Here is a 191,477-nt window from a genome sequence, read left to right as displayed (position 1 = left end):
AGCGCATCGCAATGCGCGCCGACAAGACCGACCAGAGCTTCACTTCAATGATCTATCTGGCCGCGGCCGCGATAAACTCCAGATGAATCCCAACAGACCCTAGAGCACGATCCGGGAAAGTCTGCAGCGCTTTTCCGAAAAGATCATGCTCAATAAATAGCGCCATGCAATCGCGGGACAGGCGGATGCAAAGCCGCATCCCTTGCCGCGGTTGACCCGGGCCCTGCCCCGGCCGCACATTGCGCGCGGCCTACGACAAGCGAGCGCGCGATGCCTGATATCTCCACCACGACCGAGACACCTTACGCCAGCGGCAAGATCCTCAAGCACATCGCCAATGGCGTCGGCGTGATTACTTTCAACAATCCCGACAAGCGCAACGCGATGTCGCTGGAGATGTGGGAGGGATTTGGCGAGGCGCTGGCGAGCCTGCGCGACGACGCTGCCGTACGCATCGTGATCCTGCGCGGCGCCGGCGGCAAGGCGTTCGTGTCGGGCGCCGATATCAGCCAGTTCGAGAAGACACGCCATAACGCCGCCGCGTCCGAGGAATATACAAAACGCAGCGCCGCCGAGCGCGCGCTGCTCGCCGACTATCCCAAGCCGACGATTGCCTGCATCGAGGGCTTTTGCCTCGGCGGCGGCATGCAGGTCGCGATGCTCGCCGACATCCGCATCGCCTCCCATGGCAGCCAGTTCGGCATTCCCGCGGCGAAACTCGGCATCGCCTACGGCTATGATGGATTGAAACACCTGGTGTCGCTGGTCGGACCGTCCTGGGCGCGGCTCCTGATGTACACGGGCATGCGCATCGATTCCACCGAAGCGCTGCGCATCGGATTGGTCGAGCGCGTATTCCCCGACGATCAGCTCTGGGGCGAGACCATGGCGATTGCCGAGACGATCTCGCAGAACGCCCCGCTTGCGATCAAGGCGGCCAAGACTACCATCGCGCAAGTGCTGAAGGACGAAAGCGCGCGCGACATGGACGCGATCAAGGCAGTCGGCACAGCCTGCATGGACAGTGCCGATTTCCGCGAGGGCCGGCAGGCCTTCATGGAGAAGCGCAAGCCGCAGTTTTCGGGGAAGTAGCGCCTCATACGGCCCGAGCGGTCCGCACTTGCCGGTGACCCGCCAACCGGGAGCTCTGCAACATCTCCTTCAAGGCCTGAATGTTCGCGGAGCCCGCTTCCCTGCGCCAGATGAGCACAGTCCACGCCCGATTCTCCGTTCGTCCCAACGGGTGGACGCTCAACAGCCTTCTGTCCGGAAAAGTGGTCAGAACGCTTTTGGGGATCAGCGCGACGCCCATGCCCGCAACGACACAGCCCAGCATGGCGTGATACGACGCCAGCTCGATCATGCGCACCGGCATTTCGTTTCGCCTTGCGTACCAGTCTTCAAGCCGCTTGCGATGCGGGCATCCGTGTTCGAAGACGATGATGGTACGTGGCAGGCTGCTGCCTTTCTTGACGATCGGCGGATGATTGGCAGCCGCAATAATCACCAACTCCTCCTCGAAGGCGAGCACCTTCTCAAAGGGCTCATCGGCGATGGGTTCGGCAACAAGGGCTGCATCGAGATCGCCGGCGAGAATGGCGCTCGCGAGAACCTGCGGATTGCCGGTGCGAAGCTCCAGAACGACCCCTGGATGCCGTCTGTGGTATTCGCTGAGCAGTCCCGGCAGCCTGACAGCGGCCGTGCTTTCCATCGCGCCGAGGCGGAACGTTCCGCGGGGTTTTGCGTCTTGCAGGGCATCGCGTGTTTCATCCGCAAGCGCGAGCAAGCGATTGGCGTAGCCAAGCAGCACTTGCCCCTGGGGCGCCAGATGAAGACGCTTACCCTCTCGAATGAAGAGGGCCACGCCGAGATCCTCTTCCAACTGCCGGATACGGGTCGTCACATTGGACTGAACGCGATGCAGCCGCTCGGCCGCGCGGGTCACGCCGCCTTCGCGCACGACAGCGATGAATATCCGCAGATCCGACAGATCCATACATCCCTCAGTGTGATCAATTAGATCATAATTATTCATTATATGTGATTACGCGCCTCAGGTAAAGGTCGTGGCACGGACGACAGCGCTGCCGACCAGGCGGCTACCGCCGCAAAGGCGGCGAACAAAGCTCGTTCCACACAGGAGCCTATCTGATGATCGTCACTGTATTTCGCACTCGAATGAATCCCGGCGTGCAGGATGAATATGGGCCGATGGCAAAACGCATGAGCGAACTTGCGCGAACAATACCTGGCTACATCTCGCACAAGGGTTTTGTTGCGGACGATGGAGAGCGAGTGACGATCGTCGAATTCGAGACCGAGGAAGCACTTCATCGTTGGCGGATCGATCCGGAGCACGCCCAGGCGAAACGGCGTGGGGTCGAGGCCTTCTTCAGCGAATTCAAGTTCCAGATTTGCAGCGTCGTTCGGGAGCGAATGTGGACCGCAAAGGCAATCCGCGGCGCTTGAACTGGCTATCGAAATCGGCGCGAGCCTACAGCGCCGCGAGCACCGCCTTCGTGATGTCGGCGGTGCCGTTGCGGCCACCAAATTCCATCGGCTTGATGCCGTCGGCATAAACCTTGTCCACCGCACGCTCGATTTTCTCACCGGCTTCCGCCGCGCCCTCGACGCCGTGCTTGTCGGCGAGCCAGTCCAGCATCATCGCGGCCGACAGGATCATGCCGGTGGGATTGGCCTTGCCCTGCCCCATGATATCAGGCGCGGTGCCGTGGCAGGGCTGGAACACGGCATATTTGTCGCCGATGTCGGCCGACGGCGCCATGCCGAGCCCGCCGATCAGGCTCGCGGTGATGTCGGAGACGATGTCGCCGAACATGTTCTCCATCACCATCACGTCGAAATCCCAGGGGCGCTTCACCAGCATCGCCGAGCAGGCATCGACATAGAGCCTATCGGTCTTCACCTCGGGATGACGCTTCTCGATCTCGTCGAAAATGCCGCGGAAGAAGGCAAAGGCCTTGAACACGTTCGCCTTGTCGACGCAGGTCAGCATCCCGGGCTTGCCGCGCGCCTTGCGCCGCTCGGCGAGGCGAAACGAGAACTCGAACAGGCGCTCGGACGTCCTGCGCGTGATCACCATGGTCTCGCGGGCGTCCTCATGGGTGACGACGCCCTTGCCCATCGAGGCGAACAGGCCCTCGGTGGACTCCCTGATCACGACGAGATCGATGCCGCGCTGGTCGGCGCCGACGATCGGGCTCGACACGCCCGGAATGAGCCGCGCCGGACGCACGCCGGCATAGAGATCGAAGATGAAGCGCAGCTCGATCTGCGGCGCGATCTCGGTGTTGTCGGGATAGCGCACCGACGGCAGGCCGCAGGCCCCAAGCAGGATCGCGTCCGCCTCCTCGCACAGCTTGATCGTGGTGTCGGGCATCGACTTGCCGGTGGCGAGGTAATGATTGGCGCCCGCCGGCGCTTCGGTGAAGCGGAAGCTCAAGCCGGATTTCGTCTCGATCTTGCGCAGGACTTCGATGGCCGGCGCCATCACTTCGGGACCGATGCCGTCACCGGCGAGCACGGCAATGTGGAAGGCGTTGTTTGCGGACATCGGATTTCCTGCGCGAAAATTAAGTGAGGTCGTCATTGCGAGGAGCTTTGGCGACGAAGCAATCCAGAAATGCATCCGTGGAGGCAGTCTGGATTGCTTCGCTTCGCTCGCAATGACGGAGGATAGAGCCTTCGCTACGGCGTCAGCACCGTGCGCCCGACGACCGCGCCCTGCTGCAACTGCACCAGCGCGTCGTTGGCTTTGTTGAGCGGCTGCCGCGTCACCGGGATCGGCGCTACGTTCTTCGTTCGCACCAGGTCGAGCAGCTCCTGCGTCTCGCGCAGGTTTCCGACATAACTGCCCTGGATCGTCACCGCCTTGATCGGAATCAGCGGCAGCGCCCAGGTCGCGCCGCCGCCGAACAGGCCGACGATGACGAGCTTGCCGCCCTTGGTCAGGCAGTCGAAGCCCAGCTGCGTGGTGGCGGCGTTGCCGACGAGATCGAGCACGGCGCGGATCGGACCACCGGCTTTCTTGGCAAGCTGCTCCAGCGCGTCCGGCGCCTTGGGATCGACGGTCGCGAGCGCGCCGGCCTTCTCGGCGGCTTCGCGCTTTTTCGCATCGATGTCCACCATGATCGCGCCCTTGCCGCCCATCGCCTTCAAGAGCGACAGCGCCATCAGGCCAAGTCCGCCGGCGCCGAACATCACGATCGGCGTGTCGAAGTGCTGCTCGACCTTCTTCAGCGCGCTGTAGGTCGTGACACCCGAGCAGGCATAGGGTGCAGCCGACGCGGGATCGAGCCCTCTGAGATTGAGCAAATAGCGTGGATGCGGCACCAGCATGTGATCGGAATAACCACCGTCGCAATAAACGCCGAGCGAGCGCGGCGTCAGGCACATGTTCTCGTCACCGCCGAGGCAGGTGGCGCATTTGCCGCAGCCGATCCAGGGATAGACCAGGCCGACGTCGCCAAGCTTGAGATCGCCCTGGTCGGTCGGCTTCACGTCCGGACCGAAGGCGAGGATTTCACCGACCGTCTCGTGCCCCATGGTCAGCGGCAAATTGATGCCGCGATCCTTCAGCGACAGCGGCTTGCGGCCGTGGCCGAGATCGTAGCCGCCTTCCCAGATGTGGAGGTCGCTATGGCAGACGCCGGCGGCCTTCACCTTGATCAGAACCTGCGTGCCGGACGGCTGCGGCGTCGCCTCGTCGAACTCCTGCAGCGGCGCCTTGAAATCGGCAACCTTGAAACTCTTCATCGGCGTCCTCCCGGATACTTTTCTTGTCGTCGCCACCATGGCATGGGCGGCAGGACGAGACAAACTCGGACCTGTCTAGTTTAGGCTGGCGGATGATGGCAAGCCGACCACGCGCAACGCCGCATTGCTTGCCGCACGATGCTATCCGTCAGACTTGCCGTCGGCTTTGCCGTCAGACTTACCGTCAGACTTGCGCGGCTGTTTTGCCTGACGGAATTGGTCCACCGTCGGTGAGCCCGATCTCCGCCCGCAGCCGGTCCGTGTGCTCGCCAAGCACGGCCATCGTCTTGCCCGGTGTCGTGTCGGCACCGCTCATCCGGAACGGCAGATTGAGGACCTGGAACGAGCCACCTTCGTCCTCCACCGACGAGAGCGCCTCACGATGCGCGATCTGCGGATCGGCCAGTGCTTCGGACACGGTGCGGTAGGCCGAGGCCGGCACGCCGGCCGCACCTAGCGCGACAAGACAGACATCGGTCGAGAGCTGCCGCGACCAGGCCTCGACACCGTTCATCAAGTCGGCCCAATTGTCGCGACGCGCGGCGTAGGTGGCGAAGCGCGGATCGGAGATCCATTCGGGGCGGCCGATCACCCCCATCAGCCCCTGAAACGTCTTCTCGCTGGCAACCGTGATCATGACATACGCGCTCGCCGTCTCGGTCGGCCCGAACATCGGGCGCGGCGGCGGCTTCACGGCGAACTGCGAGTTCTGCAACTCGATCACCGTCAGCGTCAGCATCGATTCCAGCATGGAGACGTCGATGTGCTGGCCGAGCCCAGTTACCGTGCGCTGGTAGAGCGCCGACGCAATCGCGCCAAAACCGTAGGTGCCGGTGACGACGTCGGCGTGGTAGATGCCGCAATAATCCGGGCGGCTGCGGCCGGGCTGGTAGGCGAGATGGGCCATGTCGTAGCCGGAGGCCGCATGGATCACCGGTGCGTAGGCCGGCAGCTCGGCCGACGGGCCGCTCTGGCCGTAGCCGGAGATCGAGCAGTAGATCAGCTTCGGATTGACGGCGCGTATTCTGTCATAGTCGAGCCGCAGCCGGTGCATCACGCCGGGACGAAAGTTCTCGACCAGGATGTCGGCCGTCGCGGCCAGCCGGCGCACCGCCTCCTTGCCGTCCTCGGACTTGAGGTCCAGCACAACGCTCTTCTTGCCGACATTGAGCTGACCGAACACGGTGCTGCAGCCCTTGCGCAGCGGCGGGCGGGTCCGCATCGTCTCGCCGCCGTCGGTCTCGATCTTGATGACCTCGGCGCCCATGTCGGCGAGCATCCGTGCACAATGGGGACCGGCGATGGTGGTCGAAAAATCCAGGACCCTGAGGCCGGCGAAGGCCTTTGTCGTCGTCCCCTCATGCTTCTCTGATAGCTGCATGCCTGCTTGCGTCCTCGGGTCACTTAGGAACTATCGAAGTTCTCTGTTGTTGGTGCGCCGACCCTAGAGGGCGACGCCTGAGTAGGAAAGTCTTTACCGAACCGATGCGCCGCGCGGGCGGGCCTGGGAATTCCAGGGCAACTGGACCCGTTCTTGCATAGCAGCAACGGGATCGGATGAGGGCAGCTGTTCTTGAGGGTCTTGTTCGTTACGACAGAGATGGACGACTTCGTCCGCGTCGGCGGACTTGGAGCCGTTTCCGCGGCTCTTCCAAGAGCGCTGCGTCCTTTCGCCGATATCCGGGTCATGCTGCCCGGCTATCGCGACATCATCGAACAACTCACGCATATTCAGATCGTTGGCCGCTGTCCGGCATTCGCGGAGATGCCGGCCTGCTCGCTCGGCCGGGCCGCGACCAAGGACGGCCTTCCTGTCTATGTGCTCTTATGCTCACAACTCTACGACCGGCCCGGCAATCCCTACGGTGACGAGTCCGGGCGCGACTGGCCGGACAACGACATCCGCTTCGCGCGCTTGGCCTCGGCCGCCGCTGAGCTTGCCATGGGCAAGCTGGACAAGAATTGGGCAGCAGACCTGATCCATGCCAATGACTGGCAGGCCTCGCTCGTGCCGGCCTACCTGGCCTGGCGCGGCGCCAAGCTGCCGTCGATCCTGACCATCCACAACCTCGCCTATCAGGGGCTTTTCCCGAAAGACTCGCTGCGGCGAATCGGCGTCCCCGAAAGCTCCTTCCATATCGACGGCGTCGAGTTCTACGACCAGCTCTCCTTCCTCAAGGCGGGACTGGTCTATGCTTCGCACCTCACCACCGTCAGCGGCACCTACGCCCGGGAAATTACCACGGACGAATTCGGCTGCGGCCTGGAAGGCCTGCTGCGGCTGCGCTCCGACGCGTCCGAGCTCACCGGCATCCTCAACGGCATCGACGAGAGCTGGGACCCGCGCTCCTGCGCGCAGCTCGCCCAGCAGTTCGGCGCCGGCGACTGGGCCGGCAAGAAAGCCAATGCGGATTATGTGCGCAAGCAATTCGGGCTCGCGGTGTCGCGCGGGCCTATGTTCGGCATCGTCGCGCGGCTCGTGCACCAGAAGGGCATCGACCTCGTGCTGGCGGCGGCCGACGAGATCGTCGATGCCGGCGGGCAGATCGTGGTCACCGGCTCCGGCGAGCCGGCGCTCGAGCAGGCATTGATCGACGCGCATCGCCGGCGGCCCGACGTGATCGGGGTCGTGATCGGCTTCAACGACGCCCAGGCGCGCCGCATCTTCGCCGGCAGCGATTTCACATTGATGCCGTCGCGCTTCGAGCCGTGCGGGCTCAGCCAGATGTACGCCCAGCGTTTCGGCTCTCTGCCGATCGGCCACCAGACCGGCGGCCTCGCCGAAACCATCACCGACGGCGAAACCGGCTTCCTGTTCTCAAAACCCTCGCACCAATCCTTCCTCGGCGGCGTCCGCCGGGCCTTCGAGGCTTTCATGGCGCACGACCAGCTCGACACCATGCGCCGCAGCGCGATGGGACGGTCGTTCTCCTGGAGCATCTCGGCCGGCACCTACAACGCGCTGTACCGGAAGCTGGCGGCGGTGTGAGGCCTGCGCTCTCTCGTGCCCCGGACGCGGCGCAGCGTCTCTTCGACGGTGCGCTGCAGAGCCGGGGCCCATGTCGCGCAGCAGTTCGCGGCCCCTGGGTCCCGGCTCTGCGCGGCAACGCTCACGCGTCGCAGCTTGTCCGGGACATGCGGGAGGCGCTTCTTAGCGGCGGTGATCCATCTGCGAGCGGCCGATCCAGGCTCTGTTGAGGCACCGGGTCAACCAGTCGGGCTGCGGTTCGCCGTTTAGCCGCGCATGCGCTTCCTGGTACGGACCGACATAGCGCAACCGGTCCGGCAATTTCGGGTAGACCCGCCGGATCCATTTCAGTGCGTTGTCGGCCGACCTGGTGTTGCGCTCGTCGAGCCCAAACCCAAAGCCCGCGCGCAATGGCTCCGGCAGCAAGCTCGCCGTGAGCGCGCGATACCATCGCGGCGGCCGCAACCACGGACGCGCGCCGCCAAAGATCTGCCTCACGATCTCACGCGCGGCCGGACTGACGGTCAGCGTGTCCGACTGTGCCATCGCATTGGTGTAGGCCGCAAAGCCTGACCAATCCGCGGGCAGGTCGTCCCCCGTCAATCCGAACAAGGCGCCGAACGTCCGGCTCTCGGTCCAGTAGCGTTCGCGCTCCTCCGCCGAGAGCGGCGGCAAAACCAGATCGTGCGCCATCAGCGCCGTCTCGACCAGCGTGGCATGAACCCAGCGCAGCGAAGGGATGTCGTTGGCACAGTAGCGCGAGCCGGCCACGAACGGACCGACGGTCTCGGGCATCTCGCCGACGATCATGCTGTGGCGCCGGTACAATTGCCGCGACGACAACAGCGCGCGGTCGAGCGAGCCGAACACCATGGCAAAGACGATGTCGAAGGTGCGGTGAAATCGTCCGATCGGATCGGCGAAGGTTTTGGAATGCTCGGCGATGGCGGCGGCGACCCAGGGGTGGGCCAGCTGCAGCAACAGCGCACGACCGGCGCCGAGAAAGATGACGGCCTCGCGGTCGATCCGCCAAGTCACCGAGGACGGGCCGAACACGCCGGGGACCTGCTCCGGGGCGTTGGCGCGGACTTGATCGAGGGCAAATTCCAGATCGTTCGCGGACACCACTTGCAGGGCCTTTCGATTGCGAGCGAGGACCGACGATCCGCAAGGCCTGTGGCAATTCGATGAACGGCGATGTTCTCACCTGGCCCGATCCTACGACGCCCCGGCTGAATTGGTTCAGCCGGCTATTTCTTTTGGCGCAATCATGCCCTTGCGCCGGGTCTCCGGCATCACCATCAGGATCAGCAGAAATCCCGTCGCAGCAATGCTTGCCAGCCCGAAGAAGGCGGTGGCATTGCCAAATTTGTCGCTGACGTAGCCGCCGAGCGCGGTGCTCAGCGATGCACCGATGCCCGTTGCCGTGCCGACGATGCCCTGCGCAAGATTGAAATGGCCGCTGCCGAAGGCGACGTCAGCCACGATCAGCGGGATCATGACTGCGAATACCGCGGCGGTGAAGCCGTCGAACACCTGCACCAGCACCAGCAAATAGGGATCGCGCACGGTGGCGAACAGCAGGCCGCGGATCGCCAGCGCACCGAACCCGATCAGCAGCAGCGGCCGGCGGCCCCACGCTTGCGCCTTGCGTCCGACCGTCGGCGACAGCAACGCCACGATCGCCTGCGGCACGACGATGCAAAAGGCGACCAGCACCGTCGCCCACTGGGCCGATCGCGCCGTCACCGCGCTCGCCATCAGCGGCATCATCGAGGCGTTCGCCAGTTGCAACAGCAAGACGCTCAGCGCAAAGACGATGAGCGGACGCTGTCGGATCAGGTGCCAGATATTGGTGTCGCCGCGATCCTTCGCCTCGCGCGGCATTTCGCCGTGGCAGCGCGCGATGTCGACTTCATGCTCGCGGATGCGCGACAGCGCGATCAGAGTGGGGATCGCGAGCAGGAAGGAGACCAGGAACACCGAGCGGCTCGACAGCAGATAGCCGGCCGTGCCCATTACGGCAGCCGCAACACCGTTGCCAAGCGAGGCAAAGCGGGCGTTGCGGCCGAGCCGCTCGCCCATCGCGAACGGTCCGACCAGGCCGAGGCTGATCGCCGCGATCGCCGGCCCGAGCACGCAGCTCGCTGCCGCGTGCAAGGTGGCCGCAGCCACCACCACGGGGAAGATCGGCATCGCCGCATAGGTGAGCGCGCAGCAGCCGATGGTGGCGATGGCGAGGCCCGCGACCAGCCGTTCGGATTTTGCGGCATCGATGATGGCGCCGCCCGGCATCTGTCCGATCAGAGCAACGATGCCGCCGATCGACAGCACCAGGCCGATCTCGACCTGGGTCCATTTTTGCGTTGTGAGGTAAACCGCGATGAAGGGACCAAATCCGGTTTGTACATCGGCGAGGAAGAAGATGAACCAGTCGAGACCGCGCAGGCTCTGGCGCGACGGTGCCGGAATACCGGGAGGCAATGGCGCGGCATCGTTGTCGTGCTTAGCGCGGCCCTCGCGATCTGCATGGTTCGGCTTTCTCGACAACAGCACAGGCGGCCATCCCTCCCCGCGCCTCACTGAACCGCTTGCAGCGGTTGCAGGCTGCCGGACGCGCCGAGCACGACCATCGGCGCGTCTTCCTTGTATTCCGGCGCGGCGGCGACCTGCGCCTTGGTCAATTCCAGCGTGATGCTGTCCTTCTTGCTGGCGATCTTGCCGAACCGCAAAGCGTTCCAGTCAACCACGATCTTGCGGCTGCCGACACCGAGGAAGCCGCCGAAATCGATAACTGCAGCGCGGACATGGCCACTGCGATCGACGATGACGTCGACGATGCGACCCATGCCCTCGTTCGCCGCGCTGAGCACGTCACGGCCAAGCACACCATGCGCATCGCTGGCGCCGATGATCGTGACCGACGGCGGTGGCGCGGCATCCTTTGGCGTGACGGGGACCGATGACGCCGGCGGCTGCAGCGTCGGCGGCGCATTCGCTTCAGTTGAAGGCGCGGGCAACTCCTCCGCAGCTCGTGATACGGCGACCGTCAATCCCGCGACGATCACCACGCTCAGGATCAACCATCCGGCGGTACGCATGCACCCTCCTTCCGCGCGCCGCTAGCGCGCCAACACGATCGAGACCTGGATCTGGCCACGCGTGCGCAACACCTCCAGCGCGACGTCCTCGCCATGGCGGCTGACGCGCAGATCCACGCTGGACTCGCCCAGGAGCAGATCGCGCAAAATCACCTCGTGCAGGAACGCCGGCAGACGCGGATTGCGCAACCGGATCTCTCCGCGCGCCACATCGAACTCGATGCCCAGCGCCGCCTCCAGCAACGTGAACGCGGTTGCGCTGGCCCAGGCCTGCGGCGCGCAGGCCACCGGATAGAGCGTCGGGCCGCGCCGCTTCTCGCGCCGGAAGCCGCAGAACAATTCGGGTAACCGGCGCAGGTCCATGTAGGTTGCAGCGTCGAACAATCCCTTGAAGACCTGCGCGACCGAATGCTTCAGCCCGTAGCGCGCGAGCCCGAGCGCGATCAGTGCGTTGTCGTGCGGCCAGATCGACCCGTCATGATAGGACATCGGGTTGTAACGCACCTCGCCGACAGCGACGGTGCGGATGCCCCAGCCCGAGTAGAAGTGCGGCCCCATCAGATCGGCGGCGACGAGACGGGCGCGATCTTCACGGATCATGCCGCTGAACAGCACCTGCCCGGCGTTTGAGGTCCGTACCTTGCAGGGCCGCTTCTTGCCGTCGAGCGCGAGCGCATAGGTGCCGAGCTCTTCGCACCAGAACGCGGCCTCGAAGCGCTCGGCCAGCGCCTTGGCCTCGGCCTCGAGCTTTTTGGCGAGATCGGGCTTGCCCAGCCGGAGCGCACAGCGCGCGGCGAGCCGCTTGGCGGCAAAGACGTAACCTTGCACCTCGGCCAGCGCGAGATTGCCTTCCGCAAGCTGGCCATCGGCATGGAAGATCGCGTCGTAGGAATCCTTCCAGCCCTGATTGGCGAGGCCCTTTTCCGTGGCTCGCTGGTATTCGACGAAGCCGTCCTTGTCGGGGTCCCCGGGGCCGTCGATCCAGGCCAACCCCGCCTCGATGGCCGGCCACAACTCGGTCAACGTCTTCTCGTCGCCGGTGCGCTCGAAATAGCTTCCGGCGAGCAGCACGAACAAAGCGGTCGAATCCACGCTGCCGTAATACTGAGCGAACGGCACCTCGCGCAGCGCCGCCATCTCGCCGCCGCGCATCTCATGCAGAATCTTTCCGGGCGCCGCATCGTTCAGCGGATCGACCGCCTTGGCCTGGAAATGCGCGAGCCGCCGCAACACGCCCTTGGCGATGCGCGGGTCGACCCACAGCATTTGCAGAGCCGTAATCAGGCCGTCGCGGCCGAACGTCGTCGAGTACCAGGGAATCCCTGCATACGGATAGCGGCCCTGCGGCGTCTCCGTCATCAGCATGTTGAGGTCGGCCATGGACTGGCACAGCACCTCGTTGAAGATGTTGTTGGATGTCTCGATGCTGGCGGTCCCCATCGTCGATTGCCGCATCTCGCGGCGGTGGGCGAGCAGCCCCCTGAAAAAGCGCGCCGGCTTCTCCGTGATCGGCCGATTGCAGGACACGGCCACGAACAGCGATTTCGACTCATGCGGATCAAGTTCGAGTTGCCAGGTTGCGGCATTCACCGACAACTTCGTCGGGCGCGGGTCGAAATGCAGGCATGTGGTGCGCTCGGCGTCATCAAGACCGCGGTAGTCGAACAGCACGTCGGTCGGGCCCAACAGCCGGCTCGAGCCAATGCCGCGACGCGGACGCCGCTCGCCGCGAACCTCGAACAGATCGGCGAAATCATTGTCGAACAGCAGGGTCAGCCCGAAATTGGCCGGGCGGTCGCCGTGGTTCTGCACGCCGATGCGCTGATAGGCGGTGCCGCGCCACAGGAAGATCGTGCGCACGATGTGGAGCAGGTCCTTTTGCAGCACGAGGCTGCCCTCCCGGTAGATATCCGGATTGGTGAGATCGACCGTCAGCGCCGAGTTGTCGTCGCGCAGGTTGGATCCCAGCAACAACGGCTGGAGATCGTCGAGCACGAGCTCAAGCCTCGCAAGGTAGCGCGTGTCGTGATGGAACAGGCCGTCGGGCCCGCCGGCCGAGGCGCCGATGTCGCCATGGCTGTCAAGCACGATAAAGGTATCGTCGTGCTTGAGCGAACGCCGCGGCCGCGCCGACGGTCCCGTCATCGGAATATAGAAAGGTTGCTCCGCGACCTGGTCCATGGTCCGCGTCACGGAGATGAATTGAGTAACGGCTTCAGCCGACATCAGCAGCTCCCCTGCGCTTGTTTCGACACGCAACCGACTCGAACGCGACTGTTGGTTTACGCGGCGGCCTGCGCGAGCCGGCTCATTTCCTGCGTGACCAGCTCACGGTAGGGCCCGTGGCCTTGCATCAGACGTTCGGGTGACCCGTCCTCGATGATCTTACCACCCTTCAGCACGATCACGCGGTCGAAATTGCGCAACGTCGCGAGGCGATGCGCGATCGCGATGACGGTGCGGCCGCGCATCAGCCGCGACAGCGCCTCGCGGATCGCCTCCTCGGATTCGCTGTCGAGCGCGGCGGTCGCTTCGTCCAGCAGCAGGATCGGCGCGTCCTTCAGGAAGGCACGCGCGATCGCGATGCGTTGGCGCTGGCCGCCGGACATCTTGACGCCGCGGTCGCCAACCATGGTGTCGAGACCGCCAGGCAGACTCTCGACGAAATCGCAGCGCGCCGCAATCGCCGCACGCAGCACCTCGTCGTCGGTGGCGTTCGGGCGGCCATAGCGGATGTTCTCGCGGATCGAGCGGTGGAACAGGGAGATGTCCTGCGGCACGACGGAGATCGCCGCGCGCAGACTCTGCTGCGTCACCTTGGAAATGTCCTGGCCGTCGATGGTGATGCTGCCTTCGTCGGCATCGTAGAAGCGCTGGAGCAGCGCGAACAGCGTCGACTTGCCGCCGCCGGACTGGCCGACCAAGCCGACGCGCTGGCCGGGCTGCAGGCGCAGGCTGAACCGCTCAAAGATCTTCTCACCCCCGGAATAGCCGAAGGTGACATTGTTGTACGCGATCGCGGCGCCCCTCTTTACCAGCGGCTCGGCGTCGGGGTGGTCGCGCAATTCATGCGGCACCAGCAGCGTGGCGATCGCCTCGGTCAACCGCGCAACGTGCTGGGTGACGTCGACCAGCGCCACCGCAAGATCGCGGGTCGCGTTGAGAATGGAGAGACCGAGGGTACAGACCAGCACGACGTCGCCGGTGGTCGCCGCGCCATCCTGCCAGAGCATGATGGCCCAGGCCATCAGGGTGATTGTGAGCACGACGGTAATGCCGGCATGGATAAGCCGCAGCTTCTCCAGATAGCGCAGGCTGCGACCGCGCGCCGTGAGCTCCCGGTTCACCGTCGCGTCGAAACGCTCATGCTCGTGCCCGATGCCGCAAAAGGCGCGCACCAGCGGCATGTTGCTGATGACGTCGATCATCTCGCCGTCGACGACGGCGGCCTTATCGGCGAAGTCGTCGTGCAGCGGCTTGCCCGCAGCCGCCAGACGGAACATCGCCAGCACCATGCCGCCAGCGATCACAATCAAGCCGAGTGCCATATAGGGACTGACGGTTCCAATCAGAGCGATTGCCGCAACTGTGGCGATGCAGGGCGGCAACACATTCCAGACGAACATGTTCTCGACGGTAAACACCGCGTTCGAGGTCGCCGTGATGCGGCTCGTCAGCATGCCCGGCATGCGGTCGGAGAAGTAACTCGGCGCGTGGCCTGTCAGATGACGAAATATGTCACGGCGTAAATCACCCGTGACACGCACGAAGGTGAAGCTCGCCGTCCAGCTGGCGATCCGCCAAAGGAAATTGTCGGCGGCGATCAGCGACATGAGTAAAACGAATGCCAGCCATACGCTGCCACCGTGTGAAGTTCCGGCCGTCAGGCTGTCGACGAGGGATTTAACGCCGTACTGCGTGCCTACGGAGCAGGCAACGGCCGCAACGACAGCGGTCAGGATCACGAGATGCGACGCCAGACGACGCCGGAGATAGCGCAAAACAAAGGCGAATGGCCGGCGCGCGTATCCAGAAAGATGATCCATGTGACTATCGACCCCGTCGTGATGTTTTCAATTTTTCTGTTAATCGACTGAACATCGACCACTTCGCCTCGGTTCCCGGGCAAACCCATCACGACATGCGGATGCGGACGATCTGCGGAGATGTGATGGCAGCACCGCGACGAGCACCCGACGTGTCCAATAAGTAACCTCTGAGGGAAGGAACTTCGCAAGTGCGGGAACGTTCCCCTGACTGGCATTGCCGGTGCCGCAAAGACTGGGGGTTTCACGTTCATGATCGCAGAGGAGATGGCGAGATGCGCATCGCGCAGGTAGCTCCGTTGACGGAGGCTGTTCCACCCAAGCTGTATGGCGGCACCGAGCGGGTGGTGCATTGGTTGACGGAAGAGCTGGTGGCCCTTGGACACGACGTGACGCTGTTCGCCAGCGGCGATTCGCAGACCTCGGCGAAGCTGGATGCGTTATGGCCGCGGGCGCTCCGCCTCGACGGTTCCGTGCGCGATCCCAATGCGCTGCACATGGTGATGCTGGAGCGGGTGCGGCAGAAATGTGACGACGAGGAGTTCGACTTCCTCCACTTCCATCTCGATTATTATCCGTGGTCGCTGTTCTACCGGCAGCCGACGCCGTTCCTAACCACGCTGCACGGCCGGCTCGACCTCCCGGAGCATCAGCCGGTCTTCAACACCTTTTCGAAGGTCCCCGTCATCTCTATCTCGAACGCGCAGCGGCGGCCGGTGCCGCAGGCGAACTGGGTAAGGACGATCCACCACGGTCTGCCGGAGAACCTGTTGACGCCGAAGCCGGCGAAGCAGGAATATCTCGCCGTGCTCGGCCGCATCGCGCCGGAAAAGGGCGTCGACCGCGCCATCAAGATCGCGACCCATTGCGGGATTCCGCTGAAGATCGCGGCCAAGGTCGACCGTACCGACCAGGATTACTATGACGAGCTGATCCGGCCGATGATCGAAAACAATCCGCTGGTGGAATTCATCGGCGAGATCAGCGATCACGAGAAGTCGGACTTTTTGAGCGGCGCACTCGGCCTGTTGCTGCCGATCGACTGGCCGGAGCCGTTTGGTCTCGTCATGATCGAAGCCATGGCCTGCGGAACGCCGGTCGTCGCCTTCAACCGCGGCTCGGTGCCGGAGATCATCGACGAGGGCCTCACCGGCTTCGTCGTCGAGGACGTCCTCAGCGCGGCCGGCGTCGTCGGCCGCCTGCAGCAACTCGACCGCTCTGCCATCCGCAAGCAGTTCGAGACGCGCTTCACGGCGCGGCGCATGGCGCTGGACTATCTCGCGGCCTATCGCAGCCTGGACGAGGAGAAGGCGCCGCGGATCAAGCTGGTGAGCAGCGCGGAGTAGTTTGCTGACCACTCTCGTGTCCCGGACGCGCTGCAACGCCTTTTGCGTTGCGGCGCAGAGCCGGAGCACGAGAAGCTTATCTCACCTCCGCCCGCTTCGGCTCCACGATCTCGAACATGCGCGGGAAGTCGTCCATCAGGCCCATCAGCTCGGCGAGCCGCATCGGGTTGCCGGATAGCTTGACCTTGCCGGCGGCGACGGCTTCCGGGAAGCTCGTCAGCTTCGCGATCACCTCGTCAAAAGTTGAGCGCGCGAGCGTGAAGCTGGCATCCGCGCCTTCCGCCTGTACGCCCTCGGTATAGGTGAGCGCGGAATTCTCCAGATTGAGCACGAACGTCTCGCCGGTGTCGGAAAAGCTCCAGTTCAGCACGATGTGCTTGCCTTCCGCCTTCGGTCCGTTGAGGCGGATGCCGAGCACGTCCCAGAGCTGTGAGGTGCGCAGCGCCGCCAGCGTCTCGCGCGGCATCGGCGGGCGCGCCGGCACCTTCGGCATGCCCTGGCGCAATTCCTGCGCGCCAAACAGATAGGCGTTGCGCCAGGTCGCGCTTTCCGCGGCATAGCCGAGCTGCTCCAGCGTGTCCGCCAGCAACGCGCGCGCCGCCGCATTATCCGGCTCGGCAAAGACGAGATGGCCGAGCGCCTGCGCCACGAAGCGGAATTCGCCCTTGTCAAAATCGGCACGCGCCCGCGCCAGAATGGCGTCGGCACCACCCATATATTCGACGTACTTCTTGCCGGATTCCACCGGCGGCAACGGATCGAGATTGACCGGATTGGCGTCATACCAGCCGAGATATTTCTGGTAGATCGCCTTCACATTGTGCCGGATATGGCCGTAATATCCGCGGCCATGCCAGGCGCCCTCGAGACTCTTCGGCAGTTGGATGGTTTCGGCGATCTCGGCGGCGGTGAGGCCGTGGTTCATCAGGCGGATGGTCTGGTCATGCGCGAATTTGTAGAGGTCGCGCTGCTGCCGGATCATGGTGCCGATGCGGTCGCGTCCCCACACCGGCCAGTGGTGCTGGCCGCACATCGCCTCCGCCTTGCCGTCCCAGAGCTGCAAGGCCTCGCCCAGATATTTCGACCAGGCCAGCGCGTCGCGCACGTCGGCGCCGCGGAACGGCAGCAGATTGTGGAAATTGTGGGTGCAGTTCTCGGCGAGGTTCAACAGCTTGTAGCGCGGGATGAAGAAATGCATCTCCGCCGGCGCTTCGCTGTTCGGCGCCATCTGGAATTCGAATTCGACGCCGTCGATCACGCGCCTGTCGCCGGTCGCCATGATCAAATCGGTCGGCCGCAGCAGCGCCACTGAACCTGCCGCCATCGACTTGCCGAGGCCGCAATCGACCTGCCCGCGCACGCCCTTGGCGAGAAGCGGCCCGAACTGGTACTGCGCCCGGCGCAGCATCGCCGGTCCCGCGATGATGTTCTCGGAGACGGCATGCTCCATGAACAAATTGGGCGCGATGATCGGCACGCGCCCGGTGGCGAGCGCATCCTCCTCCAGCACGCCGCGCGCGCCGCCCCAATGGTCGGTGTGGGTGTGGGTGAAGATCACGGCCGCGACCGGCCGCTGGCCGCGATGCTTGTAGTAAAGATCGAGCGCGGCGCGCGCGCCCTCAATCGAGGTCAGCGTGTCCACGACGATGACACCGCTGTCGCCCTCGATCAGCGTCATGTTGGCGATGTCCAGCCCACGCACCTGGTAGATTCCGGGCACGACCTCGAACAGCCCGTGCTGCATGTTGAGTCGCGACTGCCGCCACAGGCTGGGATTGACGGTCGGCGGCGCCTGCTCGGTCGACAGGAAGCCGTAGGGTTCGAGGCTCCAGACTGTCCGTCCTTGCGGGTTTGTAATCTTCGCGTTGTCGATCGTGCCGAGAAAGCCGCGCGCGGCATCGTCGAAATCCCGCGTGTCGGAAAACGGCAGCGCGTTCAGCATCGCCGTCTGCTGCGCGATGACGGACGCCGTTGCGTCCTTCGGCTCGCTGCTGGACGTGTCTGTCATCTTGATCTCCTCCCGGCCTCTCGCGCGGCATCTAACCGCATCTCGCGGTCGATTGCCATGGCGGGAGGACGGCGTGATGCGTAGCCCCGCGCCCAAAGGCGGAGAGGATGCAGCGTGTTCGCAGCTACATGCCCAACAGCCTGGGCAGCCACAACGACAGGCCCGGCCAATAGGTCACGACCACAAGGAACGCCAGCATGGTCAGGAGCCATGGCCACACCGCGACCGTGAGCTCGGTGATACCCATCTTGGCGATGCCCGAGGCGACGTAGAGATTGAGGCCGACCGGCGGATGGCACAGTCCGACCTCCATGTTGACCGTCATCAGGATGCCGAAATGGATCGGATCGATGCCGAGCTTGATCGCAACCGGAAACAGGATCGGCGCCATGATCAGGATGATCGAGGACGGCTCCATCACGTTGCCCGCCACCAGCAGCAGGAGATTGACGACGAGGAGGAAGCCGATCCAGCCGAGGCCCTGGTCGATCATCCATTGCGCGAGCGCTTGCGGCACGTTCTCGTAAGTCATCAGGAACGAGAACAAGACGGCGTTGGTGATGATGTAGAGCAGCATCGCCGACAGATTTGCCGACGACAGCAGCACGCGCGGCACGTCTCGCAGCTTCAGATCCTTGTAGATGAACACTGCGACGATAAAGGCATACACCGCGCTGACGGCGGCAGCTTCGGTCGGTGTGAACAGGCCGCTGTAGATGCCGCCGATCACGATCACGATCAGCAGGATGCCCCAGATCGATTTGCGGAACGCATCGAACCGCTCGACGAGGGTTGCTTTCGGCATCCTCGGATAGTCGTTACGCCAGGCCCGATAGAACGTCGTGGCGCCGAGCAGCATGGCGAGCACGAGCCCCGGCACGATCCCGGCGATGAACAGCTTGCCGACGGAGGTATTGGTGGAGACGGCAAAAAGGACCATCGGAATCGAGGGTGGAATGAGAATTCCCAGCGAGCCGGAGGTCGTGATCACGCCCGCCCCGAACCGCTTCGGAAACCCCTGCGCGACCATCGCAGGCAGGATCACCGATCCGATCGCCACCACCGTGGCCGGCGATGAGCCGGAGATCGCGGCGAACAGCGCGCAGGCGACCACGCCCGAGAGCGCAAGGCCGCCGTACCAATGGCCGACCAGCGCGGTCGCAAAGGCGATCATCCGGCGTGCCACGCCGCCATGGGTCAGGAAGTTGCCGGCAAGGATGAAGAACGGGATCGCCATGATCTCGAAGCTCTCGATGCCTGTAAACAGCTTCAGCGCCACCGATTCCGTTCGCACGTCGGTCAGCGTGAACATGAAGCTGAGCACGGTCAGACCGAGCGCAATCGAAATCGGCATGCCCGTGAGCATCAACGACAGCAGAAGGCCGAAGACCACGGCGACACGCAGGCCCTGCGGCAGCGTGATCACGTGCGCCGAATGCGCGAAGCACACGGCGACGATCAGGACCGGCAACAGCATCAGGACCCAGCCGAGCGGGCTGCGTTCGTCGCGGGCGACCTGACTGCGCGTGACCGGGGCCGGATGAACCGGGTCTGCCTCGACGCCCTCGACGCCGGCCATGTCGTGATGCGGCAGCTCGCCGGTGCGATAGAACGACCAGGCGACTTGCAGGAAGCGGAAGCACATCAGCCCGGAGCCGAGCGGGATGGTGAGATACACCAGCCACATCGGCGCTTCGAGATCGTTGGATTGTTGGCCGGTCTGCCACATCTGGCCGACAAACGCGGCCCCGAAATAGCACACGATGGCGGTGAAAAGGGCGCCGCACATCAGGCCGAAAGTGATGACGCGGCGGCGCGATCCGCCGGGAAGGATGTTGACCAGGACGTCGACGCCGACATGGATGCCGGTGCGTACCCCGTAGGCCGCACCGAACTTCGCCATCCAGATGAACATGTAGATGCAGAGTTCCTGCGCCCAGGACAGGTCGAGAGCGGCAAGCCAGACGAACGCGGCTCGCGCGGGAACGGCCAGCAAGGCCAGGTTGCGCGCCTCCGCCCATTTGGCGATGTCGATCGACAGCCCGGCGCCATAACGGTGCAGCACGGCAACGAAGATGAGCAATGTCGCAGCCGCGATCAACGTCGCGATCAGCCATTCCTCGAGATGATTGAGCACACGATTCAGTACACGCAGCAACTTGGTCCCCCAGCTTGGCTCATCATCAAGAGCAACGGCCGGGAGTGCGATCACCCCCGACCGTTATGGTTGTTCTTATAACGGCGCCGGCGTCAGTTCATCTTGACGTCGAGTTCCTTGGCGAGGAGATCGAGCACCTCCTGCCCGACCCGCCCCTTCGCCCATTTGTAGGTCGGCTGCATCGCCTCCTGCCATGCCTTGCGATCGGCGTCAGTCAGATAATGCAACGTGGTCTTGCCCGTCTTCTTGATCTCGGCCAGCGCATCTTCGTTCTCCTGGCGCGCGATCGAGTTGGTGTAGTCGGTCGCCTCGTTCATCGCCTTTTCGAGCTGGGCGCGGATGTCAGGCGGCAGGCCCGACCAGAATTTCGAGTTGACGATGACTGCGTATTGCAGGTGCGCGTGATAGGACACGGTGATGTCCTTCTGCACCTCGTAGAACTTCTGCGTCAGGTAGTTCGACGCGGTGTTCTCGCAGCCGTCGACCACGCCCGTCTGCAAAGCCTGGTAGACTTCGGAAAACGCCATGATCTGAGGGATCGAGCCCATGATCCGGAGATATTGGTCGGCGATCTTCGATCCGGAGATGCGGAATTTGAGACCCTGGAAATCGGTCGGCTTCATCAGGGCACGGTTAGCGGAGAGCATGTGGAAGCCGTTGTCCCAATAGGCGAGCCCGGTGATGCCCTTGGTCTCGAGCTTCTGGAACAGCCATTTGCCGATGGTGCCCTTCATCGCGTTGGAATAGGTCGCGTCGTCCTTGAACAGCCAGGGCAGATCGAGCGCCTCGAACTCCTTGATACCGAGCGGTGCGAACTTCGCGGTCGAGGGCGCGAGCATCTGCACCGAGCCGAGCTGAAGCGCTTCGATCTCCTCCTTGTCCTTATAGAGGGTGGAGTTCGGATAAATTTCGATCTTGACCTTGCCGTCGGTGTACTTCTCGGCAAGCTCCTTGAACTTCAGCGCGCCCTTGCCCTTCGGGGTGTCATTGGCGACGACGTGGCTGAACTTGATGACGATCGGGCTCTGGGCCTGGGCCGGGACGGGAGACAAGGCAGGAGCCAAGAGAACAGACGCGGCGGCGACCGCAAGAAGCAGCTTGCGCATAAAGTAACCTCCCAACAACCTCTAAAACCGGGTCTTTTTTGTTTTGCAGCCCAGTTTTGCAGTCCAGTAGTGGCAGCAAACCGCCACCCGAACAACTAGACCTAAGCCCAATTTGCCGCAGCCAAGCTATCTTGACGGCTGCTGAATGCGCAACCCGGCCCCCGCTCCCACTGCCGGAAGCGAGCGCTTATGTCGCATTGCGGCGGTGCAATCAGCCCTGGCGCTGGGCGACCATGAACAGACGCCGGAACGGGAACAGCGTCTGCCCGGCGGCATTCTTCGGATAGGCCTTCGCGACCCGCTCACCATAGGCCGCTTCGAACGCGGCCTTCTCGTCGCCCTGCAAGACGTCGAGATAGCGCGTCAGCCAGGTCCCCTTGGTCCACTCCTTCACGGGATTCTCGCCTTCGAGCACCTGCAGATATTCGGTCTCCCAGATGTCGATATTGGCCGACATCGGAGCAAGCAGACCGTGATAGTAGGCCGGCCCTTCGACCGGCGGCGGCGTGACGAGATGCTCGACCTTGGACCGCCAGGGACCGTCGAGCGCGGTCTCGCCGATCAGCACATGCGAGGGGGCCAGAAAGTTGCGCGGCATCTGCACCGCAAGCATGCCGCCGGGCGTCACCTTCTCCATGACCGAAGGAAACAATGCCGCATGATTGGGCAGCCAGTGCAGTGCGGCATTGGAATAGACGACGTCATACTGCTTCGCCGGGCGCCAGTGGCCGAGATCTTCATGGGACCATTCCACGTCCGGTGCTGCCTTGCGGCCGGCGGCAACCATCTCGGCCGAGCCCTCGACACCCGTCACCTTTGCGTCGGGCCAGCGCTCCTTGATGAGCTTGGTGACATTGCCGGCGCCGGCGCCGAGATCGGCAATCGCACGCGGACCAGAATCCGGAATTCGCATCAACAAGTCGACGGCGGGCCGGAGCCGGTGGCCGGAGAATTTCAGATATTGCTGCGGATCCCAGACCATCGCTCGGCGCCTTTTCTTTTTCGTGTTTCCTTCAACGCGGCTCTTGGTTACCACTGCTCGTCCCGGTCGGGCAAATCACCCTGACGGGGACAGGGCAGGAAACGAACAACAAAACCAACAGCAACAAGCAAAAAAGCAAACAAGAGAGCGTGTGATCATGGACCTCGGCCTCAAATCAAAAACCGCTGTCGTCACGGGCGCGAGCGTCGGCATTGGCCGCGCCATCGCCAAGGGTCTCGCCGCCGAAGGCGTGCGCGTCGTCGGCGTGGCACGCCGCACCGATCTGCTCGCCGAGTTGGTGAAGGAAGTCGGCTCCGGCCTGATCACGCCGTTTGAGCAGGACGTGATGGAAAAGGACGCGGCGGAGAAGATTTCGGCCTTCGCGCTAAAACAGCTCGGCCACGTCGACATCCTCATCAACAATGCCGGCGGCAGCCGCCCCCTCCCCGTCGATGCGCCCGACAGCAAATGGGACGAGGCGATCGCGCTGAACTTCACCAGCTACCGCCGCATCGCGCATGCCCTGCTGCCGCAGATGATCGAACGCAAATGGGGCCGCATCGTCAACATCACCGGCAAGTCCGAGCCGGAAGGCCTCAACGCCGCGTTCGCGGCGAAAGCCGCCGTCCACGCCTGGGCCAAGGGCCTGTCGCGCGAGATCGGTGAGCACGGCATCACCATCAACTGCATCCCGCCCGGCCGCATCATGAGCGAACAGATCCGCCGCAACTACGCACCGGACTATCGCGAGCGCTTTGCGGAGGAAGAGATCCCGGTCGGCTATTGGGGCGAGCCGGAAGATCTGGCGGCGTTGGCGGTGTTTCTGGCCTCGCCCGTGGCTCGGTACATCACGGGGACGGTGATCCCGGTAGATGGGGGACTGAGGAGGTATCAGTTTTAGAGGGCGCCGACGAGGCCGAGGCTGCCGGAGAGTTCAGCTTGTGGGATGGTAGAGCGCAGCGAAGCCGACAGCATCCAACGTGACACGCGATGGTTTCGCAAGTGCTCAACCCATCCTACGCTCTCGAAGCGGACGTCGCGCATTCATGAGCGCAGGCCCCGGTCTTTTCGCCGACCGCTGCCACTCTAGCATCCTGCCAGTGTTTTGCCCGACGCGTCAACGTGATCGCGGCCGCGAATGTCGTCGTGACGCGGTTCGAAAATCCCTTATCGATCAAGGGGCCTTCTACTGTGCATGGGGTTCTTTTCGCGTTTTTTGTTTTGGCCCCTTAGAAAAAAGCGCAAGGACCCGCAGAAGCACCTCACCCCGCCTGCAGGATCTCCGCGATCGCAGCCCCGGCCGCGATCGTGCCGAGCTTGCCGCCGACGTCGCGCGTCGCCCTGCCCTCGCCGATCGCCGTCGCCACCGCCGCCTCGATCGCTCGCGCGGCTTCCTCGTAACGGACAGCACCGTTCCTCTCGCCATGCCAGGCCAGCAGCAACGCCGTCGACAGGATCAGCGACACCGGATTGGCGACGTCCTGGCCTGCGATGTCAGGCGCCGAGCCGTGCGCCGCCTGCGCCATGGCGAAGCGGTCACCGACATTGAGCGAGCCGCCGAGGCCGAGGCTTCCGGAGAGCTCGGCCGTGAGATCGGACAGGATATCGCCGAACATGTTGGTGGCGACGATGACGTCGAAACGATCGGGGTTGCGCACCACATGCGCCATCATGGCGTCGACCAGGATGTCGTCGACCGCGAGGCCGGGATAGCCTTTCGCCGCCTCGCGGCAGATATCCAGAAACATGCCGTCGCCGATCTTGAGCACGTTGGCCTTGTGCACGATGGTCAGATGCCTGCGCCGCTTCATCGCGAGACGACAGGCGGCGTGCGCGATGTGCTCGCAGCACAGGCGCGTGATCCGGCGCAGCGAGATCACGACGTCTGGCGTAACCAGCATCTCGCCATTGCCCTGCTCCATGTTGCGGTCGGCGTAAAATCCTTCGGTGTTTTCGCGCACCACGACGAGGTCGAAATCGCCGGCCCGGCCGGCCCGGCCCGCATAAGTGCGCGCGGGCCTGACATTGGCATAGAGGTCGAGGTTCTTGCGAAAGTGCCGCGACGGATTGATCTCGCCATGCGCCTCGTCCTTGAAATCCAACGTCGCGGTCGGCCCCAGGATCAGGCCGTCGGCGGCGCGGACGATGTCGAGCAGCTCGGGACGCACGGTCGTGCCGAACTGCTTGAGGCTCGCATGCCCGACTGCGTGCTCCTCCAGCCGCAAATTGAGCTGGAAGCGCTCGGAGGCCGCGCGCAGCACGCCTGATGTCGCGGTCGTGATCTCCGGTCCGATGCCGTCACCGGGCAGAACGACGATTTGCATGGCGATCCCCTGAAATTGCAGCAGCGATCATACGCCGTCGCGCAGGCTCATCGCCCAGCCTTCGCGCATACACAGCATGCAAGCATATGCCTGTGGCAGGCGCCCCGGCCGTAGTACATGCCGAGTCCTTATCAGCCCCGCCGCCGGAGCAACGCGCAAGGCAATGACAATCACGTTACCTGCCGCCGCGCGCGAGCCCGACCACACCATTTCCGACGGCCTGCCGGTCGCGCGGCGGCGCTGGGCGATCGCCGCGATCTTCACCGCGCTGGCGATGGCCTCGCTCGACACCGCGATCGCCAACATCGCGCTGCCCGCCATTGCCGCCGATCTGCATGTCACGCCGGAGCAGTCGGTCTGGGTGGTCAACGTCTATCAGATCGCGCTGGTGGCGACGCTGCTGCCGCTCGGGGCGCTCGGCGAGATCGTCGGGCACCAGCGCATCTATCTCGGCGGCCTGATCCTGTTCACCATCGCCTCGCTGTTCTGCGCGGAGGCGTGGTCGCTGGACAGTCTCTTGGTTGCGCGCACGCTGCAAGGGCTCGGCGCCAGCGGCATCATGAGCGTCAACACGGCGCTGGTGCGCTTCGTCTATCCCAGCAGGATGCTCGGCCGCGGCTTCGGTCACAACGCGCTGGTGGTCGCGACCGCCTTCACCTTCGGGCCGTCGATTGCCTCCGCCATTCTCGCGGTCGGCCCATGGCCGTGGCTGTTCGCCGTCAACATCCCGTTCGGCCTCGTCGCGATCGGCATCGGCTTTGCGATGCTGCCGAAGACGCCGCGCGCCGATCACGGCTTTGACTTTCTCGGCGCGATCCTGGCGTCGGCCTGCCTCGGCCTGTTCATCACGGGCATCGGCAGCGCCGCGCATAATCTCTCGCCTGTGGTCGTGGGCATCGAGCTGGTCACGGCGCTCGTGCTCGGCTTCGTCCTGACGCGCCGCCATGCCGACCATCCGGCGCCGATGCTGCCGATCGACCTGTTCAGCCGGCCGATGTTCGCATTGTCGGCGGCGACGGCCGTGTGCTCCTTTGCGGTGCAGGGCCTCGCCTTCGTCTCGCTGCCGTTCTATTTCGAGGACGTGCTGGGCCGCTCGCAGGTCGAGACCGGATTTTTCATGACGCCGTGGCCGCTGGTGGTCGGCATCATGGCGCCGATCGCGGGGCGTCTCTCCGACCGGCATGCGGTCGGATTGTTGGGCGGCATCGGCCTCGTGCTGCTCGGCATCGGCATGGCGCTGCTCGCGATGCTTCCGGCCAATCCTGCTATCCCCGACATCATCTGGCGGATGGTGATCTGCGGCATGGGGTTCGGGTTCTTCCAGGCGCCGAACATGAAGGCGGTGATGTCGAGCGCGCCGCCTCACCGCAGCGGCAGCGCCTCGGGCATCGTCGCAACCGCGCGCCTGACCGGGCAGACCACGGGAGCGGCACTCGCCGCCCTGTGCTTTGCCCTCGCCGGTCACGACGGCGCCATCGTCGCGTTGGCACTTGGCGCCGGCTTTGCCGCGCTCGGCAGCGTGATGAGCTTCTTGCGGCTGGCGGTGAAGTAGACCCTCAAGCCAGATGTCGAGCCGCCGTCGCGTCGATCGTCGCCACCGGAATGACCGTCTCCTCGTCGAGCGCAGCGAGGCGTGCGTCGATGGCATCGATGACCTTGCGCGAGAACGGTCCGAGATGCGCATAGGCAGCGATCATCTGCACGGCGATCCGCGCCGATGACGTGTCGCGCTTGGCGCAGTTCATGAAGGTCTGCCACAGCGGCCCGCGCGCCTCGGGAAGGGCTGTGACCACCTTGTGCACCGTTTCCATCGCGCCGATCCGGGCGCGGATATCGCCTTCCGCGAGCTCCTGGCGCTGGCGAGAGCGGTCGAGCAGCGTCATCAGACGGTCGATGCGCCTCGCATAGGCCGTCGGGCTGTAGATGTGCTCCAGCACGCGCTTGTAGTCCATCAGGATGTCGCGCAACGGGCGCACCGGATCGAAGTTGATCCCGGCGGTGCACTGATCGGCGCCGATGGTCGGCGCCAGGTCGTGGCCCGGGTGCAGCCGGCCTTCGCGCTCCAGGCGGCGCGTAAGCTGCGTGTTCGGCAAGGCATAGAGCAGGCCGACCATGCTGACGGGGATCGCCGCCTCTTCGATGAAGTCGATCATGGCATCCGCCATCGAGAGCTTCTCATTGTCGAAGCCGACGATAAAACCCGCGGTGACGAGCATGCCAGCGGCGTAGATTTTGTGGATGCTCTCGGCGATGTTGCGCCGCGTGTTCTGCTTTTTCCGCATCGCGACCAGCGTCGCCGGGTCCGGACTTTCGATGCCGACGAAGATGGCGAAGAAGTTCGCCGCACCCATCAGGTCCAATAGCTCGGGATCGTCGGCCAGATTGACCGAGGCTTCAGTCGACAATTCGAAGGGATAGCCGTGAGCGCGTTGCCATTCGGCGAGCTGGGGCAGAAACAGCCGGAGCGACTTCTTGTTGCCGATGAAATTGTCGTCGACGAAGTCGAGATGGCCGCGGTAACCCATTGCGTAGAGCGTATCGAGCTCGATCAGGATCTGCGCGTTTGTCTTGGTCCGCGGCACGCGTCCATAGAGCTCGATGATGTCGCAGAACTCGCAGGTAAACGGACAGCCGCGCGAATACTGCACACCGAGATAAAGGTAGTCCTCGAACTTCAGCAGGTCGAAGCGCGGCACCGGCGTTTTGGTGACGTCGGCCTGGAATTTCGGTGCGATGAAGACGCCGGACCGTGCGCCACTGTCCCAGGCCGCGATGAATTCGTCGATGACGCTCTCGGCCTCGCCGAGCACCTGGAAGTCGGCCCTCTTATAGATGTGGGGGCTCGAGGTGGGATCGGGACCGCCGACCACCACCGGCTTGCCCGCAGCACGGCACGTTTCGATCAGGCGCAGCGTGTCGGCCTGCTGCGGCATCATTCCGCCGGTGAAGACGACGTCGGCCCAGGACAGATCCTCGTCGCCGAAGGATTGCGTGTTGCAATCGATCAGCCGGACCGTCCAGCTCTCGGGCAACATCGCGGCAACGGTGATCAGGCCCAAGGGGGCGGCGGGGCGCTTCACGCCCAACACTTTGCAGGATTCGCCAAAGCTCCAGAAGGATTCTGCCGAGAACAGCGGATAGAGCATCAGGACGTTGCAAGGCTGCGGTGCGTTCATGGAACCCCTTTTGGCTTGATCCCACTGTAGCAGAGCATTGTCGACTTGCACCCCGGCAAAACGGACAAACTGTCGCTCTCGGTTCCAAGGGTGTCTGCACGCGGACGCCGGCATACGTCGCCCCAAGCCGTGCCGCGGGCGTCCAAGGAGGGTCCAGCCAGGTCCAGCCACCCCTCAGACTGTTGATTTGAAGGTTTCCAATTTGCCGGACACATTGCGCCCCTGAGTCCTATCGGTGGATTGGACCAATCAGGGGACTGCGATGGCAAACCTTACAATCAACGAAAAAGCCTTCACGCTCGACGTCGAGCCGGATACGCCGCTGCTGTGGGCAATCCGCGAGAATGCCGGTCTGACCGGCACCAAATATGGCTGCGGCATTGCACAATGCGGCGCCTGCACCGTTCACATCGACGGCGTCGCCACCCGCTCCTGCGGGGTTTCGGTCAGCGAGGCCGTGGGCAAGAAGATCACGACCATCGAAGGGCTCGCCTCCGGCAAGTCGCTGCACAAGGTGCAGGAAGCCTGGATCGCCCAAGACGTGCCGCAATGCGGCTATTGCCAGAGCGGCATGATCATGGCGGTGGCGGCGCTCCTCAACGAGAAGCCCAAGCCGACCGACGCTGACATCGACGAGGCTATCACCAATATCTGCCGCTGCGGCACCTTCCAGCAGGTGCGCGAAGCGATCCACACGATCGCAAGCGCGTAAGGATCCCATCATGAATCAGCATGTTTCACCGCGGCTCAACCGCCGCGCCTTCGTCATCGGCACGGCCGCGGTCGGCGCCGGCCTCGCAATCGGCCTCGACATCCCCTTCGGCGGCCCCGCCGTGGTCCGCGCGGCCGACGGCTCGCCCGAGATCGGCGCCTGGGTCGTGGTCCGGCCCGACGACACCGTCGTCATCCGCATCGCCCGCTCCGAGATGGGCCAGGGCTCGCTCACCGGCCTCGCCCAGCTCGTCGCCGAGGAGCTCGAATGCGACTGGTCGAAAGTCTCGACCGAATATCCGACGCCCGGCCAAAGCGTCGCCCGCAAGCGCGTCTGGGGCGATTTCTCGACCGGCGGCAGCCGCGGCATCCGCTCTTCGCAAGACTACGTCCGCAAGGGCGGCGCCACCGCGCGCGTGATGCTGATCCAGGCCGCCGCCGAGACGTGGAAAGTGCCGGCATCCGAATGCACGGCCGCCAACAGCGTCATCACCCATACGCCCTCGGGCAAGACCACGACCTACGGCAAGGTCGCCGAGGCCGCGGCCAAGCTGACGCCACCGGCCGACGTCAAGCTGAAGGACCCCAAGGACTGGAAGCTGATCGGCAAGGGCGTGAAGCGGCTCGACACCGCCGAGAAGACCACCGGCACCATGATCTACGGCATCGACGTCAAGCTGCCGAGCATGCTGAACGCCGCGATCAAGGACTGCCCGGTGTTCGGCGGCAAGGTGAAGAGCTTTGACGAAGCCAAGATCGCCGGGATGAAGGGCGTCAAGAAGATCGTCAAGGTCGGCGATACCGCGGTCGCGGTCGTTGCCGACACCTGGTGGCACGCCAAGACCGCGCTGGAGGCGCTGCCGATCGTCTGGGACGAGGGCGACAACGCCAAGGTCTCGAGCGAATCGATTGCAAAGTGGCTGGCCGAGGGCCTCGACAACGCGCAGCCGGCCTATGTCGGCAACAAGAACGGCGACGCGAAGGCGGCGATTGCAACTGCCGCCAAGAAGGTCGAGGCCGTCTACAGCTATCCCTACCAGAACCACGCCACCATGGAGCCGATGAACGCCACGGCGCTCTACACGGCGGACAAATGCGAGGTCTGGTGTGGCACACAGAACGGAGAAGCTGTCTTCGCGGCGGTGCTGGAAGCCTCCGGCCTGCCGGCGGAGAAGTGCGACGTGTACAAGGTGATGCCCGGCGGCGGTTTCGGCCGGCGCGGCCAGACCGACTATGTTCGCCAGGCCGTCATCATCGCCAAGGAGATGCCGGGCACGCCGATCAAGCTGTTGTGGTCTCGCGAAGAGGACATGGCGCACGGCAAGTATCACCCGATCACCCAGTGTAAGATGACCGGCGCGTTCGATGCCGACAACAATCTGATCGCGCTGCACTACCGTCTGTCCGGGCAGTCGATCCTGTTCTCGCTGCGTCCCGAAGCGCTGCAGAACGGCATGGATCCGGCCGCATTCCAGGGCGTCGCCCAGACCGGCGAAGCCGCGTTCGGCTACTCCGTGCCGAACCTGCTGGTCGAGCACGCGATGCGCAACCCGCACGTTCCGCCCGGCTTCTGGCGTGGCGTCAACGTCAATCACAACGCGATCTACATGGAATGCTTCATGGACGAGCTGGCCCAGGCCGCAGGCCAGGACCCGCTCGAATTCCGCCGCAAGCTGATGGGCAATCACCCCAAGCATCTCGCGGTGCTCAATGCCGTGGCCGAGAAGATCGGCTGGAGCACGCCGGCGCCGCAGGGCGTCTATCGCGGCATCGCGCAGGTGATGGGCTATGGCAGCTATGTCGCCGGCGCTGCCGAAATCTCGGTGACCGACGGCAACAAGATCAAGGTGCTTCGTATCGTCGCCTCCACCGATCCCGGCTACGTCGTCAATCCGGCACAGGTGGAGCGGCAGATCGCGGGCTCCTTCGTCTATGGCCTTAGCGCGTTGTTCTACGGCGGCTGCACCGTCAAGGACGGCAAGATCGAGCAAACCAACTTCGACACCTACAATTCGATGCGCATCAATGAGATGCCGAAGGTCGAATCGGTGATGGTGCCGAGCGGCGGGTTCTGGGGCGGAGTCGGCGAGCCGACCATCGGCGTCGCGGCGCCGGCGGTGCTCAATGCGTACTTCGCGGCGACGGGCAAGCGCATCCGCTCGGTGCCGCTGCGCGACCAGAACATCACCTTCGCCTGAGACGACAGCTGCGGCGGCCACCATGGCCGCCGCAGCATTTTTCGGATAAGGCCCATGAAAGCGCCGATGACACGGCGGAATGCCGTCCTCGGCATCACCGTCGCGGCAACATCGCTCGCCGTACCTTCCATCCTGCGCGCGCAATCAGCGGGCCGCGTCGTCGTGATCGGCGGCGGCTTTGGCGGCGCTGCGTGCGCCCGCGCGCTGAAGCGCGCGCAGGCAAACTTGCAAGTCATCCTGATCGAACCCAATGCGATCTTCACCTCCTGCCCCTTCAGTAACGCGGTGATTGCCGGCCTGCGCGAGATCGACGCGCAGCAGTTTGGCTATGACAGGCTCCGCGCGGAGGGCGTCACCGTGATCGGCCAGGCCGTGACCACGATCGAGCCGCAGCTGCGCAGCGTCATCACGGCCGATGGCGTTGCGCTGCCCTATGATCGTCTCGTACTCTCCCCCGGCATCGACTTCCATTTCGAAGCGTTGCCCGGCTATGACGACGCGGCATCAGAAAAAATGCCGCACGCCTGGAAGGCAGGCGCGCAGACGCTGCTGCTGCGCCGGCAGTTGGAGGCAATGCCGGACGGCGGCACTGTCGCCATTGCGATCCCCGCCAACCCCTCGCGCTGTCCCCCGGCGCCTTACGAGCGCGCCAGCCTGATCGCGCATTATTTGAAGACGAAGAAGCCGCGCTCGAAGGTTCTGATCCTCGATGCCAAGGACAATTTCTCGCAGCAGCGGCTGTTCGAGAAGGCGTGGAAGGAGCTCTACGGCGACATGATCGAACGCATCGGACTGTCGCAAGGCGGCCGCGTGACCTCGGTCGATCCCGCGACCAGGACCATCGTCACCGAGTTCGGCAACTACACCCCCGACGTCGCCAATGTTATCCCGCCGCAGCGCGCCGGGCGTATTGCCGAGGTCGCGGGCGCTGCGGATGCAACCGGCTGGTGCCCGATCAATCCTGTTACCTTTGAGTCAAAACTCGTCCGGAACATCCACGTCATTGGTGATGCCTGCCTCGGCGGCGGCATTCCCAAATCGGCGTCCGCTGCGGGCGCACAGGGCAAGGCCTGTGCTGCCGCCATCGTGAATCTCCTCGCCGGTCGGGCGCCGGAAACGCCGCGATTGACAGGCATCTGCTACAACATTGTCGCGCCCGGTTACGGCTTTTCACTCGCCGGCAATTACCAGCCCAAGGGCGATATCTTCGCCGAGGTCGAGGGCGGCGCGACCAGCCCGGTCGATGCTCCGCGCGAGTTGCGCGCCCGGGAAGCGACTGAAGCCGAGCACTGGTTTCAAACCATCACGGCAGACACCTTTGGCTAGATCATCGATCCATATCGCAGCGCTGATCGCCGCCAGTTTCGCCTTCGCCTGCCATGCAGGGGCAGAGGAACTCCTGCCCTACAACATCGCCGGAGACGGCATTGCGGAATCGCTCACCGGCGCGCCCGGCGATGCCGCGCGCGGCCGCGCGCTTGTGCTCGCGCGCACCACCACCTGCATCCTCTGCCATTCCGGCCCCTTCCCCGAAACGCGGTTCCAGGGCGACCTCGCGCCTGATCTCACAGGTGCGGGGAACCGCTGGACCACGAGCCAGTTGCGGCTTCGACTGGTCGATGCGGCGCGTTTCAACCCGGAGACCATCATGCCGTCCTATTATCGCAACGACCACCTCATGCGCGTCGGGCGCAATTTCGCCGGCAGGCCGATATTGTCGGCCACGGAGATCGAGGACATCGTGGCCTTTCTTGCAACGCTTCGGGACTAGGTCCATGCAAACCACGCGACGACATTTCCTGAGTATCGCCGGAGGCGTCGCGGCCGCCGGGACGATCCCGATCGTCACCCTGCGGCCGCTGCAAGCGACGCCCCCGATGCTCACCACCGCGATCCGCAACGTCGTCGGCGAAGCACCTGTGCGCACCGGCAGGGTGAAGCTCGACATTCCGCCGCTGGTCGAGAACGGCAACACGGTGCCGATGACCGTGAGCGTCGCCAGCCCGATGACGACGGACGACTACGTCAAGAGCATCCACGTCTTCAATGAGAAGAACCCGCAGCCGAACATCGGCAATTTCTATCTCGGCCCCTCCTCCGGCCGCGCCCAAATCTCGACCCGTATCCGGCTCGCCGACACCCAGAAGGTGGTGGCGATCGCGCGTCTTTCCGACGACACGTTCTGGCAGATCACGACTGAAATCGTCGTGACGCTGGCCGCCTGCACCGAGGAGATGAACTGATGGCCGCGCTGATCAACGTTCCGGCAAAGGGCCGGCGCGGCGATGTCATCGAGATCCGCACTTTGACCTCGCACATCATGGAAACCGGCTTCCGGCACACCGCGGACGGCGCGCCGGTGCCGCGCGACATCATCACGAGTTTTACGTGCCGCTACAACGGCGCCGAGATTTTCCGTGCTGACCTGTTTCCGGCGATCGCGGCCAACCCTTATCTGTCGTTCTTCACGGTCGCGAAGGAGAGCGGCAAGTTCGAGTTCGAGTGGACCGGCGACAACGGCTATTCGTCGAGCGCATCGGCATCGATCACCGTCGAATGAATTTTTGGCGCGCGATAGCAGCGGCGGCGCTCCTCGCCACCACCCCTGCCCTGCTCGCCGGCGAGATTCCGCCGGACGCGCGCCGCTCCGGTTATTCGTTCATGGGGCCTGACACACGTGCGATGCAGGATGACGACACGTCAAATCCCGGCATGCTGTTCGTGCTCGACGGTGAGGCGTTGTGGACGAAGAAGTCCGGCAGTGCCGACAAGGCCTGCGCTGACTGCCACGGCGATGCGCGCAGCAGCATGAAGGGCGTCGCAGCGCGCTATCCGGCCTTCGACAAGGCGCTGACGCGCCCCGTCACGCTCGACCAGCGTATCAATCTTTGCCGCAGCAATCATCAGCAGGCAACGCCGCTGCCGTACGAGAGCCGCGACCTGCTGGCCCTGTCCGCCTTCGTCGCGCACCAATCGCGGGGCGCGGCGATCACGGCTGGCGACGATCCGCAGCTGAAGCCGTTTGTCGAACAGGGCCGCGACCTCTTCATGCAACGTGAGGGCCAGCTCAACCTTGCTTGCACCAATTGCCACGACGACAACTACAACAAGCGTCTTGCCGGCGCGCCGATCACGCAAGGGCAGCCGACCGGCTATCCGCTTTATCGCCTGGAATGGCAGACGCTGGGCTCGCTGGAGCGGCGGCTGCGCAGCTGCATGACCGGCGTTCGCGCCCAGGCCTATGATTACGGTTCGCCCGAGCTCGTTGCGCTCGAACTCTATCTGATGTCGCGGGCGCGCGGCCTGAGTGTGGAAACGCCGGCCGTGCGGCCCTGAATTCCGCAGATTAGGACTAGGCAGACGCAGAACGGCCGCTAGTATCCGCCCAAATTGAGTCACAGGGAGGGACCTAAAGTGGTCAACCACAAAATCTCGCGTCGTACGCTTTTAACGGGCACTGCCGCCGCTGGCGCGCTCAGCCTGACGGGATTGCCGGCGCGCGCCGAGGTGAACTGGAAGAAATACGCCGGGACCAAGCTTGAGGTGATCCTCGCCAAGGGGCCCCGCGGCGACAATCTGCAAAAATACGTCAAGGAGTTCACCGAGCTCACCGGCATTCAGGTCGAATCCGAGCAGATTCCCGAGCAGCAGCAGCGCCAGAAGGTGGTGATCGAGCTGACCTCGGGACGGCCGAGCTTCGACGTCGTCCATCTCAGCTATCACGTGCAGAAGCGGCAGTTCGAGAGGGGCGGCTGGCTCGCCGACATGACGCCCTTCATGAAGGATCCGACGCTGACCGCCCCTGATCTCGTGGAGAGCGATTTCTCGGCCGCGGGCCTGCAATACGCCAAGAACGACAAGGGCCAGATGCTGTCGCTGCCGTGGTCGGTCGATTATTTCATCCTCTACTATAACAAGGAGCTGTTCGAGAAGAAGGGCGTCGCCGTGCCCAAGACACTCGACGAGATGGCCGCGGCGGCCGAGAAGCTCACCGATGCCAAGGAAGGCATCTACGGTTTTGTCGGGCGCGGCTTGCGCAACGCCAACATGGCGATGTGGAGCAACTTCTTCCTCGATTATGGCGGGGAATTCCTCGACGCCAAGGGCAACATCCTGACCGACGGTCCGGAAGCGATTGCCGCGACCAAGCTGTATCAGACACTCCTGACGAAATCGGCGCCTCCAGGCGTCGCCGGCTTCAACTGGATGGAGTCGATGGCCTCGTTCACGCAAGGCCGGTCCGCGATGTGGATCGACGGCGTCGGCTGGGCGCCGCCGCTGGAAGATCCGGCCGCTTCGCGCGTTGTCGGCAAGGTCGGCTACACCGTCGTACCCGCCGGCCCCAAGGGACAATATTCCTCGACCTATGGCGACGGCATCGGCATTGCCGCGGCGAGCAAGAACAAGGAAGCCGCCTATCTGCTCTGCCAATGGGTGGTCTCGAAGACCCAGGGCGCGCGGCTGCTGCAGGCCGGTGGCGGCGTGCCGTTCCGCAACTCGATCCTCGGCGATCCCGAAGTCCAGAAGGGCGTGAAGACCAAGGAGTGGCTGCAATCGGTGATCGATTCCGGCAAGATCAGCAAGCTGGGCCTGCCCGTCGTGATCCCGGTCGCCGAATTCCGCGACATCGTCGGCGCCGCGGTCACCGCGACCCTGTCCGGCGCCGATCCTGCCGCCGAGCTGAAGAAGGCCAACGATCAGTACCGGCCGATCCTGGAGCGTAGCGAGAAGACGTGAGTGCGTTGACACAATCGACTCCGGGCGCGGCAAAGTCTGATGCCGCGCCGGAGAAAGAGTTGCGGCCGCCGTCCTACTGGCCGTTCGTGGTGCCGGCGCTGGTCGTCGTGCTCGCGATCATCATCTTCCCGTGGGTCTTCACGATCTGGATGAGCCTGAACGAGTGGAAGGTCGGCTCGGCGACCACCTTCGCTGGATTCTCCAATTATCTGCGGCTGACGAGCGATCCCCGCTTCATCGAGGCCATCGGGCATACGCTGTTCTACACCGCACTGTCCGTGCTGCTGCCGCTCGTGCTCGGCACGTTTGCGGCCGTGGTGTTTCACCAGAAATTCCCCGGCCGCGGCTTCCTGCGCGGCGTCTTCATCATGCCGATGATGGCGACGCCGGTGGCGATCGCGCTGGTCTGGACCATGATGTTCCACCCGCAGCTCGGCGTGCTGAACTATTTGCTGTCACTGGTCGGGATCCCTGCGCAGCTCTGGGTGTTCCATCCCGCGACCGTCATTCCTTCGCTGGTCCTGGTCGAGACCTGGCAATGGACGCCGCTGGTCATGCTGATCGTGCTCGGCGGCCTCGCCGCGATTCCGACCGAGCCTTATGAAAGTGCACAGATCGACGGCGCCAATATCTGGCAGGTCTTCCGCTTCATCACCCTGCCGCTGATCATGCCGTTCCTGTTCATCGCCGGCATGATCCGCATGATCGACGCCGTGAAAAGTTTCGACATCATCTTCGCAATCACGCAGGGCGGACCGGGATCGGCGTCGGAGACCATCAACATCTATCTCTACAGCGTCGCCTTCTCCTATTACGACCTCGGCTACGGCTCGGCGATCGCGGTGGTGTTCTTCCTGCTGATCGTCGCGCTTGCGGCCGTGATGCTCTATGCCCGCCAGCGCATGCTGTGGACAGAAATCTCGAGCGACGCATGACACCCCGTCAGATCATCGGCAAAATCGGCCTGTGGCTTTCGGTGTTCGTCATCGTATCGCCGGCAATCCTGTTCTTTCTCTGGATGCTGTCGCTGTCGCTCAAATTCGAGATCGACAACGCCGCCTACCCGCCGGTGTTCTTCCCCGAGCATATCGCCTGGAAGAACTACGCGGACGTGCTCGCCTCCAACCGCTTCCTGACTTATTTCATCAACAGCCTGATCGTGACAGGCGGCGCGACGTTGCTTGCGCTGATCGTCGGTGTCCCCGCCGGTTACGGCATCGCACGCATGGCCGCGCACAAATCCGCGATCGTGATCCTGATCGCCCGGATCACGCCCGGCCTGTCCTATTTGATCCCGCTGTTCCTGCTGTTCCAATGGCTGGGACTGCTCGGCACGCTGGTGCCGCAGATCATCATCCATCTGGTGGTGACGGTGCCGATCGTGATCTGGATCATGATCGGCTATTTCGAGACGACGCCGATGGAGCTGGAAGAAGCCGCCCTCATCGACGGCGCCACACGCTGGCAGGTCTTCCGCCATGTCGCGCTGCCGATCGCCAAGCCCGGCATCGCCGTTGCCTTCATTCTGGCCGTGATCTTCTCCTGGAACAATTTTGTGTTCGGCATCGTGCTGGCGGGACGTGAGACACGCACCCTGCCGGTTGCCGTCTACAACATGATCTCGTTCGACCAGCTGAGCTGGGGGCCGCTCGCGGCCGCGGCGCTGATCGTGACGTTCCCGGTGCTGCTGCTGACGGTGTTCGCCCAGCGACAGATCGTTGCCGGGCTCACCGCTGGGGCCGTCAAGGGCGGGTAGCTACTCCGCCGGCGCGGCCGTCATCTCCGCATGCGGCATGTAGTTCTCGCTGCTGCGCCGGCTGAGAACGTACAGTCCGGCAGCCATCACGGCGTAGGCGAAAGCGACGGATGGCGTGACGCCGAACCCTCCGCCGATACCCACGGCCTCGCCGTGCATGAAGCCGAAATAGGTGAGCACGGCGCCAACCAAGGCGAACGCCGAGGCCTTCTCGAAATCACGCTCGATGATGAAGACGCCGATGGCACCCAGGATGAGGCCGCCGAGAATGGAGCCGCCACCCATCACGTCGAGCCCGTGATATAACACGCCCTGCTGCGGAAGCGCTGCGATCGCGGCAGCCTTGACTGCGCCATTCCGCCGACGGTCGCCGCCGCATTCATGGTCGAGCCCAGCATGGTGTCGATCTGGAGCTTGGCATCGCCTCCAATACCGCGGCTGAGCTTGCGACCCAGCCGAAGATGCCGCCCTGGGCCTTGATCATTTTCAGGCCCATCTCGTGAAATTCAGGGAAGTAGGATGCGCAGCCGTCCGAAATCACGACGCAGCGATAGCCGCGGTCATTGGCCTCGCGCACGGTGGTGTTGACGCACACTTCGGTGGTGACGCCGCACACCAGCAGATTTTCGATGCCGTATTTCTCCAGCACGTCGATGAGCTCGGTGGCGTAGAATGCGCCCTTGCCGGGCTTGTCGATCACGATCTCGCTGTCGAGCGGATAGAGCTCCGGGATGATGTCGTGGCCGGCCTCACCGCGAATGAGAATGCGGCCCATCGGGCCGGGGTCGCCGATGCGCAAGGATGGCGCGCCGCGCTCGACTTTCGCCGGCGGCGCGTCGGAGAGATCGGGCAGATGGCCTTCGCGCGTGTGGATCACCAGCATGCCGGTGTCGCGCGCGGCCTTCAGCACCGCACCGATCGGCTTCACCGCGCGCGCGAGCTGGCTGACGTCGTTGCCGAGCGTCTCGCCGAAGCCGCCGGGCTCCATGAAATCGCGCTGCATGTCGATGATCACGAGCGCGGTAGCCGACCAGTCGAGCTCGATCGGCCCGGGTTCGGCGCTGATGACGCCCAGTGTCGGCTTGCTTGAGTTCAACATGACGCCCGCCCCTCGCGAGAACTCTGTGTGCCAGGAGTTCTGCAAGCGCCGTGCCATTGTGTACAATGACGATCGGGAAGACGAAGCGCGCAAATTCGTTGCGCTATCAGCGCGTTATCGAGAGTGCTCGCGGCTGCTTATTCGCTGTGCGACGGCTTTGCGACGGGCATTTGCCTAGAGGATGAGCGACAACGAAGCTCGTTTTCAGCGGGCAGTCTCTCCGTACCGCCGCCGATATTCTTCCTCATACGGCGCGTAGGAATCCTTCAGCGTCGCCATGTTCAGCAGCATGGTCGCGACCGCCGAATTCGTCTTGTCGAACACGCGCGTCTTGACCCACGCACTCTCGGTGCGGCGGCTGCCGGAGAGCGCGACCACCTCGCGCTCGACTTCGTACTCCTCGACGACGAGCGGGCCCTTCACCAGCCTGATCTCCTGATCGGCGAACAGGCCGACGGCTGGTCCCTTCGCCGGCAACGGATCGCTCTTCGAGCGGTACTGGAACAGCACGCTCAGCATCTCTATCGGAATGATCGCCCCGCCCCAGGGATTCGAAGGATCGTCGGCGCCTGAGTAATACGGCGAGTTCTCGGTGATGACGGCGAGCTTTTGCTGCAGCGAGAACGGATAGAGGTCGCCCATGGTGTTCTCCACTGGAAGCCATGACTAGCAGGAGCGCCACGGATGCGGCCAGCGATATTGACTTCGCTGGCCCATGCCTTTGACTGTCACAATTCGCGTCGCGCAGCCGCAATCCCTCCCGCAGCGCAAACCCCAAGTCGAATAAAGTCGAACCAGAGACAAGGACTTCTGAAATGACGCTGATGCAGGTCGAGCTGGAAGACAAATACCGGCTCGAATCGAAGCGGATATTCCTGTCCGGCACGCAGGCGCTGGTCCGGTTGCCCATGTTGCAGCGCGAACGCGACCGGCTCCAGGGCCTCAACACCGGCGGCTTCATCTCGGGCTATCGCGGTTCCCCGCTCGGCATGTACGACCACGCGCTGTGGCGTGCCAAGTCGCACCTCCAGCAGCACGACATCGCCTTCGTCCCCGGCCTCAACGAGGACCTCGCGGCGACCGCCGTCTGGGGCAGCCAGCAGGTCGGCCTGTTTCCCGGCGCCAAGGTCGATGGCGTGTTCGGCATCTGGTACGGCAAGGGACCCGGCGTCGACCGCTCGGTCGATGCGCTCAAGCACGCCAATGCGGCCGGAACTTCGCTCAATGGCGGCGTGCTAGCGCTTGCCGGCGACGACCATGGCTGCCAGTCCTCGACACTGGCGCATCAGAGCGAGCAGGTGTTCGCAGCGGCGCTGATCCCCGTGATCAATCCGGCGACGCTGCAGGATTATCTCGATCTCGGCCTCTATGGTTTTGCGCTGTCGCGCTTCTCCGGCTGCTGGGTCGGCTTCAAGGCGATCAGCGAGACCGTGGAGAGCTCGGCCTCGATCTATAGCGATCCCGAACGCATCCAGATCAAGCTCCCCGACGATTTCGAGATGCCGCCCGGCGGCCTCAACATCCGCTGGCCCGATCCGCCGCTGGACGCGGAGAGGCGCCTGTTCGGCCCCAAGATGGCGGCGGTGCAGGCTTTCGCCCGCGCCAACCAGCTCGACCGCATCGTGCTCGACTCCAAGCCAGCACGTCTCGGCATCGTCGCGACCGGCAAGGCCTATCTCGATCTGCGGCAGGCCCTCGCCGATTTGGGCATTACCGACAAGGACGCGCAGGACCTCGGCCTGCGCATCTACAAGGTCGCGATGACCTGGCCGCTGGAGGAAAGCGGCGCCAAGCGTTTTGCCGAAGGGCTTCAAGACGTCCTGGTGATCGAGGAGAAACGCGGCTTCATCGAAGACCAGCTGATGCGCATCCTCTACAATATCGATGCGTCCCGCCGCCCGACCGTCACGGGCAAACGCGACGAGCGCGGCGCACCGCTGCTGCCGAGCGAGGGCGAACTGACGCCGACCTTGGTCGCGGCCGCGCTGGTGGCGCGGTTGCGCAAGCTCGGCCATCACAGCCCGGTGCTGGAGCAGCGGCTCGCGCGGCTCGAGGCCTTCGACAACCCCGTCACCACCAGCACGCAGATCAAGCTCGCGCGCACGCCGTTCTTCTGCTCGGGCTGCCCGCACAACACCTCGACGCGCGTGCCCGAAGGAAGCCGCGCTATGGCCGGCATCGGCTGTCACGGCATGGCTTTGAGCATGCCGACGCGCCGCACCGATCTGATCTCGCATATGGGCGCCGAAGGCGTGAACTGGATTGGACAAGCGCCCTTCACCACCGAGCAGCACATCTTCCAGAACCTCGGCGACGGCACCTATACCCATTCCGGGCTTCTCGCCCTTCGCGCGGCATCGGCCGCCGGCATCAGCATCACCTACAAGATCCTCTACAACGACGCCGTCGCGATGACCGGCGGCCAGCCGGCCGAGGGCGGCTTCAACGTCGCGCAGATCGCGCACCAGGTCTGGGCCGAAGGCGTCAAGCGGCTCGCGGTCGTCTCGGACGATCCCACCAAATACCCTGAAGGCAACTACTTCCCGCAGGGCGCGACCATTCATCACCGCCGCGAGCTCGATGCCGTTCAACGCGAGCTGCGCGACATCAAGGGCCTCACGGTCATCATCTATGACCAGACCTGCGCGGCGGAAAAGCGCCGCCGCCGCAAGCGTGGACTCTATCCCGATCCCGCCAAGCGCGCCTTCATCAACGAGCTGGTCTGCGAAGGTTGCGGCGATTGCTCGCAGGCTTCCAATTGCGTCTCGGTGCAGCCGCTCGAGACCGAATTCGGCCGCAAGCGCCAGATCGATCAGTCGAACTGCAACAAGGACTTTTCCTGCGTCGAAGGTTTTTGCCCGAGTTTTGTCACCGTGCATGGCGGCAGCCTGAAGCGCATGAAGACCTCGGCAGTAGACTCAGGCCAGTTGTTCGCCGACCTTCCGCTGCCGCCTGCGCGCGAGCTGGAGGCGCCCTACAACATCCTCGTCACCGGCATCGGCGGCACCGGCGTCATCACCATCGGCGCGCTGCTCGGCATGGCCGCCCATGTCGACGGCCGCGGCTGCTCGGCGCTGGATTTCACCGGCCTGTCGCAGAAGAACGGCGCGGTGATGAGCCATGTACGCATCGCCGCGAAGCCGGAAGACATCTCCGCGGTCCGGATCACCACGGGCGGCGCGGACGTCATCCTCGGCTGCGACATGATCGTCTCGGCCGGTCCCTCCGCGCTCAGCCGTGCCGAGCGCGGCGTGACCAAGGCCTATGTCAACGCCGACCTGCAGCCCACCGCGAGCTTCGTGCAAAACCCCGATCTCGATTTCGAGATGGGCACGATGCAGACCGTGCTGCGCGACGCCGTCGGCGACAAGAACCTCGACATCATCGATGCCACCGGCATTGCCTCGGCGCTGATGGGCGATTCGATTGCGACAAATCCCTTCATGCTCGGCTTCGCCTTCCAGAAGGGCGCCATCCCGCTGTCGCTGGAAGCGCTGCTCCGCGCCATCGAGATCAACGGCACCGCCATCGAGATGAACAAGCTTGCCTTCACCTGGGGACGCCTCGCCGCCCACGACATGTCGCGGGTGCGCAGCGTGCTCCAGTTCAGGAGCCGGGCGTCCGCGCCGGCGAAGTCGCTCGACGACATCATCGCGACCCGCGCGGAGTTTCTGAGTGGCTACCAGGACAAGGCCTACGCCGACCGCTACCTCGCGGCCGTCGCCAAGGTGCGCAAGGCGGAAGCAGCTGCCTCGCCCGCGTCCGTGGAGCTGACCGAGGCTGTCGCCAAGAATCTATTCAAGCTCATGTCCTACAAGGACGAGTACGAGGTCGCACGCCTCTATACCGACGGCAGCTTCTCCAAGAAGGTCTCGGAGAAATTCGACGGCGACTTCAAGCTGAAGTTCTATCTGGCCCCGCCGATCTTCGCACAGCGCGACAAGACCACCGGACATCTCCAGAAGAAGGAATTCGGCGGCTGGATGATCCACGCCTTCCGCGTTCTGGCCAAGCTGAAATTCCTGCGCGGCGGCGCGTTCGATCCGTTCGGCCGCACCGAGGAGCGCCGGACCGAGCGGAAGCTGGTCGCGGATTATCTCGGCATGATCGATCAGCGGATCGCCGGGCTGAAGGCGGAGCAGATCCCGCTGCTGGCAAAGCTTGCGCGACTGCCGGAGACGATCCGCGGCTTCGGCCACGTCAAGGAGGCCAACATCAAGCTTGCCGCGGCCGAGAAGGCGCGGCTGGAAGCGGAGCTGGAGAACAGCCGCTTTGCGGTGGCTGCGGAGTAGCGGTTAGGCCCGAACTCTCTCCTGGTCATTGCGAGGAGCCCTTGCGACGAAGCAATCCAGAGTCTTTCCCCGGAGACAGTCTGGATTGCTTCGCGGAGCCCGTCATCGGGCCGCGCTTCGCGCGGACCCGCTCGCTCGCAATGATGGACAACCTCCTGAAAGACCACAGCTAGCGGGCCGGCTTGCGCTCGACCGGGTCGATGTCGATCGCCCGCAGCCGGCCGAGCCGCAGCACGTCCATGGCCAGCCGCCGGCCGATCCGGTCGCGGTCGAGCACGCGGATCAGGTCGTCGACGCCATTGATCCCGACGCCGTCGAGGCTGATCACGACATCGCCGGACAACAGGCCCGCCTTCGCCGCCGGCCCGTCCGGCTCGATCTGCGCCAGCAACGCGCCCATCTTGTTCTCGACGCCGGCCAGCACCGCGTGCCGCCGCGGGATCGGCGCGGTCTGCCCGGCGACGCCGATATAGGCGCGGCGGACATAGCCGTGGCGGATGATCTCCGACAGCACGAATTGCGCGGTGTTGCTGGCGACCGCGAAGCAGATGCCTTGCGCGCCATTTATGATGGCGGTGTTGATGCCGATCACCTCGGCATTCGACGACACCAGCGGCCCGCCGGAATTGCCGGGATTGAGCGCGGCATCGGTCTGGATCACGTCCTCGATGGTGCGGCCGCTGACCGAGCGGATCGAGCGCCCGAGCGCGGAGACCACGCCGGCGGTGACGGTCGACTCGAATCCGAGCGGATTGCCGATCGCGATCACGAGCTGGCCGCGCTTCAGGTTCTGGGAGTTGCCGAGCGCGGCATAGGGCAAGTCACGCACGCCGTTGGCGCGCAGCAGCGCGAGGTCGGTATCGGGATCGACACCGAGCACGCGGGCCTCGCCGACATTACCCTCGACGTCCCGCAGCCGGATCTCCTTCGACGAGCCGACCACATGGCTATTGGTGAGCACGAGCCCGTCCGGCGAGATCACGATGCCGGAGCCGAGCCCGCCGCGCTCGCGGCCGTTCGGCACTTTCGGCCCGGTTTCGACGCGCACCACCGCAGGGCCGACGCGATCGGTCACGTCGATCACGGCATTGGAATAGGCGTCCAGCAGGACCCGGTCATTGTCCGGGGCAGCCGCTGTCGTTCGCGATGACGGTGCGTCATCGACGATGTCTGTGGTAAAATCCAGCATGGCAAGAGTCCTTGAGGGTCACACAGATGGTGGCCTGTTCCCTCCAGCGCAAGTGGCCGCTTAGGGCACCCGCCGCAGCGAGCCCGCCCTTGCCTTGACCGGGTCGAGCAGGGACCAGTCGCCATCCGGGAGCACGTAACCCTTGGGGAACGGCGCGCGCAGCTCGAGCCCTAGCGAGTGCAGCACACGGTCGTCGCGGTAGTAGCATTGCAGCACCACGCGGACGAGGGTTGCGGCAGCCCCGCCGCCGGAACTGCGAAACTCCTGCGCCACCACATCGCGCTTTGCCGCATCGAGCTCGGCGAACGGTTGGCCCGCAAGCCGCGCCAGATGGTCGAGCGCCGCCGCCACCAATTTGCTGTCACGGCCAAGCGTCGCCAGCATGTCGGCCTGGATCGCGGGATCATCGGCGCCGGGCACCTTGTACGCGTCGCTGGCGGGAACGATCATCGCGGCGATGGTGCGAAGGTCGTCGCGTTGGGCGCGTGTCAGTTGATTTTCTGCGGACATATCATTCTCAATCGAACAAATTGGCGAGGCGCTGCTTCATCTGGTCGGCGACGTAGAGCGCGATGGCCTGGATGGTGGAGGTCGGGTTGACGCCGCCCGAGGTGACGAAGACGCTGCCATCGACGATGAAGAGGTTCTTCACGTCGTGCGAGCGGCCCCATTCGTTGACGACGGAGCGTTCGGGGTCGGTGCCCATGCGTGCCGTGCCCAGCAGGTGCCAGCCGCCCCACGGGATCGGCGAGTTGACGCAGATGTCGCTCGCCCCCGCCGTTTCGAGAATCTCCCGGCCGCGCGCCAGCGCATGCTCCATCATCTTCCGGCTGTTCTCGCTGATCGTGTAGTCGATCTTCGGCGCGGGAATGCCGTGGCTGTCCTTCAAGACCGGATCGAGCGTGACCTGGTTATGCTCCTCCGGCAGGTCCTCGCAAATCGCGGAAAACCCGAGGCGGTGGCCGTTGAGCTTGCGGAAGATGCGGTGATGATCGGCGCCCCACGGCAAGATGCCCTTCTGCTCGCTGACGACAGCCTCGAACACCGGTCCGGCGCCGCGCACGAACTGGACGCCATAGCCGCGCACGAAACCGCGCGCCAGGTCCGTGTCATACCACTCCTTGCTCCACAGGCAGGTCGGCGGCGCACGGTTGCTGTCGGTCGGCTCCTTCACGTAGCCGTAGATCTGCGCATAGGGATGGAACATCAGGTTCTTGCCGACCAGGCCGGACGAATTGGCAAGACCGTTCGGAAAGCGGCTCGATGCCGAGTTCAGCAGCAGCCGCGGCGTGCCGACGCCGTTGCAGGCGATGATGACGACATGCGCCGGCTGGAACTGCTCGACGCCATCCTTGTCGTAGTAGACCACGCCTGTGGCCATGCCGTTCTCGTCGGTGGTGATTTCGCGCACCCGGCAATGGGTGCGCAGCTCGACACCGGCGCGGACCGCGTGCGGCCAATAGGTGATGTCGGTCGAGGATTTTGCGCCTTGCGCGCAGGCCGGCGTGCAATGGCCGAGATTGATGCAGCGCGCGCGGCCCTCATAATCCATGGTCGCAACCGTCGTGTCCGACGGCCACCAGTGCCAGCCGCGCTCGTTCATGGCCTTGCCGATGATGGCGCCGGACAAGCCGAGCGGCTGTTGTGGCATCGGCGGATGCGTCAGCGGCGAGAGCGGATCGCCCGACAGGCCTGACGTCCCCATCATCCGGTCATTCTCTTCGAAGAACGGGGTCAGCGCGTCGTAATCGATCGGCCAGTCGTCGGCGACGCCGTCGAGCGTCTTGACCTTGAAATCGGAGGGATGCAGCCGCGGCCAATGCGCGGTGTACATCACCGTCGAGCCGCCGACCGCATTATAGTTGACGACCTTGATCGGCGAATTGTCGTCGTTGATCGGATAGTCCTCGGGCCGGCCGCGGATGTTGGGGCTCGACGACCACTCGCCGTAGAACTTGGCCTCCCAGTCCCGGCCCGTGCTGGGATATTCCGCCGGGTTCATCCAGCCACCCTGCTCCAGGCAGAGAATGTGCATTTTGGTCTCGGCCAGCGACCACGCCACCGCCGCGCCTGAAGCGCCGGCACCGATGATCAGGACGTCCACGGGGTCTTTCATCGCAACCTTTTCCCTCCCTCGCCGCTTCACGGGCGATTCGGCCTCCGCGGTCCGCGAGGCCGGGCAACGATAGGATCAGAGCTACGGCTGAGTAAAGCCGCGGGGCCGGAATGTCGCACTTCGCAGGGCGCAGACCATTGGTATCGCCACATCCGGATGCTAGGAACAAGGCGAAAGACCAATCGATAGCGAGACCGTATGTCCTTCGAGAATTCATTTTCCGCCGCGCGCGCTTTCGCGCTCGTTTTCTTTCTCGCTTTGTCCGGATTTCTGGGCACCTCCGGCCCCGCCTCTGCGCTGACCGCCGCCGCGACAGTCCGCGACGGCAACTCCATCCAGCTCGGCGACGTCACCTACCGCCTCGACGGCGTCGACGCGCCCGAGCTGGATCAGGTCTGCATCGACGATCACGCCGATCCCTGGACCTGCGGCATCGAGGCCCGCGACCAGCTCGCGAAGCTGATCGGCAAGCGATCCGTGCGTTGCGACGATGTCGGCCCCGAAAAGAGCTTCGGCAAGCGGCACCGCGCGATCTGCACGGCCGAGGGCGACAAGACCAGCTTGAACGAGCAGTTAGTCAAGCTCGGCTTTGCCGTCGCGCGCGAGCCGATCAAGACGAACGTCAAGTCAGCGGCGGCCGACGCCAAATCGGCCTCGGTCGGAATCTGGAAGGGCTGCTTTGTTGCACCGCAAGATTTTCGCACCGGCAAGAAGGACGGCGTGCTCCTGGGTGCCGCCTGCCGCGCCGACCGCGACAAGGAGATTCGCGCGGCGTTGTTTCCCGAGGATCTGAACATGCCGCCGAGCTGTAGCATCAAGGGCAAGCTTGCGGTGCGCGCGCGCGTCACCGGCAATATCGGCATCTATCATTTGCGGGGTTGCCCGAGTTACCCCGCGACCACCAAGCCGGATCGCTGGTTCTGCTCGGAGGACGACGCCCAGGCCGCGGGCTTCCGCAAGGCCTATAATTGCCGCCGGCCGAAATGAGGAAGTCGGTCACGCAGCCGTGAGCGGTAGCCGGAGACAGTATTCATCCGGAATTGAACTCTATCGGGAGTTGCTGCATTTAAATGTTTACGCAAGCGCTTTGCGCGAGCGTTTCCTTGGCGGCAATCCGGTTCCGGCCCGATTGCTTTGCTCGGGCGTTTCCTCCCTAGACTTGGGCCGCTTGTCACAACAAGCGGCTCTTCTTTTTTGCACAATGCGCTAACGGCGCATCGGCATGATCTGATCCATCGGCGGCATGTTCGCATTCAGATGCGCCATGATCCAGACGGTGCCACCGACCACCAGGAAGACCACCAGCAATCCGAAGGCCAGCGCCAGTACGTTGTTGGTGTTGTCGGGGCCAGTGGTGATGTGCAGGAAGAACACGAGGTGCACGCCCATCTGCGCGATCGCCAGCACAATCAGCGCAACGGGAATGGAAGGCTGCCAGACCAGATCGGTGCCGGCGATGAAGAACGACGTCGCCGTCAGCAGCAGCGCAAGCACAAGGCCGACCACGTAACCAAGGATGCGTGCGCCGACACTGTGTTGCTCTTCCTCGCCCGGCGCGAGGTCGCGTTCGGTCCGCACATGCGCCTGATCGCTCATACGCCACTCCCAAGCAAGTAGACCACGGAGAACACCCCGACCCAGACGATGTCGAGCGCATGCCAGAACAGCGCAAAGCACATCATCCGGCGCAGGACGTCTGCGCGAAAGCCCTTGGCGAAGACCTGGGCCATCATGGTCAGCAGCCACAGCACGCCGGCCGAGACGTGCAGACCGTGGCATCCCACCAGCGAGAAGAACGCTGTGAGGAAGGCGCTTCGCGACGGCCCATAACCGCGGGAGACGAGATCGGCGAATTCGCGGAACTCAATGGCGAGGAACACCACTCCGAGCCCGCAAGTCACGGCCATGCCGAGGTAGAACCAGAACCGGTTGCGCACATCGGCCGCGATACTGGCCATGCCGCACGTAAAACTCGACAGCAGCAGGCAGACAGTCTCGATCGCCACATTCCGCTGGTCGAATATCTCCGAACCTTTCGGGCCGCCGGCGGTCTGGCCGACCAGCACCGCATAGGCCGCAAAGAAGCAGGAGAACATCACGATGTCGGAGAGCAGGAAGACCCAGAAGCCATAGGCGGTCACGATGCGCTTCGGCGCCGGCCCGGGATGCTCGATGACGAGCCCGATGTGATGGGGATCGGCGTGCGCACGGCCGGCCGTCGCGGTCATTGACATCAGACTGTCCCCGCCATGCTGACAAGGCTGCGCCGCTCCTCGATATTGACGCGGTCTATCGCGGCGACTTCGTCGGCCGGAATGACGTATTCGTCATGGTCGCGCCAGGCGAACACGACGAAGGTCGCGAACGCCCCGATGCCGCCCAAAATCACCATCCACCAGATGTGCCAGATCAGTGCAAAGCCCATGATGGTGGCAAAGAACGCGCAGACGAAGCCGGTCGGGGAATTCCGGGGCATCTCGATGTCATGATACTCGGGCACTTCATGCTCGAGCGATTGCTGCTGGGCGCGGCTCTTAATGTCCCAGTAGGCATCCTCGCCGCGCACATCGGGATTGAAAGCGAAGTTGAAAACCGGTGGCGGCGACGAGGTCGCCCATTCCAGCGAGCGGCCGTCCCAGAGATCGCCGGTGCGATCGCGCAAGGCATCGCGGTTGCGGATGCTGACCACGATCTGCACGATCTGGCAGATCACCCCGATCGTCAGCACGGCCATGCCGGCGGCCGCCACGAACATCCACGGCCGCCATGCCGCGACATCATAGTGCTGCATCCGCCGCGTCATGCCGAGCATGCCGGCGACATAGAGCGGCACGAAGGTGACGTAGAAGCCGAGGAACGTGAACCAGAACGCCAGCTTGCCCCAGCGGTCGTCAAGGCGGAAGCCGAACGCCTTTGGAAACCAGTATTCGAAGCCGGCGAAGGCACCGAACAGCACGCCGCCGATGATGACGTTGTGGAAGTGCGCAACCAGGAACATGCTGTTGTGGAGCATGAAATCGGCCGGCGGCACCGCGACCAGCACGCCGGTCAGTCCGCCGATGATGAAGGTGACCATGAAGCCTATCGACCACAGCATTGGCGTCTCGAAGCGGATGCGGCCGCCATACATCGTGAACAACCAATTGTAGATCTTCACCCCGGTCGGTATCGCGATGATCATGCTGGCGATGCCGAAGATGGCGTTGACGTCGGGACCTGCGCCCATCGTGAAGAAGTGATGCAGCCAGACCATGAAGGAAATGATGCAGATCGCCATGGTCGCCAGCACCATCGAGCGATAGCCGAACAGCGCCTTGCCGGAGAAGGTCGAGACCACCTCGGAGAAGATGCCGAACGCCGGGAGCACCAGGATGTAGACCTCCGGATGACCCCAGGCCCAGATCAGATTCATGAACATCATGACGTTGCCGCCGGCTTCGTTGGTGAAGAAGTGGAAGCCGAGATAGCGGTCGAGCAGCAGCATCGCCAGCGTCGCGGTGAGGATCGGGAAGGCCGCGACGATGAGGAGATTCGAGGCCAGCGTGGTCCAGCAGAACATCGGCATGCGCAGATAGTTCATGCCCTTGGTGCGCAGCTTCAGCACCGTCGTGACGAGGTTGATGCCCGCCACCAGCGTACCGACGCCGGAGATCTGCAGCGACCAGGCGTAGTAATCGACGCCGACGCCCGGCGAGTAGGACAATTCCGATAGCGGCGGAAACGCGAGCCAGCCGGTGCGGGCGAATTCGCCGATCACGAGCGAGAGATTGACCAGCAGCGCGCCGGTCGCGGTGAGCCAGAAGCCGACTGAATTGAGTGTCGGAAAAGCGACGTCGCGCACGCCAAGCTGCAGCGGCACGATCAGGTTCATCAGCCCGATCACGAACGGCATCGCCACGAAGAAGATCATGATGGTGCCGTGCGCGGAGAATATCTGGTTGTAATGCTCCGGCGGCAGATAACCCTGCGACTGATAGGCGACCGCCTGCTGGATCCGCATCATGATGGCGTCGCTGCCGCCACGCAGCAGCATCACCGAGGCCAGCAGGATGTACATGACGCCGATCCGCTTGTGGTCGACGCTGGTGATCCACTCGTGCCAGAGATAGGGCAGATGCCCCTTCACCACGACCCAGATCAGCACCGCGAGAATCCCGAACAGCACGACTGCGCCCGCAATCAGCGGAATGGGTTGGTCGAACGGGATCGCCGACCAGTCGAGCTTACCGAGCATCATGGCCTCCACTGTGCGGACGGCCGGCATCGGAGATCAGCTCTGGCCCCGGTCCTGGCGGAATGTGCTGGCTCGCGATCAGGTCGAACAGCCTGGGATCGTCGAGCCGGTAGGTCGGCCTGCCCTTTTCGATGCCCTGCTGCATCAGCTTCTTGTAGCTTTCCTCATTGAGGACAGCATCGCTCTTCGCCGTCGCCGCCACCCAGTCCGGAAAGGCGAGCGGCGAGATCACGTCGACGTCGAACATCATGTCCGGAAAACCGTCGCCGGAGAAATGCGCCGACAGGCCCTGCAGCTTGCCTTCGCTGTCGGCGCGCAGGTTCAGCTTCGTCACCATGCCGTTCATGGTGTAGATCATGCTGCCGAGTTGCGGGATGAAGAACGTGTTCATCACGCTCGACGACGTCAGCTGAAAGTTCAGCTCGGCGCCGGCCGGCACCGTCAGCGTGTTGACGGTGGCGATGCGCTGGTCAGGATAAATGAACAGCCATTTCCAGTCGAGCGAGACGGCCTGAATGCGGACCGGGCTGCCGGTGCCGGGCACGGGTGCTGCGGGATCGAGCTGGTGCGAGCCGATCCAGGCGACGCCGCCGAGCAGAATCACGGTGAGCGCGGGGATCGCCCACACCACCATCTCGACGCGCCCGGAATAGACGAAGTCCGGCTGAAAGTGCGCCCTCGGATTGGAGGCGCGAAACCAGAACGCAAAGCCGAGGATCGCGATGATGGTCGGCACCACGATCGCGAGCATGATGAAGACGGAATCGACCAGGATCGTGCTGTTGGCCGCAGCCACAGGTCCTTGTGGATCGAGCAGATTCATCGGCAAGCCACTGGCGGTTGGGAAGCCCCGGGACAGAGCCTAGCGCGGGAAAGGCTCCGGCAGCAAACGCAGTCGCGGGAAAACGGTTCCTCAGCCGCAAGGACCAGCCCTGCGCAATGCGCCGGCCGCGACATGCAATTCCATGCGATGTCAATGACATGAATGCAGGAGGAGCGCCCTTCTCTCCGGCGGGGACGATTGCTAATCTGCACGAAAATAATTGGGAAGAACGACATGCGGGGCCCCGAGGACGATGCCGGTTTCGGCGGCAAGGTAGCGATGGTCAGCGGAGGCGGCGCTGCGGGCGACGGTATCGGCAATGGCCGTGCTGCTGCAATCCTGCTGGCACGCGCGGGCGCCAAGGTGCTGGTGGCGGACCGCAACCTCAAGCTCGCCGAGCGCACCGTGGAGATGATCTCAGACGAGGGCGGCACTGCCGCAGCCCATGGCGGCGATGTCACCAGCGAGGGCGATTGCAAGGCACTGGTCGAAGCGGCGCTCGATCGCTGGGGCCGGCTCGATTTTCTCGACAACAATGTCGGCATCGGCAGCCGGGGCAGCGTGGTCGACGAGACGCCCGAGCAATATCGCCGCGTCATGCAGGTCAATGTCGAGAGCATGTTCCTGCTCTCGAAGCATGCGATCCCCGCCATGATCAAGACCTCCAAAGGCGGCGCGATCGTCAACATCTCCTCGATCTCGGCGCTGCGGCCGCGCGGGCTCACGACCTACACGACATCAAAGGCCGCGATCATCGGGCTGACCCGCGCGATGGCGGTCGATCACGGCCGCGACAACATCCGCGTCAACTGCATCTGCCCGGGACCGATGTACACGCCGATGGTCTATGCCCGCGGCATGAGCGAGCAGGCGCGCGCGCAGCGCGCCATGGCCTCACTGCTGAAGACCGAAGGCACCGGCTGGGACGTCGGCCATGCCGTCAAGTTCCTGCTCAGCAATTTCGCGCGCTACATCACCGGCCAGGTGCTGGTGGTCGACGGCGGCGTGACGCTCCAAGCCCCCGAACGTGGATCACAAGAGCACTGAAAGGAACACCAGGGATGGCCCGCCTGCCCTATCTCGAAGCCGACCAGGTCGCGCCTGATTATCGCGACATGCTCGAGCGCAACACCAATCTGCACAAGCTGTTGGTCAACTCGCCGGAGATGGCGCGCGCCTTCAACGGCATCGGCGGCTACATCCGCTTCAAGAGCAAGCTCGACCCGCGCCTGCGGGAGCTTGCGATCCTCCAGGTCGGCTGGATGGAGAAGTCGGAATACGAATTCACCCATCACGTGAAGATCGGCAAGGAATTCGGCGTCACCGACGAGGACATCGCCGGCCTGATGGCCGAGACCAACGGAAAGCCCTCGAAGCTCGAGCCGCTCGCCAAGGCGATCCTGAAAGGCGCCCGCGAGATGGTACGCGAGCTCGCGATGTCGGATGCGACCTTTGCCGAGATCGAGCAGCATCTCTCGGACGAACACATGGTCGACCTCGTGCTGACCATCGCTTTCTATTGCGGCGTCGTGCGCGTGCTCGCCACCATGAAGATCGACAACGAGCCTTATTACAAAGAGGTACTCCAGCAGTACCCGATCCCCGGAGTGAACTGACATGCGCTTGAAGGACAAGATTGCGATCGTAGTCGGGGCCGGGCAAAGCCCCGGCGAGGGAATGGGCAACGGCCGCGCCACCGCGCTCACCTTCGCGCGCGAGGGCGCCAAGGTGCTTTGCGTCGATCATCATCTGGAATCGGCGCAGGAAACCGCCGCCATGATCGCCGCGCAGCAAGGCACCGCCGCAGCCTTCAAGGCCGACGTGACCAAGTCCGCCGACATCAAGGCGATGGTGGCGGACGCGCATTCGCGCTGGGGCCGCATCGACGTGCTGCACAACAATGTCGGCGTCAGCCTGTCCGGCGGCGATGCCGAGTTGCTGCAAATCACCGAGGAGGCATTCGACCGCGTTGTCGCCATCAATCTGAAGAGCTGCATTCTGGCGGCGAAAGAGGTGATCCCGATCATGCGCGCGCAGAACAGCGGCGCGATCATCAACATCTCCTCGATGGCGGCGATCACGACGTATCCGTACGTCGCCTACAAGGCGACTAAGTCGGCAATGATCGCCTTCACCGAACAGCTCGCCTACCAGAACGCCGAATACGGCATCCGCGCCAACGTCATCCTGCCGGGCCTGATGAACACGCCGATGGCCGTCGACACCCGCGCCCGCGAATGGCACAAGACCCGCGCCGAAGTCGAAGCCGAGCGCGACAGTAAGGTGCCGCTCCGCCGGAAGATGGGCACGGGATGGGACGTCGCCAATGCCGCGCTGTTCTTGGCTTCGGACGAGGCGAACTTCATTACGGGCGTGACGCTGCCGGTGGATGGCGGCGCGAGTGTGCGCAGGGGGTAGACATCCCAAGCACGCTGCTGTCCCTTCTGCCCTTGTGGGAGAGGGTACACCTTCATCGCGGCACGCTTGTCACCCGCCATATCGTGCCGTTGCCGTCCTCCGACACCAGCAACGATCCATCCTTCGCCACGGCGACACCGACGGGCCGCCCCCACACGTCGGTGTCATTCACCACGAACCCCGTGACGAAATCCTCGTACTCGCCCGTCGGCTTGCCGTCCTTCATCCGGATGCGGATCACCTTGTAGCCGGTGCGCTTCGACCGGTTCCAGGAGCCGTGCTCGGCGGCGAAAGCATCGCCTTGGTACTCGGATGGAAACTGCGTGCCCTGATAGAAGGTCATGCCGAGCGAGGCCGAGTGCGGCTGCATCAGCACATCAGGCACGGTAACCTTGTCCTTGAGGTCCGGCCGCGCGCCGGCATGGCGCGGGTCTTGATTACCGCCGACATAGAACCACGGCCAGCCATAGAAGGCGCCTTCCTTCACGCTGGTGACGTAGTCAGGAACGAGATCGTCGCCGAGCCCGTCGCGCTCGTTGGTCGAGCACCAGGGCAGCCCGGTCTGCGGCTGGACCGCCAGGCCGACGCAGTTGCGGATGCCGGTGGCGTAGATCTTCCGCTCCTTACCATCGGGCGTAAAGGAGAGCACGGTGGCGCGCTCGGTCTCGCTCGCCCACGCGGCGCCGAGCGGCTGCGTTTTCGACCACGCTTCCAATCCGCGCGGCGGCGTACCCATGCCTTCGGCGACGTTGCTGAGAGAGCCGACCGAGACCAGCATGCGCTTGTTGTCAGGCGTGAAGACGATGTCGCGCGTGGAATGGCCGCCGTCATGCGGCAGGCTCGCCACGATCGTCTCCGCCTTGCCGCGCGCCTTGAGGTCACCGGCCTGATAGGGAATGCGGACGACGCTGTCGGTGTTGGCGACATAGACCCATTGCGGATTGTCGCCGCCCGGGAAGAAGGCGATGCCGAACGGCTGCCGCAGTCCGCTCGCGAACACCTCGTTGGTCACGACCTTGCCGCCCTCACCGGCGCGCAACACGCGGATGTTGTGAGCGCGCGTCTCCGCGACGAACACATCGCCATTCGGCGCGACCCTGATGATGCGCGGGGCACGCAGGCCCTCGGCGAACAGCTCGATCTTGAATCCGGCCGGCACCTGAAGCGCAGCCTCCGGCGGCCGCGGCACCACGCGCGAGAAGCTCGCAACCGACGGCGTGGCCCGAGGCTTTGCAAGGTCCTGCGGCCGGATCAACCTGACCGTGCCGGGCTTGTCGGCCTGCCAATCGCCGTAGGCGTCCTTGCCCTGCAGCACCGCCTCGGCCTGTGCGCAAGTCGCGACCGCGACCAGCCACCCCGCCGATATCGCCACCAACGAAATCCTGTTCTTCACGTCGTTTCCTCCCGGCCTTCACGTGTGGCGCGTCAACGCCGATCGACCCGCAAACGTTCTGCGACAGGTCAAACGCCTGCTGAATTCCACGTCAGCTTATGCCCGCACGATGTGCATCAGCCGCATCCATCGTACTGGAAAATGCCGCCGAACGGTGCGACACATTGTATGGGCGGGGCCGCCGGTTGCGGTCATCAAAGTTGCGACATTGGTGCCGCAATTGATGGGGTGATCATGTGGGGATCCATCATATCGGAATGGGCGAGCCTGCTGCTCCGCTGGCTGCACGTCGTGGCGGCGATCGCGTGGATCGGCAGTTCCTTCTATTTCATCGCCCTCGATCTCAACCTCAAGCCCAACAGCGATCTGCCGGACGGCGTGCAGGGCGAGGCCTGGCAGGTCCATGGCGGCGGCTTCTACAGGATCATGAAATATCTGGTCGCGCCCGCCCGGATGCCGGACGAGCTGACCTGGTTCAAATGGGAGGCCTACACCACCTGGCTGTCCGGCTTCGCGCTGATGGTGGTGGTGTATTATCTCGAAGCCGATCTGTTCCTGGTCGACAAGTCGATCCTCGACCTCACGCCATTCCAGGCCGGGCTGTTCAGCTTCTGCAGCCTCGCGCTGGCATGGCTGCTGTATGAAGCCGCCTGCCGCACCGGGCTTGCGCAGCGCGAACTCCCGTTCGCCATCGGCGGCTATCTGTTCCTGGTCGCGCTGACCTACGCCTTCACCCACATACTGAGCGGCCGCGGCGCCTTCAACCAGATCGGCGGGATCATCGGCACCATCATGGTCGCCAACGTCTTCGCGTTGATCATCCCGAACCAGAAGAAGATCGTGGCCGCCCTGATCGCGGGGCAAGCACCCGATCCGAAACTCGGCAAGACCAGCAAGGAACGCTCGGTCCACAACAACTATTTGACGCTCCCTGTCGTCGTGCTGATGATCAGCAACCACTATCCCCTGCTCTACGCCACGCGCTTCAACTGGATCATCGTCGCGATCATCCTGGCGCTCGGCCCGGTGATCCGCCACTTCTTCAACGAGAGTCATGCCGGACGCAAATCGCCATGGTGGGTGTGGGGCGTCGCAGCGGTCGGCGTGATCGCGATCCTCTTCCTCTCCGCGGCCGGGCCGCGCGAGGCCAGGACAAGCGCGCTGCCGGTGCAACCGACCCTCGCCAATGTCGAGGAGATCGTGATGTCCCGCTGCAGCATGTGTCACGCGACCGAGCCTGTCTGGGACGGCATCGTGACCGCGCCGAAAGGCATAATGCTCGATGCGCCCGAACATATCCATCGCAACATCCGCCTGATCGGCCGCGTCGCGGCCTGGTCCAATGCGATGCCGCCGGGTAACATCACCGAAATGACCAGCGAGGAGCGCGCCATCCTCGCCGCCTATATCGAGCAGGCTCGCTGACGCCATCGCGCGTCGAGAGAGCATTTCGCGGAATGAAATTCCGCCTTTGCCGCCGATTTGAAAATGACTTGACCGCCTATCCGGCGTAGACAGGCACCAGTGGCCGCCGCCGCGGCCTGAAGTCAGTTTGCATTCGGGGAAAGAACAGTGGCCCTCAAGAACGTCATCGGTATCGACCACGCCGTGGTCATGGTTCAGGACCTCGACAAGGCCGCCGAGAATTACAAGCAGCTCGGCTTCACCCTCTCGCCGCGCGGCACCCACAGCGCGCATATGGGAACCGGCAACTACACCATCATGTTCGACCCGGACTATATGGAGCTGCTCGGCGTGCTCGCCGCGACCGAGCACAACGCGCCCGCGCGCGCCTTCCTCGACAAGCGGGGTGAGGGCATCGAGCGCATCGCCTTCACCGCGGTCGATTCCGCCGCCGGCGCGGAGGAGATCCGCGCACGCGGCCTGGAGCCGATCGGCCCGACCGATTTCGAACGGCCCGTGACGCTGCCTGATGGCACGGTCTCGGCGGCGAAATTCCGCACCTTCATGTGGCCGACCGCGGAGGCGCCCGGAGGCGTGCGTATCTTCGCTTGCCAGCACAAGACCCGGGACACGGTGTGGATTCCCGAATTGATGAAGCACGCCAATGCGGCGAAGCGGATCAAGCAGACGCTGATCGCGACGCCCGAGCCCGCGAAGGAAGCCGCGCATTTGGGGCGGCTGATCGACCGCGCGCCGAAGACCGGGGACGACGGCGCAGTGACCGTGCCATCCGGCGGCGACCGTGCCGATTTCGTCTATCTGACGCTGGACCAGCTCGGCAAGCGCTATCCCGGTGTGCCGCTCGCGGGACTTTCCGGACGCGGCGGCGCGGCCCTGGTGCTTGTGAGCGGCGATCTCGCGGCCACCGAGAAGGCGCTCGGTTCGGCAGCTGTGCGCAGCGGACCTGCGATCTGCGTACCGCCGGCCAAGGCCAACGGCACCCTGCTCGCCTTCGTTGCCGGCTGATTTGAACGGCACGCTCGCCGACTGCGTCCGCGAGCTCATGGGCAAGCCCATCAAGGGGCATCTCGCTCTACGACATCATGACGAGACCGCAAACAGCGTTCGACCAGACCGTGCTGTCGCCCGGCGATGCCGCCGAGATCGCGATGCGCCAAGACTTTCCCAAAGACTTTCCCAAGGACTAGTTTCAAGGATCAGTTCGAGGCGCGCCTGCCGCCAGACTTCCCCCGCTGCTTGGAAGCCGACTCCGTCGGCGCATCCAGGAAGACCACCGGTGTGCCACGCTTGACGTGGTCACCGAGCGCGCGCACGTCCCAATTAGTCAGCCTGACGCAGCCGTGCGACGCCGACTTGCTGACCTTGTCGGGCTCCGCCGTGCCGTGGATGCCGTAACCCTGCGCCGACAAGCCGATCCAATATGCCCCCACCGGATTGTTCGGGCCCGGTTGGACATCGAACGGCTGTTTCGATTTGACGCTGCTGAACTTGTAGTCAGGATTGTAGTGATAGGTCGGCTTGTCGTCGGTGCTGGTGACCTTGAGCGTACCCTTCGGCGTCGGACGGTCCGGACTGCCGATTGTCGCGGGATAGAATGCGAGCAGGCGGCCGGCCCCGTCGAACGCCCTCAGCGTCCCGTTGCTCTTGTCGATCTCGATCCGCGCAACGGGTGGCAGCTCTCTTCGTGCAGGGACATTTGCGACAGTGATCGTCTCGCCGGCCTTGTCGAAGGACTTGCCGGGATTGAGCGTCCGAAGCAGGTCGCCGCTCATGTGGAATTTTTCGGCGAGCCTCTCGAGCGGGCTGGTGTAGCTCAGCGCCTTCAGCGCCTTCATGTCCTCGAGCTTGCCCGGCAGCTCTTTCAGGAACGGTCCCTTCACATCGGCGTCGGTGATCTTGTAGTCGGCAATCATGGGACCTTCGCTCGCCGCGCTCAGCCTGTCCCAAAGCTCCGGCGCGATCGTCTTGTCGGATGCGATACCGCTCTGCTCGGAAAATGCCTTCAACGCCTTCTGCGCGTTCTCGCCGAACTTGCCGTCGATTTCGCCGGGCGAGAACTGCGCACGGTCCAGCATGATTTGAAGCTTCACAACGGACGCGCTGATCTTGTCGGTAGCCGGCTGTTTCGCAGGACGCACAGCATCGTTCACCGCCGCTGCATCGAGATGCCCTGCAAGCGCCGGACAGATCACCGACAGCGAAATCACCGCGCCAATAATCCACCGCATCATGTCGCTCGTCCCAATATGTCCCGCAAAACGGCGGAGAGTTTCCCGGCGGGAACACCGTAGTAGCACCGGCGGAACCGACGAGACCGCAGCTTTGCCGCAATCACACGGTTAAGAACTCCTTGTCGTCTAAGAACTCCCTATCGTCGGCGCGCCGCCGGCCGTTCACCCACAGTTCGAGGTTGTCCACGCAATGCGATTTGTCGTCGCGGCTTGCGCCGCGTTTATGATTCTGATGTGTGACCTCGATCCGTCGGCGTCCCGCCAGACATCGGCTTTCGAACACGCTGTTCTTGAAAACACGCAAGCCTCGCCACTCGTTCCGGTGGTCGAACTGTTCCTCGCAAGCGTGCAGGCGCTCGAGTTCGCCAATGCACGCGCGGCCCATGAGGAGGCACCCGAGCCGCTTGCGAACGAGCCTGTCACGCAGGCGCCGGTTTCGCGGACGGAACGATTCTGCCACGCGCTTCGTGGAGCAGCCGAGGCCAGCGGCATTCCGGTGCCGTTCTTCGCCCGCCTGATCTGGCAGGAGAGCCGCTTCAGGTCCGACGAGGTCAGCCAAGCCGGCGCACAGGGCGTCGCGCAATTCATGCCGGAGACGGCTGCGGAGGTCGGGTTAGATGATCCCTTCGATCCGATGAAGGCGCTGCCGGCATCCGCAAAATTCCTGCGCAAGCTGCGCGACGATTTCGGCAATCTCGGCCTGGCCGCGGCCGCCTACAACGCGGGTCCCGGCCGGATCCAGAAATGGCTCGCCAAGGAGAGCGAGCTGCCGCGCGAGACGCGAGACTATGTCCGCATCATCACGGGCACCAAGGCCGAAGACTGGACCGAACGCACGGAGGCCCTCGCGATCCGGATCGACCTACCACGCGAAGCTCCCTGCGAGGGCATCGGCAGCCTGTCCAAGACGAAAGACGTCGCCTGGGTTCCGGTCAACCTGACGCCCTCGGCCGCCACCATCATTCGCAAGGCCGAGGAACTGGCCGCCCGGTTGAATACCAGCCGTGCACGCAAGCGGATCGCAACCCTGCTCCGGAAGAACGCCTCGACTCACGCCAAGAGGCGCAGCATGATTGAAGCGCGCGCGGCCGGAAAGAGCGCGAAAACCCGAGCCATCCGTCTCGCCGCCCACGAACGATCTGCCGGCTGATGCACAAGTCCGCAAGCCGCTCGATGGAGCGGCTTCCGTTGGTTCGCCTGCAGGGAATCAGCCATGCCGTCGACCAGTGCCGGGATCCTCGCATATCGAAAGCGGCGGGAAGTCGAGGTTCTCCTTGTTCATCCCGGAGGGCCGTTCTGGCGCAACAAGGACTTCGGTGCATGGTCCATCCCGAAGGGTGAGCATACGGACAGGGAAGATCCGGAAGCTGCAGCGCGGCGGGAGTTTGCCGAAGAGCTCGGCTTCGCATTGTCCATGCCGCTGACCTCGCTTGGGCAGGTCAAGCAGCGCGGCGGCAAGGTCGTCACCGCGTTCGCTGCCGAATTCGACATCGACGTGCGCAGCATTCGCAGCAACATGTTCGAGATGGAATGGCCGCCACGTAGCGGCAAACGACAGACCTTCCCCGAGGTCGACCGTGCCGAATGGTTCACCCTCGAAGAAGCGCACAAGAAGATCAACGCGGGACAGCGGCCGCTGCTCGAGCGGTTAGCTCAGATGGCCGGCATCGGATAGGGATCGGCCACTCCGGCATTTCGCGCAAACTGCGCACCCTATTCCGCCTTGATGTTCGCGGCGGCAACGACCTCGGCGAGGCAGCGATGGCAGCCGCTCGGCTGATGACACCGCGAGCGCGCGCAGCCTGCCGGCCTTCACCAACGGCAGGCGATCATGCCGTTGGCGCCGGCGCGGCGGCACGTCAGGGCAGCATCGAAACAAAAACCGCGAAAACAACCCCATGCACAGTAGCCGGTCCTTGTCAGAACAAGGACTTGCACGGACAAGAACTTGCACTGACAGGGATTGCGCAGCAGGCAAAGCCGTTTGACTCGTCGGGCAAAACACCGGCATGATGGCATCATCGCAACAATCGCCAGCGTCACACCGCCCGACCACGGGGCGCCTAGCGGCGATTGCGCGTAAGCCCTTCATCGACATCTCGAAAATCGCCCAAGCGCGCAGCAAGCGAGCGATTGATTTCGCGCGCCATGAGCCCGCGCCGGCAAAGGACACAGCACATGACGACATCTGCGAAACGCCACAGCACGCTGCCGGTTGCGGCAAACGATCTCAGCGGCCTTGCCGCCAGCCCGCGGATCAAACTCTACAAACGGCGGATTGTGATCCACCACACCGACCCCCAAGCCGGCGAACGCCTGCTCGCCGAGGCGCTCGGTGCCGCCGACCGCGACGCGCTACATGGTCTGCTGAGGCAATTGGTGAAGGCCAGCGCGATCGGACGAGAGCCCGATGAAGCCAATCTCGCCTTCATGATCTCGATGGTGAAGAGCATCGCGCCGAAGGATTCGATCGAGGCCATGCTCGCAGTCCAGATGGTGTCCGTTCACACGGCGGCGATGCGCTCCGCCTGCCGCCTCGCCTGCAGCGGCGACGTCCAGCAGCAGGAAAGCATCACACGCGCATTGACCCGGCTGACCCGCACCTTCGCAAGCCAGATCGAGGCACTCAGCCGCCACCGCAACAACGGCGAGCGCGCGATCACGGTCCGGAACTTGTCGGTGCAGGACGGCGGCAGGGCGATCGTGGGCAACGTCACCCAACATGCGAGCATGATCGTGGCGGAGCCGAACGCTGCGACAGATGCAGGACCGGTCCCGCCGCGCGAGGCCGAATCCAGACAAGGCGCCGGCGCATGAACGGCGATCACATCCGCAACACGGGCGCGATGATGACGAGCCCGCGTTGCGGCGCCGGGACGCGTAGCGGCACCGCCTGCCGCGCGCCGGCAGTGCAAGGCAAAGGCCGCTGCCGCATGCACGGCGGCGCACGGAGATCGGGCCCGCCGAAGGGAAATCAGAATGCGCGGACACACGGCGCATTCACGCAGGACGGGATTGCGGAACGACGGGCGATCCGGGCGTTGCTGGGCGAAACGCAGAAGCTGCTGGTCGAGATGAAGTCGGTGCCTGACTAAGGGATCAGTCGGCTGAGGCCAAATCTCCGGCATCCATGGTCCATTAATGGACCATATAGGCCCAAATGATCCATTTATGGATCATTGTGTTGACGCGAAGACAGCACGGACGATCACGCCCGCAACCACGCGGCGTTGGAAAAGAACTCTCGCTGACGCCCGCTTACGACATCTGCCCGCAGGTCAGGACCGGCGGAGAGGCCAGCCAGGCGATGTTCATCACCGGCGAGCGACGCACGAGCCAGATCACCGTGTGCCTTCAGGCCGCACCGCTCTTCCTTCGGACTCGATGAGGCGACCAAGCTCATCGCGGGACAGATCAAGGCGATCAAGAGGTTCTGGAAAGAAATATGCGACACGGCAGCGCTCTCGGAAGTCGACCGCAATTTCCTGTGGCGGCGGCAATTCCTCAACCCGTTCGCGTTCGCCGATGCTCCGGAGGCGCTGGTTGAACTCCTTGAATGAAGGCCGGCAGGCGTCGCCGCCGTTGTGACTCCCTGCCACTGGCCTCACTAAGCGTATCGCAGCACGTCCTTGGCCGGCGCACGAATTGCGGTGACCGCGGCACGAAATCGACCGTCCAACGCTGTCACAGTAACTCCAGCTGAATGAAGGCGGGTCCGGGCCGTGCTGAATGATGCGCGGAAGCTAGCTGGGGAGCTGTCGTGAGCTGCCGAAGAGACCTCGAAGGCGAGCCAGCGTAGATCGCAATCGTTGTTGACGAACGCGGTTGCGGGGACCTGCAACAAACAGCCCCCTGGACTTCCGCCACTCGTTATTTTCGTTACATCCTAATTAATGAGCGAGTCTGGCCTGCTTACTCCGATCGCGGATATTAGCGGCTCGGGAGCCCAGGCCCGTCCGTAGCCGGACTTTTGAAGGGCCGTGGCCAGGTCGCATTCAGTAGCTTGACAGCCCGAACAACTCAATTGAAGCCGGGCAGTGTCACGATGCGAAACTCTTGAGTTTGGCTGGGGCTTCGCAGTTGGAAATTGATTCGATGACGCGGCACTCGGCCACACGACCTCCTCTGCAGCACGCTAACATGTGCTGAAGCTCGCCACGAAGCGCGACGAGCCGCTGAATTTTGCTGTCAACGGCCTCAAGGTGCTCGCCGACAAGCGCATCGATCTCTCGGCAGGAGCCCTCGGGCTGGTCCTGCAATTCGAGCAAGGTGCGGATGGCCTCGACCTCGAAACCCAACTCGCGCGCGTGGCGGACGAAGACGAGGCGCCGGATGTCGCTGTCACGATAACGGCGACGGTTGCCATCGGATCGCGGCAAAGGTGGCAGGAGGCCGATCTGCTCATAATAGCGGATCGTCGGAACCTTGAGGCCGGTGCGTCTGGCAACCTCGCCGATGGGACATTCGTCACCCATTTTGGAGACCTTTCTCTTGCTCCTCTAGTCACTAGAGGATGCAAGATCTGAGTTCAAGTATCGAGGATGAAGCATGGCGGGCTGCTGCAATGACGAATCGTGTTCCCCTGGCGGCCCAGCGCCCAGCAACCCCGCGTGGCGCCGCGTCTTGTGGATTGCGCTCGGCGTCAACGGGGTCATGTTCCTGGCCGAGATCGGAAGCGGCATCGCGGCTGGTTCGGCTTCCTTGCAGGCCGATGCGCTGGACTTCCTCGGGGATACGGCGAATTACGCAATCAGCCTCGGGGTCGCCGGCATGGTTCTGGTGTGGCGAGCCCGCGCGGCGCTTTTGAAGGGCATCACTTTGCTGGTGCTCGCCTTGTGGGTGATCGGGATCACGGCCTTTCAGGCGTGGTCCGGCACTCTTCCGAAAGCAGAGGTGATGGGCGTCGTTGGCATACTGGCGCTCGTCAGCAATGCTGCGGTAGCCGTCTTGCTTTTCCGCTACCGGGCCGGGGACGCCAATATGCGCTCGGTCTGGATATGTTCGCGAAACGACGTGATCGGTAATCTGGCCGTGCTGTTGGCGGCGGCGGGCGTGTTCGGAACCGGCACGGGTTGGCCGGATATCATCGTTGCAGCGATCATGGCCGCGCTGGGGATTTGCGGCGGCGTCCAGATCATCCGTCATGCGATGTCCGAACTTCACCCTTCGGCGCCAACAACGCGGCCGATTTCATCAGGGCAAGTCAGCAGCGCAACTATTAGATTCCGAAAATGATCGAACGCGTGAGAGTGGCGCGGTTGGCGTTTACGGGCCTCGGGTTTGCAGCCGGGATCGCGGTTGCAAGCCTTGCACCCGGCGTGCCGGAAACTGTGCGCAAGTTCGCGGGATTGGCTTTTGCGCCTGGCACCGTGCAATCGCCCGACTCTGCTGGGCAGCCGCGCGGCGAAGGCAGCAAGGCGTCGGACGACAAGCAAGCGGTCGTCAGCCTGACAGACGAGCAACTGACGGAAGCGCACATCGATCTGGCACAGATCGAAAGCGGCATCCTCGCTCGCCGCATCATCGTTCCCGGAACAATTATCCCAGTCGCCGACCGGATCGCGAGAGTCGCCGTGAAACTCTCTGGCACTGTGGCGGAGCTGCGAAAGAATATCGGCGATCCAGTGATCAAAGGCGAAGTGCTCGCCATCCTTGAAAGCCGTGAAGTCGCGGACGCCAAAAGCGAATACCTCGCCGCCCGCCTCACCAATGAGTTGCAGCAGACATTATTTCAGCGCGACAAAATGCTATGGGAAGGTCGCGCATCCACCGAACAACAGTTTCTCAGGTCCCGAAACCTGACTGCGCAGACTGAAATGAAATCCAATATTGCCCGCCAGAAGTTGTTCGCGCTTGGTCTCAGCGAAAGCGAAATCGCGGCTCTGCCAAACGAGCCGGAAGCCCTGCTGCGTCGCCAGGAGGTTCGAGCGCCGATGGCAGGCCGCGTGGTCGAGCGCAAGGTCGATCTCGGCATGGCGGTCGGACGGGATAATCTAGAGACCGAACTGTTCGTGATTGTCGATCTCGATCGTGTCTGGGTCGAACTCGCAGTGAGTCCGACCGACCTCCCCGCGATCAAGGAGGGGCAGCCCGTGTCGATTGCGGCCCGTGGAATCACGGAAAAGCCCGACGGCAAGGTCGTGTTCATCACTCCTGTCGTCGACAAGGACTCGCGCGCGGCGCGCGTGGTTGCGGAAGTTGCCAATGAGAGCGGCGCATGGCGGCCGGGTTCGTTTGTGACCGCTGCGGTCGCGACCGGCGAACAAGCGGTTTCCATTGCCGTGCCAACCAACGCCATCCAGACGATCGGCGCTGGAAAAGCTGTGTTCATCCGTACGACGGAAGGTTTCGAAAAGCGCTCGGTGGTGACCGGCCGGAGCGATGACCGCTTAACCGAGGTGCTGACGGGTTTGAAGGCCGGCGAGACCATCGCCGTCACCAACACGTTTCTGCTCAAGGCAGAGTTCCTCAAGTCGTCCGCCGAGGACTGAGGGGATGATCGAATACATCCTCGCCGCATCAGTGCGTCGCCGGTGGTTGGTCGTGCTCGTGACGCTTGCTGCTGCGCTCTCCGGCGCGTGGTCTCTTACCAAGCTGCCAATCGATGCCGTCCCCGACGTGACCAACGTCCAGGTCCAGGTCAATGCCCTCGCGCCGGCGCTCTCGCCTATCGAGATCGAGAAACAGGTCACCTTTCCAATCGAAACGGCGCTGGCCGGCACGCCCGGTCTGGAATTGACCCGTTCGTTTTCGCGCAACGGTTTTGCCCAGGTCACCGCCGTCTTTACCGACAGGACAGACATCTACTTCGCGCGCCAGCAGGTGGCGGAGCGTCTTACCGAAGCAAAGGCGAGCCTGCCGCCCGGCGTCGATGTCCGGACGGGCCCGATCTCGACCGGGCTCGGCGAAGTCTATTGGTGGTCGGTGGAGTATCTGCCCGCCGAAGAGACCAGTTCGGTCCGCGACGGCAAGCCGGGATGGCAGAGTGACGGTTCGTATCTCACCCCCGAAGGTGAGCGCCTCGCCGACGAATTTCAGCGCACCGTCTATTTGCGTACCGTGCAGGACTGGATCATCCGTCCTCAGATGAAGACCGTGCCGGGTGTCGCGGGAGCCGACGCGATCGGCGGATACGTGAAGCAGTACCTTGTGCAACCGGATCCGGCGCGCCTGATCGCCTACGGGCTGTCTTTCGGGCAAATCGTGCATGCTATCGACGCCAACAATGTCAGCCGTGGCGCGAACATTATCGAGCGTAACGGCGAAGGCTATGTGGTACGCACCAGCGGGCGCGTGGAAAACCTCGGTGATATCGAAGAAATCGTCGTCGCGACCCGTCACGCCGTTCCTGTGCGGATCAGGGATGTGGCGGAGGTAGCGCTTGGCCGCGAACTGAGAACCGGCAGTGCAAGCGTGAACGGGCGCGAGGTGGTGCTCGGGACGGCCCTGATGTTGGTCGGCGGCAACAGCCGGACCGTCGCGGCCGCGGCGGCGAGCAAACTCGACCAGATCAACCGCACCCTGCCGCCCGGCATCCGCGCACGCACGATGCTCAATCGCACCCAACTTGTCGATGCCACGATCCGCACCGTGGCAACGAACCTCGCCGAAGGGGCGCTGCTGGTGGTACTGGTGCTGTTCCTGCTGTTGGGCAATTTCCGCGCGGCATTGGTGACGGCCGTCGTCATTCCCGTCACCATGCTGATCACCGCGACCGGCATGCTGCAAGGCAGGATCAGTGCGAACCTGATGAGCCTCGGAGCGTTGGACTTCGGGTTGATCGTGGATGGCGCGATCATTATCGCCGAGAATTGCCTTCGCCACATGGCGGAGCGCCAGCGCGAACTTGGCCGGAGCATGTCGCTGAGCGAGCGTCTCGACACTGTGACGATGTCCGCGACCGAGATGATCAGACCGACGGTGTACGGGCAAGCCATCATTATTCTCGTCTACGTGCCGCTTCTGACCTTCACCGGCGTGGAGGGCAAGACGTTCGAACCGATGGCCATGACGGTCATCATCGCCCTGATCACGGCTTTCGTGCTTTCGTTGACCTTCGTGCCGGCGATGATCGCAATCTTCGTCAGCGCACGCGTGCAAGAGACCGAGAATTTCATCGTCCGCGGCTTGAAGACGCTGTATCAACCTGCGCTTGGCGCGGCGACACGATCACCCATCGCGGTGATCACCGCCGCGATTTTGCTGTGCGTCGGGGCCACCCTGCTGTTCGCACGGCTTGGCCAGGTGTTCACGCCAACGCTCGACGAGAAGAATATCGTGATGGAAGTCAGGCGGATTCCCAGCACGTCGCTTGCACAATCGCAAACAATGCAGCTCAGTATCGAGAAGGCCGTCAGCCAACTGCCGCAGGTTGCGTTTGTGTTTTCCCGGGTCGGCACGCCGGACCTGGCGGCCGACCCGATGCCGCCGAATGCGGCGGACACTTACGTCATCATGAAGCCGCGGGACGAATGGCCCGATCCGCGGATACCCAAGGACGAATTGATCCGGCAGCTCGAAGCTGAGGCATCCAAATCCCCTGGCAACAAAGTTGAGTTTTCCCAGCCCATCCAGATGCGCTTCAACGAGCTGATTGCCGGTGTGCGCGCGGACCTGGCAGTGAAGGTCTTCGGCGACGATTTTTCCTCCATGCTGCGCGCGGCCAACCAGATTGCCGCTATTCTCAGGGAAATCGAGGGTGCGGCCGACGTCAAGGTGGAGGAGGTGCAGGGCCTGCCGGTTGTGGAGATCAGAATCGACAAGGCGGAGATCGCCCGTCGCGGCCTGAACCTTGTGGACGTGCAGGATGTTGTCGGTGTCGCCATCGGTGGCAGCCCGGCCGGACTCGTGTTCGAGGGCGATCGCCGTTTCCAGATTGTTGTCAGACTTGCCGATTCGCAACGCAGCGAAGTCCTGGCGCTGGAAAATCTGCCGGTCACCCTGCCACAAAGCGGGTCGGGTACCGGGGCGGTTACCGTTCCCTTGCGCCAGCTTGCGAGTTTCCATGTGGGCGAAGGCCCCAATCAGGTCAGCCGGGAAAACGGCAAGCGGCGCGTGGTGGTGACAGCCAACGTGCGCGGTCGCGACATCGGCTCGCTTGTCGATGAGGCACAAGCGAAGATCGCGGAGCAGGTCGCGCTGCCTGCCGGGTATTGGTTGGCTTGGGGCGGCCAGTTCGAGAATTTGAGCGCCGCGCGGCAACGGCTCATGATTGTTGTGCCGCTCTGCTTTGGGCTGATATTCCTGCTCCTCTTGGGCGCGCTGGGTTCCGCCCGCGACGCGCTGATCGTGTTCAGCGCCGTTCCCCTGGCGCTCACTGGAGGAGTGGTGGCGTTGTGGCTGCGCGATATGCCCTTTTCGATTTCGGCGGCAGTCGGCTTCATCGCGCTGTCGGGCGTCGCCGTTCTCAATGGACTCGTGATGTTAAGCTTTATCAGGCAGCTCATCCATGACGGGGTATCGAAGCAGGAGGCCATTGTCGTTGGCGCGCTTACCCGTCTGCGCCCTGTCGTGATGACCGCGCTGGTCGCCTCTTTGGGTTTCGTGCCGATGGCCATTGCAACCGGGACCGGAGCCGAGGTGCAGAAACCCTTGGCCACCGTGGTGATCGGTGGTCTGATCAGCGCGACCTTGCTGACGCTCGTTGTTCTGCCCGCGCTGTATGCGCGATTTTCAAGCGGACCGCGCAATTTGACAGGTTGATCGCCCGAGCGCGCTACCTGGTTCTAGAATCTGAGGTTATTTTAGGGGACGGGATTTGAACCTATGACCTCAAGCTCATGAGCCTGACGAGCGGGCGCAGCCGACCCAGCCCCGGTCAATCGCTGCATGCATAACTAACATGGCGCCACGTAAGCTGGCCAGCGCCACATCCGGCGCCGGCCATATCCCACCGCTACTACTGCGACCGGTCCGAGGTCCAGCCCTTGTACTCGCCGACATTGTCGCGCGTCACGAGTTTCGACGGCAGCAGCTCGACGGTGGACGCCGGCTTCTGGCCGTTGAGGATGCTGACGCCGACCTGCACGGCGCGGCGGGCCATGAAGAACGGGTCCTGCGAGGCGGAGGCCTGGATCTGCGCCGCCTGCGGGTCCTTGAGCGCTGCTTCGATATCGGGCGCGCCGTCGACCGCGGTGATGACGATGCCGGTGCGGTGCTGCTGGCGCGCCGCGAGGTCGGTGCCGATCGCCTGCGGATCGTTGATGGCGAAGATGGCGTCGATCTTGGCGAAGCGGGTCAGATAACCCTGCGCCACCGTGAGGCCGCCTTCGCGCGAGCCCTTGCCGTCCTGGTCGTTGGACAGAACCTTGATGCCGGGGTTCTTGCCGAGCACGTTCTTGCAGCCGACGACGCGATCGATCACCGCGGAAACCTGCGGGCCGTTCTCGATGATCACGTCGCCTTTGCCTCCGAGCTTGTCGACGATGTATTGGCAGGAGATCTCGCCGGCCTGGACGTTGTTGGTGGTCACCGTGGCGTCGGCGCCCTCGGCTGCGGTGTCGACGGCAACGACGACGATGCCGGCGGCCTGGGCCTTCTTGATCGCCGGCCCGACCGCCTTGGGATCGCCGGGATTGAGCAGGATCAGGTCGACGCCGGCGGCGATGAAATTGTCGATCTGGGTGACCTGCTTGCCGAGATCATACTCGAAGCCGACGGTGGTGATCTTCACGTTGGGATTGGTCTTTTTGGCCTCGAACTCGGCGCCCTTCGACAACGCGACGAAGAACGGATTGCCGAGCGAGCCCAGCGAAATGCCAACCGACTTGAGTTCCTTGGCGAAGGACGGAGCAGAGCTCAGGACGAGCGCCATCGCGGCGCCGGCAAGCGAGATCGTCTTCAACATTGGCTTCCTCCCTGGTCTGTTGAATCTCCGGCACGGCGACCAGTTGCCGTGACGGAATGGACATGAGGGCGCGGCTCCGGCTGCATCTCTCCCGCGCTCAAGTGCGGGCCGAGCCCTGCAGCCGATAGCGGTCCAGCGCCACCGCGCCGATGATCACCAGGCCCTTGATCACATATTGCCAGACGTCGGACACGCCGATCAGGATCAGGCCGTTCGACAACACGGCAATGATCAGCGCGCCGACCAGCGTTCCCCAGATCGAGCCGATGCCGCCGACAAAGGAGGTGCCGCCCAGAATCACGGCGGTGATGGCGTCGAGCTCGTAGGACTGGCCGAGCTGCAGGCCGTTGGCGGCGTAGAGGCGCGCCGCCTGCATCGCGCCGCCGAGGCCCGCGAGCAGGCCAGACACTGCATAGACAAAGATCAGCACGGCCCAGACCTTGATGCCGGCGAGCCGCGCGGCGCTCTCGTTGCCGCCGACCGCGTAGATGTGCACCCCGAGCACGGTGCGCTTGAGCACCAGCCACGACACCAGGATGACCAGCAACGCGATCACCCAGAGCCACGGTATCGACACGACACCGGGAATGAGAGTCACGGCGCCGTTGCCAATGAAGGCATAGGGTATAGACGGATTGAACACCGTGGTGTCGGCGCCGAGCAGGCGCGCCGCACCGCGCACGGCGGTCAACGACCCCAGCGTGACGATGAAGGGCGGCAGGCGCAACAGCGCGATCAAGGCGCCATTGAGGATGCCGAAAACGGCGCCGGTGAGCACCGCGGCCGGCAACCACAGCGCCCCGAGATCGGGGAATTTGGAGACGATCAACCCGGCCATCGCCGACGCCGCCAGGATGGAGCCGACCGAGAGGTCGATGCCGCCGGTGAGGATGACGAAGGTCATGCCCGCGGCCAGCACGGTATTGACCGCGGATTGCTGCACCACGATGCCGATGTTCTGGCCGGTGAAGAAGCGGCCGTCCGACAGAACATGAAAGCCGATGCACAGCAACAGCAGCACCGGCAGCATGCCGACCGCGCGAATGATCATCCGCGTACGCTGCCGCTTCGTCTCCTGCGCGGCGGCAACACCGGACCCGGCTGGGGCGGCCTTTGCAGGTACGGTGTTGGAGGAAGCGCCGTTCTCAGGCATCGAGCTGCTCCGTTCCGGTGGCGAGTGCCATGATCTCCTCCTGATTGAGCGGCGATTTCGCGTCGCGCCGGATCTGCCCGGCGATCTGCCCCGCGCGCATCACGACGACGCGGTCGCAGATGCCGATAATCTCGGGCAGGTCGGACGAGATGACGAGAACCGCGGCGCCCGATTTCGCGAGATTGTCGATGATCGAATAGATCTCGGACTTGGCGCCGACGTCGACGCCGCGCGTCGGCTCGTCGAGGATCAGGATTTTCGGACCGATCGCGAGCAACCGCGACAGCAGCACCTTCTGCTGGTTGCCGCCGGAGAGCCCGCCGGCGGGAACGCCGACATTGGCAGCGCGGATTCCGAGCGCCGCGAACGCGCGTTTGGCGCGGTCGCGAGCCTTGTCTCGGTCGAGGATGCCGCCGAATTTCGCATCGCGTCCCAGCACAGCGAGATTGATGTTGTCGAGGCAGGACATGTCGAGAAACAGGCCGAGCGCCTTCCTGTCCTCGGTGAGATAGGCAATGCCCGCGTCCAGCGCCTCGCCGGGCGTGCGGATGCGGACCGCGCGGCCCTCGATCTCGACATGGCCCGAGATCATGGGCGCGGCGCCGATGATCAGATGCGCAAGCTCGGTGCGGCCGGCGCCGACCAGGCCGGCGAGACCGACGACCTCGCCCGCATGCACCGTCAGCGAACATCCCTTGACGCGCCTGTTGTCCGCGATGTCGACGGCCGCAAGCACGGGAGCTCCCGGCCGCGCCTTGAGATCATGCTCCTTCTTGTAGAAGGACGAGACGTCGCGTCCCACCATCATCCGGACGATGGCGTCGGCGCGGATGTCCGGCTTGTCGAGCGAACCGACCAGCGTGCCGTCACGCAGCACGGTGACGCGGTCGCCGAGCGCATAGACCTCGTCCATGCGATGCGAGATGTAGATGATGGCGAGACCTTCGGCGCGCAGCTGACGAATCAGCGCGAACAGCCTTTCGCTCTCGCCGGCCGACAGCGCGGTGGTCGGCTCGTCCATGATCAGTATCCTGGAGCGGGCATGCAGCGCGCGCGCGATCTCGACCAGTTGACGCTGGCCCATCGAGAGATTGGCCACCAGAGTCTGCGCCGTGAAATCCGCGCCGAGCCGCGCAAGGATCGGACCGACGCCGGCCTGCATCGCCTCGCGCGCCAGCAAGCCGCCGCGGGAGACCTCGCGACCGAGATAGATATTCTCCGCAACGCTCAGATTGGGCGCAAGCGAGAGTTCTTGATAGATGATCGCGATGCCGGCCGCGCGGCCGCCGTGCGGGCCGCTGATCTGCACAGGCTGGCCGTCGATGCGGATTTCACTGCCCGGGTCTGGCCGGTAGGCGCCCGACAGGATCTTCATCAGGGTGGATTTGCCGGCGCCGTTCTCGCCCATCAAGGCGTGGATTTCGCCGGCGTAGACGGTGAGGTCGACGTCGCGCAGCGCCTTGATGCTGAAGAACGATTTGGAGACCCGGCGCATCTCGAGGATGGGCTCGCTCATCACACCTCCCCGGCGCGCCGACGGCGGCATCGTAATCTCACCCGCGTCTCGTTCGGTCCCTGGCGCGTGGCGCATTAAACAAAAGGCCGCGGCGCAGGGCAATAGCTCCCGCATGCCGACGAACGGTCCGGCGCCGCTTTTATCTTTCCCGGGCGGAACCGATCTCGAACGCAACGCCTTTTCTTCGCCACATCGTCGCGCACCATCTGGTGCGCGATCAGTGCCGCGGCCGGTAGAGGCGGCGCCATTCCGGAAGTCGCTCGGCATAGGCCTGCGCAAGCGCGCGGTCGGGCTCGAACGTCTCGACGCGCCGTGGCGCGGTGCAGACGGTATCGATCGCCTCCCCGGTGACCGCCAGGCGGCCGAGCCGCGCCGCACCAAACGCCGCGCCGGTCTCGCCGTCGGCAAAGCGATGCACGGGGACGTTCAGGACATTGGCCAGCACCGACAGCCAGAACCGCGACCGCGAGCCACCGCCGATGACATCGGCCTCAGCGATCATCAATCCGGTCTCGGCAAGCACGTCCCGGCAATCCGCGAGCGCGAAGGCGACACCTTCGAGCACGGCTTGCACGATGGCGTCACGATCGGTGGCGTGACTGAGCCCGTCGAGCATGCCGCGCACATCCGGGTCATCGTGCGGGGTGCGCTCGCCGGACAGATAAGGCAGGAAGCTGACGGACGACGGCGCCTTTGGGCGCAACCCGAGCGGCGCCAGCAGGTCAGCCTCGGAGGTCCCCAACAGCCGCGCGATCCAGGCCAGGCACGATGCCGCCGAGAGGATCGCGCCGGCTTGAATCCATCTGTCGGGGACGGCGTGACAGAAGGTGTGCACGACCCGCTCCGGGTTGGCCGCGATCGTGTCGGTCGGCACCAGCAATGCGCCGGAGGTTCCGAGCGAAATGAAAGCCGCGCCGGGATTGATGGCGCCGATGCCGACGGCTCCCGCAGGATTGTCGCCGGCCCCGCCGGCGATCATCGGCCGCCCGGTCATGCCCCAGCGTTGCGCCATCTCGCTCCGCAGCCGTGCCGACGGCGCGCAGCCCTCGACCAGACACGGCATCTGCCGGCGCGACAGAGCGGACGCGGCGAGCCCCTCATCCGACCAATCGCGGCTGATAACATCGAGCCACAGCGAACCCGAGGCGTCCGAGACATCCTCGATCGCTTCGCCCGCGAGCACCAGGCGCAGATAGGCCTTTGGTTGCAGCACGAGCCTGGTGGCGGCGAAAATCTCCGGTTCGTGTCTGGCGACCCATAGCAGTTTTGGCGCGGTGAATCCCGGCATCGCCTTGTTGCCTGTCGTCGTCCGCAAGGCGGGCCAGCGCCGCTCCAGCTCGGCGCATTCCGCGACAGACCGTCCGTCATTCCAGAGAATGCAGGGGCGCAACGGCACGAGGCCGGCGTCGAGCAGCGTTGCGCCGTGCATCTGGCCCGACAGGCCGATACCCTCGACGCCGGCCAATTCGCGCGCGTGATCCGCCTTCAGCGCATCCAGCGTCGCGAAAATGGCCTCGATCCACTGCGCCGGGTCCTGCTCGCTATGGCCGGGATGCGGCGAGCTGACCGTCAGCGACCGGCTGCGGCTCGCCACCACGCGCTGCGCGTCGTCGACCAGAACGATTTTGACGGCAGAGGTGCCGAGATCGATCCCGAGATACATGATGCCGCTTGCCTTGCGCGTTTGCCTTGCGCGTCCAGGATCTTGCGTGTCCAGGATCTTGCACTTCCAGGACTTTGCACTTCCATGACATTGCGGGCATGGCGTTCCCGATGTTGGCATGCACCCGCCAATCATGTAACCCCCACCCGAAACCTTCTCGGGACGCAATGCCCATGACCATCGCTGCCACCCACGACGCGGGAGCCACCCGCGCGCTGATCCTTGCGTTGCTCGCGCTCGCCTGCGGGCACATGCTCTCGACCTTGCTGCGCACCATTCCGGCGGTCAGCCTCGACCTGATGGCAGCGGATTTCGGCATCGAACCACAGGCGCTGGCGAGCCTCACCTCGGTCTATCCGTTCGCCTTTGCCGCCGCGCAGATCCCGGTCGGTGCGGCGATGGACCGCTTTGGCGTGCGGCCGGTGTCACTGAGCCTGCTCGCGGGAACCGTGGTCGGCGCCATCGCGTCGGGGTTCGCGACTGGACCCGAAAGCTTCGCGGTCGGGCAAGTGCTGCTGGGCATCGCCACCTCCGGCATGCTGATGTGCCCGATGACGTTGGCCGCCAAGCAATTGTCGGCCGCCCGCTTCGGGCTGTGGTCGGGCGCGATCCTCTCGATCGGCAATATCGGCATGCTGCTGTCGTCGAGCCCGCTCGCCTTCGTGGTCGACACCTACGGCTGGCGCGCCGGGTTCTGGATCTCGGCACTCGGCGGCGTCGTGGTCGCGTTTGCCGTGTTCATGCTGGTGCCGAACCAGCCGGCCGAGCACAAGGATGAATCCTCGGCGCTGTCGCAGATGATCGAGGTGCTCAGGCTCGGATTGTCGCGGCCCTTGCGCGGCCTGATCGCGCTGGCGCTGGTGTCGCTTGCGACCTCGCTGGTGCTGCGCGGCCTGTGGGGCGGGCCGTGGCTGATGCAGGTCAAGGGATTGTCGCGGGTCGAGGCCGGCAACCAGCTCGGCGCGTTCACGCTGGCGATGATTGCTGGCCCGCTTCTCATCGGCATGATCGACCGCAAACTCAGTCGCCGCCGCGAGCTGGTGGCGGGAACGCACCTGGCCGGCGCATTGCTGCTGGGGCTGATGGCGTTAGGGGCGCCGCACTACGCCGTCTCCGTGCTGTGTGGTGTGCCCGTGATGCCGCCGCAATACGACCTCGTGCTGTTCGTGCTCATCGGGCTCGCCACCTCCGCGCAGCCGCTGCTGTTCGGCATGTCGCGCCAGCTGGTCGACGCCCAAGTTGCGGGCAAGGCGCTTGCGGCGATCAACCTCGCCTTCTTCCTCGGCGCGGCGCTGATGCAGTCGATCACCGGCGCGGTCGCGGCCTTCGCGGGGCTGCCGGCCGTGCTGCTGTTTATGGCTGCCATGCTCGGCATCGGCGCGCTGATCTTTTTGGTCTATACCTCGCCAAGACCGGCGATAGAGTAAGGCTCTGCATCAAGGGGACATCTCATGTCTGTCGACGCCAAAGCCGCCACCGACCGCCTCATGCGCTTCCTCGCCGTCGAAGGCGTCACCGGGCAGGAGGCGGCGATCGGGCGGGAGCTCACGGCCGCGCTGAAGGAGAGCGGCGTGCCGGCGAAGGCGATCCGGCTCGACGACGCCAATACGCGCATTCCCGTGCCGACCGAGACCGGCAACCTCATCGTCGACCTGCCCGGCCGCGGCGCGCTGCACAACCAGCCGCGCATCATGTTCATGACCCACATGGACACCGTGCCGCTGTGCGCCGGCGCCAAGCCGAAGCTCGCGAAGCGCAAGATCGTCAATGAGGCCAAGACCGCGCTCGGCGGCGACAACCGCTGCGGCTGCGGCGTGCTGGTGACGCTGGCGGCCGAGCTCGAAAAGCAACAGCTCGATCATCCGCCGATCACGCTTCTGTTCTGTGTGCGCGAGGAGAGCGGGCTCTATGGCGCGCGCCACGTCAAGCTCGACGAGCTCGGCTCGCCGGTGATGGCGTTCAACTATGACGGCGGCTCGGCCTCCAACGTCGTCATCGGCGCCGTGGGTGCCGATCGCTGGACCGTGGAGATCTTCGGCCGCGCCTCTCATGCCGGCGTCGCGCCGGAGCGCGGCATCTCCTCGACCATGATCCTCGCGCTGGCGCTGGCTGATGTGAAGGCCGGCGGCTGGTTCGGCAAGGTGGCCAAGCGCAAGCAGCAAGGCACCAGCAATGTCGGCCCCGTCACCGGCGGCGAGGGGCGGCCTGCGGGCGATGCCACCAACGTCGTCACCGACTACGTGCACGTGCGCGGCGAAAGCCGCAGCCATGACGGAAAGTTCTTCAAGGAGATCACCAAGGCCTACAAGGCCGCGTTCGAGAAGGCGGCCAAGCGCGTCACCAACGCGCAAGGAAAAGCCGGCAAGGTCAAATTCAAGGCCGAAACCGACTATTATCCGTTCCGCATGAAGGAGAACCTGCCGGTGGTGAAACGCGCGATCGAGGCGGTGTCTGCGGTGGGCGGAACTCCGAACGTGCGCGCCGCCAATGGCGGCCTCGACGCCAACTGGATGGTCCGCCACGGCGTTCCGACGGTGACCTTTGGCGCCGGCCAGAACGAGGCGCACACGATCGACGAATGGATCAATCTCGACGAATACGACCGCGCCTGCGCGCTGGCATTGCAGCTCGCGACGATGCGGTGAGCTGCCTTGCACGGCGCGCGCTTGCCGGGCCGTGCATGCCAGCCTAGCCTGCAAAGAAAACGCAGGGACAAATCATGCCGCGCATTTCGACCATCGAGACCGGGTTCTACCGGATCCCCCTCCCCGTCACGCTCTCCGACTCGACCCATGGCGAGATCGCGGCGTTCGAGCTGATCACCTGCCGCATCCGCGATGCCGATGGCGCCGAGGGCGTCGGCTACACCTACACGGTCGGGCGCAATGGCGGCGCGGTCGCCGACATTCTCAAGCGCGAGATCCCGCCGCTCGTCGAGGGGCGCGAGGCCGATGATACCGAAGCGATCTGGCATCAGGTCTGGTGGGGCCTGCATTATGGCGGGCGCGGCGGGCCGGCGGTGCTGGCACTCTCCGCGCTCGACATCGCGCTGTGGGACTTGAAGGCGCGGCGCGCGAAATTGCCGCTGTTCCGCCTGCTCGGCGGTTTTGATGCGCGTGTGCCGTGTTACGCAGGGGGCATCGACCTCGATCTCTCCGTCGAGGCGCTGCTGAAGCAGACCGACGGCAATCTCGCCAAGGGCTTTCGCGCCATCAAGATGAAGGTCGGCCGGCCTGATCTCAAAACCGACGTCGCGAAGGTCTCCGCGATGCGACAGCATCTCGGCGACGGCTTTCCGCTGATGGCGGACGCCAACATGAAATGGACGGTCGAGGAAGCGATCCGCGCCGCCCGTGCGTTTGTTCCCCATGACCTCACCTGGCTCGAGGAGCCGATCATCCCCGACGATGTCGCGGGACATGCGCGGATCATGCAGGCCGGCGGCGTGCCGATCGCGGCCGGCGAGAATTTGCGCTCGCTGTGGGAGTTCAAGAACTACATCGTGGCAGGCGCGGTGTCCTATCCCGAGCCTGACGTCACCAATTGCGGCGGCGTGAGTGCGTTTATGAAGATCGCGCGGCTGGCGGAAGCGTTCAACCTGCCCGTCACCAGCCACGGCGCGCACGACATCACCGTGCACCTGCTCGCGGCCTGCCCGAACCGATCGTATCTGGAGGCGCACGGCTTTGGGCTCGACAAATATATCGAGCATCCGCTGGTGCTTCAGGACGGGTTGGCGCTCGCGCCGGACCGTATGGGCCACGGCATCAGCTTCGACTGGAGCGGGCTGGCGAAACTTTCGGCGTAGCGCGGATCCGCGGCCGCCGGTGCGCCCCCTCTCCCGCTTGCGGGAGAGGGTTGGGGAGAGGGTGTCTCCGCAGTGAGACCCCCAATGACGATCGAGCCCTCTTCCGGCCTCTCCCGCAAGCGGGAGAGGTGAAGTGGAGCGCGCGGCGCGGTCGCTCTCCCCCCAGCAACTGCCGAACACGTTGCTGCACGCGAGGCATTCGCTGACGCTTGATGCAAGCTGCGGTTATTCGGCTATGGTGTCGACGCCGACACACAATCCGAGAGATGCCTGTCTTGACACCCGAACTGCACCAGAAACTGACCGCGTGGCGCCAGCATTTGCATGCGCATCCCGAACTGTCCCTCCAGGAGAAGGCCACCGCCGCCTTTGTGCAGGACAAGCTCACCGAGCTCGGCATTCCCTTCGTGTCAGGCATCGGCGGCCACGGCATCGTCGCGACCTTGACGCGTGGCCACACGCAGAGCCGCGTCGGCCTGCGCGCCGACATGGATGCGCTGCCGATCACCGAAGACACGGGCCTGCCCTACGGCTCGAAAAATCCCGGCGTGATGCATGCCTGCGGCCATGACGGGCATACCGCTTCGCTGCTCGGCGCCGCCGCGCTGCTCGCCGCCGACACCAGCTGGAGCGGCACGGTCGACTTCATCTTCCAGCCGGCGGAAGAAGGTTTTGGCGGCTCGCGCGCGATGGTCGCGGCCGGGCTGTTCGACCGCTTTCCGATGGAACGGGTGTTCGGCTTTCACAACTGGCCGGGCCTTGCCGCCGGCACCATCGCGGTCCATGACGGCGTCGTCATGGCCTCCGGCGGGCGCGTCAGCATCACGATCGACGGCCATGCCGGGCATGCCGGCATGCCGCATCTGACGCGCGACCCGGTGATGGCGGCGGGCCATTTGATCGTGGTGCTGCAATCGATCGTATCGCGCAGCGTCGATCCGCTCGACACTGCCGTGCTCTCGCTGTGCACGATAGAAGGCGGCACGGCGCGCAATCAGATCGCGGGGCGCGTCATGATCGGCGGAACGCTGCGCTATCATCGCGACGCGGTGAAAGACACCATCGTGGCGCGGATCGAAGCGATCTGCGCCGGCATCGCGACGAGTTTTGGCGTCAAGGTGACGCCCGAGATCGTCATGGGTGTCGGCGTCGTGATCAACACGCCGACGGAGGCGGGTCTCGCGCGCCTCGCCGCGGACAAGGTGCAGGCCGAGCTGCGGCGCGATCTCGCGCCCAGCATGGCCGGCGAGGATTTCGCCTTCTACCTCCAGCATCGGCCCGGCGCCTTCGTCTGGATCGGCAACGGGGCTTTACGCGACGGCGCCGAGCTGCACGGCCCGCGCTATGATTTCAACGACGCGATCCTGCCGGTGGCATCGAGCTGGATGGCGGAAGTCGCCAAGTCGGCGCTGGTCTCGAACAAGTCGGCGCTGGCGTCGAACTAGGCCCGCTCAAGAGATCTCGCGCGGCAGCTTCCAGCCCGGCTTCGGCTCGAACGCCTCCTCGATGCGCGCGACGTGATAACCGGCAGGCAGAAGCCTGCCGCCCTCCTCGTCCGCGACGGGAACGTCGGTCACCAGCCCTTCGATCAATGCGGCTTCCCACACCTCTTTCTCGGAGGGGAATGGGTCGCCGATCTGCTTGCTACCTTCGAACAGTGCGTACATCGGTTCCGATCCTGCGTTGGTCAAGCTCACGAGCAACGTATCGGCCGCACGGGCGTTCCCTTTCGGCTGGCGCGGCTCCGGCCAATCGAGCGTGCCGCGTCCGAGGTTGGCAAACGGATGGCAGGGAAATGGCGCGCGTTCTGATCGGAACTTCCGGCTGGCATTACGCCTCCTGGCGTGGGCCGTTCTTTCCGGAGGGCGTGACGTTGAAGGAGCAGCTGCGCTATTACGCCGGACAGTTCGACACCACCGAGCTGAACGGGGTGTTCTACCGCACCCCGACGCCGGAAGCCGTCGAGGCTTGGCGGGCGCAGACCGGGCGCGATTTCGTGTTCGCCTGGAAGGCGTCGAAATTCATCACGCACTGGAAGCGCCTGTCGGGCCGCTCCGTTAACAGCCTCGAACTGCTGGAGGATCGTATCTCGCGGCTCGGCCGCAAGGCCGGCCCGATCCTGTTCCAGCTCCCGCCGCAATTCGAGGTCGACGCGGACCGCCTCGCCGCCTTCTTCAAGCTGTTGTCGAGAAAGCGGCGGTACAGCTTCGAATTCCGTCATCCGAGCTGGTATCAGCCGCGCATTCTCAGGATGCTGGCCGACGAGAACATCTCGCTATGTTTGTCCGACCATCACGACGCGCCGGCACCATGGAAGCGCACGGCGGATTTCGTCTATGTGCGCGGACACGGACCAAGCGGGCGCTATCACGGGCACTATACGAAAACCACGCTGGCGCAATGGGCGCGGCGCATCAAGTCCTGGAAGCGGCAGGGCTGCGACGTCTTTGTCTACTTCGACAACGACCAGAAGAGCGCGGCGCCGGCCGATGCACAGGCATTGAAGCAATTGCTGTAACGCACGGACAAGGCTCGGTGAAGCGCGGTCATGCCGCCGATCGATCCGGCAACCCGCCCTGCAGCTCGTCGAGCAGGCGCTGCTCGCGCTGGATTCTGCTACGGTAGAACTCGCGTTCGCTCTCGGTTCTGGCGCCGGCCAGCAGCAGCCGATAGTGCCGGATCACCTTCTCGCTGCCGCGGATGAGGAGGTCGCGGACGTCGCTCATCGTTCCGCTCCCCGCGCGGCGGAAGCCGGCGGCTGGTTCGGAAGGGTGAATGCAGTGGGGAATACATCGGCGGCAAGGGCCTCGAGCGCGGTCTGCTCCTCGGCGAGGCGTCGTTCGACAAACCGGCGTTCGATGTCCGACAGCTTGGTCTTCAGCAAGCGCCGGTAGCGGGAGAGATTGTTTCGGTGGGCACGGAGGCGGGCCAGATCTTGATCGAGCATCGTCGTCACTCCAGACGGTCTTTCACGGTCCTTGTCGATTTAGCGGTGTCGGAAGAGCAATCTTCCTAGCCAAAAAAATATTCAGGCTGCTTTCCTTGTCAAGGCGATTCCTCGCCGCTCGCCGGCGCTTTTGGAGGGATCGGCCGGCCGCCGGCGATGTGAGCCAAAAAAAAATTGCTCACCTCTTGCAACGTCCTTGCGCCGCTCTATTTCGTTTTTCGCCGCGAGAGCGGTGTGCCGGATGCCCGATCGGGTCCGGCGCGGGCGCCGGTCGGGGTGTTCGGACCTGGTCCGATTCCCTGTCTTGCGCTCCTTCGTATCCATCTTGCTCTTTGGAGGACTTGGTATGAGGACTACCTTTGACTTCGCGCCCCTGTGGCGCTCCACCATTGGCTTCGACCACCTGGCCGACCTCGTCGACAGCACGCTGCGCCAGGCGAGCGAGGACAACTATCCCCCCTACAATATTGAGCGGTCCGGCGAAGACCACTACCGCATCACGCTGGCGGTGGCGGGCTTCAGCGTCAACGACATCACGGTGACCGCCGAACAGAACGCCCTCAACATCGAGGGCAGGAAGCCCGACAGCGCTGCGCGCGAGTATCTCTACCAGGGTATCGCGGCACGCCCGTTCCGCCGCGGGTTCAATCTCGCCGACTACGTCCAGGTCAAGCAGGCTGCCTTTGAGGACGGCCTGTTGATCATCGAGCTGGTGCGCGAGATTCCGGACGCGATGAAGCCGCGCCGGATCCAGATCGCGGGCGCTTCGTCACCGCAGATCGAGCAGAGGAAGGCGGCTTAGCCTCGTCCCGCTCGTTCGGCACTGCCGCAACCAGCATGGCGGATGGCGACCGGGTCGCCATCCGCCGATCAAGAACCATCCCTTCGGAAGGAGTGTAGAGGGAGACAACCATGACCAATGCCAATGCGACCACCGGCGGTCTCGACCCGCTGTTTCATCCCGCCGCACATTATGCATCTCCGAGCGCCGTCCTCGACGACCGCGGCCTCTCGACCCCGGAGAAGCGGATCATCCTGTCGTCGTGGGCGTCCGACATGTACGCGGTCGAATCCCATCCCGCGTTGCGCGAGATACCCGGCCTGGACCACACCATCCGGCTCGCGGACATCCTCGCCGCGCTGCGCAGGCTGGATGACGACGACGACCCGCCACCCCCCGGCGGCGCCTCGATGCGGCTGCGGCGTCCCGCATTTGATGCGGGAGCCGACGGTGACGGCCGACCACCTGATGGTCGCGCTGCCATCGATCTCTGCGCGTAGCGCCTCCGCGTCCGCCGACGTTGTCCCCCAAACAACCCCTTGACCACACCGCAGCCAAGCTCCCGGCAAACGCACACGGCCGATGAGAGATTGCCGGATGTGCTCGACCTGCCTCCCTCGCTAGACGATGCCGCCTTGCCGAAGCGCCGCGATCGCGGCCTTGTCGTAGCCGAGCTCGGTCAGGATAAGATCGGTATGCTCGCCGAGCGTCGGCGCGCGCGTCGCGATTTCACCGGGCGTTTCCGACAGGCGGACGGCGGCGCGTGTCACCGGTGCGGGCTTCGGCAGACCGGGATAATCGACGTCCTGCATAAAGCCGGCGGCGCGGATGTGCGGATGATCCAGCGCCTGTTGCGGGCTCAGCACCGGGCCGGTCGGAATCATCGCCTTGCCCAGGGTGTCGACGGCCTCCTGCGTGGTGCGCTCGGCGCACCAGCGCGCCATCCGCTCGCTGATGACGGGGCCGTTGTTGCCGCGGCTGATGTCGTCGGCAAAGCGCGGATCGTTCAACCACACCTCCTCCTCGCCCATCAGCCTGGCCCAGCGCTTGAACAGCGGATGCCCCGTGACCTGGCACAGCACCCAGCCGTCCCTGGTGCGATAGATGTCGGCTGGCGCTGCGGTCTGGCCGAGATTGCCTGTCGGCACGCGATTGACGTTGATAACGGCCTGCTCGATCAGCGTGGCATTGGTGAAGGACAAAGCGGTTGCAAGCAGCGCGCCCTCGACGATCTGCCCGCGCCCGGATTTGCCACGCTCGATCAGCGCAGCGAGCGTCCCGAACGCGCAATGCAGCGCCGTTCCGAAATCGACCCAGTTGACCGCGGCCCGGTAAGGCGGATCGCCGGCGCCCGTCATGTACACCGAGCCCGACATGACTTGCCCGACGCCGTCGAAGCCGACGCGGTCGGACCAGGGCCCCGGCCCGCCGAACGCGGTTGCCGTCGTCAGGATGATGTCCGGCTTGATCGCCTTGAGCGAGTCGTAGTCGAGCTTCATCGCGCGCAGGGTCTGCGGCGGCAGATTGGCGACGACCACGTCCGCGGTCGCCACCAGGCGGCGCATCACCTCCTGCCCTTCCGGCTTCATCGGATCGAGCGTGAGGCACTTCTTGTTGCGATTGACCTGAAGAAACAGCGCGCCTTCGCCACCCTCTCCCACCGGCGCCACGAAGCGATCCTCGCTGCCGTCGCGCTTCTCCACGCGAATGACCTCGGCGCCGAATTCGGCCAGCAAGGTTGCGCAATAAGGCCCTGCGATATAGCGCCCGAAATCGAGAACGCGTACGCCCGCCAAAACTCCCCGCATTCGTTCCTTCCCGGTGTTCTTGCCTCAGGTTTTGGTCAGATTACAGGGACTGGCCGCCACGGCAAGGTCGCAACGGACGTCATGCCCCTGCCCTCAAGATGTCATCGGTTCGCCGTTTCGGCTGGCGGAAATTGTGCGCTCTAGATTCTTATTTTGACGCGTTTTCTTTACGCGAACCGGTGTCCACTTCGCTTGAAAACGCTTTAGTATGACCCGTCCGTCCCCCAGCGAGAGCCCCATCCATGCCGCAACAATTCGATCGATCCGCAGAAGATCTCGGCAACGCAATCCATCTCGAGCACGTCAACATCCAGGTCCCGGATCAGCGGCTCGCCACCCTGTTCTACGTCACGGGCCTCGGGCTCACCCGCGATCCCTACCTGATGGTGTCCGACACCAACATGTGGATCAACGCCGGGCGGAGCCAATTCCACTTGCCGAGCGGGAGGCCGCAGGTGCTGCGCGGTCATGTCGGACTGGTGATCGCGGGCCGCGAGGCGCTGCTGGCGCGATTGGCGTCGGTCGCCAAAAAGCTCGAGGGCACGGCGTTCGCCTTCGCCGAGCGCAACGACCATGTCGAAGCGATTTGTCCGTGGGGCAACCGCCTGCGCTGTTACGAGCCCGACGCCGCGCGCTTCGGCCGCATCGCGCTCGGCATTCCCTATGTCGAGTTCGACGTGCCGGTGGGTTCGGCAGCGCGTATCTGCGCCTTCTACCCTGAAATCATGGGCATGCCATCCGCCTTGTGGAACGGCGACGGCACGGTCGCCGCCGTGAAGACGGGCCGCGACCAGCATCTGTTGTTCCGCGAGACCGATCGGCCGCAAGGCGACTACGACGGCCACCATGTGCAGATGTACATCACCGACTTCTCCGGCCCTTACCGCAGGCTGTTGGCGCGCAATTTGATCTCGCGCGAGGACAATCAATATCAGTACCGGTTCTGCGACATCGTCGATCTCGACGGCGGCAAGCCCCTGTTCACGGTCGAGCACGAGGTGCGCAGCGCCACTCACCCGATGTTCATGCGGCCGATGGTCAATCGCAATCCGGCGCTGAACAATCGCAATTACGCATCCGGTCACGATCAATCGCTCTGGGCGATGGGGCCGGACCAATACGAGGGATAGGCGGGGGCTGGTTGGGGTGGAAGCGGCTGAAGGCTCAGTTCAGGGCCAGACCGGAAGCGGACCGACGGCGTAGCTAGAGTGCTAAGTCTGGTGGATTTGGCCGGCTTCAACTCGGCGCTCGCGCTACATCAGGCCATCCGCAGGTCGGTCGTGCGGCGGTCGGAACAATGTAGCCGAAGGCGTTTCCCCAAACATCGCGCGGTAACTCCCTGAGAAGCGCCCCAGCTCCCAGAACCCGTGCTCCATGGCAATTCTCGTCACGGTTGTGGTGGAAGAATCGGCTTGCGAGAGCGCCCGGCGAACAAGGTGCATTCTCCTCAGCGCAAGATAGCGGATAGGACCCATCCCGAGATGTGTTTCGCAGGCGGCGCGAAGGCTTCGTTCCGCCGCTCCGATCGCTCCGCATATGTCTTCCAAATAAAGCGGCACGTTCGGGTTAGCTTCAAGATATTCATGGAATTTTGCGATTATCCGAGCCTGCCGCAGGCCGCAGTTAATGGATCGACTAGATGCGCTCTCCGTCAAACACCTGACCAGTAGATGGACGAACTGGTTCTCCAAGGAGCGCGCTGCCTCGTTCACGACAAGAATCTCAGGCGCGTTTGCTGCGATTTGGCCCACTATCTCATGCAGGTTCAACAGCCGCGACATCATAGCAGCATCCGGCCGAATAAGCTGCTTCTGCGCTGAGTTCGAAAAAAACTCGCAACCGGCTATGGCTTGGCAAGCGGCATCGAGTTGGGCGATCGCGAGAGATATCGATCCCAGACGAAACTCGGCCTCGGTCTGCTGGTGTATCTCGTCGCCGTCATTGGCGATGATGTCTCCAGACAAAACGTCCATTCCGCAGTGTCGCATACTAGCTGGCGACGATGACGTCAGGAACGTAAATACGCTGCGTCCGGGCTTGATAACGCCGGTGTTGAGCGTGGGTAAATTATGGAAGAAGCGTTGCAGCAATAGCTCACCCAAGCGGACCTTGGTCAATTCCGCCTTGAACGAACAGCCTGACGTCGGTAGCACCTCAAGGTCCGCAGTGGCGATCGCCGCCTGGTAGCAAAGCGGATCTTCAAAGCTGAGCGTCGCACTCCGATCCATCTTCTCCTCCGCAGTTTTCGGCACACGCGTTGTGTGTTTCCATCGGACGGTTGGCGGTTGGGGCCCGGCGGCGGGCTCCGAATTAGGTGAATCCGGCCGGCGGCGACGAATAGACTTGCAAGCCCCTGTCGCTTAAGATCCGAAGGTTTCGAGGATGATCGATGGGCACCGAGCCAGAGCAGCCGATCAACATGACAGCGGACGAGTGCGACGAACTCGCCGACGCACTGATCGAAGCGGCTGTCGCTCTGCCGGCCGGACAAAAAACGACTTGATATAACAAACTTGGCGCATTGCTGTCGCAGGCTCGCAAGGATGAAGCGTTTGGTCGCGCGGAACGTGAATTGATGGGGCTGAGAGTGGGTTCTGATCTTCGCCCCCGCTCCAGAACGGCTCTGCAGCCGCGCCGGAGCGAAGGTATCCAGTTGAGGAAGTTAATCGGCGAAACCGCCCCGCTAAATTGGACCAAGGTCCCACTTGGCCGTGCGGCGGAGGACGTGGGCGCGCATGAAAGCCGATCTGTGGTCCGATGCGGCTTAGTCCCACCACCGCCCAAAGCCGAGTTCACCACTCGACAGTTCCCGAATGAATGCTCTATTCTCGTCCGGGTTTCGAATGGACGAGCTTCGTGAAAGCCTGCGATCGTGTTGGTTGGCCGGCTGCTAGGTACGCGCGTCTTTTGCGTGGTGCATTTCTGCTGATCCTTTTCACGCCTTGGGTTTTCATCGCGCAATCTCACGCTGAAGACGCGTCACGGCGGGTTTTGGTTCTCCACGCCTACAATTATACGTTCCCGGCTACCGCACTGGTTTCGGATGCGGTTCGAAAGCGCTGGCTGGAACGATCTCCCGAGGGGCTTGAAATCGACGCCGAATATCTGGATCTGGCCCGACGTCCGGATGAGGCGCACGCCTCACGAATGGCCAATTTCCTTCGCGAGAAATACGTCGGCGTCCATTTCGACCTTCTGTTCGTAATCGGTGTCTCGGCGATACCTTTTATCCTCAAGTATCGTGACGTAATCGGCCCGGGTGTTCCCGTCGTATTTTCCGATGTCACCCGGTCGACCTACGAAGCGCTGCAGTTGCCGTCGGACATCACCGGCGTGATCAATAACTCCTACCCTGAAAAGACACTCGAGCTTGCAGAACGGCTTCAGCCCAACGCACGCCGCCTGGTTGTGATTAGCGGGACCGATGTCGTCGATCTCCGCTGGCGTGAAATCGCACGCACTGCGATTGAAAGCCAGAATGCCGGGCTTGAGGTGGTCTACTGGTCTAACCTCACTCATGCGGAATTGCTGCGCGACGTTTCGCGGCTGCCAAGTGACAGCATTGTCATGATGCTTACCTTTTTTGCAGATCGCGAAGGCAAACGCTTCATCCCAAGAGACGTGGCTGCGGCGGTGGCGAAAGCTTCCGCCGCCCCAGTCTATGGGATCTTCGATACTTATATCGGCGCCGGCATCGTTGGAGGATACACAGACACATTCGAGTCTCTGGGCATAACTGCCGCTGACATGGCCCTTGAGATACTTTCAGGTACCGAGGTCACGAAGGTTCCTCCCAGATCCAATCCGAAGCCCGCCTTCCGGACTGATGCGCGGGCTATGACGCAGTGGGGCCTCAAAGAAAGTGACCTTCCGCTTGGCAGCGTTGTACTCTTCAAGCAGCCGACGCTCTGGAGTGAGCATCGCTACCTCGTACTGAGCACGATCTTGATTGTCGGACTGCAGGCATCCTTCGTCGCCGCATTGCTGTTCCAGCGACGCCGGCGCTATCAAGCGGAGATATCGCTCAAGGAAAGCGAGGAGCGAATGAGCTTCACCGCGGCCTCGGTAAATGTCGGCCTATGGCAGTTTGACCGAACAACGAACGGAATGTGGGCCACTGAGCATTGCCGAGCAATGTTCGGGCTCGCGGGTGACCGGCCGCTTACCCGCGATACGTTTTTGGAAATCATACACCCTGACGACCGCGATGTCGCACTCGCCGCGATCCGGCAAATCACGAATGCCGGCGAACCTGCCGTAACGCAAGTTCGGATACTAATGGAAGGTCAGGTGCGCTGGATCAGCATCCGGACGCGTGTGCGCCCCGACGATCACGGAGCTCCGAACCGATTTAGCGGAATCTTCGTTGATGTCACCGAACAGAAGGCCTCCGAGTCCGAAGCGGAGTTGCAGCGACAGGAAGTTACGCATTTGATGAGGGTTTCCGTTCTGGGTGAGCTCTCCGGTGCGATCGCCCACGAGGTCAACCAGCCACTCACTGCGATCTTGTCGAACGCGCAGGCTGCGCTCTATCTGCTGGCTGACGATCCCCCCAACATCGCGGAGGTTCGAGACGCGCTGCAGGATATTGTGCAAGATGTTAACCGGGCTGGCGAAGTCATTCATCGCCTGCGCAGCCTGCTGAAAAAAGGCGAGACGGTGCTGGAGTCTGTCAGTATGAACGCACTGATTGATGAGACGGTCGCGTTGCTTCGGAGCGAAATGATCGACCGCCGCATTATGGTCAACATGGATCTTGCGGCAGCTTTGCCGCAGCTCTTCGGCGATGCCGTCCAATTGCAACAGGTTCTGCTAAACATCCTCGTGAACGCGATGGACGCGATGGCTTCGACCGCGGGGACGCGGACGATCACGATCTCCAGCCGAGCAACGCAGGGATGCATTGAGGTTTTTGTCAGAGATCGAGGACCAGGGATCGAGGTTGCCCAGGCAGACCGATTGTTCGAACCGTTCTTCACGACCAAGACCCATGGCCTTGGACTTGGACTGACGATCTGCTCCACCATCATTGAAGCGCATGGAGGCAAGATTGCCGTGGCCAACGACCGTACTGGTGGCGTCGTCGCGACTATATTGTTGCCAACGCAAGAAGTCCTTGCGGAGGCCCAATGAAAGATCCGACGTTCACAATTTTCGTTGTTGATGATGACACGAGGGTGCTGAATGCGTTGTCGCGGCTGTTACGGGCGCGAAACTTCGACGTCAAGGCATTCACGTCTGCGCCGATGTTTCTAGCCGAACTCGATGGATCGGTGCCTGGTTGTGCCATACTCGATGTGTCGATGCCGGGGTTGAATGGGCTAGAGTTGCAGCAGACCTTGACTGCAGCAGGTTCGCAAAGGCCAATCATCTTCCTGACTGGAAAGGGCGACATCCCGACCAGCGTCCGCGCCATGCGTGCCGGTGCGATCGACTTCCTGACCAAGCCTGTCAAGGAAACAGAACTGTTGGCTGCGATTGCACGAGCCGAGAAAGAGGATGCGGCGACCCGCGTCGCTATTGCTGAGATCGGCGAGATCAAGGTACGGCTCGCGATGCTGACACCGCGGGAGCGCGAAGTTCTGACCCAGGTGGTCGCCGGCCGCCTCAACAAGCAGATCGCGGGGAACCTGGGTACTGCGGAGAAGACGATCAAGGTGCACCGCGGGCGAGTGATGATGAAACTCGGGGTGCGCTCGGTAGCGGACCTCGTAAGGTTGACGGAAAAAGCGCGAATCTAGTGCCGAGTGGAATTGCAGGCAATGTTGGTCCAAGGGCCAACTCGACAGGCCACAACCCTGACGCCGATAGTGCCGCCATGGGAGACAACTCGGGCTGCATCGCAATTGTGGATGACGACCCCTTCGTGCTGAGGGCTCTCGAGCGCTTGTTGAGGGCACGCGCGCTCGAGGTCAGGACATACACCTCGGCCCGGGGCTTTCTGGCCGGGCTGCCGCTCGGACTGCCAGTGTGCCTGATCGTTGACCTGCAGATGCCCGAAATGAGCGGCCTCGAGCTTCAGCACCAACTCACTCGCTCAGGGATCCGGATTCCCACCATCGTCATCACGGCTCACAACGAGACCAGCGCTCGTGAACGCTGCGAAGCCGCCGGCTGCGCGGCTTTCCTGGCCAAACCGCTGCAACCTGCATCGCTGCTGGTCGCCATCGAAACTGCGACGAACACCAAGAGGTAAGCTTCTGTCCAGAGCCGGTCGGCGTCCATGGCAACAAAAGGGGTACGGTGCTACTTCCGCGTCGGCCGCATTCGGGCCGGGCGGGGCTCTCCTGCTCGATATCGGACGCAACACCGTTCTCAAAATAAGGCAAGGCGTGCGTTTTGCCGGATTAGCATAGGCAGCCGTTGGTTCCCCGACTAGCCTGAGGATGCCGTGCTCATCGTTCTTTGCCGCTGTTGTCGTCGCCCTATCGGCAATCTCTCATAGAGCTAAGCAACTCTGCTGGGGACAGGCGTCCGGTTCGCTCGCGATGAAAGGTCATGCCGATGGGTACGAATGCCGGTGTTGGGATGAGTCATCATCGAAATCCGAAGGTGGCCGGGCGCGAGGCCGCCGAGAGAGCATTGACGGCGGCCGGGATCGACCGGCCCGACTTCGTCTTTATGTTTGCTTCCGTCGGATATGAACAGCGCGCACTCCTGGACGCCGTTCGCGTAGCCACCGGTGGTGCTCCGCTCGCCGGCGGGTCTGGCGGGGGAGTCATCGCAGGTATCGAAGCCGACGAGTCGAACTTCTCGGTGGCCGTGATGACCATCAGCTCCGACGAATTGAAATTCAAGAACGCAATCGCCTCCGGCCTCAAGGCGGATTCGGAAGCCGCGGGAAGGACCATCGCTCAGAGCCTGGCTTGCGAGATGCAGCCTGACACGCTTGGGCTGATCATGCTTGGCGACGGGCTGACCCTGAATTTCGACCGATTCGCCGCAGGCCTCAAGAGTGAATTGCAGCTTGATCGTCACCTGCCCCTGTTTGGGGGTACGTCGGCCGACAACATGGAATTTAAACAAACCTATCAATATTGCGACGATCAAATCACATCCGATGGTATCGCCTGCATTCTGCTGTCCGGATCAGCTCGGCTTGCCTGGGCGGTTAACCACGGCTGCCTTCCGATCGGCGGCGAACGCAAGGTGACCCGCTGCTCCGGCAACGTCATTTACGAGATCGACGGCATGCCAGTCCTCGATGTGCTCAAGGAATATCTGGTCGGTGACGAAATCGACAATTGGAGCAAGGCGGTCCTCAGTCTCTGCATGGCATTCAAGGCGCCCGAACAGATCAAGGGTTACGACGACTATTTGATCCGCTTCATGCCGACAAAAGATGACAAGGCGGGGTCAATCACAATTCCGACCGAGGTCGAAGAAGGTACGAGCATCTGGATGAGCCGGCGCGACCACGAGAAGATATCGGCCGGCGTCGACCGCATTGGCGAAGAAATCAAGTCAACATTAGGCAATAACGCACCGAAGATGGTGTTTCAGTTCGACTGCATAGGCCGCGGCAAAGCCGTTTTCCGCGACCAGCAAAAAGGCCAAATACTGGAAAAGCTTCAGCAAAAAATTGGGCCCACGGTGCCATGGATAGGCCTCTACACCTATGGAGAAATTGGGCCGATAGGAGGGCGCGACTATTTCCACAACTACACCGCCGTAGTATTAGCAGTTTACTGAGTTAGCCAATGTCAGCACCGCTACTCCGCGTCCTGTGGAAAGATCGGTAGCATGAGCGAGATCGACCGCCTTCGCGTTGAAAACCAGCGCCTTTCGGATGAGGTCAAGCGCCTGGTGACGACTGAGAGTCAGCTCTACGAAGTCCAAGAGCATCTCGACGGCCAGATGAGCGCGTATCGTCAGCTCTACGAACTTGGTAAGAAATTCAATACAACCGTCGACCTCGCCACGATCCTGCAGCTTGCCTCAGAATTCGCTTTATACGAACTCAACTTCGAGCGCTGCCTCATTCTTTTTAAGCAGCCCGGCGCGAACGTGTTCTCCATCGAGACGATGGATGGATACTATGACGACGCCGAGAGTCCCAGCATTGCCAGGCTGGTTCTCCCCGCCGCCTCGCTGGCGCTCGCACCACTTGATGACGGTGTGGAGCGGGTACTGTGTTTGCCCGATTGCCGCCGCAGCGAGCTGACGTCGCTGCGGCGTCTCTTCGGTATGGACGAGTACATCGTCTCGCCTTTGGGCGGGGAACCGAACAACCCCATCCGCCTGCTAGTCGCGGGAAATACAGCGGCGCAGGCGCATTACCAGCGCCGGGTCGTCCAAGACGGCGAGGTCCTGCTCGAGCTGGCCAACTTAGTTAGCCAGACTTCTACCGCGATCAACAACGCGAGCTTCTACCAGGCGCTTGATCGGGAGCGGCAGTCTCTCGAAGAAAAAGTCCGTGAACGAACGCGGGAGCTGTCGCACTCGCTAGACGAACTGCGCGCCGCGCAGGATCGGCTAATCCAAACCGAAAAGCTCGCTTCGCTAGGCCAACTCACCGCCGGCATCGCCCACGAAATCAAGAACCCGCTCAATTTTATCAATAATTTTTCCGCACTCTCGCAGGGGTTGGTCGACGAACTGGGCGAGGTTCTCAAACCAGCGCCATTGAACGATATGATGCGCCAGGAAACGGATGAAATCGCAAGGCTTCTTAAAAGTAACCTCGAAAAGGTGGTGCGGCACGGCAAGCGCGCAGACTCGATCGTCAAGAATATGCTGATGCACTCGCGCGATGATTCAGGTGAGCGGCGCGCGGTTGATATCAATACCCTGGTTGAGGAGAGTCTCAACCTTGCCTATCACGGTGCCCGGGCCGAGGAGCAGGGGTTTTATATCAGGCTCGACCAGAAATTCGATCCCGGCGCAGGAGAGGCCGAGCTGGTACCCCAGGAGATCACCCGCGTGCTACTGAACCTGATCAACAACGGATTTTATGCTGCGAGGAAACGTAAGGCAGACGATGGCCGCGATGATTACGAGCCTCAGCTTACTGCAGCAACCAGAAATCTGGGGAACCGCGTCGAAATTCGAATTCGCGACAATGGCTCGGGAATTCCGTCCGAAGTGATGGAGAAAATGTTCAACCCATTCTTCACGACCAAGCCGCCCGGAGAAGGCACCGGTCTCGGGCTTTCGCTAAGCTACGATATCGTTGTCAAGCAACACGCCGGCTCGATTGAGGTCGACACTCAAGCCGGCCAGTTCACTGAATTTCGAGTGGTCCTTCCACGCTCCGCCCATGCCAGCAACGCTGAGACTCATTCGTGACTTGTCTTATACTCGTGGTCGATGATGAACCCGACGTCGAAGACCTGTTTCGCCAGCAATTCAGGCGCGACATCCGTTCCGGCCGCTTTACAATGGAATTCGCTACTTCGGGAGATAGCGCGCTTCAGAAAATCAGTGATGCCAATACCGTGCCTTTGATCCTGATTTTGTCGGACGTCAATATGCCCGGAATGAGCGGCCTTGAACTTCTACCCAAAGCGAAAGCGTCAAGGCCGGATGTCCCGGTGATCATGATCACTGCCTACGGTGATGGCGACACCCGACGAAGAGCCATGGCAGCGGGTGCAGAGACCTTGTTGACGAAACCAATTGATTTTTCTGCGCTCCGCAGCGAAATAGATTGTCGTTTGACCTCTGGGCGGTAGTTTGATTTCGCTCGGTCGCACTTGCTCCGCCAGTTGGTGGATCAATTGAGTCCGCCCCTCGGCTCGAAAGAGGCGCGAACTGAAGTGTCCCTGACGACGCATTCCAACATTCACATCGTTCTGCCGATTTTTCAAAGTCGCTGCGGTTTGGCGCATTAACTAACTCTGACGCGCGCCCTTTCAGCCTAGCTCTCGCCTGACCATCGCTGCTGCATCGCACATGGCCTTGAGCTTCCCGAACGCAGTTGCGCGCGGCATGTATTTCATGCCGCAATCGGGCGCAGGAACCAGGCGATCCGGCGATACGTACTTCAGGCCGTTGCGAATGCGATCGGCCACGGTATCGACGCTCTCGATCGCGGGATCGGCGAGGTCGAGCACGCCGAGCATGATCTTCTTCGACGAGAGGTCCTTGAGCACACCGAGGTCGAGCTTCGGCTGCGCGGCTTCGATCGAGATCTGGTCGGCGGTCGTGTCGTCAAGCTCGGCGAGGAAGGAATAGCCGGCCGGCTTGTTCGAGCCGGGCACGACCGCGGCGTAGCCGAAGCAGAGATGCACGACGGTCGGCACCGTGATGCCCTTCAGCGCACGGTTGATGGCCTTGACCGCGTAGCGCTTGGCGAGATCCGGATTGTTGCGCACCCAGGGCTCGTCGAGCTGGATCACATCAGCGCCTGCTCTTTGCAGATCGAGCGCCTCGGCATTGACGGCCTCGGCCAAGGCCATCGCGAGCTCTTCCTCGTCCTTGTAAAACTCGTTCTTGGCCTGCTGGCTCATCGTGAACGGACCCGGCAGGGTGATCTTCGCTGCACGATCGGTATTCCTGCGCAGGAACTGCATGTCGTGCAGCTCAACCGGTCCCTTGCGTTTCACCGGCCCGACGACGCGCGGCACCGGGGTCTGAGTGTTGCCAGTGCGTGCCGTGATCATCGCGGGATTATCCCCGTCGATACCGTCGAGCGCCGTGGCGAAGCGGTTGGAGTAGCTCTCGCGGCGGATTTCGCCATCGGTCACGATGTCGATGCCGGCGCGCTCCATGTCGCGGATCGCGACGATGGTCGCATCGTCCTGCGCCTCCTCAAGATGTTCCGCCGGTAGCCGCCACATGTCGTGCAGGCGAGTGCGCGGCACCACCTTCGACAGCATGGCGCGGTTCACCAGCCATTCCGGCTGCGGATAGCTGCCGACCACAGTGGTCGGCAAGATGTGCGTTGGCAAGGGCATGGGGTTCTCCTTCTTATGTTGCCGAGCGCGGCTGTCAGGCCGCGCGCGTCGCCGTGGCCGGCACCTCGTCCTTGACCGGATTGCGCAAGATGCCGATGCCAGAAATCTCGATCTCCACGACGTCGCCGCCCTTCATCCACAGCGGCGGGGTGCGATAGGCGCCGACGCCGCCGGTCGTGCCGGTGACAATGACATCGCCCGGCGCGAGTTCGGTGAAGGTCGAGCAGTAGGCGATCAGGGCGGGAACGTCGAAGACGAGATCGGAGATCGGGGCCTTCTGCACCTCGATACCGTTCAGCCGCGTGATCAGTGTCTGCTTGGTGACATCGGCCAATTCGTCGGTTGTGACCATCCAGGGCCCGAAGCCGCCGGTGCCGGCAAAGTTCTTGCCGGGTGCGAATTGAGAGGTGTGGCGCTGCCAGTCGCGGATGCTGCCGTCATTGTAGCAGGCATAGCCGGCGACATGGCCAAGCGCGGCTTCGCGCGAGATGCGGCGACCGGCCTTGCCGATGACGACCGCCATCTCGCCTTCATAATCAAAGCGCTCGGATTCCAGCGGCCGGATCATCGGCTGGCCATGCCCGACCTGGCTGTTGGCGAAGCGGGTGAAGATCATCGGGTGTGGCGGGGTAGGATGGCCGCTCTCGGCCAGATGGGTGGCATAGTTGACGCCGATGCAGAATATCTTGTCGGGATCGGGCACGGTCGGCAGCAGTGCGACATCCTTCAGCGCGTAGTCGGGCGTCTCGCCGGCAAGCTTTTTCAGTTCGCCGAGCGAGCCCTTCGCAAGCAGCGTCTTCAGCGTCGCAAATGCCGCCAGCCGCCTGCCGGCATCGATGACGCCCTTGTCGGTGACAATGCCGTAGCTGGCGGTGCCGGCGATCGTGAAACTTGCGACTTTCATGGGTCAAACACTCTCTTCGATGGAGGAAACATAATCGTTGATCGGAAGTGCAATCTCGCCGCTGCGGATCGGAACGCATTGCGGCGGGAAATCCTGGCGGAAGCGACCGCCGGCCGCTTCGGCGCGGTCAAGAAAGCGCTCGAGATGGTCCATCGCGCCGGTCGGCAGATCGTGCAGCACCATTAGCGTCCAGGGCTGCCGGTTGCATTGGTCAAGTGCGCGCTCGGTCCAACCGTCGGGATCGTCCCAGTCGCGCGGGATCGCATTCCACAGCACGCAGCTGTGCTTGTTGCGGGTGAGATAATCGACGACGGACGGCTTCAAAAGCCGCATGTCCAGATTGCCGCCGCCACCGAAAGGCCGGAACCAGCGCTGCGGATGCGCGAGATCGCCGATCGCTCCTTGCGTGCGGCCGATTTCGTTCTCCCCAGTGTCCCGGTCCGGCTGCTCACCGAGCGGAATGGTGTGCGTAAACGTGTGATTGCCGATCCAGTGCCCCTCCCCGTGTGCTCGCACCGCAAGGCCGTGCCGCGCGGGGTCGGCGAGTTTCTCACCGATGACGAAGAAGGTGGTCTTGATCCCGCGCTCGCCGAGAATGTCGAGCACGCGCGGCGTCACGTCGGGATCGGGGCCGTTGTCGAATGTCAGGGTCAGATCGTACACGCTAAAACCTCAGGTCGCCGGCTGCATCGCGCCCGACGCGATCTCGTCATTGGCCTGACCTGCGCGCGTGCCGGTCTGCCAGATCGCCGCCTTGCGCTCGATCCACCGGATCGCGGCGTTGAAGGCGATCGCCATGAACAGCACGAGCAGCACACCCGCGAACACGTGCGGACTGTCGAGGATCGTGCGGTAGCGCGAGATCAGATAGCCGATGCCGGCCGAGGAGATCAGCATCTCCGAGACCACGACGCCGACGATCACAAGCGCACCGCCGACGCGCAAGCCCGACAGCACGGTCGGGATTGCCGCAGGGATGATGACGCGAACCAGCCGCTGTGTCAGCGTCGCCCCCATGCTGCGCGCCGCGAGCAGGAGCTGCGGATCGATGGTCTGGATGCCGGCCGCGGTCGCGAGCATCGTCGGCAGGAAACCGTAGATCGAGGCGAACGCGATCTTTGACTCCGAGCCGATGCCGAGCCACACGGTGAAGACGGGATAGAGGATCACGAGCGGCACCGCGTAGAGGCTCGATACCATCGGCATGATCAGGACGCGGGGGCGCGGCAGGCTGCCGACGACGGCGCCGAGCAGGATGCCGCCGCCACAGGCGAACGCCATGGAGACCACGACTTCGTAGAGCGTCACCGCCAGCGCATGACCGTATTCGGCAGCGTCGCTCCATCCAGCGATCAGCGTTGACGACAGGGACGGCAGGAACAGCTCGGGAATAAGACCGGTGCGCGGCAGCAGCTCCCATAGTGCAATCAGGCCGATCACGATCAGATATCGCAGCGTCTTCGCGCTTATCTTCGCGGTCATCTTGGCGCTCATCTCCCGCCTCACGCCGATTTGCGGATGTGCCGCCAGATGCGGTCGCGCAGCGCTCCGAAAGCGTCGCCGCTCAGCATCTCGTAGGTGCGGGGCCGCGGCAGCTGGACCTGGAGATGGTCGACGATGCGGCCGGGCCGCGCCGACATCACGATCACCTCGTCGGCGAGATAGACGGCTTCGGTGAGGCTGTGCGTGACGAACACGACGGTCTTTCCGGTCGCCGCCCAGATACGCAGCAACTCGTCGCCCATGGTCATGCGCGTCTGCTCGTCGAGCGCGGCGAACGGCTCGTCCATCAGCAGCACCGGCGGGTCCTGCACCAGCCCGCGCGCGATCGAGACGCGCTGCTTCATGCCGCCCGAGAGCTCATGCGGATGGCGCTTTCCGAAGCCGTCGAGGCCGACCAGCTTGAGCGCATCCTGCGCCTTGGTGCGCCGTTCCGCCTTGGGCACGCCGCGCAGTGCCAACGGAAACTCGACATTGTCCTCTGCCGTCAGCCAGGGAAACAGGCTCGCCTCCTGGAACACCACGCCGACCCTGTCGGGGTCCGGCTCCGGGATCGGCGCGCCGCTGATGGTGATCGTGCCCGAGGTCTGCTGGCGCAGCCCAGCCATCATCATCAGAAGGGTGGACTTGCCGCAGCCGCTCGGACCGACCAGCACGACGAAGCGGCCGGGCTTGACCTCCAGCGAGACGTCCTCCAGCGCGACGACGTCCTGCGACCTGGTCTTGAACACCTGGCCGACATTCTTCACCTCGATCGCGCCGGCGCGCGCGGGAGGCTTCAACGGGGTCACGTTCGCCAATGGCTGCATCGCGTTTTCACCCATCTGACTAGTTCGTTGAAGGTCATGGCGATCGCGGCGACCATCACGACGCCGGCGAGGAGCTGCTTCATCTGGAAATTCTCACCCCAGGTCGCGATCTGGTGGCCGATGCCGTCGCGCGAGGCGTACATCTCGGCCAAAATCACGCCGGTCAGGTTGAAGATCATGGAGATCCGCAAGGCCTCCAGCAGCACCGGCAGCATGCTCGGCAGATAGACCCGGAACGCGGTCTGGATCGGCGTGGCGCCATAGGAGCGCGCCACCGTGAGATGCTCGACCTTGACCGACTCCACCGCCGTCGTGGTCGACATGATCACGATGAAGATCGTGGAGAAAAAGCCGAAACCGACCTTCTGCGCGAAGCCGACGCCGAACACCAGGATGAACATCGGCAGGAAGATCGACTTCGGAATGCTGAACGCGAAGAACAGCAGCGGCTTGGCCACGTCGACAAAGTAGCGGTTCTCCGCGACCAGGAACCCGATCACTGCGCCGAAGGGCACGGCGAGCGCGAACGCGGCCAGCACTTCGGTCGCGGTCACCATCAGATCCTTCTGCACGGCCGCGCGCTGCAGGAGATCGCCGAGCGTCGCGAACGTATCGGACGCCGACGGCAGCAGGCGCGGATTGACGATGCCGGTGCGCGGCAGCACCTCCCACAGCGCCAGGATCGCGATGATGATCGCGATCCGCACCAGGTTGATGGCGAGCGTGCTCTGCATCGCTATTGCTTGGTCGGGATCGGCTTGAACTTGGTCGAGATCACGTCCTCGACCGGCACGATATCCTTGAGCCCGCCGAGCTTGGCGAGATCCAGCGACAGCTGCACGGCCGCGTTCACATTGACCGCGCCCATGTCGCCGCTGGTCTCGAGCTTCATGATCGTGTTGTCGTACTCGAGGCTCGCGATCTCCGGCGGCATTTCATAGAGCTCGGCGATCAGCTTGACCGTGACATCGCGATTGGCCCGCATGAACGCGACCGCGCCGTACAGGGCGTTCACCGCCTTCTGCACCAGCTGCGGCTTTGCGTCGGCGAGCTTGTCGAGCACGATCCAGCCGGCGGTCAGGTTCGGCGGTACGGCGGTCGCATAGTCGAGGATGGCCCTGGCCTCGCCAGATTTCGAGATCTGGAAGCTGAGCGGCGAATAGACCACGGCAGCCTCGACGTTGCCCGCGAGGAGGTTCGGCACGAGGCCGCCGCCGCCGACGGGAACGCGGGTGAAATCGATCTTCTTGTCCTGGATGGTCCACAGCGCGAGCAAATCGGAGCCGGATCCGGCCGCGGTGATCGCCACCTTCCTGCCGTTGAGGTCCTTGACGTCGATGGTCGACTTGGTCGGGACCATCAATTGCCAGCCGAAATTGCCCATCGCGGCATTGGCCACGATCCGTGACATCACCCCCTTCTTGCGCCCGGCGGAAACCAGCGAGGGCGGATCGAGGATGATGTCGGCTGCGCCCGCAGCCATTCCTTCGAACGTCTCCGCACCGCTGCGGTAGATGGTCAGCTCGGCCTGGATGCCTTCCTTCTCGAACAGCTTCTGCCGCACAGCTGTCTCGGCGATCGTCGTCGGCCAGTAGGTTTTCGTCGGCAGACCAACACGAATGGTGTCGGCGGCGCTCGCAGGACCGGCAAGAATTGCGGCGGCGACGAGCGACATAAACGCGTGACGGCGATTGATCTTCATTGTTGGTTTCCTCCCGGTCTCTGTTTTTGTTTGCCGGATTTTCTCCGGATCGTCAGGTCGCGCGGCTTACCTCCGCAATGCGCGAGGCGGCGAGCTCGACAAAATCTTTGGTGGTGCCGAAGTGCTTTGACAAGGCGCGAACTGCCGCATCCGCATCGCGCTTCACCACGGCAGCGACAATCGTCTTGTGTTCGGCTTCGACGTTGCGCGGTTTGCCACCGACCTCCCTGCGAATCGAAAGCCGGCGATAGCGCTCGCTCTGCTCATGCAGCACGTCGCGGAAGCCGAGCAGCCATGGCGAGCCGCACGCGTTGACCAGCGCGCGATGGAAGATCCGATGACGGATTACCCATTCCTCGTAGTGCACCGTCGGATCGTCGGGATAGTGATAAGGAACGGCCTTCAGATCCGCCCACGCCGATTTCACCGAGGCGAGCCAGGCCTCATCGCCGCGCTCGATCGAGCGGCGGAGCGCAAGCCCCTCGATATCGATCCGGGTCTGCGTCACGTCGGCGAGATCGGCAAGCGACACCGGACTCACGCGGAAGCCACGCTGGTCGGACGCCTGCACGAGCCCGTCGGCGACCAGACGCGATAGCGCCTCGCGCACGGCGGCGAGGCTCACGAAAAACTGCTTGGCGAGCCCGGCGATATGCAGTTTCTGCCCCGGCAGCAGCCGCGTCGCCAGAATATCGGCGCGCAAGCGCTCATGCAGCGCCGACGTCAGGCTGCGCGGACCATCCCCGGGGCTTCCGGACATATGGAACTGAAGCGGACCCATGTTGGGATGATTGCAAGCCGGCGCGCGCGGGTCAATATAAAATCGAAAATCGATTTTTTCTAGCCTAGGTTACGCCGCCCCGCTGAACGCCCTGGGACTGAATGGCTTGGGATGGCGCCACATCGAGACGGACCGCAACGCCATCCAGATCCGGGCTTGGCGCGGGATAGAGCTTCATCACGAGCGGATCATGACCGGGAACGATGTGGGCCGCGTCGGACGCCGCGACCCGCAGCTTGTCAAAACCCACCAGCATGTCGCCGACGTGAAAAGCCGTCGTGAACGGACGCTCGCTCGTCATGTTCTCGTAGAAATGGCTGACGTCGGAGGCGAGCACGACAGGGCCGCGGCGTGTGTTGACGCGGACGAACTGGAGACCGGCGGAATGCCCGCCGGCCGCATGAACCGTCAGTCCGGGCGCAATCTCGGCGTCGCCATCGTAGAACAGCGCCCGGCGCGCATAGTTCAGCCGCACGATCCCGCAGACATCCTCGACCTCGAAGGAATGCGACAGCCTCGGATATTGCATATAGCGCCCGGTGGCGTAGGCGAGTTCGCGCTCCTGAAGATGAAACCGCGCGTTCGGAAACCGGTCGAAATTGCCGGCGTGGTCGTAGTGCAGATGCGTGAGGATCACGTCCTTGACGTCGGCGACGTCGACATCGAACGCGCGAAGCGTCTCTACCGGGCAGCGCAGGAATGTTCGCCCGCGCTGCCTCGCAATTTCAGCGTTGAACCCGGTGTCGATGACGAAGGTGCGATCGCCTCCCCTCGCCAACCACATGAAATAGTCCATCGGCATCGGCCCGTCATGCGGATCGCCGCCGATGAAGTGCTCGCTCCGTTGCGCATCGCGCGTTGCATAGCGGATGGCGAACAGCTCGTATTCCGGATCAGCCATGATAACTCACATAATCCGTGCTCAGGGCTTTGCATCGACCTCGTTGAAGGCCTCGCGCGCATTGCGGAAGGCGTCGATGCCGGCGGGAACGCCGCAATAGACGGCGACCTGCAGCAGGATCTCCTTGATCTCCTCCTTGGTCAGCCCGTTCTTCAGGGCGCCCTTCACATGCAGCTTCAGCTCGTGCGGGCGGTTCAGCGCGCCAAGCATTGCCAGATTGACGATCGAGCGCGTGCGCCGGTCGACGCCGGGCCGGGTCCACAACGCGCCCCAGCAGAACTCGGTCGACCATTCCGCCATCGTGCGCGTGAACTCGTCGGCCCCGGCAATCGACTTGTTGACGTAGTCCTCGCCGAGCACTTCCTTGCGAACTTTGAGGCCCTTTTCGAACAGTTCGGTCTTGCTCATGATCGTCCCTTTCAGGTCTTGAGAGATTCTAGTTGGAAGTTGTCTGGCGCGACGCCGACGGCGATCGCAGCGATTGCAGGAGATTGCCGACGTTATCCGCCTTATCGAGGAGCCAGACTGCGTCGATAACGCGGTCCGCATCCCAGTCGCTCCGACCAGTGCGCACGCCTTCGCGCAGCTTTTCTTCAATGTCGCTATCTGCAAGCGGCGCGGCCTGGCTGCCGCGCGGCGTGATGACAGTCTCGGTGAGGACCTCGCCGGATGACAGACGCAAGATGACCCGCGCCGCGCCATCGGGCATCTCACCGTCCAGCTCCGCCCTCACCTTTTGTCGCAGCTGCGCGATATCGGGCCGGGCCACAGTTTCACGTGCAAATTCGACAACGCCGGCCGTGCCGAGCAGTAATCCGCAGGCAACGCAATGATGGATACTGACGCGCGCATCACGCTCGTTGTTGACAGGGCGGTCGCCCCGCGCAAGCAGCAGCGCCGAGCCCTGCACCGTTACCGACTCGATCTGGTCGATCCGTCGGCCGATTTTCCCGCGCATAAGGAGGCATGCATCGATCACCGAATGGAACACGATGCCGGCCGGATAGGGCTTGTAGGTATTCTTCGCGATCTCCCAGGTCTTGCCGAGACCCTCGAGCAGGCGGGCGAGATCGGGCTCATCTCCCATGGTGCGCGCCCAGCCGAGCGGACCTTCGATCGCGCGCGGCGCGGCCTCATAACCCTGCTGCGCAAGCAATGCGGCGAACAATCCGTTGCGTGCCGCGTTGCCGACGCTGACGTTCTTGGCGGCGCTCGGCAGGTTCTCGACATTGCCGGCCGACTGGCTCGCCGCGAGTCCGATGGCGTTCGCAATCCCTTCCGCCGGCAGCCCCAATAGCTTCGCGCAAGCGGCGGCCGCGCCAAAAATCCCGCAGGTTGAGGTGATGTGCCAGCCGCGCGCGTAGTGGCGCGGCGACACCGAATTGCCGATGCGGCACTCGACATCCACGCCGAGGATGAAGGCCGTCAACACCTCCTGGCCCGACACCTTGCGCGTCTCCGCGAGCGCGAGCACGGGAGCGGCAACCGGCGCGGCCGGATGAATGATCGTCTCGGGATGCGTGTCGTCGAAGTCGAGCAGATTGGCCGAGACGGCATTGAGAAACGAGGCGCACAGCGCGTCCATCGGCTCCGAGTGACCGATGATTGTCGATGTGGCGACGCCGCTGAACGGCGACAACGTGCGCATCGCGGCCATGACGACGGGATCGCGTGCGGAGCCGAGCGCTGTCGCAAAGAAATTGAGGATCGATCGCCGCGCTTCGTGGCTTTGCGCCTCGACGTCCGCCCATGACGAGGACGCGACGAAATCGGCGAGCGTCTTGCTCACACTCGAAGTTGAAACTTGCGGCACGCGGGGCGTCTTCCTCGTTTTCCCGGACCTTATGCCGATCCTCGGCAAACTGTCGACCCCAAATGTTATGCTTGACAGCTTGTCTGACAAACATAACAATCCGGCCCGCTGGCGCGGGATCCCGCTGCCACGACGACGGCGGCAGAAAAGGCCGACCGGCGAAAACGTTTGACCAGAATATCAAGAAGGCGCGCCCGTCACGGGATCGCGCGACAGGGAGTAGACGATGGCGGGAGAGATTCTCGGCGTGATCGGCACGGGCCGCATGGGCGGCCCCATGGCGGGGCGATTGATGGACGCGGGCTATTCGCTCGTCATCTACGACACGCAAGTCGAGGCGACCCAGCCGCTGGTCAAGCGCGGCGCGCTACTCGCAAAGTCGCCAGCCGACGTCGCCTCGCGCGCCGACATCGTGCTCGCCAGTCTGCCGACACCCGACATCGTCAAGGCCGTCACGCTCGGACAGGACGGCATCGGCAGCGGCAATCGTGCGAAGATCGTGATTGATCTCTCGACCTCCGGTCCCGGCACGGCGAAGTTCGTCGCTGAAGGCCTCAAGGCCAAAGGAATGCAACTCGTCGATGCGCCCGTGAGCGGTGGCATCAAGGGCGCCGTCAACGGCACGCTGGCCGTGATGGTGTCGTGCCCGCAGGCGACCTACGACATCGTTCAGCCAATCCTGAAGAATTTCGGCAAGCTGTTCTACACCGGCGACAAGCCCGGCGTGGCGCAGACGGCCAAGCTCGCCAACAATCTGATGGCGGCCGCGGCGCTGGTGATCACGTCGGAAGCAGTCGCGATGGGCGTCAAAGGCGGCGTCAACGCAAAGGTGCTGATCGACATCATCAATGCCAGCAGCGGCCGCAACAGCGCCTCCGAAGACAAATTCCCCCGCGCGGTGCTGCCCGGCACCTTCGATTTCGGCTTCACCACCGGCCTCTCCTACAAGGATGTCCGGCTGTGCGTGGACGAAGCCGAGGCCATGGGTGTGCCGATGGTCTGCGGCGCGGTGGTGCGGCAGATGCTCGCGATCACCAACGCCAAATACGGCGCGTCGTCCGATTTCACCTCGATCGCCAAGGTGCTCGAGGAGTGGGCCGGCGTCGAGATGCGTGGCTGATCGCGCAAAACCCTCGGGGAGAGCGACTGCGATGACGATCGGCCCGACCGTATCAGGCAAGATATCGCTCGCGCGCCAGATGGCGCGGCGCGTGATTGCGCTCGACCTCGGAGATTTCGGGTCCGAAGTCGTCGCCAAGGCGAAGATTTGCCTGCTCGACTTCTTGTCCTGCGCCTTCGAGGCGGGCCATCATCCCTGGAGCCGTCAGGCTGTTTCAATCGCGAATGCCGGTGGCAGCGCGACGATCGTCGGACGACCGCAACCCTCCTCGCCGGCCGACGCAGCCTTCGCCAATGCCGTGATGGGACATGGTCTCGTCCGTGAAGACATGCATGCGGCCAGCATCGCGCACCACGGCGTCGTGATCTGGCCGACCCTTCTCGCGCTGTCGGAACAGACGCCGCTGCACGGGGGCCGACTGCTGACAGCTGCCATCATCGGGTACGAGACCGGTGCGCGGATCGGCCGCGCGCTCGTCAGCTCAGATCTCGCGCGCTTGTATCGGCCGACCGGGCTGGTTGCACCGATCGGCGCGGCGCTGGCGGGAAGTTTCGCGCTTGGCCTTTCCGAAGACGCCGCGACCAGCGCCATCGCGATCGCGGCCAATACGTCGAGCGGACTGAACGAGTGGCCACATGCCGGCGGCTCGGACATGTATTTTCATCCGGGCTTCGCCGCCAGTAACGCAATTAAGGCGATTGGCCTTGCCGCAGCGGGCGCTTTCGGCTCGGAAACGATTCTCGAAGGTGAAGCCGGCTTGTTCGCCGCATATCGCCGCCAGGCCGCGCCCGACAGCGTCGCGCTATTCCCGAATGGCGAGAGCGAGATCATGGCCGTCTACAACAAGCCGGTCCCGGCCTGCAATTTCGCGCAGACCGCCGCACAGGCGGCGCTTCGCGTGTCGCGCGAGCTCGCCGGCGCCGACGAGATCGACCGCGTCGTCATTCGCGCGCCCGATGCCGCCGTTCGCTATCCCGGCTGCGACTCCACAGGGCCCTACCGCAACGCGCTTCAGGCCAAGATGAGCATTCCGTTCAGCGTCGCCGCGACGCTGGCGCGGGGCGAGATCGCGGAAGATAATTATGGCGGGCTCGACGATGCCGACATCATCCGCCTGGTTTCGGTCACGGACCTCAAGGCCGATGCCGGCTTCACCGCTGCCTTCCCCGGCAAGCAGGGCGCGGATGTGACCGTGCATCTGCGCAGCGGCCGGACGATCCGGCACGCGTTGCCCGATGTCATTGCCGCCACACCCTCCGATATTCGCGCGCGTTTTCGCGCCGCCGCCAGCCGCGCCCTCGGCGAGGACCGCGCACACCGGCTGGAGCAACTCATCGACGACTGCGAACAGCTCGGCAATGCCGGTGCCATCGCAGCACAGTGCCGTCTGGACGCACCGGAACGGGTTTTACGATCGGCATCATAAGAAGTGCCGGAGAGTACGGGGGAAACATGGTCGACTTGGAGACCAGTCTATTAGCACCATCGGCGCATGATCGTCAGCAGGCCGGCGCAGGCGCCGCGCGGAGGCCGGGTTGATGGAGGGATTCTTTCAAGCGCTCGCCGCAGGCCTTCTGATCGGTGCCGTCTACGGCCTGATGTGTGTCGGGCTCGGCCTGATCTTCGGCGTCATGCGGGTCATCAACTTCGCCCACGGCGATTTCATGATGCTCGGCATGTATGTCGCCTTCTATCTCTTCACCGCCGCCGGGATCCAGACGCTGTTCGGCAATACCGTCGGGCCGTTCGTCGCGATCCTGCTCGCCGGGCCCGTGCTTGCCGTGTTCGGCTATTTCGTCCATCTGGCCCTGATCTCGCACGTCTCAGGCACGCGCACCGCCTCGCTCGAGGGCGAAGGCCATTACGCCCAGCTGATCCTCACGCTCGGCATCGCGCTGATCCTGCAGAACGGCGGCCTCATCGTGTTCGGATCCGTGCTGGCCTCGATCCGCACGCCGCTGTCGAGCACGGCCTGGGAGCTCGGCCCCTACTTCGATATGAGCATCTTCCTCAACAAGGCGCGCAGCATCGACGCGATCGTTTCGCTGGCGATCATGACGCTGCTCTCGCTATTGATCGCGCGCACGCGGATCGGCAAGTCACTCCGTGCCGCCGCCGACAATCCGACCGCCGCGACCTATATGGGCATCGACGTCGACCGCGCCCACCGCACCGCCTTTGCACTGGGCTGCGGCATCACCGCGATCGCCGGCGGCCTGCTCGCAACCAACTATCCGTTCCACCCCTTCGTCGGCCTCGAATACGTCATCGTCATGTATGCCGGTGTCGTGCTCGGCGGCATGGGCAGCATCATCGGCGCCTTCTGGGGCGGGATGACGATCGGCCTCGTGCAGCAGATGTCGACGCTCATCCTGCCGACGCAATTGCAGAACGCAGCGATCTTCGCCGTCTTTCTCCTTATCATCTTCTTTCGCCCGCAAGGCTTCTTCGGGCGCATGGTCGAGAGGACGTGACCATGCTCCGGATGCGCTCCTTCCTTCCTCCCCTGCTGTTCACGATCGCCTATGCCGTGGTCTCGCTCGGCGTCACGAACTCCTATTACCAGCTCATCCTGACCCTGGTGCCGGTGTGGGCGGTATTCGGGCTGTCCTGGAACCTGCTCAGCGGCTACACCGGACTGATCTCGTTCGGCCACGCCGCCTTCTTCGGGATCGGCGCCTATGCCACCGCGCTCGGGCAGATCTATTTCGATATCTCGCCGTGGCTGCTGATTCCGGTCGCCGCCATGCTCGGCGGCATCGCCGGGCTCCTGATCGGATTTCCGACCTTCCGCCTGCAGGGCCACTACTTCGCCCTGGCGATGCTCGCCTACCCACTCGCCATTCTCTATGTGTTCGAGTGGCTCGGATTCCAGGAGGTGACGCTCCCGATCAAGCGTGACGCTCCGATCGCCTATATGCAGTTCGCCGACCCTCGCCTCTACACGTTGCTGGGGCTCGCGATCATGCTTGCCACCATCGTGCTGACGCAGGTGATCGAGCGCTCGCGCTTCGGCATGGCGCTGCTCGCGATCAAGCAGAACGAGGCTGCGGCCGAAGCGGCCGGAATCGATACGCTGGCCTGGAAGCTCCGCGCGATCACGCTCAGCGGCGCAATCGCGGCTGCCATCGGCGGGTTCTACGCGCAGGTTCTGCTGGTCGTGACCCCGGCCTCCGTGTTCGGCATGCTGGTGTCCGCGCAGGCGCTCACGGTCGTGATGTTCGGCGGCGTCGGCACGGTCTGGGGTCCGGTCATCGGGTCGGTCATTCTGATCCCGCTCGCCGAAATCCTGCACGCGGAGGCCGGTGCGCGCATCCCCGGCATCCAGGGCGTCATCTTCGGCCTTGCCATTGTCTGCGTGATCCTGTTGGCACCGGAAGGCCTCTTTTGGAAACTGCGCGATCTCTTGCGCAAACGGGATGTGTCCAAAGCAACGGTCAACGACGCTCCGGAAGCGACCGCCGCCAAAGTGACGACACTGAAGCCCGGCTCGCAACAGCGCGCCGCGACCGGCGAGGTCGTGCTTGAGGTTCGCAACCTCTCGCGCTCCTTCGGCGGCCTCAAGGCCGTGCAGGATGTCAGCTTCAAGCTGCACAAGAACGAGATCCTCGGCATCATCGGCCCCAACGGTGCCGGCAAGACCACGCTGTTCAATCTCCTCAACGGCTTCCTGAAGCCGAACCAGGGCGAGGTCCTGATCGACGGCCGCAACATGTCCGGCCAGCGGCCGCACACAATCTGCGAGGCCGGCATCGGCCGCACCTTTCAGGTCATGCGGCCGTTCCTGCGCATGTCGATCCTCGACAATGTCGTGGTGGGCGCCTATGTGCGTGCGCGCTCCGACGGGGAGGCGCGCAAGCTTGCCGCCGACGCGGTTGCCCGCGTGGGGCTTTCTGCGGTGGCCGATCGTGTCGCCGGTGAACTTTCGACCAAGGAGCTGCGGCTGATGGAGCTTGCGCGCGCGATTGCCGGCCAGCCACGCATCCTGCTGCTCGACGAGACGCTGGCCGGCCTCGGTCACGGCGAGGCGGACGAGGTCGTCGCCGTGATCCAGCAGCTTGCACGCGACGGCATGACCATCGCCATCATCGAGCACACCATGCAGGCGATGGTCCGGCTGGTCGACAGATTCCTCGTGCTCGACCACGGCGCCGTCATCACCGAGGGCCTGCCGGAGGTGGTGACGCGCGACAGCCGCGTGATCGAGGCCTATCTCGGCAAAAAGTGGGCGGGCCATGCTGCGAATTGAGGGATTGAGCGCGGGCTACTCCGCAAAACCCGTCCTGAACGACGTGTCGATCAATGTCGGTGCAGGCCAGTTCGTTGCGATCGTCGGGCCCAACGGCGCCGGCAAGACCACGCTGTTCAAGACAATTTCCGGTATCGTGAAGCCAAGCGGCGGGGCTATCTCATTCGACGGCGTCGATCTGCTCGCGGTGCCGCCGCCGCAGCGCGCCCATCTCGGCATCGCCCATGTTCCCGAGGGCCGCCAGGTCTTCCCGTCGCTGACCGTGATGGAGAATCTGGAAATGGGCGCGATGACAGAGAGCGGCCGGCGCGACTGGCAGGCCAATATCGAGCGCATCTTCGAATGGCTGCCGGTGCTGAAGGAACGCCGCAATCAGTTTGCGGGCACGATGTCCGGTGGCCAGCAGCAGATGCTCGCGATCGGCCGCGGCCTCGCCTCTTCACCGAAGCTGCTGATGCTCGACGAGCCCTCAATGGGGCTCGCGCCGTCGACTGCGGACTTCATCTTCGAGCGCCTGATCGAGATCCGGCGTCAGTCCGGGCTGACCATGCTGCTGGTCGAGCAGCGCGTCGCGGAAGCGCTGGAGTCAGCAGATCACGGCTACGTCCTCGAAGCCGGACACGTCGTGCTCGAAGGCAACAACGACACGCTGCGCGCCGACGACCGCGTACGCAAAGCCTATCTCGGTATGTGACGAACAAAAAACAAAGACCAGGGAGGAACAAAATGAACAAGACTTCGAAAGGCAAGACATCGAAAGGATTGACGCGCCGGACCGTACTGTCGGGCGCCGCCGCCGTCGGCCTCGCCGGCGTGGCACGCGCGCAGACGCCGGCCGAGGTCAAGGTCGGACTGATCGTGCCGCTGTCGGGCATCTACACCCGCCCCGGCCAGGTGATGAAGATGGGCGCCGAGATGGGCATCGAGCACATCAACGCGCAGGGCGGCATCAAGGCGCTCGGCGGTGCCAAGCTGAAGCTTGTCGTGATCGATTGCGGCGACACCACCGAGAAGGCCAAGAACGCGGCGCAGCGCATGGTGGCGCAGGAGCCCGATCTCGTCGCCGCCACCGGCGCTTATCTCTCGTCCTTCACGCTCGCCGTGACCGAGGTGACCGAGCGCGCCGAACTGCCTGTGCTGACGCTGTCCTATTCGGACCTGCTGACCGACCGCGGCTTCAAGTACATCTTCCAGACCGCCGCGACCGCAAGCCGCCAGTCCGAGCTCGGCCTGCCGACGCTGATCAAGCTCGCCGAGAATGCATCGGGCAAGAAGCCGAAGACCGTGGCGATGCTGATGGACAACACCGCGACCTCCGTCGCCACCGCCAAAGCGCTGAAGGAAAAGCTGTTCGCGCAAGAAGGTCTCCAGCTCGTCGTCGAGGAAGTCTGGACGCCGCCATTGTCGGATGCGACCCCGCTGATCCAGAAAGTTCGCTCTGCAAAGCCGGACCTGCTGCTGTTCATGCCGAACGCGGTCTCCGACGCCAAGCTCGGTCTGGAGAAGATCAGCGAGTTCGGCCTCGGCCAGGGCAAAATTCCGACGGTGTCGTTCAGTATCACCATTGCCGAGCCCGACATGCTCCAGAGCGTGAGTCCGGAGACCGTGCAAGGCATCATGACCATCGTCGCCAACTGGGGATCGAAGGGTCACGAGGCGCTGATCGCGGAGCTCAAGGCCAAGTACAAGGAGCCGTGGATGACGCAGAACGTCATCTCGACCTATGGCGACATGTGGCTGATGAAGGAGGCGCTGGAGAAAGCCGGCAAGGCCGACCGCAACTCGGTCGCGCAGGCCTTCCGCACCCTGGATGCCGGTCCCTCGAAATACTATCCAGGCGGTCAACTCAAATTCGACGAGAAGGGCCGTCGCGTCGGCGCCGGCGTCGTCATCGTGCAATGGCAATCGGGCGTGCCTGTCACCGTTTATCCGCCCGAACTCGCGCAGTCGCAGCCGTTCTGGCCGAAGAAATCCTAACAGCGTCGCGCGTTTTTTCAGGGAGGAGAATTGTCATGACCACGAAGAGCAAGATCACGATCACGCGGCGAACGCTGCTGGCGGGCGCATCCGGTACGCTGATCGCATCCCGCGCCTGGGCGCAACAACCTGCGGAAGTGAAGGTCGGCCTGCTGGTGCCGATCTCCGGGCTTTATGCCCGGCCGGGAACGGTGATGCGTGAAGGCGCCGAGATGGCGGTCGATCACATCAACGCGCAAGGCGGCGTCAAGGCACTCGGCGGCGCCAAGCTGAAGCTCGTCGTGCTCGATTCCGGCGACACCACGGAAAAGGCCAAGAACGCCGCCCAGCGCATGGTTGCGCAGGAGACCGATCTGGTCGCGGCCAGCGGCGCGTATTTGTCCTCGTTCACGCTCGCGGTCACGGAGGTGACCGAGCGCGCCAGCCTGCCCGTCCTCACCCTCTCCTACTCCGACCTCATCACCGAGCGCGGATTCAAATACGTATTCCAGACCGCAGCCACCGCAGGTTCGCAGGCGCGGCAAGCGTTGCCCCAGATCATCAAGCTGGCGGAGACGGCCTCCGGCAAGCGTCCGAAGACGGTCGCGATCCTCACCGACAACACGGGGGCCTCGATCGCCTCCGCAAAGGCGATGCGCGAGGGCCTTCTGGCGGAGAACCAGTTGCAGCTGATCGTCGACGAGACGTTCACGCCGCCGCTGGCGGATGCGACGTCGCTGGTGCAGAAGATCCGTTCGGCCAAACCCGATCTGCTGTTCTTCCTGCCGACGGTGATCTCAGACGCGAAGCTGCTGCTCGAGAAGATGAACGAGTTCGGTCTCGGCCAGGGCAAGATTCCGACCATCTCGTTCGGCATCGCGATCGCCGAGCCGGACATGCTGCAAACCGTCAGCCCCGAGCTGCTTCAGGGCGTACTGACCTGCGTCGCAAGCTGGGGCGCCAAGGGCCACGAGGCGCTGATCGCCGAACTGAAGACCCGCTACAAGGAGCCGTGGATGACGCAGAACGCGATCTCCACCTACGGCGACATGTGGGTGATCAAGGACGCGCTCGAGAAAGCCGGTAAGGCCGATCGCGTCGCCGTCGGCGAGGCATTGCGCACCATGGATGCCGGCCCCTCGAAATACTATCCGCTGGGCGAGATCAAGTTCGACGAGAAGGGCCGCCGCGTCGGCGCCGGCATGACCATCGTGCAGTGGCAGGCAGGCGTGCCGGTGACGGTGTTCCCTCCAGCGCTCGCACTGGCACAGCCGTTCTGGCCGAAAAACTGACAACGGAGAACAACATGGACAAGGCGACTTACGACCGCGGCCTCGAAATCCGCAAGAGCGTGCTCGGCAACGAGTTCGTCGACAAGGCTATCGCTTCCGCGGACGATTTCAACCGCCCGATGCAGGATCTCACCACCGAATATTGCTGGGGCTATGTCTGGGGGCGCGAAGGGCTGGAGCGGAAGACCCGCAGCTTTCTCAATCTCGCAATGCTGTGCGCGCTCAACCGGCCGCATGAGCTGAAGACTCACGTGCGCGGTGCGCTCGCCAACGGCGCAACGCGCGAGGAAATCCGCGAGGTCTTCATGCAGGTCGCGATCTATTGCGGAGTGCCGGCCGGCGTGGATGCATTCCGAAACGCGAAGGACGTCTTCGCCGAACTCGACAACAAATAGCGAAGCGTGGCTACGATGAAGGGCAAATGGGCACTCGTGACTGGTGCGACTGCGGGCCTCGGACTGGCCGTCGCGGAAGGCCTGGCCGGCGCGGGTGCCAACATTGTCCTTCACGATCTCGTCGCGCCGAAGCAGGCCGCGGATGACCTTCGCGCCCGCTTCGGTGTCGAAATCATCGCGGCCGGCGTCGATCTCTCCCAACGCGAGGCGATCGAGGCCATGATGGCGGACCTGCTCGACCGCTGCGGCGCCATGGATATCCTCGTCAACAACGCCGTTATCAGGCATTTCTCCGCGATCGAGCAGTTTCCGCCCGATCGATGGGAGCAGGCGCTGGCCGTGAACCTGTCTGCGCCGTTCCATCTGATCCGCCTGGCGCTGCCGGCGATGAAGCAGCGCGGCTGGGGCCGCATCATCAACATGGGCTCGATCTATTCGAGCCGCGCAGTCGAGGACCGCATCGACTACGTCACCACCAAGACGGCGATTTTGGGCATGACCCGCGCCGTCGCCATTGAGACAGCCCGCAGCGGCATTACCTGCAACACGCTCTGCCCCGGCACTCTGCCGACGCCCGCCATCCTGAACAAGATCGCGGCGATCGCATCGGACAGTGACCGATCGGTAGACGACGTGACCCGTGAGTATCTCGGCGAGCGCCAGCCCACGCAGCGCTTCGTCGAAATGGATGCGGTCGCCGCCATGGTCGTCTTTCTCTGTGGAACCGCCGCAAACGACATTACCGGAGCCAGCCTGCCGATCGACGGCGGCTGGTCGGTCGCATGAGAGCATTGGAATGGGAGTGTTGTTATGACTGAACATTCGGGTCAGACCGTCGTGCTGACAGGCGCCGCCGGCGGCATCGGACGCGCCATCACCAAGGCGCTCTTGGAAAGCGGCCGCCGCGTCGTGCTGGTCGATCGCGACGCCAAGGCGCTTCAGGAGCTGGCGGCGACGGCCGGCAATGCGGTGTTTCCGATCCAGCTCGACATCAGCGACGCAAAGGCGGTGGATGGCCTGCCCGATGCCATTCCCGGTCATTTCAAACCGGTCGATGTCCTCATCAACAACGCCGGCCACGATATCGGCGGACGGACACGCTTCGACATTGGTTCCGCGGACGACTGGTCCAACATCATCCAGACCAACCTGATCGGCCTGATGCGCGTCACGCGCGCGATCCTCCCCGGCATGGTCCAGCGCAATGCCGGCCATGTCGTCAATATCAGCTCGATCAACGCGGTCCGGATCGTGCCTGACATGGCTGCCTACAGCGCCAGCAAGGCGGGCGTGCACATGTTTACCGAGACCCTCCGGGGCGAGCTGGCGGAAACTGCGATCAGGGTCACCGAGCTCCAGCCCGGCCTGACCCGGACCAACATCATCCTGACCCGCTACCGCGGCGATCAGCAGAAGGAAAAGGACTATTTCGACCAGTTCAGGATGGCGCTCGAGCCGGCCGATATCGCCCGTTCCATCGTCTTTGCCCTCGACCAGCCCCCGCACGTTCAAATTGCCGAAATGATGATTCTGCCTGTAAACCGGTTTTGAGCCCTCAAACCAAGGCCAGTCATGGACAGACGCACGGAACTGCAGTCGCTTCGCATCGAGGACGTCCCGACCGTCCGGGCGATGGTCGCGCAAAAGCTGCGCGAGGCGATCATGTCCGGAACGCTCAAGCCGGGCCAGCGGCTGGTCGAGCGCGAGCTCTGCGAGATGATGGGCGTCAGCCGTCCCTCGATCCGCGAAGCGCTGCGCGCCCTCGAGGCCGACGGGCTCGTCAATACCGTCCCGCATCGCGGCCCCGTGGTCTCGACGATCAGCCTGGAGGAGGCCCGGCAGCTCTACACGGCACGCGCGGTCCTCGAAGGCTTCGCCGGCCGCGAATGCGCCAGGCTTCACGATCCCGAAGTGGCGCGCCGGATCGGGGACGCCCTGACGCGGCTGAAGGCCGCCGCCGCCAAGCAGGATCTGGTCGGGTGCCTCGAAGCCAAGACCGACTTCTACGGCGCGCTGATCGGCGGCTGCCGCAACGCCTTCATCGAGCGCATGCTCAAGCCGCTCCACGACCGGATCCAACTGTTGCGGATCACGTCGATGTCGCAACCGAAACGGATCAACAAGAGCCTGCGCGAGGTGACCGCGATCTGGCGTGCCATCCAGAACGGCGATGCGGACCTCGCCGAACGTTGCTGCGTCGATCACATCAACGCGGCCGCGGTGGCCGCGCTCGACATGATCGAAAAATCGTCGGCGGCCAAGGAGGCGGCGCCTTCCGACGACTAAAAAAATGCCGCCAGGGAGTGTTCGATGACGTATCTCGTACGATCGCTGATCCTGTTTTTCCTGCTCTGCCCGTGTGGCGCGGCGATCGCAGACGACTACCCCACCCGCCCGGTCACGATGATCGTGCCCTTCTCCGCCGGCGGCCCCGGCGACGTCATCGCGCGGATCCTCGGCAACGCCATGAGCGCGACGCTGAAGCAGTCGATGGTCATCGAGAATGTCGTCGGCGCCGGCGGCACGCTCGGTACCAACCGCGTCGCCAAAGCCGCGCCTGACGGCTACACGCTGCTGTTGATGCATGTCGGCCAGGCCACGGCACCCTCCCTCTATGCCAAGCTGCCGTTCGACCCCGTCGGCGACTTCGCCACGATCGGGCTTGTCACCGACGTGCCGATGATCCTGGTGGCCCGGCCGAATTTTCCGGCCAAGGATCTCGGCGAGATGATCGCGCGCATCCGCAGCGAAGGCGACAAGATGACTTTCGGCAATGTCGGTCTCGGCTCGGCCTCGCAGCTCTGCGGCCTGATGTTCATGAACACCACCGACACAAAGCTTACGCCGATCTACTACAAGGGCGGCGGACCGGCGCTGAACGACGTCATCGCTGGCCACATCGACGTCTATTGCGATCCCGCGACCGGTCCGACGCCGTATATCCAGTCGAACACGATCAAGGGCTACGCGATCACAAGCAAGAAACGCGTCGGGACGCTGCCTGACGTGCCGACCTCGGCCGAAGCCGGCGTTCCCGAGTTCGACGTCACGACCTGGTACGGCCTCTACGCGCCGCGCGGCACGCCGAAGCCGGTGATCGACCGTCTCGTGAGCGCGCTGCAGACAGCCCTGAAGGATCCTGCCCTGATCAGCCGCTTTGCCGAACTCAGCATGGCTCCGGTCGAGCCCGAGCGCGCGACGCCGGAGGCGCTCGAGGCTTTCCTGAAGGCCGAGATCGGCAAATGGGGACGGATCATCAAGGCCGCGGGAATCGAACCACAGTAGATCCCACCATCAAAGGCTCGAAGCGAGGCCTTCAGGTAACACTCGACTGGCGATGATCCGCGTCGCGTACCGTCCGGAGCGACCACTCTCTTGGGATCAAGAGGCAGTACCTCTTGGATGAACAAGGGGTACAACGACTGCATGAAATGCGGGTCCGTGTTGTCCTTGGCGCATCCGAACCGCAGTTTCTGACGCGGGTTGGGATGCCCATCATTGCCACGTGCTTCTCAGGATTATCGCTGAATACCAGCAACTCCTTGGGGAAGGCCCCGTCATTGGGAAGGCAGAGCGACCAGCGGCCCCAATCATTAGAGCCACATCGGAACGATCGAAATGACGAGCAAAACCCCTAAAAGGACATTGAGGACGCGCCACTGCATCTCCGTTTCGAGCAGGCGAGCGAGCAGCAATCCGGCGGCGCACCAGAGCGAGAGAGACAGGATTGCGGCGATACCAAATGCGCACCCGAGCAGCGCACCGAGTTGAAACGGGTTGCCCGCAAGCGCAGCAAAGGAAGCTGCGGCCCCCAGCGTCATCGCCCAGCCTTTCGGGTTGTGCCATAGCAACCACACCCCGCCGAGGAAGCTGGTCGGTTTCGCGAGATTAGCTTGGAGATGGGGAGGTCCGCTGCGACCGATCTTCCAGGCAAGCCACAAGAGATAGAGCGAGCCGATCGCCTTCATAGCGAGTTGCAAGGACGGTAGCGCCAGCAAAACGCTCCCCAAGCCCGCAGCGGCCGAGGCCGCCATTGAAGCAAGGCCCACCGCGATGCCAGCCATGAGCGGTATGGAGCGACGATAACCGAAATGAGCGCCCGAGGCTGTGGCTAGGGTCGTTGCGCCTCCTGGCGTGATCGTCGAAACGATAACGAAGAGAATAAGCGGTAAGAACTCGGCGGAAGACACTCTCTGCCCCTGTTTATTGAAGCGAGAATTTACCGCGCCGCAATCCATTATGGAAACGCATGCTGTGCATGGAACGCATTACGATCCATAATACAAGGATGCGTCGTAATCTCGATATGGGGCTTCTGCGGACCTTCGTAGCCGTCGCCGATCATGCCAGTATGACGGCGGCCGGAAATGCGCTGCACCTGTCTCAAAGCGCCGTCAGTCAGCAGATCTCCCGATAGAGGATTTGTCTGGCGCTCTCTTTACGCGTGATCGCCGACGCATTCGGCTCACCGCCACAGGAGAGCGGCTGCTGGGGAAAGTCCGTCGTCTGCTGGTCCTGAATGACGAGCTTTGGTCAGACATGACTACCGAGGCGATGAGCGGGCAAGTTCGCCTGGGCGCTCCCTACGATCTCGCCGGCACGTGGCTCGCTCCAATCTTGAAAACCTACACTGAGAACCATCCGTTGGTGGACATCATGCTCGTTTGCGCCGCGTCGCCTGATCTTCTGGCGAGCACCCTGGATGGGACGATTGATGTTGCCCTTATCGAAGAACCGCTCGGGCCGTCCCGCGGCGAGTGCCTGATCGTCGATCGCTTGGTGTGGGTTGGTGCAAAGTCCGGCTCGGCACATTTGAAAACGCCGTTTCCTGTTTCGATGGTCGCCGAAACATGCGGATTCCGGCCTGCGGTCCTTCGAGCGCTAAGTGAGCACGGCGTGGCATGGCGCACTGTGTTTGAGAGCGGGAGCATCGATGCCAGCACGGCTACCGTTCGCTCAGACTTGGCGATCACGGCTTTGCTCACCTCGACCGTGCCGGCCGACCTCGAGATCGTACCTACAGAAGCGGGCCTGCCTGAGTTGCCTCCGTTTGCGATCAACCTGCATATGCCTAACGGCCACGCGCCGCCAGCCGCCACCGAACTTGCGCGGCACATCCGTGAAAGCTTGATGCGACATCTGCCGGGAACGTAAGCGCCGTCTTCAGCCTCGTTTTATCATGGGAGAGGACGAGATGAGGATCATTATAGTATGGCTGGCAACGCTCGGCTTGAGCTGCGGCGACAATAGGCTGCATCTCGCATCAGTACCGGTTGCGACCAAATTGGAAGCCGCCGTTCGTTAAGGAAGCCTCGGGCTGTTGGAAGACAGTCTGGTCCATAGAAGCAAGATGATGCGAGTTATCTGGCTTCCGGATCATGCAATTGTGGTGCGACCGCGCGCACCAACTCGGCGACAAGCATCACTGCTGGGTCCATGTCGGTGCGATGGTGCCGGACAAGATGAAGCGAGACTAGCGTCCGATCTCAAAGATAGACTTCGCGTTTCGTTGAACAGTGCTTAGGCGGCGGGACTCTGCAGCTGTCGATCCCGCACGCGACATCAACGCGAGCGGTCGGAAGCTTGCAACGCGGACAGCGTTCATAGGCTCAATTCGTATCTTGATAAGTCGAACGAACGTTCAACGCGCGAGCACTTTCATCTGCCTTCGACCAAAAACGAAACCAGCACAGAATTTCCAAATGCGAGGTAAGCGGAATTTCCAAATGCGCCGGAAAATCCTCCTTCAGCAAGGCCATTCCTTTAACAAAATCAGCATGTTGGATCTGGCTGGGGCGGGAGGGATCGAACCTCCGAATGGCGGAATCAAAATCCGCTGCCTTACCACTTGGCTACGCCCCAACAGGATGACCAACGGAACGGGGCGGAAGTACTGGCTACCGCAGATTCCCGTTGGTCGCAGCCGGTCTATAGGGAGCGAAGCGGCATTTCAACCGCCTGGAGGGGCAAAATACCACAGCCGCCGGCTGCGGACCTGCCACACCTTGTTATAGGCCTTGTTATTATACGCCCTGACAACGGCCCGTTCCGGCCCAGCGCGTTCCCTGGATCCCGACAGTTGAGACCTCCCCCGTTTCATGGGAATACGGCGGCAAGACCTGTCCACGGGAGTGAGCCATGACCTACCGCGCGCCGATCTCTGACATGCTGCTGTCGCTCAACCACGGCGCCGGCCTGAAGGCTGCCGTGGAGGCCGGCCATTACGGCGATTTCGACGGCGACATCGTGAGCGCCGTGCTGGAGGAAGCCGGCAAATTCGCAACCGACGTGCTGGCGCCGCTCAACAGGGTCGGCGACGAGCACGGCATCAAGCTCGATGCCGGCAAGGTCACGACCGCGCCGGGCTGGCCGGATGCCTACAAGCGCTGGACCGAGGGGGGCTGGAACGCAGTCTCCGGCCCCGAGGATTTTGGCGGCCAGGGCCTGCCGATCGCGATCAACGCGGCCTGCACCGAGATCTGGAGCGCCTCGAACGTCGCCTTCGGCCTCTGTCCGCTGCTGACGGCGTCGGCAATGGAGGCGCTGGACGCGCATGGCAGCGACGAGCTGAAAAAAATCTATCTCGAAAAGCTCGTCTCCGGCGAGTGGACGGGCACGATGCAGCTGACCGAGCCGCAGGCCGGCTCCGACGTCGGTGCGCTGCGCACCCGCGCCGAGAAGACGGCCGACGGCACCTATCGCATCAAGGGGACGAAGATCTTCATCACCTATGGCGAACACGACATGACCGACAACATCGTGCATTTCGTGCTGGCGCGTCTCCCGGACGCGCCAGCCGGCACCAAGGGGATCTCGCTGTTCCTCGTGCCGAAGTTCATGGTCAACGAAGACGGCTCGCTGGGGCAGCGCAACGACATTTTTGCCTCAGGCGTCGAGCACAAGCTCGGCATGCATGCCTCCCCGACCTGCACTATGACCATGGGCGATCATGGCGGCGCGATCGGCTTCCTGGTCGGCGAAGAGAACCAGGGCATGCGCTGCATGTTCACGATGATGAACCAGGCCCGCCTCGGCGTCGGCCTCGAAGGCGTCGGTGTTGCCGACCGCGCCTACCAGCAGGCCCTCGCCTACGCACAGGAACGCAAGCAGGGCCGCGCTTTCGGCAAAAAGGGTGACGGCTCCGATGCGATCTTCGTGCATCCGGACGTCAAGCGCATGTTGATGCGGATGCGGGCGCAGACCGCGGCGGCACGCACCATCTGCTATGCGACCGCCGTCGCGATCGACGTCTCGACGCGCGCCAGGGATCCGAGGGTCCGCGCGGATGCTGCCGCGCGCGCGGCGCTGCTGACGCCGATGGCCAAGGGCTATTCGACCGATGTCGGCAACGAGGTCGCCTATCTCGGCGTGCAGGTGCATGGCGGCATGGGCTTCATCGAGGAGACCGGCGCGGCCCAGCACTATCGCGATGCCCGCATCACCGCGATTTACGAGGGCACCAACGGCATCCAGGCCATCGACCTCGTCACGCGAAAGCTCGCAGCCAACGGCGGCGCGTCGGTGTGGGCGCTGCTCGACGAGCTCTCCGCAACCGTGAAGCAGGTCGAAGCCTCCAACGATCCTGCCTTCGGCACCACGGGCGTGAAACTGCGCGAGGCACTGGAGGCGCTGACGCGCACCAGCAAATGGCTCCTGGAGCGCGTCGGGTCCGCGCCGAACGAGGCGCTGGCGGGCGCGACGCCGTATCTGCAGCAATTCGGCGCCACGCTCGGGGGATGCATGCTCGCCTCCGAAGCGCTCGCCGCGAAAGCCGACGGCAACACGGACGCCGCGCGCTACGTCTCGCTGGCGCGCTTCTTCGCCGAGAACATCACCGTGCAGGCCGGCGCGCTCGAGCGCACGGTGACGGAGAGCGCGGAGTCGGTCGCGGCGGCGGATGCGGTGCTGCTGGGGTAGCTGGGACGCGTAGGGCTACGAGGCTGCGAGCTTTGCGCGCCTCCCCGGCCGCCACAGCACAATCCCCGCCGCCACAAGGTCCAGCAGGACGCACATCGCAAACGCCGTCGTGTAATCGCCGGTTACGCTGCGCACGAGACCGACGATGCCGGGGCCGAAGGCGCTGACGATGCCGCTGATCGACGTGCCCAGTCCCATCGCGGCGGCGAAGGCGCTGGCGCCGATCTCGCGCTGGATGATCAGGGGCGGGAACGTGATCATGTTGCCGATCGAGAAGCCGTAGACGGCGCAGCACACGAGCAGCACGGTCGGGCTCGTGCTCTGCACCAGAACGAACAGTGCCGCCGCCTGGCTCGTCATCGAGGCCGCGCAGGCGAGCCGCGGATCGAGCCGGTCCACGAACAGACCGAGCGACAGGCGCCCGACCACCGCCATCGCCGCCATGAGGGTGACGGCAAGTCCCGCACTGGCCCGGCCGATCAGCGGTTCGAGAAACGTCACCTGGTGGATAATGAATCCCATCTGCGCCAGCAGCGCGATCGCGATCGGCAGCACCATGGTCCAGAACGCCGCGTTGGCGAGCAGCGCCTTGCGGGACTGCGTCGGCGCGGTCGTGCCACCACCAGATGCAGTTCCACCCGATGCCCGCGACGTCCCGTCGGGCCAGCCGATGAAGATCACGACCACCGGCAGCACCAGCACCACCATCGCGATCGTGGCCGCCAGCATGGCGGAACGGAAGCCGATACTGCCGCTTAGCGTCAGCAGCAGCGGAACGAGGACGATGCCGCCGCAGGTCGCGCCGTTGTAGGCGAGACTGAGCGCCAGCCCGCGGCGCCGTTCGAACCAGGAGTTCAGCACGGTCGCGATCACCACGGTGCCCATGCCGGTCCAGCCGACCGACATCAACGCATAGGCGAGATAGAGCTGCCAGGGCGTCTGCAGCAGCGCCAGCAGCACCGTCGATGCGCCGAGCGCCGACAGGCCGCACAGGATCAGCGACCGCAGCCCGATACGGGCGAGCAGATCGTCGGTGAAGATGACGAGGACGGAGGTCAGGAGAAAGGAGAAGGTGCTCGCCGCGGAGACCAGTGTACCCGGCCAGCCATGGGCGCGTTGGAGCTCAGCGAGATAGACGCCCTGGCCGTACAGGCCGAAGCCGAACATGAAGAAGGCCATCAGGAAGCAGGCCAGCACGACGCGCCAGCCGCGGTAGTGGAACGAGGATTCGTCAACACCAGTGGCGGCAGTCATCAATCGAGCAATCGGCCAAATGGAACGCGACGGGCCCATCGTGCCGCACAACCACCGGTTTTTCAATTGAAACATTGTAGCTAATTGTTGCAACGCGCAACGGCGGATAAAGCGTAAAACGGCGCGTGTGATCCGATGTGATGCGGCGCCATGCAGGGAACGCGAGCCAAGGCTGGACGCCAGGCATCCCGGCACAGGGGGGTCGTCGAAAAGCTGGCACGTGCGGATTGGCACGCCTGCAAGATGATGTAGGCTGAGGACTACAAGACTCGTCAGCGTCGCGGCGACCGCAGGGGCCCCTTATGCCGAATGGCAATATCGTCGTCACCGAAGAGCGTGGAACGCGCGTGATCACGCTGCGCCGGCCGAGCAAGAAGAACGCGATCACGCAGGACATGTATCGCGAGATGAGCCGCGCCATCGACACGGCGCAGAACAATCCCGACATTCGCTGCATGATCATCACCGGCGGCTCCGGCGTGTTCACCGCGGGCGACGATATCGACGATTTCATGCACGCCGACACATCTCGCCCCGAGACGCTGACGGACGGAGCGAGATTCCTCTATTCACTCGCCCTGAACGTCAAGCCAATCATCGCTGCCGTGGATGGCGCGTCGATCGGCATTGGCACGGTGATGTTGTTTCACTGCGACTACGTGCTCGCATCCACGGCAGCTACTTTTTCCGCACCTTACATCCGTCTCGGGCTGGTCCCGGTCGGGGCTTCCAGCCTGCTGATGCCGAACACGATGGGGTACCAGCGCGCTTTTGCGATGTTGGTGATGGGGCGGACTTTCACCGCCGCGGAGGCCCATACCGCAGGCTTCGTCAACGCGGTGGTGTCATCGGGACACACCGAGGTCGAGGCCCGCAAAGTGGCGCGCGAGATTTGCAAGCTTCCGGCCGAGGCGGTCGCGATCTCTCGCAAATTGCTGCGCGCCGCGCCGGAAGAGCTCACCCGCCGTATCGACCAGGAAGCCCATCTGTTCGGCGAGCGGCTGAAGTCGGAAGAAGCCACCGCCGCGTTCAACACGTTTGCGGACAGGAAGAAAAAATAGGGTACCGAGAACTTTGGTGAAATCTTCGTGCGCAACGACTAGTCTGGTTCCATGCGACACGTTCTCCGCCTGACCGCCTTCTCGCTCACGCTCGCCACCCTGCCCGCGTCCGCGCAAACTGCCCCACCCGTTGAGCTGCGCATTCTCGCCCTCAACGATTTCCACGGCAATCTGCGCCCGCCGCCGGGCGGCATTCGGATCAGTGATCCCGAGGATGGGTCCAGGAAGGTGATGGTGGCGGCCGGCGGTGCGGAATACATGGCGACGCTGGTGAAGCAGCTGCGCGAGGGACACAAGAACACGATCTTCGTCGCCGCCGGCGATCTGATTGGCGCGAGCCCGTTCCTGTCGGCGATGTTCCACGACGAGCCTTCGATCGAGGCGCTCTCGATGATGGGGCTCGCGATCACTTCGGTCGGCAATCACGAATTCGACGAGGGCAAGACCGAGCTGTTGCGGATGCAGAACGGCGGTTGTCATCCAGTCGACGGCTGTCAGGGGCCGCATCCCTTCCTCGGCGCCAAATTCCACTATCTCGCGGCGTCCACCATCGAGACGGCGACCGGCAAGAGCGTGCTGCCGCCTTACGAGATCAGGGAGTTCGAGGGCATCCCCGTCGCCTTCATCGGACTGACCTTGAAAGAGACCGCGGGCATCGTCTCGCCATCAGGCATCACCGGCCTTGAATTCCGCGACGAGGCCGCGACGGTGAATGCGCAGGTCGCGCAGCTGAAGGCGCGTGGGGTCGAGGCGATCGTGGTGCTGATCCACCAGGGCGGCGAGCCGGCCGGCGACTACAATGAATGCCCTGCTATTACGGGACCGATCGTCGACATCGTCAAAAAATTCGATCGCGCCGTCGATGTCGTCGTCAGCGGCCACACTCATCGAGCTTATGTTTGCCAGGTCGACGGGCGGCTCGTCACCAGCGGCGACAAATACGGCACGCTGGTCACTGCGATCGACCTCAAGCTCGATCCGGCAACGCGCGACGTCGTCAGCGCCAGGGCCGAGAACGTCATTGTTGCCAATGCCTCGCTGCCAAAGGATCCCGAGCAGACCGCGTTGATCGACGCATACGACAGGCTTTCGGCGCCGATCGCCAACCGGCCGGCCGGATCGGTGACGCAGACGCTGTCACGGATTCCGAACGAGGCGGGCGAAAGCGCGCTCGGCGACGTCATCGCGGACGCGCAGCTCGCCGCGACCAGGAACGCCAAGGACGGCGGCGCTGTCATCGCGCTCACCAATCCCGGCGGCATCCGCACCGACATCGTGCCAAAGGAGAACGGCGCGATATCCTTCGGCGACGTTTTCGCGAGCCAGCCGTTCCGCAACCGGCTCGTCACCATGACGCTCACGGGCAGCCAGCTCAAGGACATGCTGGAGCAGCAATGGCTCGACCCGAAGCGGCCGCGGATTCTCCAGGTCTCGAACGGATTCAACTATGCCTGGGATGCGGCGAAGCCGTTCGGCGAGCGCGTCCTCGCCGACAAGATGACGCTCAATGGCAGGCTGATCGAAGCTGGAAGCGGCTACCGCGTCACTCTCAACGATTACCTCGCACTCGGTGGCGACGGCTTTACAACCGCCAAACAGGGCACGGAGCCGCAATATGGCGGCTACGACGCTGACGCGCTGTTCGCGTTCTTCAGAGCGCACGGACCGATCGGGCCGTTGCCGCTGAGCCGCATCCTGCGCGTGAATTGATCCGGATTAAACGGATCGGTCCAGGACCACCCTTTGCCATTCCCGGGGGAACGCATAGATTGGGTTTGCATTTGCGTTTTGGCGCCGGATACGCCAAGCGACCTCGAGAGCCCCGCATTTCCATGAGGCCGACCTGATGAGTACGCTTCTCCTCTCCCACAAGGCCTGCCTCGACCACGTCACGCCGCCGGGACACCCTGAAAGGCCGGACCGCCTGCGCGCCGTGGAGGAAGCGCTGTCGTCTGAGCGCTTCCAGTTCCTGGTGCGCGAACAGGCACCGGAGGGCGATCTCGATCTCGTCACGCTCTGCCACAACGAGGACTACGTCACGGAGCTGCGCCACATCGCGCCGACCAGCGGCCAGGTCTATATCGACGGCGACACCTCGATGTCGCCGGGCACGTGGGAAGCGGTGATGCGCGGCGTCGGCGGCGCGGTCGCGGCGACCGATGCGGTGATGGCGGGCGAGCATCGCAACGCCTTCGTCGCGGTACGCCCGCCCGGCCACCACGCAGAGATCGGCAAGCCGATGGGCTTTTGCTTCTTCGACAACGTCGCAATCGCCGCGCGCCACGCGCAGCGCAAATACGGCATCAAACGCGCGGCCATCGTCGATTTCGACGTGCATCACGGCAACGGCACGCAGGACATTTTCTGGTCGGACCCGACCGTGATGTACTGCTCGACGCACCAGATGCCGCTGTTTCCGGGCACCGGCGCGAAAGGCGAGCGCGGTGACCACGACACCATCGTCAACGCGCCGCTCGCCTCCGAGGATGGCGGGCCGGAATTCCGCATTGCGTTCGAGAATTTGATCCTGCCGCAGCTCGAAAAATTCAGCCCGGAGCTGCTCGTCATCTCCGCCGGCTTCGACGCGCATTATCGCGATCCATTGGCGTCGCTGAATTTGCGCGCCGAGGATTATGCATGGGTGACGCGCAAGCTGATGGACCTCGCCGACAAGAGCGCCGGGGGCCGCGTTGTTTCTGTGCTCGAAGGCGGCTACGACCTGCAAGGACTGAAAGAATCTGTTACGGCGCATGTCGGCGCCCTGATGGGCGCCTGACGCACCCGCCACATTACGCCCGCAAAACTCTGCTTTTTCTAATCTGAAGCGAATCGGGCAATCGGAAACTTATATGGCCGAAAATACCCAAATCGACATCTCCAGGCTGACCTTCGAACGCGCCATCGAGGAGCTCGAAACGATCGTGAAGCGGCTCGAGGACGGCAAGGTGCCGCTCGAGGAATCCGTGACGATCTACGAGCGCGGCGAGGCCCTGAAGCGCCGCTGCGAGGAGTTGCTGCGCCAGGCCGAGGCGCGCGTCGACAAGATCACCACCGATGCGAGCGGCCAGGCCACCGGCACCGCGCCGCTCGACGTCCAGTAAGGGCGCCGCACTTCAAAGCCGCCCGTCTCAAGCATCCGCCGCCCCGCAATTTTTCACGATCGCACGCCGATCTCCCGATCATGAGGCCCGGAAGCCAGGCGGGAACCCCAAGAATTTGCCTGCGCGGAAGCGCTCCGGCTCCGCAAATCCGGTCGAACGACCTCCCTCTCGGCTGAAATCCTGCCGAGGAACCGGGCAAAACTGGAACTCTTCCGCTCCCGCCACGATTAACCACTCTGGCCCGCCAGTTGCACCGGCATGCCCCGTAAGCAGGCCAGCGGGTTGGCTTTGGCCCAAGCTTTGGTGTAAAGCTGCGCGCAGTGTGGCTTTTTGTAAGCCTTGTGTGGGCACCGATTACCGACAACAAGGGCTTCAAACTGCTGATGAAATTGGTTGGGACGGACGAAGCCGACCTACGTGACATGGATCACAGAGACTGAACCGGAGCGCACTTAGGCTCACCTAAGCTTGAAGACGGGGCGTTGCCCCATGCAGGTGGCTCCGACGGTTTAAGGACTCGCGCTGCGCCGATATTGTGCAAACCCATCGCGCACCGGAACGATCTTCCGGCGCTGACAAATTGGAAATCGCCGTGAACGCATACAGTAAGACGCCGCTTCTCGACACCATCCGGACGCCGGATGATTTGCGCAAGCTCAAGATCGAGCAGGTTCGTCAGGTCGCCGACGAGCTGCGGCAGGAGACCATCGATGCTGTTTCGGTCACCGGCGGTCACTTCGGCGCGGGCCTCGGCGTGGTCGAACTCACCACCGCGATCCATTACGTCTTCGACACGCCGCGCGACCGGCTGATCTGGGACGTCGGTCACCAGGCCTATCCGCACAAGATCCTCACCGGCCGGCGTGACCGCATCCGCACGCTGCGCACCGGCGGCGGCCTGTCCGGCTTCACCAAGCGCAGCGAGAGCGATTACGATCCGTTCGGCGCGGCCCATTCCTCGACCTCGATCTCTGCCGGCCTCGGCATGGCGGTCGCGCGCGACCTCTCCGGCGGCACGAACAACGTTATCGCCGTGATCGGTGACGGCGCGATGTCAGCCGGCATGGCTTACGAGGCCATGAACAATGCGGGCGCGATGAATTCGCGCCTGATCGTCATCCTCAACGACAACGACATGTCGATCGCGCCGCCGGTCGGCGCGATGAGCGCCTATCTGTCGCGACTTTACTCGGGCAAGACCTATCGCACGCTGCGCGATGCGGCCAAGCAGATCAACAAGCGCCTGCCGAAGATCCTCGCCAACCGCGCCAACCGCGTCGAGGAATACTCCCGCGGCTTCATGATGGACGGCGGCACTCTGTTCGAGGAGCTCGGCTTCTATTACGTCGGCCCGATCGACGGCCATAACCTCGATCATCTCCTGCCCGTGCTGAAGAACGTCCGCGACATGGAGACCGGCCCGATCCTGGTCCACGTCGTGACCCAGAAGGGCAAGGGCTACGGCCCGGCGGAAGCTTCCGCCGACAAGTACCACGCCGTCGTCAAGTTCGACGTCGCGACCGGCACCCAGGCCAAGTCCAAGCCGAATGCGCCGGCCTATCAGAACGTATTCGGCGCGAGCCTCGTCAAGGAAGCCGAAAAGGACGACAAGATCGTCGCCATCACCGCGGCGATGCCGTCCGGCACCGGCGTCGACATCTTCAACAAGGCGTTCCCGGACCGCACCTTCGACGTCGGTATCGCCGAGCAGCACGCGGTGACCTTCGCCGCAGGTCTTGCCACCGAAGGCTACAAGCCGTTCTGCGCGATCTACTCGACCTTCCTGCAGCGCGGCTACGACCAGATCGTGCATGACGTCGCGATCCAGAACCTGCCCGTCCGCTTCGCCATCGACCGCGCCGGCCTCGTCGGCGCCGACGGCGCGACGCATGCCGGCTCGTTTGACAACGCCTATCTCGGCTGTCTGCCGAACATGGTCATCATGGCGCCGTCCGACGAAGCCGAAATGGTCCACATGGTCGCAACCCAGGTCGCGATTAACGACCACCCGAGCGCGCTGCGCTATCCGCGCGGCGAAGGCCGCGGCGTCGAAATGCCCGACGTCGGCGTTCCCCTCGAAATCGGCAAGGGCCGTGTGGTCCGCGAGGGCAGCAAGATCGCCCTGCTCTCCTTCGGCACGCGCCTCGCCGAATGCGAGAAGGCGGCCGACGAGCTCGTAGCTCACGGCCTCTCCACCACGATCGCCGACGCGCGCTTCATGAAGCCGCTCGACACCGAGCTGGTGCTCAAGCTCGCCCGCGACCACGAGATCCTGATCACGATCGAGGAAGGCTCGGTCGGCGGTTTCGGTTCGCATGTCGCCCAATTCCTGACCGATCAGGGCGCGCTCGATAGTGGCATGGTGCGTTTCCGCTCCCTGGTGCTGCCCGACGTGTTCCTGGACCACGATACGCCGGCCGCGATGTATGGCCGTGCCGGTCTCGATGCCAAGGGCATCGTCGCCAAGGTGTTCGAGGCGCTCGGCAAGGACGTCAAGGCCGAGACGGTCAAGCTCGCCTAACAGCGGGCTTCGACCTTCTGGGAAGCAGCTCTCATGAAAATCTATCTGGCGGGCCCCGACGTGTTCCTGCCAGATGCGGTCGAGATCGGCCGGCAGAAAGCCGCGATCTGCGCCGCTCACGGCCTCACCGGCCTCTATCCCCTCGACAACGAGATCGACCTCGCCGCGCCTGATGCGTCGCGGCAGATCTTTTGCGGCAACGAGGCGATGATGGACGCGGCCGATGCCATCCTCGCAAACCTCACGCCGTTCCGCGGCGCCGGCGCCGATCCCGGCACCGTCTACGAGCTCGGCTACATGGCCGGCCGCCGCAAGTTCTGCCTCGCCTATTCCAACGACGGCGCTGCCTATGCCGACCGTGTCGGGCGCTTCGTGGATGTGACGTCCGAAGAGGGGCGGCTGGTCGACGCGCAGGGGCTGACGGTCGAAGACTTTGGACTCGTCGATAATCTTATGATGATCCACGCGTTGGAGCTGCATGGCTGCCCGCTCGTGACGCCTGCGCAGATGCCGATCGACGTCTGGCACGATCTGGCCGCCTTCGAGGCTTGCGTCCGGATGGCAGCCGCGCGATTGATCGCTATATAAGCGCAAATTCTCTTTCGGAGAACCGATGTCCCCTGCCCGCAAGCGCGCGGATGTATTGCTGGTCGAGCGTGGCCTGTTCGAGAGCCGGGCGCGGGCGCGCGCGGCGATCGAGGCTGGGCTCGTCACTGCCGATGACAAGCAGGTCGCAAAACCGTCGGAGACCATCGCCGAGGATGCGGTGATCCGGGCCGAGCCCGCACACCCCTATGTCTCCCGCGGCGGCGTCAAGCTCGCCGGCGCGCTTGAGCGCTACAGGATCGAGATCGAGGACCATGTCTGCCTCGACGTCGGCGCTTCCACTGGCGGATTCACCGAGGTGCTGCTGGCGAACGGCGCGAGCCTCGTCTTTGCCGTCGATGTCGGCACCAACCAGTTGCATCCCTCGCTGCGCGGTCACTCCAAAATCGTGTCGATGGAAGAGACCGACATCCGCGCCTATGACGGCAAGCGCTTGCCGGCGCGGCCCGATGTCGTCGTTATCGACGTCAGCTTCATCTCGCTCAAGGCGGTGCTGCCCGTGGCGCTATCCCTGGCGGCCGCACCGATGAGCCTGCTGGCGCTGATCAAGCCGCAATTCGAGGCGGAGCGGAAGCACAACAAGAAGGGCATCATCCGCGACGCCGCCGTGCGTCAGGATATCTGCAACGACATCGCCGCCTTTGCCGCCTCGCTCGGCTGTACCGATATCGAAGTGTTCCCGTCGGCAATCACCGGCGGCGACGGCAACATCGAATTCTTCCTGGGCGCGCGACGTGGTTGAGCGCGTGAAGATCGATCACGTCGGCCATCGCGGCGACGGCGTCTCGCTCGACGCGGGCTATGCCATCTACGTGCCCTACACGCTCGGCGGCGAGACCGTCGAAGTCGATCATGTCGTCGGCAACCATCCCGACCGCCGCAAGCTGCTGGCGGTGGATGTCGCCAGCCCCGAGCGCATCGCACCGTTCTGTCCGCATTTCGGCGTTTGTGGCGGCTGCGCGATCCAGCACTGGGCGGATGAACCGTATCACGCCTGGAAGCGCGGCATCGTGGTCGAGACGCTGGCGCAAGCCGGCATCGACTGCGAGGTGGCGCCACTGGTCGACGCCCACGGCGCGGGCCGCAGGCGCGTCACGCTGCACGGCCGGTTCGGCACGCATGACATCCTCAAGGTGGGTTTTTCTGCTGCTAGCTCACACGATGTCATTCCGATCCATCGCTGCCCGATCCTCGATCCCGGGCTCGAGGGTGCGCTCGATGCGGGTTGGGCACTCTCCGAGCTCCTGACGTCGAAGATGTCGGTGACAAAGCCGCTGGACATCCAGGTCACTGCCACCGCCAACGGTCTCGATGTCGATTTGCGCGGCTCCGGCCCACTGCCAACGCCCCTTGTGACGGCGCTGTCGCGCGTCGCCGAGCAGCACCGCCTGGCGCGGCTGACGCGGCATGGCGAGCTGGTGCTGCAACGCCTGGCGCCGACCCTGCAGATGGGTCGCGCCGAGGTGACGCTGCCGCCGGGCTCGTTCCTGCAAGCAACCGTTGCGGGCGAAGAGACGCTGGCGTCTCTCGTCGCGGAGCGAATCGGCAAGGCCAAGAACGTGCTCGACCTCTTCTGCGGCGTCGGCCCGTTTGCGTTGCGGCTCGCCGAAAAGGCCCGCGTCACCGCCCATGACAACGATGCCGGCGCCATTGCAGCGCTCGAAAAAGCCGCGCGTACGCCGGGGCTCAAGCCGATCAAGGCCGAGCCGCGCGACCTGTTCCGCCGCCCCCTGGTGCCGCCGGAGCTGCGCGACTTCGACGCCGTGGTGTTCGACCCGCCGCGCCAGGGCGCGCAGGCCCAGGCGTTGAAGCTCGCCGCGAGCAAGGTGCCCGTGGTGGTCGCGGTCTCCTGCAACGTCGCGACCTTTGCCCGCGACGCACGGCTCTTGATCGATGGCGGCTACAGGATCGACGGCGTCGTGCCGGTGGACCAGTTCCGCCACACGCCGCATGTCGAGCTGGTGGCGCGCTTTACGCGCTAGTTCTTATGTTTGAGGGTGCACTTTTCGGGAAACCGCGGCACACCTTCCGGGGTCATGCTCTACCGCCGAAGGACGCCCAATGCCGGCGACTCGCCGGGCAACATCGACGAGTTGATGTCGCTGTCCATGTTTCCCGATTGCTGCTGAATGAAACCGGCGCCGAACGACAGACTGAGGTTGGAGGTCGGCTTGAACTCGACACCTGCAAATGCGCCGTAGCCGGGCGAGGCGCTGGAGGTGAGCGGCGCAAGCGAGCTGCCAATGCCGCCACTGTATTTCAGCGTGTCGAAACCGGCAAAGAACGTGACGGGCATGCCGCCCGCGGTCTTGGTGTTGTAACCGAACTGCGTGCCATCATAAGAGAGCGCGCTGAAATTGCCGACGGAGGCGCTCTGGCTGAGACCGTTCAAACCGAGACTGCCGCGTTCGCTCCCGACAAAGAACCCGGGACGAAAATCGTAGCTTCCGTCTGCATCGCCGGCCTTGAAGCTTGGAAAATTACCGTAGGCAGCGGCGCTTTGGCTGCTAGTTCCGCCAAAGCCGAAAGCACCGCCCGGTATCCAATACCTCAGAGGCGCCACTTGTGCATGAGCCGTTGCTCCGCCGAGGCAGAGCACGGCGAAGACAGTTGCGAGGGCGCGTGGAGCTGCGAGACTGAGCATTCAGGTGACCGTCAAGGAAGTGCGGAAATTATACGCGACGGTTGCCGCGAATGCCAGTGGAGCTGACACGCCCGGGCGTCGTTCCATTCAACTCCCGCATGCGTTCCCGAGCTCTTGCACGGTTCGCACCGCGCCAAGAAGGGCTCCGACGAATCTACCGCGCGGCGCAACAGAAATTCGACGAGCGCGGCATCATGGATATCATCGGCCTGATTGGCTATTGCGACCTGGTCTCGATGACGCTGATCACCATGCAGACGGAAGCGCCGAACAACAGCGTGCTGCCACTGCGACCGCTCGCCGCCAAGTAGCCGGGGCGTTCGATTGCAGTACCGCGGCGCTGACATCATGCCGCAGCAAACGACGGTGAGGCGTTAAGCGGTCTTGTCCACCGAGGACGATGTATCCGCCGGTGGATATTTCGTCACCGGCACCATGAACGACTTGTTGCCGACCTGGTAGATGATCTTGCCATTTTGCCCGTCATCGGTCGCAATCTGCGCCTGCCCGAACATGATGACATTCTTGTAGACGGTGCCGGTGCCCTGCCGGGTGACGCCGTCAGTGGTGACGCTGATCTGGGCCTCGTTGCCGTTGACCCCGAGCACACGGAAGCTTGCGCTCTTGCCATTGTCACTGGAATAGCCGCCCCAGCTTCCCATTAGACGGCTGTCCGAGGCCGGCGGCGCCTGCTTATCCAGCGTCGCGGTCTGTTTGCCAGCGCCCGCAGAGGACAACAGCACCAAACTCTTGCCGTCCTTGGTGCCGACCGTGATGTTACCGAAGGTGAGAAGCGCGCCACTGACCTCGCCAAAACCGCGCTCGGTGTGCCCGTTATGGGTGTACTCGACCTGCGCCCGGGCACCGCGGATGTTCACGACCTTGAAGCCGACAGGCTGGTTGTTGCCCGCCCAACTGCCCTTCCAGTCACCGAGCAGGGCGCTCTGGTGATAAACCCGCTCGTTGGCGGGCGAAATCTGGCTGGTGCTCGACGTGACGATGGCCATTTGATTGCTCGGCGGATTTGTCTGACAGGTCCGCTTCGTTCGCGCCCCGACAACAAGGTCAGAACTTTATCCGGAAACAATTGGAGACAGCCAATTAGGGCCACGCGACGGTTAACGCATGGTTAAAATTCTATCAGAAGCAATTAGGGCAAAACGTCTCATTCGGCGGTAGCGCGTTTAGCGCCCCCAGCGGTCCGACCAGATCTTTTCGCCGATCATGCAGTTCACACGCGGCTCCTTGTCCTTGCCCGCAACGCGCATCACCGGACGCTCCGGCATACGGCCCGCAACCTCCATCAAGAGCTTTGTACGGATGGCTTCCTTGAACTTGTCGCGGTCCTTGATCGTAATCACGAAGGAACCGGGGCCGCCGATGACGCAGTCCTCATAGTAGAAGTCGAGATTGTCGATATCCATGGTCGAATAGGACGGCTCCTTGACCATGATCGGCAGGCCGTTGATGACGATGCCCTTCTCGATCGCTGCATCGCGCGCCACCGTGACCGGAGTGCCATTGTTGTTGGGACCGTCGCCGGAAATGTCGATCACGCGGCGCAAGCCCCGATAGGGATCTTCATCGAACAGCGGCATCGCGAAAGTGATAGCGCCGGAGATCGAGGTGCGCGAGGCACGACGGATCGGCGTCTTCAGGATTTCGGCGGCGACGGCATCGGCGGTCTCCGGTCCGTCGATCAGCCGCCAGGGAATGATGATCTTCTGGTCGGTCGAGGCGGCCCACTCGAAATAGGTCACGGCGATCCGGCCGTTCGGACCCAGCTTCAGTGCCTGCAAGAATTCCTTCGACTGGATCGCCTGGGCATAGCCTTCGCGCTGGATCGCGAGTTCGTCCATGTCCATGGAGTAGGATACGTCGACCGCGAGGATCAGCTCGACATCGACCGTCTGCGCGTCCCTGTCGGCTGCTTGCCGCTGCGGCTGATTTTTAGGCGACTCGAATTTGGGTCCTGGTGCCGCGATCCCCGCGACGTCCCCTCCGGCAAACATGCCGGTCACCAGCACAACCCCGATCGAGAACAGCAAGCGCATCGCAGCCTCCCGTCGTATGACGCGATGGTGACATGCAAACGCCTTGCCGCAAAGTCCGAAGATCGCTTGCGCTTCACATTCCAGTTAGGGATTTGCGAGTTGGGATTTGCGTCGCTTTACGCAAAGCTGCCGCCATGTTGCCGCGCTCGCGCCACTGGAACTGCGCGATCGCTGGCACCGTCATGCCGTCGCTCGCGGTGCGCTCCCGGAATGACGGGCCACTGGACAGAGCGCCCCGCTCATTTGTCCGGCGTGATTTCCATGCTAGGCTGGCCGTACAGATGGGGATGGAGTCCCCCGGCAACCGCCCGGCGGCCTGTGACCGTAGTGGGCTGATGACTCCTGCTTGAGGAGGGGCAACATGAAGCCTCTGCCTTTTGCGGGAGCATGGACAAACCCGCCGCTGGCGGGTTTTTTGTTGGCTGGACGCGAAGGCCAAGGAGCAGGCCCAAGGGGAGGCCAAGGAGAAGGCAAGGAGAAGTCCTGGACGTGACGACGACGACACCGATTGCTGCGCGTGCGGGGCTGCCCAGGGGAATCTGGGTGCTCGGCTTCGTGTCGATGCTGATGGACGTCTCCTCCGAGATGATCCACGCGCTGCTGCCGGTCTATCTCGTCACCGTGCTCGGCGCCTCCACGCTCACCGTCGGCTTCATCGAGGGCATTGCGGAGGCGACCGCCTCGATCACGAAAATCTTCTCCGGCGCATTGTCGGACTGGCTCGGCCGGCGCAAGCTCCTTGCAGCGCTCGGCTACGGGCTAGCAGCGCTGACAAAACCGCTATTCCCGCTTGCCCCCAGCGTCGGATGGCTGGTTGCCGCGCGCTTCATCGACCGCGTCGGCAAGGGCATTCGCGGCGCGCCGCGCGATGCGCTGATCGCCGATATCGCACCCATCGGCCTGCGCGGCGCGAGCTTCGGCCTGCGGCAGTCGCTCGACACCGTTGGCGCGTTCGTCGGGCCGCTCGTGGCGATCGCCCTGATGTGGTGGACGGCGGACAATTTTACGGCGGTATTCTGGGTGGCGGTGCTGCCGGCATTCCTGTCGTTCGGACTGATCGCGTTCGCGGTGAGTGAACCGGAGTCAGATCCGAGCCGGGAGCTTGCAAAAAACCCGCTCAATCGCGCCGCGATGCGGCAGCTCGGATCCATCTACTGGCGCGTTGTGGCGGTCAGCGTGGTCTTCACGCTCGCGCGTTTCAGCGAGGCCTTTTTGATCCTGCGCGCACAGCACATTGGGCTCAATGTGATGTGGGTGCCGGCCGTGCTGGTGCTGATGAACATCGCCTATGCGTTGTCCGCCTATCCGGCCGGCGTGCTCTCGGACCGGATCAACCGCACCGGCTTGCTCGCGCTCGGCCTCGTCTTGCTCGCCGGCGCCGATCTCGCGCTCGCGCTGCTGCCAAGCCTTGGGGGCCTCGCACTCGGCGTCGTGCTATGGGGGCTGCATATGGGATTGACGCAAGGCCTGCTCTCGGCCCTCGTCGCCGACGCCGCGCCACCGAGCTTGCGCGGCACCGCGTTCGGCTATTTCAACCTGTTCACCGGCCTTGCCTTGCTGGCCGCAAGCGTGATCGCCGGCGCGCTGTGGGATACTTATGGTCCGGCCGGCACGTTCCTGGCCGGGCTCGGCTTCGCGCTAGTCGCGCTTATGGGGCTGTTCGCCGTCGGCAGCGGGCTGGCAACGGAGCAAAAATGATGACGGGGGGCTGTTTGTCGTGCTGAGCGGAGTGCTTGCGATCATTATCGGCAGCGTGCTGGGCGGCTGTGCGCGCTATTTCGTCTCCGGCGCGATCGCGCGACGGATGGGCGAGACGTTTCCATGGGGCACCATGACCATCAACGTCACCGGCGCCTTCCTGATCGGGATTTTTGGCGCACTGGCGACCCATCCCGGCTCGGCCTTCGCCACGCCCAATCCATGGCTGTTCACGGTGACCGGCTTTCTCGGCTGCTACACCACGGTGTCCTCGTTCAGCCTGCAAACGCTGACGCTGGCGCGGAACGGCGAGCCGATGCATGCGTTTGGCAATGTCGTGTGCTCGGTCGGGCTGTGCCTTGCGGCCGTCAGTTGCGGCTTCCTCCTCGCGGACACTCTGGGAGTCTAGAGGCAGATGAAGTCCCCCTCCTCCGCCGATCGCCGGCGCACCGCGATGCTCTATGCCTGGGTTACTGCCGGCAGCATCGTCGGCGGGCTCACGCGCTACCTCGTCGGGCTCGCGCTCGACACCGGCCCCGGCTTCCCCGTCGCGACGCTGTTCATCAACGCCACCGGCTCGCTGATCATCGGCTTCTACGCGACGCTGACCGGGCCCGACGGCCGCGTGCTGGCGCGGCCCGAGCACCGGCAGTTTGTCATGACCGGGTTCTGCGGCGGCTACACGACCTTTTCAACCTTCAGCCTGGAGACCTTCCGCCTGTTCCACGACGGCATGAAATATACGGCGCTCGCCTATATCGCGGCGTCCGTCATCTGCTGGCTGGTATCGGTATGGGCAGGCCATATGATGGCCAGCCGCACCAACCGCTTGACAAGGAGCTGACCATGCAAATTCCCAATCAGGCAGTTTCGCTCCGGATCTTCATTGGCGAGAACGACCATTTCGACGGCAAGCCGCTCTATGAAGCGATCGTGATGACGGCGCGCGAGCGGCATCTGGCCGGCGCCACCGTGCTGCGCGGCCCGATGGGCTTCGGAAAGTCGAGCCGGCTGCACACTTCGAAAATCCTGCGGCTGTCGGAAGACCTGCCGCTGCTGATCGAGATCGTCGACAGCGAGGACAACATCAACGCATTCCTGCCCTTCCTGGATGGCATGATGTCGAGCGGCCTGATCACCTTGGAGAAGGTGCACGTCCTGCAATATGGTGAGAAGGCCGCGCGCTGAGCGCGCCGGCAGGAACCCGAGCCCGCCGTATTCGGGAGGCGGAATGAACGACACCGTCATCAAGCCGAAAACCAGGACGAAGACCAAGGTCGAGCGGCCGAAGCTGCACAAGGTCATCCTGATCAACGACGACTTTACGCCGCGCGAATTCGTCACCATGATCCTCAAGGCCGAATTCCGGATGACCGAGGATCAGGCCTACAAGGTGATGATCACCGCCCACAAGCTCGGCGCTTGCGTGGTCGCGGTGTTCACCAGGGACGTCGCCGAGACCAAGGCCACCCGCGCAACGGATGCCGCCCGCACCAAGGGCCATCCGCTGCTGTTCACGACGGAGCCGGAGGAATAGCACTCAGTCGACCAGCGCCGGCGCTTCATCCGCGAGCCCGTACACGCGCTGCGCCTTGGAAAATCCCGCGATCGGGAATTCTCCGAGCTCGTGCCAGTCGTGTTGGCAGACATTGGCAAAGCCTTCCGAGGCCACGATGGTCCGCCCTAGCCGACCCGTGATCTTCTCGAGCCTAGCGGCAAGGTTGACGGCGGGTCCGATGCAGGTGAAGTCGAGGCGGTTGCCGCCGCCAATATTGCCGTAGAGGATGTTGCCGACATGGAGCGCGACGCCGAAGCGGAAGCGCTCGATGGCGTCGCCGACCGGAAAGGCGAGCGCCTCGACGCTGGCGCGGGATTCGCGCGCCGCCTCCAGCACGCGCGAGCAGACATGGGCGGCATCGCCGACATATTCGTCGATCGGAAACACCGCGAGCAAGCCGTCGCCCATGAATTTCAGGACCTCGCCGCCATGGCCGCGGATCGCGGTGACCTGGCAGTCGAAATAATGGTTGAGGATCTCGACCACGGTCTCGGCCGGCAGCCGGTCCGACAGCGCGGTGAAGCCGCGCAGGTCGGAGAGCCAGATCGCAGCCTGCATGGTGTCGTTGTGGCCGCGGCGGATCTGGCCGCCGAGGATACGCGCGCCGGCACGGTTGCCGACATAGGTATCGAGCAGCATCTCGGCGGTGCGGCGCAGGCTGATGATCTCGCTGACGCGCGCAAGCGGTGCCATGAGGGTGCGGATCGCAGCGATGTCGTCATCGCTGAAGCCGCCGGGATCCCGCGTGACCCAGCTCGTTGCGTGGATAGAGCCATCGAGATACGGCATCGGCACCGCGATATAGTCGGTCACCCCTTCGGCGCGCATGTCATCGAGGAACGGAAAGCGCTTGCTGTCGGGGTCGTCCATGCGGCCCCTGACCTCGATCCCCTCTTCGAACACGATACGAAGCGGGCTCCTGGCGAATTCGGGCGTGTCCAGGATATCGAAATCGACGGTCCCGATCTCGACCTTCTGACCTTCCCGCCAGATGAAATTGCGGCCGAAGATTTCCGGATGCAGCGTACGAATGAAGATGCCGAACCGCCACAGCGGCAAGCCGGCTGCGACCAGATGTTCGCAGACGTCGGCGATCATCTCCGACGGGGTCCCCGACGACCTGGCGCCGTCGATCAACCAGTTGGTGATGCGCTGGAGTTCGGAGTTTTGCATGTCCGCATTTGCGGACGAAGTTGTGGGATCGTCAAGCTGCGCGGTGGGCTGGTGGCGCGACACTAGCGACCCACCCAGCGCTAGCGTCCCACCTGCCCGCGGTCGCGCAGGAAATGATCGGCCAAGACGCAGGCCATCATGGCTTCGCCGACGGGGACGGCGCGGATGCCGACGCAGGGGTCGTGGCGGCCCTTGGTGAATATCTCGGTGTCGGCGCCGTTGCGATCGACCGTCAAACGCGGCTGCAGGATCGACGAGGTCGGCTTCACCGCAAAGCGCACCACCACCGGCTGTCCCGTGGAGATGCCGCCCAGCACGCCGCCGGCGTGGTTGGACAGAAAGCGCGTGCCGTCATTGCCGGTACGCATCTCGTCGGCGTTCTCTTCGCCGGTCAATTCCGCCGCGCCAAAGCCGGCGCCGATCTCGACGCCCTTCACCGCGTTGATGGTCATCATCGCGGCTGCCAACTCGGAATCGAGCTTCGCATAGATCGGCGCACCAAGGCCGGCCGGCACGCCTTCGGCGACGACCTCGACCACCGCGCCGATCGAGGAGCCGCTCTTGCGGATGCCATCGAGATAGGTCTCGAAGAACGCGGCCTTGTCCTTGTCGGGACAGAAGAACGGGTTTTTCGCAATCTCGTCCCAGTCCCACTTGTCGCGGTCGATCTTGTGCGGACCGATCTGCACCAGCGCGCCGCGCACCCTGACGTCGGGCAGCACTTTTCGTGCGATCGCACCGGCAGCAACGCGCGTCGCCGTCTCGCGCGCCGAAGAACGGCCGCCACCGCGGTAATCGCGCAGGCCGTATTTGGCCTCGTAGGTGAAGTCGGCATGACCAGGGCGAAACTTGTCCTTGATCTCGGAATAATCCTTCGAGCGCTGGTCGGTGTTCTCGATCAGCAGCCCGATCGGCGTGCCCGTCGTCACCTGTACGCCGGTCTCCGGATGCGCCATCACGCCGGAGAGGATCTTCACCTGATCTGGCTCCTGGCGCTGGGTCGTGAAGCGCGACTGGCCGGGCCGGCGGCGATCGAGATCGCCCTGGATGTCTACCTCGACGAGCGGGATCATGGGCGGGCAGCCGTCGACCACACAGCCGATCGCTACCCCGTGGCTCTCGCCGAAGGTGGTGACGCGGAACATGTGGCCGAAGGTGTTGAAGGACATCGCGGCTCGCTAGCTTGGTTCCCGCGTGTGGTAACGCGCGGGGGGCCGGGGGTCAAACCCGCAGCCGCCACGGGAGACGGCCAACCGGCTTAACTAAACTTCTCCAGCCGCCCGTCGCGGAACACATAGACTGCGCCCTGCTCGATATAGAGTTCGGCGGCGCTCGCCGGCGTCTCCAGGCCGAGTGAAACCATCAGGGCCCGGCAGGTCCCGCCATGGGCAACCGCGACGGTGTCGGTCCGGAGCTGGTCGTACCAGGCGCGCACGCGGACCTGTACTTCGGCGTAGGTCTCCCCGTCCGCGGGGCCCACCGTCCATTTGTCGGCGAGGCGCCGGGCGTAGACATCGGGATCGGAGGCCTCGCTCTCGGCCAGCGTCAGTCCCTCCCAGGTGCCGTAGCCGATCTCGCGCAGGCGATCGTCGAGCGTGTAGTCCGCAGGCGGCAGTTCGAGCTTGCCCCGCGCCAGTTCCATGGTCTGCCGCGCGCGGCCAAGCGGGCTCGACACGTAGGGAAATGCAGCCTTGTCGCGGCCGTCGCGCTTGAACAGATCGGCGAGAATGCCCCCGGCCTGCACAGCCTGACCGCGGCCGCGCGCGTTCAGCGGAATGTCCTTGGTGCCCTGAAGCCTGCCGAGCGCATTCCACTCGGTCTCGCCGTGGCGAAGGTAATAGATCGTGGGCACGGGCATTCCAGGTAAAGGTTAGTCCTTGCTGCCGAACGAAATGTCAGGTGCGTCGGGGCGCTTCATGCCGAGCACGTGATAGCCGGAATCGACGTGGTGCACCTCGCCAGTGACGCCTCGCGACAGGTCGGAGAGGAAATACAGCGCGCTGCCGCCGACATCTTCAGTGGTCACGTTGCGCCGCATCGGTGCGTTGGCCTCGTTCCACTTCAGGATATAGCGGAAATCGCCGATGCCGGACGCCGCGAGCGTCTTGATCGGACCCGCCGAGATCGCGTTGACGCGGATGTTCTTCTCGCCGAGATCGGCCGCGAGATAGCGCACGCTCGCTTCGAGCGCCGCCTTCGCCACGCCCATCACGTTGTAATGCGGCATCCACTTCTCGGCGCCGTAATAGCTGAGCGTGATCAGCGAGCCGCCGTCGGTCATCAGCTTCTCGGCGCGCTGCGCCACGGCCGTGAACGAATAGCAGGAGATCAGCATGGACTTCGAAAAATTTTCCTGCGTGGTGTCGACGTAGCGACCATCCAGCTGCTCGCCATAGGCGATCGCGTGCACCAGGAAATCGATCTTGCCCCACTTCTCCTTCAGCACCGCGAAGGCCGCGTCAATGGTCGCGGCATCGGTGACGTCGCAATGGCCGAGCACGAGCCCGCCGATCTCGGCGGCGAGCGGCTCGACGCGCTTCTTCAGCGCATCGCCCTGGTAGGTGAAGGCGAGCTCGGCGCCGGCCGCGTGGCATGCCTTGGCGATGCCCCAGGCGATCGAACGGTTGTTGGCAACACCGAGGATGACCCCGCGCTTGCCTTGCATCAGTCCCTGCATCAGACCTGAATTCTGCGCCATTTGCTAACGTCCCGTCGAGCTCTCGGTGAGGTCTGGAGGTACACCAGCCCTCCTTTGCGGTACAGTCCTAATACGCGGCGTTAACGCTGTTTCGAGCGCCGGAATAGCTGTTCCGCTCGGGTGTTATGATCGTTGTGGCACTCGCGCCGGACACCAGGACGTCAAGACCGCAATGAGTGCGTTTCGACAAAGTGTGGAAGCAATGATCCCGGCGTTGCGCCGCTACGCCCGCGCGCTCATGCGCGAGGCGGATGCGGCCGACGATCTGGTGCAGGATACATTGGTGCGGGCGCTGCGTTCAGAGCGCCTGTTCCTCGGGGGCGACGTCAGGAGCTGGCTCTACACGATCCTGACCAACCTCAACAAGAACCGGCGGCGCTCGCTGGCAAGGCGCCCGCAATTCATGCAGCTGACGGAGAACAACCCGGATGCCAGCGGGACCGAAGCCGAAGGGCGCGATATCGAGAAGGCACTGGCGACGCTCGTCGAGGAGCAACGCTCGGTGCTGCTCCTGGTGATGCTGGAGGGCATGAGCTATCGCGAGGTCGCCGACATCCAGGGCGTGCCGATCGGCACCGTAATGTCGCGCCTGGCACGCGCCCGCGCCCACGTTAAAGCCTCGCTGGAGGGTGAGCGCCCGGCGCTCAAGCGGGTGAAGTAATGGCAGGGTGGATGCATTGCGCATGTCGCTTCCCCTGCGTGGAGTGGGAAGCAGCGCAGTTGAACCGCGTAAGATATTTTGGGCCGCAGAGCCAGAGACGACCGATATGAACGACCGCAATATTCCCCTCACAGAAGACGAACTGCACGCCTATGTCGACGGCGAGCTACCGGCCGAGCGCAGCACCGACGTCGAGGCCTGGCTAGTCGCCCACCCTGACGATGCCGAGCGCGTGCAGTCCTGGCGCGCCGTCGCCGAGATGCTGCACGCCCGCTACGATTCCGTCGCCCAGGAGCAGGTGCCGGCGCGGCTGGAGCTCGAGCGGCTGGAGCGCCGGCCCCGCCAGTGGCTCTATGGCGCCGCCGCGGCGGTGCTTGTTGCCTTCGTCGCCGGCGGCACCGCCGGCTGGGTCGCGCATGGCGCCGCCAATGCCCCCTCGACCTTCCAGAACTTTACGACCGACGCGCTCGACGCACACCGCCTCTACGTCGTCGAGGTTCGCCACCCCGTCGAGGTCGGCGGCAACGAGCGCGACCACCTCCAGGCCTGGCTGACCCGGCGCTGCGGCTGGACCGTGTTTGCACCGAACCTGGAGGCGAGCGGGCTGAAGCTCGTCGGCGGCCGGCTCCTGCCTGGGCCGAACGGTCCGGCATCGTTCCTGATGTACGAGGGCGCCTCAGGCGAGCGGTACACGATCTACACCGCCAAGACCGAGAACGGCGCGACGCAGATGCGCTACGCCAGAGCGGACAAGGACGGGGCGCTGTTCTGGGCCGAGCGCGGCGTCGGCTACGTCGTCAGCGGTGGCGGCGACCGGGACCGGCTGACCAAAGTGGCGCAGGCGGTCTACGACCAGGCAGAGAAAAAAGGCACCTAGACAACCACGCAAACGCGGTGCCTCGATTCCGACATTGAAAATTTGGAATCAAGACATCGGCGCGTCTCATTATCGCACCGGATGATCACGCGAAAATGAGCAGCGTTCGATCCGCCGATCGACGCGGGCGGCCTCGATTGGGGTTTTTGGTACCGCGCTGGTCCCCCTCTCGAGGCCGCACCTTTTTATCGGCTGCCCCGCCGGGCAGCCGACACGTCGAGCACGTGAGCCAACAGGGGCTACCACGCCTCGGCATATGATGAGCATCATCTCCATGGACGACGCTCTCAGTCTTTAGGAGAACCCCTTCAGCTGCCGATCTCGCCCTAACCGAGCCCGCTACGTGGATTGTAGGGGTGTTGGTCCCGCCACTTTTCCATCAATGCTTCAAGCTCGGCGTCGTTCCCGTCCGGTAGCATAATCCTGATAGTGACGAAGAGATCCCCGGTTCCGCCTGCTTTTGGCAATCCTTTGCCCTTAAGGCGGAAGGTCCGGCCGCTGGACGTGTTTTTCGGGACCGACAGCTCCACTGCATTGCCGAGTGTGGGCACGCGGACCTTACCGCCAAGCACCGCCTCATAGAGCGTGACCGGTAGGTCGATCCTGAGGTCGGCACCCTCGACCTTGAAAAACGAATGCGGTGCGATGGTAATCGTGATCAGGAGATCGCCCGGCGGGTGGCCCTGCGCGGTCTCGCCCTGCCCCTTCAGCCGGATCTGCCGGCCGCTGACCACGCCGATCGGAATTTTGACGTTGAGTTCCTTGCCCGTCGGCAGCCGGACGCGCTTCTCCCCGCCCTGCACCGACTCCTCCAGCGAAACGGTCATGGCGACGTTCAGGTCGAGATCGACCCCGATCCCGCCGGTGTCGAATTCGAACTGCCCGGGCCCGCCGGCCCCGGGCCGCGCCCCGCGCACCCCGCCCCCGAACATGCTGTTGAGGATGTCCTCGAACGCGCCGCCGCCCTGACCAGGGCCCGCGCCGCCACTGCGGAACGTGTAGCTTTCGAACCCGCCGGGACCGGCGCGACCGCGCGGCCCGCCGCCGCCGCCGGGAAAGCCCTGGAACCGCGGCTTGCCGTCGGCGCCGATCTCGCCACGATCAAACTGCTTGCGCTTATCCTCGTCGCCGAGGATCTCGTTGGCCGTGTTGATCTCGGCGAAGTGCTCGGCGGCCCGCGGATCGTTCTGGTTGTTGTCGGGATGGTGCTTCTTGGCAAGCTTGCGATAGGCGCTTTTGATCGCGGCAGCGTTGGCGCTCCGCGGCACCCCCAAGATCTCGTAGGGGTCGCGCATCCGTCACGTCTCCTTCAGGAAATCGATATGTTCAAAGGGCTCCCCGCCCCACCTGGGCTTCATGTGGGGGCGAGTGGCATTTTTGCAACTAGCTCGCGGAGCCGATTTCTAACTCCGCCACGGCTTTAGCGTATGAATCTCCCAACGGCCACGGCTGCTTTGGCAGCCGGCGCCCTGGAGCCAGCTTTCGGTGGTGCCGTTGACATAGCTCGCGAGGAAGTCGCGGCACTTGCGGCCGTCCTCGGCGGCATAGGATTGCGCGATCGGCGTCACCGAACCGCGGGCGCCGGTCTCGGGATTCTCCCAGTGTTGGCTGGAATCCTTGTCGCCCTTGCTCAGGATGTCTGAGGCGGCATTGCGGGCGAAGGCGAGATCGGTCTCGGTCGGAGCCGCCTCCTTCGCCGACATCGTGATCGAGCCGGTGAGATCGCTGTCGTCGGCCTTGGCGTAGGCACTCTTGTCATTGCGGGAAAAGCTGCAACCGCCGGTGCCGAGCCCGATCAGAATGATCGTCATGACGACGCCGGACGGCCGGATCGCCGATAGGCCAACGCGTCCCCATGCCCTATATAGGGCGGTAGCGGACAACAACGCGTTTTGGGCCGCAGGACGCAACTCGGACTCCAGACATGACCGACACGACCCCGATGAAACACCAGACACCCTTAACATCCGGTGATTTCACCGCCGCCGACGAGCCTTTTGCGCTGTTCGAGGCTTGGCTGAACGAGGCGACCAAGAGCGAGCCGAACGATCCGAACGCCATGGCGCTCTCGACCGTCGACGCCGACGGGCTGCCGGACGTGCGCATGGTGCTGATGAAGGGCTTCGATACCGAGGGTTTCGTCTTCTACAGCCACATCGCCAGCCAGAAGGGCCGCGAACTCGCCGCAAATCCTAAGGCCGCGTTACTTTTTCACTGGAAGTCGCTGCGCCGGCAGGTCCGCATCCGCGGCAACGTGACGCCGGTAAGCGAGGCCGAAGCCGACGCCTATTTCGCCACCCGTCCGAAGCAGGCGCAGATCGGCGCCTGGGCGAGCAAGCAGTCGCAAGAGCTAGAGAGCCGCTTCGCCTTCGAGCAGGCGATCGCCAAGGTCGCCGCCAAGCACATGATCGGCGAGGTGCCGCGACCGCCGGGCTGGAGCGGCTGGCGCATCACGCCGTCGCGTATCGAGTTCTGGCACGATCGCCCATTCCGCCTGCACGACCGCATCGAATTTCGTCGTGACGCGGCCGGCCAACCATGGTCCAAGGCGCGGATGTATCCTTAGTATTTTGTTTGAGCATGATCTTTTCGGAAAACCGCTGCACACTTTTCCGGATCATGCTCCAACCTGAAAGAGCTTCATGTCGCAGTCTTCCAACGCGCCACGCCGTACGCTGCTCCTGACCGGAGCCAGCCGCGGCATCGGCCACGCGACCGTAATCCGATTTTCCTCGGCCGGCTGGCGCGTCATCACCTGTTCGCGGCATCCGTTCCCGGAGGATTGTCCCTGGGATGCGGGCCCTGAGGACCATATCCAGGTCGACCTCGCCACCCCCACCGATACCACGCGCGCGATCTCCGACATCCGCGACCGCCTCGAAGGCGGCATGCTGCATGCGCTGGTCAACAACGCCGCGATCTCGCCGAAGGGTGTCGGCGGCTCCAGGCTCGGCTCGGTCGACACTGACCTCGAGACCTGGACGCACGTGTTCAACGTCAACTTCTTCGCTCCGATCATGATGGCGCGGGGGCTGATCGAGGAGTTGAAGGCGGCCAGGGGATCGGTGGTCAACGTCACTTCGATCGCCGGCTCGCGCGTACATCCCTTCGCGGGCGCCGCCTACGCAACCTCGAAGGCCGCGCTCGCATCCCTGACGCGCGAGATGGCCTCCGACTTCGGCCGCGTCGGCGTTCGCGTCAACGCGATCGCGCCGGGCGAGATCGACACCTCGATCCTGTCGCCGGGCACCGAGAAGATCGTCGACCAGCAGATCCCGATGCACCGCCTCGGCACGCCCGACGAGGTCGCCAAGATCATCTACGTGCTGTGCACGGACACCTCGTCCTACGTCAACGGCGCCGAGATCCACATCAACGGCGGTCAGCACGTGTAATCTCTCGTCGTCATTGAATGAAGGTCAGTTGCGGCGAGTCTGACAGCCCTTCAAGCAGGGCGCTTCCGGCGACGTGGCTGCAACGGCGTCCCCTCATAGAGATCAGCGACGGCGCATTGCAGTCCGAATGCAGGCAGCTTTAATTCCTCGGACCCGCCGAGTGTTTGCGAGTTCCAACCACTCGGCGTTCTGGCGTCGAGACGGACCTCCATTCGGTCCTGCTCGATGATGAGCACCGCCTCGCAGGCCGCATGCGCGAGGTAGATGGTTCGTTTGACGTCGATCCACCTCTTCTCGGTGGCGGGCACCCGCGTGTCGTCAGTGGCGGAGACGATCTCTGCCAACAGATAGGCTCGCTCGACGAACCTCTGGTCCGGCTCGTACTCGGCGTCGATGACGGCAACATCCGGGTCGGGGCGGAATTCGCCCGATCCGAGTTCGATGCCGGGACGCTGCATTGCGATGCGACTCTGATCGTGACTCGCCAGCGCGTCATTGAGCAGACGCTCAAGATTTCCCGCGATGCGGTTGTGCGCAATCGTTGGCGGCGTCATCATCATCGGGACACCCCCGACAAGCTCCCAGCGCTCATGGTCCGGCCGACCTTCCTGGAACAGGCGGAAGCGCTCGCCGGACATCCGCCCGGCCGTGGTGGGTTCTTCGATTCCAACACCCATCGGCGTCTCCGACGTCACCGGGCGCGAGCCTAATCGGCTCCGCCGTGAACGCCAATAGAGATAAGAAGGGCTGGCAGGGGACGCCACCGTCCCCGTCAGAAGCTGCGAGCCAAATGTGGGGAAGAGCTACGGGAACGGAAGCAAGGCGATCCAGACAACGCCGCCGCAAGACCTGGATCGCCCTTACCTTCCGTTGTCAATCGGCGCGGAACCGACGCGGCTGTTCGCGCAGCCGGGGAGCTGCGGAAGTGATTGCAGTCGAGCAGTCGTCGTCGTTCTCGCCGTCGAGCAGCGGAGCACCACAGTGCCGGCACATGCGTGCCGACATCGACGACGCCTTGCCGCTCGCCAGGACCTGACGATAATTCGCCAGATCGATGACGTTGCGGGGCGACGTTATGTGTTTTTCAACCATGGCTGTTCCTCGCGGCTAACATGCTGCTTATCGCAGACAAGTTTCGCGCAAACGTTCAGCCCACCGCTCAAATTTTACCGGAGGAATTGGGGCGCTGCGCACACATCACCGCACGGCCTCAATCCCGATCTATTCTGCAACACCCAACGCCATCTCTCTGTGACCGGCGTAAGGTCTCGGTAGGTATCTTTGCTTGAGCATGATCTTTTCGGAAAACCGCTGCACACTTTTCCGGATCATGCTCCTACAGCCACTTCTTCCACTTGAAGATCCAATAAGGAACGATCGCCGCGATCAGCATCAAAACCAGCGCGTACGGATAGCCGTGCGCCCAATCGAGTTCCGGCATCGACTTGAAGTTCATGCCGTAGATCGAGGCGATCAGCGTCGGCGGCATCAGGACAACGGCCATGACCGAAAACAGCTTGATGATGTTGTTCTGCTCGAGATTGACGACGCCGAGCATGGCGTCGAGCACGAAGGTGATCTTGCTGGAGAGATAGGAGGCGTGGTCGGTCAGCGAGGAGACGTCGCGCTGCATGGTCTTGAGCTGCTCGCGCATGTCCTTCGACCATTTCACGCCTTCGACGATCGCCGAGAGGAAGGTGACGACGCGGCCGATCGACACCAGGCTCTCGCGGACCTTGGAGGTCAGGTCGCCCTTGCGGCCGATCGAGATCAGGATTTGCGAGTATTGCTTGGCGTGGCCGTGACGCTCGCTCTCCGGCTCGAAGATGTCATGGGAGACCTGGTCAATGTCGGCGCCGCAGCGTTCCAGAATGTCGGCGCAGCGGTCGATCACCGCGTCCAGCAGTTCCATCAGCACCATCTCGCCGGTGATTGCAGGCGTGCAGGACCGGGCAAGCTTGGCTTCCACCAGCGCAAAGGGCTTCGGCTGGTCGTAGCGCACTGTCACCAGGCGATGGTCGCCGAGAATGAAGGTGACGGCCGTGGTCCGGGGCATGTCGGTGTCGGATTGGCACATCAGCGTCGCCGTCATGTAGCGCGCGCCGTTCTCGATATAGAGGCGGCTGGAGATCTCGATCTCCTGCATGTCCTCCCGGGTGGGGATCGCGATCCCCGACAGCTTCTCCACGGCCTTGTCCTCGGCCGCGGTCGGGTTGACCAGGTCGATCCAGACCGCATGCTCCGGTACTGCCGCCAGATCCTCGACGATGGCCTTCTTGAGGGAGGACTCGGAGGGAACAAATACCGAAAACATGAACAACTCCAGAGAACCTGCGACAGAATGACAGCGTTTAGCGCGATTCTGACAAGTTCATGATGACAAGCACATTAACGGAGCGTTTGCATTTGTGGCGGCGCCGTGGCTCAACTGTGGCGCGAAAACACATATTCGCGCGCGTTGCCCAGAAACCGTCGCTGGACCGCAAAACTTGCGGCAGAAAAGCCACAGGTAAGGTCTTGCAGCGCGGGAAAAGCGTCGAAACGCTGGAATTGTGGCAGATTTCAACGATAATGGGGCCAACGGAGTCGTGGTCTTTGGGCTTGGTCCAAGCTCCACGCAAGTTTGTTGTTGTCGATTGGAACCAAATCATGTCGTCGCTGAAAGTTATGCTGGGTATTTTGGCCGCTGGCCTGATGCTGTCGGGCTGCATGCAGGCCACACATTTTGAGGCGACCGACACCAAGGCCTTCAAGCCGAAGGACAAGGAACTGCTTGCCAAGGTTCGGTACGAGAACACCCCGGTCGCAGAGCCATTCCGCCGCGCCATCGTCGACTATCACCGCAAGGAATCACCGGGTTCGATCGTGGTCGATTCCGACAACCACTACCTTTACTGGGTGATGGATGGCGGAAAGGCGATCCGCTACGGCATCACGGTCGGCGAAGAGGCCATGGCCTGGTCGGGCATCGCCAAGGTCGGCAGCATGACCGAGTGGCCGGCATGGCATCCGACCCCGGGCGAGATTTCACGTCTGGGCGTACCGACCTTCGTTGCGCCCGGTCCGGACAATCCGATGGGCTCGCGCGCGATGTATCTCTATTCGGGCGGCAAGGACACGCTGTTCCGCATCCACGGTACCAACCAGCCCGAATATATCGGCGCCTCGATTTCGTCGGGCTGTATCCGCATGACCAACGAGGACGCGATCGACCTCTATACCCGCGTCAAGGTCGGTACGATTGTGGTCGTGCTCGAACCCAAGCATGGCGACTCGCCCTATAATTCGCGGCTGGCACTCGGCGCCGGCGGAACTGGCCAGGCGGGCAGCTACTGATCCCGTCCTGATCTTTCCGAGCTTCAAAAGCGCCGGTTTCACCGGCGCTTTTTTGTTGCCGGCTTGTGCGGCTGGGCTTTGCTGCCGTCGACCGCCGGCTTGTCCGCAGGCGAAGAGGATCTCTGCGCCGCCTCATCATCAGCTCTCTCCTTTGCCTCGGGCTTGGCCGCGACCTCGCGCGGCGGTGCCTCCTCTGGCCGTTCCGCCGGCAGGAGCGGGGCAACCTGCGGCAGGGGATCCCAGACGTTCCACTGGCAGATCCGGTAGTCATTGCGCCGCTGCGCCAGATCGAGATGGATATGGTCCTCGTGGTACCAGTCCGAGCCCGGCCCAAGTACGGTGGAAAAGCGCGAACAGACCGAATGCAGCACGCGCTCGCGGACCTCGCGCGGCATGGTGCGGTCGGTCAGGCCGATCGACTGCCCGTTGACCAGCTTGATGGCGCGGACATCGAGCGCGTTGGCCTTGCCGTGCTCGGACAACGTGGCGCCGACAACGCGATTGCGGCCACGGCACTCGAAACTGTCGAAATTGTCGAGATCGCTGATGGTCGAGCCGAGGCTCGCGGCCAGCGGCACCATGTCCTTGCGCACCCAATCGGCGATCGCTGACGCCATGGTGCAGCGGAGGATCGCCGCCGGCTTGACCGCTACCTTGCGCTTGTCCGGTAGCACGATGGCTTCGAGCCGCACCAGATCCTCACCGCCGCAAGCGCCCGGACCGCGGATATCCGGAATGGACGGCGCGATAGCGATCTCCTCGGTCAGCGCGAGGCGGCAGGAAGAGGCCTGCTTCTCGGGCGGCGGCGCGGCCTCGGCGGGCTTGCTGGCGCCAGGTTCGTCCGCGGAAGGCTTGTCGGGCGAAGGCTTTTCCGGGGAAGGCTTTTCCGCAGAAGGCTTGCCGGCGCTCTCCGGAGCGGCATCGTCCGATGCTTTGGGGGCCTCCTCGGGGCGGGGTCTGGGGAGCGGGATATTGCCAGGGACCTTGGCAGAATGCCACGTCGCGCGCGGCCGTGGTGCAGCAATGCCGAAGATATCCAGCGGGGAGGCATATTTTCGCGCCTCTGCCCGATCCGCGAGCACGAGCGCGACGGTAACCATTGCCGCGCCGGCGGACATATAGCCGCGACAAGACCATTTGCGGCGAAGGGCCGGCAGGCTAAAACTCATGACAATTCTTTGGCCCAACGCTGAGAGCGACAATCCGCCCAGCGGCTTCTCGGAGGAACGACGGAATGCTTGGTTTGATGCAAGACTGGCCCCTGCTCTGCCACCGGATCATCGAACACGCCGCCAGGATTCATGGCAAGCAGGAGGTCGTCACGCGCTCGGTCGAAGGACCGATCCATCGCACAAATTATGCCGAGATCCACAAGCGCGCGCTCAAGGTCTCGCAGATGCTGGAGCGCGGCGGCATCAAGCTCGGCGACCGTGTCGCAACGATCGCCTGGAACACCTGGCGCCATCTCGAGGTCTGGTACGGCATCATGGGGATCGGCGCCATCTGCCATACCGTCAATCCCCGGCTTTTCCCCGAGCAGATCGCCTGGATCATCAACCATGCGCAGGACCGCATCGTGATGACCGACATCACTTTCGTTCCGGTCCTGGAGAAGATCGCCGACAAGCTTACAAGCGTGGAACGCTACGTCGTGCTCACCGACAAGGCGCACATGCCACAGACGACGCTGAAGAATGTGGTCGCCTACGAGGACTGGATTGCGGAGGCCGACGGCGAATTTAAATGGAAGGACTTTGACGAGAACACGGCGGCTGCGATGTGCTACACGTCAGGCACCACCGGCGACCCCAAGGGCGTGCTGTATTCGCATCGCTCCAACGTGCTGCATGCGCTGATGGCGAACAATGTCGACGCGCTCGGCACCAGCGCCTCCGAGACCATGCTCCCCGTGGTGCCGCTCTTCCACGCCAACAGCTGGGGCATCGCCTTCTCCGCGCCCTCGCAGGGCACCAAGCTGATCATGCCCGGCGCCAAGCTTGACGGCGCCTCGGTCTACGAGCTGCTCTCGACCGAGAGAGTGACGCATACCGCCGGCGTGCCCACGGTGTGGCTGATGCTGCTCCAGCACATGGCCGCCAACAATCTCAAGCTGCCGGATCTGAAGATGGTGATCTGCGGCGGCTCGGCGATGCCGCGCTCGATGATCAAGGCCTTCCTCGACATGGGCTCGAACGTCCGCCACGCCTGGGGCATGACCGAGATGAGCCCGATCGGCAGCGTCGCGGCGCTGAAGCCGCCGTTCCAGAATGCGACGGGCGATGCGCGGCTCGACGTGCTCCAGATGCAAGGCTACGCGCCGTTCGCCGTCGAGATGAAGATCACCGACGATGCCGGCAAGGAACTGCCATGGGACGGCACGACCTTCGGCCGTTTGAAAGTCTCCGGCCCCGCCGTCGCCAAAGCCTATTTCCGCATCGACGCCAACATCCTCGACAAGGACGGCTTCTTCGACACCGGCGACGTCGCGACCATCGACGAGGCCGGCTACATGCGGATCACCGACCGCTCCAAGGACGTGATCAAGTCCGGCGGCGAGTGGATCTCCTCGATCGACCTGGAAAACCTCGCAATCGGCCATCCCGCGGTGGCGGAAGCCGCCGTGATCGGCGTGTTCCATCCCAAATGGGACGAGCGTCCGCTGCTGATCGTGCAGCTCAAGCAGGGCCAGCAGGCCAGCCGCGAGGACATCCTGAAGTTCATGGACGGCAAGATCGCCAAATGGTGGATGCCCGACGACGTCGCTTTCGTCGACGGCATCCCGCACACGGCGACGGGCAAGATCCTGAAGACCGCGCTGCGTGACCAGTTCAAGGACTATCGCTTCCCGAACGCGGCGGCGTAGACGGCCGAACCAAACACTGTCATTTCGGGGCGATGCCAACGGCATCGAATCCGGAATGACAGGGCCGTAACATCCCGGGAACCCTTGAATTTGCCTTCGGGCCGTGATCTCAACGGCCCATAGTCGCGCCAAATCGGCCGACACCGCCCCCAAGACCCCGGCAGAGCTCACCCGATGGCCCGCAGGTTTTCCGCTCCCTATCAGTCGGAGCCCGTATCCAGCCTCGCGAGCTGGGCGCGCAATTTGGCCGTGTTCGCAGTGGTGGCGGTGGTGGTCTCGATCATCATCCTCCGGTTCGGCTTCCTGGAGATGAAGCCGGCACTCGCGACTTTCTTCGGCGGGCTCGGGATCGCCGCGCTCTCGATCCTGTTCGGGCTCGCAGGCTTTGCCGCGATCTGGCAGAACGGCTCGCGCGGCATGGCGCGCATTCTGCTTGCCTTCCTGATCGCCGGCGCGATCCTCGCCTATCCCGCTTATCTCGGCCTGCAATACCGCAAGCTGCCGGCGATCCACGACATCACCACCGACCCGATTGACCCGCCGCGCTTCGACGCACTGGCCCGCCTGCGCACCGGCGATGGCGCCAATACCGCTGTTTATGCTGGCCTCTATTCGGCCGAGCAGCAGCGTCAGTTCTATCCCGATATCGAGCCGATCGAGCTTGAGATTTCGGCCGACCGCGCTTATGCGATCGCGCTCCAGCTCGTCAACAAGCGCAAATGGCTGGTCATCGACGAGCGCGCCCCACAGCCGCCGCGCCGCATCGGCCGTATCGAGGCTGTGGCGCGTTCGCCCATCATGGGATTCCGCGAGGACATCGCCATCCGCGTCGTGCCCGACGGCGACGATTCCCGCGTCGATATCCGCTCCGCCTCGCGCTATTTCGAGAGCGACCTCGGCAGCAACGCCGCGCGCGTGAAAAAATTCATCGACGACCTCAACACCGCCGCCGACGCCGACGCACTCAAGCCGGTGAAGAAGACCCCGGTGATGCCGCCGAAGGCGCCGGCGAAGACAGTGAAGAAGTGACGGAACGCTAAGCGTTCGCCATCCGATACGTCCCGCCAATCACGGGATCGCCGTCAGTCGCCACCACGCCGCGGGCGACCAGATCTTCCAGATGCGCCAGCACGGAATACCCGGCAGCTGTCGTCAGCCTGGGATCGATGCCGATATAGATCGCGCGGACCATGGTCGGGATGTCGGTCTCGCCCTTGGCGAGGCGATGCAGGATCGAGGACTCGCGCGCCTTGCGGTGACGGATCAGGAAGCGCACGAAGCGCGGGCCGTCCGGGATCTCGGGACCGTGGCCGGAGAAATACAGATCCTCCTCGCGTGCGGCCAGGCGGTCGAGTGACTCCATGTAGTCGATCATCGAGCCGTCGGGCGGCGCCACGATCGAGGTCGACCAGCCCATCACGTGATCGCCGACGAAGTTGAATTTTCGCTCGGGCCAGGCGAACGCGAGATGATTGGCGGTGTGGCCGGGCGTCGCCACGGCTTCGAGCTGCCAGCCGTCGCCTTCGACGACGTCGCCATGGGCGATCCTGATATCGGGCGCGAAGTCGCGGTCCGCGCCGGATTCCGGATTGTGCTTCTCGCTCTCGAAACGCGGGCGCGAGGCGCGGTGCGGACCTTCGGCATAGACCGGCGCGCCGGTCGCCTGCTTGATCCGCGCGGTGTTCGGCGAATGGTCGCGGTGGGTGTGGGTGACGAAGATATGGCTCACCGTCTCGCCGCTGACAGCATCGAGCAGCGCCGCCGCGTGCGCCTCGTCGTCCGGACCGGGATCGATGATCGCGACGTTGCCTTGGCCGACGATGTAACTGACCGTGCCGGTGAAAGTGAACGGGCTCGGATTGTTACAAAGCACGCGCCGCACACCGGGGCGGACTTCCTCGACGACGCCGGGCTTCAGCGGAAAGTTGCGGTTGAACGGGACGTCGTCGTTGTCGGACATGGCTTGCTCATACCTTGCTGACTTCGTCTTGCCCGGGCTTGTGCCCGGCATCCACGTTCTTCGCGTGGTCTAAGACGTGGATGGCCGGGACGTCTAGCGCGAAGACGCGCTTCGCGCTTCTGCCCGGCCACGACGCAATTCCACGCCGAGACGTCTGCTCAGAAAAACGCCTGAATGCCCGTGATCGCGCGGCCCAGGATCAGGGCGTGGACGTCGTGGGTGCCCTCGTAGGTGTTGACCGTCTCGAGGTTATGGACATGACGCATCACGTGGTACTCGGCCGAGATGCCGTTGCCGCCGTGCATGTCGCGCGCGACGCGGGCGATGTCGAGCGCCTTGCCGCAATTGTTGCGCTTCATGATCGAGATCATCTCGGGGGCGAACTTGCCCTCGTCCATCAGACGGCCGACGCGAAGCGAGCCCTGGAGACCCAGCGCGATCTCGGTCTCCATGTCGGCGAGCTTCTTCTGCACGAGCTGGGTCGCGGCGAGCGGCTTGCCGAACTGCTTGCGGTCGAGCGTGTACTGGCGGGCGCGGTGCATGCAATCCTCGGCCGCGCCGAGCGCGCCCCAGGAAATGCCGTAGCGGGCGCGGTTGAGGCAGCCGAACGGGCCCTTCAGGCCGGAGACGTTGGGCAGCAGCGCGTCTTCCGGCACCACGACGCCGTCCATCACGACCTCGCCGGTGATGGAGGCGCGAAGGGACAGCTTGCCGCCGATCTTCGGTGCGGACAGGCCTTTCATGCCCTTCTCCAGCACGAAGCCGCGGATCTGGTTGTCGTGCGCGGCCGACTTGGCCCAGACCACGAACACGTCGGCGATCGGCGCGTTCGAGATCCACGTCTTGCTGCCGGTGAGGCGATAGCCGTCCGAGACCTTCTCCGCCCGGGTCTTCATGCCGGCCGGATCGGAGCCGGCGTCGGGCTCGGTCAGGCCGAAGCAGCCGACCCACTCGCCGCTGGCGAGCTTCGGCAGGTATTTCTTGCGCTGGTTCTCGTCGCCATAGGCGTAGATCGGGTACATCACCAGCGAGGACTGCACCGAGTTCATCGAGCGGTAGCCGGAATCGACCCGCTCGATCTCGCGGGCGACGAGGCCGTAGGCGACATAGCCTGCATTGGCGCAGCCATATTCCTCCGGCAGCGTGATGCCGATCAGGCCGAGCTCGCCCATCTCGTTGAATATCTCGCGGTCGGTCGTCTCTTCGAGATAGGCCTTGGTGACACGCGGCAGCAGCTTGTCCTGGGCGTAGGCGCGCGCGGTGTCGCGCACCATGCGCTCGTCTTCGGTGAGCTGCTCGTCGAGCAGGAACGGATCGTCCCACTGGAAAGAAGCCGAGATCGGCTTGTCCTTGGCCTGAGGGCGCGCGGTCATGAAACGTCCTTTCGTCTGGTTCCGTCAAAATTTGCCCGACAAAGTAAAGCGCCGCGGCAACAAGTGCAATTGCGTTGCAGATGTATGGGCCTGCGTGGATCCCGGGGACGCGCGTCGCGCGCCCGGAATGACAGCGCTAGCTTTCGAGCTGCTCGTTAGCGACGATCTCGATACCGAAGCCCGACAGCCCCTTGTAGTCGTGCACCGAAGAGGTGAGATGCCGGATCGAGGTGACGCCGAGATCGCGCAGGATCTGCGCGCCGACGCCGACTTCGCGCCACTGGCGGTTGCGGTCAGCCTCGGTCGCGCTCTCATCGGGCAGCGGCGCCACGGGGACACCGGCCGCGCCGTCGCGCAGATAGACTAGCACGCCACGGCCGGATTTCTTGAAGTGCTCGAGCACCACCGCCATGCGTTTGTGTCCGGTGAAGATGTCCTTGACGATGTTCGGCTTGTGGAAGCGCGTCAGGACGTTCTTGCCGTCGCCGACGCCGTTGTAGACGAAGGCGACGTGGGCGATGGAATCGAACGGCGAGCGGTAGGCATAGCCCTGAAGCGGCCCGATAGGGCTCTCGGTGACGAAGGTCGAGACCCGCTCGATCAGCTTCTCGCGCACCTGGCGGTAGGCGATCATGTCGGCGATGGTGACGTGCTTGAGCTTGTGCTCGGCGGCAAAGCGGGCGACCTGCTCGCCCTTCATCACGCTGCCGTCGTCGTTCATCAACTCGCTGATGACGCCGACCGGTGGCAGGCCGGAGAGCTTGCACAGATCGACTGCGGCCTCGGTATGGCCGGAGCGCAGGAGCACGCCGCCATCCTTGGCAATCAGCGGGAAGATGTGGCCGGGACGGGCGAAATCGTTGGCGCCGGCGTTGGGATTGGACAGCGCGCGGCAGCACGAGGCGCGCTCTTCGGCCGAGATGCCGGTGCCGCCGTCGGGCTTGTAGTCGATCGAGACCGTGAATGCGGTGGTGTGCGCGGAATCGTTGTGGGCCACCATCGGATCGAGCCGCAGGCGGCGCGCATCTTCGGTGGTGATCGGCGCGCAAACGATGCCGGAGGTGTGGCGGATGATGAACGCCATCTTCTCGGAGGTGCAGAGCGAGGCGGCGACGATCAGATCGCCCTCGCCCTCGCGGTCATCGTCGTCGGTGACGACCACGAGCTCACCGCGGGCAAAGGCCTGCAAGACTTCCTGAACGTTATCGGGCATTTCCCAATCTCTATCGGTTATAGCCCGGAGGCTTAGCCGGACTTGGGCCGGGGCGCTAGTGTCCTGGACGCAACCGCATATTCCGGGTGGCGGGCCGATCAAAGGGTTTCAGGCTTGCACCGAAGATACCGGGGATTTAGCAAGAAATGCTCCCGGGAAGAAGGCCGCCAGGCACTGTCAGGGCAGCACTTCGCGCCGCTCGCCGAGGCGCTGATCGAGCTCGGCACGTTTGTCGGCCAGAAGCCCGGCCTGGGCGGCCTCGATCACGGTGAACAGCTCGTGGGCATCGCTGAGCCGGGTCACGGTGACGTAGCTGGCGCCGGCCTCGTAGAGCTCGCCGACATCGGCCAGCAGATCGGCGCTCGCCACGATCAGGGCGGTCGGGTTGAGCGCACGGACGTGGCGAACCAGCTTCTCGTTGGTAGCGCCCTTGAGCAGCGAATCCGGCACGCTGAGGATGATCATCTCGGACTTGCCGATCCCGGCATGGAGCAGCGTATCGGCGCTGCTGATGTCGCCATAAATCACGTGCAGGCCGCGCGAAAGCAGGGTCTGGTACACATTGGGGTTGAAGTCGACCACGGTGATCTGCTCCAGCAGCACCGGCGCCTGCCGCTCGATCTCGGCCAGCAGCGCGCTCGCCGCACGGAAAAAGCCGAGGATGACGATGCGGCGGGCTTCGCCATGACCGCCCTCGTGGCCCTCCTCGCCGTGGCCGTTGCCATGGTCGAGGTCGCGCAGGCCGATCCGCTTCAGGGGCCCGATCGCCCAGCGCGTGATCTCGTCGCTGCGGGTCATCGCGAAGGTCGAGACCACGGCCAGCACCACGAAGGCGAAAGAGGCCGCATTCGCCGTCTCGGCTGCGATGTGGTGGTCGGCGACGCCGGTCTGGATCACCACCAGCGAGAACTCGGAGATTTGCGCGAGGTTCAGGGCCGGCAACAGGCTGGCGCGCAAGCCCTGCTTCATCAGATACAGCGGGGCGAAAGTGGTGACGAGGCGGCTCGCCACCGTGAACACCGCGATCAGCAAGGCAAGGCCGATCACGGAGAGGCCGGGCACGGGAATGGTCATGCCGAGAGCGACGAAGAACAGCGTGATGAAGAAGTCCCGCAGCGTGGTGACCTTGGCCGTGACGTCGAGCGCATAAGGAAAGGTCGAGAGCGAGACGCCGGCGATCAGGGCGCCCATCTCGCGCGACAGCGACAGCCGCTCGGCGGTCTCGGCGACCAGGAAGCACCAGGCGAGCGCGCCGAGCAGGATCAGCTCGGGGCGGCGGGCGATCTGGTGAAACAGGCGCGGCAGCACGTAGCGGCTGACCAGCAGCGCGGCGGCGACCAGCACCGCGACGCGGCCGATCGAGAGCAGGATGACGCTGACTTCCAGATTGGCAAGGCTCGGCTGCACCGCCAGGAACAGGATGGCGAAGATGTCCTGGAGCACCAGCACGCCGAGCGTGATGCGGCCGGGCAGCGTGTCGAGCTCGCGTTTCTCGTAGAGCACCTTGACGATGATGACGGTGCTCGACAGCGCGCAGGCGACGCAGAGATAAACCGCATCGAACTGCCCCCCGCCGAGCGACAGGCCGATGCCGGCGAAGAACAGCACCCCGAGCAGACAGCCGCCGATGAGCTGGCCGCCCGCCGCGAACAGGATCACCTTTCCCGCCCGCACGATCTTCTTCAGGTCGATCTCCAGGCCGATCATGAACAGCATGAAGATCAGGCCGAGCTCAGAGATGACGCTGATCGATTCCTGCGACTTGACCCAGCCGGCGCCGAATGGACCTATGCAGAAGCCGGCGATAAGGTAGGCCAGGATCAGCGGCTGCCTGGAGAAGTGGGCAAGCAGGCCCAGCATCCAGGCAAACAGGATACAGAGAGTGATGTCGCGAATGAGCTCGTGCATGCCAGATTGGTCCGTTCTGCCGCACCCTAATGATCGAGTGCGGCGCGGCAAGCGAGCAATTCGTCACATGCGGATGAGGCTCGCCGTTGCAATGCTGTTATGTCCGCTCGCGTTCGCCCCGCCCGCGCTTGCCCAGCCCAAAGTCAATACCGAGCAGAGTTCTGCCGATTCGCTCACCGCCACGCCGAAGGAGGAGCCCGCCGTCTCCGGCGGCTTCTACGTGCCGGCCTATTCCAGCGTGGCAATGAGCCAGGGCAAGCTGCGCGTTGATTTTTCGGTGACGCTAAGCATCCACAACGCCTCGGAGACCCAGGCGCTGGTGGTCAAGCGCATTGCCTATTTCGACACCGCAGGCAAGCAGGTCGAGAGCTATCTGAAGGCGCCGGTCGCGCTCAAACCGCTCGCCACCGTCTCGATCTTCGTTCCGACCGACGACGTGCGCGGCGGGACCGGAGCCAATTTCCTCGTCGACTGGGCCGCAACAAGCGAGATCGCCGAGCCTGTTGTCGAGGCCTTGATGGTTGGCGGCGTCGCCAATGCGCATTACGCCTTCATTAGCCAGGGCCGTCCAACCCGGACCGTCGGCAAGAAGTAAGCAAGAAACACGACTGACCGGCGCAAAGCCGGCAGCCTGACAAGAATAGAACGAGGAACGCCCCATGACCTCCAGCTTCGATTTCGCGCCCCTGTTTCCCGCAGGGCTGCCGGCCCCTTCCGCGCGCTGGACGGGCCTTGCCAAATACAGCTTCGTTGGCGGCAACAACGATTCCGAGCAGGTGCCGCTCGACGATTTGGTCGAGGCTGCCAACACTGTACTTCGGAGCGAGGGCCGATCCCTTTCCACTTATGGCCTGGCGCATGGCCCGCAGGGTTATTTGCCCCTGCGCGAATTTCTCGTCGCAAAACTCAAGCGCGATGCCGGCATCAGCTGCACGGTCGACGATCTCATGATCGTCTCCGGCTCGCTGCAGGCGCTCGATCTCGTCAACGCGACCCTGCTGACGCGCGGCGACACCGTGATCTTTGAGCAGGACAGCTATCAGGGCTCGCTGACCCGCCTGGCACGGCTCGGGGTCAACGTAACAGGCATCCCCCTCGACAAGGACGGCATGCGCATGGACGTGCTGGCCACGACCCTGGCAGACCTCAAGAGCCGCGGCATCCGGCCAAAATACATCTACACCATTCCGACGGTACAGAACCCGACCGGCAGCATCATGCCGGAGGGCCGCCGCGCGGAGTTGTTGCGGCTATCGGCAGAATACCGCGTGCCTGTATTCGAGGACGATTGCTACGCCGATCTGGTCTGGTCAGGACAGCGGCCGCCGGCGATCTATGCGATGAGCCCGAACGGCGGCGTGATCCATATCGGCTCGTTCTCGAAGTCGATTGCGCCGGCGCTGCGCGTCGGCTTCATCGTTGCGCCATGGGATGTGATGTCGCGGATGCTGGCGCTGAAGACGGACGCCGGCTCCGGCGCACTGGAGCAGATGGTGCTCGCCGCCTACTGCAAGCCACATTTTTCGACCCACGTCCCGGCGCTGACAAAGGCGCTGCGCACCAAGCTCGATACGCTGATGGAAGCCCTCAACGAGCAATTCGGGACGACAGCCGAATTCGAGGAGCCGAAGGGCGGCATCTTCCTGTGGGTGAAGCTGCCCCATCAGGTCGATACGCTAAAACTGTATCAGGCCGCACTCGCGGCCGGCGTATCGATCAATCCAGGGCCGGAATGGTCGACCGACAAAAGCCATTCCAGCTCGCGGCTGCGGCTGTGCTTCGCGAGCCCTTCGCATCAGCAGATCCGCGAAGGCGTCGCCGTGCTGGCCGAAGTGTGCCGCAAGGAGTTCGGCGTGCCGGCCCGCAGCGCCAATGTGGAGAAGCGGCCCTGAGCCACCTGGGGCTGGCTGCCGTGGATCGCGGAGGCCGCGCCATCCTCCCCCGGAAGCAGCCGGCCTCATCGACGCGGATCAAATTCGCGCGCGAATGGCGGCTGCCGTGGACCGATACGAGCAGGATGCTACACTTTGGCATTATTGGAAGTGGGGCTTTTCAGGACATGACGCGTTGTCCGAGCCGCTGGATCACGGCGGCGCTGCTGTGGCTTGCATTCACGCCAGCGGCCGGCGCCGAGACGCTTGCGGCGACGGTCGAGCAATGGGGCCTGCTCGGCTCCTGGGCGGTCGATTGCGCGGCTCGCCCTGACCGCGACAAGGGCGCGGCGCTGACTTACGAGATCCGGAAGGACGGAAGGGTGATGTACCGGCGCAATTTCGGCGAAGCCAAGGACGAGAACGAAGTGGTGTCCGCCACGGTCGGCGCCGAGGGCCTGCTCAATGTGATGGTGTACTTCCCCTCGCTGCATCAGACGCGCGAGTTCGGTCTGCTCTCTCAAAGCAAGATAGCTTGCGCGCGATCTACAATCGCAGTGAGCACGGCGAGTACACGATCAGGGACGGCAAATACGTCGCGACAGGCGCGCCAACACCGGCACAGCAACGCTGCGATTGACTATTACCCTCGAGCTTGATCTCTCGAAAAACTGCTCCACACTTTTCTGTCTGAACAGCTGTTCAGAATTCTCTTGTGATTCCTCCGGAACGTTCACGCGAATGCGCCGTTTAGATTTGCATTCTATTGGAGGAGGACATCATGAAGAAAATTGGTTATGTGGTTGCTGCTATCGGTGCGCTCGCGGTGGCATTGCCGACGCTCGCCAGCGCGGAGACGGTGGTGATCAAGCGCGGTCATCATCACGGCCCGTACGGCGCCCGCGCCGAATACGGCATGCATCGCGATCACGGCTGGCATCGCGGCTGGCACCATCGCGACAAGGTCGTCGTGATCAAGCGTGGCGGTCATCGCCACTGGGACTAATGCGCAACGCAATACGGAAATGGCCCCTCACGGGGCCATTGCTTTGTGTGTTCGAAACGTTCGGCGAGGTTAGTCCCACGCCGGCGCGAAGCCGGGATTGACGCAGCGGCTGTCTTTCGGCAGCGCCGCGATCTTGTTGCGGTCGGCATCGTCGAGCGTGATCTTCAACGCGTCGAGATTGGCCTGTTGGCTCTCGATGCGTGAGGCCTTCGGAATCGCGGCGACGCCATCCTGGTCGAGCAGCCATTTCAGCGCGACCTGCGCGGCGGTCGCGTCGTGCCTCGCGCCGATCTCGGCCAGCACCGGATCGGATGCGACGCGCCCCTGCGCCAACGGGCAATACGCAACCAGCGGGATCGACTTGGCGTTGAGATAGGTCAGCACCTTCGATTGATCGAGCATCGCGTGATATTCGATCTGATTGCAGGCGATCGGCGCCTTGATGTCCTCGACCGCGATCTTGAGCAGCGCGGTGGTGAAGTTGGCGACGCCAATCGCTCGCGTGCGCCCCTCCTCCTTCAGCTTCATCAAGGTCTCGAACACAGCACCCCAGTTCGCGGCCTTGGACGGCCAGTGCACGAGATAGAGGTCGACGTGGTCGAGCCGGAGTTTTTTCAGGCTGGCGTCGAAGGCGCGGCGGATCGCTTCGGGTGCGAGGTTCTCGTGCCAGACCTTGGTCGTGATATGCAGCTCGCCACGCTGCACGCCGGCCGCTGCGAGCGCCGCGCCGATCGGCTCTTCGTTGCCGTACATCTCGGCGGTGTCGATATGGCGATAGCCGATCGACAGCGCGCTCTCGACCGCCGCGCGGCAGGTATCGCCCTGCATGCGGAAGGTGCCGAGGCCGAGCTTGGGCATGCTGATGCCCTGTGTCTTCAGATTGTCCATGAAAAGGCTCCTAAGATATTTCAGCCCGCCGGATGCGCGCGGCGATGCCGCGTGAGCAGACTCTTCGGTGATGGAAAAGAGATGGCGGGAACGTACAACATAGCGTGTGAGCCGCACGAGCGCCAATCAAGATCGGGTTAGCGACCTACGAATGCTGCGCCACCACGGCCTTGCCACGGAACTGCGCCAGCGTGTGCGCGATCTCGGATTTCTCCTCGGTCACGGCATTCCGCCAGGTCTCGCCGTTCGGCAGCTTCTGCTCCGAGGGAATCGTGCAGTCGGTGTAAATGTGATCGCCGGAATGGATGAAGAAGTCCGGGCGATTGTCGAGCATGGTGCGATAGCTGCGATAGCCGCCGCGCGATGTGTCGATGCCCCAGCCCTGCCCCGCGTGTCGCCGGACCACAGGAACGAGATCGACCGGCCGGCAGCCGGCGCGGTGCGGAAATGGCCGATGCGGCTTTCGCCGGCGATGCCGGTCGCGATGTCGTCGAAGCGCACACGATAGAAGATGTCCTGCCCGAGGGGCAGATCGTTCAGCAGCAGCTTTGAGGTGAAGTCGGTATCCGGCAATGCATCGCTCGAAGCTGACGCAATAATGGTCTTGAAGCTCTCGACGGTCGAGCACTCCACCTGCATCCGCGCCGGCCGGCCGGCGCGCGCCCAGATCACGGCGGAGCCATCCGAGGCGTCGCCGGACTGGATGCCGCCTGCGATCTGCGGACGATCGGCGGCGCGGCTGAGATGTGGCTTTGCGAGCGTGGCGGCGGCGAGGCTGGAGGTGGAGCGGACCAGGAATTGCCGCCGGGTCCGGGCGCGCGAGGCGCGGAGCGATGCCATTCAGGAAACCTTCGTCGAATCGCGACGGAAGGTGCCTGCGTCGTTTGACTCCCGGCTTACGGTTTCTTGACCGCGGGCCTACGGTTTTGCGACGTACGGATGACGGCTCGGAACTGACCTTAGCGCTGCCAGTTGCAGATGCCGCCGGAGCGGCAGGGCCAGGTCTGGATGCGGGTATCCCTCGCCTGCGCGTCGAGCGGATTGCCGTGGCGATGCGCGAGCTTGGTGCGCGCCGCGCCGCGTGGCTGCGCGGACTTGGCGTGAGCAACCTTGGAGCGCGCCACCTTGGCGTGCGCGACCTTCGGCTCCGACACGTGCACGCGTTCGGCCGCGACTTTCTTCGGCACGCCGAACGGCTCGGCGCGCGCCTGCGCCTCATTGCCGCCGCGCGCCTCCAGCGCGAGCGGCGCGAATTGGGTTTCGGGCCCGAGCCGCTTCGGCGACAACACCGCCTTCGAAAGATCGAGGCCTAGATACTCACTCGGCTTGTACTCGTCAGCGCGCGCGATGCCGCCCCATGCGAGCACGAGGGCAACGGCAACTGCAAAACGAACGCTCTTCAGGACCACGGACGCCTCCTGAAATTGATTGTTAAGAGGTAATTGGCCTCTATTTAGGAGGCGTCGCGCGCAATTCCAGCGGTCAACTGCCGCCGTGGTTAAGAAGTTGGCGGTGTCAGGCGACCCTTCGCGGTGCACCGGTCCCTTCAAGGAACCCCATCAGACGGTTGCGAATGATGGTTTCCGCCTCAGCCATGATCCTGTCGACGAGTTCCTTGCAGGTGGGGATGTCGTGGATGAGCCCTGCGACCATGCCGCAGCTCCAGGCGCCAGCATCCATCTTCCCGTCCAGCATGATCCTGGGATAGACGCCCGCGACCTGATCGTGGATGTCGTCGATCTTGAGCTTGTCGCCCTTCTCGCGTTCGATCTCGAGCAGGCGGTCGACATTGGCGTTCTTCAGCACGCGCTCGGTGTTGCGCAGGCTCCGCATGATCAGGCGGGTGTCGAGTTCGGTTGCCGCGACCAGCGCGTTCTTCACGTTCTGATGCACCGGCGCTTCCTTGGTGGCGATGAAGCGCGTGCCCATGTTCATGCCGGCTGCACCCAGCGACAGCGCCGCGACGAGGCTGCGTCCGTCGGCCATGCCGCCAGAAGCGACGAACGGGATCTTCAATTCCTCCGCCGCGCGCGGCAGCAGGATCATGTTGGGAATGTCGTCCTCGCCGGGATGGCCGCCGCACTCAAAACCGTCAACGCTGACGGCGTCGCAGCCGATGCGCTCAGCCTTCAGGGAGTGGCGCACCGAAGTGCATTTGTGGATGACCTTGATGCCGGCCGCCTTCAGCGCCGGCATGTAGGCTTCCGGGCTGCGGCCCGCGGTCTCCACGGATTTGACCCCGCCCTCGACGATCGCGGCGATATATTCAGGGTAAGACGGCGCGGCGAAGGCCGGCAGGAAGGTGAGGTTCACACCGAACGGCTTGTCGGTCATGTCGCGGCAGCGCGCGATCTCTTTTGCCAGCAGCTCCGGCGTCTTCTGCGTGAGACCGGTGATGATGCCGAGCCCGCCGGCATTGGAGACGGCGGCCGCCAGCTGTGCAAAGCCGACGAAATGCATGCCGCCCTGGATGATGGGGTGCTCGATGCCGAACAGTTCGGTGATCGCGGTCTTCACTTAAGTTACCTCCCGGACTTTTGCTTGGTGTTCGGACCAGTCTAGCCGGACTTTTGCGCCGCGGTCACCCTTTCTGTCCCAACGGTCGTTGGCTCAATGTCCCTTTGCCGGCGCGTTCAGATTGATTGGCCGCAGCACGGCGGCAGTGGGGATCATCAGCACGGCAACAACCGCGAGGGTCCAGAACACGTCGATATAGGCGAGCAAATCGACCTGCTGCTGCAAGATGCGGCCGACCCAGGCGACGGCCTGCGAGGCCGCATCGCTCGCGCTCGAGCCCTGAGCCTGGAAGAAGCGGGTCATCGTCTCGATGGTCTGCTGGTAGCCGAGATCGGATGGCGCGGCGTGCTCGATCAGCCGGCTCTGGTGGAATTGCTGGCGCTGCGCCAGGACCGTCTGTGCCAACGCGACGCCCATGGAGCCGCCGATGTTGCGAGCGACGTTGATCAGCGCGGAGGCTTGGTTGGTCTTTTCAGGCGGCACGCCGTCGTAGGACGCTGTCGTGACCGGCAGGAACAGGAAGGGCAGACCGAGGGCGAGGAAGATGCGCGACATCGCGGCGTAGCCGTAGGTGATGTCGCCGGTGAGCCCCGTGAGATGCCACATCGAGAACGCGACGATGGCAGCGCCGAGCATGATGAGATATTTCGGCTGCATGATGCCGGTAAGGCGGCCGACCACGGGCATCAGCACCAGCGTCGCGATGCCTCCGGGTGACAATGCGAGACCGGCGAGCAGCGCAGTGTAGTTCAGTTCGGTCTGGAGCAGTTGCGGCAAAAGCTGCGTTGTGGAGATCAGCACCGCACCGGTAGCAAGCATGACCAGGAAGCAGGCGGCGAACTGGCGGCGGCCGAGCAGGCGGAGATCGACGATGGGATCCTCGCGTGTCAGCTCCCAGGGGATCAGCGCAAGCAGTGACACGGCCGAAAGCAAGGCGAAGAACACGATCATGTTCGAGCCGAACCAGTCGCTGCGCTGGCCTTCGTCGAGCACGTATTCGAGCGAGCCGAGCCCGGTCGCGACCAGCAGGAAGCCGACATAGTCGACCCGCAGCCCCTTGCTCAGCAGCTTCTCCCTCTCCTCCTCCGCGCCCGACGGCTCCTTGACCAGCGTGCCGACCAGGAACAGCGACAGCACCCCCATGGGGACGTTGATCAGGAACACCCAGTGCCAGGTGTAGGTGTCGGTGATCCAGCCGCCGAGCGTCGGTCCTATCACCGGCGCCACCACGACGGCGATGCCATAGATCGCAAAGGCCTGGCCCCGCTTGTGGGGCGGGAAGGAGTCGGCGAGGATCGCCTGCTCACTGGTCGCCATGCCGCCGCCACCAAGGCCCTGAAGGATGCGGAACAGCACCAGCGCCTGCAAATTCCATGCGAAGCCACACAAAAGCGAAGAGACCGTGAAGGTCGCAACGCAGATCATGTAGAAGCGTTTGCGGCCGATCACGGTCGACAGCCAGCCCGAGATCGACAGCACAATGGCGTTGGCGACGAGATAGCTGGTGATGACGTAGGTGCTCTCGTCGATACCGACCGCGAGGCTGCCCGCGATGTGTCGCAGCGCGACATTCGCGATGGTGGTGTCGAGCACCTCCATGAAGGTCGCGATCGAGACGACGAAGGCGATCAGATAAGGATTATGACCACCCGCCGCCGAGCGCTCCGGCGACCAGCCGCCCGCGGATGCGCCGCCGTCGACGGCGTCCGTCATCGCACCCTGATCCAGGGCACGACCGACATGCCGGGGCCGACAGGCAGATCCGCCGGCCAATTGTCGACCACGATCTTCACCGGCACGCGCTGCACCACCTTGACGTAATTGCCGGTGGCGTTCTCCGCCGGCAGCAGGCTGAACGCGGTGCCGGAGCCCGGCTGCACGGACTCGACATGGCCGGTCAGCTTACGGCCGGGATAGGCGTCGATGCGGATCTCGACCGGCTGGCCCGGCCGCATGTCATTGAGCTGCGTCTCCCTGTAGTTGGCGACGATCCAGACCTCGTCGGGCACGAACATCATCAGGCTTTGTCCCGCAGTGACGAAAGTACCCTTGGCGCCACTGAGCTTGACGACGCGGCCAGACTGCGCCGCAACGACGCTGGTATATTGCAGGTTCAACTTGGCCTGATCGAGCTGCGCCTGCGACTGCGCGAGCTGCGCGCGGGCGCCCTCGAGCTGCGCTTGCAGCGTCTTGATGCCCACTTGCGCGGCGGTCACCGCGGTCTTCGCACGTTCAGTGTTGGCCTGCTGCGCCTGAAGATCGGAGCGGGTCTGTTGCTGGCGCTGCACGGTGCCGGCGCCCTTCTCGACGAGATCTTCCGCGCGCTTGAACTCCTCCTGCGAGAACTGGAGCTGCGCCTGCGCTTGTTCGAGCTGCGCCTGGGCCTGCTTGATCTGTTCCTGTTGCGAAACGATCTGGGCCTCGACGTTGGCGATGTTCGCCGTTGAGACCGCAACTTGAGCCGCGGCCTGGTCTATGGCGATGCGATAGTCGCGCTCGTCGATCTTGGCAAGGAGATCGCCGGCGTTGACATGCTGGTTGTCCGTGACCGGAATATCGGTCACATAGCCGCCGACCTTCGCGGCCACCGAAAAGGTGCGCGCCGCGACGAAGGCATCGTCGGTGGATTCATAGTGGCGCACCTGGAGCCAGTAGAGCAGGCCAGCGATCAGGGCCGCGAGCAACACAATGGCGCCGACGGTGGCGAGCAGCCAATGCTCGCGCATCCGATCTCGCAGCGATGGCATCTTCGCCGGCTTCTGATCTTTGGCGTCGCGGGCCTGATCAGGAGATGTCTCCGGAGCTTCCTTCGCCCTCTGCGGCGGCTCCGCGGACGGCCCATGCTCCCGGGTTTGAGCATCCACGGTGAACACCTCTGTCGGTACTAAGCCGCCTCAGTCCGGCTCGCACCGGAGGCCTAACCGCAGTGCGAAGGCATGGTTCCGGCCTGCGCAAGCGACGGTGTCATACGTCAATGTGACTGCTCAAAGAACAAGCGCGGCATCGTAGATGCCGCGGTTGCTGCGAATTCGCTGTTAACACCTTGCTCAGTGCGTATTGGTCTCATGCCATTTTTCGAGATCGGGTTTCACCTCGCCCGATCCCTGCTCCTTTTCCGGATTGCCTTTCCAGGGCTTGTCCGTTTGCTTGTGCGAACCCCAGTCGCTCTGCTGCCGGGGATCGTCGTTCGGCCGTTCCTTGCTCATCGAACTCCCTTTCCGTGAATCCCTAAGCGAAGGGGACGCCATAGTAGGAGTTGATACCGCGAACTGCGGCGTCATCACCCCAGTTCCAATCACTCCGTTCGCCGTATTTCGGCGCGCCTTCCAGCTCCTTGGTGGTAATGCCGGTGACGTAGCCGCCAAGCTCCGTGTCGTATTTCAGCGACTGCCACGGCAGCGGATAGTGGTCGTTGCCGAGGCCCAGGAAACCGCCGAAGCCGAGCACGGCGTAGGACACCTTGCCGCTGACCTTGTCGATCATCACGCGTTCGATCGAGCCGATCTTGTTGCGATCGGCGCCATAGACCGATGTTCCCTCAACCTTGTCGCTGCCGATCAAACGGCCCACCTCGTTTTGGTGCAGTTCGCCTTGATTCAACATCTCAATTCTCCACTCAGCCAGTATCGAGACAACCCGAATGAGTGAGCGATCGTTCCAGCTTGTTCCGCGTGAGTTGAGGAACATCGTCTGAAACAGGCGGTTCTCTCGACTTCAAGTCCCCGAATCAAAGTTCCTGGAGCGAAGAGCCGCCCACGATGTCCCAGACCGTCTCCGACTTCATCGTTCAGCGTCTGCATCAATGGGGAGTGCGCCACCTCTTTGGCTATCCCGGCGACGGAATCAACGGCGTGTTCGGTGCCCTTCAGCGTGCTGAGGGCAAGATCGGCTTTGTCCAAGCCCGGCATGAGGAGATGGCCGCCTTCATGGCGACCGCGTATGCGAAGTTCTCCGACCAGCTCGGCGTCTGCATCGCAACTTCGGGCCCCGGCGCCTCGCATTTGATTACCGGTCTCTACGATGCCCTGCTCGATCACCAGCCGGTGCTTGCGATCGTCGGTCAGCAGGCACGCAATGCGCTGGGCGGACATTATCAGCAGGAACTTGATCTCGTCTCGATGTTCAAGGATGTGGCTGGCGCCTACGTCATGCAGGCATCCTCGCCGGCGCAGATTCGGCATCTGATTGATCGATCGATCCGGATCGCGCTGGCCCGGCGGACGCCAACCGTGATCATCTTGCCCAACGATATCCAGGAGGAGCCGTACGAGGATCCGCCGCGCGCTCACGGCACCCTGCATTCTGGCATCGGCTATAGCGCTCCAAGCATCAAGCCTCGTGACGCTGATCTCGACCGTGCCGCCGAAGTGCTCAACGCCGGCAAGAAGGTCGCGATGCTCGTCGGCGCCGGCGCGCTGCATGCCACCGAAGAGGCGATCGCGGTCGCCGACCGGCTGTCGGCCGGCTGTGCCAAAGCGCTGCTCGGCAAGGCTGTGCTGCCCGACGACCTGCCTTGGGTCACCGGCTCGATCGGCCTGCTCGGCACCGAGCCCAGCTACAATATGATGATGGAATGCGACACGCTGCTGATGGTCGGCTCCGCCTTTCCCTATGCCGAATTCCTGCCGAAGGAAGGCGCGGCGCGCGGCGTGCAGATCGACATCGACGCCAGCATGTTGTCGATCCGCTTTCCCATGGAGGTCGGCCTCGTCGGCGATGCCGCCGAGACGCTGCGCGCACTGCTGCCGCGACTGAAACCCAAGAGCGACGGCGCCTGGCGCCAGGGTATCGAAGCCGACGTCGCGAAATGGTGGAAGACGCTGGATGACCGCGCACATCAGCCAGCAGCACCGGTCAATCCGCAGCTCGTCGCCTGGGAATTGTCGCCGCGCCTGCCGGACCTGGCCATCATCACCAGTGATTCCGGGTCCTGCGCCAACTGGTTCGCGCGCGACCTGAAGATGCGCCGCGGCATGACGGCCTCGCTCTCCGGCGGCCTCGCCTCTATGGGTGCCGCGGTGCCCTATGCGCTCGCCGCGAAATACGCCCATCCCGACCGCCCCGTGATTGCACTCGTCGGCGACGGCGCGATGCAGATGAACAACATGGCCGAGCTGATCACCGCCGCGAAGTATTGGCGCGACTGGAAGGATCCGCTCTTCATCGTCTGCGTCTTCAACAACGAAGACCTCAACCAGGTGACCTGGGAGCAGCGCATCATCAACGGCGATCCAAAATTCGAAGCATCGCAGCGCATCCCAAACGTGTCCTATTCGCGCTTTGCCGAGTTGATCGGCCTCTCCGGCATCTACGTCGACAGCCCACAGCTGCTGGGCTCGGCCTGGGAGCAGGCGCTGGCGAGCGAGATGCCGGTGGTGCTGGAGGTGAAGACTGACCCCGAAGTGCCGCCGCTGCCGCCGCACGTCACCTTGCAGCAGGCGAAGAATTTCTCGCTCGCTCTGATGAAGGGCGATCCCAACGAGAGCGGAGTGATCAAGGGGGCGGCGCGGCAGATGTTGGAAAAGATCCTGCCTGGAAAGGAATGAGGTGAAGCATGAGCGATTTCCGCGATATCCAGCACGGCGTCAACGATCCCGTCGATGGCCTCGACGTGAAGCGGCAGATCAACGACAACCGGACGCCGCATGAACGGGCACAACGCCATGCAGACGTACGTGCCGAGGCCACCGCCACGCCGACCGAGCCGTTTCTGCCCGAACGGCTTCGGCGCAAGCCGACCGACCCCATCAATCCGCGCACCGGGCGGCATCCCACGGATTAACCGTTAGGAACCTCGGCCCCTGCGGCGTGTTGGTCGGCGCAATGTCGCGCGGCGAGAAGCTGCGCGCTCAATGGAGGGACCGGACCATGAAACGTACCATCATCGCCCTTGCTTGCGTGCTTTTCGCAGGCCCCGCGCTCGCCCAGTCGCTGGGTGAGAAGACCGGCGTCAATTCGGCGCTCGGCGTCGCGCCTGCTACCGCCGACTTCGTCAAGGAGGTCGCCATCAGCGACATGTTCGAGATCGAATCGAGCAAGCTCGCCGAGCAGAAGGGCAACGCGCAGGAGAAGAGTTTTGCGCAACAGATGGTGACCGACCACACCAAAACCAGCGGTGAACTGAAGGGCCTCGTCAGCGGCGGCAAGGTGCAGGCAACCCTGCCGACGGCGCTCGACAGCTCGCACCAGAGCAAGCTCGACAAGCTCAAGAGCGCGAATGGCAAGGACTTCAGCTCGGATTACAATTCGTACCAGGTCAGCGCCCATGAGGACGCGGTCTCGCTGTTCGAGCGTTACGCCAAAGGCGGGGACAATTCCGACCTGAAGGAGTGGGCCGGCAAGACGCTGCCGGCGCTCAAGCACCACCTCGACATGGCCAAGGAGCTCGGCAAGGCACCGAGCGTCGGCCAGTCCAAGTAACGAGTTTCCGAGGACGCCGGCTTGCATATGCCACGAGGCAGAGCTTAGGAACCTTCTTTGCCTCCGGGCTTTGCAAGACCGTCATGGGGACATCACGCTTGCAGACCGATGGCCTTAGTCAATGTCAAACCTACCCGGATCGACGTCGCGATCGCGAACGAGATCGCTGATCACACCAATTCAGGCGTCGAGCACACCGCGCAGACATTAACCTGGGCCGCCGACGAGCACGTGCTGCTCGCGCTGGCCGCAGCGGGGTGGCTCTATGCTCATATTTGGCAGCCGCAACAGCGGCCCGTGGCAAATCACGTTCTGGCTGTGTCGCTAGCGACGGCCGTTCTGCCTCATGTCCTGAAATCCGTGTTCGATCAGATCAGGCCAGACCGGCTGACCATACGCGGACACCGACATGGAGTACCCGTCTCAGGACAGGCGCGCGACGCCTTCCCGTCCGGTCACGCGGTCCATATGGGCGCACTTGCCTCGGCGGCGGGCTTGCTGCCCGAAGCGCCGCGTCGATTGGTGTGCACGGTTGCGGTCGCGCTTTCGCTGACACGGATCGCGGTGCTCGCGCATTGGGCAAGCGACGTGGTCGCAGGATTTGCGCTTGGCGCGGCTGTAGAGAGACTTTTGCGGCCATGGACACTGACGCGATCGTTCCGCGAACAGGTCAATCGGCGGGAACGGACGTGACCGAATATGTCCTGCGATTCATTGCCGGCGGCGTCATCGTCTCCGCCTTTGCGATCTTCGGCGATATGCTCAAACCCAAAAGCTTTGCGGGGCTGCTCGGCGCAGCGCCGTCAGTCGCACTGGCGACGCTCGGCATCGCCGTCGTCCAGCACGGCCCGCAATATGCTGCGGCCGAAAGCTGGACGATGATCTATGGCGCGGTCGCGCTCGGCTGCTACAGCGTTGTCGTCTGCCATCTGCTGATCGGATACCGTGTGTCCGCGCTGCCCGCGACCGTCCTCGCTGTTGTCGTGTGGCTTGCGGTCGCCTTCGGCCTGCTCGCCGGCTTCGGAGGTGCGGCCTGATGCCGGTCAAGCTGTCACTCTCCGCGCTAAAGCAGACACGCTGGTACGAATACGGCATTCGTTTCCTGCTCGGTGGCTTGGCGACCGTGCTCACGGGGATACTGGGAGCGCGCTTCGGTGTGTCAGTCGGCGGGCTATTCCTTGCGCTTCCCGCCATCTTCTGCGCGAGCGCCACGCTGGTCGAAAGCCATGAGCGCCGCACCAAGGAGAAGGCCGGCCTCAGCGGCACGCGCCGCGGGCAAGAAGCCGCCGCGCTCGACGCGGCTGGCGCCGCCTGGGGAAGCATCGGTCTCCTGGCATTCGCCGCCATCTTTCATCTCACCGTGGCTTCGAGCGTTCCGGGCGCTTTCGCTGCAGCGTTGATAGTCTGGGCCGTCGTCTCGGTATTGGCCTGGTGGCTCAGGCGCAAGCTTCGCATCGTCTCCCGGAAGCCGCACCGATCAGCCCATTCGCGATCGGCAAAGAGCTCTCCCCTCGCGAAGCGTTAGCTCGCTTTCGCTTGCGTCGAAGGCTGCAATCTCGGCGGTTGAAGGCCCGGGCTGTTGGCCCAGCGCCTGCTCGATGACCATCTGGTGGCTCGGATTTTGTGGAACCCTCGTGGAATGAGTTTGTTGAGTGGATTACTCAACATACTCATTTTGGGTGATTGACCATGAACGACCTTCGCGCCGAGCGGCTCCAGGTCATGCTGTCACCAGAAGAACTGGCCGCGGTGGACGACTTCCGGTTCAAACATCGCATGCCGACACGAGCCGCGGCGGTACGCGAGCTCCTCAAGCTCGGACTGGCCGCCGCCGGGGTCGATGCAGGGGCTAATGTCAAATCGAGCAGGTTCGGGGTTTTCGGGCGCGGCCCGGACGGCCACACGCACCCGCATCCGCAGCGCGAGTCCGAAGATTAGCCCGGCCCGATGCTCAAGCAAACGGCCCCGGCACGGGGTGCCAGGGCCGTCCTTGGAGATGCTTCCGGATCACCGGGGGCATGACAACCGGAAGCAATCCCTCGACTCTTCGCGCGGGGATTCGTTCCTCGTGGAATTAGCCGCTCGGCGCGTCGCCGGAATCATCCGGCACCATGCCGGAGCCGGGTGTCTTGCTGTTGTCGTTCAACTTGGGATCGCGCGTGGCCTCGCGAGAGGGCGAGCCCTCTCGCTTCGACTTGTGCACCGTTTGCGCGCGCTGCTTGTCCCGCGGCTGCTGTTCACCGCGCTGATCTCTGATGATGCCTTGGTCGGAATGGGCCATGATATGCTCTATATGCTCTCGCCTCTCTCGTGTCGTCTCGAAGCGCTTACGCGCCTGAGCCTCGAAGGTTCCGAGAGCAAGAGAGGCTGCGGCTAACTATGGGCCGCGCGGACCGCGGCCGATGCATTTTCATGATGCACCTGCCGCACCGTCGTCACCGTCGCAAATGCGACCGAGACGCCAAAGGCGAAAATGAGAGAAAGAAGAGCCAGACGTGGGCGTGTAGCCATCGCAAACCTCCTTCTGGAATTAAATTCCTGGAATCAAAAAATAACGCGATCGACTGCTCCCGAATAATGAATTGGTGGCTTGCGTTCCGTGAGCCGTCTCACACGCAGATTCACGGAAACGAGAGCGTCACGCCTCCTGCCTTTGACGGCTGCGGGCCGCAACGGGCGGCACCTCGCCGTCGAGCCAGTCCTGCTCGTTCGCGAGTGCCGTCCACGCCTCCGCCATGCGCAAGAAGCGGTTGTGAGCCGGCTGTCCTTGGGACCGTTCAGCGAGCTGAAGGCAATTGTCGGCGTTGTCTCTGAAAGTGTCGGATCGTTTCATGAAGGAAAATTGGGGACGGAACCTGGGCGCTGCAACAGCCCTTACGAGATCGTAACATTTGCGGAACTTTGGTCACCATCCGCTATTGGCATACATGCGGATTCTTGTCGCGATAGTCCTCGCCTCCATCAGCACTGCAGCGCTTGCCGATAGCACCGCCGAGCACAGTCCGGCCGGCCGCCCGCCGACCGCAACCGAGGTCATCAGCGACCTCTACACGTTCAGCCGCTTCCAGCAGGGTCTGCTGGAGAGCACCGACCTGAAGGGCAATGCCGAGGTCAAGAACCTCGCCGCCCTGCGTGCCGAAGAAGCAGCCCAGCGCGACAAGGCCCTGAAGCCGATCCAGGAGGCGATTGGCACTGAACCGCGCGTCGCCAAGACGACCCCGGCGAGCGCGAGCCTGGTCGAGCCCGAAACCTCGGACGGGCCAACTTTCGTCAAAAGCTTCTATGCCGCGCAGATTCCTGAATATGAATCGGTCATCGACCTGCTCGAACGCTATCTCAAGGCGCCCGATGATGCCGCCCTTGCGGCGTTCGCGCGCGAGCAGCTCCCGATGTTGCGCTCGCAGGTCAAGGACGCCGAGCGCACCATGGCGGACAAGTAGCCCCTTTACTTGTTGTTCGGATGATGTTGCTGGCTCTCCGGCCGCACCGTACGGTCGCTCTCCGGCATTCTGTCCCGGCCGGCATCCCCATTGTCATCCTTGCCGCCCGAGCTCGAGGTGCTGCTACCGCTGGGGTTCGACCGGGTCGAAGTGCCCGTGGTCGGCGTATCCGCCCGTGGCGTGGCGGAGCTTGCGGCGGGATCGCCGGTCACGGCGCCGCGACCGCTGGGCGCACCGCTCTGCGCCAAAGCCGATCCGGCAAACACCATCACAATCACGACGACGGCAAATCCGGCTTTCATATGCGCTCTCCCTGCATTTGCGGGCTAACGGGAGGGCCGCCACTCCGTTCCTGAAGCCAACTGCCCCTTGCAGGGGACCTTCGGCCCGAAAATTTCGGAACCCGATGGAACCATTTCGGTCCGTCGCGATTGTTTTCATTGGGCTGAGCAAAGCAGGTTCCATTTCCTGGTGCCGTACGTTGGCGCTTGATTTCGAATTGGGCTGAAGCTCTATCTTGATCAATCGCGTCTTGCCTGGGATTCGGCCGGCGCCTGCGGGGGAATGAGTATGAGCGACGTCGAAACCGGAACTGCATCACGCTCCGGTCGTCGCGGCCCAAAGCCAAAGAACAACGGTATGTCGGAGCCGGATTCCCGGGCAGAATTGCTGCTTGCCCTCCAGGCCATGCGCAACGGCGATTTCTCGGTGCGCATGAGCGGCGACTATCTCGGCATTGACGGCAAGCTCGCCGACACTTTCAACGAAATCATCGCCGCCAATCAGCGCATGGCGCAGCAGCTCGAGCTGGTCGGCCAAGTGGTGGGCCGCGAGGGCAAGACGCGGCAGCGCGTGAAGTTCGGCCTCGCCTCCGGCTCCTGGGCCGATATGGAAGGCTCGGTCAACACATTGATCGACGATTTGTTGTGGCCAACTCGCGAGGTGACGCGCGCGGTCGCAGCCGTGGCGCAAGGCGACCTGATCCAGACCGTCAAGCTCGACGTCGACGGCCGTCCGCTCCGCGGAGAATTCCTGCAGTCCGCGACCATCGTCAACACCATGATCAAGCAGCTCGGCGTGTTCACCTCCGAGGTGACGCGCGTCGCGCGTGAGGTCGGCACCGAGGGCAAGCTCGGCGGCCAGGCCCAGGTGCCGGAAATGACTGGCGTCTGGAAGGATTTGACCGAGAGCGTCAACTCGATGGCGAACAACCTGACCAACCAGGTTCGCAACATTGCCGAGGTGACGATCGCTGTGGCCAACGGCGACTTGTCGAAGAAGATCACGGTGGACGTGCGCGGCGAGATCCTTCAGCTCAAGGAAGCCATCAACACGATGGTGGACCAGCTCCGCTCCTTCGCTTCCGAAGTGACGCGCGTGGCGCGCGAGGTCGGCACCGACGGCAAGCTCGGCGGCCAGGCCATCGTGCCCGGCGTCGCCGGTACCTGGAAGGACCTGACCGATTCCGTGAACGCGATGTGCGGCAACCTCACCGCCCAGGTGCGCAACATCGCCAACGTCACCACCGCCGTTGCGCGCGGCGACTTGTCGCGCAAGATCACGGTGGACGTGCGCGGCGAGATCCTGGAGCTGAAGGACACTATCAACACCATGGTGGACCAGCTCAACTCCTTCGCCTCCGAAGTGACGCGCGTGGCGCGCGAGGTCGGCACCGAGGGCAAGCTCGGCGGCCAGGCCCAGGTGCCTGGTGTCGCCGGCACCTGGAAGGACCTCACCGACAACGTCAACTTCATGGCGTCGAACCTGACGGCCCAGGTCCGCAACATCGCTGACGTCGCGACCGCCATCGCGGGCGGCGACCTCTCGAAGAAGATCACGGTGAACGTGTCGGGCGAGATCCTTCAGCTGAAGGAAACGCTGAACACCTGCGTGGACCAGCTCAACGCCTTCGCCGGCGAAGTGACGCGTGTGGCGCGCGAGGTCGGCACCGAAGGCCGCCTCGGCGGCCAGGCCAACGTGCTCGGCGTCGCCGGCACCTGGAAGGATCTCACCGAGAGCGTCAACTCGATGGCGTCGAACCTGACCGCGCAGGTCCGCAACATCGCCGAGGTGACGACGGCGGTTGCCGGCGGCGACTTGTCGAAGAAGATCACCGTGGACGTGCGCGGCGAAATCCTGGAGCTGAAGGACACCATCAACACCATGGTGGACCAGCTCAACGCCTTTGCCGGCGAAGTGACGCGCGTCGCGCGCGAAGTCGGCACCGAAGGCAAACTCGGCGGCCAGGCCCAGGTGCGCGGCGTCGCCGGCACCTGGAAGGACCTCACCGACAGCGTCAACTCGATGGCGTCGAACCTGACCGGGCAGGTCCGCAACATCGCCGAAGTCGCGACCGCGGTGGCCAAGGGCGATTTGTCGAAGAAGATCACCGTCAACGTGTCCGGCGAAATCCTTCAGTTGAAGGAAACGCTCAACACCATGGTGGACCAGCTCAACGCCTTCGCCGGCGAAGTCACGCGCGTTGCGCGCGAAGTCGGCACCGAAGGCAAGCTCGGTGGACAAGCCGAAGTGCCCGGCGTCGCCGGCACCTGGAAGGACCTCACCGACAGCGTCAACTCGATGGCTGGCAACCTCACCGCCCAGGTCCGTAACATCGCCGAAGTGGCGACCGCGATCGCCGGCGGCGACTTGTCCCGCAAGATCACGGTGGACGTGCGCGGCGAGATCCTTCAGCTCAAGGACACCTTGAACACGATGGTCGACCAGCTCAACCGCTTCGCGGGCGAGGTGACGCGCGTGGCGCGCGAGGTCGGCACCGAAGGGCGCCTCGGCGGCCAGGCCAACGTGCCCGGCGTCGCCGGCACCTGGAAGGATCTCACCGACAGCGTCAACTCGATGGCGGGCAACCTCACCGCCCAGGTCCGCAACATCGCCGAGGTCACCACTGCCGTGGCGCGCGGCGACCTCTCGCGCAAGATCACCGTCGACGTGCGCGGCGAAATCCTGGAGCTGAAGAACACCATCAATACCATGGTGGACCAGCTCAACGCCTTTGCCGGCGAAGTCACGCGCGTCGCGCGCGAGGTCGGCACCGAAGGCAAGCTCGGCGGCCAGGCCGAGGTGCCCGGGGTTGCCGGCACCTGGAAGGACCTCACCGACAACGTCAACTTCATGGCCTCGAACCTGACGGCCCAGGTCCGCAACATCGCCGAGGTCGCAACCGCGATCGCGGGCGGCGACCTCTCGAAAAAGATCACGGTGGACGTGCGCGGCGAGATCTTGCTGCTCAAGGACACCTTGAACACCATGGTCGAGCAGCTCCGCTCCTTCGCGGCCGAAGTGACGCGCGTCGCGCGCGAGGTCGGCACCGAAGGCCGGCTCGGCGGCCAGGCCGTGGTCCCCGGCGTCGGCGGCACCTGGAAGGACCTCACCGACAACGTCAACCTTTTGGCCGCGAACCTCACCACGCAGGTCCGCAACATCGCCGAGGTCACCACTGCGGTGGCGCGCGGCGACTTGTCGCGCAAGATCACCGTGGACGTGAAGGGCGAAATCCTCGAGCTGAAAAACACCATCAACACCATGGTGGACCAGCTCAATGCCTTCGCCGGCGAAGTGACCCGCGTCGCGCGCGAGGTCGGCACCGAAGGCGAACTCGGCGGCCAGGCCCAGGTGCCCGGCGTCGCCGGCACCTGGAAGGATCTCACCGACACCGTCAACTTCATGGCGGCGAACCTGACCGAGCAGGTCCGCGGCATCGTCAAGGTGGTGACCGCGGTCGCCAACGGCGACCTCAAGCAGAACCTGACGGTGAAGTCGAAGGGCGAGGTCGCGGCGCTCGCCGACACGATCAACAACATGACCGAGACGCTCGCGACCTTCGCCGACCAGGTGACGTCAGTGGCGCGCGAGGTCGGCGTCGAGGGACGGCTGGGCGGTCAGGCCGACGTGCCCGGCGCCGCCGGCACCTGGAAGGATCTCACCGGTAACGTCAACCTCCTGGCGGCCAACCTCACCTCTCAGGTGCGCGCGATCGCGGAGGTCGCAACCGCGGTGACCAAGGGCGACCTGACACGGTCGATCCAGGTCGACGCCCGCGGAGAGGTCTCGGAGCTCAAAGACAACATCAACACGATGATCACGAACCTCCGTCTGACGACGGACGTGAACACCGAGCAGGACTGGTTGAAGACCAATCTTGCGAAATTCACCAACATGCTCCAGGGCCAGCGCGACCTCACCACCGTCGGCCGGCTGCTGCTCACCGAATTGTCGCCGCTGGTGAACGCGCATACCGGCGTGATCTATCAGGTCGAAAACGAGGATAGTCCGCAGCTTCTGCTGCTCGCTTCCTATGCCGGCGACGGCATCTATCCGTATCAGCGCGTGCTGCCGCTCGGCGACGGCCTGATCGGCCAATGCGCGATCGACAAGCGTCCGCGCGTGATCGCGGACATTCCGGCCGACGTGGTGCCGATCAATTCGGCACTGCTCCGGGTCGCGCCGAAGAACCTCGTGGTGCTGCCGGTGCTGTTCGAAGGCCAGGTCAAGGCGGTGATCGAGCTGGCCTCGCTCACCTCGTTCACGACCTCGCAGATGACGTTCCTGGAGCAGCTCACCGACTCGATCGGCATCGTGCTCAACTCGATCGAAGCGACGATGCAGACCGAAGGTTTGCTCAAGCAGTCGCAACAGCTCGCCGGCGAACTCCAGACCCAGCAGCGCGAGTTGCAGCAGACCAACGACCAGCTCGAACAGAAGGCGCAGCAGCTCGCCGAGCGCAACGTCGAGGTCGAGCGCAAGAATCAGGAGATCGAGCAGGCCCGCCGCGCACTGGAGGAAAAGGCGACCGAGCTGGCACTCACCTCGAAGTACAAGTCCGAATTCCTCGCCAATATGAGTCACGAGCTGCGCACGCCGCTGAACTCGATCCTGATCCTCGGACAGCAGCTCACCGACAATCCGGACGGCAATCTCACCGGCAAGCAAGTCGAATTCGCCCGTACCATCCACGGCGCCGGCACCGACCTGCTCAATCTCATCAGCGACATTCTCGATCTCTCCAAGATCGAGTCCGGCACCGTGACGGTCGACGCCGAGGAAATTTTGACCGCGAACCTGCTCGATACCGTCGGGCGGCCGTTCCGTCACGAGGCGGAAAACCGCAACCTTTCGTTCAAGATCGACCTCGATCCGAATCTCGCGCGCAGCCTCGTCACCGACTCCAAGCGCCTGCAGCAGGTTTTGAAGAACCTGCTCTCCAACGCCTTCAAGTTCACCGCCGAGGGCGAAGTGCGCCTGAAGGTCGCCGCCGCGGTCGGCGGCTGGGGGACGGATCATCCCGTGCTGAACTCGGCGCCGGCCGTGATCGCATTCGAAGTGTCCGACACCGGCATCGGCATTCCCCTGGAGAAGCAGAAGCTGATCTTCGAGGCGTTCCAGCAAGCCGATGCCGGCACCAGCCGCAAATATGGCGGCACCGGTCTCGGCCTTGCGATCAGCCGCGAGCTCGCAAGCCTCCTTGGCGGTGAGATCCACCTGCGCAGCTTGCCGGGCAAGGGGTCGTGCTTCACGCTATACCTGCCGCTGAAATATTCCGGTCCGACGCTCGCGCCGCGCCCTGCGCCCCAGCAACACAGTCAGCCGCCGGCGCTGCAGCCCGCCACGCCCGAACAGCAGCGCGTCATCGAGCAGCTCGCCGACGACCGGCTCAACCTCGAACCCGGCGACAGCATCCTGCTGATCGTCGAGGACGATCCGCATTATGCGCGTATTCTGATTGACCTTGCCCGGGACAAGGGTTTCAAGGTGCTGGTCGCCGCACGCGGCGCGGAGGCGCTGGAGCTTGCAAAGCAGTACCAGCCGCGCGCCGTCTCGCTCGACGTGTTCCTGCCTGATATGCTCGGCTGGACAGTGCTGAGCCAGCTCAAGCACAATCCGCTGACCCGCCACATCCCCGTGCAGGTCATCACGCTCGACGAGGACCGCCAGCATGCGCTCGCGCGCGGCGCCTTCTCCTTCGTCAACAAGCCGACGACGACCGAGGGCGTCTCGGCCGCGCTGACGCAGATCAAGGAATATGCGCGGCCGCGGCGCAAGCGGCTGCTGATCGTCGAGGACAACGAAGCCGAACAGCTCTCGATCCGGGAGCTCCTGCATCACGACGATATCGAGATCGTGACGGCCGGCACCGGCGCCGACGCGCTCTCGATGCTGCGTGAGTCCCCCTGCGATTGCGTCGTGCTCGACCTGCGGCTGCCCGACATGAGCGGCTTCGAGGTGCTGGACCAGATCCGCAACGACGAGGCGCTGTCGAACGTCCCGGTCGTCGTCTTCACCGGCCGCGAGCTGTCCGCCGAGGAAGATGCGGAACTCCACACCATGGCGCGCAGCATCGTGGTCAAGGGCGTGGAATCACCGGAGCGCCTGCTCGACGAGACCGCGCTGTTCCTGCACCGCGTGATCACGGAATTGCCGGTCGAGAAACAGCGCATGCTGGAGAAGCTGAACAGTTCCGACGACGACCTGATCGGCAAGACCGCCCTCCTCGTCGACGACGACGCCCGCAACATTTTCGCGCTGTCGAGCGTGCTGGAACGGCGCGGCATGAAGGTGCTGACGGCGACCACCGGCAAGGAGGCGGTGACGCTGGTCGAATCCAATCCGGAGATCGCCATCGTGCTGATGGACATCATGATGCCGCAGATGGATGGCTATCAGACCATCGGCGTTATTCGTGAAGATCCGGCCTTCGCCCGTGTTCCGATCATCGCGTTGACGGCCAAGGCCATGAAGGGCGACCGCGAGAAATGCCTCGAAGCCGGCGCGTCCGACTACCTGGCCAAACCCGTCAACACCGATCAATTGCTGCTTGCAATCCGCATGTGGCTGCACCGCTGAGTTGGATGCCCGTATGGACCACCAAAAGGTCAACATCCTCCTCGTCGACGATCAGCCGGCCAAGCTGCTCGCCTATGAGGTGATCCTGAAGGATCTGGGCGAGAATCTCGTGATTGCCTCGTCGGGTCGCGAGGCTCTGGAGGTGCTGCTCAAGACCGAGATCGCGGTGATCCTGGTCGACGTCTGCATGCCCGAACTCGACGGCTTCGAACTTGCCGCGATGATCCGCGAGCATCCGCGCTTCCAGAAGACCGCGATGATCTTCATCTCGGCCATTCAAGTCAGCGACATCGACCGCCTGCGCGGCTACGAGATGGGCGCGGCCGACTACGTCCCGGTGCCTGTCGTGCCGGAGGTGCTGCGCGCCAAGGTCAAGGTGTTTGCCGAACTCTACCGCAAGACGCGCGAGCTCGAACGGCTGAATCAGGATCTCGAGGACCGCGTACGTGCACGTACCGCCGAGCTTGAGAATTCCACCGCAAAGCTGCGCGAGAGCGAAGAGCGGCGTAGCATGGCGATCGCCGCCGGCAAAATGGGCTCCTGGGACTGGGACTGGATTACCGGCGACTGGATCTGGGACGAGGGGCAGTATCGCATCTTTGGCGTTGGCCCGGAGAGCTTCGAGGTGAACCCGGCCAACGTTCAGGCGCTGTTGCATCCCGATGAGGTCGATCAGTTGCGCAAGGCGATCGGCGAATTCAACAAGGGCACGCGCGCCTATGAAACGGAGTTCCGCATCGTGCGGCCTGACGGCGATGTGCGCTGGTGTGTCGGCACGGCCGCCGCCACGGCCGACGACAGCGGTCGGGTTCTGCGCGTCAGCGGCGTGACGGTGGACATCACTGAACGCAAGCGCGCCGAGGAGCGGCAGAACCTCCTGGCGCGGGAAGTCGATCATCGCGCCAAGAACGCGCTGGCACTGGCGCAATCGATCGTGCGCCTCACCCGCGCGGACGAGGTCAAGGCCTATGTCAACGCCGTCGAGGGGCGCATCAATGCACTGGCGCGCGTGCATACGATCCTGTCGCTGTCGAGTTGGCAGGGCGCCGAACTCTCGAAGCTGATCGACGAGGAGCTTGCGCCCTATTCCCTCGGCGGCCAGATCAAATTGGCAGGCCCCGAAGTTCAGTTGCTGCCGGCGACCGCCCAGACGCTGGCACTGGCGCTGCATGAGCTTTTCACCAACTCGGCAAAGTATGGCGCGCTCTCGACGCGGTCGGGACGGCTCGCGATCGGCTGGCAGGCCGAGGACGAGTTGCTCACGCTGACCTGGGAGGAGACCGGCGGCCCGCTTGTCAGGCCCCCGAAGTCCCGCGGCTTCGGCACGCGGAGCCTGCTTGCGAGCGTCGAGTCCCAGCTCGGTGGACAAGCGCATTTCGATTGGCGCGCCGAGGGCCTGCTGTGCCGCCTGGAGGTGCCGTTGATTCGCAAGACTGCCGCGACAACCACACCAGGCAAATTCGAAGACGCCAGCTCCGCCGAATTGCAGCGCGCATCCGGCTAGCCGGAGGACGCATTCGTCATGCGCTGCGCCGGACGCGGTTCGCGCGCGACGCGTCCTTCGAGCCAGGCTTCCGTTCGGGCGAGCTCGCGCAGCGCTTTTGCATAGCGGCGAGCAGCACTTCGCTCCGCGCCGCGGGGCAGCTTGCGCGCTTTGCCCAGGATGTCCGCGGCGGCGTTGCGATAGGCCAGCGAGCGGTAAAGAAAGACCACCTTACCCATATCGAATGTTCCCGTGGTGTGACGTGTTCATCCTCGCAAAGCCGGCATGAACGTCGGATGAAGCGGGCAATGACAATTCGTTCATCCGGATGGAACCGGCGAGCGTCGCAGGCGTTGGATGCGAGATCGGGATAGAGTTCCATGCGCACGAAAAAGTCGTCGGACCTGATCTCTCCCAGCGGCCTCGTCAAGCTGATGACGCATGCGATGATGGGCGCAGCCCTCGGCCTCGCTTTCAGCCTCGTGCTCGTTCTGACCAATCCAGCCGTCGCCAACCTGCTCAGCCACGGCGGAAGCCAGGCCGCTGTCGCTTTCGCCCTCACATTGGCGACGACATTCGCGATCGGCGCGACACTCACCGGCGTGGTCTTCATCCTCGCAGAGGACAAGGAATCTTGAAGTGTGCGTGATGCAGCGGAGCTCCTGTGTTCGGAACTCCTGTGACCGAGCGCGGTTGGCTGCCTGCGTCAATTCAACTCAGGGAGTTCCCCCATGAAGACAACCAAGCTCGCCCTCGCCGTGATGTTGGCAACCGGCCTCGCCGCCGCGCCGTTCGCCGTGCAGGCAAAGTCGCACAAGGCGAAACATGGATCCTCCATGTCGTCGTCGCAGACCACGGGCGCCAACACCAAATCCTCCAAGGGCGCCGATCCCTCCGGTCAGGGCGGCTCCGGCCCCGGCTCCGACCAAGGCGGCACCATGACGCACAACAAGGGTGGCATGAGCAACACCAAGTAGCTGCTCGGCGAAATTCAAGGAGGCCCCGCCATCGCGGGGCCTTTTTGCTTTGCGGGTTCGGCTGAACCCTTCTCAGGCCGCTTCGCCAACCTCCGGCATCGACAAGCCCGCATGTCGCCCTGCGCGCGTACGCTTCAACGACGGCCGCCGGTGAGGTCGGGATGACAGCCCGCACGATCTGATTTCACGAGATGATCGAGCTGTCCGCTCTTGCGCACGATCAGGAGCTGGGCCGCGGCGTCGTCGAGCCCCTCGCGTTGCAGCTGCCGGATGGCCGAGCCCAGTTCGAGAATCTCGGCGCGCAGTCTCAAGATCCGGTACGTCGCCGGGTCTTCTTCCACGGCACACTCCCAAAACTTTCAATGGCGCGCGATAGCACGCACGGGATTGCCGGCTTTCTTCGCGGAACGAAGGCGCATCCTGTCGCGGACATCCGGCAGGACATCGCCGCCACCTGCAGCCTTCCATTCGCCGATCAGAAGATTGATTTTCCAGCGCAGATCCATTTGCGCCAGGGCCTTCTCCGTGCAGTCGCGATCGCGGTAGACGAGCTCGCGCACGGACGCCTCGACATCGGCCATTTCCAGCCTCAACGCACTGATTTTACGTCGAACTTCATTAATTCTGTTGTCCATGACTTGTTAGAACAAAATAAGAACATATAGTCAAGTCACGATTTCAGGTCCGGAGAAGCGACATGCAGGTTCAGGGTAAATACGATGCCAGGGCTTTCCTCACAGAGCAGATGACCCGGACACAGGGCCTCAGGCTGAAACGGCTCAGCGAAGAGGCCTATCAACCCGCGCAATATGCGCGGGACCTGTCCTCCAGTGAGGCAGCACGGCGCATCCAGGTGCTGGAAGCGGAGATCGAGCTGGCGAATTCGTTCTAGGCTGTCCGCTCAATCCAGGACGTTGCGTGCCCGCTTTCGGAACCATGCCTGTCGCGGATGGTTCTCCCCGGCCAAGGGAGAACATGCATGGCACGCAAGGCAAAGAAGCGCCGCTACTCGCGCAGCTCCGGCAGCGATGTCGAAAGCGAGATGAAACGCTACAAGAAGGGCAGCGCGAAGAGCGGACCTGGCGGTCGAGGCGGACGCGTGAAGAGCCGCAAGCAGGCAATCGCGATCGGCCTGTCGAAGGCGCGCAAGAAGGGCAAGAAGGTCCCGAAGAAGGCCGCGAAAAAGACCTCCAAGAAGAAGACCTCCAAGAAGACGAAGAAGACTTCGAAGAAAACGTCCAGGAAAACTTCGAAGAAAACATCGAAGCGCAAATCCTCCAGATAGTCGCGCTGAACTCTGTCAGGTCATGCTGCCCGGCATGAAGCAGCGGATCGAAACGCCAAACGCGGTCTTCACCGGCCACACCATGGTTCGGCCGGCCCGGTTCGGCTCGGTGATCACGGCTTCGTCCGGGACCTCGATCCACTCCCCGTCGAGCCGCACCCGATAATGCCCGTTGTGCGAGTCCCAGTCGGGATCGGCGACCGCAAATCCATCCGCATCCGAGCAGCACGGACCGAGATGGCTGCGCAGGCCGTCGAACCACGGCTTGAGGGGTGAGTCCGCGTAGCGGCCGTCGTCGCGCCCGAGAGCGTTTCCACCCCACAGCACGAATGGCGCCACGAGCAGCGCAGTCCTCAGCGAGAGCTTCAATCGATCCATGTCGGCACCGATCAAATGCGAACTGCCGGCCAGCTAGCTCAGCGGCGGCAAGTTCGAAGTTCCACGCTTGCAAACGTCCCGGCGGCTTCATTGCCGCCGACTCCATACGAGATCCGCAATTGTGATGAGCGAACACGGCTTTTTCGGACGAACCGGGTCATCCTCTCTGCCGTTAACGAGAATGTTATCGGCGGCCATCCGGAATCCTGAAGGCAAACAGGAAAGGCGGCCCGTGGGCCGCCTTTTTGGATTTGCGCGGATCGACGTTCGACTTATGCGAGCGGCACCGCGACGAATCGGGTCGCCTGCGCGTTTCTGATCTGCAGCAGCACGCTGCGCTTGCCGGACGATTTCGCCTGCGCCAGTTCCGAACGGACATCACCGATATTGGCGACGGCCTTGCCGCCGACGTTGAGGATGACGTCGCCGGTCTGAATGCCGCGCTGCGCGGCCGGCCCTTGCGGATCGACTTCAGTGACGACGACGCCCTTCTGGCCGGCGCCCTGGACGTCGCCGGCCGGAGCCAGGCTGAGCCCGAGACGCGGCGTGCCGGCATCCGGCTGCGCCTTGCCCTCGTCGGCCTTAGCCTGCCGCTCGTTCGGCAATTCGCCGAGCGCCAGCGTCACCGTCTTGCTGTCGCCCTTGTGGACGACATCGAGCTTCACGGACGTGCCCGGTGCAAGCGTAGCGATAGTGCGGGCGAGATCGCGGGAGTCCTTGATCGCGGTGCCGTTGACGGCGGTGATGACGTCGCCCGCCTCGATGCCCGCCTTCGCTGCCGGGCTAGCGTCCTGCGGATTGTCCACGATCGCGCCGCGCGCCTCCTTGAGGCCGAGGCTGTCGGCGATATCCGATGTCACCGGCTGCACCTGCACGCCGAGCCAGCCGCGTGTCACCGCGCCCTTGTCCTTCAACTGTGCGACGACGAGCTTTGCGGTCGAAGCCGGAATGTCGAAGCCGATGCCGACCGAGCCGCCGGAGGGCGAGAAGATCGCGGTGTTCACGCCAATCACGTTGCCGTTCATGTCGAACGCCGGACCGCCGGAATTGCCCTTGTTGATCGGTGCGTCGATCTGGATAAAGTCATCGTAGGGACCGTTGCCGATATCGCGGCCGCTAGCCGAGACGATGCCGGCGGTCACGGTGCCGCCAAGGCCGAAGGGATTGCCGACCGCGACCACCCAGTCGCCGATGCGCGGCTTCTGGTCGGAGAATTTGACGAACGGAAAATCCTTCTTGCCCTCGACCTTGATCAGCGCGAGATCGGTCTTCGGATCGGTGCCGACCACCTTCGCGGTATAGGTCTGGCCGTCGTCCATCGTCACCTGCACCGACTCGGCGTGGTCGACGACGTGGTTGTTGGTCACGGCATAGCCGTCGGCGGAGATGAAGAAGCCGGAGCCCTCACCCGTGATAGTCTGGTGGCGCTGGCGCGGCATGCCGTTCATGCCACCCGGACCACCGAAGCCGAATTGCCGTGAGAATTGGTCGAACGGCGTCGCCTCGTCCGAATCCATCCGGTTCTGTTGCAGCATCGCGCTCTTCTCGCTGTCTTGGTCGATTTTGACCCGCACCGAAATGACGGCGGATTTGACCTTGCTGACGAGATCGCCGAAGCCCAGCGGTGTCGTGGCGGACTCCGCGGCCTGGGCGGGCGCAATGAAGGAGGTCGCGCTGAACGGCGAAGAGCCGGGAGCAGTCGCCAGCACGGCCAGGCCAAGCGCGGCCACGGTACCGAGCAGCGCGAGCCGGCGCGGCCTCAGGATCTTGCGGGACGTGGTGGTGTCGGAATTGACGCGATCGTTCATGTCGAAATGTCCATGTTGGGTAAGTCGCCTTGCACCCAACATGGCGGTCGCCACCTTACGGCGTCCCGTCCACGCGATTAAATCTTGGCAAAGAAGACACGGAGGCGGGACGAAATGTCAGGCCGCGGCAGGCCTCTCCCACGCCGTGGTCGCGACAGCGTCCTCGTCATGTTGCGCATTGCACGCATCGTAATGTGCTTTGAGCTCAACTTCGGCGAGATATTCAAGATGTTCGGCCTGGCCGAGCAGTTCCCAGTTCTGGAGCGGCCGGTAGGCGGCCTGCTGACGACAGAGGGACGCCAGCGCGCGGTAACGACGTACGTTCTCCATGAGAGCCTCCCTCGCGTTCACAGGGGTTATGGCCCTTATTTGCGTCAGGGCGATGGCGGTCGTGCAAAACATTTGCTGCGCCCGCAGCGCGCCCGGCTCGGTTGCGTCTAGGAAATGCGTATTCGAGCGAAAGTTCCAATCAGCGCGGACTTGACGCTCGAAATCCTGTCGCAGGCCAACGGCTAGGCGTAGAGGCGCCGCTCCACGGTCACGCCGACGACGTCGAGATAGCGCTCGATCAATTCGGGCCGGCCGATGAGATAGCCCTGCATCTCCTCGCAGGCCTCGCGCGCCAGGAAGGCGCGCTGCGCTTCCGTTTCCACCCCCTCGGCGACGACCGGGATATGCAGGGCGTGCGCGAGGCTCACAACCGCGCGGACGATCTCGGCCGATTGCGGGCTCGCCTCGAGATTGGAGATGAAGCTGCGATCGATCTTGATCTTGTCGAACGGGAATGACTGGAGATAGGACAGTGAGGAGTAGCCGGTGCCGAAATCGTCCATCGCGATGCGGATGCCGAGCGCCTTCAACCGCCGCAGCAGATTGAGCGCGCGGGTGAAATCGCCGATCAGCACCCCCTCGGTGATCTCGACCTCGAGCCGCATCGGCGAGAGCCCGGTCTCAAGCAGGATCTGATGGATCGAGCCTTCGAGGTCGCCGGCCTGGAACTGGACCGGCGACAGATTGACCGCCACCTGCAACGGCCGCGGCCACGACGCCGCCTCGCGGCACGCTTCGCGCAAGACCCACTCGCCGATCTGGATGATCAGACCATTCTCCTCGGCAAGTGGAATGAACTGGTCGGGCGGCACAAAGCCCCGCGTTGGGTGGTTCCAGCGCAGCAGCGCCTCGAAGCCGATGACCTCGCCGTTGATCCGCGCCTGCGGTTGGAAATAGACGAAGAGCTGGTTCTGCTCCACCGCCTGCCGCAGGTCGTGCAACAGCAACCTGCGGTCGCGCAGCTCCCGGTCCATCTCGGACTCGAAGAAGCGGACCGTACCCCTGCCCTCGCGCTTGGCGCGATAGAGCGCGGAATCGGCATTTGCGAGCAGCGTGGCCGCATCCACGCCGTCATCCGGGTAGAGCGCGATGCCGACGCTTAAGCCGACATGGGAGAGATAGTCGTCGACCTCGAGCTCGTTACCGATCGCCTCGACGAGGCGCTCGCCGAGCGTCAGCACCTCTTCGCGGCAGACATCGTCCGGCACCAGGATTATGAATTCGTCGCCGCCAATGCGGGCGACGAAGGCGCCACCGGCTTCCGCTGCAAGACGCTCGGCCGCCGCGCGCATCAACATGTCGCCGACGGGATGGCCGAACACGTCGTTGACTTCCTTGAAGCGGTCGAGATCGAGGCTGAGCACCGCAAAACTGGTCGACGCCTCCTGCGCCCGTTCCAGCCGCTCGCTCAGCGCCGCATTGAACGCGCTGCGGTTCGGCAGATCGGTCAAGGCATCGTGGCGCGCGAGGTGGCTGATCCGTTCTTGAGTGGTGATGCGCTCGGTGACGTCCTCGATGACGCCAACCAGATATTGCGGGTCGCCGGCGCCGTCCGTGATCAGCATCTTGCGCGAATTGACGACGCGATCGTGGCCCTTGACGCCGACTTCGAGCAGATGCTCCTCGAGGAACATCGGCATGCCGCTGGCGACGACGCGACGATCCTGCTCGTTGACCATTCGGGCGACGTCGGCCGGAAAAATCTCCTCAGGTGTCCGGCCCAACATCTGTTCGCCGTAATAGTCCTCGCCAGCGCGGTTGAGCAGGATATAGCGCGAATCCCTGGCGCACTTCGCAAACACGGCGATCGGGATATTCTCGACGATGGTGTCGAGGAACTTCTGGGTCCGCAACAAATCCTGCTCGACCTCGTCATGCGTGTGTGCTCGCGCGTCAGTCATTCGCTGGCGTTCGCGGTCGCTCGCCTCATAGGCAGCGCTGACGAGCTCGCCCAGCTTGGCAAGATCGAACCGTCCAGTCGTGTCGGTGGCGCAGCGGAGCTGCTCGGCGAACAAGCGATGCATGCTCATGCCATCGCTCCCCGCCGCGTGCAGGCCTCATGCCCGCAGATATTCGATCCGCATCCCGCGCTCTCTCAGCGTTTCCAACCGCAGATTGCGACGCATAGCATTGCACGGGCGTTAATCGAACTTTCGTCTCAATGCGTTGGTTACCCCGGCCTGAAACGAGCTGATCATTTTGTGCGTCATCCTCCGTATTTCTCCGGAGGAAAGTGGCACGCCTTGGCACAACCAGTCCGGCGCCGGATCGGCCCCCGCCTGTATACCGTATTTACCGGATGAGCGCGGTCTCGCCGAGACGCGCCGGCCTTCCGGAGACATCCTGCAACTTCGGAACTCTGCCGGCCTCCGCCGCGCCGCGAATGGCCGCGATGTTCGCGGCATAGTCCGCGCTGCTCTTGCCGCGAAACACAGCGGAACCCGCCACAAGCGTATCGGCGCCCGCAGCGGTCACGGCAGCGGCATTGTCGCGCGTGATGCCGCCGTCAACTTCGAGCCGGATTGGACGGTCGCCGATCAAGCTTCGAATGCGCCTGATCTTCTCGAACTGGGACTCGAGGAAGGACTGGCCGCCAAAGCCCGGATTGACAGTCATCACCAGCACGAGATCGACACGATCGATCACGTATTCGATCACGGCTTCCGGCGTCGCCGGACAGAGGCTGACGCCAGCCTTCTTGCCGAGCGCGCGGATGGCCTGGAGCGAGCGGTCGAGATGGACGCCGGCTTCGGCATGCACCGTGATGACATCCGCACCGGCCTTCGCGAACGCTTTGAGATAGGGATCGGCCGGCGCGATCATCAGATGAACGTCAAAAATCTTCGCCGTCAGCGGCCGGATCGCCTTGATGACGTCGGCGCCGTAACTGATGTTCGGGACGAAATGCCCGTCCATGACGTCGCAATGAATCCAGTCGGCGCCCGCCGCGTCGATCGCAGCGATCTCCTCGCCGAGGCGCGCGAAATCCGCGGCCAGGATCGAAGGCGCGATGAGGATTTCTTTCGTCATGGCTTCGCACTCCTCTGCGCGTCCGCACCGCCGCTGAAAACGCGGCTCGCCAGGACGTCCATGGGATCGATCGTTTCGAGGTCGGCGATATCGAGCATGCGGTCGAGATCGGACACCAGGCGATCCGCCTGCCGCAGGCGGATGCGGTCGACGGCGTTGCGGATCGAGCGCGCATTGGAGAAGAACGGCTGGGTCCGGCGCAGCGCGATGTACTTCTCGAAAGCTTCACGCGCCGCCGCCGAGAGGCGATAGCCGCGCTCCCTCAGCATCAACTCGGCAATGACGAGAAGCTCTTCCTGCGCATAGTCCGGGAAATCGATGTGGTGCGCAATGCGCGAGCGGAAGCCGGGATTGGAGGCAAAGAAGCTCGTCATGCGCTCGCCATAGCCGGCAAGGATGACGACGAGGTCCTCGCGCTGGTTCTCCATCACCTGGAGCAGAATCTCGATCGCCTCCTGGCCGTAGTCGCGTTCGTTGTCGGGGCGATGCAGATAATAGGCCTCGTCGATGAACAGCACGCCGCCCATCGCCTTCTTCAGGATCTCCTTGGTCTTCGGCGCAGTGTGGCCGATATACTGGCCAACGAGATCGTCGCGCGTCACCGAGATCACCTGCCCGCGCCGCACGAAACCGAGACCATGGAGGATCTTGGCCATGCGCAGCGCGACGGTCGTCTTGCCGGTGCCGGGATTGCCGGTGAACGACATGTGCAGTGTCGTCGGCGACGAAGCCAGTCCCGCGCGCTGCCGGATGCGTTCGATCAGCAAGAGCGACGCGATCTGGCGCACCCGGTTCTTCACCGGTTTCAATCCGATCAGCTCCTGCTCGAGCTGTTGCAGCGTGCCGGTGATGCCGGCTGCTACGGCCTCCTTGCGGAGATCGAAATTGGTCTCGCCGGGCTCGGCGGTCGTTACGTGGGGAACATCCAGCATCGGCACCTCGAAGAAAAGAGCTTCGCCGCGGGGGGAGGAGCGGCGAAGCAGTGGTCCGCCAAGGAAACGGAGCAGGGAGTGCTCCGCGCGGAGGAGACGACTTAGGTTGACGCGCGCGCGGGCTGCCGGCGCACGGTGGTGTAGCGGATCGCGCGTCCGCCCACCTCCTGCCGCACCAGGTCGAACTCGGCCTCCTGCGGCGGGCGGTTGACGAGGAACGAGATCCGCACCGATTCCCAGCCATGGCTGGAGTCGAAGCCGCTGAGGCGGATGTAACGGTCGCCATACACTCTGCGGCATTCGGCGAGCTCCATCATCACGCCGGCGGCGTCCTGGAGATCGAACATGGGCAGACCCCACATCTCCCAATAGGTGTTGCGGGGATGCGGATCGTCGGTGAACTCGATGTTCACCGCCCAGCCTTTGGTCAGGCAATATTGCACCTGCTTGGTGATCTGGTCGTCGGTCAGATCGGGCAGGAACGAGAAGCAGCCTTGGGTCAACTTCATGTCAAATCTCCTCAAACGGTTTCGAGCGCGGTCGGCACGAAGTCCGGCGTGTCGGTGGATTGATAATTGAAGGAGACGTCCTTCCAGACCTCGAGCGCAGCTTTCAGCGGCGTGCAAGTCTCGGCCGCCCTGGCCAGGATCTCCGGACCTTCATGGACGTAGTCGCGACCCTCGTTGCGGGCGAGGATCATCGCTTCCAGCGCCACGCGGTTGGCGATTGCGCCGGCCGCGATGCCCATGGGATGGCCGATGGTACCGCCGCCGAATTGCAGCACGACATCCTCGCCGAGGAGATCGAGCAGCTGGTGCATCTGGCCGGCATGGATGCCGCCGGAAGCGACCGGCATCATCTTGTTCAGGCTCGCCCAGGACTGGTCGAAGAACAGGCCATGTTCGAGCTTGGTCGGGTTGAAGTC

General features: G+C 63.8%; 182 protein-coding genes, 1 tRNA gene, 7 pseudogenes and 1 riboswitch (1 of these 191 cut by a window edge). Of the genes and pseudogenes, 98 read left to right on the top strand and 92 right to left on the bottom strand.

Annotated features, from left to right (window positions below; all coding sequences use genetic code 11):
• The first annotated feature begins 270 nt into the window (after positions 1–270).
• Positions 271–1,092 (top strand): enoyl-CoA hydratase, encoded by an 822-nt coding sequence (locus tag IVA74_RS22785; RefSeq protein WP_247348283.1) that lies wholly within the window; start codon positions 271–273, stop codon positions 1,090–1,092.
• 4 nt (positions 1,093–1,096) lie between these two features.
• Here IVA74_RS22785 and IVA74_RS22780 read toward each other — a convergent pair whose 3' ends face one another.
• A complete protein-coding gene (locus IVA74_RS22780) occupies positions 1,097–1,996 on the bottom strand; it encodes a LysR family transcriptional regulator (RefSeq protein ID WP_247348281.1) in 900 nt (299 codons plus the stop codon).
• Positions 1,997–2,151: 155 nt separating this feature from the next.
• On the opposite strand from IVA74_RS22780, the gene IVA74_RS22775 reads away from it, so the two are divergent.
• Positions 2,152–2,469, top strand: coding sequence for an antibiotic biosynthesis monooxygenase (locus IVA74_RS22775; RefSeq protein WP_247348280.1), 318 nt, complete (start codon positions 2,152–2,154; stop codon positions 2,467–2,469).
• A 25-nt stretch (positions 2,470–2,494) separates the two neighbouring features.
• Here IVA74_RS22775 and IVA74_RS22770 read toward each other — a convergent pair whose 3' ends face one another.
• The 3 genes from IVA74_RS22770 to IVA74_RS22760 all read right to left on the bottom strand — a co-directional run bounded on the left by IVA74_RS22770 (position 2,495) and on the right by IVA74_RS22760 (position 6,157).
• Entirely contained in the window at positions 2,495–3,574 is a 1,080-nt protein-coding gene (locus tag IVA74_RS22770) for an isocitrate/isopropylmalate dehydrogenase family protein (RefSeq protein WP_247348278.1), read from the bottom strand.
• Between the two features lie 134 nt (positions 3,575–3,708).
• The gene (locus tag IVA74_RS22765; protein ID WP_247348276.1) at positions 3,709–4,776 is read right to left on the bottom strand and encodes an alcohol dehydrogenase; all 1,068 of its coding nucleotides are present in this window, start codon (positions 4,774–4,776) and stop codon (positions 3,709–3,711) included.
• A gap of 184 nt (positions 4,777–4,960) precedes the next feature.
• Positions 4,961–6,157, bottom strand: a complete 1,197-nt coding sequence (locus IVA74_RS22760) for a CoA transferase (protein ID WP_247348273.1) — start codon at positions 6,155–6,157, stop codon at positions 4,961–4,963.
• A gap of 192 nt (positions 6,158–6,349) precedes the next feature.
• On the opposite strand from IVA74_RS22760, the gene glgA reads away from it, so the two are divergent.
• Positions 6,350–7,765 (top strand): glycogen synthase GlgA, encoded by a 1,416-nt coding sequence (gene glgA, locus IVA74_RS22755; RefSeq protein ID WP_247348272.1) that lies wholly within the window; start codon positions 6,350–6,352, stop codon positions 7,763–7,765.
• Between the two features lie 162 nt (positions 7,766–7,927).
• Here glgA and IVA74_RS22750 read toward each other — a convergent pair whose 3' ends face one another.
• The 5 genes from IVA74_RS22750 to IVA74_RS22730 all read right to left on the bottom strand — a co-directional run bounded on the left by IVA74_RS22750 (position 7,928) and on the right by IVA74_RS22730 (position 14,891).
• A complete protein-coding gene (locus IVA74_RS22750) occupies positions 7,928–8,872 on the bottom strand; it encodes an oxygenase MpaB family protein (RefSeq protein WP_247348270.1) in 945 nt (314 codons plus the stop codon).
• 114 nt (positions 8,873–8,986) lie between these two features.
• The gene (locus tag IVA74_RS22745) at positions 8,987–10,300 is read right to left on the bottom strand and encodes an MFS transporter (protein WP_247348268.1); all 1,314 of its coding nucleotides are present in this window, start codon (positions 10,298–10,300) and stop codon (positions 8,987–8,989) included.
• Between the two features lie 23 nt (positions 10,301–10,323).
• Positions 10,324–10,845 carry a PRC-barrel domain-containing protein gene (locus IVA74_RS22740; RefSeq protein WP_247348267.1) on the bottom strand — a complete coding sequence of 174 codons (522 nt, stop codon included), beginning with the start codon at positions 10,843–10,845 and terminating at the stop codon, positions 10,324–10,326.
• 21 nt (positions 10,846–10,866) lie between these two features.
• Entirely contained in the window at positions 10,867–13,071 is a 2,205-nt protein-coding gene (locus tag IVA74_RS22735) for an amylo-alpha-1,6-glucosidase (protein ID WP_247348265.1), read from the bottom strand.
• Between the two features lie 56 nt (positions 13,072–13,127).
• A complete protein-coding gene (locus tag IVA74_RS22730) occupies positions 13,128–14,891 on the bottom strand; it encodes an ABC transporter ATP-binding protein (RefSeq protein WP_247348263.1) in 1,764 nt (587 codons plus the stop codon).
• A 275-nt stretch (positions 14,892–15,166) separates the two neighbouring features.
• Here IVA74_RS22730 and IVA74_RS22725 point away from each other — a divergent pair, with 275 nt between their 5' ends.
• Positions 15,167–16,237: a glycosyltransferase family 4 protein gene (locus tag IVA74_RS22725; protein ID WP_247348261.1), complete on the top strand. Its 1,071-nt coding sequence runs from the start codon at positions 15,167–15,169 to the stop codon at positions 16,235–16,237.
• A gap of 76 nt (positions 16,238–16,313) precedes the next feature.
• Here IVA74_RS22725 and IVA74_RS22720 read toward each other — a convergent pair whose 3' ends face one another.
• From IVA74_RS22720 to IVA74_RS22700, 5 genes and pseudogenes are all read right to left on the bottom strand, one after another.
• Positions 16,314–18,245 carry an alkyl sulfatase dimerization domain-containing protein gene (locus IVA74_RS22720; protein ID WP_247348260.1) on the bottom strand — a complete coding sequence of 644 codons (1,932 nt, stop codon included), beginning with the start codon at positions 18,243–18,245 and terminating at the stop codon, positions 16,314–16,316.
• A 124-nt stretch (positions 18,246–18,369) separates the two neighbouring features.
• Positions 18,370–19,650, bottom strand: coding sequence for a TRAP transporter large permease subunit (locus IVA74_RS41230; RefSeq protein ID WP_247348296.1), 1,281 nt, complete (start codon positions 19,648–19,650; stop codon positions 18,370–18,372).
• A 267-nt stretch (positions 19,651–19,917) separates the two neighbouring features.
• Positions 19,918–20,148 (bottom strand): annotated as a pseudogene (locus IVA74_RS41225) (TRAP transporter small permease); the annotation flags it as partial.
• 347 nt (positions 20,149–20,495) lie between these two features.
• Entirely contained in the window at positions 20,496–21,509 is a 1,014-nt protein-coding gene (locus IVA74_RS22705) for a DctP family TRAP transporter solute-binding subunit (protein WP_247348258.1), read from the bottom strand.
• A gap of 211 nt (positions 21,510–21,720) precedes the next feature.
• Positions 21,721–22,491, bottom strand: coding sequence for a methyltransferase domain-containing protein (locus IVA74_RS22700; protein ID WP_247348256.1), 771 nt, complete (start codon positions 22,489–22,491; stop codon positions 21,721–21,723).
• A 157-nt stretch (positions 22,492–22,648) separates the two neighbouring features.
• On the opposite strand from IVA74_RS22700, the gene IVA74_RS22695 reads away from it, so the two are divergent.
• Positions 22,649–23,392 (top strand): SDR family oxidoreductase, encoded by a 744-nt coding sequence (locus tag IVA74_RS22695; RefSeq protein WP_247348254.1) that lies wholly within the window; start codon positions 22,649–22,651, stop codon positions 23,390–23,392.
• A 361-nt stretch (positions 23,393–23,753) separates the two neighbouring features.
• On the opposite strand, the gene IVA74_RS22690 is transcribed toward IVA74_RS22695, so the two are convergent.
• Positions 23,754–24,815, bottom strand: coding sequence for an isocitrate/isopropylmalate family dehydrogenase (locus IVA74_RS22690; RefSeq protein WP_247348253.1), 1,062 nt, complete (start codon positions 24,813–24,815; stop codon positions 23,754–23,756).
• Positions 24,816–24,978: 163 nt separating this feature from the next.
• Between IVA74_RS22690 and IVA74_RS22685 the strand changes: the two genes are divergently transcribed.
• Positions 24,979–26,367, top strand: coding sequence for an MFS transporter (locus tag IVA74_RS22685; protein ID WP_247348250.1), 1,389 nt, complete (start codon positions 24,979–24,981; stop codon positions 26,365–26,367).
• A 4-nt stretch (positions 26,368–26,371) separates the two neighbouring features.
• Here the strand turns inward: IVA74_RS22685 and IVA74_RS22680 are convergent, their stop codons facing one another.
• Positions 26,372–27,991 carry a B12-binding domain-containing radical SAM protein gene (locus IVA74_RS22680; RefSeq protein WP_247348248.1) on the bottom strand — a complete coding sequence of 540 codons (1,620 nt, stop codon included), beginning with the start codon at positions 27,989–27,991 and terminating at the stop codon, positions 26,372–26,374.
• Positions 27,992–28,253: 262 nt separating this feature from the next.
• Between IVA74_RS22680 and IVA74_RS22675 the strand changes: the two genes are divergently transcribed.
• The 10 genes from IVA74_RS22675 to IVA74_RS22630 all read left to right on the top strand — a co-directional run bounded on the left by IVA74_RS22675 (position 28,254) and on the right by IVA74_RS22630 (position 37,393).
• A complete protein-coding gene (locus tag IVA74_RS22675) occupies positions 28,254–28,703 on the top strand; it encodes a (2Fe-2S)-binding protein (RefSeq protein ID WP_247348246.1) in 450 nt (149 codons plus the stop codon).
• Positions 28,704–28,713: 10 nt separating this feature from the next.
• Positions 28,714–30,900, top strand: coding sequence for a molybdopterin cofactor-binding domain-containing protein (locus tag IVA74_RS22670; protein ID WP_247348244.1), 2,187 nt, complete (start codon positions 28,714–28,716; stop codon positions 30,898–30,900).
• Positions 30,901–30,954: 54 nt separating this feature from the next.
• Positions 30,955–32,226, top strand: a complete 1,272-nt coding sequence (locus IVA74_RS22665) for an NAD(P)/FAD-dependent oxidoreductase (protein WP_247348242.1) — start codon at positions 30,955–30,957, stop codon at positions 32,224–32,226.
• On the top strand, positions 32,219–32,671 hold the full coding sequence (soxX, locus tag IVA74_RS22660) for a sulfur oxidation c-type cytochrome SoxX (protein ID WP_247348240.1): 453 nt from the start codon (positions 32,219–32,221) through the stop codon (positions 32,669–32,671). The genes IVA74_RS22665 and soxX overlap by 8 nt, the downstream gene beginning before the upstream one ends.
• Positions 32,672–32,675: 4 nt before the next feature.
• Entirely contained in the window at positions 32,676–33,143 is a 468-nt protein-coding gene (locus IVA74_RS22655; protein ID WP_247348237.1) for a SoxY-related AACIE arm protein, read from the top strand.
• Entirely contained in the window at positions 33,143–33,460 is a 318-nt protein-coding gene (gene soxZ, locus IVA74_RS22650) for a thiosulfate oxidation carrier complex protein SoxZ (RefSeq protein WP_247348235.1), read from the top strand. Before IVA74_RS22655 ends, soxZ begins: the two co-directional genes overlap by 1 nt.
• On the top strand, positions 33,457–34,236 hold the full coding sequence (soxA, locus tag IVA74_RS22645) for a sulfur oxidation c-type cytochrome SoxA (RefSeq protein WP_247348233.1): 780 nt from the start codon (positions 33,457–33,459) through the stop codon (positions 34,234–34,236). Before soxZ ends, soxA begins: the two co-directional genes overlap by 4 nt.
• Positions 34,237–34,314: 78 nt before the next feature.
• Entirely contained in the window at positions 34,315–35,637 is a 1,323-nt protein-coding gene (locus tag IVA74_RS22640) for an extracellular solute-binding protein (protein ID WP_247348232.1), read from the top strand.
• Positions 35,634–36,572, top strand: a complete 939-nt coding sequence (locus tag IVA74_RS22635) for a sugar ABC transporter permease (RefSeq protein WP_247348229.1) — start codon at positions 35,634–35,636, stop codon at positions 36,570–36,572. The genes IVA74_RS22640 and IVA74_RS22635 overlap by 4 nt, the downstream gene beginning before the upstream one ends.
• Positions 36,569–37,393 (top strand): carbohydrate ABC transporter permease, encoded by an 825-nt coding sequence (locus IVA74_RS22630; protein ID WP_247348226.1) that lies wholly within the window; start codon positions 36,569–36,571, stop codon positions 37,391–37,393. Before IVA74_RS22635 ends, IVA74_RS22630 begins: the two co-directional genes overlap by 4 nt.
• Here the strand turns inward: IVA74_RS22630 and IVA74_RS22625 are convergent.
• The 3 genes and pseudogenes from IVA74_RS22625 to IVA74_RS22615 all read right to left on the bottom strand — a co-directional run.
• Positions 37,394–37,812, bottom strand: a pseudogene (locus IVA74_RS22625) (regulator); the annotation flags it as partial. It abuts the gene before it with no gap.
• Positions 37,773–38,492, bottom strand: coding sequence for an isochorismatase family cysteine hydrolase (locus IVA74_RS22620; protein WP_247348224.1), 720 nt, complete (start codon positions 38,490–38,492; stop codon positions 37,773–37,775). The gene IVA74_RS22620 and the pseudogene IVA74_RS22625, both read right to left, overlap by 40 nt.
• Positions 38,493–38,696: 204 nt before the next feature.
• Positions 38,697–39,134, bottom strand: a pseudogene (locus tag IVA74_RS22615) (hypothetical protein); the annotation flags it as partial.
• A 161-nt stretch (positions 39,135–39,295) separates the two neighbouring features.
• On the opposite strand from IVA74_RS22615, the pseudogene IVA74_RS22610 reads away from it, so the two are divergent.
• Positions 39,296–42,784: pseudogene (locus IVA74_RS22610) on the top strand (indolepyruvate ferredoxin oxidoreductase family protein); the annotation flags it as partial.
• Positions 42,785–42,953: 169 nt separating this feature from the next.
• Here the strand turns inward: IVA74_RS22610 and IVA74_RS22605 are convergent.
• Genes IVA74_RS22605 through IVA74_RS22595 form a run of 3 tightly spaced genes read right to left on the bottom strand, consistent with a single transcriptional unit; the run spans position 42,954 to position 46,089 of the window.
• Complete coding sequence (locus IVA74_RS22605) at positions 42,954–43,973, bottom strand: trypsin-like peptidase domain-containing protein (protein WP_247348221.1); 1,020 nt, start codon at positions 43,971–43,973, stop codon at positions 42,954–42,956.
• A gap of 60 nt (positions 43,974–44,033) precedes the next feature.
• On the bottom strand, positions 44,034–44,483 hold the full coding sequence (locus IVA74_RS22600; protein WP_247348219.1) for a hypothetical protein: 450 nt from the start codon (positions 44,481–44,483) through the stop codon (positions 44,034–44,036).
• 7 nt (positions 44,484–44,490) lie between these two features.
• A complete protein-coding gene (locus IVA74_RS22595) occupies positions 44,491–46,089 on the bottom strand; it encodes a GMC family oxidoreductase (protein WP_247348217.1) in 1,599 nt (532 codons plus the stop codon).
• A gap of 198 nt (positions 46,090–46,287) precedes the next feature.
• Between IVA74_RS22595 and IVA74_RS22590 the strand changes: the two genes are divergently transcribed.
• Positions 46,288–47,076 (top strand): thermonuclease family protein, encoded by a 789-nt coding sequence (locus IVA74_RS22590; RefSeq protein WP_247348216.1) that lies wholly within the window; start codon positions 46,288–46,290, stop codon positions 47,074–47,076.
• A 219-nt stretch (positions 47,077–47,295) separates the two neighbouring features.
• On the opposite strand, the gene cyoD is transcribed toward IVA74_RS22590, so the two are convergent.
• From cyoD to IVA74_RS22570, 4 genes are read right to left on the bottom strand one after another with little or no spacing between them, the layout of a single operon-like run.
• Entirely contained in the window at positions 47,296–47,685 is a 390-nt protein-coding gene (cyoD, locus tag IVA74_RS22585) for a cytochrome o ubiquinol oxidase subunit IV (RefSeq protein ID WP_247348214.1), read from the bottom strand.
• Complete coding sequence (locus tag IVA74_RS22580) at positions 47,682–48,323, bottom strand: cytochrome (ubi)quinol oxidase subunit III (protein WP_247348212.1); 642 nt, start codon at positions 48,321–48,323, stop codon at positions 47,682–47,684. The genes cyoD and IVA74_RS22580 overlap by 4 nt, the downstream gene beginning before the upstream one ends.
• A complete protein-coding gene (gene cyoB / locus IVA74_RS22575) occupies positions 48,323–50,323 on the bottom strand; it encodes a cytochrome o ubiquinol oxidase subunit I (RefSeq protein ID WP_247348210.1) in 2,001 nt (666 codons plus the stop codon). Before cyoB ends, IVA74_RS22580 begins: the two co-directional genes overlap by 1 nt.
• Positions 50,313–51,146, bottom strand: coding sequence for a cytochrome ubiquinol oxidase subunit II (locus tag IVA74_RS22570; RefSeq protein WP_247348209.1), 834 nt, complete (start codon positions 51,144–51,146; stop codon positions 50,313–50,315). Before IVA74_RS22570 ends, cyoB begins: the two co-directional genes overlap by 11 nt.
• 234 nt (positions 51,147–51,380) lie before the next feature.
• Here IVA74_RS22570 and IVA74_RS22565 point away from each other — a divergent pair, with 234 nt between their 5' ends.
• Genes IVA74_RS22565 through IVA74_RS22555 form a run of 3 tightly spaced genes read left to right on the top strand, consistent with a single transcriptional unit; the run spans position 51,381 to position 53,564 of the window.
• Positions 51,381–52,193 carry an SDR family oxidoreductase gene (locus IVA74_RS22565; RefSeq protein ID WP_247348207.1) on the top strand — a complete coding sequence of 271 codons (813 nt, stop codon included), beginning with the start codon at positions 51,381–51,383 and terminating at the stop codon, positions 52,191–52,193.
• 14 nt (positions 52,194–52,207) lie between these two features.
• Entirely contained in the window at positions 52,208–52,762 is a 555-nt protein-coding gene (locus IVA74_RS22560; RefSeq protein ID WP_247348205.1) for a carboxymuconolactone decarboxylase family protein, read from the top strand.
• A gap of 1 nt (position 52,763) precedes the next feature.
• The gene (locus IVA74_RS22555) at positions 52,764–53,564 is read left to right on the top strand and encodes an SDR family NAD(P)-dependent oxidoreductase (RefSeq protein ID WP_247348203.1); all 801 of its coding nucleotides are present in this window, start codon (positions 52,764–52,766) and stop codon (positions 53,562–53,564) included.
• A 52-nt stretch (positions 53,565–53,616) separates the two neighbouring features.
• On the opposite strand, the gene IVA74_RS22550 is transcribed toward IVA74_RS22555, so the two are convergent.
• A complete protein-coding gene (locus tag IVA74_RS22550) occupies positions 53,617–54,957 on the bottom strand; it encodes a sorbosone dehydrogenase family protein (RefSeq protein ID WP_247348201.1) in 1,341 nt (446 codons plus the stop codon).
• 234 nt (positions 54,958–55,191) lie between these two features.
• Between IVA74_RS22550 and IVA74_RS22545 the strand changes: the two genes are divergently transcribed.
• The gene (locus IVA74_RS22545) at positions 55,192–56,382 is read left to right on the top strand and encodes a urate hydroxylase PuuD (RefSeq protein WP_247348199.1); all 1,191 of its coding nucleotides are present in this window, start codon (positions 55,192–55,194) and stop codon (positions 56,380–56,382) included.
• 147 nt (positions 56,383–56,529) lie between these two features.
• Positions 56,530–57,387: a VOC family protein gene (locus tag IVA74_RS22540; protein WP_247348195.1), complete on the top strand. Its 858-nt coding sequence runs from the start codon at positions 56,530–56,532 to the stop codon at positions 57,385–57,387.
• Positions 57,388–57,578: 191 nt separating this feature from the next.
• Here IVA74_RS22540 and IVA74_RS22535 read toward each other — a convergent pair whose 3' ends face one another.
• Positions 57,579–58,613 carry a L,D-transpeptidase gene (locus tag IVA74_RS22535; protein WP_247348193.1) on the bottom strand — a complete coding sequence of 345 codons (1,035 nt, stop codon included), beginning with the start codon at positions 58,611–58,613 and terminating at the stop codon, positions 57,579–57,581.
• A gap of 190 nt (positions 58,614–58,803) precedes the next feature.
• On the opposite strand from IVA74_RS22535, the gene IVA74_RS22530 reads away from it, so the two are divergent.
• The 4 genes from IVA74_RS22530 to IVA74_RS22515 all read left to right on the top strand — a co-directional run bounded on the left by IVA74_RS22530 (position 58,804) and on the right by IVA74_RS22515 (position 61,708).
• Entirely contained in the window at positions 58,804–59,763 is a 960-nt protein-coding gene (locus tag IVA74_RS22530; RefSeq protein WP_247348191.1) for a transglycosylase SLT domain-containing protein, read from the top strand.
• 63 nt (positions 59,764–59,826) lie between these two features.
• Entirely contained in the window at positions 59,827–60,288 is a 462-nt protein-coding gene (locus IVA74_RS22525) for an NUDIX domain-containing protein (protein ID WP_247348189.1), read from the top strand.
• Positions 60,289–60,791: 503 nt separating this feature from the next.
• Complete coding sequence (locus IVA74_RS22520; protein ID WP_247348187.1) at positions 60,792–61,430, top strand: hypothetical protein; 639 nt, start codon at positions 60,792–60,794, stop codon at positions 61,428–61,430.
• On the top strand, positions 61,427–61,708 hold the full coding sequence (locus IVA74_RS22515) for an HGGxSTG domain-containing protein (RefSeq protein WP_247348185.1): 282 nt from the start codon (positions 61,427–61,429) through the stop codon (positions 61,706–61,708). The genes IVA74_RS22520 and IVA74_RS22515 overlap by 4 nt, the downstream gene beginning before the upstream one ends.
• Before the next feature lie 113 nt (positions 61,709–61,821).
• Here the strand turns inward: IVA74_RS22515 and IVA74_RS22510 are convergent, their stop codons facing one another.
• The gene (locus IVA74_RS22510) at positions 61,822–62,067 is read right to left on the bottom strand and encodes a hypothetical protein (RefSeq protein WP_247348183.1); all 246 of its coding nucleotides are present in this window, start codon (positions 62,065–62,067) and stop codon (positions 61,822–61,824) included.
• A 586-nt stretch (positions 62,068–62,653) separates the two neighbouring features.
• Positions 62,654–63,088, bottom strand: coding sequence for a helix-turn-helix domain-containing protein (locus IVA74_RS22505; protein ID WP_247348181.1), 435 nt, complete (start codon positions 63,086–63,088; stop codon positions 62,654–62,656).
• Between the two features lie 148 nt (positions 63,089–63,236).
• On the opposite strand from IVA74_RS22505, the gene IVA74_RS22500 reads away from it, so the two are divergent.
• The 3 genes from IVA74_RS22500 to IVA74_RS22490 are packed head-to-tail and all read left to right on the top strand — an operon-like array spanning position 63,237 to position 68,315.
• Positions 63,237–63,848, top strand: coding sequence for a cation transporter (locus IVA74_RS22500; protein ID WP_345947006.1), 612 nt, complete (start codon positions 63,237–63,239; stop codon positions 63,846–63,848).
• A complete protein-coding gene (locus IVA74_RS22495; protein ID WP_247348177.1) occupies positions 63,845–65,104 on the top strand; it encodes an efflux RND transporter periplasmic adaptor subunit in 1,260 nt (419 codons plus the stop codon). The genes IVA74_RS22500 and IVA74_RS22495 overlap by 4 nt, the downstream gene beginning before the upstream one ends.
• 4 nt (positions 65,105–65,108) lie before the next feature.
• Entirely contained in the window at positions 65,109–68,315 is a 3,207-nt protein-coding gene (locus IVA74_RS22490; RefSeq protein ID WP_247348175.1) for a CusA/CzcA family heavy metal efflux RND transporter, read from the top strand.
• Positions 68,316–68,511: 196 nt separating this feature from the next.
• Here the strand turns inward: IVA74_RS22490 and IVA74_RS22485 are convergent, their stop codons facing one another.
• The 4 genes from IVA74_RS22485 to xylB form a co-directional block, all read right to left on the bottom strand.
• Positions 68,512–69,459 (bottom strand): ABC transporter substrate-binding protein, encoded by a 948-nt coding sequence (locus IVA74_RS22485; RefSeq protein WP_247348173.1) that lies wholly within the window; start codon positions 69,457–69,459, stop codon positions 68,512–68,514.
• 97 nt (positions 69,460–69,556) lie between these two features.
• Entirely contained in the window at positions 69,557–70,612 is a 1,056-nt protein-coding gene (locus IVA74_RS22480; RefSeq protein WP_247348171.1) for a ribose ABC transporter permease, read from the bottom strand.
• Positions 70,605–72,128, bottom strand: coding sequence for a sugar ABC transporter ATP-binding protein (locus IVA74_RS22475; protein WP_247348169.1), 1,524 nt, complete (start codon positions 72,126–72,128; stop codon positions 70,605–70,607). The genes IVA74_RS22480 and IVA74_RS22475 overlap by 8 nt, the downstream gene beginning before the upstream one ends.
• Before the next feature lie 217 nt (positions 72,129–72,345).
• A complete protein-coding gene (xylB, locus tag IVA74_RS22470; protein WP_247348167.1) occupies positions 72,346–73,791 on the bottom strand; it encodes a xylulokinase in 1,446 nt (481 codons plus the stop codon).
• A 173-nt stretch (positions 73,792–73,964) separates the two neighbouring features.
• Here xylB and IVA74_RS22465 point away from each other — a divergent pair, with 173 nt between their 5' ends.
• The 4 genes from IVA74_RS22465 (at position 73,965) to IVA74_RS22450 (ending at position 79,044) form a co-directional block, all read left to right on the top strand.
• Complete coding sequence (locus IVA74_RS22465; protein ID WP_247348165.1) at positions 73,965–75,218, top strand: MFS transporter; 1,254 nt, start codon at positions 73,965–73,967, stop codon at positions 75,216–75,218.
• 24 nt (positions 75,219–75,242) lie between these two features.
• Complete coding sequence (locus tag IVA74_RS22460) at positions 75,243–76,436, top strand: M20/M25/M40 family metallo-hydrolase (RefSeq protein WP_247348163.1); 1,194 nt, start codon at positions 75,243–75,245, stop codon at positions 76,434–76,436.
• Positions 76,437–76,510: 74 nt separating this feature from the next.
• Positions 76,511–77,599, top strand: a complete 1,089-nt coding sequence (locus IVA74_RS22455) for a mandelate racemase/muconate lactonizing enzyme family protein (protein ID WP_247348161.1) — start codon at positions 76,511–76,513, stop codon at positions 77,597–77,599.
• A gap of 275 nt (positions 77,600–77,874) precedes the next feature.
• Positions 77,875–79,044 carry an amidohydrolase gene (locus IVA74_RS22450; protein ID WP_247348159.1) on the top strand — a complete coding sequence of 390 codons (1,170 nt, stop codon included), beginning with the start codon at positions 77,875–77,877 and terminating at the stop codon, positions 79,042–79,044.
• Between the two features lie 6 nt (positions 79,045–79,050).
• Here the strand turns inward: IVA74_RS22450 and IVA74_RS22445 are convergent, their stop codons facing one another.
• The gene (locus IVA74_RS22445) at positions 79,051–79,266 is read right to left on the bottom strand and encodes a hypothetical protein (protein WP_247348157.1); all 216 of its coding nucleotides are present in this window, start codon (positions 79,264–79,266) and stop codon (positions 79,051–79,053) included.
• 128 nt (positions 79,267–79,394) lie between these two features.
• Here IVA74_RS22445 and IVA74_RS22440 point away from each other — a divergent pair, with 128 nt between their 5' ends.
• The gene (locus IVA74_RS22440) at positions 79,395–80,117 is read left to right on the top strand and encodes a DUF72 domain-containing protein (protein ID WP_247348155.1); all 723 of its coding nucleotides are present in this window, start codon (positions 79,395–79,397) and stop codon (positions 80,115–80,117) included.
• A gap of 28 nt (positions 80,118–80,145) precedes the next feature.
• Here IVA74_RS22440 and IVA74_RS22435 read toward each other — a convergent pair whose 3' ends face one another.
• Together IVA74_RS22435 and IVA74_RS22430 are read right to left on the bottom strand one after the other, a co-directional pair.
• Entirely contained in the window at positions 80,146–80,325 is a 180-nt protein-coding gene (locus IVA74_RS22435) for a hypothetical protein (protein WP_247348152.1), read from the bottom strand.
• A complete protein-coding gene (locus IVA74_RS22430) occupies positions 80,322–80,546 on the bottom strand; it encodes a hypothetical protein (RefSeq protein ID WP_247348149.1) in 225 nt (74 codons plus the stop codon). Before IVA74_RS22430 ends, IVA74_RS22435 begins: the two co-directional genes overlap by 4 nt.
• A gap of 346 nt (positions 80,547–80,892) precedes the next feature.
• Between IVA74_RS22430 and IVA74_RS22425 the strand changes: the two genes are divergently transcribed.
• A complete protein-coding gene (locus tag IVA74_RS22425) occupies positions 80,893–81,348 on the top strand; it encodes an Hsp20 family protein (RefSeq protein ID WP_247348147.1) in 456 nt (151 codons plus the stop codon).
• A 110-nt stretch (positions 81,349–81,458) separates the two neighbouring features.
• A complete protein-coding gene (locus IVA74_RS22420) occupies positions 81,459–81,827 on the top strand; it encodes a hypothetical protein (RefSeq protein WP_247348146.1) in 369 nt (122 codons plus the stop codon).
• Between the two features lie 120 nt (positions 81,828–81,947).
• Here the strand turns inward: IVA74_RS22420 and IVA74_RS22415 are convergent, their stop codons facing one another.
• Positions 81,948–83,135 carry a CoA transferase gene (locus IVA74_RS22415; RefSeq protein ID WP_247348145.1) on the bottom strand — a complete coding sequence of 396 codons (1,188 nt, stop codon included), beginning with the start codon at positions 83,133–83,135 and terminating at the stop codon, positions 81,948–81,950.
• A gap of 242 nt (positions 83,136–83,377) precedes the next feature.
• Here IVA74_RS22415 and IVA74_RS22410 point away from each other — a divergent pair, with 242 nt between their 5' ends.
• Positions 83,378–84,265 carry a hypothetical protein gene (locus IVA74_RS22410; RefSeq protein WP_247348144.1) on the top strand — a complete coding sequence of 296 codons (888 nt, stop codon included), beginning with the start codon at positions 83,378–83,380 and terminating at the stop codon, positions 84,263–84,265.
• Positions 84,266–84,388: 123 nt separating this feature from the next.
• Here IVA74_RS22410 and IVA74_RS22405 read toward each other — a convergent pair whose 3' ends face one another.
• On the bottom strand, positions 84,389–85,363 hold the full coding sequence (locus tag IVA74_RS22405) for a helix-turn-helix transcriptional regulator (RefSeq protein WP_247348143.1): 975 nt from the start codon (positions 85,361–85,363) through the stop codon (positions 84,389–84,391).
• A gap of 628 nt (positions 85,364–85,991) precedes the next feature.
• On the opposite strand from IVA74_RS22405, the gene IVA74_RS22400 reads away from it, so the two are divergent.
• From IVA74_RS22400 to IVA74_RS22375, 6 genes and pseudogenes are all read left to right on the top strand, one after another.
• Positions 85,992–88,268 carry an ABC transporter substrate binding protein gene (locus IVA74_RS22400; protein ID WP_247348140.1) on the top strand — a complete coding sequence of 759 codons (2,277 nt, stop codon included), beginning with the start codon at positions 85,992–85,994 and terminating at the stop codon, positions 88,266–88,268.
• The gene (locus IVA74_RS22395) at positions 88,265–88,876 is read left to right on the top strand and encodes a response regulator (protein ID WP_247348138.1); all 612 of its coding nucleotides are present in this window, start codon (positions 88,265–88,267) and stop codon (positions 88,874–88,876) included. Before IVA74_RS22400 ends, IVA74_RS22395 begins: the two co-directional genes overlap by 4 nt.
• Before the next feature lie 77 nt (positions 88,877–88,953).
• Positions 88,954–89,331 carry a response regulator gene (locus tag IVA74_RS22390; RefSeq protein WP_247348136.1) on the top strand — a complete coding sequence of 126 codons (378 nt, stop codon included), beginning with the start codon at positions 88,954–88,956 and terminating at the stop codon, positions 89,329–89,331.
• A gap of 302 nt (positions 89,332–89,633) precedes the next feature.
• On the top strand, positions 89,634–90,827 hold the full coding sequence (locus IVA74_RS22385) for an FIST N-terminal domain-containing protein (RefSeq protein ID WP_247348135.1): 1,194 nt from the start codon (positions 89,634–89,636) through the stop codon (positions 90,825–90,827).
• Positions 90,828–91,544: 717 nt separating this feature from the next.
• Positions 91,545–92,423: pseudogene (locus IVA74_RS41220) on the top strand (ATP-binding protein); the annotation flags it as partial.
• The gene (locus tag IVA74_RS22375) at positions 92,420–92,809 is read left to right on the top strand and encodes a response regulator (protein ID WP_247348131.1); all 390 of its coding nucleotides are present in this window, start codon (positions 92,420–92,422) and stop codon (positions 92,807–92,809) included. The pseudogene IVA74_RS41220 and the gene IVA74_RS22375, both read left to right, overlap by 4 nt.
• Positions 92,810–92,989: 180 nt before the next feature.
• On the opposite strand, the gene IVA74_RS22370 is transcribed toward IVA74_RS22375, so the two are convergent.
• From IVA74_RS22370 to IVA74_RS22320, 11 genes are all read right to left on the bottom strand, one after another.
• Complete coding sequence (locus tag IVA74_RS22370; protein ID WP_247348129.1) at positions 92,990–94,033, bottom strand: uroporphyrinogen decarboxylase family protein; 1,044 nt, start codon at positions 94,031–94,033, stop codon at positions 92,990–92,992.
• Between the two features lie 34 nt (positions 94,034–94,067).
• Positions 94,068–94,937, bottom strand: a complete 870-nt coding sequence (locus tag IVA74_RS22365) for a fumarylacetoacetate hydrolase family protein (RefSeq protein ID WP_247348127.1) — start codon at positions 94,935–94,937, stop codon at positions 94,068–94,070.
• A 3-nt stretch (positions 94,938–94,940) separates the two neighbouring features.
• Complete coding sequence (locus IVA74_RS22360) at positions 94,941–95,600, bottom strand: polysaccharide deacetylase family protein (RefSeq protein ID WP_247348125.1); 660 nt, start codon at positions 95,598–95,600, stop codon at positions 94,941–94,943.
• Positions 95,601–95,609: 9 nt separating this feature from the next.
• Positions 95,610–96,419: an ABC transporter permease gene (locus tag IVA74_RS22355; protein ID WP_247348123.1), complete on the bottom strand. Its 810-nt coding sequence runs from the start codon at positions 96,417–96,419 to the stop codon at positions 95,610–95,612.
• Positions 96,420–96,439: 20 nt separating this feature from the next.
• Entirely contained in the window at positions 96,440–97,246 is an 807-nt protein-coding gene (locus IVA74_RS22350; RefSeq protein ID WP_247348293.1) for an ABC transporter ATP-binding protein, read from the bottom strand.
• Complete coding sequence (locus IVA74_RS22345) at positions 97,225–97,980, bottom strand: ABC transporter permease (RefSeq protein WP_247348121.1); 756 nt, start codon at positions 97,978–97,980, stop codon at positions 97,225–97,227. Before IVA74_RS22345 ends, IVA74_RS22350 begins: the two co-directional genes overlap by 22 nt.
• Before the next feature lie 2 nt (positions 97,981–97,982).
• Positions 97,983–98,948, bottom strand: a complete 966-nt coding sequence (locus IVA74_RS22340) for an ABC transporter substrate-binding protein (RefSeq protein WP_247348119.1) — start codon at positions 98,946–98,948, stop codon at positions 97,983–97,985.
• A 52-nt stretch (positions 98,949–99,000) separates the two neighbouring features.
• Positions 99,001–99,708: a GntR family transcriptional regulator gene (locus IVA74_RS22335; RefSeq protein ID WP_247348117.1), complete on the bottom strand. Its 708-nt coding sequence runs from the start codon at positions 99,706–99,708 to the stop codon at positions 99,001–99,003.
• A gap of 85 nt (positions 99,709–99,793) precedes the next feature.
• Positions 99,794–100,630 carry an N-acyl homoserine lactonase family protein gene (locus IVA74_RS22330; protein ID WP_247348115.1) on the bottom strand — a complete coding sequence of 279 codons (837 nt, stop codon included), beginning with the start codon at positions 100,628–100,630 and terminating at the stop codon, positions 99,794–99,796.
• A gap of 21 nt (positions 100,631–100,651) precedes the next feature.
• Positions 100,652–101,038 carry a carboxymuconolactone decarboxylase family protein gene (locus tag IVA74_RS22325; protein WP_247348113.1) on the bottom strand — a complete coding sequence of 129 codons (387 nt, stop codon included), beginning with the start codon at positions 101,036–101,038 and terminating at the stop codon, positions 100,652–100,654.
• 28 nt (positions 101,039–101,066) lie between these two features.
• Entirely contained in the window at positions 101,067–102,419 is a 1,353-nt protein-coding gene (locus tag IVA74_RS22320) for an MmgE/PrpD family protein (RefSeq protein WP_247348111.1), read from the bottom strand.
• A 250-nt stretch (positions 102,420–102,669) separates the two neighbouring features.
• Here IVA74_RS22320 and IVA74_RS22315 point away from each other — a divergent pair, with 250 nt between their 5' ends.
• From IVA74_RS22315 to IVA74_RS22260, 12 genes are all read left to right on the top strand, one after another.
• On the top strand, positions 102,670–103,563 hold the full coding sequence (locus IVA74_RS22315) for an NAD(P)-dependent oxidoreductase (protein ID WP_247348109.1): 894 nt from the start codon (positions 102,670–102,672) through the stop codon (positions 103,561–103,563).
• Between the two features lie 31 nt (positions 103,564–103,594).
• Positions 103,595–104,989 carry an MmgE/PrpD family protein gene (locus tag IVA74_RS22310; protein WP_247348108.1) on the top strand — a complete coding sequence of 465 codons (1,395 nt, stop codon included), beginning with the start codon at positions 103,595–103,597 and terminating at the stop codon, positions 104,987–104,989.
• A 112-nt stretch (positions 104,990–105,101) separates the two neighbouring features.
• A complete protein-coding gene (locus tag IVA74_RS22305) occupies positions 105,102–106,037 on the top strand; it encodes a branched-chain amino acid ABC transporter permease (RefSeq protein ID WP_247348106.1) in 936 nt (311 codons plus the stop codon).
• 2 nt (positions 106,038–106,039) lie between these two features.
• A complete protein-coding gene (locus IVA74_RS22300; RefSeq protein ID WP_247348292.1) occupies positions 106,040–107,812 on the top strand; it encodes a branched-chain amino acid ABC transporter ATP-binding protein/permease in 1,773 nt (590 codons plus the stop codon).
• Positions 107,799–108,506: an ABC transporter ATP-binding protein gene (locus IVA74_RS22295; protein ID WP_247348104.1), complete on the top strand. Its 708-nt coding sequence runs from the start codon at positions 107,799–107,801 to the stop codon at positions 108,504–108,506. The genes IVA74_RS22300 and IVA74_RS22295 overlap by 14 nt, the downstream gene beginning before the upstream one ends.
• Positions 108,507–108,538: 32 nt before the next feature.
• Positions 108,539–109,789 (top strand): ABC transporter substrate-binding protein, encoded by a 1,251-nt coding sequence (locus IVA74_RS22290; protein WP_247348102.1) that lies wholly within the window; start codon positions 108,539–108,541, stop codon positions 109,787–109,789.
• A gap of 35 nt (positions 109,790–109,824) precedes the next feature.
• A complete protein-coding gene (locus IVA74_RS22285) occupies positions 109,825–111,060 on the top strand; it encodes an ABC transporter substrate-binding protein (protein ID WP_247348100.1) in 1,236 nt (411 codons plus the stop codon).
• Between the two features lie 14 nt (positions 111,061–111,074).
• Positions 111,075–111,455 carry a carboxymuconolactone decarboxylase family protein gene (locus IVA74_RS22280; RefSeq protein ID WP_247348098.1) on the top strand — a complete coding sequence of 127 codons (381 nt, stop codon included), beginning with the start codon at positions 111,075–111,077 and terminating at the stop codon, positions 111,453–111,455.
• 15 nt (positions 111,456–111,470) lie between these two features.
• Positions 111,471–112,241: an SDR family oxidoreductase gene (locus IVA74_RS22275; protein ID WP_247348096.1), complete on the top strand. Its 771-nt coding sequence runs from the start codon at positions 111,471–111,473 to the stop codon at positions 112,239–112,241.
• 24 nt (positions 112,242–112,265) lie between these two features.
• Positions 112,266–113,006, top strand: coding sequence for an SDR family oxidoreductase (locus IVA74_RS22270; protein WP_247348094.1), 741 nt, complete (start codon positions 112,266–112,268; stop codon positions 113,004–113,006).
• Between the two features lie 21 nt (positions 113,007–113,027).
• Positions 113,028–113,741 carry a GntR family transcriptional regulator gene (locus IVA74_RS22265; RefSeq protein ID WP_247348092.1) on the top strand — a complete coding sequence of 238 codons (714 nt, stop codon included), beginning with the start codon at positions 113,028–113,030 and terminating at the stop codon, positions 113,739–113,741.
• Positions 113,742–113,765: 24 nt separating this feature from the next.
• Positions 113,766–114,740: a tripartite tricarboxylate transporter substrate-binding protein gene (locus IVA74_RS22260; RefSeq protein WP_247348090.1), complete on the top strand. Its 975-nt coding sequence runs from the start codon at positions 113,766–113,768 to the stop codon at positions 114,738–114,740.
• 308 nt (positions 114,741–115,048) lie between these two features.
• Here the strand turns inward: IVA74_RS22260 and IVA74_RS22255 are convergent, their stop codons facing one another.
• A complete protein-coding gene (locus IVA74_RS22255; protein WP_247348088.1) occupies positions 115,049–115,645 on the bottom strand; it encodes a LysE family transporter in 597 nt (198 codons plus the stop codon).
• 59 nt (positions 115,646–115,704) lie between these two features.
• On the opposite strand from IVA74_RS22255, the gene IVA74_RS41215 reads away from it, so the two are divergent.
• Both IVA74_RS41215 and IVA74_RS22250 read left to right on the top strand, forming a co-directional pair.
• Positions 115,705–115,872 (top strand): LysR family transcriptional regulator, encoded by a 168-nt coding sequence (locus IVA74_RS41215; RefSeq protein ID WP_346730970.1) that lies wholly within the window; start codon positions 115,705–115,707, stop codon positions 115,870–115,872.
• A gap of 122 nt (positions 115,873–115,994) precedes the next feature.
• On the top strand, positions 115,995–116,609 hold the full coding sequence (locus tag IVA74_RS22250) for a LysR substrate-binding domain-containing protein (protein WP_346730969.1): 615 nt from the start codon (positions 115,995–115,997) through the stop codon (positions 116,607–116,609).
• A gap of 633 nt (positions 116,610–117,242) precedes the next feature.
• Here the strand turns inward: IVA74_RS22250 and IVA74_RS22245 are convergent.
• Positions 117,243–117,317, bottom strand: a tRNA-Gln gene (locus IVA74_RS22245).
• A 276-nt stretch (positions 117,318–117,593) separates the two neighbouring features.
• Here IVA74_RS22245 and IVA74_RS22240 point away from each other — a divergent pair.
• A complete protein-coding gene (locus IVA74_RS22240; RefSeq protein WP_247348085.1) occupies positions 117,594–119,372 on the top strand; it encodes an acyl-CoA dehydrogenase in 1,779 nt (592 codons plus the stop codon).
• Positions 119,373–119,387: 15 nt separating this feature from the next.
• On the opposite strand, the gene IVA74_RS22235 is transcribed toward IVA74_RS22240, so the two are convergent.
• Positions 119,388–120,626: an MFS transporter gene (locus IVA74_RS22235; RefSeq protein WP_247348083.1), complete on the bottom strand. Its 1,239-nt coding sequence runs from the start codon at positions 120,624–120,626 to the stop codon at positions 119,388–119,390.
• A gap of 302 nt (positions 120,627–120,928) precedes the next feature.
• Between IVA74_RS22235 and IVA74_RS22230 the strand changes: the two genes are divergently transcribed.
• The 8 genes from IVA74_RS22230 (at position 120,929) to IVA74_RS22195 (ending at position 129,897) form a co-directional block, all read left to right on the top strand.
• Entirely contained in the window at positions 120,929–121,687 is a 759-nt protein-coding gene (locus tag IVA74_RS22230) for an enoyl-CoA hydratase-related protein (RefSeq protein WP_247348081.1), read from the top strand.
• A 51-nt stretch (positions 121,688–121,738) separates the two neighbouring features.
• A complete protein-coding gene (locus IVA74_RS22225; protein WP_247348079.1) occupies positions 121,739–123,397 on the top strand; it encodes a bifunctional metallophosphatase/5'-nucleotidase in 1,659 nt (552 codons plus the stop codon).
• A 136-nt stretch (positions 123,398–123,533) separates the two neighbouring features.
• Positions 123,534–124,463 carry a histone deacetylase family protein gene (locus tag IVA74_RS22220; RefSeq protein ID WP_247348077.1) on the top strand — a complete coding sequence of 310 codons (930 nt, stop codon included), beginning with the start codon at positions 123,534–123,536 and terminating at the stop codon, positions 124,461–124,463.
• A gap of 73 nt (positions 124,464–124,536) precedes the next feature.
• A complete protein-coding gene (locus tag IVA74_RS22215) occupies positions 124,537–124,788 on the top strand; it encodes an exodeoxyribonuclease VII small subunit (RefSeq protein ID WP_007594646.1) in 252 nt (83 codons plus the stop codon).
• Between the two features lie 592 nt (positions 124,789–125,380).
• On the top strand, positions 125,381–127,309 hold the full coding sequence (dxs, locus tag IVA74_RS22210; RefSeq protein WP_247348075.1) for a 1-deoxy-D-xylulose-5-phosphate synthase: 1,929 nt from the start codon (positions 125,381–125,383) through the stop codon (positions 127,307–127,309).
• 33 nt (positions 127,310–127,342) lie between these two features.
• Positions 127,343–127,897: a nucleoside 2-deoxyribosyltransferase gene (locus tag IVA74_RS22205; protein WP_247348073.1), complete on the top strand. Its 555-nt coding sequence runs from the start codon at positions 127,343–127,345 to the stop codon at positions 127,895–127,897.
• Between the two features lie 25 nt (positions 127,898–127,922).
• Complete coding sequence (locus IVA74_RS22200; RefSeq protein ID WP_247348071.1) at positions 127,923–128,657, top strand: TlyA family RNA methyltransferase; 735 nt, start codon at positions 127,923–127,925, stop codon at positions 128,655–128,657.
• Positions 128,650–129,897 (top strand): methyltransferase, encoded by a 1,248-nt coding sequence (locus tag IVA74_RS22195; RefSeq protein ID WP_247348069.1) that lies wholly within the window; start codon positions 128,650–128,652, stop codon positions 129,895–129,897. Before IVA74_RS22200 ends, IVA74_RS22195 begins: the two co-directional genes overlap by 8 nt.
• Before the next feature lie 59 nt (positions 129,898–129,956).
• Here the strand turns inward: IVA74_RS22195 and IVA74_RS22190 are convergent, their stop codons facing one another.
• A complete protein-coding gene (locus IVA74_RS22190) occupies positions 129,957–130,559 on the bottom strand; it encodes a hypothetical protein (protein WP_247348067.1) in 603 nt (200 codons plus the stop codon).
• 50 nt (positions 130,560–130,609) lie between these two features.
• Here IVA74_RS22190 and IVA74_RS22185 point away from each other — a divergent pair, with 50 nt between their 5' ends.
• Positions 130,610–130,870, top strand: a complete 261-nt coding sequence (locus IVA74_RS22185) for a hypothetical protein (RefSeq protein WP_247348065.1) — start codon at positions 130,610–130,612, stop codon at positions 130,868–130,870.
• Between the two features lie 63 nt (positions 130,871–130,933).
• On the opposite strand, the gene IVA74_RS22180 is transcribed toward IVA74_RS22185, so the two are convergent.
• Both IVA74_RS22180 and IVA74_RS22175 read right to left on the bottom strand, forming a co-directional pair.
• Positions 130,934–131,566 carry a hypothetical protein gene (locus IVA74_RS22180; RefSeq protein ID WP_247348063.1) on the bottom strand — a complete coding sequence of 211 codons (633 nt, stop codon included), beginning with the start codon at positions 131,564–131,566 and terminating at the stop codon, positions 130,934–130,936.
• 177 nt (positions 131,567–131,743) lie between these two features.
• Positions 131,744–132,613: a DUF1194 domain-containing protein gene (locus IVA74_RS22175; protein WP_247348061.1), complete on the bottom strand. Its 870-nt coding sequence runs from the start codon at positions 132,611–132,613 to the stop codon at positions 131,744–131,746.
• 274 nt (positions 132,614–132,887) lie between these two features.
• A riboswitch (Fluoride riboswitch) is annotated at positions 132,888–132,965 on the top strand.
• A 137-nt stretch (positions 132,966–133,102) separates the two neighbouring features.
• Here IVA74_RS22175 and IVA74_RS22170 point away from each other — a divergent pair.
• Genes IVA74_RS22170 through clpS form a run of 5 tightly spaced genes read left to right on the top strand, consistent with a single transcriptional unit; the run spans position 133,103 to position 135,848 of the window.
• Positions 133,103–134,311 (top strand): MFS transporter, encoded by a 1,209-nt coding sequence (locus tag IVA74_RS22170; RefSeq protein WP_247348059.1) that lies wholly within the window; start codon positions 133,103–133,105, stop codon positions 134,309–134,311.
• A gap of 10 nt (positions 134,312–134,321) precedes the next feature.
• Positions 134,322–134,720 carry a fluoride efflux transporter CrcB gene (gene crcB, locus IVA74_RS22165; protein ID WP_247348291.1) on the top strand — a complete coding sequence of 133 codons (399 nt, stop codon included), beginning with the start codon at positions 134,322–134,324 and terminating at the stop codon, positions 134,718–134,720.
• A gap of 6 nt (positions 134,721–134,726) precedes the next feature.
• Complete coding sequence (gene crcB / locus IVA74_RS22160) at positions 134,727–135,155, top strand: fluoride efflux transporter CrcB (protein WP_247348058.1); 429 nt, start codon at positions 134,727–134,729, stop codon at positions 135,153–135,155.
• A 2-nt stretch (positions 135,156–135,157) separates the two neighbouring features.
• Complete coding sequence (locus IVA74_RS22155; protein WP_247348056.1) at positions 135,158–135,499, top strand: DUF190 domain-containing protein; 342 nt, start codon at positions 135,158–135,160, stop codon at positions 135,497–135,499.
• 43 nt (positions 135,500–135,542) lie between these two features.
• Positions 135,543–135,848 (top strand): ATP-dependent Clp protease adapter ClpS, encoded by a 306-nt coding sequence (gene clpS / locus IVA74_RS22150; protein WP_247348054.1) that lies wholly within the window; start codon positions 135,543–135,545, stop codon positions 135,846–135,848.
• A 3-nt stretch (positions 135,849–135,851) separates the two neighbouring features.
• On the opposite strand, the gene IVA74_RS22145 is transcribed toward clpS, so the two are convergent.
• The 4 genes from IVA74_RS22145 to fabI all read right to left on the bottom strand — a co-directional run bounded on the left by IVA74_RS22145 (position 135,852) and on the right by fabI (position 139,740).
• Positions 135,852–137,042 (bottom strand): adenylate/guanylate cyclase domain-containing protein, encoded by a 1,191-nt coding sequence (locus tag IVA74_RS22145; RefSeq protein ID WP_247348052.1) that lies wholly within the window; start codon positions 137,040–137,042, stop codon positions 135,852–135,854.
• A gap of 80 nt (positions 137,043–137,122) precedes the next feature.
• A complete protein-coding gene (aroC, locus tag IVA74_RS22140) occupies positions 137,123–138,211 on the bottom strand; it encodes a chorismate synthase (RefSeq protein WP_247348050.1) in 1,089 nt (362 codons plus the stop codon).
• Between the two features lie 89 nt (positions 138,212–138,300).
• The gene (locus IVA74_RS22135; protein ID WP_247348047.1) at positions 138,301–138,900 is read right to left on the bottom strand and encodes a histidine phosphatase family protein; all 600 of its coding nucleotides are present in this window, start codon (positions 138,898–138,900) and stop codon (positions 138,301–138,303) included.
• A 12-nt stretch (positions 138,901–138,912) separates the two neighbouring features.
• Positions 138,913–139,740 (bottom strand): enoyl-ACP reductase FabI, encoded by an 828-nt coding sequence (fabI, locus tag IVA74_RS22130; protein ID WP_247348045.1) that lies wholly within the window; start codon positions 139,738–139,740, stop codon positions 138,913–138,915.
• 172 nt (positions 139,741–139,912) lie between these two features.
• Here fabI and IVA74_RS22125 point away from each other — a divergent pair, with 172 nt between their 5' ends.
• A complete protein-coding gene (locus IVA74_RS22125) occupies positions 139,913–140,401 on the top strand; it encodes a sigma-70 family RNA polymerase sigma factor (RefSeq protein ID WP_247348044.1) in 489 nt (162 codons plus the stop codon).
• Between the two features lie 106 nt (positions 140,402–140,507).
• Positions 140,508–141,278: an anti-sigma factor gene (locus tag IVA74_RS22120; protein WP_247348289.1), complete on the top strand. Its 771-nt coding sequence runs from the start codon at positions 140,508–140,510 to the stop codon at positions 141,276–141,278.
• Positions 141,279–141,604: 326 nt separating this feature from the next.
• Here IVA74_RS22120 and IVA74_RS22115 read toward each other — a convergent pair whose 3' ends face one another.
• Positions 141,605–142,573: a DnaJ C-terminal domain-containing protein gene (locus IVA74_RS22115; protein ID WP_247348043.1), complete on the bottom strand. Its 969-nt coding sequence runs from the start codon at positions 142,571–142,573 to the stop codon at positions 141,605–141,607.
• A 108-nt stretch (positions 142,574–142,681) separates the two neighbouring features.
• On the bottom strand, positions 142,682–143,089 hold the full coding sequence (locus IVA74_RS22110) for an RT0821/Lpp0805 family surface protein (RefSeq protein ID WP_346730968.1): 408 nt from the start codon (positions 143,087–143,089) through the stop codon (positions 142,682–142,684).
• Positions 143,090–143,202: 113 nt separating this feature from the next.
• Here IVA74_RS22110 and pdxH point away from each other — a divergent pair, with 113 nt between their 5' ends.
• Both pdxH and IVA74_RS22100 read left to right on the top strand, forming a co-directional pair.
• Positions 143,203–143,844, top strand: a complete 642-nt coding sequence (gene pdxH, locus IVA74_RS22105) for a pyridoxamine 5'-phosphate oxidase (protein WP_247348041.1) — start codon at positions 143,203–143,205, stop codon at positions 143,842–143,844.
• A gap of 76 nt (positions 143,845–143,920) precedes the next feature.
• On the top strand, positions 143,921–144,673 hold the full coding sequence (locus IVA74_RS22100) for an SDR family oxidoreductase (protein WP_247348040.1): 753 nt from the start codon (positions 143,921–143,923) through the stop codon (positions 144,671–144,673).
• Between the two features lie 50 nt (positions 144,674–144,723).
• On the opposite strand, the gene IVA74_RS22095 is transcribed toward IVA74_RS22100, so the two are convergent.
• The 3 genes from IVA74_RS22095 to IVA74_RS22085 form a co-directional block, all read right to left on the bottom strand.
• Positions 144,724–145,368, bottom strand: coding sequence for a Uma2 family endonuclease (locus tag IVA74_RS22095; RefSeq protein WP_346730967.1), 645 nt, complete (start codon positions 145,366–145,368; stop codon positions 144,724–144,726).
• Between the two features lie 178 nt (positions 145,369–145,546).
• Positions 145,547–145,765, bottom strand: coding sequence for a hypothetical protein (locus IVA74_RS22090; protein ID WP_247348039.1), 219 nt, complete (start codon positions 145,763–145,765; stop codon positions 145,547–145,549).
• Between the two features lie 244 nt (positions 145,766–146,009).
• Positions 146,010–146,987 (bottom strand): magnesium transporter CorA family protein, encoded by a 978-nt coding sequence (locus IVA74_RS22085; protein WP_247348038.1) that lies wholly within the window; start codon positions 146,985–146,987, stop codon positions 146,010–146,012.
• A 335-nt stretch (positions 146,988–147,322) separates the two neighbouring features.
• Here IVA74_RS22085 and IVA74_RS22080 point away from each other — a divergent pair, with 335 nt between their 5' ends.
• Positions 147,323–148,009 (top strand): L,D-transpeptidase, encoded by a 687-nt coding sequence (locus IVA74_RS22080; RefSeq protein ID WP_247348037.1) that lies wholly within the window; start codon positions 147,323–147,325, stop codon positions 148,007–148,009.
• Positions 148,010–148,047: 38 nt separating this feature from the next.
• Here IVA74_RS22080 and IVA74_RS22075 read toward each other — a convergent pair whose 3' ends face one another.
• Positions 148,048–149,178 (bottom strand): extensin family protein, encoded by a 1,131-nt coding sequence (locus IVA74_RS22075; RefSeq protein WP_247348036.1) that lies wholly within the window; start codon positions 149,176–149,178, stop codon positions 148,048–148,050.
• 65 nt (positions 149,179–149,243) lie between these two features.
• Here IVA74_RS22075 and IVA74_RS22070 point away from each other — a divergent pair, with 65 nt between their 5' ends.
• Positions 149,244–150,872, top strand: coding sequence for a fatty-acid--CoA ligase (locus tag IVA74_RS22070; protein ID WP_247348025.1), 1,629 nt, complete (start codon positions 149,244–149,246; stop codon positions 150,870–150,872).
• Between the two features lie 174 nt (positions 150,873–151,046).
• Entirely contained in the window at positions 151,047–151,901 is an 855-nt protein-coding gene (locus IVA74_RS22065; RefSeq protein ID WP_247348024.1) for a DUF1499 domain-containing protein, read from the top strand.
• 7 nt (positions 151,902–151,908) lie between these two features.
• Here IVA74_RS22065 and IVA74_RS22060 read toward each other — a convergent pair whose 3' ends face one another.
• The 4 genes from IVA74_RS22060 to IVA74_RS22045 all read right to left on the bottom strand — a co-directional run bounded on the left by IVA74_RS22060 (position 151,909) and on the right by IVA74_RS22045 (position 157,326).
• Complete coding sequence (locus IVA74_RS22060) at positions 151,909–152,832, bottom strand: MBL fold metallo-hydrolase (RefSeq protein WP_247348023.1); 924 nt, start codon at positions 152,830–152,832, stop codon at positions 151,909–151,911.
• A 158-nt stretch (positions 152,833–152,990) separates the two neighbouring features.
• Positions 152,991–154,205, bottom strand: coding sequence for an acyl-CoA dehydrogenase (locus IVA74_RS22055; protein ID WP_247348022.1), 1,215 nt, complete (start codon positions 154,203–154,205; stop codon positions 152,991–152,993).
• A gap of 136 nt (positions 154,206–154,341) precedes the next feature.
• Positions 154,342–155,418: a 3,4-dihydroxy-2-butanone-4-phosphate synthase gene (gene ribB / locus IVA74_RS22050; protein ID WP_247348021.1), complete on the bottom strand. Its 1,077-nt coding sequence runs from the start codon at positions 155,416–155,418 to the stop codon at positions 154,342–154,344.
• A gap of 177 nt (positions 155,419–155,595) precedes the next feature.
• Positions 155,596–157,326, bottom strand: coding sequence for a cation:proton antiporter (locus IVA74_RS22045; protein ID WP_247348020.1), 1,731 nt, complete (start codon positions 157,324–157,326; stop codon positions 155,596–155,598).
• A gap of 67 nt (positions 157,327–157,393) precedes the next feature.
• Between IVA74_RS22045 and IVA74_RS22040 the strand changes: the two genes are divergently transcribed.
• The 4 genes and pseudogenes from IVA74_RS22040 (at position 157,394) to IVA74_RS22025 (ending at position 160,203) form a co-directional block, all read left to right on the top strand.
• Positions 157,394–157,921 (top strand): DUF3124 domain-containing protein, encoded by a 528-nt coding sequence (locus IVA74_RS22040; RefSeq protein WP_247348019.1) that lies wholly within the window; start codon positions 157,394–157,396, stop codon positions 157,919–157,921.
• A gap of 64 nt (positions 157,922–157,985) precedes the next feature.
• Positions 157,986–159,218 (top strand): PLP-dependent aminotransferase family protein, encoded by a 1,233-nt coding sequence (locus IVA74_RS22035; protein ID WP_247348018.1) that lies wholly within the window; start codon positions 157,986–157,988, stop codon positions 159,216–159,218.
• Positions 159,219–159,385: 167 nt separating this feature from the next.
• A pseudogene (locus IVA74_RS22030) lies at positions 159,386–159,837 on the top strand (hypothetical protein).
• Between the two features lie 141 nt (positions 159,838–159,978).
• Positions 159,979–160,203, top strand: a complete 225-nt coding sequence (locus IVA74_RS22025; protein ID WP_247348016.1) for a hypothetical protein — start codon at positions 159,979–159,981, stop codon at positions 160,201–160,203.
• 69 nt (positions 160,204–160,272) lie between these two features.
• Here the strand turns inward: IVA74_RS22025 and IVA74_RS22020 are convergent, their stop codons facing one another.
• From IVA74_RS22020 to IVA74_RS21975, 8 genes and pseudogenes are all read right to left on the bottom strand, one after another.
• On the bottom strand, positions 160,273–161,091 hold the full coding sequence (locus IVA74_RS22020) for an aldo/keto reductase (RefSeq protein WP_247348013.1): 819 nt from the start codon (positions 161,089–161,091) through the stop codon (positions 160,273–160,275).
• A gap of 172 nt (positions 161,092–161,263) precedes the next feature.
• A pseudogene (locus IVA74_RS41210) lies at positions 161,264–161,931 on the bottom strand (PhoD-like phosphatase N-terminal domain-containing protein); the annotation flags it as partial.
• Positions 161,932–162,050: 119 nt separating this feature from the next.
• Positions 162,051–162,500 (bottom strand): hypothetical protein, encoded by a 450-nt coding sequence (locus IVA74_RS22000; protein ID WP_247348010.1) that lies wholly within the window; start codon positions 162,498–162,500, stop codon positions 162,051–162,053.
• A gap of 106 nt (positions 162,501–162,606) precedes the next feature.
• The gene (locus IVA74_RS21995; protein WP_247348008.1) at positions 162,607–163,608 is read right to left on the bottom strand and encodes a nitronate monooxygenase family protein; all 1,002 of its coding nucleotides are present in this window, start codon (positions 163,606–163,608) and stop codon (positions 162,607–162,609) included.
• Positions 163,609–163,701: 93 nt separating this feature from the next.
• On the bottom strand, positions 163,702–165,321 hold the full coding sequence (locus IVA74_RS21990) for a DHA2 family efflux MFS transporter permease subunit (protein WP_247348007.1): 1,620 nt from the start codon (positions 165,319–165,321) through the stop codon (positions 163,702–163,704).
• The gene (locus IVA74_RS21985; protein ID WP_247348005.1) at positions 165,318–166,472 is read right to left on the bottom strand and encodes an HlyD family secretion protein; all 1,155 of its coding nucleotides are present in this window, start codon (positions 166,470–166,472) and stop codon (positions 165,318–165,320) included. The genes IVA74_RS21990 and IVA74_RS21985 overlap by 4 nt, the downstream gene beginning before the upstream one ends.
• Positions 166,473–166,655: 183 nt before the next feature.
• Positions 166,656–166,814, bottom strand: coding sequence for a hypothetical protein (locus IVA74_RS21980; RefSeq protein WP_247348003.1), 159 nt, complete (start codon positions 166,812–166,814; stop codon positions 166,656–166,658).
• A 22-nt stretch (positions 166,815–166,836) separates the two neighbouring features.
• Entirely contained in the window at positions 166,837–167,211 is a 375-nt protein-coding gene (locus IVA74_RS21975; protein WP_247348001.1) for a PRC-barrel domain-containing protein, read from the bottom strand.
• 155 nt (positions 167,212–167,366) lie between these two features.
• On the opposite strand from IVA74_RS21975, the gene IVA74_RS21970 reads away from it, so the two are divergent.
• The 7 genes from IVA74_RS21970 to IVA74_RS21940 all read left to right on the top strand — a co-directional run bounded on the left by IVA74_RS21970 (position 167,367) and on the right by IVA74_RS21940 (position 171,966).
• Positions 167,367–169,154 (top strand): thiamine pyrophosphate-requiring protein, encoded by a 1,788-nt coding sequence (locus IVA74_RS21970; RefSeq protein WP_247347999.1) that lies wholly within the window; start codon positions 167,367–167,369, stop codon positions 169,152–169,154.
• Positions 169,155–169,162: 8 nt separating this feature from the next.
• Positions 169,163–169,390, top strand: a complete 228-nt coding sequence (locus IVA74_RS21965; protein WP_211397214.1) for a hypothetical protein — start codon at positions 169,163–169,165, stop codon at positions 169,388–169,390.
• Positions 169,391–169,476: 86 nt separating this feature from the next.
• Entirely contained in the window at positions 169,477–170,028 is a 552-nt protein-coding gene (locus tag IVA74_RS21960) for a DUF4142 domain-containing protein (protein WP_247347997.1), read from the top strand.
• Positions 170,029–170,136: 108 nt separating this feature from the next.
• Positions 170,137–170,721, top strand: coding sequence for a phosphatase PAP2 family protein (locus tag IVA74_RS21955; protein WP_247347995.1), 585 nt, complete (start codon positions 170,137–170,139; stop codon positions 170,719–170,721).
• Positions 170,718–171,065 (top strand): DUF3147 family protein, encoded by a 348-nt coding sequence (locus IVA74_RS21950; RefSeq protein WP_247347993.1) that lies wholly within the window; start codon positions 170,718–170,720, stop codon positions 171,063–171,065. The genes IVA74_RS21955 and IVA74_RS21950 overlap by 4 nt, the downstream gene beginning before the upstream one ends.
• Positions 171,065–171,553: a DUF3147 family protein gene (locus IVA74_RS21945; RefSeq protein ID WP_247347991.1), complete on the top strand. Its 489-nt coding sequence runs from the start codon at positions 171,065–171,067 to the stop codon at positions 171,551–171,553. The genes IVA74_RS21950 and IVA74_RS21945 overlap by 1 nt, the downstream gene beginning before the upstream one ends.
• A 164-nt stretch (positions 171,554–171,717) precedes the next feature.
• The gene (locus IVA74_RS21940) at positions 171,718–171,966 is read left to right on the top strand and encodes a hypothetical protein (RefSeq protein WP_247347989.1); all 249 of its coding nucleotides are present in this window, start codon (positions 171,718–171,720) and stop codon (positions 171,964–171,966) included.
• A gap of 136 nt (positions 171,967–172,102) precedes the next feature.
• Here the strand turns inward: IVA74_RS21940 and IVA74_RS21935 are convergent, their stop codons facing one another.
• Together IVA74_RS21935 and IVA74_RS21930 are read right to left on the bottom strand one after the other, a co-directional pair.
• Complete coding sequence (locus IVA74_RS21935; protein ID WP_247347987.1) at positions 172,103–172,309, bottom strand: hypothetical protein; 207 nt, start codon at positions 172,307–172,309, stop codon at positions 172,103–172,105.
• Positions 172,310–172,666: 357 nt separating this feature from the next.
• Positions 172,667–172,861 (bottom strand): hypothetical protein, encoded by a 195-nt coding sequence (locus IVA74_RS21930; protein ID WP_247347985.1) that lies wholly within the window; start codon positions 172,859–172,861, stop codon positions 172,667–172,669.
• Positions 172,862–172,955: 94 nt separating this feature from the next.
• On the opposite strand from IVA74_RS21930, the gene IVA74_RS21925 reads away from it, so the two are divergent.
• Complete coding sequence (locus IVA74_RS21925) at positions 172,956–173,468, top strand: DUF4142 domain-containing protein (RefSeq protein ID WP_247347983.1); 513 nt, start codon at positions 172,956–172,958, stop codon at positions 173,466–173,468.
• 5 nt (positions 173,469–173,473) lie between these two features.
• Here IVA74_RS21925 and IVA74_RS21920 read toward each other — a convergent pair whose 3' ends face one another.
• On the bottom strand, positions 173,474–173,770 hold the full coding sequence (locus tag IVA74_RS21920; protein WP_247347981.1) for a hypothetical protein: 297 nt from the start codon (positions 173,768–173,770) through the stop codon (positions 173,474–173,476).
• A gap of 268 nt (positions 173,771–174,038) precedes the next feature.
• On the opposite strand from IVA74_RS21920, the gene IVA74_RS21915 reads away from it, so the two are divergent.
• Both IVA74_RS21915 and IVA74_RS21910 read left to right on the top strand, forming a co-directional pair.
• Positions 174,039–180,329 carry a HAMP domain-containing protein gene (locus tag IVA74_RS21915; RefSeq protein ID WP_247347979.1) on the top strand — a complete coding sequence of 2,097 codons (6,291 nt, stop codon included), beginning with the start codon at positions 174,039–174,041 and terminating at the stop codon, positions 180,327–180,329.
• 13 nt (positions 180,330–180,342) lie between these two features.
• Entirely contained in the window at positions 180,343–181,833 is a 1,491-nt protein-coding gene (locus IVA74_RS21910; RefSeq protein WP_247347976.1) for an HWE histidine kinase domain-containing protein, read from the top strand.
• Here IVA74_RS21910 and IVA74_RS21905 read toward each other — a convergent pair.
• On the bottom strand, positions 181,830–182,051 hold the full coding sequence (locus IVA74_RS21905) for a hypothetical protein (RefSeq protein WP_247347975.1): 222 nt from the start codon (positions 182,049–182,051) through the stop codon (positions 181,830–181,832). The genes IVA74_RS21910 and IVA74_RS21905 overlap by 4 nt on opposite strands.
• Positions 182,052–182,192: 141 nt before the next feature.
• Here IVA74_RS21905 and IVA74_RS21900 point away from each other — a divergent pair, with 141 nt between their 5' ends.
• Positions 182,193–182,450: a hypothetical protein gene (locus IVA74_RS21900; protein WP_247347974.1), complete on the top strand. Its 258-nt coding sequence runs from the start codon at positions 182,193–182,195 to the stop codon at positions 182,448–182,450.
• A gap of 93 nt (positions 182,451–182,543) precedes the next feature.
• Entirely contained in the window at positions 182,544–182,789 is a 246-nt protein-coding gene (locus tag IVA74_RS21895) for a hypothetical protein (protein ID WP_247347973.1), read from the top strand.
• Between the two features lie 134 nt (positions 182,790–182,923).
• Here the strand turns inward: IVA74_RS21895 and IVA74_RS21890 are convergent, their stop codons facing one another.
• Together IVA74_RS21890 and IVA74_RS21885 are read right to left on the bottom strand one after the other, a co-directional pair.
• Positions 182,924–183,130 (bottom strand): hypothetical protein, encoded by a 207-nt coding sequence (locus tag IVA74_RS21890; protein ID WP_247347972.1) that lies wholly within the window; start codon positions 183,128–183,130, stop codon positions 182,924–182,926.
• Positions 183,131–183,148: 18 nt separating this feature from the next.
• The gene (locus tag IVA74_RS21885; RefSeq protein WP_247347971.1) at positions 183,149–183,370 is read right to left on the bottom strand and encodes a hypothetical protein; all 222 of its coding nucleotides are present in this window, start codon (positions 183,368–183,370) and stop codon (positions 183,149–183,151) included.
• Positions 183,371–183,486: 116 nt separating this feature from the next.
• Between IVA74_RS21885 and IVA74_RS21880 the strand changes: the two genes are divergently transcribed.
• Positions 183,487–183,681: a DUF3072 domain-containing protein gene (locus IVA74_RS21880; RefSeq protein ID WP_247327823.1), complete on the top strand. Its 195-nt coding sequence runs from the start codon at positions 183,487–183,489 to the stop codon at positions 183,679–183,681.
• 87 nt (positions 183,682–183,768) lie between these two features.
• Positions 183,769–184,074 (top strand): DUF6496 domain-containing protein, encoded by a 306-nt coding sequence (locus IVA74_RS21875; protein WP_247347970.1) that lies wholly within the window; start codon positions 183,769–183,771, stop codon positions 184,072–184,074.
• 15 nt (positions 184,075–184,089) lie between these two features.
• Here IVA74_RS21875 and IVA74_RS21870 read toward each other — a convergent pair whose 3' ends face one another.
• The 8 genes from IVA74_RS21870 to IVA74_RS21835 form a co-directional block, all read right to left on the bottom strand.
• Positions 184,090–184,452 (bottom strand): hypothetical protein, encoded by a 363-nt coding sequence (locus tag IVA74_RS21870; protein WP_247347969.1) that lies wholly within the window; start codon positions 184,450–184,452, stop codon positions 184,090–184,092.
• 272 nt (positions 184,453–184,724) lie between these two features.
• Entirely contained in the window at positions 184,725–186,260 is a 1,536-nt protein-coding gene (locus tag IVA74_RS21865) for a Do family serine endopeptidase (protein ID WP_247347968.1), read from the bottom strand.
• Positions 186,261–186,377: 117 nt separating this feature from the next.
• Positions 186,378–186,590, bottom strand: coding sequence for a hypothetical protein (locus IVA74_RS21860; protein WP_247347966.1), 213 nt, complete (start codon positions 186,588–186,590; stop codon positions 186,378–186,380).
• A gap of 182 nt (positions 186,591–186,772) precedes the next feature.
• A complete protein-coding gene (locus IVA74_RS21855; protein ID WP_247347965.1) occupies positions 186,773–188,620 on the bottom strand; it encodes an EAL domain-containing protein in 1,848 nt (615 codons plus the stop codon).
• 262 nt (positions 188,621–188,882) lie between these two features.
• Positions 188,883–189,620: a ribulose-phosphate 3-epimerase gene (rpe, locus tag IVA74_RS21850; protein ID WP_247347963.1), complete on the bottom strand. Its 738-nt coding sequence runs from the start codon at positions 189,618–189,620 to the stop codon at positions 188,883–188,885.
• Positions 189,617–190,552 carry a CbbX protein gene (gene cbbX, locus IVA74_RS21845; protein WP_247347961.1) on the bottom strand — a complete coding sequence of 312 codons (936 nt, stop codon included), beginning with the start codon at positions 190,550–190,552 and terminating at the stop codon, positions 189,617–189,619. Before cbbX ends, rpe begins: the two co-directional genes overlap by 4 nt.
• 101 nt (positions 190,553–190,653) lie before the next feature.
• Entirely contained in the window at positions 190,654–191,061 is a 408-nt protein-coding gene (locus IVA74_RS21840; RefSeq protein ID WP_247347959.1) for a ribulose bisphosphate carboxylase small subunit, read from the bottom strand.
• Between the two features lie 11 nt (positions 191,062–191,072).
• Positions 191,073–191,477, bottom strand: partial view of a form I ribulose bisphosphate carboxylase large subunit gene (locus IVA74_RS21835; protein WP_247347957.1) — the end only. Its footprint extends 1,056 nt past the window's final position; the window shows 405 of its 1,461 coding nt (coding positions 1,057–1,461); its start codon lies off the right edge, out of view; its stop codon occupies positions 191,073–191,075.

Origin of the sequence: Bradyrhizobium sp. 132, from assembly GCF_023074185.1 — a bacterium.
Classification (GTDB): domain Bacteria; phylum Pseudomonadota; class Alphaproteobacteria; order Rhizobiales; family Xanthobacteraceae; genus Bradyrhizobium.
Note: the sequence above shows the minus strand (reverse complement) of the source record. Positions and strands in the feature narration are given on the sequence as shown.

What these genes read in the sequence shown, in the direction of transcription:
- IVA74_RS22785 (WP_247348283.1), top strand. Translation starts at nt 271, where the DNA reads ATGCCTGATATCTCCACCACGACCGAGACACCTTACGCCAGCGGCAAG.
- IVA74_RS22780 (WP_247348281.1), bottom strand. Translation starts at nt 1,996, where the DNA reads ATGGATCTGTCGGATCTGCGGATATTCATCGCTGTCGTGCGCGAAGGC.
- IVA74_RS22775 (WP_247348280.1), top strand. Translation starts at nt 2,152, where the DNA reads ATGATCGTCACTGTATTTCGCACTCGAATGAATCCCGGCGTGCAGGAT.
- IVA74_RS22770 (WP_247348278.1), bottom strand. Translation starts at nt 3,574, where the DNA reads ATGTCCGCAAACAACGCCTTCCACATTGCCGTGCTCGCCGGTGACGGC.
- IVA74_RS22765 (WP_247348276.1), bottom strand. Translation starts at nt 4,776, where the DNA reads ATGAAGAGTTTCAAGGTTGCCGATTTCAAGGCGCCGCTGCAGGAGTTC.
- IVA74_RS22760 (WP_247348273.1), bottom strand. Translation starts at nt 6,157, where the DNA reads ATGCAGCTATCAGAGAAGCATGAGGGGACGACGACAAAGGCCTTCGCC.
- IVA74_RS22740 (WP_247348267.1), bottom strand. Translation starts at nt 10,845, where the DNA reads ATGCGTACCGCCGGATGGTTGATCCTGAGCGTGGTGATCGTCGCGGGA.
- IVA74_RS22735 (WP_247348265.1), bottom strand. Translation starts at nt 13,071, where the DNA reads ATGTCGGCTGAAGCCGTTACTCAATTCATCTCCGTGACGCGGACCATG.
- IVA74_RS22730 (WP_247348263.1), bottom strand. Translation starts at nt 14,891, where the DNA reads ATGGATCATCTTTCTGGATACGCGCGCCGGCCATTCGCCTTTGTTTTG.
- IVA74_RS22725 (WP_247348261.1), top strand. Translation starts at nt 15,167, where the DNA reads ATGCGCATCGCGCAGGTAGCTCCGTTGACGGAGGCTGTTCCACCCAAG.
- IVA74_RS22720 (WP_247348260.1), bottom strand. Translation starts at nt 18,245, where the DNA reads ATGACAGACACGTCCAGCAGCGAGCCGAAGGACGCAACGGCGTCCGTC.
- IVA74_RS22705 (WP_247348258.1), bottom strand. Translation starts at nt 21,509, where the DNA reads ATGCGCAAGCTGCTTCTTGCGGTCGCCGCCGCGTCTGTTCTCTTGGCT.
- IVA74_RS22700 (WP_247348256.1), bottom strand. Translation starts at nt 22,491, where the DNA reads ATGGTCTGGGATCCGCAGCAATATCTGAAATTCTCCGGCCACCGGCTC.
- IVA74_RS22695 (WP_247348254.1), top strand. Translation starts at nt 22,649, where the DNA reads ATGGACCTCGGCCTCAAATCAAAAACCGCTGTCGTCACGGGCGCGAGC.
- IVA74_RS22690 (WP_247348253.1), bottom strand. Translation starts at nt 24,815, where the DNA reads ATGCAAATCGTCGTTCTGCCCGGTGACGGCATCGGACCGGAGATCACG.
- IVA74_RS22685 (WP_247348250.1), top strand. Translation starts at nt 24,979, where the DNA reads ATGACAATCACGTTACCTGCCGCCGCGCGCGAGCCCGACCACACCATT.
- IVA74_RS22680 (WP_247348248.1), bottom strand. Translation starts at nt 27,991, where the DNA reads ATGAACGCACCGCAGCCTTGCAACGTCCTGATGCTCTATCCGCTGTTC.
- IVA74_RS22675 (WP_247348246.1), top strand. Translation starts at nt 28,254, where the DNA reads ATGGCAAACCTTACAATCAACGAAAAAGCCTTCACGCTCGACGTCGAG.
- IVA74_RS22670 (WP_247348244.1), top strand. Translation starts at nt 28,714, where the DNA reads ATGAATCAGCATGTTTCACCGCGGCTCAACCGCCGCGCCTTCGTCATC.
- IVA74_RS22665 (WP_247348242.1), top strand. Translation starts at nt 30,955, where the DNA reads ATGAAAGCGCCGATGACACGGCGGAATGCCGTCCTCGGCATCACCGTC.
- IVA74_RS22655 (WP_247348237.1), top strand. Translation starts at nt 32,676, where the DNA reads ATGCAAACCACGCGACGACATTTCCTGAGTATCGCCGGAGGCGTCGCG.
- soxZ (WP_247348235.1), top strand. Translation starts at nt 33,143, where the DNA reads ATGGCCGCGCTGATCAACGTTCCGGCAAAGGGCCGGCGCGGCGATGTC.
- soxA (WP_247348233.1), top strand. Translation starts at nt 33,457, where the DNA reads ATGAATTTTTGGCGCGCGATAGCAGCGGCGGCGCTCCTCGCCACCACC.
- IVA74_RS22630 (WP_247348226.1), top strand. Translation starts at nt 36,569, where the DNA reads ATGACACCCCGTCAGATCATCGGCAAAATCGGCCTGTGGCTTTCGGTG.
- IVA74_RS22620 (WP_247348224.1), bottom strand. Translation starts at nt 38,492, where the DNA reads ATGTTGAACTCAAGCAAGCCGACACTGGGCGTCATCAGCGCCGAACCC.
- IVA74_RS22605 (WP_247348221.1), bottom strand. Translation starts at nt 43,973, where the DNA reads ATGCTGGATTTTACCACAGACATCGTCGATGACGCACCGTCATCGCGA.
- IVA74_RS22600 (WP_247348219.1), bottom strand. Translation starts at nt 44,483, where the DNA reads ATGTCCGCAGAAAATCAACTGACACGCGCCCAACGCGACGACCTTCGC.
- IVA74_RS22595 (WP_247348217.1), bottom strand. Translation starts at nt 46,089, where the DNA reads ATGAAAGACCCCGTGGACGTCCTGATCATCGGTGCCGGCGCTTCAGGC.
- IVA74_RS22590 (WP_247348216.1), top strand. Translation starts at nt 46,288, where the DNA reads ATGTCCTTCGAGAATTCATTTTCCGCCGCGCGCGCTTTCGCGCTCGTT.
- cyoD (WP_247348214.1), bottom strand. Translation starts at nt 47,685, where the DNA reads ATGAGCGATCAGGCGCATGTGCGGACCGAACGCGACCTCGCGCCGGGC.
- IVA74_RS22580 (WP_247348212.1), bottom strand. Translation starts at nt 48,323, where the DNA reads ATGTCAATGACCGCGACGGCCGGCCGTGCGCACGCCGATCCCCATCAC.
- cyoB (WP_247348210.1), bottom strand. Translation starts at nt 50,323, where the DNA reads ATGCTCGGTAAGCTCGACTGGTCGGCGATCCCGTTCGACCAACCCATT.
- IVA74_RS22570 (WP_247348209.1), bottom strand. Translation starts at nt 51,146, where the DNA reads ATGAATCTGCTCGATCCACAAGGACCTGTGGCTGCGGCCAACAGCACG.
- IVA74_RS22565 (WP_247348207.1), top strand. Translation starts at nt 51,381, where the DNA reads ATGCGGGGCCCCGAGGACGATGCCGGTTTCGGCGGCAAGGTAGCGATG.
- IVA74_RS22560 (WP_247348205.1), top strand. Translation starts at nt 52,208, where the DNA reads ATGGCCCGCCTGCCCTATCTCGAAGCCGACCAGGTCGCGCCTGATTAT.
- IVA74_RS22555 (WP_247348203.1), top strand. Translation starts at nt 52,764, where the DNA reads ATGCGCTTGAAGGACAAGATTGCGATCGTAGTCGGGGCCGGGCAAAGC.
- IVA74_RS22545 (WP_247348199.1), top strand. Translation starts at nt 55,192, where the DNA reads ATGTGGGGATCCATCATATCGGAATGGGCGAGCCTGCTGCTCCGCTGG.
- IVA74_RS22535 (WP_247348193.1), bottom strand. Translation starts at nt 58,613, where the DNA reads ATGATGCGGTGGATTATTGGCGCGGTGATTTCGCTGTCGGTGATCTGT.
- IVA74_RS22530 (WP_247348191.1), top strand. Translation starts at nt 58,804, where the DNA reads ATGCGATTTGTCGTCGCGGCTTGCGCCGCGTTTATGATTCTGATGTGT.
- IVA74_RS22525 (WP_247348189.1), top strand. Translation starts at nt 59,827, where the DNA reads ATGCCGTCGACCAGTGCCGGGATCCTCGCATATCGAAAGCGGCGGGAA.
- IVA74_RS22520 (WP_247348187.1), top strand. Translation starts at nt 60,792, where the DNA reads ATGACGACATCTGCGAAACGCCACAGCACGCTGCCGGTTGCGGCAAAC.
- IVA74_RS22515 (WP_247348185.1), top strand. Translation starts at nt 61,427, where the DNA reads ATGAACGGCGATCACATCCGCAACACGGGCGCGATGATGACGAGCCCG.
- IVA74_RS22505 (WP_247348181.1), bottom strand. Translation starts at nt 63,088, where the DNA reads ATGGGTGACGAATGTCCCATCGGCGAGGTTGCCAGACGCACCGGCCTC.
- IVA74_RS22495 (WP_247348177.1), top strand. Translation starts at nt 63,845, where the DNA reads ATGATCGAACGCGTGAGAGTGGCGCGGTTGGCGTTTACGGGCCTCGGG.
- IVA74_RS22490 (WP_247348175.1), top strand. Translation starts at nt 65,109, where the DNA reads ATGATCGAATACATCCTCGCCGCATCAGTGCGTCGCCGGTGGTTGGTC.
- IVA74_RS22485 (WP_247348173.1), bottom strand. Translation starts at nt 69,459, where the DNA reads ATGTTGAAGACGATCTCGCTTGCCGGCGCCGCGATGGCGCTCGTCCTG.
- IVA74_RS22480 (WP_247348171.1), bottom strand. Translation starts at nt 70,612, where the DNA reads ATGCCTGAGAACGGCGCTTCCTCCAACACCGTACCTGCAAAGGCCGCC.
- IVA74_RS22475 (WP_247348169.1), bottom strand. Translation starts at nt 72,128, where the DNA reads ATGAGCGAGCCCATCCTCGAGATGCGCCGGGTCTCCAAATCGTTCTTC.
- xylB (WP_247348167.1), bottom strand. Translation starts at nt 73,791, where the DNA reads ATGTATCTCGGGATCGATCTCGGCACCTCTGCCGTCAAAATCGTTCTG.
- IVA74_RS22465 (WP_247348165.1), top strand. Translation starts at nt 73,965, where the DNA reads ATGACCATCGCTGCCACCCACGACGCGGGAGCCACCCGCGCGCTGATC.
- IVA74_RS22460 (WP_247348163.1), top strand. Translation starts at nt 75,243, where the DNA reads ATGTCTGTCGACGCCAAAGCCGCCACCGACCGCCTCATGCGCTTCCTC.
- IVA74_RS22455 (WP_247348161.1), top strand. Translation starts at nt 76,511, where the DNA reads ATGCCGCGCATTTCGACCATCGAGACCGGGTTCTACCGGATCCCCCTC.
- IVA74_RS22445 (WP_247348157.1), bottom strand. Translation starts at nt 79,266, where the DNA reads ATGTACGCACTGTTCGAAGGTAGCAAGCAGATCGGCGACCCATTCCCC.
- IVA74_RS22440 (WP_247348155.1), top strand. Translation starts at nt 79,395, where the DNA reads ATGGCGCGCGTTCTGATCGGAACTTCCGGCTGGCATTACGCCTCCTGG.
- IVA74_RS22435 (WP_247348152.1), bottom strand. Translation starts at nt 80,325, where the DNA reads ATGAGCGACGTCCGCGACCTCCTCATCCGCGGCAGCGAGAAGGTGATC.
- IVA74_RS22430 (WP_247348149.1), bottom strand. Translation starts at nt 80,546, where the DNA reads ATGCTCGATCAAGATCTGGCCCGCCTCCGTGCCCACCGAAACAATCTC.
- IVA74_RS22425 (WP_247348147.1), top strand. Translation starts at nt 80,893, where the DNA reads ATGAGGACTACCTTTGACTTCGCGCCCCTGTGGCGCTCCACCATTGGC.
- IVA74_RS22420 (WP_247348146.1), top strand. Translation starts at nt 81,459, where the DNA reads ATGACCAATGCCAATGCGACCACCGGCGGTCTCGACCCGCTGTTTCAT.
- IVA74_RS22415 (WP_247348145.1), bottom strand. Translation starts at nt 83,135, where the DNA reads ATGCGGGGAGTTTTGGCGGGCGTACGCGTTCTCGATTTCGGGCGCTAT.
- IVA74_RS22410 (WP_247348144.1), top strand. Translation starts at nt 83,378, where the DNA reads ATGCCGCAACAATTCGATCGATCCGCAGAAGATCTCGGCAACGCAATC.
- IVA74_RS22405 (WP_247348143.1), bottom strand. Translation starts at nt 85,363, where the DNA reads ATGGATCGGAGTGCGACGCTCAGCTTTGAAGATCCGCTTTGCTACCAG.
- IVA74_RS22395 (WP_247348138.1), top strand. Translation starts at nt 88,265, where the DNA reads ATGAAAGATCCGACGTTCACAATTTTCGTTGTTGATGATGACACGAGG.
- IVA74_RS22390 (WP_247348136.1), top strand. Translation starts at nt 88,954, where the DNA reads ATGGGAGACAACTCGGGCTGCATCGCAATTGTGGATGACGACCCCTTC.
- IVA74_RS22385 (WP_247348135.1), top strand. Translation starts at nt 89,634, where the DNA reads ATGCCGATGGGTACGAATGCCGGTGTTGGGATGAGTCATCATCGAAAT.
- IVA74_RS22370 (WP_247348129.1), bottom strand. Translation starts at nt 94,033, where the DNA reads ATGCCCTTGCCAACGCACATCTTGCCGACCACTGTGGTCGGCAGCTAT.
- IVA74_RS22365 (WP_247348127.1), bottom strand. Translation starts at nt 94,937, where the DNA reads ATGAAAGTCGCAAGTTTCACGATCGCCGGCACCGCCAGCTACGGCATT.
- IVA74_RS22355 (WP_247348123.1), bottom strand. Translation starts at nt 96,419, where the DNA reads ATGACCGCGAAGATAAGCGCGAAGACGCTGCGATATCTGATCGTGATC.
- IVA74_RS22350 (WP_247348293.1), bottom strand. Translation starts at nt 97,246, where the DNA reads ATGCAGCCATTGGCGAACGTGACCCCGTTGAAGCCTCCCGCGCGCGCC.
- IVA74_RS22345 (WP_247348121.1), bottom strand. Translation starts at nt 97,980, where the DNA reads ATGCAGAGCACGCTCGCCATCAACCTGGTGCGGATCGCGATCATCATC.
- IVA74_RS22340 (WP_247348119.1), bottom strand. Translation starts at nt 98,948, where the DNA reads ATGAAGATCAATCGCCGTCACGCGTTTATGTCGCTCGTCGCCGCCGCA.
- IVA74_RS22335 (WP_247348117.1), bottom strand. Translation starts at nt 99,708, where the DNA reads ATGTCCGGAAGCCCCGGGGATGGTCCGCGCAGCCTGACGTCGGCGCTG.
- IVA74_RS22330 (WP_247348115.1), bottom strand. Translation starts at nt 100,630, where the DNA reads ATGGCTGATCCGGAATACGAGCTGTTCGCCATCCGCTATGCAACGCGC.
- IVA74_RS22325 (WP_247348113.1), bottom strand. Translation starts at nt 101,038, where the DNA reads ATGAGCAAGACCGAACTGTTCGAAAAGGGCCTCAAAGTTCGCAAGGAA.
- IVA74_RS22315 (WP_247348109.1), top strand. Translation starts at nt 102,670, where the DNA reads ATGGCGGGAGAGATTCTCGGCGTGATCGGCACGGGCCGCATGGGCGGC.
- IVA74_RS22310 (WP_247348108.1), top strand. Translation starts at nt 103,595, where the DNA reads ATGACGATCGGCCCGACCGTATCAGGCAAGATATCGCTCGCGCGCCAG.
- IVA74_RS22305 (WP_247348106.1), top strand. Translation starts at nt 105,102, where the DNA reads ATGGAGGGATTCTTTCAAGCGCTCGCCGCAGGCCTTCTGATCGGTGCC.
- IVA74_RS22300 (WP_247348292.1), top strand. Translation starts at nt 106,040, where the DNA reads ATGCTCCGGATGCGCTCCTTCCTTCCTCCCCTGCTGTTCACGATCGCC.
- IVA74_RS22295 (WP_247348104.1), top strand. Translation starts at nt 107,799, where the DNA reads ATGCTGCGAATTGAGGGATTGAGCGCGGGCTACTCCGCAAAACCCGTC.
- IVA74_RS22290 (WP_247348102.1), top strand. Translation starts at nt 108,539, where the DNA reads ATGAACAAGACTTCGAAAGGCAAGACATCGAAAGGATTGACGCGCCGG.
- IVA74_RS22285 (WP_247348100.1), top strand. Translation starts at nt 109,825, where the DNA reads ATGACCACGAAGAGCAAGATCACGATCACGCGGCGAACGCTGCTGGCG.
- IVA74_RS22280 (WP_247348098.1), top strand. Translation starts at nt 111,075, where the DNA reads ATGGACAAGGCGACTTACGACCGCGGCCTCGAAATCCGCAAGAGCGTG.
- IVA74_RS22275 (WP_247348096.1), top strand. Translation starts at nt 111,471, where the DNA reads ATGAAGGGCAAATGGGCACTCGTGACTGGTGCGACTGCGGGCCTCGGA.
- IVA74_RS22270 (WP_247348094.1), top strand. Translation starts at nt 112,266, where the DNA reads ATGACTGAACATTCGGGTCAGACCGTCGTGCTGACAGGCGCCGCCGGC.
- IVA74_RS22265 (WP_247348092.1), top strand. Translation starts at nt 113,028, where the DNA reads ATGGACAGACGCACGGAACTGCAGTCGCTTCGCATCGAGGACGTCCCG.
- IVA74_RS22260 (WP_247348090.1), top strand. Translation starts at nt 113,766, where the DNA reads ATGACGTATCTCGTACGATCGCTGATCCTGTTTTTCCTGCTCTGCCCG.
- IVA74_RS41215 (WP_346730970.1), top strand. Translation starts at nt 115,705, where the DNA reads ATGCTGTGCATGGAACGCATTACGATCCATAATACAAGGATGCGTCGT.
- IVA74_RS22250 (WP_346730969.1), top strand. Translation starts at nt 115,995, where the DNA reads ATGACTACCGAGGCGATGAGCGGGCAAGTTCGCCTGGGCGCTCCCTAC.
- IVA74_RS22240 (WP_247348085.1), top strand. Translation starts at nt 117,594, where the DNA reads ATGACCTACCGCGCGCCGATCTCTGACATGCTGCTGTCGCTCAACCAC.
- IVA74_RS22235 (WP_247348083.1), bottom strand. Translation starts at nt 120,626, where the DNA reads ATGACTGCCGCCACTGGTGTTGACGAATCCTCGTTCCACTACCGCGGC.
- IVA74_RS22230 (WP_247348081.1), top strand. Translation starts at nt 120,929, where the DNA reads ATGCCGAATGGCAATATCGTCGTCACCGAAGAGCGTGGAACGCGCGTG.
- IVA74_RS22225 (WP_247348079.1), top strand. Translation starts at nt 121,739, where the DNA reads ATGCGACACGTTCTCCGCCTGACCGCCTTCTCGCTCACGCTCGCCACC.
- IVA74_RS22220 (WP_247348077.1), top strand. Translation starts at nt 123,534, where the DNA reads ATGAGTACGCTTCTCCTCTCCCACAAGGCCTGCCTCGACCACGTCACG.
- IVA74_RS22215 (WP_007594646.1), top strand. Translation starts at nt 124,537, where the DNA reads ATGGCCGAAAATACCCAAATCGACATCTCCAGGCTGACCTTCGAACGC.
- IVA74_RS22205 (WP_247348073.1), top strand. Translation starts at nt 127,343, where the DNA reads ATGAAAATCTATCTGGCGGGCCCCGACGTGTTCCTGCCAGATGCGGTC.
- IVA74_RS22200 (WP_247348071.1), top strand. Translation starts at nt 127,923, where the DNA reads ATGTCCCCTGCCCGCAAGCGCGCGGATGTATTGCTGGTCGAGCGTGGC.
- IVA74_RS22190 (WP_247348067.1), bottom strand. Translation starts at nt 130,559, where the DNA reads ATGCTCAGTCTCGCAGCTCCACGCGCCCTCGCAACTGTCTTCGCCGTG.
- IVA74_RS22185 (WP_247348065.1), top strand. Translation starts at nt 130,610, where the DNA reads ATGCCAGTGGAGCTGACACGCCCGGGCGTCGTTCCATTCAACTCCCGC.
- IVA74_RS22180 (WP_247348063.1), bottom strand. Translation starts at nt 131,566, where the DNA reads ATGGCCATCGTCACGTCGAGCACCAGCCAGATTTCGCCCGCCAACGAG.
- IVA74_RS22175 (WP_247348061.1), bottom strand. Translation starts at nt 132,613, where the DNA reads ATGCGCTTGCTGTTCTCGATCGGGGTTGTGCTGGTGACCGGCATGTTT.
- crcB (WP_247348058.1), top strand. Translation starts at nt 134,727, where the DNA reads ATGAAGTCCCCCTCCTCCGCCGATCGCCGGCGCACCGCGATGCTCTAT.
- IVA74_RS22155 (WP_247348056.1), top strand. Translation starts at nt 135,158, where the DNA reads ATGCAAATTCCCAATCAGGCAGTTTCGCTCCGGATCTTCATTGGCGAG.
- clpS (WP_247348054.1), top strand. Translation starts at nt 135,543, where the DNA reads ATGAACGACACCGTCATCAAGCCGAAAACCAGGACGAAGACCAAGGTC.
- IVA74_RS22145 (WP_247348052.1), bottom strand. Translation starts at nt 137,042, where the DNA reads ATGCAAAACTCCGAACTCCAGCGCATCACCAACTGGTTGATCGACGGC.
- aroC (WP_247348050.1), bottom strand. Translation starts at nt 138,211, where the DNA reads ATGTCCTTCAACACCTTCGGCCACATGTTCCGCGTCACCACCTTCGGC.
- IVA74_RS22135 (WP_247348047.1), bottom strand. Translation starts at nt 138,900, where the DNA reads ATGCCCGTGCCCACGATCTATTACCTTCGCCACGGCGAGACCGAGTGG.
- fabI (WP_247348045.1), bottom strand. Translation starts at nt 139,740, where the DNA reads ATGGCGCAGAATTCAGGTCTGATGCAGGGACTGATGCAAGGCAAGCGC.
- IVA74_RS22125 (WP_247348044.1), top strand. Translation starts at nt 139,913, where the DNA reads ATGAGTGCGTTTCGACAAAGTGTGGAAGCAATGATCCCGGCGTTGCGC.
- IVA74_RS22120 (WP_247348289.1), top strand. Translation starts at nt 140,508, where the DNA reads ATGAACGACCGCAATATTCCCCTCACAGAAGACGAACTGCACGCCTAT.
- IVA74_RS22115 (WP_247348043.1), bottom strand. Translation starts at nt 142,573, where the DNA reads ATGCGCGACCCCTACGAGATCTTGGGGGTGCCGCGGAGCGCCAACGCT.
- IVA74_RS22110 (WP_346730968.1), bottom strand. Translation starts at nt 143,089, where the DNA reads ATGACGATCATTCTGATCGGGCTCGGCACCGGCGGTTGCAGCTTTTCC.
- pdxH (WP_247348041.1), top strand. Translation starts at nt 143,203, where the DNA reads ATGACCGACACGACCCCGATGAAACACCAGACACCCTTAACATCCGGT.
- IVA74_RS22100 (WP_247348040.1), top strand. Translation starts at nt 143,921, where the DNA reads ATGTCGCAGTCTTCCAACGCGCCACGCCGTACGCTGCTCCTGACCGGA.
- IVA74_RS22090 (WP_247348039.1), bottom strand. Translation starts at nt 145,765, where the DNA reads ATGGTTGAAAAACACATAACGTCGCCCCGCAACGTCATCGATCTGGCG.
- IVA74_RS22085 (WP_247348038.1), bottom strand. Translation starts at nt 146,987, where the DNA reads ATGTTTTCGGTATTTGTTCCCTCCGAGTCCTCCCTCAAGAAGGCCATC.
- IVA74_RS22080 (WP_247348037.1), top strand. Translation starts at nt 147,323, where the DNA reads ATGTCGTCGCTGAAAGTTATGCTGGGTATTTTGGCCGCTGGCCTGATG.
- IVA74_RS22075 (WP_247348036.1), bottom strand. Translation starts at nt 149,178, where the DNA reads ATGAGTTTTAGCCTGCCGGCCCTTCGCCGCAAATGGTCTTGTCGCGGC.
- IVA74_RS22070 (WP_247348025.1), top strand. Translation starts at nt 149,244, where the DNA reads ATGCTTGGTTTGATGCAAGACTGGCCCCTGCTCTGCCACCGGATCATC.
- IVA74_RS22065 (WP_247348024.1), top strand. Translation starts at nt 151,047, where the DNA reads ATGGCCCGCAGGTTTTCCGCTCCCTATCAGTCGGAGCCCGTATCCAGC.
- IVA74_RS22060 (WP_247348023.1), bottom strand. Translation starts at nt 152,832, where the DNA reads ATGTCCGACAACGACGACGTCCCGTTCAACCGCAACTTTCCGCTGAAG.
- IVA74_RS22055 (WP_247348022.1), bottom strand. Translation starts at nt 154,205, where the DNA reads ATGACCGCGCGCCCTCAGGCCAAGGACAAGCCGATCTCGGCTTCTTTC.
- ribB (WP_247348021.1), bottom strand. Translation starts at nt 155,418, where the DNA reads ATGCCCGATAACGTTCAGGAAGTCTTGCAGGCCTTTGCCCGCGGTGAG.
- IVA74_RS22045 (WP_247348020.1), bottom strand. Translation starts at nt 157,326, where the DNA reads ATGCACGAGCTCATTCGCGACATCACTCTCTGTATCCTGTTTGCCTGG.
- IVA74_RS22040 (WP_247348019.1), top strand. Translation starts at nt 157,394, where the DNA reads ATGCGGATGAGGCTCGCCGTTGCAATGCTGTTATGTCCGCTCGCGTTC.
- IVA74_RS22035 (WP_247348018.1), top strand. Translation starts at nt 157,986, where the DNA reads ATGACCTCCAGCTTCGATTTCGCGCCCCTGTTTCCCGCAGGGCTGCCG.
- IVA74_RS22025 (WP_247348016.1), top strand. Translation starts at nt 159,979, where the DNA reads ATGAAGAAAATTGGTTATGTGGTTGCTGCTATCGGTGCGCTCGCGGTG.
- IVA74_RS22020 (WP_247348013.1), bottom strand. Translation starts at nt 161,091, where the DNA reads ATGGACAATCTGAAGACACAGGGCATCAGCATGCCCAAGCTCGGCCTC.
- IVA74_RS21990 (WP_247348007.1), bottom strand. Translation starts at nt 165,321, where the DNA reads ATGACGGACGCCGTCGACGGCGGCGCATCCGCGGGCGGCTGGTCGCCG.
- IVA74_RS21980 (WP_247348003.1), bottom strand. Translation starts at nt 166,814, where the DNA reads ATGAGCAAGGAACGGCCGAACGACGATCCCCGGCAGCAGAGCGACTGG.
- IVA74_RS21975 (WP_247348001.1), bottom strand. Translation starts at nt 167,211, where the DNA reads ATGTTGAATCAAGGCGAACTGCACCAAAACGAGGTGGGCCGTTTGATC.
- IVA74_RS21970 (WP_247347999.1), top strand. Translation starts at nt 167,367, where the DNA reads ATGTCCCAGACCGTCTCCGACTTCATCGTTCAGCGTCTGCATCAATGG.
- IVA74_RS21965 (WP_211397214.1), top strand. Translation starts at nt 169,163, where the DNA reads ATGAGCGATTTCCGCGATATCCAGCACGGCGTCAACGATCCCGTCGAT.
- IVA74_RS21960 (WP_247347997.1), top strand. Translation starts at nt 169,477, where the DNA reads ATGAAACGTACCATCATCGCCCTTGCTTGCGTGCTTTTCGCAGGCCCC.
- IVA74_RS21955 (WP_247347995.1), top strand. Translation starts at nt 170,137, where the DNA reads ATGGCCTTAGTCAATGTCAAACCTACCCGGATCGACGTCGCGATCGCG.
- IVA74_RS21945 (WP_247347991.1), top strand. Translation starts at nt 171,065, where the DNA reads ATGCCGGTCAAGCTGTCACTCTCCGCGCTAAAGCAGACACGCTGGTAC.
- IVA74_RS21940 (WP_247347989.1), top strand. Translation starts at nt 171,718, where the DNA reads ATGAACGACCTTCGCGCCGAGCGGCTCCAGGTCATGCTGTCACCAGAA.
- IVA74_RS21935 (WP_247347987.1), bottom strand. Translation starts at nt 172,309, where the DNA reads ATGGCCCATTCCGACCAAGGCATCATCAGAGATCAGCGCGGTGAACAG.
- IVA74_RS21930 (WP_247347985.1), bottom strand. Translation starts at nt 172,861, where the DNA reads ATGAAACGATCCGACACTTTCAGAGACAACGCCGACAATTGCCTTCAG.
- IVA74_RS21925 (WP_247347983.1), top strand. Translation starts at nt 172,956, where the DNA reads ATGCGGATTCTTGTCGCGATAGTCCTCGCCTCCATCAGCACTGCAGCG.
- IVA74_RS21920 (WP_247347981.1), bottom strand. Translation starts at nt 173,770, where the DNA reads ATGAAAGCCGGATTTGCCGTCGTCGTGATTGTGATGGTGTTTGCCGGA.
- IVA74_RS21915 (WP_247347979.1), top strand. Translation starts at nt 174,039, where the DNA reads ATGAGCGACGTCGAAACCGGAACTGCATCACGCTCCGGTCGTCGCGGC.
- IVA74_RS21910 (WP_247347976.1), top strand. Translation starts at nt 180,343, where the DNA reads ATGGACCACCAAAAGGTCAACATCCTCCTCGTCGACGATCAGCCGGCC.
- IVA74_RS21905 (WP_247347975.1), bottom strand. Translation starts at nt 182,051, where the DNA reads ATGGGTAAGGTGGTCTTTCTTTACCGCTCGCTGGCCTATCGCAACGCC.
- IVA74_RS21900 (WP_247347974.1), top strand. Translation starts at nt 182,193, where the DNA reads ATGCGCACGAAAAAGTCGTCGGACCTGATCTCTCCCAGCGGCCTCGTC.
- IVA74_RS21895 (WP_247347973.1), top strand. Translation starts at nt 182,544, where the DNA reads ATGAAGACAACCAAGCTCGCCCTCGCCGTGATGTTGGCAACCGGCCTC.
- IVA74_RS21885 (WP_247347971.1), bottom strand. Translation starts at nt 183,370, where the DNA reads ATGGCCGATGTCGAGGCGTCCGTGCGCGAGCTCGTCTACCGCGATCGC.
- IVA74_RS21880 (WP_247327823.1), top strand. Translation starts at nt 183,487, where the DNA reads ATGCAGGTTCAGGGTAAATACGATGCCAGGGCTTTCCTCACAGAGCAG.
- IVA74_RS21875 (WP_247347970.1), top strand. Translation starts at nt 183,769, where the DNA reads ATGGCACGCAAGGCAAAGAAGCGCCGCTACTCGCGCAGCTCCGGCAGC.
- IVA74_RS21870 (WP_247347969.1), bottom strand. Translation starts at nt 184,452, where the DNA reads ATGGATCGATTGAAGCTCTCGCTGAGGACTGCGCTGCTCGTGGCGCCA.
- IVA74_RS21865 (WP_247347968.1), bottom strand. Translation starts at nt 186,260, where the DNA reads ATGAACGATCGCGTCAATTCCGACACCACCACGTCCCGCAAGATCCTG.
- IVA74_RS21860 (WP_247347966.1), bottom strand. Translation starts at nt 186,590, where the DNA reads ATGGAGAACGTACGTCGTTACCGCGCGCTGGCGTCCCTCTGTCGTCAG.
- IVA74_RS21855 (WP_247347965.1), bottom strand. Translation starts at nt 188,620, where the DNA reads ATGAGCATGCATCGCTTGTTCGCCGAGCAGCTCCGCTGCGCCACCGAC.
- rpe (WP_247347963.1), bottom strand. Translation starts at nt 189,620, where the DNA reads ATGACGAAAGAAATCCTCATCGCGCCTTCGATCCTGGCCGCGGATTTC.
- cbbX (WP_247347961.1), bottom strand. Translation starts at nt 190,552, where the DNA reads ATGCTGGATGTTCCCCACGTAACGACCGCCGAGCCCGGCGAGACCAAT.
- IVA74_RS21840 (WP_247347959.1), bottom strand. Translation starts at nt 191,061, where the DNA reads ATGAAGTTGACCCAAGGCTGCTTCTCGTTCCTGCCCGATCTGACCGAC.